This is a genomic window from Bergeyella cardium, from assembly GCF_009914665.1.
Taxonomy (GTDB): Bacteria; Bacteroidota; Bacteroidia; order Flavobacteriales; family Weeksellaceae; genus Bergeyella_A; species Bergeyella_A cardium.
This window is the reverse complement of sequence record NZ_CP029149.1, coordinates 519,043-749,728: the sequence shown is the minus strand read 5'-3', so window position 1 is coordinate 749,728 and position 230,686 is coordinate 519,043. Positions and strand designations below refer to the sequence as shown.

General features: G+C 39.1%; 218 protein-coding genes and 1 tRNA gene (2 of these 219 running past the window's edge). 143 read left to right on the top strand and 76 right to left on the bottom strand.

Annotation, left to right across the window (positions count from 1 at the left end; all coding sequences use genetic code 11):
• The 4 genes from DBX24_RS03395 to eno all read left to right on the top strand — a co-directional run.
• On the top strand, positions 1–444 hold the 3' end of the coding sequence (locus tag DBX24_RS03395) for a pyruvate dehydrogenase complex E1 component subunit beta (RefSeq protein ID WP_120488377.1). 540 nt of this gene lie to the left of the window's left edge; only the last 444 of its 984 coding nucleotides appear in the window; its start codon lies beyond the left edge, outside the window; it ends in the stop codon at positions 442–444.
• 214 nt (positions 445–658) lie between these two features.
• Positions 659–898, top strand: coding sequence for a hypothetical protein (locus DBX24_RS09385; protein ID WP_245957160.1), 240 nt, complete (start codon positions 659–661; stop codon positions 896–898).
• Positions 899–968: 70 nt separating this feature from the next.
• Positions 969–2,738 carry an outer membrane beta-barrel protein gene (locus tag DBX24_RS03390; RefSeq protein ID WP_245957161.1) on the top strand — a complete coding sequence of 590 codons (1,770 nt, stop codon included), beginning with the start codon at positions 969–971 and terminating at the stop codon, positions 2,736–2,738.
• 197 nt (positions 2,739–2,935) lie between these two features.
• Positions 2,936–4,228 (top strand): phosphopyruvate hydratase, encoded by a 1,293-nt coding sequence (gene eno, locus DBX24_RS03385; protein WP_160223990.1) that lies wholly within the window; start codon positions 2,936–2,938, stop codon positions 4,226–4,228.
• 361 nt (positions 4,229–4,589) lie between these two features.
• Here eno and DBX24_RS03380 read toward each other — a convergent pair whose 3' ends face one another.
• From DBX24_RS03380 to DBX24_RS03370, 3 genes are read right to left on the bottom strand one after another with little or no spacing between them, the layout of a single operon-like run.
• Complete coding sequence (locus DBX24_RS03380) at positions 4,590–5,762, bottom strand: alpha-hydroxy acid oxidase (RefSeq protein ID WP_160223989.1); 1,173 nt, start codon at positions 5,760–5,762, stop codon at positions 4,590–4,592.
• Between the two features lie 11 nt (positions 5,763–5,773).
• Complete coding sequence (locus DBX24_RS03375) at positions 5,774–6,214, bottom strand: GyrI-like domain-containing protein (protein ID WP_120488380.1); 441 nt, start codon at positions 6,212–6,214, stop codon at positions 5,774–5,776.
• Between the two features lie 30 nt (positions 6,215–6,244).
• The gene (locus DBX24_RS03370) at positions 6,245–7,489 is read right to left on the bottom strand and encodes an MFS transporter (protein ID WP_160223988.1); all 1,245 of its coding nucleotides are present in this window, start codon (positions 7,487–7,489) and stop codon (positions 6,245–6,247) included.
• A 274-nt stretch (positions 7,490–7,763) separates the two neighbouring features.
• On the opposite strand from DBX24_RS03370, the gene DBX24_RS03365 reads away from it, so the two are divergent.
• The 5 genes from DBX24_RS03365 (at position 7,764) to DBX24_RS03345 (ending at position 12,482) form a co-directional block, all read left to right on the top strand.
• On the top strand, positions 7,764–8,567 hold the full coding sequence (locus DBX24_RS03365) for a sce7726 family protein (RefSeq protein ID WP_160223987.1): 804 nt from the start codon (positions 7,764–7,766) through the stop codon (positions 8,565–8,567).
• Entirely contained in the window at positions 8,549–9,493 is a 945-nt protein-coding gene (locus DBX24_RS03360) for a sce7725 family protein (RefSeq protein WP_120488383.1), read from the top strand. Before DBX24_RS03365 ends, DBX24_RS03360 begins: the two co-directional genes overlap by 19 nt.
• 1 nt (position 9,494) lies before the next feature.
• Positions 9,495–10,565 (top strand): RES family NAD+ phosphorylase, encoded by a 1,071-nt coding sequence (locus DBX24_RS03355; protein ID WP_120488384.1) that lies wholly within the window; start codon positions 9,495–9,497, stop codon positions 10,563–10,565.
• A 53-nt stretch (positions 10,566–10,618) separates the two neighbouring features.
• A complete protein-coding gene (locus DBX24_RS03350) occupies positions 10,619–11,377 on the top strand; it encodes a class I SAM-dependent methyltransferase (RefSeq protein WP_120488385.1) in 759 nt (252 codons plus the stop codon).
• Positions 11,378–11,897: 520 nt separating this feature from the next.
• Complete coding sequence (locus tag DBX24_RS03345) at positions 11,898–12,482, top strand: BspA family leucine-rich repeat surface protein (protein WP_160223986.1); 585 nt, start codon at positions 11,898–11,900, stop codon at positions 12,480–12,482.
• Between the two features lie 238 nt (positions 12,483–12,720).
• Here the strand turns inward: DBX24_RS03345 and DBX24_RS03340 are convergent, their stop codons facing one another.
• From DBX24_RS03340 to DBX24_RS03330, 3 genes are read right to left on the bottom strand one after another with little or no spacing between them, the layout of a single operon-like run.
• Complete coding sequence (locus tag DBX24_RS03340) at positions 12,721–13,395, bottom strand: hypothetical protein (protein ID WP_160223985.1); 675 nt, start codon at positions 13,393–13,395, stop codon at positions 12,721–12,723.
• 10 nt (positions 13,396–13,405) lie between these two features.
• Positions 13,406–14,284: a dTDP-4-dehydrorhamnose reductase gene (gene rfbD / locus DBX24_RS03335; protein WP_160223984.1), complete on the bottom strand. Its 879-nt coding sequence runs from the start codon at positions 14,282–14,284 to the stop codon at positions 13,406–13,408.
• A gap of 1 nt (position 14,285) precedes the next feature.
• On the bottom strand, positions 14,286–14,768 hold the full coding sequence (locus tag DBX24_RS03330; RefSeq protein ID WP_120488389.1) for an acyl-CoA thioesterase: 483 nt from the start codon (positions 14,766–14,768) through the stop codon (positions 14,286–14,288).
• Between the two features lie 151 nt (positions 14,769–14,919).
• Between DBX24_RS03330 and mutL the strand changes: the two genes are divergently transcribed.
• The 4 genes from mutL (at position 14,920) to DBX24_RS03310 (ending at position 19,911) form a co-directional block, all read left to right on the top strand.
• The gene (gene mutL / locus DBX24_RS03325) at positions 14,920–16,725 is read left to right on the top strand and encodes a DNA mismatch repair endonuclease MutL (protein ID WP_160223983.1); all 1,806 of its coding nucleotides are present in this window, start codon (positions 14,920–14,922) and stop codon (positions 16,723–16,725) included.
• A 25-nt stretch (positions 16,726–16,750) separates the two neighbouring features.
• Positions 16,751–17,473: a rhomboid family intramembrane serine protease gene (locus DBX24_RS03320; protein ID WP_160223982.1), complete on the top strand. Its 723-nt coding sequence runs from the start codon at positions 16,751–16,753 to the stop codon at positions 17,471–17,473.
• Positions 17,474–17,487: 14 nt separating this feature from the next.
• A complete protein-coding gene (locus DBX24_RS03315; protein WP_160223981.1) occupies positions 17,488–18,453 on the top strand; it encodes an endonuclease/exonuclease/phosphatase family protein in 966 nt (321 codons plus the stop codon).
• A 165-nt stretch (positions 18,454–18,618) separates the two neighbouring features.
• Positions 18,619–19,911: an aldehyde dehydrogenase family protein gene (locus tag DBX24_RS03310; RefSeq protein ID WP_185150755.1), complete on the top strand. Its 1,293-nt coding sequence runs from the start codon at positions 18,619–18,621 to the stop codon at positions 19,909–19,911.
• A gap of 60 nt (positions 19,912–19,971) precedes the next feature.
• On the opposite strand, the gene DBX24_RS03305 is transcribed toward DBX24_RS03310, so the two are convergent.
• The 9 genes from DBX24_RS03305 to DBX24_RS03265 all read right to left on the bottom strand — a co-directional run bounded on the left by DBX24_RS03305 (position 19,972) and on the right by DBX24_RS03265 (position 28,131).
• Complete coding sequence (locus DBX24_RS03305) at positions 19,972–20,736, bottom strand: rhomboid family intramembrane serine protease (protein WP_160223980.1); 765 nt, start codon at positions 20,734–20,736, stop codon at positions 19,972–19,974.
• A gap of 135 nt (positions 20,737–20,871) precedes the next feature.
• Positions 20,872–21,642 (bottom strand): TrmH family RNA methyltransferase, encoded by a 771-nt coding sequence (locus DBX24_RS03300; RefSeq protein ID WP_120488394.1) that lies wholly within the window; start codon positions 21,640–21,642, stop codon positions 20,872–20,874.
• On the bottom strand, positions 21,643–22,233 hold the full coding sequence (gene rnhB, locus DBX24_RS03295) for a ribonuclease HII (protein WP_120488395.1): 591 nt from the start codon (positions 22,231–22,233) through the stop codon (positions 21,643–21,645).
• 77 nt (positions 22,234–22,310) lie between these two features.
• Positions 22,311–23,015 carry an acyltransferase gene (locus DBX24_RS03290; RefSeq protein ID WP_160223979.1) on the bottom strand — a complete coding sequence of 235 codons (705 nt, stop codon included), beginning with the start codon at positions 23,013–23,015 and terminating at the stop codon, positions 22,311–22,313.
• A gap of 131 nt (positions 23,016–23,146) precedes the next feature.
• The gene (locus DBX24_RS03285; protein WP_160223978.1) at positions 23,147–24,589 is read right to left on the bottom strand and encodes an oligosaccharide flippase family protein; all 1,443 of its coding nucleotides are present in this window, start codon (positions 24,587–24,589) and stop codon (positions 23,147–23,149) included.
• A complete protein-coding gene (locus DBX24_RS03280; protein ID WP_160223977.1) occupies positions 24,586–25,686 on the bottom strand; it encodes a DegT/DnrJ/EryC1/StrS family aminotransferase in 1,101 nt (366 codons plus the stop codon). Before DBX24_RS03280 ends, DBX24_RS03285 begins: the two co-directional genes overlap by 4 nt.
• Positions 25,683–26,669 (bottom strand): GNAT family N-acetyltransferase, encoded by a 987-nt coding sequence (locus DBX24_RS03275; protein ID WP_160223976.1) that lies wholly within the window; start codon positions 26,667–26,669, stop codon positions 25,683–25,685. The genes DBX24_RS03280 and DBX24_RS03275 overlap by 4 nt, the downstream gene beginning before the upstream one ends.
• 32 nt (positions 26,670–26,701) lie before the next feature.
• Positions 26,702–27,328: a ribosome biogenesis GTP-binding protein YihA/YsxC gene (gene yihA / locus DBX24_RS03270; protein WP_160223975.1), complete on the bottom strand. Its 627-nt coding sequence runs from the start codon at positions 27,326–27,328 to the stop codon at positions 26,702–26,704.
• Between the two features lie 38 nt (positions 27,329–27,366).
• Positions 27,367–28,131, bottom strand: coding sequence for an alpha/beta fold hydrolase (locus DBX24_RS03265; protein ID WP_120488401.1), 765 nt, complete (start codon positions 28,129–28,131; stop codon positions 27,367–27,369).
• A gap of 394 nt (positions 28,132–28,525) precedes the next feature.
• On the opposite strand from DBX24_RS03265, the gene rsmH reads away from it, so the two are divergent.
• The 15 genes from rsmH to DBX24_RS03190 all read left to right on the top strand — a co-directional run bounded on the left by rsmH (position 28,526) and on the right by DBX24_RS03190 (position 45,791).
• Positions 28,526–29,428, top strand: coding sequence for a 16S rRNA (cytosine(1402)-N(4))-methyltransferase RsmH (gene rsmH / locus DBX24_RS03260; protein WP_160224691.1), 903 nt, complete (start codon positions 28,526–28,528; stop codon positions 29,426–29,428).
• 22 nt (positions 29,429–29,450) lie between these two features.
• The gene (locus tag DBX24_RS03255; RefSeq protein WP_120488403.1) at positions 29,451–29,813 is read left to right on the top strand and encodes an FtsL-like putative cell division protein; all 363 of its coding nucleotides are present in this window, start codon (positions 29,451–29,453) and stop codon (positions 29,811–29,813) included.
• A complete protein-coding gene (locus DBX24_RS03250) occupies positions 29,800–31,794 on the top strand; it encodes a PASTA domain-containing penicillin-binding protein (RefSeq protein WP_160223974.1) in 1,995 nt (664 codons plus the stop codon). The genes DBX24_RS03255 and DBX24_RS03250 overlap by 14 nt, the downstream gene beginning before the upstream one ends.
• Positions 31,795–31,917: 123 nt before the next feature.
• Positions 31,918–33,378 carry a UDP-N-acetylmuramoyl-L-alanyl-D-glutamate--2,6-diaminopimelate ligase gene (locus DBX24_RS03245; protein ID WP_160223973.1) on the top strand — a complete coding sequence of 487 codons (1,461 nt, stop codon included), beginning with the start codon at positions 31,918–31,920 and terminating at the stop codon, positions 33,376–33,378.
• A complete protein-coding gene (locus tag DBX24_RS03240) occupies positions 33,379–33,519 on the top strand; it encodes a hypothetical protein (protein WP_160223972.1) in 141 nt (46 codons plus the stop codon).
• Positions 33,520–33,555: 36 nt separating this feature from the next.
• Positions 33,556–34,146 (top strand): hypothetical protein, encoded by a 591-nt coding sequence (locus DBX24_RS03235; protein WP_160223971.1) that lies wholly within the window; start codon positions 33,556–33,558, stop codon positions 34,144–34,146.
• A gap of 343 nt (positions 34,147–34,489) precedes the next feature.
• Complete coding sequence (gene mraY / locus DBX24_RS03230; RefSeq protein WP_120488407.1) at positions 34,490–35,731, top strand: phospho-N-acetylmuramoyl-pentapeptide-transferase; 1,242 nt, start codon at positions 34,490–34,492, stop codon at positions 35,729–35,731.
• Positions 35,732–35,757: 26 nt separating this feature from the next.
• Positions 35,758–37,089, top strand: a complete 1,332-nt coding sequence (murD, locus tag DBX24_RS03225; RefSeq protein ID WP_160223970.1) for a UDP-N-acetylmuramoyl-L-alanine--D-glutamate ligase — start codon at positions 35,758–35,760, stop codon at positions 37,087–37,089.
• 12 nt (positions 37,090–37,101) lie between these two features.
• Complete coding sequence (locus DBX24_RS03220; protein ID WP_160223969.1) at positions 37,102–38,343, top strand: FtsW/RodA/SpoVE family cell cycle protein; 1,242 nt, start codon at positions 37,102–37,104, stop codon at positions 38,341–38,343.
• A 27-nt stretch (positions 38,344–38,370) separates the two neighbouring features.
• Positions 38,371–39,465 carry an undecaprenyldiphospho-muramoylpentapeptide beta-N-acetylglucosaminyltransferase gene (gene murG / locus DBX24_RS03215; protein ID WP_120488410.1) on the top strand — a complete coding sequence of 365 codons (1,095 nt, stop codon included), beginning with the start codon at positions 38,371–38,373 and terminating at the stop codon, positions 39,463–39,465.
• Between the two features lie 230 nt (positions 39,466–39,695).
• Positions 39,696–41,054 carry a UDP-N-acetylmuramate--L-alanine ligase gene (murC, locus tag DBX24_RS03210; RefSeq protein WP_160223968.1) on the top strand — a complete coding sequence of 453 codons (1,359 nt, stop codon included), beginning with the start codon at positions 39,696–39,698 and terminating at the stop codon, positions 41,052–41,054.
• Positions 41,055–41,078: 24 nt separating this feature from the next.
• Positions 41,079–41,975, top strand: a complete 897-nt coding sequence (locus tag DBX24_RS03205) for a cell division protein FtsQ/DivIB (RefSeq protein ID WP_185150754.1) — start codon at positions 41,079–41,081, stop codon at positions 41,973–41,975.
• Positions 41,976–41,996: 21 nt separating this feature from the next.
• Entirely contained in the window at positions 41,997–43,379 is a 1,383-nt protein-coding gene (ftsA, locus tag DBX24_RS03200; RefSeq protein WP_120488412.1) for a cell division protein FtsA, read from the top strand.
• Between the two features lie 3 nt (positions 43,380–43,382).
• The gene (gene ftsZ, locus DBX24_RS03195; protein ID WP_160223967.1) at positions 43,383–45,197 is read left to right on the top strand and encodes a cell division protein FtsZ; all 1,815 of its coding nucleotides are present in this window, start codon (positions 43,383–43,385) and stop codon (positions 45,195–45,197) included.
• 183 nt (positions 45,198–45,380) lie between these two features.
• Entirely contained in the window at positions 45,381–45,791 is a 411-nt protein-coding gene (locus DBX24_RS03190) for a BrxA/BrxB family bacilliredoxin (RefSeq protein WP_160223966.1), read from the top strand.
• A gap of 80 nt (positions 45,792–45,871) precedes the next feature.
• On the opposite strand, the gene DBX24_RS03185 is transcribed toward DBX24_RS03190, so the two are convergent.
• The gene (locus tag DBX24_RS03185; protein ID WP_160223965.1) at positions 45,872–46,690 is read right to left on the bottom strand and encodes a hypothetical protein; all 819 of its coding nucleotides are present in this window, start codon (positions 46,688–46,690) and stop codon (positions 45,872–45,874) included.
• Between the two features lie 83 nt (positions 46,691–46,773).
• On the opposite strand from DBX24_RS03185, the gene DBX24_RS03180 reads away from it, so the two are divergent.
• Positions 46,774–47,286 carry a ferritin gene (locus DBX24_RS03180; protein ID WP_160223964.1) on the top strand — a complete coding sequence of 171 codons (513 nt, stop codon included), beginning with the start codon at positions 46,774–46,776 and terminating at the stop codon, positions 47,284–47,286.
• A 233-nt stretch (positions 47,287–47,519) separates the two neighbouring features.
• On the opposite strand, the gene serS is transcribed toward DBX24_RS03180, so the two are convergent.
• The 3 genes from serS to lon all read right to left on the bottom strand — a co-directional run bounded on the left by serS (position 47,520) and on the right by lon (position 51,892).
• On the bottom strand, positions 47,520–48,788 hold the full coding sequence (gene serS, locus DBX24_RS03175; protein ID WP_160223963.1) for a serine--tRNA ligase: 1,269 nt from the start codon (positions 48,786–48,788) through the stop codon (positions 47,520–47,522).
• A gap of 256 nt (positions 48,789–49,044) precedes the next feature.
• Complete coding sequence (locus DBX24_RS03170) at positions 49,045–49,479, bottom strand: nucleoside deaminase (RefSeq protein ID WP_120489662.1); 435 nt, start codon at positions 49,477–49,479, stop codon at positions 49,045–49,047.
• Positions 49,472–51,892 carry an endopeptidase La gene (gene lon / locus DBX24_RS03165; protein ID WP_185150757.1) on the bottom strand — a complete coding sequence of 807 codons (2,421 nt, stop codon included), beginning with the start codon at positions 51,890–51,892 and terminating at the stop codon, positions 49,472–49,474. The genes DBX24_RS03170 and lon overlap by 8 nt, the downstream gene beginning before the upstream one ends.
• Before the next feature lie 247 nt (positions 51,893–52,139).
• Here lon and DBX24_RS03160 point away from each other — a divergent pair, with 247 nt between their 5' ends.
• The 6 genes from DBX24_RS03160 to trpS all read left to right on the top strand — a co-directional run bounded on the left by DBX24_RS03160 (position 52,140) and on the right by trpS (position 59,441).
• Positions 52,140–54,299, top strand: a complete 2,160-nt coding sequence (locus tag DBX24_RS03160; protein ID WP_160223961.1) for a peptidylprolyl isomerase — start codon at positions 52,140–52,142, stop codon at positions 54,297–54,299.
• 145 nt (positions 54,300–54,444) lie between these two features.
• Positions 54,445–55,386: an MlaD family protein gene (locus DBX24_RS03155; protein ID WP_160223960.1), complete on the top strand. Its 942-nt coding sequence runs from the start codon at positions 54,445–54,447 to the stop codon at positions 55,384–55,386.
• A 231-nt stretch (positions 55,387–55,617) separates the two neighbouring features.
• Complete coding sequence (locus tag DBX24_RS03150; RefSeq protein ID WP_160223959.1) at positions 55,618–56,961, top strand: 4Fe-4S dicluster domain-containing protein; 1,344 nt, start codon at positions 55,618–55,620, stop codon at positions 56,959–56,961.
• A 75-nt stretch (positions 56,962–57,036) separates the two neighbouring features.
• On the top strand, positions 57,037–57,816 hold the full coding sequence (locus DBX24_RS03145) for a (Fe-S)-binding protein (RefSeq protein ID WP_120488422.1): 780 nt from the start codon (positions 57,037–57,039) through the stop codon (positions 57,814–57,816).
• A gap of 92 nt (positions 57,817–57,908) precedes the next feature.
• Positions 57,909–58,397: a hypothetical protein gene (locus DBX24_RS03140; protein WP_120488423.1), complete on the top strand. Its 489-nt coding sequence runs from the start codon at positions 57,909–57,911 to the stop codon at positions 58,395–58,397.
• 75 nt (positions 58,398–58,472) lie between these two features.
• Positions 58,473–59,441, top strand: a complete 969-nt coding sequence (gene trpS, locus DBX24_RS03135) for a tryptophan--tRNA ligase (RefSeq protein ID WP_160223958.1) — start codon at positions 58,473–58,475, stop codon at positions 59,439–59,441.
• 53 nt (positions 59,442–59,494) lie between these two features.
• On the opposite strand, the gene DBX24_RS03130 is transcribed toward trpS, so the two are convergent.
• The 7 genes from DBX24_RS03130 to DBX24_RS03100 form a co-directional block, all read right to left on the bottom strand.
• The gene (locus DBX24_RS03130; protein WP_120488425.1) at positions 59,495–60,013 is read right to left on the bottom strand and encodes an NUDIX hydrolase; all 519 of its coding nucleotides are present in this window, start codon (positions 60,011–60,013) and stop codon (positions 59,495–59,497) included.
• 241 nt (positions 60,014–60,254) lie between these two features.
• A complete protein-coding gene (gene pyk / locus DBX24_RS03125; protein WP_160223957.1) occupies positions 60,255–61,700 on the bottom strand; it encodes a pyruvate kinase in 1,446 nt (481 codons plus the stop codon).
• Positions 61,675–62,175 carry an IPExxxVDY family protein gene (locus DBX24_RS03120; RefSeq protein WP_160223956.1) on the bottom strand — a complete coding sequence of 167 codons (501 nt, stop codon included), beginning with the start codon at positions 62,173–62,175 and terminating at the stop codon, positions 61,675–61,677. Before DBX24_RS03120 ends, pyk begins: the two co-directional genes overlap by 26 nt.
• 267 nt (positions 62,176–62,442) lie before the next feature.
• Positions 62,443–63,207 carry a ribonuclease III gene (rnc, locus tag DBX24_RS03115; RefSeq protein ID WP_160224689.1) on the bottom strand — a complete coding sequence of 255 codons (765 nt, stop codon included), beginning with the start codon at positions 63,205–63,207 and terminating at the stop codon, positions 62,443–62,445.
• A gap of 12 nt (positions 63,208–63,219) precedes the next feature.
• Positions 63,220–64,467 (bottom strand): beta-ketoacyl-ACP synthase II, encoded by a 1,248-nt coding sequence (gene fabF, locus DBX24_RS03110; RefSeq protein WP_120488428.1) that lies wholly within the window; start codon positions 64,465–64,467, stop codon positions 63,220–63,222.
• A gap of 24 nt (positions 64,468–64,491) precedes the next feature.
• Positions 64,492–64,731: an acyl carrier protein gene (locus tag DBX24_RS03105; RefSeq protein ID WP_120488429.1), complete on the bottom strand. Its 240-nt coding sequence runs from the start codon at positions 64,729–64,731 to the stop codon at positions 64,492–64,494.
• Positions 64,732–64,997: 266 nt separating this feature from the next.
• Positions 64,998–66,785 carry a leucine-rich repeat domain-containing protein gene (locus DBX24_RS03100; protein ID WP_120488430.1) on the bottom strand — a complete coding sequence of 596 codons (1,788 nt, stop codon included), beginning with the start codon at positions 66,783–66,785 and terminating at the stop codon, positions 64,998–65,000.
• Between the two features lie 210 nt (positions 66,786–66,995).
• Between DBX24_RS03100 and folE the strand changes: the two genes are divergently transcribed.
• From folE to rpmF, 4 genes are all read left to right on the top strand, one after another.
• Positions 66,996–67,658 (top strand): GTP cyclohydrolase I FolE, encoded by a 663-nt coding sequence (gene folE, locus DBX24_RS03095; RefSeq protein ID WP_120488431.1) that lies wholly within the window; start codon positions 66,996–66,998, stop codon positions 67,656–67,658.
• A 23-nt stretch (positions 67,659–67,681) separates the two neighbouring features.
• Positions 67,682–69,151 (top strand): cysteine--tRNA ligase, encoded by a 1,470-nt coding sequence (gene cysS, locus DBX24_RS03090; RefSeq protein WP_120488432.1) that lies wholly within the window; start codon positions 67,682–67,684, stop codon positions 69,149–69,151.
• 139 nt (positions 69,152–69,290) lie between these two features.
• Positions 69,291–69,815, top strand: coding sequence for a YceD family protein (locus DBX24_RS03085; RefSeq protein WP_120488433.1), 525 nt, complete (start codon positions 69,291–69,293; stop codon positions 69,813–69,815).
• A 56-nt stretch (positions 69,816–69,871) separates the two neighbouring features.
• Complete coding sequence (gene rpmF / locus DBX24_RS03080; RefSeq protein ID WP_120488434.1) at positions 69,872–70,075, top strand: 50S ribosomal protein L32; 204 nt, start codon at positions 69,872–69,874, stop codon at positions 70,073–70,075.
• Between the two features lie 416 nt (positions 70,076–70,491).
• On the opposite strand, the gene DBX24_RS03075 is transcribed toward rpmF, so the two are convergent.
• The gene (locus DBX24_RS03075; protein ID WP_160223955.1) at positions 70,492–72,588 is read right to left on the bottom strand and encodes a prolyl oligopeptidase family serine peptidase; all 2,097 of its coding nucleotides are present in this window, start codon (positions 72,586–72,588) and stop codon (positions 70,492–70,494) included.
• Positions 72,589–72,696: 108 nt separating this feature from the next.
• On the opposite strand from DBX24_RS03075, the gene DBX24_RS03070 reads away from it, so the two are divergent.
• From DBX24_RS03070 to DBX24_RS03050, 5 genes are all read left to right on the top strand, one after another.
• Positions 72,697–73,806: an acyltransferase family protein gene (locus DBX24_RS03070; RefSeq protein ID WP_160223954.1), complete on the top strand. Its 1,110-nt coding sequence runs from the start codon at positions 72,697–72,699 to the stop codon at positions 73,804–73,806.
• A 159-nt stretch (positions 73,807–73,965) separates the two neighbouring features.
• Positions 73,966–74,160, top strand: a complete 195-nt coding sequence (locus DBX24_RS03065) for a hypothetical protein (RefSeq protein WP_160223953.1) — start codon at positions 73,966–73,968, stop codon at positions 74,158–74,160.
• Positions 74,161–74,340: 180 nt separating this feature from the next.
• A complete protein-coding gene (gene pgi / locus DBX24_RS03060) occupies positions 74,341–75,981 on the top strand; it encodes a glucose-6-phosphate isomerase (RefSeq protein WP_160223952.1) in 1,641 nt (546 codons plus the stop codon).
• Positions 75,982–75,987: 6 nt separating this feature from the next.
• Positions 75,988–76,710: an HU domain-containing protein gene (locus DBX24_RS03055; protein ID WP_120488439.1), complete on the top strand. Its 723-nt coding sequence runs from the start codon at positions 75,988–75,990 to the stop codon at positions 76,708–76,710.
• 4 nt (positions 76,711–76,714) lie between these two features.
• Positions 76,715–77,962: a 3-deoxy-D-manno-octulosonic acid transferase gene (locus DBX24_RS03050; protein ID WP_120488440.1), complete on the top strand. Its 1,248-nt coding sequence runs from the start codon at positions 76,715–76,717 to the stop codon at positions 77,960–77,962.
• A 391-nt stretch (positions 77,963–78,353) separates the two neighbouring features.
• On the opposite strand, the gene DBX24_RS03045 is transcribed toward DBX24_RS03050, so the two are convergent.
• Both DBX24_RS03045 and DBX24_RS03040 read right to left on the bottom strand, forming a co-directional pair.
• Positions 78,354–79,112 (bottom strand): glycosyltransferase family 2 protein, encoded by a 759-nt coding sequence (locus DBX24_RS03045; RefSeq protein ID WP_120488441.1) that lies wholly within the window; start codon positions 79,110–79,112, stop codon positions 78,354–78,356.
• Between the two features lie 78 nt (positions 79,113–79,190).
• Entirely contained in the window at positions 79,191–79,427 is a 237-nt protein-coding gene (locus DBX24_RS03040; protein WP_120488442.1) for a hypothetical protein, read from the bottom strand.
• Between the two features lie 42 nt (positions 79,428–79,469).
• Here DBX24_RS03040 and DBX24_RS03035 point away from each other — a divergent pair, with 42 nt between their 5' ends.
• From DBX24_RS03035 to DBX24_RS03000, 8 genes are all read left to right on the top strand, one after another.
• On the top strand, positions 79,470–80,369 hold the full coding sequence (locus DBX24_RS03035) for a DUF6427 family protein (protein WP_160223951.1): 900 nt from the start codon (positions 79,470–79,472) through the stop codon (positions 80,367–80,369).
• Between the two features lie 3 nt (positions 80,370–80,372).
• The gene (locus tag DBX24_RS03030) at positions 80,373–80,957 is read left to right on the top strand and encodes a DUF3109 family protein (RefSeq protein WP_160223950.1); all 585 of its coding nucleotides are present in this window, start codon (positions 80,373–80,375) and stop codon (positions 80,955–80,957) included.
• A 225-nt stretch (positions 80,958–81,182) separates the two neighbouring features.
• Positions 81,183–81,419, top strand: a complete 237-nt coding sequence (gene rpmB / locus DBX24_RS03025) for a 50S ribosomal protein L28 (RefSeq protein ID WP_120488445.1) — start codon at positions 81,183–81,185, stop codon at positions 81,417–81,419.
• An 11-nt stretch (positions 81,420–81,430) separates the two neighbouring features.
• Positions 81,431–81,613: a 50S ribosomal protein L33 gene (gene rpmG, locus DBX24_RS03020; RefSeq protein WP_120488446.1), complete on the top strand. Its 183-nt coding sequence runs from the start codon at positions 81,431–81,433 to the stop codon at positions 81,611–81,613.
• Positions 81,614–81,635: 22 nt separating this feature from the next.
• A complete protein-coding gene (locus DBX24_RS03015; RefSeq protein WP_120488447.1) occupies positions 81,636–81,788 on the top strand; it encodes a DUF4295 domain-containing protein in 153 nt (50 codons plus the stop codon).
• A 144-nt stretch (positions 81,789–81,932) separates the two neighbouring features.
• Positions 81,933–82,889 carry a signal recognition particle-docking protein FtsY gene (gene ftsY / locus DBX24_RS03010; protein WP_120488448.1) on the top strand — a complete coding sequence of 319 codons (957 nt, stop codon included), beginning with the start codon at positions 81,933–81,935 and terminating at the stop codon, positions 82,887–82,889.
• A gap of 286 nt (positions 82,890–83,175) precedes the next feature.
• The gene (locus DBX24_RS03005) at positions 83,176–84,051 is read left to right on the top strand and encodes a hypothetical protein (protein WP_160223949.1); all 876 of its coding nucleotides are present in this window, start codon (positions 83,176–83,178) and stop codon (positions 84,049–84,051) included.
• A 225-nt stretch (positions 84,052–84,276) separates the two neighbouring features.
• Entirely contained in the window at positions 84,277–84,669 is a 393-nt protein-coding gene (locus DBX24_RS03000; protein WP_160223948.1) for a hypothetical protein, read from the top strand.
• Positions 84,670–84,726: 57 nt separating this feature from the next.
• On the opposite strand, the gene DBX24_RS02995 is transcribed toward DBX24_RS03000, so the two are convergent.
• The 5 genes from DBX24_RS02995 to DBX24_RS02980 all read right to left on the bottom strand — a co-directional run bounded on the left by DBX24_RS02995 (position 84,727) and on the right by DBX24_RS02980 (position 91,281).
• On the bottom strand, positions 84,727–85,944 hold the full coding sequence (locus DBX24_RS02995) for a serine hydrolase domain-containing protein (RefSeq protein WP_160223947.1): 1,218 nt from the start codon (positions 85,942–85,944) through the stop codon (positions 84,727–84,729).
• 3 nt (positions 85,945–85,947) lie between these two features.
• Entirely contained in the window at positions 85,948–86,877 is a 930-nt protein-coding gene (locus DBX24_RS02990) for a 2-hydroxyacid dehydrogenase (protein ID WP_160223946.1), read from the bottom strand.
• A 110-nt stretch (positions 86,878–86,987) separates the two neighbouring features.
• On the bottom strand, positions 86,988–88,415 hold the full coding sequence (locus tag DBX24_RS02985) for a RagB/SusD family nutrient uptake outer membrane protein (protein ID WP_160223945.1): 1,428 nt from the start codon (positions 88,413–88,415) through the stop codon (positions 86,988–86,990).
• An 18-nt stretch (positions 88,416–88,433) separates the two neighbouring features.
• On the bottom strand, positions 88,434–88,700 hold the full coding sequence (locus DBX24_RS09380; RefSeq protein ID WP_260392836.1) for a hypothetical protein: 267 nt from the start codon (positions 88,698–88,700) through the stop codon (positions 88,434–88,436).
• A complete protein-coding gene (locus DBX24_RS02980) occupies positions 88,657–91,281 on the bottom strand; it encodes a SusC/RagA family TonB-linked outer membrane protein (protein ID WP_260392835.1) in 2,625 nt (874 codons plus the stop codon). Before DBX24_RS02980 ends, DBX24_RS09380 begins: the two co-directional genes overlap by 44 nt.
• Positions 91,282–91,702: 421 nt before the next feature.
• Between DBX24_RS02980 and DBX24_RS02975 the strand changes: the two genes are divergently transcribed.
• The 4 genes from DBX24_RS02975 (at position 91,703) to recN (ending at position 97,427) form a co-directional block, all read left to right on the top strand.
• Positions 91,703–93,367 carry a DUF6909 family protein gene (locus DBX24_RS02975; protein WP_160223944.1) on the top strand — a complete coding sequence of 555 codons (1,665 nt, stop codon included), beginning with the start codon at positions 91,703–91,705 and terminating at the stop codon, positions 93,365–93,367.
• Between the two features lie 169 nt (positions 93,368–93,536).
• Positions 93,537–94,736, top strand: coding sequence for a bifunctional phosphopantothenoylcysteine decarboxylase/phosphopantothenate--cysteine ligase CoaBC (gene coaBC, locus DBX24_RS02970; RefSeq protein ID WP_160224688.1), 1,200 nt, complete (start codon positions 93,537–93,539; stop codon positions 94,734–94,736).
• A 52-nt stretch (positions 94,737–94,788) separates the two neighbouring features.
• Positions 94,789–95,688, top strand: coding sequence for a type IX secretion system protein PorD (gene porD / locus DBX24_RS02965; protein WP_120488457.1), 900 nt, complete (start codon positions 94,789–94,791; stop codon positions 95,686–95,688).
• A gap of 83 nt (positions 95,689–95,771) precedes the next feature.
• Positions 95,772–97,427: a DNA repair protein RecN gene (recN, locus tag DBX24_RS02960; protein WP_160223943.1), complete on the top strand. Its 1,656-nt coding sequence runs from the start codon at positions 95,772–95,774 to the stop codon at positions 97,425–97,427.
• A 122-nt stretch (positions 97,428–97,549) separates the two neighbouring features.
• On the opposite strand, the gene DBX24_RS02955 is transcribed toward recN, so the two are convergent.
• Complete coding sequence (locus tag DBX24_RS02955) at positions 97,550–98,221, bottom strand: TonB-dependent receptor (RefSeq protein ID WP_160223942.1); 672 nt, start codon at positions 98,219–98,221, stop codon at positions 97,550–97,552.
• The gene (locus tag DBX24_RS02950; protein ID WP_160223941.1) at positions 98,151–99,824 is read right to left on the bottom strand and encodes a hypothetical protein; all 1,674 of its coding nucleotides are present in this window, start codon (positions 99,822–99,824) and stop codon (positions 98,151–98,153) included. Before DBX24_RS02950 ends, DBX24_RS02955 begins: the two co-directional genes overlap by 71 nt.
• Positions 99,825–99,905: 81 nt before the next feature.
• On the opposite strand from DBX24_RS02950, the gene DBX24_RS02945 reads away from it, so the two are divergent.
• Together DBX24_RS02945 and DBX24_RS02940 are read left to right on the top strand one after the other, a co-directional pair.
• A complete protein-coding gene (locus DBX24_RS02945; RefSeq protein WP_160223940.1) occupies positions 99,906–100,160 on the top strand; it encodes a hypothetical protein in 255 nt (84 codons plus the stop codon).
• Entirely contained in the window at positions 100,129–100,701 is a 573-nt protein-coding gene (locus tag DBX24_RS02940; protein ID WP_160223939.1) for a hypothetical protein, read from the top strand. Before DBX24_RS02945 ends, DBX24_RS02940 begins: the two co-directional genes overlap by 32 nt.
• An 81-nt stretch (positions 100,702–100,782) precedes the next feature.
• Here the strand turns inward: DBX24_RS02940 and DBX24_RS02935 are convergent, their stop codons facing one another.
• Positions 100,783–101,739: an acetyl-CoA carboxylase carboxyltransferase subunit alpha gene (locus DBX24_RS02935; RefSeq protein WP_160223938.1), complete on the bottom strand. Its 957-nt coding sequence runs from the start codon at positions 101,737–101,739 to the stop codon at positions 100,783–100,785.
• 204 nt (positions 101,740–101,943) lie between these two features.
• On the opposite strand from DBX24_RS02935, the gene DBX24_RS02930 reads away from it, so the two are divergent.
• Together DBX24_RS02930 and DBX24_RS02925 are read left to right on the top strand one after the other, a co-directional pair.
• Positions 101,944–102,789 carry a T9SS-dependent choice-of-anchor J family protein gene (locus DBX24_RS02930; RefSeq protein WP_160223937.1) on the top strand — a complete coding sequence of 282 codons (846 nt, stop codon included), beginning with the start codon at positions 101,944–101,946 and terminating at the stop codon, positions 102,787–102,789.
• Between the two features lie 4 nt (positions 102,790–102,793).
• Positions 102,794–105,562: a reprolysin-like metallopeptidase gene (locus DBX24_RS02925; protein ID WP_160223936.1), complete on the top strand. Its 2,769-nt coding sequence runs from the start codon at positions 102,794–102,796 to the stop codon at positions 105,560–105,562.
• Positions 105,563–105,713: 151 nt separating this feature from the next.
• On the opposite strand, the gene fumC is transcribed toward DBX24_RS02925, so the two are convergent.
• Entirely contained in the window at positions 105,714–107,108 is a 1,395-nt protein-coding gene (gene fumC / locus DBX24_RS02920; protein WP_120488464.1) for a class II fumarate hydratase, read from the bottom strand.
• A 228-nt stretch (positions 107,109–107,336) separates the two neighbouring features.
• Between fumC and DBX24_RS02915 the strand changes: the two genes are divergently transcribed.
• The 8 genes from DBX24_RS02915 (at position 107,337) to DBX24_RS02880 (ending at position 117,672) form a co-directional block, all read left to right on the top strand.
• Complete coding sequence (locus DBX24_RS02915) at positions 107,337–107,612, top strand: hypothetical protein (protein ID WP_120488465.1); 276 nt, start codon at positions 107,337–107,339, stop codon at positions 107,610–107,612.
• A 141-nt stretch (positions 107,613–107,753) separates the two neighbouring features.
• Entirely contained in the window at positions 107,754–108,875 is a 1,122-nt protein-coding gene (gene ribB / locus DBX24_RS02910) for a 3,4-dihydroxy-2-butanone-4-phosphate synthase (RefSeq protein ID WP_160223935.1), read from the top strand.
• 284 nt (positions 108,876–109,159) lie between these two features.
• Positions 109,160–111,430, top strand: a complete 2,271-nt coding sequence (locus DBX24_RS02905; RefSeq protein ID WP_120488467.1) for an aconitate hydratase — start codon at positions 109,160–109,162, stop codon at positions 111,428–111,430.
• Between the two features lie 120 nt (positions 111,431–111,550).
• Positions 111,551–113,053 (top strand): glutamate--tRNA ligase, encoded by a 1,503-nt coding sequence (gltX, locus tag DBX24_RS02900; RefSeq protein WP_160223934.1) that lies wholly within the window; start codon positions 111,551–111,553, stop codon positions 113,051–113,053.
• 287 nt (positions 113,054–113,340) lie between these two features.
• Positions 113,341–114,324: a hypothetical protein gene (locus DBX24_RS02895; RefSeq protein ID WP_160223933.1), complete on the top strand. Its 984-nt coding sequence runs from the start codon at positions 113,341–113,343 to the stop codon at positions 114,322–114,324.
• Between the two features lie 14 nt (positions 114,325–114,338).
• On the top strand, positions 114,339–115,124 hold the full coding sequence (locus DBX24_RS02890) for a phage tail-like protein (protein ID WP_160223932.1): 786 nt from the start codon (positions 114,339–114,341) through the stop codon (positions 115,122–115,124).
• A gap of 107 nt (positions 115,125–115,231) precedes the next feature.
• Positions 115,232–116,119 (top strand): tail fiber domain-containing protein, encoded by an 888-nt coding sequence (locus DBX24_RS02885; RefSeq protein ID WP_160223931.1) that lies wholly within the window; start codon positions 115,232–115,234, stop codon positions 116,117–116,119.
• Positions 116,119–117,672 carry a BspA family leucine-rich repeat surface protein gene (locus DBX24_RS02880; protein ID WP_221411197.1) on the top strand — a complete coding sequence of 518 codons (1,554 nt, stop codon included), beginning with the start codon at positions 116,119–116,121 and terminating at the stop codon, positions 117,670–117,672. Before DBX24_RS02885 ends, DBX24_RS02880 begins: the two co-directional genes overlap by 1 nt.
• Before the next feature lie 350 nt (positions 117,673–118,022).
• Here the strand turns inward: DBX24_RS02880 and DBX24_RS02875 are convergent, their stop codons facing one another.
• The 3 genes from DBX24_RS02875 to DBX24_RS02865 form a co-directional block, all read right to left on the bottom strand.
• Complete coding sequence (locus DBX24_RS02875) at positions 118,023–120,086, bottom strand: BACON domain-containing protein (RefSeq protein ID WP_160223930.1); 2,064 nt, start codon at positions 120,084–120,086, stop codon at positions 118,023–118,025.
• A 6-nt stretch (positions 120,087–120,092) separates the two neighbouring features.
• Positions 120,093–120,947 (bottom strand): tail fiber domain-containing protein, encoded by an 855-nt coding sequence (locus tag DBX24_RS02870; protein ID WP_160223929.1) that lies wholly within the window; start codon positions 120,945–120,947, stop codon positions 120,093–120,095.
• A 475-nt stretch (positions 120,948–121,422) separates the two neighbouring features.
• A complete protein-coding gene (locus DBX24_RS02865; protein WP_120488474.1) occupies positions 121,423–122,361 on the bottom strand; it encodes a ribose-phosphate pyrophosphokinase in 939 nt (312 codons plus the stop codon).
• Positions 122,362–122,507: 146 nt separating this feature from the next.
• Here DBX24_RS02865 and porW point away from each other — a divergent pair, with 146 nt between their 5' ends.
• From porW to ribH, 5 genes are all read left to right on the top strand, one after another.
• Positions 122,508–124,868 carry a type IX secretion system periplasmic lipoprotein PorW/SprE gene (porW, locus tag DBX24_RS02860; RefSeq protein WP_160223928.1) on the top strand — a complete coding sequence of 787 codons (2,361 nt, stop codon included), beginning with the start codon at positions 122,508–122,510 and terminating at the stop codon, positions 124,866–124,868.
• 428 nt (positions 124,869–125,296) lie between these two features.
• Entirely contained in the window at positions 125,297–126,424 is a 1,128-nt protein-coding gene (locus tag DBX24_RS02855; RefSeq protein ID WP_120488476.1) for a hypothetical protein, read from the top strand.
• A 59-nt stretch (positions 126,425–126,483) separates the two neighbouring features.
• Positions 126,484–127,011 carry an adenine phosphoribosyltransferase gene (locus DBX24_RS02850; protein WP_120488477.1) on the top strand — a complete coding sequence of 176 codons (528 nt, stop codon included), beginning with the start codon at positions 126,484–126,486 and terminating at the stop codon, positions 127,009–127,011.
• 86 nt (positions 127,012–127,097) lie between these two features.
• Positions 127,098–127,793: a tetratricopeptide repeat protein gene (locus tag DBX24_RS02845; protein WP_160223927.1), complete on the top strand. Its 696-nt coding sequence runs from the start codon at positions 127,098–127,100 to the stop codon at positions 127,791–127,793.
• Position 127,794: 1 nt separating this feature from the next.
• A complete protein-coding gene (ribH, locus tag DBX24_RS02840; protein WP_120488479.1) occupies positions 127,795–128,277 on the top strand; it encodes a 6,7-dimethyl-8-ribityllumazine synthase in 483 nt (160 codons plus the stop codon).
• Positions 128,278–128,647: 370 nt separating this feature from the next.
• Here the strand turns inward: ribH and DBX24_RS02835 are convergent, their stop codons facing one another.
• From DBX24_RS02835 to DBX24_RS02805, 7 genes are all read right to left on the bottom strand, one after another.
• Complete coding sequence (locus DBX24_RS02835) at positions 128,648–129,409, bottom strand: succinate dehydrogenase/fumarate reductase iron-sulfur subunit (protein WP_120488480.1); 762 nt, start codon at positions 129,407–129,409, stop codon at positions 128,648–128,650.
• Between the two features lie 26 nt (positions 129,410–129,435).
• Complete coding sequence (locus DBX24_RS02830; RefSeq protein ID WP_120488481.1) at positions 129,436–131,448, bottom strand: fumarate reductase/succinate dehydrogenase flavoprotein subunit; 2,013 nt, start codon at positions 131,446–131,448, stop codon at positions 129,436–129,438.
• Between the two features lie 42 nt (positions 131,449–131,490).
• Positions 131,491–132,153, bottom strand: a complete 663-nt coding sequence (locus DBX24_RS02825; RefSeq protein ID WP_160223926.1) for a succinate dehydrogenase cytochrome b subunit — start codon at positions 132,151–132,153, stop codon at positions 131,491–131,493.
• Between the two features lie 159 nt (positions 132,154–132,312).
• A complete protein-coding gene (locus DBX24_RS02820; protein WP_120488483.1) occupies positions 132,313–134,079 on the bottom strand; it encodes a ComEC/Rec2 family competence protein in 1,767 nt (588 codons plus the stop codon).
• 58 nt (positions 134,080–134,137) lie between these two features.
• Entirely contained in the window at positions 134,138–134,653 is a 516-nt protein-coding gene (locus DBX24_RS02815) for a DUF6973 domain-containing protein (protein ID WP_120488484.1), read from the bottom strand.
• Positions 134,653–135,498 (bottom strand): hypothetical protein, encoded by an 846-nt coding sequence (locus tag DBX24_RS02810; RefSeq protein WP_260392834.1) that lies wholly within the window; start codon positions 135,496–135,498, stop codon positions 134,653–134,655. Before DBX24_RS02810 ends, DBX24_RS02815 begins: the two co-directional genes overlap by 1 nt.
• 380 nt (positions 135,499–135,878) lie before the next feature.
• Positions 135,879–136,715 carry an OmpA family protein gene (locus tag DBX24_RS02805; protein WP_160223925.1) on the bottom strand — a complete coding sequence of 279 codons (837 nt, stop codon included), beginning with the start codon at positions 136,713–136,715 and terminating at the stop codon, positions 135,879–135,881.
• A gap of 132 nt (positions 136,716–136,847) precedes the next feature.
• Here DBX24_RS02805 and tilS point away from each other — a divergent pair, with 132 nt between their 5' ends.
• The 4 genes from tilS to DBX24_RS02785 all read left to right on the top strand — a co-directional run bounded on the left by tilS (position 136,848) and on the right by DBX24_RS02785 (position 141,847).
• Complete coding sequence (gene tilS / locus DBX24_RS02800) at positions 136,848–138,152, top strand: tRNA lysidine(34) synthetase TilS (RefSeq protein ID WP_160223924.1); 1,305 nt, start codon at positions 136,848–136,850, stop codon at positions 138,150–138,152.
• 39 nt (positions 138,153–138,191) lie between these two features.
• Positions 138,192–139,130 (top strand): mechanosensitive ion channel family protein, encoded by a 939-nt coding sequence (locus DBX24_RS02795; RefSeq protein ID WP_160223923.1) that lies wholly within the window; start codon positions 138,192–138,194, stop codon positions 139,128–139,130.
• 48 nt (positions 139,131–139,178) lie between these two features.
• Complete coding sequence (locus tag DBX24_RS02790) at positions 139,179–141,251, top strand: protein-disulfide reductase DsbD family protein (RefSeq protein WP_160223922.1); 2,073 nt, start codon at positions 139,179–139,181, stop codon at positions 141,249–141,251.
• A gap of 443 nt (positions 141,252–141,694) precedes the next feature.
• Complete coding sequence (locus tag DBX24_RS02785) at positions 141,695–141,847, top strand: hypothetical protein (protein WP_160223921.1); 153 nt, start codon at positions 141,695–141,697, stop codon at positions 141,845–141,847.
• A 184-nt stretch (positions 141,848–142,031) separates the two neighbouring features.
• Here the strand turns inward: DBX24_RS02785 and DBX24_RS02780 are convergent, their stop codons facing one another.
• A complete protein-coding gene (locus DBX24_RS02780) occupies positions 142,032–142,796 on the bottom strand; it encodes a 3'-5' exonuclease (protein WP_160223920.1) in 765 nt (254 codons plus the stop codon).
• 151 nt (positions 142,797–142,947) lie between these two features.
• On the opposite strand from DBX24_RS02780, the gene DBX24_RS02775 reads away from it, so the two are divergent.
• The 4 genes from DBX24_RS02775 (at position 142,948) to DBX24_RS02760 (ending at position 147,533) form a co-directional block, all read left to right on the top strand.
• Positions 142,948–143,424 (top strand): Fur family transcriptional regulator, encoded by a 477-nt coding sequence (locus tag DBX24_RS02775; protein WP_120488489.1) that lies wholly within the window; start codon positions 142,948–142,950, stop codon positions 143,422–143,424.
• 65 nt (positions 143,425–143,489) lie between these two features.
• Positions 143,490–145,223 (top strand): OstA-like protein, encoded by a 1,734-nt coding sequence (locus tag DBX24_RS02770; protein ID WP_160223919.1) that lies wholly within the window; start codon positions 143,490–143,492, stop codon positions 145,221–145,223.
• 81 nt (positions 145,224–145,304) lie between these two features.
• Positions 145,305–146,435, top strand: coding sequence for a tRNA guanosine(34) transglycosylase Tgt (tgt, locus tag DBX24_RS02765; RefSeq protein WP_160223918.1), 1,131 nt, complete (start codon positions 145,305–145,307; stop codon positions 146,433–146,435).
• Positions 146,436–146,438: 3 nt separating this feature from the next.
• Entirely contained in the window at positions 146,439–147,533 is a 1,095-nt protein-coding gene (locus DBX24_RS02760; protein WP_160223917.1) for an LptF/LptG family permease, read from the top strand.
• 70 nt (positions 147,534–147,603) lie between these two features.
• Here DBX24_RS02760 and DBX24_RS02755 read toward each other — a convergent pair whose 3' ends face one another.
• Positions 147,604–148,344, bottom strand: coding sequence for a DUF4625 domain-containing protein (locus DBX24_RS02755; protein ID WP_160223916.1), 741 nt, complete (start codon positions 148,342–148,344; stop codon positions 147,604–147,606).
• A gap of 216 nt (positions 148,345–148,560) precedes the next feature.
• On the opposite strand from DBX24_RS02755, the gene rimP reads away from it, so the two are divergent.
• From rimP to infB, 3 genes are all read left to right on the top strand, one after another.
• A complete protein-coding gene (gene rimP, locus DBX24_RS02750; protein ID WP_160223915.1) occupies positions 148,561–149,028 on the top strand; it encodes a ribosome assembly cofactor RimP in 468 nt (155 codons plus the stop codon).
• A gap of 11 nt (positions 149,029–149,039) precedes the next feature.
• Positions 149,040–150,275 (top strand): transcription termination factor NusA, encoded by a 1,236-nt coding sequence (gene nusA, locus DBX24_RS02745; protein ID WP_120488495.1) that lies wholly within the window; start codon positions 149,040–149,042, stop codon positions 150,273–150,275.
• 88 nt (positions 150,276–150,363) lie between these two features.
• The gene (gene infB / locus DBX24_RS02740; protein ID WP_160223914.1) at positions 150,364–153,147 is read left to right on the top strand and encodes a translation initiation factor IF-2; all 2,784 of its coding nucleotides are present in this window, start codon (positions 150,364–150,366) and stop codon (positions 153,145–153,147) included.
• Between the two features lie 50 nt (positions 153,148–153,197).
• Here the strand turns inward: infB and DBX24_RS02735 are convergent, their stop codons facing one another.
• Positions 153,198–153,803 (bottom strand): ComF family protein, encoded by a 606-nt coding sequence (locus DBX24_RS02735; RefSeq protein ID WP_374210824.1) that lies wholly within the window; start codon positions 153,801–153,803, stop codon positions 153,198–153,200.
• 567 nt (positions 153,804–154,370) lie between these two features.
• Between DBX24_RS02735 and DBX24_RS02730 the strand changes: the two genes are divergently transcribed.
• The 5 genes from DBX24_RS02730 to DBX24_RS02710 all read left to right on the top strand — a co-directional run bounded on the left by DBX24_RS02730 (position 154,371) and on the right by DBX24_RS02710 (position 159,874).
• The gene (locus tag DBX24_RS02730; protein ID WP_160223913.1) at positions 154,371–156,407 is read left to right on the top strand and encodes a phage tail-like protein; all 2,037 of its coding nucleotides are present in this window, start codon (positions 154,371–154,373) and stop codon (positions 156,405–156,407) included.
• Positions 156,408–156,490: 83 nt separating this feature from the next.
• Positions 156,491–157,207, top strand: coding sequence for a DNA-binding domain-containing protein (locus DBX24_RS02725; RefSeq protein ID WP_160223912.1), 717 nt, complete (start codon positions 156,491–156,493; stop codon positions 157,205–157,207).
• A gap of 454 nt (positions 157,208–157,661) precedes the next feature.
• A complete protein-coding gene (locus tag DBX24_RS02720; RefSeq protein ID WP_120488500.1) occupies positions 157,662–158,105 on the top strand; it encodes a 6-pyruvoyl trahydropterin synthase family protein in 444 nt (147 codons plus the stop codon).
• A gap of 11 nt (positions 158,106–158,116) precedes the next feature.
• Entirely contained in the window at positions 158,117–158,881 is a 765-nt protein-coding gene (locus tag DBX24_RS02715; protein WP_120488501.1) for a UDP-2,3-diacylglucosamine diphosphatase, read from the top strand.
• Complete coding sequence (locus DBX24_RS02710) at positions 158,882–159,874, top strand: LuxE/PaaK family acyltransferase (protein WP_160223911.1); 993 nt, start codon at positions 158,882–158,884, stop codon at positions 159,872–159,874.
• Positions 159,875–159,894: 20 nt separating this feature from the next.
• Here the strand turns inward: DBX24_RS02710 and DBX24_RS02705 are convergent, their stop codons facing one another.
• Both DBX24_RS02705 and DBX24_RS02700 read right to left on the bottom strand, forming a co-directional pair.
• Positions 159,895–160,539, bottom strand: a complete 645-nt coding sequence (locus DBX24_RS02705) for a lipoprotein signal peptidase (RefSeq protein WP_120488503.1) — start codon at positions 160,537–160,539, stop codon at positions 159,895–159,897.
• 78 nt (positions 160,540–160,617) lie between these two features.
• Positions 160,618–160,998, bottom strand: coding sequence for a TraR/DksA family transcriptional regulator (locus tag DBX24_RS02700; protein ID WP_120488504.1), 381 nt, complete (start codon positions 160,996–160,998; stop codon positions 160,618–160,620).
• Between the two features lie 455 nt (positions 160,999–161,453).
• On the opposite strand from DBX24_RS02700, the gene DBX24_RS02695 reads away from it, so the two are divergent.
• Positions 161,454–165,857 carry a S8 family serine peptidase gene (locus tag DBX24_RS02695; RefSeq protein ID WP_260392832.1) on the top strand — a complete coding sequence of 1,468 codons (4,404 nt, stop codon included), beginning with the start codon at positions 161,454–161,456 and terminating at the stop codon, positions 165,855–165,857.
• 1,137 nt (positions 165,858–166,994) lie between these two features.
• On the opposite strand, the gene DBX24_RS02690 is transcribed toward DBX24_RS02695, so the two are convergent.
• Positions 166,995–167,660: a S24 family peptidase gene (locus tag DBX24_RS02690; protein WP_160223910.1), complete on the bottom strand. Its 666-nt coding sequence runs from the start codon at positions 167,658–167,660 to the stop codon at positions 166,995–166,997.
• A gap of 75 nt (positions 167,661–167,735) precedes the next feature.
• On the opposite strand from DBX24_RS02690, the gene DBX24_RS02685 reads away from it, so the two are divergent.
• The 14 genes from DBX24_RS02685 (at position 167,736) to DBX24_RS02620 (ending at position 176,265) form a co-directional block, all read left to right on the top strand.
• A complete protein-coding gene (locus tag DBX24_RS02685) occupies positions 167,736–167,939 on the top strand; it encodes a hypothetical protein (protein WP_160223909.1) in 204 nt (67 codons plus the stop codon).
• Positions 167,940–167,950: 11 nt separating this feature from the next.
• On the top strand, positions 167,951–168,556 hold the full coding sequence (locus tag DBX24_RS02680; RefSeq protein ID WP_160223908.1) for a BRO-N domain-containing protein: 606 nt from the start codon (positions 167,951–167,953) through the stop codon (positions 168,554–168,556).
• 285 nt (positions 168,557–168,841) lie between these two features.
• Complete coding sequence (locus DBX24_RS02675; protein ID WP_160223907.1) at positions 168,842–170,929, top strand: hypothetical protein; 2,088 nt, start codon at positions 168,842–168,844, stop codon at positions 170,927–170,929.
• Between the two features lie 30 nt (positions 170,930–170,959).
• On the top strand, positions 170,960–171,835 hold the full coding sequence (locus DBX24_RS02670) for an AAA family ATPase (RefSeq protein ID WP_160223906.1): 876 nt from the start codon (positions 170,960–170,962) through the stop codon (positions 171,833–171,835).
• Positions 171,835–172,467, top strand: coding sequence for an AAA family ATPase (locus DBX24_RS02665; protein ID WP_160223905.1), 633 nt, complete (start codon positions 171,835–171,837; stop codon positions 172,465–172,467). Before DBX24_RS02670 ends, DBX24_RS02665 begins: the two co-directional genes overlap by 1 nt.
• Before the next feature lie 31 nt (positions 172,468–172,498).
• Positions 172,499–172,768, top strand: coding sequence for a demethylase (locus tag DBX24_RS02660; protein ID WP_160223904.1), 270 nt, complete (start codon positions 172,499–172,501; stop codon positions 172,766–172,768).
• Positions 172,769–172,779: 11 nt separating this feature from the next.
• Positions 172,780–173,481, top strand: coding sequence for a hypothetical protein (locus DBX24_RS02655; protein WP_160223903.1), 702 nt, complete (start codon positions 172,780–172,782; stop codon positions 173,479–173,481).
• Positions 173,482–173,549: 68 nt separating this feature from the next.
• Positions 173,550–174,071: a hypothetical protein gene (locus tag DBX24_RS02650; RefSeq protein WP_160223902.1), complete on the top strand. Its 522-nt coding sequence runs from the start codon at positions 173,550–173,552 to the stop codon at positions 174,069–174,071.
• Positions 174,058–174,528: a hypothetical protein gene (locus DBX24_RS02645; RefSeq protein WP_160223901.1), complete on the top strand. Its 471-nt coding sequence runs from the start codon at positions 174,058–174,060 to the stop codon at positions 174,526–174,528. Before DBX24_RS02650 ends, DBX24_RS02645 begins: the two co-directional genes overlap by 14 nt.
• The gene (locus tag DBX24_RS02640; protein ID WP_160223900.1) at positions 174,528–174,773 is read left to right on the top strand and encodes a hypothetical protein; all 246 of its coding nucleotides are present in this window, start codon (positions 174,528–174,530) and stop codon (positions 174,771–174,773) included. The genes DBX24_RS02645 and DBX24_RS02640 overlap by 1 nt, the downstream gene beginning before the upstream one ends.
• Positions 174,774–174,777: 4 nt before the next feature.
• Positions 174,778–175,146 (top strand): conserved phage C-terminal domain-containing protein, encoded by a 369-nt coding sequence (locus DBX24_RS02635; protein ID WP_160223899.1) that lies wholly within the window; start codon positions 174,778–174,780, stop codon positions 175,144–175,146.
• Positions 175,064–175,732, top strand: a complete 669-nt coding sequence (locus DBX24_RS02630) for a hypothetical protein (protein WP_160223898.1) — start codon at positions 175,064–175,066, stop codon at positions 175,730–175,732. The genes DBX24_RS02635 and DBX24_RS02630 overlap by 83 nt, the downstream gene beginning before the upstream one ends.
• A complete protein-coding gene (locus DBX24_RS02625; protein ID WP_160223897.1) occupies positions 175,707–175,991 on the top strand; it encodes a hypothetical protein in 285 nt (94 codons plus the stop codon). The genes DBX24_RS02630 and DBX24_RS02625 overlap by 26 nt, the downstream gene beginning before the upstream one ends.
• A gap of 4 nt (positions 175,992–175,995) precedes the next feature.
• Complete coding sequence (locus DBX24_RS02620; RefSeq protein ID WP_160223896.1) at positions 175,996–176,265, top strand: hypothetical protein; 270 nt, start codon at positions 175,996–175,998, stop codon at positions 176,263–176,265.
• Positions 176,266–176,603: 338 nt separating this feature from the next.
• Here DBX24_RS02620 and DBX24_RS02615 read toward each other — a convergent pair whose 3' ends face one another.
• On the bottom strand, positions 176,604–177,041 hold the full coding sequence (locus DBX24_RS02615; RefSeq protein ID WP_260392831.1) for a hypothetical protein: 438 nt from the start codon (positions 177,039–177,041) through the stop codon (positions 176,604–176,606).
• A gap of 14 nt (positions 177,042–177,055) precedes the next feature.
• The gene (locus tag DBX24_RS02610) at positions 177,056–177,604 is read right to left on the bottom strand and encodes a phage virion morphogenesis protein (RefSeq protein ID WP_160223894.1); all 549 of its coding nucleotides are present in this window, start codon (positions 177,602–177,604) and stop codon (positions 177,056–177,058) included.
• A gap of 44 nt (positions 177,605–177,648) precedes the next feature.
• Here DBX24_RS02610 and DBX24_RS02605 point away from each other — a divergent pair, with 44 nt between their 5' ends.
• Positions 177,649–177,879, top strand: coding sequence for a DUF7675 family protein (locus DBX24_RS02605; RefSeq protein ID WP_160223893.1), 231 nt, complete (start codon positions 177,649–177,651; stop codon positions 177,877–177,879).
• Here the strand turns inward: DBX24_RS02605 and DBX24_RS02600 are convergent, their stop codons facing one another.
• The 5 genes from DBX24_RS02600 to DBX24_RS02580 all read right to left on the bottom strand — a co-directional run bounded on the left by DBX24_RS02600 (position 177,880) and on the right by DBX24_RS02580 (position 183,231).
• A complete protein-coding gene (locus DBX24_RS02600; RefSeq protein WP_160223892.1) occupies positions 177,880–179,118 on the bottom strand; it encodes a phage head morphogenesis protein in 1,239 nt (412 codons plus the stop codon).
• 302 nt (positions 179,119–179,420) lie between these two features.
• Positions 179,421–180,641, bottom strand: coding sequence for a phage portal protein family protein (locus DBX24_RS02595; RefSeq protein ID WP_160223891.1), 1,221 nt, complete (start codon positions 180,639–180,641; stop codon positions 179,421–179,423).
• Between the two features lie 38 nt (positions 180,642–180,679).
• Entirely contained in the window at positions 180,680–181,132 is a 453-nt protein-coding gene (locus DBX24_RS02590) for a phage protein Gp36 family protein (protein WP_160223890.1), read from the bottom strand.
• A 7-nt stretch (positions 181,133–181,139) separates the two neighbouring features.
• Positions 181,140–182,675 carry a hypothetical protein gene (locus DBX24_RS02585; protein ID WP_160223889.1) on the bottom strand — a complete coding sequence of 512 codons (1,536 nt, stop codon included), beginning with the start codon at positions 182,673–182,675 and terminating at the stop codon, positions 181,140–181,142.
• Positions 182,668–183,231 (bottom strand): hypothetical protein, encoded by a 564-nt coding sequence (locus DBX24_RS02580; RefSeq protein WP_160223888.1) that lies wholly within the window; start codon positions 183,229–183,231, stop codon positions 182,668–182,670. Before DBX24_RS02580 ends, DBX24_RS02585 begins: the two co-directional genes overlap by 8 nt.
• 165 nt (positions 183,232–183,396) lie before the next feature.
• Here DBX24_RS02580 and DBX24_RS02575 point away from each other — a divergent pair, with 165 nt between their 5' ends.
• The 8 genes from DBX24_RS02575 (at position 183,397) to DBX24_RS09375 (ending at position 188,276) form a co-directional block, all read left to right on the top strand.
• Entirely contained in the window at positions 183,397–184,347 is a 951-nt protein-coding gene (locus tag DBX24_RS02575; RefSeq protein WP_160223887.1) for a caudovirus prohead protease, read from the top strand.
• A gap of 127 nt (positions 184,348–184,474) precedes the next feature.
• Positions 184,475–185,383: a hypothetical protein gene (locus DBX24_RS02570; RefSeq protein WP_160223886.1), complete on the top strand. Its 909-nt coding sequence runs from the start codon at positions 184,475–184,477 to the stop codon at positions 185,381–185,383.
• 21 nt (positions 185,384–185,404) lie between these two features.
• Entirely contained in the window at positions 185,405–185,773 is a 369-nt protein-coding gene (locus DBX24_RS02565; RefSeq protein ID WP_160223885.1) for a hypothetical protein, read from the top strand.
• Positions 185,774–185,775: 2 nt separating this feature from the next.
• Positions 185,776–186,099, top strand: coding sequence for a hypothetical protein (locus DBX24_RS02560; protein ID WP_160223884.1), 324 nt, complete (start codon positions 185,776–185,778; stop codon positions 186,097–186,099).
• Positions 186,099–187,301 carry a DUF2586 family protein gene (locus DBX24_RS02555; RefSeq protein WP_160223883.1) on the top strand — a complete coding sequence of 401 codons (1,203 nt, stop codon included), beginning with the start codon at positions 186,099–186,101 and terminating at the stop codon, positions 187,299–187,301. The genes DBX24_RS02560 and DBX24_RS02555 overlap by 1 nt, the downstream gene beginning before the upstream one ends.
• A gap of 79 nt (positions 187,302–187,380) precedes the next feature.
• The gene (locus DBX24_RS02550; RefSeq protein ID WP_160223882.1) at positions 187,381–187,800 is read left to right on the top strand and encodes a hypothetical protein; all 420 of its coding nucleotides are present in this window, start codon (positions 187,381–187,383) and stop codon (positions 187,798–187,800) included.
• Positions 187,801–187,818: 18 nt separating this feature from the next.
• Positions 187,819–188,112, top strand: coding sequence for a hypothetical protein (locus DBX24_RS02545; RefSeq protein ID WP_160223881.1), 294 nt, complete (start codon positions 187,819–187,821; stop codon positions 188,110–188,112).
• 41 nt (positions 188,113–188,153) lie between these two features.
• Positions 188,154–188,276 carry a hypothetical protein gene (locus tag DBX24_RS09375; protein WP_260392830.1) on the top strand — a complete coding sequence of 41 codons (123 nt, stop codon included), beginning with the start codon at positions 188,154–188,156 and terminating at the stop codon, positions 188,274–188,276.
• Here the strand turns inward: DBX24_RS09375 and DBX24_RS02540 are convergent.
• Complete coding sequence (locus DBX24_RS02540; RefSeq protein WP_160223880.1) at positions 188,273–188,446, bottom strand: hypothetical protein; 174 nt, start codon at positions 188,444–188,446, stop codon at positions 188,273–188,275. The genes DBX24_RS09375 and DBX24_RS02540 overlap by 4 nt on opposite strands.
• A gap of 27 nt (positions 188,447–188,473) precedes the next feature.
• Between DBX24_RS02540 and DBX24_RS02535 the strand changes: the two genes are divergently transcribed.
• The 19 genes from DBX24_RS02535 (at position 188,474) to DBX24_RS09370 (ending at position 203,762) form a co-directional block, all read left to right on the top strand.
• Positions 188,474–190,495 (top strand): phage tail tape measure protein, encoded by a 2,022-nt coding sequence (locus DBX24_RS02535; protein WP_221411196.1) that lies wholly within the window; start codon positions 188,474–188,476, stop codon positions 190,493–190,495.
• Entirely contained in the window at positions 190,495–191,214 is a 720-nt protein-coding gene (locus tag DBX24_RS02530) for a DUF6046 domain-containing protein (RefSeq protein WP_160223879.1), read from the top strand. The genes DBX24_RS02535 and DBX24_RS02530 overlap by 1 nt, the downstream gene beginning before the upstream one ends.
• A gap of 2 nt (positions 191,215–191,216) precedes the next feature.
• Entirely contained in the window at positions 191,217–192,188 is a 972-nt protein-coding gene (locus DBX24_RS02525) for a hypothetical protein (RefSeq protein WP_160223878.1), read from the top strand.
• Complete coding sequence (locus DBX24_RS02520; RefSeq protein ID WP_160223877.1) at positions 192,188–192,688, top strand: hypothetical protein; 501 nt, start codon at positions 192,188–192,190, stop codon at positions 192,686–192,688. Before DBX24_RS02525 ends, DBX24_RS02520 begins: the two co-directional genes overlap by 1 nt.
• Before the next feature lie 7 nt (positions 192,689–192,695).
• Positions 192,696–192,935, top strand: coding sequence for a hypothetical protein (locus DBX24_RS02515; RefSeq protein WP_160223876.1), 240 nt, complete (start codon positions 192,696–192,698; stop codon positions 192,933–192,935).
• Between the two features lie 2 nt (positions 192,936–192,937).
• Positions 192,938–193,270, top strand: a complete 333-nt coding sequence (locus DBX24_RS02510) for a hypothetical protein (protein WP_160223875.1) — start codon at positions 192,938–192,940, stop codon at positions 193,268–193,270.
• Entirely contained in the window at positions 193,263–193,547 is a 285-nt protein-coding gene (locus DBX24_RS02505; RefSeq protein ID WP_160223874.1) for a hypothetical protein, read from the top strand. Before DBX24_RS02510 ends, DBX24_RS02505 begins: the two co-directional genes overlap by 8 nt.
• A gap of 4 nt (positions 193,548–193,551) precedes the next feature.
• Positions 193,552–194,421 (top strand): nucleotidyltransferase, encoded by an 870-nt coding sequence (locus DBX24_RS02500; RefSeq protein WP_160223873.1) that lies wholly within the window; start codon positions 193,552–193,554, stop codon positions 194,419–194,421.
• Positions 194,411–194,872 carry a hypothetical protein gene (locus tag DBX24_RS02495; protein ID WP_160223872.1) on the top strand — a complete coding sequence of 154 codons (462 nt, stop codon included), beginning with the start codon at positions 194,411–194,413 and terminating at the stop codon, positions 194,870–194,872. Before DBX24_RS02500 ends, DBX24_RS02495 begins: the two co-directional genes overlap by 11 nt.
• A 41-nt stretch (positions 194,873–194,913) precedes the next feature.
• The gene (locus tag DBX24_RS02490) at positions 194,914–195,780 is read left to right on the top strand and encodes a hypothetical protein (protein WP_160223871.1); all 867 of its coding nucleotides are present in this window, start codon (positions 194,914–194,916) and stop codon (positions 195,778–195,780) included.
• A gap of 9 nt (positions 195,781–195,789) precedes the next feature.
• Positions 195,790–196,071, top strand: a complete 282-nt coding sequence (locus tag DBX24_RS02485) for a hypothetical protein (protein ID WP_160223870.1) — start codon at positions 195,790–195,792, stop codon at positions 196,069–196,071.
• Positions 196,072–196,131: 60 nt separating this feature from the next.
• Complete coding sequence (locus DBX24_RS02480) at positions 196,132–197,019, top strand: hypothetical protein (protein WP_160223869.1); 888 nt, start codon at positions 196,132–196,134, stop codon at positions 197,017–197,019.
• Between the two features lie 166 nt (positions 197,020–197,185).
• Positions 197,186–197,788, top strand: a complete 603-nt coding sequence (locus DBX24_RS02475; RefSeq protein ID WP_160223868.1) for a hypothetical protein — start codon at positions 197,186–197,188, stop codon at positions 197,786–197,788.
• A gap of 2 nt (positions 197,789–197,790) precedes the next feature.
• Positions 197,791–198,216, top strand: a complete 426-nt coding sequence (locus DBX24_RS02470; protein ID WP_160223867.1) for a M15 family metallopeptidase — start codon at positions 197,791–197,793, stop codon at positions 198,214–198,216.
• Between the two features lie 171 nt (positions 198,217–198,387).
• Entirely contained in the window at positions 198,388–199,176 is a 789-nt protein-coding gene (locus DBX24_RS02465; protein WP_160223866.1) for a DNA adenine methylase, read from the top strand.
• A 264-nt stretch (positions 199,177–199,440) separates the two neighbouring features.
• A complete protein-coding gene (locus DBX24_RS02460) occupies positions 199,441–200,310 on the top strand; it encodes an SIMPL domain-containing protein (RefSeq protein WP_160223865.1) in 870 nt (289 codons plus the stop codon).
• Positions 200,311–200,334: 24 nt separating this feature from the next.
• Positions 200,335–201,336, top strand: coding sequence for a homocysteine S-methyltransferase family protein (locus DBX24_RS02455; RefSeq protein WP_160223864.1), 1,002 nt, complete (start codon positions 200,335–200,337; stop codon positions 201,334–201,336).
• Between the two features lie 53 nt (positions 201,337–201,389).
• Positions 201,390–202,928 carry a YifB family Mg chelatase-like AAA ATPase gene (locus tag DBX24_RS02450; RefSeq protein ID WP_160223863.1) on the top strand — a complete coding sequence of 513 codons (1,539 nt, stop codon included), beginning with the start codon at positions 201,390–201,392 and terminating at the stop codon, positions 202,926–202,928.
• A 696-nt stretch (positions 202,929–203,624) separates the two neighbouring features.
• Positions 203,625–203,762, top strand: coding sequence for an antA/AntB antirepressor family protein (locus DBX24_RS09370; RefSeq protein ID WP_260392829.1), 138 nt, complete (start codon positions 203,625–203,627; stop codon positions 203,760–203,762).
• A gap of 348 nt (positions 203,763–204,110) precedes the next feature.
• Here the strand turns inward: DBX24_RS09370 and DBX24_RS02440 are convergent, their stop codons facing one another.
• The 10 genes from DBX24_RS02440 to DBX24_RS02395 all read right to left on the bottom strand — a co-directional run bounded on the left by DBX24_RS02440 (position 204,111) and on the right by DBX24_RS02395 (position 218,010).
• Positions 204,111–207,215, bottom strand: a complete 3,105-nt coding sequence (locus DBX24_RS02440) for an HsdR family type I site-specific deoxyribonuclease (protein ID WP_120488511.1) — start codon at positions 207,213–207,215, stop codon at positions 204,111–204,113.
• Positions 207,216–207,305: 90 nt separating this feature from the next.
• Entirely contained in the window at positions 207,306–208,406 is a 1,101-nt protein-coding gene (locus DBX24_RS02435) for an AAA family ATPase (RefSeq protein WP_160223862.1), read from the bottom strand.
• A 5-nt stretch (positions 208,407–208,411) separates the two neighbouring features.
• Positions 208,412–209,677 (bottom strand): restriction endonuclease subunit S, encoded by a 1,266-nt coding sequence (locus tag DBX24_RS02430; RefSeq protein WP_160223861.1) that lies wholly within the window; start codon positions 209,675–209,677, stop codon positions 208,412–208,414.
• Complete coding sequence (locus tag DBX24_RS02425; RefSeq protein WP_120488513.1) at positions 209,674–210,657, bottom strand: virulence RhuM family protein; 984 nt, start codon at positions 210,655–210,657, stop codon at positions 209,674–209,676. The genes DBX24_RS02430 and DBX24_RS02425 overlap by 4 nt, the downstream gene beginning before the upstream one ends.
• A 3-nt stretch (positions 210,658–210,660) precedes the next feature.
• The gene (locus DBX24_RS02420) at positions 210,661–212,208 is read right to left on the bottom strand and encodes a type I restriction-modification system subunit M (RefSeq protein WP_120488514.1); all 1,548 of its coding nucleotides are present in this window, start codon (positions 212,206–212,208) and stop codon (positions 210,661–210,663) included.
• A gap of 693 nt (positions 212,209–212,901) precedes the next feature.
• Complete coding sequence (locus DBX24_RS02415; RefSeq protein ID WP_120488516.1) at positions 212,902–214,188, bottom strand: tyrosine-type recombinase/integrase; 1,287 nt, start codon at positions 214,186–214,188, stop codon at positions 212,902–212,904.
• Positions 214,189–214,234: 46 nt separating this feature from the next.
• Positions 214,235–214,308 (bottom strand) — tRNA-Met (locus DBX24_RS02410).
• 54 nt (positions 214,309–214,362) lie between these two features.
• Positions 214,363–215,652: a peroxiredoxin family protein gene (locus DBX24_RS02405; protein WP_120488517.1), complete on the bottom strand. Its 1,290-nt coding sequence runs from the start codon at positions 215,650–215,652 to the stop codon at positions 214,363–214,365.
• Between the two features lie 93 nt (positions 215,653–215,745).
• Positions 215,746–216,024, bottom strand: coding sequence for a hypothetical protein (locus DBX24_RS02400; protein WP_160223860.1), 279 nt, complete (start codon positions 216,022–216,024; stop codon positions 215,746–215,748).
• Positions 216,025–216,036: 12 nt separating this feature from the next.
• Entirely contained in the window at positions 216,037–218,010 is a 1,974-nt protein-coding gene (locus DBX24_RS02395; protein ID WP_120488519.1) for a T9SS type A sorting domain-containing protein, read from the bottom strand.
• Between the two features lie 292 nt (positions 218,011–218,302).
• Here DBX24_RS02395 and DBX24_RS02390 point away from each other — a divergent pair, with 292 nt between their 5' ends.
• Positions 218,303–218,917 (top strand): deoxynucleoside kinase, encoded by a 615-nt coding sequence (locus tag DBX24_RS02390; protein WP_120488520.1) that lies wholly within the window; start codon positions 218,303–218,305, stop codon positions 218,915–218,917.
• A 31-nt stretch (positions 218,918–218,948) separates the two neighbouring features.
• Positions 218,949–219,284 (top strand): ArsC/Spx/MgsR family protein, encoded by a 336-nt coding sequence (locus DBX24_RS02385; RefSeq protein WP_120489667.1) that lies wholly within the window; start codon positions 218,949–218,951, stop codon positions 219,282–219,284.
• On the opposite strand, the gene DBX24_RS02380 is transcribed toward DBX24_RS02385, so the two are convergent.
• From DBX24_RS02380 to DBX24_RS02370, 3 genes are all read right to left on the bottom strand, one after another.
• Entirely contained in the window at positions 219,279–219,584 is a 306-nt protein-coding gene (locus tag DBX24_RS02380) for a DUF493 domain-containing protein (RefSeq protein ID WP_120488521.1), read from the bottom strand. The genes DBX24_RS02385 and DBX24_RS02380 overlap by 6 nt on opposite strands.
• Positions 219,585–219,800: 216 nt before the next feature.
• Entirely contained in the window at positions 219,801–220,919 is a 1,119-nt protein-coding gene (locus DBX24_RS02375; RefSeq protein ID WP_160223859.1) for a DUF3078 domain-containing protein, read from the bottom strand.
• Positions 220,920–220,944: 25 nt separating this feature from the next.
• Entirely contained in the window at positions 220,945–221,493 is a 549-nt protein-coding gene (locus DBX24_RS02370; protein WP_160224683.1) for an L-threonylcarbamoyladenylate synthase, read from the bottom strand.
• 124 nt (positions 221,494–221,617) lie between these two features.
• Between DBX24_RS02370 and DBX24_RS02365 the strand changes: the two genes are divergently transcribed.
• On the top strand, positions 221,618–222,592 hold the full coding sequence (locus tag DBX24_RS02365) for a deoxyhypusine synthase family protein (RefSeq protein WP_120488523.1): 975 nt from the start codon (positions 221,618–221,620) through the stop codon (positions 222,590–222,592).
• Positions 222,593–222,681: 89 nt separating this feature from the next.
• Here the strand turns inward: DBX24_RS02365 and DBX24_RS02360 are convergent, their stop codons facing one another.
• Positions 222,682–223,449: a leucine-rich repeat domain-containing protein gene (locus DBX24_RS02360; protein WP_160223858.1), complete on the bottom strand. Its 768-nt coding sequence runs from the start codon at positions 223,447–223,449 to the stop codon at positions 222,682–222,684.
• Positions 223,450–223,790: 341 nt separating this feature from the next.
• Here DBX24_RS02360 and DBX24_RS02355 point away from each other — a divergent pair, with 341 nt between their 5' ends.
• From DBX24_RS02355 to DBX24_RS02320, 8 genes are all read left to right on the top strand, one after another.
• Complete coding sequence (locus DBX24_RS02355) at positions 223,791–225,197, top strand: peptide MFS transporter (RefSeq protein ID WP_160223857.1); 1,407 nt, start codon at positions 223,791–223,793, stop codon at positions 225,195–225,197.
• 75 nt (positions 225,198–225,272) lie between these two features.
• Positions 225,273–226,784 (top strand): peptide MFS transporter, encoded by a 1,512-nt coding sequence (locus DBX24_RS02350; protein ID WP_160223856.1) that lies wholly within the window; start codon positions 225,273–225,275, stop codon positions 226,782–226,784.
• Positions 226,785–226,820: 36 nt separating this feature from the next.
• Positions 226,821–227,357 carry a thioredoxin family protein gene (locus tag DBX24_RS02345; RefSeq protein WP_120488527.1) on the top strand — a complete coding sequence of 179 codons (537 nt, stop codon included), beginning with the start codon at positions 226,821–226,823 and terminating at the stop codon, positions 227,355–227,357.
• A gap of 39 nt (positions 227,358–227,396) precedes the next feature.
• Positions 227,397–227,960: a thioredoxin family protein gene (locus DBX24_RS02340; protein ID WP_160224682.1), complete on the top strand. Its 564-nt coding sequence runs from the start codon at positions 227,397–227,399 to the stop codon at positions 227,958–227,960.
• A gap of 78 nt (positions 227,961–228,038) precedes the next feature.
• Complete coding sequence (locus DBX24_RS02335) at positions 228,039–228,578, top strand: TlpA family protein disulfide reductase (protein WP_160223855.1); 540 nt, start codon at positions 228,039–228,041, stop codon at positions 228,576–228,578.
• 49 nt (positions 228,579–228,627) lie between these two features.
• Entirely contained in the window at positions 228,628–228,939 is a 312-nt protein-coding gene (locus tag DBX24_RS02330; protein WP_160223854.1) for a YkvA family protein, read from the top strand.
• A gap of 409 nt (positions 228,940–229,348) precedes the next feature.
• Complete coding sequence (miaA, locus tag DBX24_RS02325) at positions 229,349–230,239, top strand: tRNA (adenosine(37)-N6)-dimethylallyltransferase MiaA (RefSeq protein WP_160223853.1); 891 nt, start codon at positions 229,349–229,351, stop codon at positions 230,237–230,239.
• 14 nt (positions 230,240–230,253) lie between these two features.
• Positions 230,254–230,686 carry the 5' portion of a thioredoxin family protein gene (locus DBX24_RS02320; protein WP_120488531.1) on the top strand. Its footprint extends 125 nt past the window's final position, so only the first 433 of its 558 coding nucleotides appear in the window; its start codon is at positions 230,254–230,256; its stop codon lies off the right edge, out of view.

Genomic DNA, 230,686 nt, shown 5'->3' with positions numbered 1-230,686 from the left:
ATGGAAATCCCAGAAGAGGAATACTACCTGCCACTTGGTAAAGCAGATGTAAAGAGAGAGGGTACGGATGTAACCATCGTTTCTTTTGGTAAGATAATGAAACTCGCACTACAAGCAGCGGAAGATTTAGCGAAAGAAGGTATCTCTGTAGAGGTAGTAGATCTTAGAACTGTACGCCCATTGGATTATGATACTATCCTCAACTCTGTGAAGAAAACCAATAGATTGGTTGTATTGGAAGAGGCTTGGCCTTTCGGTTCTGTGGCTTCTGAGATTACTTATATGGTACAGCAAAAGGCATTTGACTACCTTGATGCACCTGTTAAGAGAATTACAACGCCAGATGCGCCTGCGCCTTATTCTGCAGCATTGTTCGCAGAGTGGTTCCCAAAATTGGAAACCGTGAAAGATGCCATAAAAAAGGTACTTTATGTAAAGGCATAATAAGGATTTTAAATATTAAACAAAGGAAAGTCTCAGCAATTTTTGTTGAGGCTTTTTTATGCTTTTAGCTTGGCTTAATGAAGCAAGCACTCTTTTTTATTTAACTGATAATTTATATTTATTCTACGATGTTTTTTTGTAACAATGGGGGTGTTTAATGTACCAATTAGCCAATAATACTATTAATTCAATTTTATTTTATAAACTTATTTATATGAAGAAAACTATTGTTATTTTATCATTGCTAAGCGCAGGAATATTTTATGGGCAGGAGAAGGATAGCCTGTCCTTACCATCTAAGGAGATACAGGAAGTTCTCCTAAAAGCACAGAGAAAGAAACAGTATGCTGATAAAGCAGTGTATTCGTTTGACCAAGACGCGATAAAAAGCGCTCGGCATTCCAAAGATTTACTCGTAACGCTTCCAGAGCTGAAGCACGACCCCGCTGTCTAACAAGATTGCCAGTATAAAAGGAGGTACCGTACTTTTTCTTATTAATGGGATAGAGGCGAGCGATGCACAGTTGCAGTCCGTACAGCCAGAGAATGTGGTAAAGGTAGAGTATTTTGATATCGTCCCTACCCGATGGGAAGGCAGAGCGGAGACCCTCGTAAATGTCATTACCCGAAATCCCGAGCAGGGGCTCAGCTATGGTGCAGATGTATTTGGGGCATTCAGTACGGGTTTCTTAAATGCAACAGCCTACTTTTCTCATACGCGTGGGAAGCACGATTTTGGGCTGGAATATGTTATTTCCCTTAGAGATTATAACAACCGAAGATATGATAATACCTATGAATATCTGCTGCACGGAGACCGATACAAATCTACCAAAGTACTGAGAGACCACTTCGGATATACCTACCAAGATGCAGCTTTCAGATATACCTTTGTGCCTTCGGATAAGCAGACTTTTCAGGCAAAACTCATCTTTAATAGAATGGATGCTTTCAGTAAAGGGAATGGTGACAATACTTTTGAGCAGGGGAGTATTTCTACGCAGGATAAAATCTATGATTACAGCTCTCAGCATAACCTAAAACCTACCTTAGACCTCTATTATAGCAATAAGCTAAGCAAGAAAGATGAGCTTATCTTTAACCTTGTAGGCTCTACCTATAATAATAAAACCTACCAGGACCAGAGAGAGTGGGTAGCTTCTACTGGGGTAGATATTTTTAATAACAGAATGTACCTTACCACGAATCAGTCCGCTTTTGTAGGGGAGGTAGTCCATCATCATTCCTTTCAGAAGATGAAGCTAAGCTCTGGCTATAAAGTTGCTAATAACCATATCTCTAATGACCTAAGCAATCTTGCAGGGGATAGTGAGTACAGTGTAAATTATTTCAGTCAGTATTTCCATACGGAGCTCAGTGGCTGGCTTGGGAAGAAATTCGCTTACCGATTAGGTGCGGGACTTATGCACATCCACAACCGAAGTGAGAAAGAAACTTTTAATGACTGGACTTTTACCCCAAGGCTCGTTCTCCACTATAAACTGAATGCACATAAGAGCCTAAGGTTTAATTCCTCCATCTTCCCTGGTTCGCCTTCCAGTGCGCAGCTCAGCTCTAATGTTATCAATGTAGTTCCCAATATCATAAAAACAGGGAATCCTTACCTTAAATCCAAAACCACTTGGAGAAATAGCCTTACCTATTCCTATAATTCCAAGTATCTTGATGTGAATGCCTCACTCTCTCATATTTTCATCAATAATGCAATTGAGCAGATGTATATATACGATGCTCGCTTTAATAGCTATGCGCTTACCTATCAGAATGCTGATTATCATCAAATCTTGAGTGGAGAGATTTCGGGTGCTATCAAGCCTTTGGGCTCAAAGCTCCTTACCATCAAAACTGCTCTTAAGCCTACCTCCGAGAGCATACTGCTGGCAAATGGTAATAAAAAGACCAATGAGTTTATAGGAAACACCTTCACCCTTTCTTCTCAGTACAAGAACTTCTTTTTAAATTACGAGTTTAATATCCCTGTCTACTCCATCGGAGGAGCATTCCTCAATACCAATGAGAACCAGAACCACCTTATTCTTGGCTATTCTCATAGAAACTGGATGTTCAAAGCTGCCCTTCTCTTCATCGGCACCCCTTCTGAATATAAAACCAAAAGCCAAGAAGGTAGCCTTGTAGATTATATGGGACATACCCGTATTTTCAATAATAAAAATATGCTGAGCTTTGGTATAAGCTATAACTTCTCACGAGGGAAAAAGACAGATATTGATAAAAAAGTGGAAAATGAAACCCCAGAATCTGCAAACTTCTAAGAGGGAGGCATTGCCTCTTCCTTTACTGGGGTCTCTAACCCTAATAGCAGTGCTTTATTTAAGGCATTGCTTTTTTGTAGATAATTTAAGAGCGTAATCTTAATTAATAAAAGAGATAATGTCTCAAAATTTTAAGTAAAAAAGAAGGCTAAGCCCTCTAAAATGTTTAAATTTGTGAGCAGTAAAAATCAAATACTATGAGTTATATTTCATTTATTGAAGCAAGACAGATTTTAGATTCCAGAGGTAACCCTACTGTGGAAGTAGATGTGTTTACCGAAAGTGGTGCAATGGGTAGAGCTGCCGTACCATCAGGGGCGTCTACTGGCGAGCACGAAGCTGTAGAACTAAGAGATGGCGGTAACGAGTACCTCGGCAAAGGCGTACTGAAAGCCGTAGAAAATGTACGAGAGGTAATAGCCCCAGAAATTGTGGGGATTTCTGTTTTTGAGCAGAACCTTATCGACAGTATTATGATTGAATTAGATGCTACTCCAAACAAGGGAAACCTCGGAGCAAATGCTATTCTCGGAGTCTCTCTCGCAGTAGCAAAAGCAGCAGCAGCAGAGCTAAAACTCCCGCTCTATAAATACATCGGTGGGGTAAATGCTAAAACCCTCCCTGTACCGATGATGAATGTGATTAATGGAGGCTCACACTCCGATGCACCTATCGCTTTCCAGGAGTTTATGATTATGCCAGTGAAGGCAGATTCTTTCTCCCACGCATTGAGAAAAGGTACTGAGGTGTTCCATAGCCTGAAATCTATCCTGAAAGCTAGAGGTCTCTCCACTGCGGTGGGAGATGAAGGAGGCTTTGCTCCAACTTTTGACGGTACAGAAGATGCCCTCGATACCCTGCTAAAAGCAGTGGAAAAGGCAGGCTACAAACCTGGGGACGATTTTATGTTTGCCCTTGATTGCGCTTCCTCCGAGTTCTACAAAGACGGAATCTACGATTATAGAAAGTTTGAAGGCGATAAAGGTGCCCATAGAAGCCGTGAAGAGCAAGTGGATTACCTCGCTGAGCTTACCAATAAATACCCTATCATCTCAATAGAAGACGGTATGCACGAGGATGACTGGCAGGGCTGGAAGCTCCTCACCGATAAAATCGGTAGCAGAGTACAGCTCGTAGGAGATGACCTCTTTGTAACCAATGTAGAGCGACTTTCTAGAGGGATAAAAGAAGGTGTAGCCAATTCAATCCTTGTAAAAGTAAACCAAATCGGTTCGCTTACCGAGACCTTAGATGCGGTTCAGATGGCGCAGAACAATAGATATACTTCAGTAATGTCTCACCGCTCTGGTGAAACCGAAGATGCTACCATAGCAGACCTCGCTGTGGCGTGCAATTGTGGACAAATCAAAACAGGTTCGGCTTCTCGTTCAGACCGAATGGCGAAATACAACCAACTCCTAAGAATAGAAGAAGCACTCGGAGATACCGCTGTATTCCCAGGTCTTGATGCCTTTAAAGTGAAAAGATAGTTTCATTTTTTTAAATTTTTAAATTATTATTAGAAAGCCTCGCGTATGAGCGAGGCTTTTTTAGTTGGGTTTTATAAGGGAAAATAATTGTGATTTGTTAAATGTTCTATCAAATGCTTTTATAGTTCGTTTTCTGTTTTGTAGTTAATAAGCAGTGGTTTGTGAATGTTTTTTTGAAATGTTTTTTTAGGGAATTTTAAATGTTGGAAACTTGTTTTGTTAAATGTCTCATATCCTAAGTTCCTCCCCATACAAGATTAAATTTATTCAGTAAGCAATAAAAAAGTTTCCATTAAATCAATAATGGAAACTTTTTTGCTTAACGCCTAAAACTTATTGCCTGCTGCACAAAGCCTACTGCCTATCTATAAATAGGGGTAGGATAAGTACCAGGCACTAATATGCTACTATCTACATCTTGGATGTTTCTATGCCCTGCGAATGCCATAGTGGTATCCATTTCATCGTAGAGGATTTGCAGGGCACGAGTTACTCCCTCTTCGCCATACGCACCTAAGCCGTATACAGGTGCTCTACCGAGCATTATACCTCTTGCACCCATTGCCCAGGCTTTTAGCATATTTTGCCCAGAGTAGAAACCAGAGTCTATCCATACTTCTGTTTGGCTACCCACAGCGCTCACGATATCTGGGAGGGCTTTTATTGTGGAAACGGTATCGTCCATCTGGCGACCACCGTGGTTAGACACGATGATGGAGTCTGCTCCGTATTTCACGGCTTGCTCGGCATCTTCTGGGAGCATAATTCCTTTTAAGATAAGTGGTCCTCCCCAGAGCTCTTTTATCTCTGCGATGTCTTCCCAGCTGAGGGATGGGTCAAACTGCTCCTTAGTCCAAGAAGAGAGAGAGGAGAGGTCGCTTACATTCTCTGCGTGCCCAGCGATGTTTCTAAATGTCCATCTTCTGTTTTTAAGATAGCGAAGTCCCCAAGGGATTTTTGTAGAAAGGTTGATGAGGTTCGGGATGGTAAATTTAGGAGGTGCAGAGAGTCCGTTTTTAATATCTCTGTGTCTGTTGCCCAATACTTGTAAATCTACGGTAACCATCAGTGCGGAGCATTTTGCTTCTTTTGCTCTGCGGATGAGGTCTTTCATAAACTTTCGGTCTCTCATTACATACAGCTGAAACCAGAATGGCTCTATACCTGCCTCTGCAAGGTCTTCTATGGAGCATATAGACATTGTGGAGAGGGTAAAAGGGATGCCGAATTTCTGAGCGGCTCTTGCCATATGGATTTCTCCATCAGCCCACATCATTCCCATAAAACCTACGGGAGCAGTCATTGCAGGGAATTTTACCGTTTGCCCGAGGAGTTTCGTCTCTAAGGTACGGTTGTCCATATCCACTAAAATCTTTTGGCGGAATTTTATTGGATCAAAGTCAGTAACATTTTCTCGATAAGTAGATTGAGACCAGGAACCTGTATCTACATATTCATAGAACATTTTTGGGACATTGCTATAGCATTTTACTCGCAAGTCCTCGATATTTGTCATTTTAGATAAATCTCTCATTTGATTATAATTTAATTTTCTTTTACGGATATAAATATACTCACTTCCGAAGGCTTGTCTGTATAAACCTCAAAATCGTAAGTATAAGCACGGTGGAGGTCTTTGTCTCTCTGCCAAATCTCCTCCCAGGTATTAATAATAGCCGCAGGCATTTCTCCTTTGGCTATAAATTCAGTGAAATATTCTTCTGGAAAAGCTCTTCCCACAAGCCCCTCAGGGATATGATGTAAAGAGCTTACTTCCATTCCTATTATTGCGGTATATTTTCCTCTGAAATCATTTTCGTAATCGGTGTAGATAGCATAAATCTTATGATTTAGAGTACCGGGTATTTTTTCGGCTATCTTTTCTGTGTAGAATTTGTTCCAAAGAGCACTCAAATCCTGTGCAGATTTTCCATTTTCATTTGTGGTGGTAATGGATATTCCTATAATTTTAAGGCTTTTTTTCATTTGAAGTGATATTTTGAGAGAACAAATGTACTATTTTTTCTTATTCGGTTTTGTCTCTGGGAATGTTAATATACAAATAATATAGAGGCAACTAAAGAGAATGTAGAATGCCAGAGAGGTATCCCAACCGAAATGATCCAGTACTAAGCTCCAAACAAAATTAAGGAGGGTATATACCAGATAGCCCAATGCCCAGAAAGCTCCGAACATAATCGTAATCTTTTGTGGGTTCATATCTGGGAGCTCATACGGCAGATTGAGATATACAGAATATTGGGAAGCCATTACAAAACCCGCAAAACCAAAGAGGATATAAGACAGCAAAACAGAGCTTGGGAGAACGAGTATCCCAGAGAGTATAGCGCTAATCATCAGTACGCCGTGGATGATGAGGTAAGGCTTTCTCGGGAAGTTCTTTTTACCCATATACATACTGAAGAGCGTGCCCATAATCCCAGATGAAGGGATGATAAACAGCATTATGGACTTGGAGAAGTCAGGGTTAAAATTCAATGCCTCTAATTTTGAAGGGAGAGACGCAAGGGAGATGACATAGAGGAAGAGGAATCCTCCAAAACCGAGAGAGAAAAGATAAACAAATTTATCTTTCAGCGCATCGGAGTAGGTATATTCTTTTGCAATCGCTTCGGAAGAGCTGTTGCTGGCATTAGGCTCAAAGTCCTTACTGAATGCCAGCCAGAGGGCAAAACTGATTAAGCTTAGAAGGCTAAAACCGAGCATTATATACTGCCAGTGGTCATTATGAGTGAGGTAATCGGTAAGGAAGTAGAGTGAGCCACCCACAATTACCGCCCCCATATTATACGAGCCCGTTGTAAGAGCACTGGTGATGATTTTCTTATCAGCAGGGATAAACTTTGCGATCACCGTATTCATATATACCATTATCATAGAACCTCCGAGCGCCATTATCATTCTTGCAGCGATGTATATCCAGTAGTTTGGCGAGAAAATCGCAAGGAAAGAAAAGCTCAAAAAGAAAAGCGCCAGTATAGATGCTTTTTTGGGACTCAGTTTGATGAGAATATATGCAGCAAAGAAATTAGCAAAGATTCTCGCAATGGTTATTGAGTAATTTACCACTTCGGTTACTACGGAAGATACGGCTTTACCAGCGAAGAAGTGGTGGGTAATCTGCCCAGAGAGGCTGGAACCGATAAGCCAGTTAGAGGCAAATGAGATGTATGCCAATAGCAATATGATAAACATTATTACGCCCTGTGCTCTTGTAGGTTCTTTTATATTCTCGGTCATAAAAATTCTATTTTATTTTTTTGGGCGGTAAAAGTAGGTATTATTCACTATACAAAAGATGAAAAATTCTAAATATATTCTATTTATGAAATTAATCATAAAATATACTTTTGTATGCAGAAAACAGTTATTTGGAGAAGTTTTATTTCTTTTGCTATTTAGTGGAGATAGAGTTTTATATAAATTAGTAATTTTGTAAAGTGAAAATTAGTATAAAGTGTCAAGCCTAAGAATCTTATCTCAAATATTCTCGCCTCCTATATTTCAAAAAATAGTGAGACAGGATGATTTTATATTATTCCAAAAGCAAATAAAAAAATATCTTAATACAGGAAATTATGATACTAATTTAGATGTAATTAAATCATTATATAAAAATCTTCAGGAGAGGTATAGATGTGAATATATCTATAAAAATAACTTATTTTTAAAATTAATTAGTGAGTATGGCCTAAGAGTAACATCGGTACTTAATGAATTAAAAATTGGCTCTTCAAAGGCTGATTTAGTTCTGTTAAATGGGTCAGTACGAGTTTATGAAATCAAAACGGAACTAGATGATTTTTCTAAACTATCAAAACAAATAAATGATTACCAAAAATTTGCAGATGAAGTCAGTGTTGTAACTGATGAAAATAGTGCTAAGAAATTAGAAATTGAATATGCAGATTCAAGTATTGGTATCATTATACTTGATGCAAAACATAAGATACAAATAATTAAAGAAGCAGAGAGTAATACTTCCTACTTTAATTTTGATACTATTTTTAAAATTTTAAGAAAGCAAGAATATATTGATTTAGTTACTGAGAACTTTGGATTTGTACCTGATGTTCCAAATACTCAGATTTTTAGAACTTGTTATAATTTATTAGCGGATATAAACATAGTAGATTTTCAAAAGCAAGTTTTAAATAAACTTAAAGAAAGAAAGTTATCAAAACCTAGCTTACTTAGATCTTCAAAAACACCAAGAGAATTGAAGTATATCTGTAACTCTTTGGATTTTAATGAACAAGAATATTATAAATTGTATGATTTTTTAAAAAATAAAAGTGTATGTACTTACCATATATAAGAGGCAAAAAGTTTGAACTAATTGGGATTAGAAATTTGATAACAGGAAAAGTGCTTAATTCAAATAAAGTATCACCTATAATAGAACCTGTAAAAAATTCATCAACATTAGGAGTTACTCTAAGAGAACTGATTGAAAATAATATTAATTTTACAGTTGTTGTAAATCCACAAGTTGGACAATTTACAGATACGGATACTATTTTTAATACTATTAAAGAGTTTATGAGTGGAGGTAAAAATTATCAAATAGGAATAATTTTTAATAATAAAAACAAACAAGGGCATCATGAACTGATAGCTCTTTTACAAAAATACAAAGATTATATTCCTGAATTAACTATTATACATAATGCAATTCTTGATGGGATTTCAGATATTCTTGCTCTGTATGAAGAACATTTTAAAGTTAGATATAATGTTATAAATTTATCAGCAACAAGTAAAAGATATCACCAAAATTTTAAAGAAAATACTAGGGTAGAACTTAATGATTATTTTAATGCTCAGCCTAGAAATTCTGATTATTTACAGATAGATGAAAGTGACTTTTCTGAAGAGTATCGCTATTATAAGGAAGATGGATTTATTGGTTTCTCTGATTATCTTTCTATTGGTGAAGAATACTCTGAAGCAGGTTTTCTCCCCTATGCTGTAGCAATCCATTTATCTTATGAAGATAAAAATAAAAAGAAAATAAAAATAAAACATTTTGTTTCTGATTCTAATGATGACCCCTCTGATATTGCTGGTAAATTTGCTGAAGCATTAAAAAAGTTAATTGATTGGTGTAAGAAAACAAAATATGAATCTATTGCTATCCCAATATTTAAAGAATATTATGAAACAAAGCATTTTCCTGGATTAGGAACATTAAAGAAACTCTCCCTAATGAATCATATTGATTTGGTTTTAAAATTAATTTAATATGAATTGCTGTATAAATTGTTTTGAAAACCAATATATAAAAACTATTATTAGAGGTAAAAATAATATAGGAAATTGTGATTTTTGTGGAGCACAGAATATTAATATTTATAAGGCTTCCAAGTTAGATTTTTATTTTACAGACATTTTAGACTTGTTTGTTACTGATGAAAATGGTGATAGATCAATAGGGAAACAAATAACTTCGGATTATTTTGATCATAAAATTTTTGCACAAGAATTAATTGCTAAGAATAAAGTTGAACTACTTATTTCTGAAATTATTAAATATTATACTTGCGATTATCAACATTTACTAGATAATCCTGTAAAATTAAAATTTCAAGATGAGGAAGAAGAGAAGCAATCACTTACTCTTTCTTGGGATAAATTTTCAGAGGAAATTAAAAGTAAAAATAGATTTCATCTAGAAAATGAATTAGATTTGGATAGATTACGCGAATTATTTCAATTTTTCCAAAAGAAAATAGATAAAAAAGAAATATATTATCGTGCTAGAATTAGTGATAAAAAAGGATATGATAAGAAAGAAATGTGGAATCCTCCTAATGAATTAGCAAAGAGTGGTAGAGCAAATCCTAATGGTATTTCATATTTATATTTAGCAAAAGATTTAGAAACAACTTTGTATGAAGTAAGAGCGAGTTTGTTTGACTATGTTTCTGTAAGTAAATTTGAACTCAAACAAGATATAAAAGTAATAAACTTGAGCCATTCAACTTATGATATCTTTGAGCTTATAGGAGCAGAAAAAATACAGGCTTTAGAAGATGTAATAAAATATGATACTTTTATTAATAAGTTGGAGCAAGAACTGTCAAAACCGAGAAGGAGAAGTGATAGCGAGTTAGATTATTTGCCAACACAATATCTATCAGAGCTAATTAAATCAATGGGGTTCGATGGTATAGAATTTAAAAGCTCATTACATCAAAATGGCGTTAATCTTGTAATTTTTGATAAACCTAAGAATAAGTTTGAAATTTTAGATGTTAGTGTTTATGATATTACAGAGATTATGCTTGATTGTGAGAGAATAGAGAATAAGTAGCTTAATTTCCCTAAACTTTCAAGAAGTATATAATAGTCTCTAAAAAATAAACAATGCAAGATTTTATTCCAAAACCGCTCATACCTTTTCTTCGCAAAGACCTTAATCCAAATTATATTTCAGAAGAGAGGGGGATCCTTAAATACCTTAATCCTGATTTTCTGCAAGGAGACAATGATAAGTATATGAAGTTCTACAACCGCCTTGCGCCTTTCTATGACTTTGGAGAGCGGTGGATTGGCTGGCTGAAATACGGCAATTCCGTTGCTGAAATGAGGCGTAAAATGATGCAACTTTTGGAGTGGAAAGATAATGCTTCGGTGCTCTATGTCTCTATTGGAACGGGGAAAGATTTCAAGTATATGCCCCAAAATATCAATATCAAAACATTATCGCTTGTAGGTATAGACATCTCCGAGGCTATGCTCCGCCGAGCGCAAAAGGTATGGAAAGATAAGCTCAACCTCTCTTTGGTAAACTGCCCAGCTGAGGATTTACCTTTCGATGATAATAGCTTTGATATTGTTTTCCATGTGGGAGGGATTAATTTCTTCTCCGATAAACAAAGGGCGATTGATGAGATGCTCCGCGTTGCTAAGCCCAATACATTACTGATGATTGCCGATGAAACCCAAGATTTCATTCGCGACCAATATCAAAAGAATGTCTTCTCAAAAGAGGCGTATAAAGATGCACATTTTGACCTTACCGAAATCCAAAACAGCATCCCTAACAGCGTAACCGACAGGCAAACGCATTTCTTGTGGGACAATCGCTTCTACGCAATTACTTTCAGGAAAACGGCAGATTGAGGCTTTGCTTGAAATGATATTAATAAGATTTAATGATGCTTATACAATAGTCTCAAAGTTTTTGTTCGGCAGCTTCAGAGTTTGTGGGCGAAGAGGGGGTTCTGTATTTTTATGATTTTAATCAATATAAAGTAAGAAATATGTACTGATAAAAATATAATTTAGTAACTTTGAAAGAGTTATAGGACGAAGCCGAAAATCCTTATAAAAAGAGTAGGTCTCAATTTAATTCTAATTTATAATGAAAAAGTATTTTTTATTAGCAGTTTCAGCCGTAGTGCTGGCTGTAACAGCAGTGAATTGTTCAAGGAATGATGACCAAGATTCTGGCTCTGGATAACAACAAGAACGGTATGAACATCTAACGGGTGTATGGGAAGCAAATGCTATCGGTCAAATACCTATACCTACCGATGGAGATGGGTATTCTTATACCTATAAAAGACTAGATGACCCGAGCGAAACAGGAAAAGGAGAGGTAACCCAAACGGGACAACATACAGAGTATATAGAACTAGGTATGAAAAATGCAAATAAGCGGTTTGTTATCTCTATTATCCCTAAGAAGGAAAAATTTGCTTTCTTCTATGGCATTGATGGTCTTGTTGCTGAGGAAAAAGCTCAGTTCAAAGTACTCAAGCATTGGGGAAAAAGAAAATGGGTAGGGAATTTAGCTGGTATGTTTATGGGCTGCTCAAGCCTTAAGATAGAAGCACAAGATGTCCCAAATTTCTCTAATGTAACTTCGGTAAGTAGTATGTTTAACGGATGCACTTCTCTAGAGTCTGTGCCCAATATCCAAAAATGGAACCTAATCAATACTCATTATATAGGTTCGTTGTTTGATGGAGCAACGAAATTTAACCAAAGTTTAGAAGGCTTGGTAATAAAGAAGGAAGGAGCAGATATGAGAGATATTTTCAGAAATACAGCAATGTCTAGCGAGAACTATGGCAAAACCCTTAAAGGTTGGGCTGAGAATAAAGAGACCGCTAAGAATGTTACACTCTCCTCAGACCGTAAATATAAAGCCTCAGCTAAACAATACAGACAGTCCCTTATAGATAATAAAGGTTGGACGATTACAGATGGAGGTCAAGAATAAGATACCCATTAGCTATTGGCTTCTGGCTTTTAGCTTACAAATTAATCGTCCTACTCCCTAATAGGCGACTCTTAGCTATTAGCTTCTGGCTTTTAGCCTCCAAACTAACATTATCCCTAATTGGAAGGGGGAACATCCCCCCCTGTGGGGGCAACTTTAGACCTTGTGGGGTCAACTTTAGACCCTGTAGGGTCAATTTTAGGGGGTATTGCCTTAAAAAAAGGGGCAATGCCCCTACTTAATTGGAGGGGGAAACTTCCCTATAGAAGAGGGTAAGAAAATCGGCATAGGATTTTTCTAAGGAGATGAGGTCTCCTGATTTTATAATAAGCCCTCCCGAGATATTGGAATTATCAGCGCGAATACCCGCTGGAAGCACTTGGTAATAGAGTGCGGGCTGCTCCTTTTTGTAGTGGAGATTCAGCCTGCTGCCCAAGAATTTTTTGGTAGAGATATAGTTGTCTTCTTCGGGTTTTATCTCTCGGCAGAGGTAGGTTCTGGGGCTAAGTGCTACTTTCTTTCCATTGATAATGATATTGACCGCTCGAGATGAATTAAATACCGAAAACTGATTGTAGCTTATCACAGGATGAGCTTGGTAATAGAGCTTTATTTCTTTGTGAAGGGAGGGGACTGGGTTGCCGTCCAAATCTAAATTAGGAGTATAGGTATAGGCATTGGCTCCTACGAGTTTTGCCTTTTTATAAAACTTCTCAAAGGCGAGGGTTTCGTCTTCTAAAATGCCATTTATCTCAATTGTAGCAAGAGCCGTGGCAGAAGAATCTACCGCTAAGATACGGTAGAGACGAGTGTCATTATTCTCATTGGTTTTTGAGGCATTGCTTAGATGGATTTCCTGTGCATAAATAACGCAGGAGATAAGCGAAAATATAAACCCAAAACAGATTTTCATAGAGCGAGGTTTAGTTTTTAGTAAGGGTTTCTATGCATTCTTCCAAGCTGTTTTCCCAGTGCTTGAGGTCTATTTTGTAGGTCTGTTCTATCTTGTCCAGAGCCATTGTACTTCTTACGGGGCGCTGGGCTGGGGTAGGGTATTCGCTTGTGCTTATTGCATTGAGCTTGATATGAGATTTTGAAAGCTCTGCAATTTTCTTAGCGAAAAGAAACCAGGTAGTCTCTGGATAATTAGAAAAATGGAAGATTCCAAAGCTAAGGGCAGGCGTTTCTATTATCTTCATAATGGCTTCCGCGAGGTCATTGGCATTGGTCGGCTGCCCATACTGGTCGCCTACGATATTGAGCTCATCTTTTGTCTCAAAGAGGGAGAGCATTGTTTTTACAAAGTTTTTATTAAACTCTGAATACAACCAGGATGTTCTGATGATAATGGTCTTTGGGTTTTCTTCTAATGCAGCTTCTTCGCCTGCTCTTTTGGAGAGTCCATATACCCCGATGGGAGCGGTAAAGTTGTCCTCGGAATAGGAGATATCGGTATCCCCACTAAACACATAATCGGTAGAGATATGGATGAGCACGGTATTGTTTTTCTTAGCAGATTTTGCGAGGTTGCGCACCCCTTCGGCATTTATGGCAAAGGCTTTTTCTTCTTCGGACTCGGCTAAATCTACTGCGGTATATGCTGCTGCATTAATACAAAAGTCTGGCTTTGTATTATTAAAATATTCCTCTACGGCGGTTTCATCTGTGATGTCTAATTCCTCAGAGGAGAGAAACTCAAATTGATAATCTGTCTCGTAGCGTTCGGTGAGTTTTTTTATGCAGTTGGCAAGCTGTCCATTACCACCCGTTACGAGTATTTTTTTTCGGAGGTCCTGTATCATTTTATTGTGCTTTGTTTTCTTTTCTTAGTGCTTCTGCTCTTTCATCAAAGCTCATATTCCCGAGGTCTAAGAAACTATTGTGGAAGAGGTGTTTTAAATCCTCTGGTTGTTCTTCCGTTTTCCTTGTTTTCAGATTGAAATAGATAGCGGTAATCCACAGTACAGCGTGGGTTGTTTTTCTATCCTCGCTGGTCATTAGTATTTCTACTACTGTGGTTTTCTCGTCTATATTTACCGTGTGGCTGGTGATTCTTACTTTGGTATTTGCTTTTACTTCTTTCAGGTAGGCAATTTGGTTTTTAATGGTAATCCACGCACAGCCCGTTCTTTTTATATACTCATCATAAGAAAACCCGAAGAACTCCTCTATATGGTCTTCTCTTGCATCTTGCATATATTTTAGGTATTTCACATTGTTGAGATGCCCAATAGGGTCACAGTCTGTAAATCGTATTTTTACAATTGAGAACATTTCTTTTTCCATATTGCAAATGTAAAGAATTAGACTTGAATTCACCCACAGCGTGGGGAGCACCTACATCAAACTAACTACACACAGCTAGAGGCCAATAGCCATAAGCTACTTGCCTTGTTCTTTTCTTTCATTAAATTTGTCGTCTTATTTTAGAGGGATTATGTCGGATATTATTCAGCTTTTACCAGATTTTGTTGCCAATCAGATCGCTGCTGGGGAGGTGGTGCAGAGGCCTGCATCTATTGTAAAGGAGCTCCTCGAGAACTCAATAGATGCTCAGGCTACCAAGATAGAGCTCATCATTCGAGAGGCAGGGAAAAACCTTATCCAAGTGGTGGATAATGGTCTGGGGATGTCTGAAACAGATGCTCGAATGGCTTTTGAGAGGCATGCTACTTCAAAAATCCGAACCACAGAAGATATTTTTAAAATTGCTACAAAGGGTTTCCGAGGAGAGGCACTTGCGTCTATTGCTGCTGTAGCACAGGTAGAGCTCAAAACAAAGCAGAAAGAGGCTCCCGTAGGTACGAATATCTATATAGAAGGAGGGAAGTTGGAGTTTCAGGAGCCGATACAAACAGCGGAAGGCTCTAATTTTTTAGTGAAAAATCTGTTCTACAATGTTCCTGCCCGTAGGAAATTTTTAAAAAGCAATACTATAGAGTTCAGGCATATTATAGATGAATTCCAAAGGGTGGCATTGGCACATCCTGAGATAGAATTTGACCTTTTTCATAATGATGAACCCGTTTTCAGGCTTAGAAAAGGGAGCCAAATGCAGAGGATTGTGGAGATTTTTGGTCGTAAGCTACAGCCGCTTTTGGTTCCGATAAAAGAGTCGCTCGGATGGGTAGATTTCTATGGATATGTAGCCAAACCCGAAGGTGCTAAGAAGACCAGAGGCGAACAGTTTTTCTTTGCTAATCATCGTTTTTTTAAATCGCCCTATTTCAATAAAGCCGTTCAAGAGGCTTTTGATGGTTTGCTTCAGCAGGGATATGCCCCATCGTTCTTTTTGTTTCTGGATATAGACCCAGAGAAGCTCGATGTGAATATTCACCCTCAGAAAACTGAGATTAAATTTGAAGATGAGCACCTTATTTTTGCGTTGATTCGTTCCACGATAAAGAAATCACTCGGTATTTATAATATTGCTCCGAGCCTTGATTTTGATAAGGATATTCAGCGCTTTGATGAAATGTTTGGTACACCCTCAAAGGCAAATACCGAGATGCTGCAAACAAAGAGCACGAGCAGCAGGCAAAACAGTACTGGTATAAGTGTGCCGAGAGATTTCAATCCGTTTGCAGAAGACGCCCGCCCTGCAAAGGGAGAAATTGCCAACCTTACCGAGTTCTACACCTCAGATACCGCTCCCGCACCTTCTAAAATCAACCTCTTTGAGGATGAAGATGATGATTTCAGCGATGATATTATGAGATTGCCCAATGGCTATTGGCTGATGAACCGAGACGGCAAAACCCTGATGATAGACCCAGGCAGGATGCACAGCATTATCATTGCTGAGCAGTCAAAAACAAAGAAAAGGAATACGAATAGCCAGCCACTGCTGTATTCATTAGAATATCATCTCAATGAAATAGAGAAAACTAAATTCCGTTCAATAAAGAAATATCTTCCAGACCTTGGCTTTGATATGGTGATTACTCAGGAAAATGTTTTGAGGATAAATGCCGTACCCGAAGGTTTAAAAGAATCTCAAACGCTGAGCTTCATTGAGAATCTTTTTGAAATTTTGGAATATAAAACAGAGGAGCAGTTTATGGATTTCTACAACGAGCAGTGGAATAAGCTCGGTTCAAAGTCCAGATTTGACTTCCTGTATAAATATGAAATAGAAACCGTTTTGAAGGACTTCATCGCACTTGGCTTTCCACAATATACCCCTTCTGGGAAGCCCTGCTTCGTAGAAGTTCCTTTGGAGGAACTCAAAAATAAGTTTTAAAACCTATAAAAAAACCTTTGATATTATGTTTGGAGCGCTCACCCCGATTACAAAAAATCTGATTATCCTCAATGTGGTGGTCTTTGTCCTCTCATTTTTTGTGCCTTATTTGTATCTTATTTTGCCTGCCTATTTCCCTTATTCGCCTAATTTCAGATCTTGGCAAGTGGTTACGCATATGTTTATGCACGGAGGTATTGCTCATATCGTTTTCAATATGCTTACTCTTTGGAGTTTTGGTCCTGTGCTCGAGCAAGTACTGCGAGGTAAGCGGTTTGTGATTCTCTATTTTCTGAGTGGGCTGGGAGGTTTTTTGCTTTATAACTTATGTTATGGCTTTGAGGTTTTTCAGATTACTTCGCAGATGAGTATAGAGCAGGTGCAGGAAGTCTCTGCTAATGCAGATTTGTACGCTCCTGATGGTACATTTTCGGGCTATCCCAAAGGGTCTAATGAGTATTACTTGCTGAATAGTTTAGTCAGTAGGATGCTCGGTGCTTCTGGGGCTATATTTGGTGTAGTTGCTGCTTTTTCCGCTTTATTTCCCAATTCAAAACTGATATTTATGTTTATCCCTTTCCCAATAAAAGCAAAATATCTTTTCCCGCTGATTATTTTAGGCTCAGTCTATTTGGGGATTAATGACACGGAGTCTAATATCGCTCATTTTGCACATATAGGAGGAGCCTTTGTTGGTTTCCTGCTTGCAAAGATTTGGGGCAAGCATCTCAACAGGTTTTATCAGTAAAAACATTTTTGCTTATGCGAAGGCTCTTGTTGGTGGGGCATATCTCTACTGCTCTTGTTTTATCAGCTACGGTGCTCAATGCCTATATTTCGCCAGTAGTAAATGCTTGGCTCAACTTTTTTTCATTGGTGTTTCCTGTGGTTTTGGTCGTTTATTTCGTTTTGTGTGCGCTCTGGATTTTCATCAGGTGGAGGTATGCTGTGTTCTTTTTGTGTCTGAGCTTTGTCTTTATCAATCCCATCAAAAGATGGGTAAATTTTAGCTCGAAATCTCACCAATCGTCGGATATAAAAGTAATGTCTTTCAATGTGCATAATGGTTTTTATGGTGAGAAAGAAATTGCGGAATACATTAATACCGAAAACCCTGATTTGATCTTCCTCCAAGAGGCGAGTTTTTTAGGTGAGAAGGAATATCATTTTTCAGATTTAAAATTTAAATACCAGGCGGATTATTGCGTTATCCTCTCCAAATTTCCCATACAGTCCGAGGGGCTTCTCAATATTTCTCGGCACGGGTATATTGGCAAGGCGATCTATGCAGATGTAGATTGCCACGGGCAGAGGCTCAGGCTGGTGAATTACTACCTTGAACCCTTTCAGTTGAGCGATTCTGAGCGCCAGGCAGAAAACATTAGTGGCAGCTACCTCGAAAAATTTCTATTTACTTTTAAGGAGCACGCGGGGCAGGCAGATGCCCTCCAAAGCAGTATAAAGGCTTCGCCCTATCCGCTCCTCGTGGCGGGGGATATGAATGCCGTGCCCAATTCCTACGAATATTATACGATTTCTCGTGGGCTTACCGATGCGTTTCAGTCCGCAGGGCGAGGGATAGGCGTTTCATTCCGAGAGGTGATAATGCCCATAAAAATCGATTATATTTTCAGTTCTGAGGGGATAGAACCGCTGTCTTGTCATATTGCGAAGACGAGAAATTTATCCGACCACCAGCCGATTATTGCTGAATTTTCCCTCCGATAGTTTCTGCAAATTAAAAGAGAGAATTCCACTTGTCTGGTTTAATTGTATAATATTATTATTAAAGGCTGATTTAAAATTTATTAAATCACTGCATATAGCTGTAAAATAGATTGTGGCAATGCTTAAATAATATTTACTTTTGCCTCTCCTAAAACCCAGTAGATTATGGAAACTTTAATACAAGAAAAACTCAATAAAGCACAAACGGCCTTTAACCAATGGCGGTTTCTAGCCTTTGAAGATAAGCAGAAACTCATTGCTCGGGCATCTGAAATTTTAAAAAATAGAGCCGAAGATTTAGGGAAAATCATTACCAAGGAGATGAATAAACCCATCTCCCAAGCCATAGCAGAAGTGCAGAAATGCGCCCTGATGATGGACTACTACGCCATAGCAGAAAACAGTCTGAAACCAGAGAAAATAGCCTCTGAGTATAGTCTTTCGGAGGTGCATTTCGTTCCCAAAGGGGTTATTTTAGGCGTGATGCCTTGGAACTTCCCTTTCTGGCAGGTGCTTCGCTTCGCTACCCCCACGCTCCTCTCGGGGAATACCGCCGTACTGAAACACGCCTCCATTTGCTTTGAAAGTGGTAGAGCCATAGAAAACATCCTCCTCGAAGCAGGCTTCCCAGAGGGCGTATTTCAAAACCTTGAAATCGGGCATAATGAAGTGAGGCAAATCCTTGAAAGCCCCATTATAAAAGGGGTGAGCCTTACGGGTAGCGAAAAAGCAGGCGCCGAAGTAGCAGCCCTCGCAGGGAGGAATATCAAGAAATCTCTTTTGGAATTAGGTGGCAGCGATGCTTTTATTATTTTAGATGATGCTGATTTAAACAAAGCGAGCCAAACGGGAGCTTGGGCACGGCTGCAGAATTGTGGCCAGACTTGCGTGGCAGCTAAAAGATTCATCATTCAAGAGAATGTATATGCCGGGTTTTTAGACCTTCTTGTATCTGAATTTAAAAAATATCAGCCAGGAAATCCTTTAAATAAGGATACCCTTTTCAGCGGAATGGCGAGAGCTGACCTCGCCGATGAGCTGGAAAACCAATACAAAAAAGCCTTAGAGCACGGTGCAGAGGTTATCCTCCCCCTTGAAAGAATATCAGATACTGCTTTTAAGCCTTCTCTCATCGCTGTGGAAAGAGCCAATCCTATCTTGCAGGAAGAGCTCTTTGGTCCTGTGGGAATCGTCCTCCGAGCAAAAGACGATAATGAAGCCCTCGATTTGGCAAATGATATCCCATACGGACTGTCTAACTCGGTCTGGACAGCAAACCTCGAGCGGGCAGATTTTTACATCAAAAACCTTGAATCGGGTACTGTAAATATCAACCGAATGACCAGCTCAGACCCGCGCTTTCCGTTTGGGGGAACGAAACTCTCGGGCTACGGTACGGAGCTTTCACTGCTGGCATTAAAGGAGTTTGTAACGGCAAAGACGGTCATCATTCAGTAGAGGACCCAACGCATTAAAAAACCTGCTTCATTTATCCGAAGCAGGTTTTTCTTTTGGTATTTAGCTTGAATTTTTTCGGAGCTCGTCCAGATGTTTCCAAATATCATCTTCTGCCTTATGGGGCATTTCTAAAAAATCTTCTGGGTGTTTTTGGATGTATTCCTGCCAAAGCCTGTCGTCCTTCTCGCTATAATAATTCGGAAATTCCCAAATAAATTTCTTTTTCTTTTCGCCTTTGTTTTTGTAAAAGAAAGCGAGGGAGCTCCCCACCAAAGCTCCTGCAGCGTGAGACTGCCAAGAGATTTGCCTTGCATCTTCCGCATTGGAAAACCACTCCTGAGGGAGTATGCCCCAAATCATACTTCCATAATAGAGAACTACCAGTAGAGAGATGGTAAGTAGCCTCGCATCTCGGCGAAATACCCCACCGAAAAAGAGGAAGAATGCCAGCATATATACAATACCACTCGCCCCGATGATGCAGACCAGCTCCTCTCCGAAAATGATGGGAGGCATCAGCCATACCAGACCGCCCGTAATGAGCCCACCTGAGAAAAACACCCGAGAGGCAACCTCTGAATAAAACTGAAAGAGGAGGAAAAGCAGTGCAGCTATCGGGATTGAATTGCCCAGCAGATGCTCCCAACCACTATGCAAAAAAGGGCTGGTGAATATCCCCAGCAATCCATCTAAAGCCTGAGGAATAAGCGCTCCACTGCAATACGAGAATACCCCTATAGATTGAAGAATAAACCCTGCACCCATCAGGAATACCATTCCCAAAGGGTAGAGCAAAGCTTTATATCGTATTTCTTTTTTCCACATTTGAATTAAAATTTCTGCTTCATTGCACAAATAGATTGCCACAGAAAAAGGGCAAGCCTGCTGAGCGGTTTAAAGAAGTACAATACTGATGTTTAAGGAAAGCCGAATGGGAATGACAGAATGTCAGTTGACTGTCTAAAAACGCCCTCTTTGCCTTAGAAATTCATAGCAGGATATGGCTACGGCATTGCTCAAATTAAGAGAATCAATAGTCCCTGCCATTGGGATGAGGGTATTTTTGCCTTTGCCCAGCCAGAATTCACTCAGCCCCGAATGCTCCGTACCGAATAGCAATGCTGACCTCCCGCTCAGCTCCAAAGAAGGGAGCGGTAGCGCTGTTTCATCCATAAAAGTAGTGTAGATATTGTACTGATGCTTGAGAAGAAAATGGTGCAACTCCTCATTTGAGGTTTGATAAATATTCATACCGAAAAGGCAGCCTACACTCGAGCGAATCACATTGGGGTTATAGAAATCTGCCCGTGTATCTGCCAGAATAAGGGCATCTATACCGAAAGCCTCGCAACTTCTGAGAACAGCACCGAGGTTCCCTGGTTTTTCTATTCGTTCGATGATGATAACCGATGAATTTTCCTTCGGTTGAAAGTGGTGTAATGAATGCTCAGGCGTTTTATAAATCCCGATAATCCCCTCCGAGCTGCCTCTGTACGCTATTTTATCATAGAGCTTGTCCGATACGAAGAAAACCTTCCCTTGGGGAACTTCCTTTTTGTAGATGGCTTCGCAGATAAAGAACTCCACTGCTTCGTAACCGAAAGTCAGGGCTCTCTCGTTCTCCTGCTTGCCTTCTACTACGAAGACGCCTGCTGTTTTTCTAAATCGGTTATCGGTATTCAGCCGTGTGAGGCGTTTTATTTTATCGTTTTGACTGCTTTCAATTATCATTTATTCGTCGTTATAGTCTAATCTGAAAGATTTTCGGTGATACGGTGTTGCCCCATATTTTTTGAGTGCTTCTCTATGGGTTTTTGTGGGGTAGCCCATATTTTTATTCCAGCCATATTGGGGAAATTCCTCGTGCAGCTGAATCATCAGGTTGTCCCTGTAATTCTTGGCAAGGATAGATGCGCAGGCAATGCTCATCAATTTAGAATCTCCCTTCACGATGCACCGATGGGGAATGAAATGATAGGGGTGGAACCTATTGCCATCAACTAAAATAAGCTCGGGTCTGGTGTGGAGCTTGTCCAGAGAGCGGTGCATCGCCTCTATGCTGGCATTAAGGATGTTGTGCTTATCGATGTACTCGGCTGGGAGTTCGGTAATGGCGTAATCAAGGGCGTTTTCTCTGATGAAAAGGTCTAATTCTGCCCGTTGCTTAGCGCTGAGCTTCTTAGAATCATTGATGATATCGCTTTGGAAACCTTCTTTCAGGATAACGGCTGCAGCTACTACGGGACCGCAGAGACAGCCTCTGCCCACCTCGTCGCACCCCGCCTCTATATACGCCTCCGATAGCCTTGTGAGTAATGCCATAATCTTTATTTGAGCCTTGCAAAAGTAAGGAAATATTCGTCTTTTGCTCGGTTTGATATTATCCTTTTTGGAAAGGTTTAAAGTTTCAGATAGTTTTCTAAATCCGTCATTTCAGTTTCCCAATCTCTGATGATACCTTCTTTGAGCTTTATTGCTGGTATTCCACCCAATAGATTTTGCTCACCAAGGCTTGTATAGTCTTTATTTAATAAAGAATTTGAGGCAATGAGGGTGTGCTTAGCCGTCTTCGTGCCCATACGAATGGTAGTTCGGATTCCGATATAATTAAAACTTCCGATTTCAATGCTTCCGCTCATAGTGATAGACTGATGAGTAGCTACATTTTTTAGCGGATGGAAGTTGGTATCTACAAACATACAGTGAGAGCCGCACTGCACCCAATTGCCAAAGTGAATCTTATTAAAGCAGATAATCTGGCTTTCACTTCCAAAAGAATTGATATGCCCCAAAGTTAAATGCCCTCCTTTGTTTATATATAATTTGGTATCAACTCCAAACTGGGTACTTCCATTGATTTCCATTGTGCCGAGTATAGATGCTTCGCCGCTTTTGTTTGACCGACTGAAAATTTCATAGGGATGCCCGAAGGACAATATTCCAAATTTTATCGGGATATTGAGTTTAATTTCTCCGCTGAATTTTTTTATTTTAAAGCCATAGAATACTACAATGGGAAATTTTAAAGCATCTGAAAAACCGAATGCCTTAAAGTTAATTCGCAATGTTTGCCACCAGTTGATTTTCCCGATTAAGAAAACCAATCTCCTGAGTTTATTGTCTAATTTTCCCACGCTGAAAAATGATAGTAAGGCAAAAGTACTAAAATATTTAGGCTTCTGCTGAGGTTTGATATTATAGGTTTTGGGCTAATGAGCATTTTATAGAAATTATTCTACTTTCTTTTTTGGATGATTTGTAGGAAATTCCTTATCGACCAGATGCTGCAGGCTATAAAAATACAAGAGATACTGCTGATGCTCATTAAAGAATTAAAACTAAAATATAATGCTACACAACCCATAAGCATTAGTGAAGATAATACAAATACTCGGATGTTTTGCCTACTTATTTTTAGTCCGAAAGCCCTGTATGTAACCCAATAATTACCTATAAGATGACATAAATAATACAAACAGGAAGCTATAGCAACTCCCTTTATACCATAGAAATAAAACCCTAAAATATGAGAGACTACGAATAGAGAATTAAAAAATAAGGCATTATTTAAGATGAGATTTCGGCTACCTTTACCTATAATTACAAAGCCTGTAACCCAGGAAAATAGCTTAAAGAATACGCCCAGTAAAGCCAGCTGTACATATAATATCGTATCTGTAAAAGATTTTTCATAAAGTACAGCCACAATGGCAGGAGCCATCAGCAGGAGTAATATTAATACAGGGGAGAGTATAAGCGTACCGATATAGAGTTGGTTATTCACTTCGGAATTGAGTTCACAGGTATTTTCATTTGCTCTGGAAACCCGAGGAAAATAATCCAGACTCATTACCGTAAAAAAAATTGCTACATAAACATTTAGTATCGTAAAGCCAGAGATATAATAGCCCGTCTGCTCCAGCCCTCCAAACTTACGGATGAATATCTGAACAATATAAGCAGACAGGAGATTCAGTACATTACTGAGATTAAAATATAAGCCATTTCCTAAAATCTTTTTGGCATCTTTGGCTTTGTTAAAAGGGAGAGCTGTTTTATCATCTTTCAATTTTAACCTTCGGAAGACGATTCTAAATACTATAAATTCTACGATGCCTACTGCGATGAGGTTATAAACCACACCCCTCAGATGAAAATAATAATAGAGAGGTAGGGTAATCAAAATACCGATGATATTGGCAGTGAGGTTGGCATTAGCGAGCTTCTTCACTTCCATTCTACTTTGGAAGATGGAGGTATAAATCTCGGTGATCTGCTTCATTACAACCGAGAAGGAAATTAGCTGAAAAGCCCAGCGGTAATCAGCGGTATCAAAGGTAATCATCGAGAGCTGATGAGAAAATAAAAAGCAGAGAACCGCCCCTATTATCCCAATGATGATGGATAATTTTTGAATAAGTGAGATTCGCTCTACGGATTGGAGGTTTTCATTCTCGGATAGATATCTTACGGTGCTGGCTGGCAGTCCGCAATTCGTTAAGCTGATGATAAGATTAAATGTAGAGGTGAGTAATCCTAAAAAGCCCACCCCCTGAGCCCCCAGCCATAGCGTTGCGAGCTTTGAGCGGATGATGCTGATGAGCAAAGAGAAAATATGAACACTGCCGAAAGTCGTAATGTTCGTAATGATTTTTTTTAAGTTCTGTTGATTGCTCATTCGTAGTCGTTGATGGCTTTAATGATGTAATCTACCTCTTCTTCTTTCAACATTTGATGGCAGGGAATGCTGATGATTTCTCTGTGGATTTGCTCGGATATGGGTAAGCTGAGGTGGGAAAATTCTTTCATCGCTTCCTGCTTGTGGGGTGGGGTAGGATAGTGGATGAGCGTTTGTATGCCTTGCCTCAGCAGATAATCTTGGAAGCTCGCTCTGTCTGCCACTCGTACCCCGAAGATGTGGAAGATGTGATTTTTACTTCCGTTCCATTTCGGTAAAGAGATTTGGGGATTTTTTATTTCGGATAAGTACCGTTTTGCGATGCTTCTTCGCTTTTCATTATCGTTATCTAAATCTTTGAGCTTTAAGCTGAGAATACCTGCTTGCCATTCATCCAATCGGGAATTGAAACCTTTGTATTTATGCTGGTATTTCTTCTCAGAACCATAATTCCTGAGGGCTTTTATGCAGGTGGCAAGTGCTTCATCAGAAGTGGTAACCGCTCCACCATCTCCGAGTGCTCCGAGGTTCTTACCTGGGTAGAAGCTAAAGCCCGCAGCATCTCCTATATTCCCTGCTTTTAGCTGATTTTCTTCGGCACCGTGCGCCTGTGCGGCATCTTCTATCAGAAGTAGGTTTTGCTCTTTTGCCCATTGCCTGATGTTCTCCGCATCTGTAATCTGCCCGTAGAGATGAACCATTAGTATCCCTTTGGTAGCAGGGCTTATATTCTTTTGAAGGTTAATGAGCTCAAAGTTGTAATTATCCAGATTGGTGTCTATGAGTTTTGGGCTAAGGCCAGAATTGATAATACTTAAAATACTCGCAATATAGGTATTGGCAGGTACGAGGATTTCATCTTCTTTATTGAGCCTGCCCAGCTGTATATAAGCCTTAAAGATGAGTTCCAAAGCCTCTAATCCATTGCCTGTGCCTATGGCGAATAGGCTACCGCAGTATTGGGCAAACTGAGCCTCAAAGGCAGAGACTTCCTCACCCAGTATATACCAGCCAGACTGGAGCAAATCTTTGGTCTTTTGAAGGATGGCTTCTTCGTATGGGTGGTTGATTTTCTTTAAGTCAAGGTAAGGAATCATAGATAAATATTTTCTGTTGGGTGCGTATTTCTAAGGTCTAATTCATAGAAATCCTGTGCGTAGCTTCTTGCTCCGAAGCCTTCTTTCCAGAACAGGAGTCCGTCATTTATTTTGAGTTTGCCCTCGTGCAGTTCATTAGAAATACCGAAATCAAAATAGTCGTAATCCTTATATATATCGGTGATGAGCTCGGAGAAGAGCAAGTCCAACGCTCCTGTTTTTCTGTATTCTCTAAGCCCGCAGATGTATTGTGAATGCGCCGTTCTTTTATTGATGAAGAGCACCGTTCCTGCAATTAATTTTCCGTTGAGGAAGGCTCCATACATCTCAATATTCTTGGGAAACAGATTCGCCAGCTTGCTGATTTCTTCAGCGGAATGCACAGGCTGGGTATGATGATTTTGCATAAGCTCGGGGGAGAGGATTTCATTCCAAAAGGCGGTGTAGTTATTCATCTTTTGTATAGAGATGCCCTGTTTTTTTGCATCATTAATATGCCTTTTGATGATTTTAGAGGGTATAAAACCTTTCCTTAAATCTATTGTGGAGGTTAGGTATCTCCTTATCAGTTGAGCATTGAGGCGATACATCATAAATTTCCATTCATCATTCCCACAATCGCTGTAAAAATGGGGGATTTCTTTCCAGAAAAGCCTGTTAAAACCTTGAGCTTTTAAATATTGTAGCAAATGTGTGAATATATTGGTAAAAAGTTGCGTTCGGATATCTCGTTTTGTGAGTATTCCACCGTAGGTAAGCCCCCAGTGGGTATAAAAACCCTCTTGCTTTCTGTGTGCGGGGATTAGGGCTATTGGTTTTTTATCCTCAAAGACCATTAGCGAGCAGTCTTGGAATCTGTCTTTGTGATATTCCATAAAATCACGATGAAAGAGGAAGGTAGCATTCTTTGCCTCTGCTACGAAAGTATTCCAACAAAGGTAATCTTCTTCCTGATATTGCCTTATGCTAATAGATTTCATCATTATTATTTTATGGTGAAGCCTTTTTCAGGATTTTAATTCTTAGAGAAATCTACTTTATTCTCTCTTAGGTAGAGGTTGGTCTGTGTTATGGTGCTGAGAACTTCATCGCAACCTTCTTTCTTTTCTGCTGAGGTGGCGAAGATTTCGGGGAGCTCTTCCCAGCTTTCCAATAGTTTTTGCTTATAGATTTCTACATTTTTCAGGATTGCATTGGGCTTGAGCTTATCGGTCTTTGTAAAGATAATGGAGAATGGCACTCCGCTCTCTCCACACCATTCCATAAATTCAAGGTCTATCTTCTGAGGCGTATGACGAGAGTCTACTAATATGAATAGATTGACGAGGTTTCTTCGATTAAGGATATAGTTGGAGATGAGTTTTTCAAAATCTTTTCTCTGGGTTTTGGAGACTTTGGCGTATCCATAGCCAGGCAGGTCGGTCAGGTACCAGTCCTCATTGATAAGGAAGTGATTAATCAGCTGCGTTTTCCCAGGTGTCTGAGAGGTTTTTGCCAGGTCTTTCTTGTTCATCATTGCATTGATGAGGGAGGATTTCCCCACATTAGACCGCCCGATAAAGGCATATTCAGGGAGGGTAGGCTCTGGGCATTCCTGCCATTTGCTACTACTTTTTACAAACTCAGCAGACTTAATCATCATTTGGATAAAATTAATGGTTATACCTTTATTTAAAGCTACTAAGCAGATATTTTACTCAGCCAGCGGTAGAGTATTTCATTAAACTCATCGGGTTTTTCCATCATAGCGGCGTGCCCGCACTGGTCTATCCAGTATAGCTCAGAGTTGGGGATGTACTTGTGCATATCTTCTGCCACATCGGGAGGGGTTACATTATCCTGCTTGCCCCAGATGATGCAGGTAGGGCATTTTATATTAGGTAAGTCTTTCAGCATATTGTGTTTTATGGCGCTTCTTGCGAGCATTACGGTCTTTATGCCTTTCATTCTGTCATTTACTACGGCAAAAACTTCATCTACCAGCTCATCGGTAGCTACGGATGGATCATAAAAAACATCCTGAGTTTTTCGTTTGATGTATTCCTTATCTCCTTTTCTTGGGAAGCTGTCGCCAAAAGTCCTTTCGTAAAGCCCAGAGCTTCCTGTTAGTACAAGATTTTTTACTAATTCGGGTCTGTTTATGGTCAGTATAAGCCCGATATGCCCACCCATAGAGTTTCCTACAATGGTTACAGGTGTGCCGATATGCTCATCGATAAATTTCGCCACATACTTTGCTATGGCGCTAAGGTTGGTATTGAGAACGGGTAAGTCGTAAATCGGTAATTGAGGTACGAGGACTTTGTAGCCTCTTGCAGAAAAGAAATCCACCATTTTATCAAAATTGCTAAGCCCGCCCATCAGTCCGTGTAGCAATACTAAAGGATGTCCCTCGCCTTCCTCTATATAGTTGAATTTTTTTTCCTTTTTAGTTTTAAAAATCATAGACCTGTCTAACTGAGACGCAAAAGTACGAAATAAGATAGAAATATACCGTAGCCTGCATCTGCTTTTCTGTACGGATGGAGGAGAAACAAACCTACTCAATTTTTTTTTGGATTGAAGTCAATTTTTGGAGAGATGAAAGTCGCATTTTTTAAAAAGGCAGTCAGCCTCTAAAAAAACACAGTCAGTTTTTGAAAAAACGCAGTCAGTTTTTTGAAAAAGGCAGTCAGTTTTTGAAAAAGGCAGTCAGTTTTTTTACCTTCTCTGTGGGTTTTGGAAATCAATAACTTATAGAGGTGAATTTTCATCCTTTTGGAAGCTGTTCAAAATTCCGTATTGCTTAAGGCTTAGTACGCGAAAAATGCTACATTTGTACCCGAAAAAAAAGATAGAGATGTATCATAATCCTGTGCTACTCAAAAGGAGTGTAGATGAGCTGGTAACCGACCCAGATGGCGTGTATGTAGATTGTACTTTTGGGGGTGGTGGGCATTCTAGGGAGATTCTAGGGAGGCTTTCGACTAAGGGCAGGCTGTTTTCCTTTGACCAGGATTTGGATGCGCTCAATAATGCCATAGATGACGAGAGGTTTACCTTGATTAATCAAAACTTCAGGTTCTTGGAAAACTCACTTTTGATGTATGGCGTAAGGGAGGTCAGTGGTGTGCTGGCAGATTTAGGGGTATCTTCTCATCAGTTTGATGAAGCAGAAAGAGGCTTCTCTACGCGTTCCGATGCACCTTTGGATATGCGTATGAATATGCTTCAGGGGTTGGATGCACGAGCGGTTATCAACGAATATGAAGAGGAAAAGCTAGCCGATATTTTCTACTATTATGGAGAGCTTAGGGAGGCGAGAAAGCTCGCGAGAGAGGTGGTTCATCAGCGGAAAACCAAGCCGATACATAGCACGAAAGACTTAAAAGAACTCTTCGGTTTCATACCTCCGCATAAGCAGAATAAGTTCTTTGCACAGGTCTTCCAGGCGATACGGATAGAGGTGAATGAGGAACTGGAAGCACTAAAAGAAATGCTGGTACAGGCGCACAGAGTATTAAAACCTGAGGGGAGAATGGTCGTAATCTCTTATCATTCATTAGAAGATAGGCTGGTCAAGAGATTCCTGAAAAATGGTAAGTTTGAAGGCGAACCCGAAAGAGATATTTATGGAAATTATCAGAAGGCTTTTGAGCTTCTACAATCCAAAGCAATTGTCCCTACTGATGAGGAGATAGAACAAAACTCAAGAGCGAGAAGCGCAAAAATGCGGATAGGAATAAAGGTAGGAGCAGTTTAATCAACAATTAAAGTTTGAAATTTTGGCAAAGAGAAAAAAACATAGAGAGCGAAAGAAACTTACCTTTAAGGATATTATAAAGGGGAACTTCCTCCACCTTGAGGAGATTCGGGCAAACTATAAATACTTCTTGTTTCTATCTGTATTGGTCTTTATTACCATCTATCTCAGCCATATGGCGAGCAATAAAATAAAGCAGGTGAACCAGCTCAAAGAGCAGGTAGAAGAATATAAATCTCGCAACGCATATGCCCAAAGCCGTTTGATAAAAGTGAAAATGGAATCCGAACTCGGAAAAGAAATGGAGAAAGATTCGCTCTTCCCTCTGGAAAAACATCCCCATAAATTATTGATAAAAATAGACAGCACCAATGGCAAAAAGTAGTACGGAATTTGAACTCAAACGAAAGAGAACCCTATACTGGGCTTATGCTTTTGTAGCGGTGGTTGCTCTATTGTTTATCTTTTTTGTTGTCCGTATTTTATTTATTCAAACCACTAATGTAGAGGAGATACAGCAGGAAATTGTCCGAAAAAACTACCGCGAAGCTACCCTGAAAGCAGCGCGGGGGAATCTTTATGCTTCCGATGGTTCTATCTTGGCAACTACCGTAATGCGCTATGATATTTATATAGATTTTAAGACGATAAGAGATACGCTGTATCAGAACAATATATCCAGCCTTACCGATTCTCTCTCGGTGATGTTTAATAAACCGAAGAGCTACTTCCGTACTAAGCTCGATACACAGAAGAAGAAGGGAAATCAATACTACTCCCTCGTGCGGGGGTTGGATTATGACCAATATGATAGAATCCGAAAGTTCCCGATTTTTAAGAAAGGTAAAAATAAAGGAGGCTTTATTGTAGACAGACGATATACAAGGGAGCTCTCAACGGTGGAAATCGGTAGAGGAACCATCGGTATGGATGATGAGCGAGGGAAGTCTGGCTTGGAAGCAGCCTTTTCTAAACATCTTTCGGGTACGGATGGCAAACGTCTCGAGCAGAGAGTAAATTCAATACAATGGAAACCGATTGATTATTGGAAAATCAAAGAGCCCATAGATGGTAACGATGTTTATATTACCATAGACCTTAGGATACAGGATATCGTTAGCTCGGCGCTTCAAAAGCAGTTGGTGAAATACAATGCCGACCATGGTACTGTGATTCTTATGGAAGTAGAGACAGGGAAAGTCCGCGCAATGGTCAATCTCAAAAAGAACGAAAGAGGAGAATATGTAGATTCTTATAACTACGCTCTGAAAGATGGTATAGAGCCTGGCTCTACCTTTAAGACCATTTCCCTTTTGGCGGCTATGGATGATGGGTTTATTGATGAAAACACTACCGTAGATGTAGGAAATGGCGTTTGGGAATATGCCAAACAGAGAATCACCGATGGGCACGGTGGGGGTGTTTATGAAATCAGCGATGTACTCGCAAAATCGAGCAATGTAGGTACGGCAAAGCTCATTACAAAATTCTATGCAGATGAGCCGCAGGTATTCTTCAATCATCTTAAAAGATGGAAGATGTTTGATAAAATGGAACTGGAACTCCCAGGTGTAACCAAGCCTAAGATTATTACTCCAGACCATAAGCGCTGGAATAAAGCCACTCTGGCATCTATCTCTTATGGTTATTCAACGAACTTTAATATCCTCCAGCTGGCTACTTTTTATAACGGTATTGCCAATGGTGGGAAGATGCTAAAACCCCTCTTCATAGATAAAATAATGAAAGACGGTAAGGTAATCTATACCGCTGAGCCAGAAGTCTTGGTTAAAAGTATGGCTTCCGAAAAAGCGATTAAGATGATGACCGATGCCCTTACCAAAGCTGTGGAAAAAGGTACTGCAAAAAGTATCTTTACTCCCAACCTCAAAATGGCAGGTAAGACAGGAACAGCCCGATTTGAATACTGGATTGCAGGTTCTATGAAATACCGAGCTTCTTTTGCAGGCTTTTATCCTTCCGATAAACCGAAATATACCTGCTATGTGATGATTGACCAGCCAGACACCTCTATCGGGTATTATGGAGGGACGGTAGCAGCTCCTGTATTTAAGGAAATAGCAGGGAAAACCTTCCTGAAAACCCCTCAAAACATAGAGAAAGAACTGTTAAAGGAGAAGAAAGCAGATCTCAATAAGTTACTCTCAAAACCAGCAAAAGTTTCTGTGAAAAACGGTGTAATGCCTAATGTGCAAGGGCTCTCAGGGGTGGAGGTGATTCCCCAGCTTGAAAACCAAGGCTACAGAGTGCAGTATAAAGGCGTAGGGCGGATTAAGGAGCAATTCCCAAAAGCAGGTACAGTCATTAAAAAAGACCAGAGGATTTATTTAACCCTTGCTCAATAAGATAAAGGCTTTATACTATCAGACTTTAAAGGAAATCAATATTAATGAGAATAAAATCAAAATGGTCTGAGAATTAAGCCAGAAAGAATACTATATAACTTACTTAACTTAAAAGATAAACCGATGAATTTACAAGACTTAATACATAAACTCCCTATTCTGGAAGGTGTAGGTGAGCTCAATAGAGATATATCAAATCTAAATTTCGATAGCCGAAAGATTCAGCCAGGTGGCTTATACATTGCGGTAAAAGGAGTGGCTACTGATGGGCATCAGTTTGTAGATAAAGCACTCGATGCAGGAGCTGTAGCAGTAGTCTGCGAAACCCTTCCAGCCGATTTAAGAGATGAGGTAGCTTACATCAAGGTGAAGAATACTGTAAAAGCTCTTGGGGCGCTTGCTTCTAATTTCTACGGCAATCCATCGGAGAAGATTACACTTGTCGGTATTACGGGGACTAATGGCAAAACCTCTGCTACTACTCTCTTGTCAGAGACCTTTAATCTCTTAGGTTTCAAGACAGCTCTTATCTCTACTGTGGAATATAGGATTGGGAGCAAGGTCTATCCCTCCACCCATACCACACCCGATATTATCAGTATCAATAGAATAATGGCAGAGGCGGTAGATAGCGGCTGCGAATACGCATTTATGGAAGTAAGTTCTCACGGTATCCACCAGTCTAGGACGGAAGGATTAAATTTCAAGATAGCTGGCTTTACGAATATTACTCGTGACCATTTAGATTATCATAAAACCTTTGAAGACTATCTCTATACCAAGAAATCTTTCTTTGATAACCTCTCCCCTGAGGCAGTTGCCATTACCAATATAGATGATAAGAATGGGCTTGTAATGCTTCAAAATACAAAGGCAAAACGAAGGACATACGCTACGCGAACCCTTGCGGACTATTCTGCTCGTTGCCTTGAATACAGCTTTGAAGGGATGCTCCTTAATTTTAATGGACAAGAGTTCTGGACGGCTCTCACAGGCAAGTTTAATGTTAGCAATCTCCTCCTCGTATTTGCCGTAGCTTCTGAGCTGGGTTTCGAGCAGGTAGATATACTTCGTGCAATGTCTCAGCTACGAAGAGTAAATGGCAGGTTTGAAGTCATTACATCTGCTACAGGTATTATTTTCATCGTAGATTATGCCCATACGCCAGACGCTCTGGAAAACATTCTCGAGAGCATTAATGAAACCCGAACCAAGAACGAACGCCTTATCTGTGTCTTCGGATGCGGGGGCAATCGCGACCACGGTAAGAGACCCCAGATGGGAAGCATCGCTACCCAGAAGGCTACCCTCTCCATCCTCACTTCTGATAACCCGAGAGATGAGGAGCCCCTCCAAATCATTAAGGATATAGAGGCGGGCATTGCGCCTCAGCATTTCAGCAAGTATACTGTGATTGCCGACCGCAAGGAAGCAATTAAAATGGCGATTAAATTTGCCGAGCCTAAGGACATTATCCTCGTTGCCGGTAAGGGGCACGAGACCTACCAAGAGATCAAATGCGTAAGGCATCATTTTGATGATAGAGAAATCATCACTGAACTCCTTCAGCTAATGGGAAAGTAAATGCTTAAAACCAATAATCCCTTATCCTACTACGCCCTTCCTATAATGCTGATTGTCATAAAAGAAAAGAAGATTGTGCAAGACGGTCTCCTACTGATTCTACTCTCTCAGGTGCTGGATAGAAAGGTTTTCAGCTTTTAGAAGGCATAGCACTATATTCCTAATTCTCTGTACCCTATGGATGATAAAAAGATATATTCCGGCCAAGAGCTTATCCTCAATGGAAGCTCCCTGTTCTATCTAAAAAAGCTACTGAGACACCTTGCTAAGAGTTTTGGTTTGTTTTTTATCTGGGTTATCCTAATGTATCGACTCTATTGGTTTGCTATTTTTGTTATATGGTATTTATCTGCGTTTCTCGAAGGTCTTATTTTCCTCACCCTTCACCTGCCTTTTATTATTTACCTTATTTCCTCATTAAAAAAGATACTTGGCGAGCGCCAGCCGAGAAGACTCTCTCTTAATGAGCGAGGAATAATGAGCTCTGAATATGGTCTCATTCCTTGGGAGGAAGTTGTAAAAATCTCTGAGCTACCTTCCTTTTTCGGAGATAATGATAGGCTTATCGTAGAGGTAAAAAGCCCTAATATCTATATTGATAGGCAGAGAGATAAGTCAAGAGTTCTAAAAATGTGGCAGCATCTCTCTAATTATAATACACCCATCGTATTCCTTGTCCAAAATCAAGGTGTAAGCCTTGAATCTCTTAAAAATCTAATGCAGGATAAATTGAAAGAATATCACTCTTCCCTGATGAATACCCAATAAAGGTATGTTATCTGCGTTCTGCCCAGATAAGCTGGTTATGCTTTGTATTGCCCGATTGTTAGACTAAATTCAAATATACTTGGAATAGAAAAGTCTATCTTATTCTGTATGAGGGTTTAAAGTATATGTTTCAAATTGTCAATCAAAAAATGTGATGTGGATGAGGAAAAATATCCCTAAGGTGAAAGGAGAAATTAAAATTCTAATAAACTACGCGAAAAACTTTATTCTCGTCGCTATATGTCTTATTTTTGTAGCCACGGGCTGAGAAAGTCTTATGGGAAGCCTAAAAAATCAAGAATATAAAAGAATAAGCGACAATTAGAATAAGACAATACGCATTATGTTATATTATTTATATGAATACCTCACCGCAAATGGCGTGTATATACCAGGGCTTAATCTGTTTCGGTATATTTCTTTTCGTGCGGGCATGGCGGTACTGATGTCTCTATTTATAGGGCTGGTGTATGGGAAGAAAATCATCGTATATCTCAGGAGAAAACAGATGGGAGAGCTGGTGAGAGACTTGGGGCTCGATGGACAGAAGCAGAAAGAAGGTACGCCTACTATGGGAGGGCTTATCATTATTGTCTCTGCGCTTATCCCTGTCTTGCTTTTTACTAAATTCTTAAATATTTACATCCTGCTCTTAATCATCTCCGTTCTATGGATGGGGATTATTGGTTTTATAGATGACTATCTGAAAAAGGTAAAAAAGAATAAAGATGGGCTAAGTGGGAAATTTAAAATCGTAGGTCAGGTAGGTCTTGGGCTTATTGTTGGGGTAGTGATGTATTGTAGCCCAGAGGTTTTGGTAAAAAGACAATACACCGATGCAGCTCAATATCCAAATAAGGCAGTAGAGCAGAAGTTTGCCCCACCTGAAAAAGCAGTGGTTTCTACTGTGCCTTTTGTGAAGAACAATGAATTTGATTATAGCAAGATTCTTTTTTGGATGAGCGATGAGGATGCAGAGACATACTCTTGGGCGGTCTTTATCCCCATTGTGATTTTTATTGTAACCGCAGTGTCTAACGGTGCCAACATTACGGATGGAATTGATGGGCTTGCGGCAGGGACCAGCGCCATCATTCTCCTTGCTTTGGCATTCTTTGCTTACCTTTCGGGGAATATCATTTTTGCCGATTATCTCAATATAATGTTCCTGCCCAATATGGGAGAGACTACCATCTTCGCCATTGCAATGGTGGGCGCTGTTATTGGCTTTTTCTGGTACAATACCTATCCTGCGCAGGTCTTTATGGGAGATACGGGGAGCCTTATGCTCGGAGGAGTTATCGCGGTTCTTGCCATTATCCTCCGGAAAGAGCTGCTTATCCCCGTGCTTTGTGGGATTTTCCTTGTAGAGAACCTCTCGGTAGTGCTTCAAGTGCTTGTATTCAAATACAGGAAAAAGAAATACGGTCTGGAATATGCTCAGAACAATAGGCTTTTCAAGATGTCTCCCCTTCATCATCATTATCAGAAGGAGGGCTATCACGAAAGTAAAATCGTGAATAGAATGATTATTATAGGAATTCTATTGGCTATTATATGTTTGATAACTTTGAAGATTAGATAGGAGGAGAGGTATAAAACTTAAAAACAATGAAAGTAGTAATATTAGGTGGAGGAGAGAGTGGCTTTGGGGCAGCATATCTCGCAAAGAAAAAGGGATTTGAAGTCTTCCTTTCAGATAAAGGGATGATTCGTGAGGAATATAAAAATCGCCTTACGGAGCATAATATACCCTTTGAGGAAGGTTGCCATACAGAGGAGCGAGTTCTCTCGGCAGACTGGGTAATAAAATCACCAGGGATTCCTAAAAAATCAGAAATCGTTCAGAAAGTAAAACAGAAAGGGATTCGTTTGTCATCAGAGATAGAATTTGCCTCAGCATTTACGGAGGCTAAAATTATTGCAATTACAGGGAGTAATGGGAAGACAACGACTACCTCGCTTATCTATCATATCCTTAAAAATGCAGGGCTCAATGCAGGGCTCGGTGGGAATATTGGGACGAGCTTTGCAAAACAAGTAGCCGATGAGAATTATGATTACTTCGTCCTTGAAGTAAGTTCCTTCCAGCTTGATGATGTTCAGAACTTCAGTCCGTATATTTCCTTGCTTCTCAATCTATCTCCCGATCATCTTGATCAATATAACTATCAGTACGAAGAATATGCTTTGGCAAAGTTTAAAATTGCCCAAAACCAAGAGCCACAAGACTTCTTTATCTATAATCAAGATGATGAAATGAGTACTCGTCTCTTAAAAGATTTACCTCTTCGTGCTCATAAGATTCCATTTTCCCTAAAAGAAAATCTTGATGAAGGAGCTTCTCTCCGAGATGGCCGATTAGAAATATCACTTGCCTCTCCTTTCTCGATAGAGGTAAAAGAGCTGAGCCTTGTAGGGATGCACAATGTGGCAAACAGCCTCGCGGCTTCATTAGTTGCTAAACTATTAAATATAAGTAATGAGAGCCTTAGGGAATCTCTGATGAGCTTCCAGCCTGTTGAGCACAGATTGGAGTTTGTTGCAGAAATCGATGGGGTAGATTATATAAACGACAGCAAAGCTACCAATGTAAATGCGGCATATTATGCATTAGAAAGTATGACCCGCCCTACCATTTGGATTGTTGGCGGTACCGATAAGGGAAATGACTATACAGAAGTACAAGATTTGGTGAAAGAAAAAGTAAAAGCCATCGTTTGTATGGGAGTAGATAACTCAAAGATTATAGATTTCTTTAAAGATAAAGTAGAACGAATTTACAGTACGGCAAGTATCTCAGAATGTGTGGAAACTTGTAAATCCCTCGCCCAATCTGGTGATACCGTACTCCTATCTCCCTGCTGTGCCAGCTATGATCTCTTCAAAAGCTATGAAGACCGAGGGAAGCAATTTAAAGATGAAATATTAAAAGCCAAATAAGGAATACAACCAATGAATGATTACACGCCTCTAAAAACAAAAAAAGAACTGCTAAAAGGAGATAAAATCCTTTGGGGGGTTGTTATCCTGATTTCTATACTCTCCATATTCCCTGTATATTCAGCAAGCTCAAACCTTGAGTATATCGTCAATAATGGTACTACACTTGGGCATATAGCCAAGCATATAGGCTTTATTATTTTTGGGCTTCTCACGATGAGAGTAATGTCCATTATAAAGTATCATTATATAGGAAAGCTGAGCGTTTTATTTCTCGTTGCTTCCATAGGGGCAATAGTTTGGGCTACCTTTAGTGGGCAAACCATTGATGGAGCTTCCGCAGCCCGTTGGGTGAAAATACCCATCATTTCAATATCTTTCCAGCCTTCTACATTTGCTTACTTAATGCTTATTATCTACCTCTGCCGTTTTCTTACAAAAGACATAGGGCGAGAGCGAAAACCTTGGGAAATATGGCTGGGGGTATTTGGTACTATTATGCTTGTTTTTCTTTTAGTAGCAAAAGACAATGGCTCTACGGCACTGATGATACTCCTCGTTTCGCTTGCGGTCTTAGTTGTAGGGCAAATGAAGTGGAGCTATATCGGAGGCTTTATGGCTTCAGCTCTTGTAGCAGGGACTTTATTCATTTTAGTAGCTCTTAATACGAATTGGCTCGGAGGTTCTCGTATTCATACTTGGATGAGCCGTATAGAAACCTTTACCTCTTCAAAAACTCAAAATAATGAGGTAGAAGATGAAGCGATGAAGACAAAAACCTACCAAGTAGATCAAGCAAAAGCAGCAATCGTTCACGGTGGGCTTACGGGTATGGGGCCAGGCAAAAGTGCCCTGAAACAAATGCTCCCACAATCGGCATCAGACTTTATATTCGCTATTATTGTTGAGGAGTACGGCCTCTTGGGGGCTATTTTTCTTATATTTCTTTACTTCATTATGCTTTTGAGAATCGTGATGATAGCAAACAAGATAGATCGCTTCTTTGGTACGCTGCTCGTCTTTTCAATCGGGATAATGATTTTCGTTCAAATTGCCGTTAATATAGCGGTTGCGGTAAATTTAATCCCAGTTACGGGTCAGCCGCTTCCACTTATAAGCTACGGGGGGTCTTCTATGCTGGTTACTTATATACAGTTGGGGCTGGTTCTCAGTGTGAGCGATCAGATTCAGGTAATGGATGAGGAAGGGCTCCGTAAGAAACAAGATATAGAAGAGATAAACGATATAGCGTAGTTTAAGGATTAATAATACAAACCCAATATGAAAATACTCATCAGTGGTGGAGGTACAGGAGGGCATATATTCCCTGCTATAGCCATAGCTCAGGAGCTCAAAAGGCGTTTCCCAGAGGCAGAATTCCTCTTCATCGGTGCAAATGGCAAAATGGAAATGGAAAAAGTCCCACAAGCGGGCTTTAAGATAGAAGGTCTTAGTATCGCGGGCTTTGATAGAGGCAATCTCCTCAAAAATATCTCTTTGCCGTTCAAGCTTATTTCCAGTTTATGGAAGGCGCGGAGGATTATCAAGCGTTTTAAGCCAGATTTCGCGGTCGGTACGGGTGGCTTTGCCTCTGCGCCGGCTTTATATATTGCTTCTACGCTTGGAGTGCCTATTTTCATTCAAGAGCAGAACTCTCTCCCTGGAAAGACCAATATTTTCCTCTCCAAAAGGGCTCGTGGGGTTTTCACTGCCTACCCAGATATGCAGCATTTTTTTCCACATACTCAAGTCTATTTCCTCGGTAATCCTATCCGTGAGAATGTCCTTTCTGGTTTAGAAAGCACGGCTTCTGCAAAGGAGAAATTGGGGTTAGATAAGAACAAGCTCACAATACTTTCGGTAGGAGGGTCTTTGGGGTCTCGCACGCTGAATAATGCTTGGGAAAAACTCATCCCTCAAATCAACGAGCAGGGAATCCAATTGATTTGGCAGACGGGCAAAACCGATTACCAGCACATCATTTCACAAAATCTGGCGACTGAAAACATACAAGTGCGTGAGTTTATCTCAGATATGGCGCTTGCATATTCCGCTGCGGATGTCATTGTCTCTCGAGCGGGGGCTATTGCCATCTCAGAGCTTGCCATAGCGGGCAAGCCTATCTTGCTGGTACCTTTTCCGTTTGCCGCAGAGGATCATCAGACCAAGAATGCAATGGCTCTTGTGGAAAAAAATGCCGCCCGAATGGTAAAAGATTCTCAAATGGAGGCTGTATTTTGGCAAACTTTATCCGAAATTTGCAACAATCAAAGCCTAAGGGAGCAGATGTCTCGCAATCTCTCCCTCTTTGCAAAGCCAAAAGCCACACAGGAGATTGTAGCGCAGCTACTGGAGGCCTTATCCCTCCGCCCGTAGCACAAAAGGCACCTCCCGCAACGCAAAAGGTACCTTCCGCAACACAAAAGGTACCTTCCGTAGCACGAAGGAAGCTAAATGCAACGCGAAGGAACCAACCCGTAGCACGGGAGGCACTTACCGCAATGCGAAGGAAGCCAAATGTAACGCGTAGCAAGCGAAATGTAATGCGTAGCAAGCAAAATGCAACGCAAAGAAAACAACAGTATTAAATACTATATATAAAAGGAATGCAAAACATAAATACATATCAGAATTTTTATTTCGTGGGCATTGGGGGTATAGGGATGTCTGCCCTCGCCAGATACTTTAAGTCCCTCGGTAAAAGGGTCTCTGGCTATGATAAAACCCCCACCAAGCTCACCGATGCACTCGTATCAGAGGGGGTGAGCATCTCCTTCCAAGATGAGGTAAGTGCAGACATAAAAGCCCTCCATCCAGAGGATACTCTGGTGATCTACACCCCTGCCATAAAGAAATTAAAGATTTTAGAACACTTTGAGCAGCAAAATTTCACCATCGTTAAGCGCGCCAAAGCACTCGGCATCGTTACCAAGCATACCGAGTGCCTCGCCATAGCAGGTACGCACGGCAAGACGACGACTTCCACCCTCGTTGCACATCTGTCCAATGTCGCAGGGCTACCGTTCTCCTGCTTCCTCGGAGGGATTTCCGAAAATTTTAAATCCAACTTCCTCTATAAAGGCAGCGAAATCTCCATCGTAGAAGCCGATGAGTACGACAGGAGCTTCCTCAGCCTCTCCCCAGATTGGGCGATTATTACTTCCATAGATGCAGACCACCTTGACATCTACGGAGATAAAAATCATATAGAAGACAGCTTCCGAGACTTTGCCGCTTTGGTCAAGGACGAGAAAAAGCTCTTCGTACGAAAAGGAGCAGACATCAAAGCCCCACATTTGACCTATGCCGTTAATGAGAAAGCAGATTTCTACTCCGATAATCTCAGAGTAGAAGGCGAGAAAACCCTCTTCACCTTTCATTCTAATGAAGATAAGGTAGAATTCTCTTGGGAAATCCCCGGCATCCATAATGTGGAGAATGCCACCGCTGCCATCGCCCTCCTCCATTCTTTGGGCGCCACCTACGAGCAGCTCCAGAGCGGTATCTCTTCCTTTAAAGGCATCAAAAGGCGATATACTAAGCACAAACTCGCCAATGGAAAGATTTATATTGATGATTATGCCCATCACCCCACCGAGCTCAGCGCCGTGATTAGCTCCGTAAGGGCTTTCTCACCCGATAAGAAGCTCCTCATCGTCTTTCAGCCTCACCTCTTTAGCCGAACGAGAGACTTCGCCGATGGCTTCGCTGAAGTGCTCGCCAAAGGAGATGATTTACTCCTTCTAGACATCTATCCCGCCAGAGAATTGCAGGAGGACTTCGAGGGAATCACCTCCCGATGGCTCCTCGATAAAATCAACACCGAGAATAAAGAGGTATGTACCCTCAATCAAACCCTCAGTAAGATAAAACAAAGAGACTTTGATGTGCTCCTCACCGTAGGCGCAGGAAATATAGACACCCTCTACGACCCTATTATCAAATGGGGCGGAGGTATAGACTAAAACATAAGCAAACCACGATATATAATGAAAAATAAGTATAGGATTCTCAAAATTTTGGTTACCGTTATCATCTTAGGCTTTCTGATGAACTTCTCTATCAAGAGGTTTAATAACCAGAAAATCACAGATGATAAAGTTTCTATTCATCTCAATAATACTTCTACTCCCGTTCACTTCATTGATGAGGCAGATATTAAAACCCTCGTTAATAAAGAAAATCCATCGAGTAGGGTAGGGGATGTAAATATCCCTGTCCTTGAAAAGAAGATTAAAGCCCTCCCTGCGGTAGATTCTGCTAATGTCTATCTCAACCTCAATGGCGAATTAAATCTCGACATTAAGCAGCGAATTCCCGTTTTCAGGCTTAGCAAAGGCGAGAGAGAGGTCTTTTATGTAGATGAAAAGGGAGTCGAATTCCCCATCTCTAAAAATTATTCCCATAAATGTATGCTCGTAAGTGGAGATGTGAAGCCAGAAGAATATCCCCAGCTGATGTACTTGGTAAAAAAGATAGAAAATGACGACTTTTGCAAAAAGTATTTTATTGGTATTTCCAAACGGAGGAATAATTATTTCCTCCTTACCAGCGATGGACATTATCGAGTAGAGATTGGTGATTTGGATAATATAGACTTTAAAATACAAGGCTTTAAAACCTTTGTGGAAAAGATTTTGGTTTATCAAGACCCAGAGAAATACAGGAAAATTTCGGTGAAGTACAGCAATCAAATCGTTACTACGCTCAATCCTCACTTTAAAGAAAATGATAGTATCTTAGCTGCCGGTAGAAAGGAAATGAAGCACGCCTCTGAACCAGAAATGAAGTCTAATCCTTCGCAATCTGAAAGGAAACCAAAAGTTATTAATAGAGAGGAAGATAAGAAGAAAGAAAACCAGTCAGGGAAAAATAAAAAAGGGTAAAACATAAATAATATAAGGAGTATGCAAAATCAGGATAATTATTCGGTAGGTCTGGATATAGGCACCACAAAAATTGTAGCCATTGTAGGCAAAAGAAATGCACAGGGCAAAATAGAAGTTCTCGGTATGGGGCGTTCCAAGAGTCTTGGTGTTCATAAAGGGATTATCAATAATATTACGCAGACTATTGAGTCCATTAAAAAAGCTATAGAAGGAGCTGAGCAAAGCTCGGGTGTATCCATTCAGAAAGTTACAGTTGGTATTGCAGGCAAGCATATTCGCTCTCTTCAGCACTCGGATTATATTATGAGAGACAATCCAGAGGCCGTTATCACCGAAGAAGATATCGAAAGGCTCAAAGAGCAGGTAAAGAAGCTGGTGATGCTTCCTGGTGAGCAGATTATCCATGTTTTACCACAAGAATATAAAATAGATTCCGAAGGCGAGATTAAAGAACCTATCGGTATGCACGGCAAGAGGTTGGAGGCAAACTTCCATGTTGTCGTCGGGCAGATGGCAAGTATTAAAAACATCATTAGATGCGTTAGAGAAGCAGGCTTGGAAATGGAAGCCCTTACCCTTGAGCCCCTTGCATCCTCGGATTCCGTCCTTACCAAAGAAGAAAAAGAAGAAGGCGTTGCGATTGTAGATATTGGCGGTGGCACTACCGATATTGCTATTTTCAAAGATAATATCATCCGTCATACTTGTGTCATTCCCTACGGCGGAGGTATCATTACAGACGACATTCGAGAGGGCTGCTCCATCATTGAGAAGCACGCTGAGCAGCTTAAAGTAAAGTTTGGTTCTGCTCTTCCAGATACGGAGCCAGAAAACACCTTTGTGACTATTCCAGGTCTTCACGGCAGAGCAGATAAAGAAATCTCTCTTAAAACATTGGCAAAAATTATCAAGGCTCGTCTTGATGAGATTTTAGAAATGGTCAATACCGAGCTTAAAGCCTATGGTGCTACCGAGAGAAAGAAAAAGCTCATCGGAGGTATTGTGCTCACAGGTGGTGGTTCTAATTTGAAAAACCTTCGTCTCCTCACCAACTATATCACAGGCTTTGATAGCAGAATAGGTTATGCCAATGAATATGTGGTAAATGATAAAAACCAGATTCTTAAAAACCCTGAATTCGCTACCGCTATCGGATTGCTTATGGAGAGCTTGAAAATTCGTGAAAGAGAAGAGCTCCTCCAAAAAATTTCTCTGAATGATAAAGTAGAAAACAGCTCAGCTCAGGAAATAACCCCCGAAAATACGCCAGCCAGTAGTAATAGTGGAAAAAAAGATGAATCAAAAGAAGAAACACCTATTGTAAAACAGTCAAAAAAATTTATTTTTGGGGAAAATTTATTAAAAATAATAACGAAATTCTTTAACGAAGAAGAAAATTAAAATATGAAGGAACTGAGTTTTAATATGGAAAAAGGGAAATCCTCAATCATTAAAGTAATAGGCGTTGGTGGAGCAGGTAATAATGCCCTCAAACATATGTACGAAAGAGGTATCCACGGTGTAGATTTCGTTATTTGTAATACTGACCAGCAGGTACTGCATAAAAATCCCGTAGAAAATAAAATCCAGCTTGGGCTTACCACTACCGAAGGTCTTGGTGCTGGTGCCGATCCAGAAGAAGGAGAAAAAGCAGCTCTTGAGAGCATAGATGATATAAAAGCAATGCTTGGTCAGAATACTAAAATGGTATTCATTACAGCAGGCATGGGTGGTGGTACAGGTACAGGTGCTGCTCCAGTAATAGCTAAAGTAGCTAAAGATATGGGTATCCTTACCGTAGCTATTGTAACTATTCCTTTTTCCTTTGAAGGCGAAATAAGACTTACCCAAGCAGAGCAGGGGCTTGAAAAACTAAGAGAGAGCGTAGATTCCCTTATCGTTATTAATAATGAAAGGCTGCTACAGCTATTCCCTAAGCTCGGTTTCCTAAGTGGTTTTGCCCGTGCAGATGAAATCCTTAGTAATGCAGTTAAAGGTATGGCAGAAGTCATCACCGCTCCATTAGTTGTTAATATAGACTTTAGAGATGCTAAATCTGTATTGGAAAATTCAGGTACTGCGTTGATATCTACAGGTTCTGCTATTGGAGAAAACAGGGCAGAAGAAGCTATTAAAAAGGCTCTTGACTCCCCATTATTAAACGATAATAAGATTACAGGAGCTAAAGATGTACTCCTCCTTATCCTTAGTGGTAATGAAGAAAATCAAGAAGCTACTATGGAAGAAATTGGGTTTATCAATAGATATATTCAGGAAGAGGCAGGAGGAAATAATAAAGCTAATATTATTTTTGGAGTTGGCACAGACCAACAGTTGGGAGATGAAATTAAAGTTCTCGTCATCGCTACAGGATTTAATAAAGATAATCAAAAAAAAATTCAGATAGGAGAATCTGAAAAAGTTACATTTAAGTTAGACGATAACGCTCCTAAAAAAGAATCTCCATTTAAGACGAGAGAGCAGAGAACTCAGGAAGAATCTTTACCATCAGATAAAAATATATTTCGATTGGATGATGATGAAGGCCCTGTTTTTGAACCCACTCCTCAGTTTAGTGCAGCCTCCTCGCCAGCTATTTCTTCTCAGACATTAGTTATAGAAGAGGAAGTCCCTGTACAAGTAGGCTTCTTTGGTAATGATGATTCAGACTCAAAATCCGAAATCAACCTTTTCTCAGATTTTGATGAGTACGAAAGCTCAGCATTTTCATTCGAGGTAGAAAACCACAAAGAAACTTTCCCATCCCATGAGGAAAAACCCGTTGAGGTCAGCTTTACTCTTAATAAAGAAGAAATAGCACCGCAGTACGAGGTTAAAAAAAAAATAAGCACTGAGGTAGAGCAAGAGGTTAAGCCTTCCCATACTTTCAGTCCGCAGGAAGGTATTCAGGAAGTTCCTCAAAATAAAAGCGAAGAGGTAAAGGAAGGATTTATTTTCATTACTAAGGAATCTGAAGAGCATAAGCAAAAGAAGGTTCAGGAGAGGAGAAACCGCTTGCAACAGTTCAATTATTACCGAGCAGATTCTTCTGCAGAAGCAGAAAATGAATTTGAGACTGTCCCTGCTTTCAGAAGAAAGAATATCTCGATTGATGAAGCTCCATCTACTGAGGAGCAGAATTCTTTCTTCATCTCCGAAGATAATAAAGGAGAGGCTCAGATTCGTCAGAACAGCTTCCTGAATAAAGATGTAGATTAGTCTTTCACAAAAAATAGTACAAAAAGCCCAGATATTTTATCAGGGCTTTTTTGTGCCAATATGTCACGGCTTTCTTTTGGTATGTTTTTAATGGAGAGCTATCAGCCGTTGCTATATTTTGCTATAGAATATGTATTTTTGCACGCGAAAAAGATTAAGAAAAACTTTTAAATAAATAATATTATGTATCCACAAGACTTAGTATTGCCTATGAAGGCAGAGCTTACAGATAAAGGCTTTGAAGATTTAGTAACTGCCGAACAGGTAAATCAAGCACTTAAAAGAGAAGGAACTACGCTTCTCGTTATAAATTCCGTTTGCGGTTGTGCTGCTGGGGGAGCAAGACCAGGGGTTATCTACTCACTTACGGGAGATAAAAAACCAGACCACCTCATTACCGTTTTTGCTGGTGTAGATAATGAAGCCGTTGCAGAAGCCCGCAAATTCCTTGCACCATTCCCACCGAGCTCACCTTGTGTAGCAATTTTTAAAGATGGTGAATTAGTGCATATGCTCGAAAGACACCATATCGAAGGTAATGCTCCAGGTGCTCTTGCAGCAAATCTTCAAGCAGCTTATGAAGAGTTTTGTTAATAAAAATACTGTTTCATTATAGAAAAGGCTCAGCTTATTGAAAGCTGAGCCTTTGTTTTTTTTATTTAGTGGGCTGTTTGTTAGTTGCTATAGTTCACATATTCTGTACCTCCTACATAAACCAATGAGGTATATTCTACATTTACATCAGCACCGTTATACTTTTCATTTACAGTTTTGGAAGAGCTGAACCTTAGCATATACTTATCCTTATTCACAGGAGAGAAGCTGAAATTCCCCTTTTTATCTACACGAACAGACTTGGGCTCACCTCCATTAAGCTCTATCCTCACTTTAATTTTATCTGAAAGATGATCGCTTTTTAGCATTTGATAGTTGCGCTTTCCATCCTTTATTTTAGTTTGAAGTACCAATTGAAAATAATCTTTATCTCCCAGAGTTAATTTCTTATTTATTGAAGCATCTGTGCTCACAAATCCAACCGACTGATAGCGGATCTTCATTCCCTTAAAAGCGTCTTTTACAAGATGATTAAAGCTCACGGTATAAATACCCTTTTCTGTTGCCTCAAAATATCCAGCGCTGTACAGTCCCTTGTCCTCTGTTTCTAATTTTATCACTTTTCCAGAGGGTGTTTGTACTATTACTTCCACTTCCTTAAGGTCAGAGAACCATTGTGCTACGGGAGTTACTTCTTCCATATCACCAAAGTATAGCCGTACTTCGTGTTTGCTTCCCAGCTCTGCCACAGGCTTTGTTTCTAACCAAATATGGTGTGCATAACCCATCATACTCACCAATAAAGTCATTAAAAGATTGAGTTTCTGTTTCATTTTTATAAAATTTGATTTAAGGTTATTAATAAAGATTATAAAAGCTACAAAAGTACTCTCACCTGCTGAGATAGGCAAGGCATTTTCATCGATTTTATCTGTCAATTTGAAATTATTTTAAACATAAATTTATAACTTCCTCTCTGTTATTGGTTCAGAACATTTAATTTTGCCAGAAAATTTGAATTATGATTAGTAAAAAAGTATCAGATTTAATCAATGAGCAAATCGCTCATGAGCAATATGCTGCTCAATATTATTTGGCAATGTCTGCTTGGTTTCAGGTAAATGATTTGGATGGTATCGCGAATTATTTCCGAGTACAGAGTAAAGAAGAACTTACCCATGCTGATAAGATGTTCGATTATCTGGCAAATGTGAATGCAGAAGCTATTCAGATTAAAGCCATCCCTCAGCCTCCTCATGATTTTAAAGATGCTATCGATATCTTTGAAAGAGCTTTGGAACACGAAAAACTCGTAACTCAATGTATTTTCAACATCGTTAAAGCAGCAAATGAAGAGAATGATTACTCCACTGTGGCATTTCTTCAATGGTTTATCAATGAGCAGGTAGAAGAAGAGTCTAATGCTTCCCTTTTCCTTGCGAAAATGAAGCGAGTAAATGACAATCCGTCTGCACTTTATCTTTTTGATCAGGAGCTCGCTCAAAGAGTTCTCGAAGACGGCTCAAACGATTAGTAAATAAAGGCTAAGTCGCCTGTTAGCATGAGGTGTGCTTATTTACTTAATTCGCTACATAAATTTCATATTGCTCTATTTTTAAAAATAGAGCAATATTTTTTTAATAATTTGAATTCATAAATTAATTATTACTTTACTCATAACACAAAGATTAGTAAAGCAGTTTATTATATCTTCTCAGAATAAAAAAATAGCCTTGATATTTTCAAGGCTAAAAGTATTTTAGGGTATTAATCTATCATTTCAAATCTTGCATATTCAGCAATTTTTTTAGGAAGTTTAATTCCTTGCGGTGTCTGATTATTCTCCAGCAGTGCTGCCATAATCCTCGGTAGAGCCATTGCAGAGCCGTTTAGGGTATGTACAAGTTGTGTTTTACCATCACCTTTGTATCTGCATTTTAATCGATTCGCCTGGAAGGTCTCAAAATTAGATACCGAAGACACTTCGAGCCATTTCTCTTGCGCTGCACTCCATACCTCAAAGTCATAGGTCATCGCGGAGGTAAATCCAGTATCTCCACCACAGAGTCTGAGAATTCGGTAAGGCAGTTCGAGCTCTTCTAATAGGCTTTTTATATGCTCCACCATCTCTTCAAGGGCTGCGTAAGACTTTTCAGGATGCTCTATCCTCACGATTTCTACTTTCTCAAACTGATGAAGCCTGTTTAGTCCTCTTACATGGGCTCCATAGCTTCCTGCCTCCCTTCGGTAGCACTGTGAGAAGGCTGTATTTTTTATCGGGAGTTCTTTTTCATCTAAAATTACATCTCGATAGAGGTTTGTAACGGGTACTTCAGCTGTTGGGATAAGGTAAAGATTATCCTCATTAACGAAATACATCTGCCCTTCTTTGTCTGGGAGCTGACCAGTACCATAACCCGATGCTTCATTCACCACATGAGGAGGGTTTACTTCCATATACCCCGCTTCAGTATTTTTGTCGAGAAAGTATTGGACCAATGCTCTCTGTAACCGTGCTCCCTTACCGAGATAAACAGGGAATCCTGCTCCTGCGATTTTTACTCCGAGCTCAAAGTCTATCAGATTATATTTTTTTGCAAGTTCCCAGTGGGGGATAGCACCTCCACCTAAACCTTCTACAGCACAGGACTGATAAACCACCTCATTATCCTCCGCTGAAACACCCGCTTTTACCTTTTCATGTGGTATGTTGGGGATTAAGTACAGTTTTTCGAGGAGTTTATTCTCTACCTCAGGCCTTGCAGCTTCCAGTTCCTTAATTCTCCCTGCATAACTAGCTGTTTTTGCTTTCAGAGCTTCGGCTTCATCCCTTTTCCCTTCCTTCATCAGTGTTCCAATCTCTTTGGAAATTTTATTTCTCTCTGCATTGAGATTATCCAGCTCGAATTGTAGCTTTTTCCTCTCCTCATCTAATCCAATCACTTCGTCTATAAGCTCTATATTTTGGAAATTTCTCTTTTTTAAGCCTTCTATAACGCGTGTTTTGTTCTCTCGTAAAAAATTAACTTGTAACATAATCCGTATTCTTTAAAAATCAAATTCTCTCAGCTCCTTGCTGAGTAATAGCGACAAATTTAAGTATTTTTTATCAATACTCGGCCTTTCTATCATTCCTCATTACTACCTTTATTTTCCTTCTAAAAGTATTGATTGAATGGTTTTCTCTCTTCCTTTCTAATAGAAATTAAGTTATTATAAAGTAGGGTAAAACTAAAAGCCACTTATACCAACCGATAGAAGGAGGACTAAAAACAAAATGATGCTTACTGTATTACGGTCGTTTTGTTTTAAAAAAATCTTTTATGAGTTGAGAGCATTCGTTCTCAAGAACTCCACTGATGATTTCTGTTTTTGGATGAAGGGTCAGCTTCTTATTTATAAAACCTCTCTGAGGGTCTCGAGCACCGATAACCACTTTTGAGATTTGAGACCAGGCTAATGCCCCCGCACACATTACACAGGGCTCGAGGGTGATGTACATTATGCAGCCTGTGAGGTATTTCCCTCCGAGAAAATTTGCAGAGGAGGTGATTGCCTGCATTTCTGCGTGGGCGGTTACATCGTTTAGCGTTTCGGTTAGGTTATGGCTTTTGGCGATAATCCTGTTGCTATGCACTACGATGGCGCCTACGGGCACTTCATCTTGCTCATAGGCATTTTGTGCCTCTTTTAGTGCGAGACGCATAAAATATTCATCGCTAAATATTTCCATTCTTTTCTAAGGCTAATTCGAGTACCTCATTCATATTCTGAACAAAGTGGATTTTTAGTTTGCTCAAATAGTCTTTTTTTATTTCCTCTACATCTTTTCTGTTGGCTTCGCAGAGGATGACTTCCTTTATTCCTGCTCTTGTAGCAGCGAGGAGTTTTTCCTTAATTCCCCCTACTGGGAGTACTTTCCCTCTGAGTGTGATTTCACCCGTCATTGCAAGGTGAGGTTTTACTTTTTTATTTTTAAAGCTGGAAACCATAGAAGTGAGCATTGCTATCCCTGCTGATGGGCCATCTTTCGGTGTAGCGCCTTCGGGTACATGGATGTGGATGTTTTTCTTCTCCAGATCTTCAGCAGCAATGCCGAGCTCGGTGTGTTTCGCTTTGATATATTCCAATGCGATGGTCGCTGATTCCTTCATTACATTACCGAGGTTTCCCGTCATTGTTAAAGCTCCTTTTCCATTGCTGATGATGCTTTCAATGAAGAGGATATCACCACCTACGCTCGTCCACGCAAGTCCAGTTACTACCCCTGGTACAGAACTCATTTCCGACAGGGCTTTGGGTCTTGGTACTCCTAAGATTTCATCGATTTTATCAATGCTTAATTTGGCATTATATTCCTTCTCCATCGCTACCTGAAGGGCTACCCATCTCGCAATTGAAGAAATTCTTTTTTCCAGATTTCTTACCCCACTTTCCGAAGTGTGTGCCTCTATGATGTGCTTTAATTCTGCTGTTCCCAGTTTAAAAGATTGGGAACTTAGACCGTTTTCTTCTTGCTGTTTTTTTATCAGATGTCTTTTAGCAATTTCTACTTTTTCTTCGAGAGTGTATCCTGCGATTTGGATGAGCTCCATTCTGTCTAACAAAGGTGTTTGTATGGTTGAAAGTGAGTTTGCCGTAGCGATAAACAGTACTTTTGAGAGGTCGTATCCCCGCTCTAAATAATTATCATAGAAGGAATGGTTCTGCTCAGGGTCTAATACCTCAAGCAGTGCAGAACTTGGGTCTCCATTAAGCCCTTGCCCGAGTTTATCAATCTCATCTAAGACCACTACGGGATTTGATACACCAGCCTTCTTTATTCCTTGCAGAATACGACCAGCCATTGCTCCGATGTAGGTCTTTCTATGCCCTCGGATTTCGCTTTCATCGTGCAGCCCACCGAGAGAGATTCGTACATATTTCCTTCCCAGAGCGTCAGCTATAGACTTCCCGAGAGAAGTTTTACCTACTCCAGGAGGACCGGCCAAGAGGAGTATGGGAGATTTCATATCTTTCTTTAATTTGAGGACAGCCATATGCTCCAAGACTCTTTTCTTGATATCTTCTAATCCGAAATGAGCTTTGTCTAATACTTTTTGAGCTTGATTAAGGTTAAAATTGTCTTTTGTATAAGATTCCCAAGGCAGATCGGTAAAGAAATCAAGGTAATTTCTCTGAACATTATAATCTGGAGAGTTTGGATTTTGCCTTTGGAGCCGTTTTACCTCTTTCTGGAAGTGTTCTTCTATCTCATTATTCCATTTGAGCTTTTGGGCTTTTGCCTGTAGCTCATCTATATCGGAATCTATCCCTCCTCCAAGCTCTTCCTGTATGCTTCGCATCTGCTGGTTCAGGTAGTATTCCCTTTGGTTTTTATCTAATTCCTTTGTTGTTTTTTTATGAATCTGATTTCTCAGCTCTAGTCTTTTATATTCTTCTACAAGGAGTTCGTAGCATTTTTCTGCTCTCTTTTGTAGGTTTCTCTCTTCGAGCAGGCTTTGTTTTTCTTCGATGCTGAAATTGGCATTATTACAAACGAAATTTACCAAATGCCCACTATTTACCATATTGTTAATGGCAAAATTCGCTGCATTAGGAATGTTAGGGTCAAGGCGGATAATCTTTAATGCGAGATCTTTTATATTCTCTTGCAGAGCCTCATAGATATCTTTATCCTTGGGTTGTACTTCTCTTAATTTCTTTATTTCTGCTTGAATATAAGGTTCATCATAGACTATTCTGTCTATCTTAAACCTGCCTACACCTTTTGTTATTACAGTAGTATTTCCATCGGGGAGCTTTATACTTCTGATGATTCTTACAATCGTTCCTGTTTCGTATAAATCGCGGAGTTTAGGGTTTTCTATCCCTCCATTTTTCTGGCTTAGGATTCCTACTAGCTGCCCTTCTTTTTGGGCGTCTTCCAATAATTTTTTGCTATTATTTCTACCTGCTGTAATAGGTGCAATGATTTGTGGGAACATCACCATATTCCTCACAGGAAGAATAGGAAAAACGATCTGATTTTCCTCTCCCGCTTTGTTCACTTCCTTATCAGACAAGTTAATTTCTTCCGTTACAATACTGAAATTCCCTTCCAGTAACTCACTCAAATCTATCTCTTCAAAATCCATAATATTTATGACAATTTGTCATTTAGTTTATAAAATCAAATTTAAAATATCCGATGGCTTCCTTTTGTAGAACTATCTGGATAAAGCATGGCAGATTTTCCCAAGTCCTGTGCCAAGATAAAAAATGCGCCAAAATGACGATTAGCTATTCTTCTCAGTCGAGAAATGATTAAATAATTTTTTAAATAATTTCCTTACTATCCTTAAAATATGTATTTTCGCGGACTGATAAATTTTAGACTTAAACAAAATGGCAATTTTAAGTGAAATTAGAAAAAGACCAGTCTTATTGATGGGGATTATTGCCCTTGCCTTGCTTGCATTTGTGGTAAATCCTGATTCTATAGATAAAGTCTTTGGTAAAAATCCTGATGTATTAGGAAAAGTAAATGGAGAAAAAATTACAAGAGAAGAATTCAATGATCAACTAATGCTACTCCAAGACCAGGCGAAGCAGCAAGGTATGCCTACTTCTGGTCTCGAAGAGCAGGCTTGGCAGGTACTTATCCAGAGTAAGCTCGTAAAGCAGCAGTTTGATAAACTGGGTATGGAGCTCACCGATGATATGTTCTGGAATCAAATTCAGTACGATCCAATGGTTTCTCAAAATCAAAATCTTTTTGATGAAAAAGGAAACTTCAAAGTACAGGAGCTTAAAAAAGAAATTGAAAGTTATAAAGCCAATCCAGAGGCATATAATAACTGGCTCCGTGCCAGAAAAATGATAGAAACAAGGATAATGGCAAGACAGCTCGTAGCTAATTTTTCCGCAGGGATAACTGCCAGCAAGAAAGATGCAGAGGCTATGATGAAGCTCAGAGACCAGCTTGCAGATATCGATTATGTAAAGGTAGATTATGCGGAATTCTTGAAGAAAAACCCTATAAAAGTTAGTACTCAGGATTTGGCAGATTATATTAAAAAGCATCAGACGATTTTCAAGAGCCAGCCATCGAGAAATATCGGGGTGGTTTTCTTCCCTGCTAATCCAAGCCCGGCTGATGAAGGCAAAGTAAAAGAAGAAATAGAGTATCTCCTAAATAAAGGAAGTGAATCTGATCCAAATGAAAACTTCCGAAATACGGCGAATGATTCTATGTTCATTGCTTTAAATTCGGATGCACAATTTAATCCTGCGTATGTTCCTGCGGAGCAGCTTCCACAGGCGCTTCAATCTCAGATTGCAACGGCATCTACTGGTCAGATTTTTGGGCCATACAAAGAGCAGGGCTATTATGTAGTTTCTAAACTTTTGGATAAGAAACAGCAGCAAAATGCTTCTACATTAGCAAGGCATATCTTGATTTCCTATAAGGATAATCCAGCGGGAATTGAGGCTAATATGAGTGAGGCGAAAGCTAAGAAATTAGCAGATTCCATCAGTGCGATAGTAAAAACAGAACCTTCCAAGTTTGATGAATTCCTGAACCTCTCTGCTGATAAAGGCTCAGCAGCACAAGGAGGAAGTCTCGGTTGGGCAGATTCTTCACAACCTCAGTTTGTTCCAGAATTTCAAAATTTTGTAGATAAATCTCCGAAAGGTGAAACTGGAGTAGTAAAGACTGTATATGGTTATCATATTATCAATATTCAGGATAAAAAAGTTGAAAACGAACCGAAGATGACTTACAAAGTAGCCAATCTCGTACGAGCTATCAAACCATCTGAAGCTACTGAAAATGAGATTGACAAAAACTCTAAAAGATTTATTCAGCAGGTTCAGGGCAGGTCTTTCAACGAATTTTCTAATATTGCTAAAAAAGCGAAATATCAGTTCTCCAACCCTAAGGCGGTTAAAAGATTTGACGGGTTTATCCAAGGCTTAGGTACGGACAAAGACTCTGAAATCCTCGCTTGGGCATTCAATAAGAAAAGAGAGAAAGGAGATGTAGAACTCTTCAATGTAGATGGCACAGGAGATAAAATTGTGGTATATCTCAATGGTTTTTATGATGAAGAGTTGGCAGAGCCAGAGAGCGTAAGGGAGCAGATAGAACCTATTGTCCTCAACGAGCTCGCTGCTAAGAAAATCATAGAAAAACTTAATAAGTCTAAGGTTTCAAGCCTTGACCAAGTGGCAAAACTCTTCGGAACAACTAAGCAGAGTGGTCAGATTAATGCTCTTACACCATCGCTTGCAGGTTCTATGGAGCCAAAAGTTGCAGGAGCTTCTTTGGGTGTGGCTAAGGGCAAGCTCTCCAACCCGATTGAAGGAAAAACAGGAGTATATTTAGTGGTTAAAAAATCTGAATCTACGAACAAACAGCCTGGCAGCGAGAAAGAAACTGCAGCTATGCTTATGCAGCAAAATGCTCAAATGTTTGGTCAGTTTGTTATCCGAAGTCTCCAAAATGGTGCAGATATTAAAGATTACAGAATTGAGGTCTGGGATAAAGTAAGACAACAATAATCCTCAAAAAAAACCATCAGAAGCAGTAAGATTTTCTTACTGCTTTTTCTTTTTTTAAGGGGCTTTAATCTCGCTTTTAATGGCGTTTTATGGCACTTTATTTAATTTAAAATATACTATATTTGCCAAGTTTTTTTTAATGTTTATGAAAATATCAAATGAAATAAAAGCTGGTCTTATTGCAATCTTTGCCATCGTTGGTTTTGTATTGCTTTTCCAGTTTATGAAGGGGAGGAGCCTGTTTTCTACGGCCAATGTTTACTATGCTATATTTGATAATGTACAGGGACTCAATTCATCCAGCCCCGTATCCATTAATGGGCTAAAGGTAGGTAAAGTAGAAAAAATCTCTCCCATTATAGCGAAAGACGGAGCAGTTACCTTTCTCGTTCAGGTGAGGATAGATGACAAGTTCTCTTTCTCCAAAAAATCTACTCTGGAAATCTTTGAATCGGGATTAATGTCAGATACCGCAATCAGGCTTCGTATGGAAAATGGAAATCCTCTGGCTAAAGATGGAGATACCCTGCAAGCGGGATACGAACTTTCTTTGATGAAGAGCCTCGCTGCTGAAGCTATGCCTATCAAACAACAGGTGGAAGGTGTTTTGAAGCAGGTAGATTCTCTTACCACAAACGCAAATAAACTTCTTAATGAGCAGAATCAGCAGGAAATCAGAGCTCTTTTAATTAACCTCAATCGTACTGTTTCAGCGTTTGAGCAAACTTCAAGGCAGACCAATACCTTACTTGCGAAGGCTGATCCAAAGCTCCAAACCGTATTGGATAATACCTCTGCAATGACGGTAAGCGCAAAAAATACATTGGATAAATACGGCAAAGTAGCAGATAATATAGATGTACAAAAGCTCAATACTGCGGTTGCTAATCTAAGCGAGACTGCTCATCAGCTTAATGGACTTATTGCGGGCATACAAAAAGGTGAAGGAAGCCTTGGTAAAATAATGAAAGACGAGGCGTTTTATAACAACCTCACCCAGACTTCCGATAACCTCAATAAGCTCATAGAAGATTTGAAGAACAATCCAAAAAAGTACATCAACATCTCTGTCTTCGGAAAGAAGTAAGGATTTTCAGCATTTTCCTCCTACTTGGTTGGGAAGAAATATTTTCTCGTAAATTTTACCAATGGCTGAGGCATTTTAACCTCAGAAACAGGGTTAAAATTTACGGGGATTTCTATTTATCTTTTTTACAAATTTCTTTGGCTTCAAGGGCTTTTCCTCTCAAGTTTAGTATATTTCAGCACTTTTTTATCGGTGGAGGTTTTAGCAAAATTCCACAAACATAAAACCATTATGAGCTATATAGACAACATTATTTTTCTTCTCTGCATCTCGGTCGGTTTTGGGCTTTTTTTTAGGAGCCTCAGAATCATCTACCGAAATATTATGCTCGGAAAAACCATCCACCGAACTGATAATAAAGCAGAGCGCTGGAAAATAATGGCAAAGGTAGCTCTTGGGCAAAGTAAAATGACCAGAAGACCCGTCGCTGGAATCCTCCATATCCTTGTCTATGCGGGTTTTATCATCATCAATTTAGAGCTTGCGGAGATTCTTGTAGATGGACTTTTCGGTACGCACAGGGTACTTTCATCTCTGCTGAGTTCATCGTTTTACAATCTCTTTACCAGTACATTAGAGGTTTTTTCATTTTTAGTGCTTTTATCGGTAATTATATTTTTTATCAGGAGAAATATTCTAAAAGTAAGCCGCCTCAGTATGCAGGAATTAAAAGGCTGGGCAAAAGACGATGCCAACTATATCCTGCTCATTGAATGCTCTCTAATGCTCGCCTTCCTCTTAATGAATTCGGCTGACGCACTTCTCCAGCACAGAGGAAGCCCACATTATCCCATTCTCGGAGCTTTTCCAGTGAGCAAAATCACCTTCCTGCCTATTTTCAAAGCGCTCAACCTCTCCGAAACCACACTTATATTTATTGAGAGAATAGGCTGGTGGTACCACATCTTAGGGATTCTCTTTTTTATGAATTACCTCTACTATTCCAAGCACTTACATATTTTGCTCGCCTTTCCCAATGCGTGGTTTTCAAAGCTCCAGCCCAAAGCCGAGCTCAGTAACCTGCCGTCTGTAACCAAAGAAATAAAACTGATGATGAATCCCAATGCAGACCCCTATGCTGCAAGTTCAGATTCATCGGAAACCCCTGTGGAGCGCTTCGGTGCAAATGATATTTTTGACCTTAACCGAGTGCAGCTCCTCAATGCATATTCTTGCACAGAATGTGGCCGTTGTACTGCCGTTTGCCCAGCAAGTATGACAGGAAAATCCCTCTCTCCAAGAAAAATTATGATGAAAACAAGGGACAGGCTCGAAGAAGTCGGACAAAATATAAATAAAAATGGTCAGTTTCAAGATGATGGCAAACGACTGCTCTATGATTTTATTTCAAAAGAGGAAATCCTCGCTTGTACAACTTGTAACGCTTGTACCGAAGCCTGCCCAATCTTAATAGACCCACTTTCCATCATTATCGACCTCCGCCGTTATATGGTGATGGAAGAAGCATCGGCTCCCCAAGAATGGAACCTGATGATGACAAATATCGAGAACAATGCGGCGCCTTGGCAATACAATCAAGCCGATCGCCTCAATTGGGCAGACGAAGAAAATTAACTCATCAGTATAAAGATGAGTTTTTTAAAAAGATTTTTGAGATAATAAAAGGAACGATGTTCCTCCATTAAAATTATGAAAATAAAGACGATGGCGGAGTATGCCGCTGAAGGAAAAATGCCCGAAGTTTTGTTTTGGGTGGGCTGTGCCGGAAGTTTTGATGACAGGGCAAAGCGCATCACGAGAGCTTTTTGCAAAATATTAAATCATATTGGGGTGGAGTTTGCTGTGCTGGGAAAGGAAGAATCTTGCACGGGCGACCCCGCGAAGCGCGCAGGAAATGAGTTTATCTTCCAGATGATGGCGCTGAACAATATAGAAGTGCTGAACGCTTATGGCGTTACTCGGATTGTAACGGCTTGTCCGCACGGTTTCAATATATTAAAAAACGAATATCCGCAATTGGGAGGTAATTACGAAGTGCTGCACCACACACAGTTTTTAAAAAAATTAATGGAAGAAGGCCGGCTAAGGATAGAAGGTGGAAAGTTTGAAGGGAAGCGAATAACCTTCCACGACCCCTGCTATCTTGGGCGAGGCAATGGTGAGTATGAAGCGCCTCGACAGCTTCTTGAGAAGCTCGACGCCGAGCTGGTGGAGATGAAAAATAATCGGAGAAATGCAGTTTGCTGCGGTGCTGGGGGCTCTCAAATGTTTAAGGAATCTGAAAAAGGTACGCAGGAAATCAATGTAAAACGAACGGAAGAGGCTTTAGATGAGGCGCCAAACATCATCGCAACGGGTTGCCCATTTTGCAATACAATGCTGACCGACGGAATAAAACATTTTAATAAAAACGAGGCAGTTGTGGTAAAAGACATCGCTGAGCTGATTGCTGAGGCAGAAGATTTGTAAAAAGTTAATTACCTTTGCGCCCACAGCTTCGGAGGTAGAGGTTTGCAGAAAAAAATTGAATAGATTTATCTTAAAACGAAATAGAAAAAACAATGAAAATAGAAGAATCTTCATCGGTGGAAACCAATGATTTTCGTGTGATGATATACCCCTCTTCGCGCAAATTTACCGCAAAGGAATCTATGGACATTTCCCAGCGGTTGTATGATTTTTTATCTGGCTGGAAGTACCACGGGAAGCCTGTTTCATCTTCGTTTAAAATCGAAAAGAACCAGTTCATCGTCATTTGTATTGATGAAGAAGAGGTGAGCCCAGGCGGCTGTGCGCTGGATTCTTTAAGTGATTTTTTAAAGGAACTCGACCGCGAGTATGGTTTTGAACTTCTCAACAGGATGAAAGTGTCGTATGTAGAGCAAGGCGAAACGAAAACCGTTGGCCTCCTTGAGTTTAAAAGAGGACTAAAAGAGGGGAGCATACCGCACGATATCGAGGTATATGATTTTTCCAAAGATACTTACCTGGCGTATCTCTCGGACTTCCTCCTCCCGCTGAAAAGGAGCTGGGCACAGATTTATGTCTGATGAAAACCGATGTAGAGCCCTCAATGCCTTATTATTATAGAGAAAAATTTTTTAATATTAAATAGAATATAGATTATGTCCAGAATATTAACGGGAATACAAGCGACTGGAACTCCGCATCTTGGGAATTTGCTCGGAGCAATAATCCCAGCCATAGAGCTATCAAAAAAAGATGAAAATGATTCCTTCCTCTTTATCGCTAACCTGCACACACTTACGCAGATTAAAGATGCCGAGGAGCTTAGAACGCATACTTACGAGATAGCGGCGGCGTGGCTGGCGTTTGGTCTGGATACCCAAAAAACACACTTTTACAGGCAAAGTGATATTCCAGAAGTTTGCGAACTTATGTGGTATTTGGATTGTTTTTTCCCGTATCAGCGGCTGACTTTAGCCCATTCGTTTAAGGATAAAGCTGATCGTCTGCAAGATGTGAATGCAGGACTGTTTAATTATCCAATTTTAATGGCTGCCGATATCCTGCTCTACGATGCCGAAATAGTTCCCGTAGGCAAAGACCAGCTGCAGCACCTTGAAATCACTCGCGATTTAGCAGAAAAATTTAATAGGCAAATGGGCGAAACATTTGTGCTGCCAAGTGCTGAGCTACAAGCAGAAACGAAATATGTTCCCGGTACCGATGGGCAGAAAATGTCTAAATCCAGAGGGAATATTATTAATATTTTCTTGCCAGAGAAAGAGCTGAAAAAACAGGTGATGTCTATAGAAACCGATTCTACTCCCCTTGAAGAACCGAAAAATCCAGACGCGTGTAATGTGTTTGGCATCTATCAGCTTATCGCCTCCGAGGAAGAAACCGAAGCGCTGAGAAAAAAATATGTAGCAGGAGGCTTTGGCTATGGGCACGCAAAAACTGAGCTCCTCAACCTCATACTGAGTAAGTTTAAGGATGAACGAGAGCGGTTTGATTATTATATGAATAACCTCTCCGAACTCGATAAGAAATTGCAGGAAGGTGCGGAGAAGACCAGACGCATCGCGCAGCAAACCCTCGCAAGAGTACGAAAACAGTTAGGATACTAATGTAAAGAGAAATCCCCTCCACGAGAGGGGATTTTTATTTTGATGATTCTGGGTTATGAGAATGGTTCAACCCAAGTTCTTAGGAAATTCCGCTGAGAATCAAAGGCAAGAGATGAGAAATCGAGGTTAGATATTTTTACCCATATTCCATCGCTGACTTCCGACAGCTCGAGGGTTGGCAGGAATTTCTCCTTAACTTCATACTCGAAGAATATGTCCATCGTATTGTAATCAATTCCTTTAAAATGATATACATTGGGGCGAGTGCCGAGAATCCTTAGCCGAGATACATCGATTGGAAGCTGGAGCTCTTCCATTAGTTCTCGTTTGCAGGTCTCTTCTGCGGACTCATTAGGATCTACAAAACCTCCTGATAAATCCAGCATTCCGCTTTTGGGCTCTTGGCTTCTTTTGGTGAAGAAAATTTCATCTCTGCAACGAAGGATAACAGCTACGGCAGCTGCGCAATTATGGTAGAGAACGAAATCACAATCCGTACAGCTCAGCTTATTGATTTCATTGAATTGCAAAGTTTTGTTGCCACATTTTGGGCAGTATTGAAGCTCCTTCATACTTGAGAATTTTAAAGCAAAGATAAGTATAGTTTGGAAAGAATTTTTTATTCAGAAAAGCTGGTCTGCTTCTTATAGAAAATTTTGGGAGAGGGGATTTATTAGTGTTGTTTGTATTTATAATAATGCTTTTGAGACCGTGAGTAATGCTGTTTTTTTATTAAAAAATTAAAGAGGGTTTAAGAAATAAACCGATAAAAAAGAGAGCAGTACTTTTATCAGTACTGCTCTTTTTTATGGATTAAATGGTGGTTAGTCTTAGGGTATTGGTTTTGCCTCCTTCGTGGGCGGGCATTGCATTGAGGTTGATGACCATATCTCCCTGCTCTACGAATTTGTTTGAATAGGTAAGCGTATTTACTTGTACGATAGTTTCATCTGTGGATTTTTGCATATCATAGAAGAAAGCTCGTACGCCCCAAAGGAGATTTAGCTGGGTAATAACCCGCTTGTTTGAGCTATAAACGATAATATGAGAGTTGGGTCTCTGCGAAGAAATCTGGAAAGCGGTATATCCTGAGTAGGTGAGGGTAACGATTGCCTGTACCTCTATGGATTTTGCGATACGAACTGCTCCAAGACATATTCTGTTTGTGATGAAGCGCTCGTCTATACAGTTAAACTGCTTTTCAATAATGTTGTTCCTTTCTCTATAATAGTCGGTTGTTTCAATATTTTTGATGATTTTAGACATATTCTTAATCACTTCTACTGGGTATTTCCCTACGGAAGTCTCTCCAGAGAGCATTACGGCATCGGCGCCGTCTAATACGGAATTTGCCACATCATTTACTTCTGCTCGGGTAGGAGTGAGGCTGTTGATCATTGTTTCCATCATTTGGGTAGCGATGATGATAGGTTTTGCGTGCTCTCTGGATTTCTCTACCAATGCTTTTTGTATTGCGGGTACTTCCTCCATTGGGATTTCTACGCCAAGGTCTCCTCTTGCTACCATTAGGGCATTGCAGTGTTCGAGGATTTCATCGATGTTTTTCACCCCTTCTGGCTTTTCTATCTTCGCAATAATAGGTGTTGGGAAGTTGTTGGTAGGATGGTTGGCGATGATTTCTTTTAGGTCTATGATATCCTGCGCGTGTCTTACGAAAGAGAGCGCTATCCAGTCCAGTTGGAGGTCTAATATAAAGTTAGCATCTCTGATGTCTTTTTCTGTAAGTGCTGGTAGGGATACATTGGTATTGGGCAGGTTTACGCCTTTCTTGGAGCTTAGTGGCCCACCTTGTATAGTTTTTGCTTTTACAGTGTCTTTTTCATTGGTTTCTATGACTTCGAGGACGAGTTTTCCATCATCAATAAGGATGGTTTCTCCCACTTTTACATCTTTTGGAAACTGCTGATAGGTCATATAGACTTTTGTGGAATCACCCTCAATCTCCTCATTGGTAAAGGTGAGTATATCCCCAGGGTTGAGGAAAGCACCTTCCTTCACTACACCGATTCTCAGTTTGGGACCTTGTAAATCTCCGAGTATTCCTACCGAGTATCCGAAGTCTGCATTGATTTCTCGGATGAGTTCTACATTCTTCCTTACTAGGTCATAGTCTGCGTGTGAGAAGTTTATTCTGAATACGTCTACTCCGGCTTTAATCATTTCTATCATCGTTTCTTTGTTGGATGATGCTGGGCCGAGCGTTGCGATAATCTTAGTTTTTTTTAAGTCTTTGTTCATAATATTCGTATTGAATGAGTTTATAGAGCGGATGATTAGAATCGGTAATCAGCTCCTGAATGGAAAAATTGATATTTTGAGAGGGCAAAAGTACAGAAAAATCTGCAATATTATCTGAAGAGAACATAATGTAATCTACTTCCTCAGCCTTTGGAATCAGGTAATGAATTGGGTTTTCATCACTGAAGAGTTCATCGATTTCCTTTTTCTGATGGGAAAGGCAAGATTTGTTCTTGAACAAGCGAATGATATTCCTCGTCTGCCCATCGCAAGCCTGAAATACGCTGTGCTGGTAATTAAAATACTCACCACAGATTTCTAAATCTACAGTTCGCTCAAACTGTAATTTTCTGCTACTGTTAATTTTGAAGAAAAATTCGTGTGGGAGTATCTTATCAGAGAGTCTAAGCAACCCCAAAGACACTTCTTCTATTTCGTCTTCATCTTCCAGAATAAATGGATTTTGAGCTCTCATACTTCTCTATAAAATTTCCACAAAAGTAAGGATTTCTCCTTTTTAGGAGGGGGATTGAAGTCAATTTTTGGAGGGATGAAAGTCGTATTTTTTAAAAAGGCAGTCCGCCTCTAAGAAAAGGCAGTCAGTTTTTGAAAAAACTCAGTCAGTTTTTTGAAAAAGGCAGTCAGTTTTTGAAAAAACTCAGTCAGTTTTTTTACCTTCTCTGTGGGGTTTGGAATCAATAACTTATAGAGGTGGATTTTTACACTTTTGGAGGCTATTTTTTTACTGCTTTTGGGGGATTTTCGTAAGTATCCGTTGTTTTTTGTTGAGGGAGTAGAAGGCTCTTTGTGCGGCTTTTTCTTCTGCTTTTTTCTTGGAAGATTCGCTGGCGTTGGTTATTCTTTTGCCTTCGAGGATTACATAGGAGCGGAAGACGCTCGTTTTCTCGGAAGGGGAACTTTCTTCCACCGTTTCGTAGGCGAGAGATTTTTTCTCCTTTTGAGACCATTCGAGCAGGAGGCTTTTATAGCTGATGATTTTATTTTCCAGCTGATTGATTTTCTCAGGCGTTAAGAGCTTTCCGAGTACTATTTTTTTGCAAGATTCATAATCGGTATCAAGGAATATAGCCCCGATAAGCGCTTCAAATAGGTTTCCTGTAATATCCTCGCTTAGGATTGTACCTTTGGTGTTCTTTATAAGGCGGGAGAGTTTTAATTCCTCCCCGAGCTTATTTAGATTTTTCCGATTGACGATTTTAGACTTCAATTGCGTCATAAAACCCTCGTTGGACTTCGGATAATTGATGAACAGATACGAGGAAATAATAGACCCAAGCACGGCATCACCAAGGAATTCTAAGCGCTCGTAGTTCTTATAATTGTTTCTGGAAAGTTTTAGTGAGAAAGCCTCTTTGTAGAGGTCTATATTGCGTATTTCGTAGCCTACAATGGCTTTTATCTTTTCTTTAAAATTAAAATCTTCGTTGCTGAGGGGTGGTGTCTTCTCCTTAAACAGAAATTTACTGATGTATTTCTGAAGCCTCATCATAGACTGGAATTATATTTTTTTGAAAAGTACGCAAGCGTTATGTCCACCGAAGCCAAAAGTATTGCTCATTGCTACGCTGATATCCCTTTTTACCGCTTTGTTAAATGTGAAGTCTAATTTGTCATCAATCTTCTCATCGTCTGTAAAGTGGTTGATGGTTGGTGGAACTACTCCGTGAGTTAATGCCCCCACAGTAGCAATAGCTTCTATAACTCCCGCAGCACCGAGCAAATGCCCCGTCATAGACTTAGTGGAGTTGATTTGAATATTGTAAGCGTGCTCACCGAAGAGCCTTGCAATAGCACTGGATTCTGCAATATCTCCGAGTGGAGTAGAGGTTCCGTGCATATTGATATGATCTACCTGGTCAGGGGAAAGTCCCGCATCTTCTACGCAGCTTTTCATTACGAGATAAGCCCCGAGACCCTCTGGGTGAGGAGCCGTCATATGGTAAGCATCTGCGCTGAGACCACCTCCTGAAAGCTCTGCATAGATAGTTGCCCCTCTCTTTACCGCGTGTTCATATTCTTCGAGTACGATAGAGCCTGCACCTTCGCCTAAGACAAAACCATCGCGGTCTTTATCAAATGGGCGGGAAGCGGTTTTAGGGTCATCATTCCTTGTAGAGAGTGCCATTAAAGCATTAAAGCCACCTACGCCACTCGCAGTAACTGCTGCTTCGGAGCCACCGCATACAATAACATCTGCCTTGCCTAATTGGATGAGCATTTTAGAGTCTATAATAGCATTAGCAGAGGAAGCACAAGCGGAAACGGTAGTGTAATTAGGTCCGTGGAAACCGAACTCCATAGAGATATGTCCTGGGGTAATGTCGGCTATCATTTTAGGGATGAAGAAAGGGTTAAACCTCGGTACTCCATTCGAGTTTGCATAGCCTAAAACTTCGGTTTCAAAAGTTTCTAAACCTCCAATCCCAGAGCCCCAGATAACACCGATTCGGTTTTTATCTACATTATCTTCTATCAGTCTTGCGTGGGCTACAGCTTCTCTTGCTGCCACCATACCGAGCTGTGTGTTTCTGTCCATTTTCTTTGCCTCTTTTTTATCAAAGTGGTCAAGCGGGTTAAAGCCCTTCACTTCGCAGGCAAATTTGGTCTTGAAGTTTGTAGGATCGAAAAGAGTAATCGGAGCTGCTCCGCTCACACCTTTCACAAGGTTTTCCCAGTATTCATTTGCATTATTTCCTATTGGAGTTATGGCGCCAAATCCTGTTACAACTACTCTTTTCAATTCCATAAGTTTGTTTTTTTAGTTTTTTTGTTATTTGTTTACTACTTCTTCTATGTAAGCAATAGCGTGCCCCACAGTAGTAATTTTCTCAGCCTGATCGTCTGGAATTTGAATGTTGAATTCTTTTTCAAATTCCATAATAAGCTCAACTGTATCTAAAGAATCAGCTCCTAAATCGTTTGTGAAGCTTGCTTCAGGAGTTACTTCTGTTTCTTCTACATCTAGCTTATCAGCGATGATAGCTTTTACTCTTGATGAAATGTCTGACATAGTATATTATTTTAAAGTTATTTTAATCTGGGTGCAAATATATAAAATTCTTTAAGACTTACATCTTTTTTTAGTTTATCTGTAATCTTATTTAATATGAGAATTGCAGCCTGCTATTTGTTTTTAGTTATAGGGGAAATGAATAATGATGGGGTATTAAATTTGGGGATTTCGTAATAAGAGTCTAAAATAGGATAGCTTTCCCGTTCTTTAAGTACAGTATATATCTAAAAAGAGAGCCTACAAGCTCTCTTTTTAAATAATGGTTAGTAGTTATATCCTTTTATTTTATCTTTATGAGGAGCCCAATCTTGGTGGGTATGGTATGCATTAAGACTTGCTTGAGGGACATAGAAAGTACAATTTATATCGAATGTTTCAGTTAAGGAGGGAGGGGTTGTAGCTCGTATATAGACTTCTGCATTCTTGTTTAGTTGACGAAGATTTCCATCTTGAATTTCTTTAATAGTTTCTCCCAGAATAACCTTTTTTAAGTTAGGTAGGACATGTATAGCTTCTGATGTCAGAGTTATTATAGAATCTAGGGTGAGTGTTTCTAAACTTGTTAATCCATGGAAAGCACGTTCTTCTACTGTAGTAACTTTAGGAAGGTTAAGAGTGGTTAGCTTAGTATCGCCAAAGGCTCCCCAACCTATTGAAGTAGCATTAGGTAGGCTTATGCTTGTTAACCCACTGTTTTCGAAAGCATAACGATTTACTGTAGTAACTTTGGGGAGGTTAAGAGTGGTTAGTTTTGTTCTAGAGAAAGCGCTTTCACCTATTGAAGTGGCTTCGGGTAGATTTATGCTTGTTATATTTGTACTTTCGAAAGCACGTCCTCCAATTATTTGTGCTTTAGGGAGGTTAAGAGTGGTTAGTTTTGTTCTAGAGAAAGCGCTTTCACCTATTGAAGTGGCTTCGGGTAGATTTATGCTTGTTATATTTGTACTTTCGAAAGCATGTCCTCCAATTATTTGTGCTTTAGGGAGGTTAAGAGTGGTTAGTTTTGTTCCAGAGAATGCATACCAACCTATTGAAGTGACTTCAGGGAAGTTTATATCTGTTATTTTAGAGCCCCCAAAAGCCCTTTCTCCAATAGTAGTAACTTTTGGAGCCGAAATGTTTGTTAAATGAGTGTTATAAAAAGCCCAGCTCCCTATTAAGGTAGCTTCTGGTAAGCTGATATTAGAGAGATTGCTGTCTTCAAAAGCACTTTTGCCTACAGAGGTTACAGAAGGGAAATTGGCGGTAGTTAGTAGTTTGGTGTATGAGAATGCATTTTTCTTAATCGTAGTTAGTTGAGATAAGTCAATACTTTTTAAATTGCTTTTTTGGAATATACCATCTTCTGCAATTTTTAAATTAGGAAGATTGAGTTCAGTTACCCCTTTATTCTCTTCAAAAGCGTGCTCTTCTATTTCAGTTACAGATTGGGGGATGGTTACCTTTAAGTCTTTAGTATTTTGAAAGGCATAATTACCTATTTTAGTAACACCATCTTTTATAATAAATGTCTTAATACCACCAGAGTTTTGTAATAATCTTTCGCTTATAGTAGTTACATTTGCCATATCAGAATATTGATTCATATCTATATTCTGGGTGTATTTATTTAACCATTGCATTAGTACAGTACCATCTGCACTTATGATATAGTCAAGTTTGGGTGCTGTTTTTTGTAGCGGCTGCCAAGTAGTACCATCGTAGAAGTAGAAGCCTTTTGCATTTACATTTGCTACAAGAGCATCAGCTGTGGTATTTTGTCCTTCGGTATAATTATCTACATTGCTGATATATACTAATGTGGATTCTACAGGTTCTGTTATTTTAGCAATACTTACTTTGCTCAGGTTTGGGATAATGATACCCTGGTTAGCTGTTTCATCAGTGGTTTTAACCTCTATATCCAATGTAGCTCTTGGGGAAATAGAGTTGATACCTATTCTCCCAACATCCTCTTTTTGAGGAGCTGCAGGAGTGCTTTGTGCAAAGCTGTTAGCAGTAATTCCTAAGAAGCAGGCAACGGCTGCATTCAAAAATAGTTTTGTACTCATAAGTAATAATGTATAATTTATGTTGTTAATATTCTACTTAAAAAAGTGCGCAAAACTATAATATTCTTTTGGGATACTGGGAATGATAGTGATTTATATTTTCTATTGTGATATAAAAAAGAGAATAGATTATATAAGGTGAATAAATTAAATACTCATCTTCAAAATCTTATTTTAATCCTTATTTTTGCAACCGTATTAATCCTTATTATGATAGATAATTTTGATATTGATGATGACCTCTTTACAGGTAAGGAGCACACCCCTCTAAGGGAAGATGCTTTCCTGCTGAGCCCTGAAGAGAAAATTCAGAAGATAGAAAAACACTTTGCAGAGATAATGCACACGCTGGGGATGGATATGACAGACGACTCGCTGAGAGACTCCCCGAAACGAGTGGCAAAAATGTTCGTAAATGAAATATTCGGAGGCTTGCTGCCGGAGAATAAGCCCGGCATCTCTACCTTTACCAATAAGTATAAGTATCGCCAGATGCTGGTAGAGAAAGATATCACGGTTTATTCTTTTTGCGAGCATCATTTCCTACCGATTATCGGAAAGGCGCATATAGCGTATATTTCTAATGGGGAGGTGATTGGCCTGTCTAAAATCAATAGAATCGTAGATTATTACGCCAAGCGGCCGCAGGTGCAGGAGCGGCTCACAATGCAGATTGTAGATGCGATGAAAGAAGCCCTTGGAACCAAAGATGTAGCCTGTATAATAGATGCAAAACACCTCTGTGTAAATTGCCGGGGGATAAAGGATACGCAGAGCTCCACCATAACCGCAGAGTTGAGCGGAATCTTCCGTACCAACCCTATTACCCGTCAGGAGTTTCTGCATTATGTGGGGATGAGCTCACTTGTTTAATACATTTTTTTTAAATCAATTTTATGGAAAATCATCAACTGAAAATATACAATTCCCTTAGTGGAGAGAAGGAAATCTTTAAGCCCATTTTAGAAGGAAATGTCGGTATGTATGTCTGTGGGCCTACGGTCTATTCTAATGTGCATATGGGCAATGTGCGTACTTTTATGTCCTTTGATTTTATCTACCGTGCGCTTACTCACCTCGGGTATAAGGTTCGCTATGTAAGGAATATCACCGATGCTGGGCACTTAACCGATGATGGCGATGTGAATAATGACAGATTCGTAAAGCAATCCCGATTGGAAAAGCTCGAGCCAATGGAAATCGTCCAGAAATATACGGTGAACTTCCACGATGTGCTGAAGCTCTTTAATAACCTCCCTCCCAATATAGAGCCTACCGCTACTGGGCATATCATAGAGCAGCTGGAGCTTGCAAAAATTCTTATTGATAAAGGATTGGCATACGAGAGCAACGGTTCTGTCTACTTTGATGTGCTGGAATACAATAGGCGGGGCTTAAACTACGGCGAACTCTCCAAAAGGAATATTGAGGAGCTTTTTGCCAATACCCGAGATTTGGATGGGCAGGGCGAGAAGAAAAATCCGCAGGATTTTGCCCTCTGGAAAAAGGCTTCGCCAGAGCATATTATGAAGTGGCCTTCGCCTTGGGGCGAAGGCTTCCCAGGTTGGCATCTCGAATGTACAGCGATGAGTACCAAATATCTCGGTGATAAGTTTGACATACACGGTGGTGGTATGGATCTGAAATTCCCACATCACGAGTGCGAAATAGCACAGGGCAAGGGCTGCAATGGTACCTCACCAGTGAATTATTGGATGCACGCCAATATGCTCACAATGAATGGCCAGAAAATGTCTAAATCCACAGGGAATACCATTCTTCCAATGGAACTTATCACGGGAGAAAATACTTTCTTTGAGAAAGGCTTCCACCCGTCCGTTATCCGATTTTTCTTCCTTCAAGCGCATTATAGAAGTGTGGTAGATTTGTCCAACGAGGCATTACTAGCCAGTGAAAAAGGTTTTAACCGAATGATGGAAGCACTTAAAATCCTAAATGATTATGAAGGAGAGGGCGAAAACTCTTCATTCACACTTGCAGAATGGAAAGATAAGTGTTATGCAGCTCTTATGGATGATTTCAATTCACCTATCCTCATCGCTCACCTTTTTGATGTGGTTAAGCTCATATTCAGCATTAAAGATGGTAAATCTCACCTCTCTACATCTGATACAGACGAACTAAAACACTTGATGCACGCCTTTGTATATGATGTGCTTGGGCTACAGCAGATAGAAGAAAACGCTAATGAAAAGCTGGATTCTACCATTCAAGTGCTTATAGAGCTTAGGAACCAGGCTCGGAAGGCGAAAAACTTTGAGCTCTCCGATCAGATTAGAGATAAACTACTGGAAGCAGGCATTCAACTGAAAGACTCCCGAGAGGGCACTACTTATACTTATTAGTCATCCGTGGTATGGGAGGTTTTACCATAGATTTTAGGTGTCTTTTAAGTGATTGAATTATTAATAATAGATTCTCGCTAAAAAACTAAAAGTATATTTGTGAGAATAAAAAAAAACTTTATTTTTGCACACTCATTTTATGGACAAGATTAGAAACTACGACATAGCGTTTGTTGGTCTTAAAAATGGGAAGCACGAGTTTGATTTTGAAATCACTCAGGCGTTCTTTGAGCTTTTTGACACTGAAAAAGAATTTACAGCTCCAAAACTCAATATAAAGGTGTTTTTGGAGAAGCACAGTACTTTTTTAGAGTTTAATATTCAAACTCTGGGGACTATCAACCTTGAATGTGATATTACAGGGGAGGAGTTTAGCTATCCCATAGACGAGAATATAAACATCTTGGTAAAGTTTGGAGAAGACTATGATGACTCCAATGAAGAAGTGATCACGATTCCTCATCAGGATTATGCGTTTAATATTGCACAGCTTATTTATGAGTCTGTAATGCTCGCTGTCCCGATGAAGAAAATCTCACCCAACCTCTCCGATAAAGATTTTGAACTTTTGGAAAAGTTTAGTCCAACCGCTCAAAATGATAAAGAAGAACCCGAAGGGGAGATAGACCCGAGATGGGAAGCATTAAGAAAATTGAAAAATTAAAATATTATAGTAGTGGGATAGCCCCGCTCATCATCAAATAATAAAAAATATTAGAAATGGCACATCCAAAGAGAAGACAGTCTGCTACAAGAAGAGATAAGAGAAGAACCCACTACAAAGCGGTTGCTCCTCAGTTAGCAAAAGATTCAACTACTGGTGAGTTACACCTTTACCACAGAGCTCACTGGCACGAAGGAAAACTCTACTACAGAGGTAAAGTAGTATTAGAAAAAGAAGTAGCTACTTCCGAAGAGGCTTAATAGCACTACTAACAAAAATAATGTAATAACTCTGGTTTTTATAAGCTGGAGTTATTTCTGTATAGCTATTTAAGGTTAATGATAAATACTAATTGTACTTCATTTTACATCTTTCATAGAGTAAAGATTTAAAAATGATAACTTTTGGGCAGGGTTGCGTATTTAAGCGTGATATTTTTATTAAAAATTTGTTTTAAAAGTTAGTATATCTGTTGTATATGCTTTCCCTTTTGGGAAAGGAGAGAAGTAATAAATAGATTTGTGTTTTATATTAAGTGGTTTATAAAAAGGTTACGGGCGACCCTCTGGGTCGCCCGTAACCTTTTTATTGTTCTTAGATGTTAGCTTTTAGCCCTTAGTTTGTCCTAAGTGCTCCCCACGCCAGTGGGTAAGTGCCCGACCGGCTACGGTCTACCTCACCGGCTACGGTGCATTTCATAGAGAGCAAAGCCCATTTTATCGGCAGCTTCATTGATGATTTGCTCTGTGGAGCGCCCTGCACCGTGCCCTGCATTTACCTCTATACGGATGAGCACAGGATTTTTACAAGACTGCTTCGCTTGAAGCTCTGCAGCAAACTTAAAGGAGTGGGCAGGTACTACACGGTCATCGTGGTCGCCAGTAGTAATAAGAGTAGATGGGTAGCATACCCCTTTTTTTACATTGTGCAGAGGGGAGTAAGATTTCAGATACTCGAACATTTCTTTACTGTCTTCGGCGGTTCCGTAGTCATACGCCCAACCTGCTCCTGCGGTAAACTTATTATATCTGAGCATATCCAGTACGCCTACGGCTGGGAATGCTACACGAGCGAGGTCTGGTCTCATCGTCATAACGGCACCTACGAGTAGTCCGCCATTAGACCCTCCAGAAATCGCTAAGTATTTTTTAGAGGTATATCCATTCTTTTGGAGATATTCTCCCGCAGCGATGAAGTCATTAAACACATTCTTCTTCTGCATCTTGGTTCCTGCATTGTACCAGTCTTTTCCGTATTCACCGCCTCCACGGATGTTTGGAACGGCATAAACGCCACCATTTTCCATCCAAATCGCATTGATTACAGAGAAGTAAGGCGTCATAGAAGCATTAAAACCGCCATATCCGTAGAGGATGGTAGGGTTCTTACCATTGCGTTTCAAGCCTTTCTTATAGCTGATTATCATCGGTACTTTTGTTCCGTCTTTAGAGGTGTAGAAAATCTGCTCACTCACATAGTTTTCAGGGTTGAATTTTACTTTTGCCTTTTGATAAACTTCGGATACGCCCGTCTCTACATTAAACTTGAAAGAAGTGCTTGGAGTAATGTAGTTGGTAAAGGAATAATAAAGGTCTTTCTCCTCTTTCTTCCCATAGAAGCCTCCTGCTGAGCCTTTACCTGGAAGAGCAATTTCTCTGATGAACTTGCCATCGTAATCAAATTGTTTGATGGAAGAAACTGCATCTTTCATATAATTGGCAAAGATGTAGCCTCCACCAGTAGACACACCGAGTACATTTTGAGTTTCTGGGATTACATCTACCCAAGTCTGAGGAGTACTGATATTGAATTTTTGAAGTTTTCCATTAGGAGCATTTTTATCGGTTTGTACATAGATGAAATCGCCTTTGGAATCTACAACTCCCGTATTATAATCAAAACCTTTCTGAATTTCTATAAAGTCTGAATTTTTCTTGTTCTTAAGGTCTTTGATGTAAAGCTCATTTCCATTGGTAGCATTTGCCCCAGAGACGATGAGGAACCTTTCGTCATCGGTAAGGCTTGCAGAGAGATATCTCCACTTGCCTTCTTTTTTCACAATGAGTTGCTTGTCCTGAGACTGCTTGGTTCCCAACTTGTGGAAGTATATTTTGTGGTCATCGGTCTTTGCAGAAAGTACACTGCCGTCGGGTTTATCATAGCTTGAATAAAAGAAGCCCTCGTCTCCAAGCCAGGCAGCACCAGAGAATTTTACATCTACCAAAGTATCATCAATCTGCTTTTTTGTTTTTACATCGAGGATGATGATTTTATTCCAGTCGCTCCCCCCTTCAGAGATTCTATAGGCTACAAGTGTTCCTTTCTTATTAAAGGAAATTCCCGCGAGGGAGGTTGTTCCGTCTTTAGAGAAAGTATTTGGGTCGAGGAATACCTCAGTTTTTCCGTTTTTATCGGTTCTATAAAGTACAGATTGTGCTTGCAGACCATCATTTTTATAGAAGTAAGTGTATTCTCCTTCCTTAAAAGGAGTTCCGATTTTCTCATAGTTCCAGATATCTTTCAGCTGTTTTGCAAGCTCATTTCTGAAAGGGATTTTAGAGAGATAATCATTTGTGAAAGCAACTTCACGCTCTACCCAATCTTTTGTTTTGGCAGACATATCGTCTTCCAGCCAGCGATAAGGGTCTTGAACTTTTACACCGAAATACTCATCTGTATGGTCAATTTTTTCGGTTTGGGGGTATTGTTTTTGTGCATTCATAAAAGAAAATGCTGCTACCGAAGCAGCACAAATTAAAGTTTTCTTTATCATAATTAGAATATTTTGACCAAAGATAATTAATTTTCTAATTATAGAAATAGTTTTATGTGAAATCTTTATTTTTGCGACACAATTGATTATTTAAGAATAATAAGTATTATGGAGATAAAAAAAGACCGAATTTTTGGATTGGACATTATTAGAATGCTGGCTATTCTATTTGTAATGATTACCCACGCAGCGAAGTTTATTCCTGCAAAATATGCTAAATATTATTCCGCTTTATATTATGATGGTGTAGGTATTTTCTTTGTTTTGAGTGGATTTCTTATAGGGCATATTTTTATTAAACAAATGGAAAGTAAGGGTCTCTCGCTAGAAGAAATGAAAAATTTCTGGATAAAGCGATGGACAAGAACTTTACCTAATTATTATTTGATTTTAATTATTCTTTTTGTAATACAATACAATACAATACAATACAATACAATATCTTATTTAATTTTCTCCCAGAACCTGTTTAGTAATATGCAGCATAGTTTCTTTGAATGGTCTTGGAGTTTGAGTGTGGAAGAATGGTTTTATTTATTGCTTCCGTTGTTTGCTTTTATATTAAAGCTCCTTAGATTCTCTCTGAAAAATATTATGTTGATTATAATTTTGGGAGGGTTATTTATTATCCATTTCTTTCGTTTTACATATCTATTTTCTATTAATGATTTTAAATATGAAGATTTTGAGGTTATTAGATATTCAGTTTTTTATCGTTTAGATGGAATTATGTTTGGGGTTTTGGCGTCCTATATTTATTTCTATTACAGAGGTTTTTGGGATAAGAATAGAAAGGTAATGTTTTGGATGGGGATTATTGCTTTTATTTTGAGTAATTTTTTAGATAAAGTTATAGGAGTAAATAACTTTTTATACAGAACAATAGAATTAAGTATTACTTCTATTACCATATTATTGATTTTACCTTATATGAACTCTATAAAAACCAGCAATAGTAAATTATATAAACCGATTACTTTTTTGAGTATAACTTCATATTCATTATATCTTATTAATAGTATTGTGCAAATGGGGTTAGCAAAAATAGTAGAATATTATGATGTGAATGAATATTATAATATAGTACCTTGGTCGGCTATGTTTGTTATTTGTTATACTTCATTTTGGGGCGTGTCTATTCTTTTATCTTATTGGTTTTATAAATACTATGAGATAAGGGCTACTAATTATCTAAGAAAGAAGTTCCTTCCTAAGTAGTATTCTTTTTACAAAATAAAGTGCATAAAGTGAAAACTCATTTTTACTCGAAAAATCTGTTCAATTAACGATTGCTATTGAATAATTAACAAAGTTTAATAAAAAATAATCCTTTTAAGGAATGGTATTTGTATTTTGAGATTCCAAAATTTAATATCAATGGAGAAGTTGAGCAAAAATATAGTATTAGCAGGGGGTATAGGAATTTTTAGTATACTGGCATTTCTCTACACGATAAAAAAGTTGAAGAAACGCAAATCCAAAAAGAAGCAGGAAGATGAGTTCAGACTCTTTGAGACTGATATTCTGAATGCCGAAAGCCAACACGGCGTAGAATATTTCTCTGTGAGGTAAAAATATTATTATATCATATCATTAAACTGCGATAGGCATAGTCTGTTGCAGTTTTATTTTTGTTTTCTATATAGATATTAATCGAGAAGGCAATATTCGTTGTTTGAAAAGTTGAATTTAGAGAGGGAAGCCTGTCATTTATTAACTTTCCGTAGATTTGCGTCATTAAAAACCGAGCAGATGTTGCCTAAAATAAACCCTGTACATACACAAAGCTGGAGAGCATTGGACGCGCTCTTTCAGAATTATGATTTCGATTTGAGAACTTTATTCGCTGAAAACCCTAAGCGTTTCAGTGATTTTTCTATTAAAAGACAAGGCTATCTCTTTGATTATTCAAAGAACTTAATCAATGAAGAGGCGAGGGAGCTCCTCCTCCAACTGGCAGAAGAAGTACAGCTAAAAGAAGCTATTGAGAAGCTGTTTTCTGGGGATAAAATCAATGAGACAGAGGGTAGGGCAGTGCTTCATACAGCACTTCGGGATTTCTCTTGCCGAGAGATTTTAGTCGATGGGAAAAATATAAGAGAAGATATAAAAAGAGTGCTCCTGCAGATGAAAACTTTCTCCGAAAGGGTGATTTCTGGGGAGCACAAAGGCTTTTCAGGAAAGGAGATTACCGATGTAGTCAATATCGGAATTGGAGGCTCAGACCTCGGCCCAGTAATGGTTTGCTCAGCTCTTAAACATTTTAAAACGAGGCTCAATCTACATTTTATCTCCAATATAGATGGCAACCACTCCGCAGAGGTGCTTAAAAACTTAACCCCAGAAACTACGCTATTCATTATTGCCTCTAAAACCTTTACCACCCAAGAGACAATGACCAATGCCCATACCGCTAAAAAATGGTTTTTGAAGGTGGGCTCAGAAGCGGATATCGCTAAGCATTTCGTAGCTCTTTCTACCAATATAGAGGCAGTGAAGAGCTTTGGCATATTGGAAGAGAATACTTTTGAGTTTTGGGACTGGGTTGGTGGTCGCTATTCACTTTGGTCAGCCATTGGGCTTAGTATTGTTTTAGCGATAGGTTATCCTAATTTTGAGCAGCTTCTAATGGGGGCTAATGAAACAGATACCCACTTCCAAACTGCTGATTTCTCTGAAAATGTACCTGTGCTAATGGCGCTTCTCGGTGTGTGGTACAGAAACTTCTTTGGAGCGAGTTCTTATGCTGTACTCCCTTATTCACAATACCTCGACCGCTTCCCTGCCTATCTCCAGCAGGCAGATATGGAGAGTAATGGCAAGTGCGTAGATAGAAACGCCAACTTTATAGATTATGAAACGGGGGCGATTATTTGGGGAGAGCCAGGCACTAATGGTCAGCACGCTTTTTATCAATTAATCCACCAAGGTACAGAGCTCATTCCTTCTGATTTTATCGCTTTTGTAAGGCCTTGTAATAAGGTGTCTGACCATCAAGAAAAGCTCTTGGCAAATTTCTTCGCACAGACCGAAGCACTCGCTTTTGGTAAAACCGAAGAAGAAGCCTTAGATGAGCTTCAGCAAACAGGGAAGCCCATAACCGAGATCGAAAGGCTCTTAAATTATAAGGTCTTCCAAGGGAATACCCCTACCAATTCCATCCTTATAGATGAGCTTACACCGTTTTCACTAGGGCAGCTTATTGCCCTTTATGAGCATAAGATTTTTGTGCAGGGCGTCATCTGGAATGTCTTTAGCTTTGACCAGTTTGGTGTAGAGCTCGGGAAAGTTTTAGCAGGCAAGATTCTCCCAGAGTTAGAAAGTACAGCCAAAATCTCCTCCCACGATTCATCAACTAATGGACTTATCAATTATTATAAAGAAAACAGATAGCAGATTATGGAAAACTTTACACACTACATATTAGATGAGCTTAAGGCAAATCACAAGGTTGCCATTAAAGGTTTCGGAACTTTCTTCCTGAAAGATTCCACCGCAAAAGTTATTCGTAATAATGAGAATATCCTACCTCCAGCAAAGGAGATTTTCTTCCACGCTGATGTACATACTTCCGATGAAGGCTTCACCCTGTCCATCCTCGATAAGGAGTCTTTGGCATTTGATGAAGTCTATCAATTCATACAGCAGCAGGTAAGTCATTGGAATACCCTCTTGGAGCACAACGAAGACTTTACAATAGACTCCATTGGGCATTTTTCCTTTGATGACCACAAGCAGCTCTCTTTCTCTGGTGAGCGGCTTGATGATTTATCACCAGACTATTTCGGTTTAGAGATGATAAGCCTAAGCCCTCTACAAAAGCAGAGCGCCCATTCCTCTTCTACCGAGCGAGGTTCAGATGACAAGCTGAATAAAGCCATCCTTTGGATATTCCTTGTGCTCATTCCGCTCTGTGGGCTTATCGGTGCAGGACTACTCTTTGCAACCAAGTTTTCAGGAGATAAATCCCTCAATGATATCTCGGTGAAGAAAGGTACGCACTCCATCGAAGACAAAGAAGAAGCACCAGAAAAAGCCTCAGAAGAGGTTCCAAAACCGATAATAGATACGCTGATTGATGTTAATAAAGAACAAGCCCTACCCAGCTCTTATCCTAATTAATTAAATGTATTTTTTTTACGACATATTTATTTCTCTGCTCTCTTTCGGGATGAGGCTTGGCTCCCTTTTTAATGCTAAGATTAGAAAAGGCTGGCTCGGAAGAAAAGAATCTGAGCAAAAAATAAAACAAAAACTCTCCCCTCACGATAAGGTTATTTGGATGCACGCTGCCAGTTTAGGCGAGTATGAACAAGGGCTCCCTGTATTAGAAAGATTAAAACAAACCCACCCTCAGCATAAAATCCTCATTACTTTTTTTTCGCCTTCGGGTTATGAGAATGTCGCAAATAAGCCCAATATCGCAGATGTCGTCTGCTACCTGCCTCTTGATAAAAAGAAAAACCTAAAGCGCTTCCTTTCTCTATTCACTACGGATATTTTCTTTACCGTTAAATACGATTACTGGTACCATCTCTTCGATGAATTAAAAAAGCGCAATGCTAAGCTCTTCATCATCTCCGCCTATTTTTACCCTAAGCAGATTTTCTTTAAAAGAGGTTTGGGTAATGGGTTCGTATCAAACCTAAAACGAAATATCAATTGGATTTTTCATCAAAATCAAGACTCCGAGCACTTGGCTAAAAGCATCGGGCTCCTTCAGTCCTCCGTCTCTGGCGATACCCGCTTTGATCGGGTCAAGCAAATCCTCAGCAGAGACAACACCCTTCCTCTTATAGATGAATTTAAAGACGCTAAACCCCTCCTTATTTTCGGCAGTTCCTGGCAGGCGGAGGAAAAAATCGCCAAGGCAATATCCTCCCTTCATCCGAAGGTGAAAATCATCATCGCCCCTCATTCCCTTAAAAGGCTTGAGCCCTTGAAATCTCTTTTCCCGCAGGCTTTGCTCTACAGTAAAGCGCCTCAAAACCAGCAGAAGATTAGCGACTATTCCGTGCTTATCATAGACTCTATCGGCATCCTCTCAAAGCTCTATTCCTATGCCGACATTGCCCTCGTAGGCGGTGGTTTTCACTCTGCGGGGCTCCATAACATCCTCGAGGCGACCACTTTTGGTATGCCTGTCCTCTTCGGTAATCATTATCGTAAAAATCCAGAAGCCGATGCCCTTATTTCCATCGGTGGTGCCCAGTCTTTTAAAGATGAAAACCAAACAATTGCCTTCCTCTCTCATCTTATTCAAAATCCCCAACTTATCCGCCAGATGTCCGATAAATCCAGCGCTTTTATCGCCTCTCAGCCCAATGCTACCGAGCATATTAGCCATATCATTAGCCAAAATCCACTCCGCTAATAGCTAGCCGCTAAAAACCATCAGCCATCAGCTTTCTTTATTACGAAAAATTCAATAAAACGGACTAAAAAATATCGATGTAATGTATAAAAATACGAATGTAACGCTCAAAAATGCCAATGCAACGGGTAAAAACGCCTCTGCAATGGGTAAAAATGCCTCTGCAACTATCTAAATCAATAAATCAATGCTAAGATTAGCGCTGCAACTAGTAAAAATAAAAAATACGCTATAAAAAATCAATCATCAACTATAAAAATTGAAAAATGCTCAATCTATTTAATATCAGTTATTTAAATAAAAACTGCTCCTGCCCTTAATTAATAGTAAAAAAGTAATAAAAGGGTCTCTACCCCTCCTCCTTATTTAATAAAGAAAGGGTCTCTGACCCTTAGAGGGGGTTAAAGAATTTGGAGTATTTTATAAATCCATTAAGTGCCCAATGTGCTGTATAGTACAGCGATTTTAATACAGAGAAGCCCATAAAATCTCTATATACCAAGTATTGGTCTTTTATAATCTCCGATTTTTTTCGCGATACGCTTGTCGGTAGCATCCTATACTTTGCCATTGTCTTTGGCAGTGGTAGTCCTTTCGGGATTTTTTTCAGCAGATTGAGCCACATCGTATGGTCTTCCCTCTTATTCCCTTCTGGGAAATATTCCTTGCCCACCCTTTCAGAATCATACATAGAGCTCAGGAGTGAAAGCCTGCAAGTCTTCAAAAGATTACCAAATGTAACCACCTTATCCGCTTTAAAATCTCCCAATTTCGGGACTAATTTTTCATTGCACCTCGCATAATTAGAGTAGGCGAGCTCTGCATTTTCCCTTTTCATAAAGTTGAGCATTTCCTCTAAGAAGTTGGGCGTCCAAACATCATCAGCATCAAGGAAGGTAATGTACCTCCCCTTCGCTTCACTCAATGAAAGATTCCTCGCATAGCCTGCGCCGCCGTTTTTCTCTGCTTTAATGAGCTTTATCCTTGGGTCATTATGCCTCTCAATGATTTCAATTGACTTATCCTGCGAGCAATCATCGGTAATCACCCACTCCCAGTCTGTAAAACTTTGGTTAAGGACAGACTGTATCGTCTCCTCCAAGTATTTTGAAGAATTATAGCACGGTGTAATAATAGAAATTTCTGGCATCTCTCTATAAGGTATAAATAAAAAGCCGTTTCTACTCAGGATACGGCTTTCTATAATGTGTTATCAATTAATTAACCCTTAGTCTTCTTTTCTTTTATAGATTTTAGGATCATAGTACGGGAATTTACCTTCCGTAGGGGAGTAATACTCCTTGTCTTTATTCACTCCCAGCTTTACAACCAATACATAGCACCAGTTGATAAACAAGATACACGCCACCGAAAATAATATCCAGTTTAATACATTCCCTGCGTAATCATAAAACTGAAACGACCATACAAAAGACTTACTTAAGAATAACCAAAAACTCGTCATTGTTTTGTTTTTAATATTAAATTTGCACAAAAATATAAAAAAATGTTCAGATTACTTTCAAAGGAGAGCAATATTTTTTCTATACCCGTCTATTTATTTTTTTTGCTCACCATAGTAATAACATTTAATGCCTTTAATTTTAGTGTTTTAAATATTATATCCGCTGTCTTTACTTTTGCGGGTATCGCTCTCGGATATTTTCTTTTTAATAAAGTCAATCTTACTTACCAAACCCATATCCCCCTTTTTTTATATACTTTTTTAGCCTTTGCGCTTTACTCTGGCGGTCTGAATATTGGGGTTGCTATTTCCCTCTTTGTGAGCTCTTTTGTATTGCTCATTCTCACAAGCACAAATGACACCCTAAGGAAGAGTTCCTATATGCTCATAGGCTCTATACTGGCGGTGAATTTTATTTTCCTGCCAGCTACTTGGGCGCTGGTTCTGTTTGTTATAATACATATTATAGGAACTTCAGGGCGGATACTGCTCAATTTATTCAGGCTGTTTTTCGGAATGCTGCTGATAGCCTTGTTCTATTTCAGTATTGTATTTTTCCTGCACTATAATGCTTGGGATGATGCTTATTTCCCTTTTGGAGATTTTAAGATGGCTCAGAATATACAGCCATTGCTTTATCTCATTCCCATAGGTTTATTAATGATGTATGGCATTGCGCAACATTTTTTTTATTTTAATGAAAAAAGCCCCATCAGTAAGTTTAAATACACATTTATACTCCTCTTTACAGTGGCTCAATCGGTTTCTATTGTGCTTTATATGGGGAATTATTACGGCTATTTGCTTTTGATGGTATTCCCGTGTGCGGTGATTGTCAGTAGAGCCATTTATTTTATGCCAAAGTATTGGCAGAAGGAACTCTCCTTATGGATGGTGATTATATTTCTAATTTTATTTAAAATCGCAGTTTATATACATTAAAGAATGATACAAATAGAAGATAAATTAATCTCTGAGGAAATCTTTTCTGAAGAGTTTGTGTGCAACCTTTCCAAATGTAAAGGCATTTGTTGTGTAGAAGGAGATGCAGGAGCTCCCTTAGATAAGGAAGAAGCTCAAATCTTAGAAAATATTTATGATAAAATAAAACCCTACCTCACTCCACAAGGGATTGAAGCGATAGAAAAACAAGGCAAATGGGAAATAGACCCCACCGATGGTGAATATGTAACCCCCTTAATTAATAATGCCGAATGTGCCTATGTAACCTATGATGAGCGAGGCTATACCAAATGCGGTATAGAAAAAGCGTACGAAGATGGGGTTATAGACTGGCAAAAACCCATTTCCTGCCATCTTTATCCTATTCGTGTAACTGAATATTCCTCCTTTACGGCGCTCAACTATCACGAGTGGGAGGTGTGTAGTGATGCCTGCACTCTCGGAAAGGAGCTTCAGGTGCCCGTGTATAAATTTCTAAAAACACCTCTTATCCGTAAGTACGGGGAGAGCTTCTATTCCGAGCTCTCCGATGCCGCCGAAGAATGGCAAAAAGAATTTGGAAACTGATAAGCTAAATTTACCTTAGTATTTAATATTGTATATCATCATTTTTAATGAAAATTGATTTTTCATTTTAGTTAAATAAGGCTTAATACAGGATTTCTCACGATTTGAATAGATAAATTTTAAAATGAAATCCTACAATTGAATAAAAAATATTTGCCTATCTAAAAAAAACTTCTTTATTTTGCACACTCAAATATTGAATAAGTAAATAAAGAACATCGAGATATGTCAAGAATTTGCCAAATAACAGGAAAGCGTGCAATGGTAGGGAACCATGTTTCTCACGCGAATAACAAGACCAAAAGAAGATTTGAAATCAACTTATTGGAAAAGAAGTTTTACCTTCCAGAGCAAGATAAACACATTACTTTAAAAGTATCTGCTCACGGATTGAGAATTATCAATAAATTAGGTATTGAGGAAGCAGTAGAAAGAGCAACAAGAAACGGATTTATTAAATAATATAAGGAGAGATGGCAAAAAAAGGAAATAGAGTTCAGGTTATCCTTGAATGTACAGAGCATAAAGAAAGTGGTTTGCCAGGAATGAGCAGATACATCACCACAAAAAATAAAAAGAATACTACTGAAAGACTGGAACTGAAAAAATTCAATCCAGTTCTTAAAAAGTATACAGTACACAAAGAAATTAAGTAATCTTATAAAAGTATAACTTACTATGGCAAAGAAAGTAGTAGCGACCCTACAAAGCGGTCAGTCTAAGAAAATGACTAAAGTAGTAAAAATGGTAAAGTCTCCTAAAACTGGAGCTTATGTTTTTGAAGAGCAAGTAGTGAATGCTGACGAAGTAGATGCTTATTTAAAGAAATAAGATTTGCTCTACACACACAGCAAAAAAGATAAAAGCCTATTCATTTTTGAGTAGGCTTTCTGCTTTCCTAATATCTTAATGGAGACTGCTAAAACTTAGTTAATTTCATATATTTGCATACATTTTAATTCATAATTCTAAAAAATGAGTTGGTTCAAGAAAATATTTAAAAAAGAAGAAAAGGATACATTAGATAAAGGCTTGGAAAAATCCAGACAGGGTTTCTTTGAGAAGATGACAAAAGCCGTCATCGGTAAGTCAAAGGTAGATGATGAGGTGCTGGATAACCTCGAAGAAATCCTTATCGCATCTGATGTAGGTGCTGCTACCACCATTAAGATTATAGAAAAAATAGAAGACCGCGTAGCCAGAGACAAGTATGTAAATACTGCTGAGCTGGATGCCATCCTCAGAGAAGAAATATCGGCATTACTGTTAGAAAATCCTCATTCCAACACGGGAAATATAGACGAAAACAAGAAGCCATTTGTCATAATGGTCGTTGGCGTGAATGGTGTCGGCAAGACCACTACCATTGGCAAGCTCGCCCATCAGTTTAAATCTCAGGGAAAGAAAGTCGTATTAGGTGCCGCGGATACTTTCCGAGCAGCAGCGGTAGATCAATTGGTAATATGGAGCGAGCGAGTGGGCGTGCCTATCGTAAAACAGGGGATGGGATCAGACCCCGCATCTGTCGCCTTTGATACCCTGCAATCCGCCATAGCACAAGACGCAGATGTCGTACTCATAGACACTGCAGGGAGGCTTCACAACAAGGTCAATCTAATGAACGAGCTCTCCAAAATAAAACGAGTAATGCAAAAACTCATCCCCGATGCCCCCAATGAGGTTCTCCTCGTCTTGGATGGCTCTACTGGGCAGAATGCTTTTGAGCAAGCCAAGCAATTTACAGCTGCCACCGAAGTCAGTGCTCTTGCCATCACCAAGCTCGATGGTACCGCAAAAGGAGGAGTAGTTATCGGGATTTCGGATCAGTTTCAGATCCCTGTCAAGTATATCGGTGTGGGTGAGAAGATGGAGGACTTACAGCTCTTTAATGGTGAGGAATTCGTAGATTCATTCTTCAAGAAAAGGGGCTAATCTCCCTCAATCCATAAGATATTAAAACCGTTCAATCAATTTGAGCGGTTTTTTGTATTTATTTAAAATAATTTTTTAATTTAGTAACGAATTAAGGCAAAGATGATTAACAAAAAATTAAAAAGACTTCAGAAAAATGAATTTTTAATAAAACAGGAAATCGCCAAATTCGGGCTGGCTCCCCTTCAAGGTTGAGGATGTGAAAGCGAAAATCAACTTTAAACAAAAGAGTAGCTGAGTAAGCGAAAATCAAAAGAGTAGCGTAATTTTTTAAATATTTTTCAAAATGAAAGCTTTAAAATTTTTTATATTAGTATCCATAGGATTAGTGTTAAGCTCCTGTTCAATGGAAGATGAAATAAATGTACAGGAGATAACGAGTAAGAATGTAATTGCTGAAATTAAAGCAACAGGGGCAAAGGGAATTCCTTTTCCTGAAGGTAGTAAAGCAACAACTCTAGGTTCAAAAGACTTTGTGAAAATTACACTCCCAGAAGATGTATACTATGTTATAAAAGATGAAGAGGGCAATGTTTCTCGAGTTTCTACACTTGGTATTCGTTGTAAATGTTTAAAAGGGGCTGGATGTTCACCTGGAACCTATGATGGAAGATATTTTTGTACAGCAGAGTTAGGCGCTTGTAGTCTTTGTGAGGTACATGCAGGGCTTATAGAATCTTTATCAGCTAAAGGCGAGCAAAAAGAAGTTCAAATTGTAGGAGTAATGGATGAAAGGGAAGATAAATTTGGAGCCTATGCAAAAAGAGGTGGATTTGGACAAATTGAAAGAGAGAAAGAGCCTACTATACAGTATGGAATTACAGAGGACTTTTTTAAATGTAAAGAAGTACACGAAGCATTAATGGAACTTTATTCCGCAGTATATAGAACCCATTATGATGAAGAAATACCGGATTTTATAAAAAGTAATTCTGATACCATTCCATCAGACCATGTATATATAAGAGCAAGTCTCTTTGGTAATACAGTTTTTCTTCCAACTCCAAAAGAACTTGCTATAGAAGCAGGCTTAGAAATGGTAGATGATATTAGTAAGATTCACTGTACTTGCAGTCAGGGGACTGGATGTACAAAAGATAGAGTGTATGTAGTTGTCTTTTGCAATGCAGGTAATTGTTCAGATTGTACAATGTCAAAGTAAATAAAGTAGATGTTTAACAATAGCAATCACCCAAAGTCGCGGGTGATTTTTTTGTGCTGCTTAAAGCTATATTTCCAAAATTTTGGTTTTGCTTATGAAGTTAATGGGTTGATTAGTAGTTTGAAAGTATAGGAGTTGCCATAAAAATTGCTTGACAGCTATGGAGTTTTTAGGTTTAATGAGATTTTTATTTACATTTGCTCTCGCAAAAAATAAAAAAATAAGATGAATATTAGAAACATTTATTTGGGTATCGCCTTAGTTTTTGCATTGATTGTCAGTGCTTGCGGTGATAAGAATAATTCTCAACTCCAATCTGAAAACGCAGTGGAGCAGTCTTCTGGAGAGGAACAAACAACGGCCTCTACCGATGTTGGAAATGCGTATGACGCTATTTTAGATGAGTACGAGGTGCTGATAGAAAAAAATAATGAGCTGATTCGCAGGGTAGAAAAAGGCGATTCTTCGGCGGTGGCAGAACAAATGGAGCTCCAAAAAAAGAGAGAAGATCTGGAGGCGAGAGAGAAAAAACTCAACCGCCGAGATATGACGCAGGAGCAGCTGGACAGGCTTGCGAGCTTGCAGAAAAAACAGCGAGAGGAGACGACTTCCCGGTAGGGCGAGCGAAATGAAAATTAGAAACCGATAAATTGATTATCGGTTTTTTTTTATTCGCTATTCGCCAGAGGTGGGCTCTTTCGTAAGGCTTTCAATATCAAAAGGAAAATCTTCAAATAGCCCTGAGAGCGCGGTAGCCGAATAGATGCGGCGAGAGTATTTGTTGCCCAGCGCTATAATTGTGGTTTTGGACTCGGGGAGGTGCACAAAAACCGAATTAGAGCCGTGCCACCAGCCGTTATGATAAGTCAGCGCTTTTCCATTATCAAAAATTTTCATTCGTATCCCCAGCCCATAGTTTTTCATTCCTTTTTTCTCATTGCTATAAGGTTTAAACACCTTTTTTATCAGGTTTTTAGGAAGGAAATTTGAGGAAAACATTGCCTGAGAAAATCGCAGCAAATCCTGAGGTGTGGTGTAGATATTCTTATCTCCGTAGATCAAATCGAGCTTGTTGTAGGGGTGCATCTTCCCATTGCTAAAAAAAGATGGACTGGCAGTGGGGAGTTCTTTTTCGGTGAGAACGAAGGTGTGCTCCATCCCGAGCGGTTGGAATATCATTTCCCGTACGGCGATTGGGTAGGGCTTGCCTGCAACTTTTTCTATGACGAGGGCGAGGAGGGCATAGTTGGTATTACAATACTCAAAGCCGGTGTTGGGCTCCCTCTTGAGTGCAGGTTTGTGCTTGGAAATGAGGCTCAAAATATCTTGATTGCTGATAAATTCCTTTGAAAATTCGGAGGGTAGGGGCTTAAGTTCCTGTTCTAGAAGTTCGTATTTGGGGAGCCCACTCCTGTGGTTGAGTAGATTTTTGAGGGTGATTTTAGGGTAGGGGAAGGCTGGGAGAATGCTTGTGAGGCTTTGGTTGAGGCTGATTTTTCCTGATTCTACCAATTTTAGGATTGCCATAGCGGTAATCGGTTTGCTCACAGACGCGATGTGGAGTGGGGTGTTTTCGTTGATGGGGTTTTGTTTTTTCTCATCGGTAAATCCTCGATACTTTTCTAAGAGGATGTTCTCTCCTTTTGCGATGATGATTCCTCCCCAGAGGTTACTCCCTTCCCAAACTTGGAGGTAATAATCTCCCAAAATGTTTCGGATAGAATCTTCTCGGGAGAGCTTAGAATCTGCGGGTTTGAATATTTTTTTGAAATTTACACTGCTAAAGTTAGGGAGGGTGTTTTTGGCTTTGGGTGGGATTTTTTTCACTTCGTCCTTGCAGGAAATGAGGAACAAAATGAGGAGGGAGGCGAGGGTGGTTTTCAGGAGGTTCATAGGCTAAGCGAAGGCGTTTAGGATTTTATCTACGATGACTTGTGCGAGTTTTTCCTTGCTCTGCACCGTCCACCCCGCAATGTGCGGCGTGAGGATGACTTTTTCTGAGGTGAGGAGGTATTTGAAGTCCTCGTTGAGGTTCTCCAAGCTCTCGAACGAGGGTTTTTCAAACTCGGTTACATCCAATGCGGCGCCTTTTATTTTTCCTGATTTTAGGGCTTCTACCAATGCTTTTGTTTTGATATTCTTGCCCCTTGCCGTGTTGATAATGTAGAAGTTTTTATTCATTTCGGCGATGAATTTTTCGTCTATTATATGGTGTGTTTCTGGGGTGATGGGCAGGTGCAGGCTGATGATATCGGCTTCTGCTTTTAGCGTCTCGAGGGAAACTTGGGCAGCATATTCATCGGATAAATCAGGTAGGATATCATAAAAAACCACTCGGCAACCAAAGCCCGAAAACCTTTTGGCAGTGGCTTTCCCCATATTTCCATAGCCTATGAGCCCTACGGTTTTTCCTTTTATTTCATCGCCTCTATTTTCTTCCCTTCGCCATATGCCTTTTTTCACTTCTTCTGATGAAATGAAGAGGCGGTTCATTAGGCTGAGGAGCATCCCTAATGCGTGCTCTGCTACAGCATCTCGGTTTCCTTCGGGTGAATTGATGAGCAGAATGTTTTGTTTTTCCGCTTCGCGAGTGTCTATATTCTCCATACCGGCACCTACCCTCGCAATGAATTTTAAGTGATGAGCCTTTCGGAGAAATTCGCCATCTAAGGGTATCCTGCTCCGGATGATAATGCCGTCATAATCGTTTATTTTTTCTAAAACCTGCGTGTAGGTTGAGGTATGGTCTTCCGTAATCTGGAACCCATTCCTCTGAAGCTGCTCCGCGATGAGAGGGTGGTTTTTATCGAGCTGTAGGATTTTCATTTTTTTAGGGGGGGGATAAAGTTTTTGCAATAATAGATATTTTTTGTAGGCTAAAAGAAAAAAGTTGCCAATTTATTGGCAACTTTAATATTAATAATGATCAAATTTAATTAATTTGAATTATCATATCCTGGGTTTGGCTGTACCAATGAACCTGATACATTCGTTTCAGATTGAGGGATTGGCATTGCTATGAGCTGGTTTCCGATGTTATAGCTGTTGTTGGTTACAGCTCCAGAATCATCATAAACCCGAAGTGTAGCTCCCCATCTTAATAAATCCCAGTATCTGAATCCTTCACCTATAAGCTCTCTCGATCTTTCTTGCTTGATATCATCTAATGTTACAGAGCTGGCAGTAGCAAGATTTCTATTTTCACGAATCTTATTATAATACTTAAGAGCAGTAGCTAAATCGCCAGTTTTAATAGATGCTTCTGCACCACTAAGCAGGACTTCTTCATATCTTATAAGTTTGATATTATTAGAGCCATCTCTACTTGAAAATTTGTTACTCAGGAAGTCTCCGATTTTCTGACCCGATGCGGTTCTTGCTTCCTTTATTAAAGATAGCCTTATATCTCCAGCCGCGTAGAGGTTTATTGCTCCAGATAATACTGCGATTTGCTGATATCCACCCTCACCATTTAATAAATAATCATAAGAATTTACACTAAGTGCACCATTTTTTCCTACAGCCAATTCAAAAATACTATTTTCAGTATTTGGCTTAGAAAAAGAAGATACTAAATCACTAGAAGGGATTACTTTATATATATCAGAATCATAAATATCTTTTACCAATTCAGCAACCTTTGCATAATTTTCTTTATACAGATAGTATCTGGTCATTAATGCTTTTATAGCTAATGGAGATATATAGGTTTTATCTGCGTTATCAGTTTCAGAACCAATATTATTTAATGCCGCCTGGAAATCTGCTTCAATTCGTGCTTCTGTTTCTGCAATAGTTGCTCTTGCCTGCTTTCCTTTGGGATTAAAAGTAGTTGGTAGAACAACGCCTAATGTACCTCCTGAATACTTCTGACCATAAAGACGAAGTAAATCAAAGGTAGCCCAAGCTCTTGTAGCATAAGCCTGCCCTTTAATGTTTTTAATTTGAGCAGAAACTACATTTGGGTTAGAAGATTCTCCCCAAGTAAGATTATTAGAAGAATTTATAATAATGTTAGCATTTGCTATTACACTATATGCCGCCTCCCAAGTATTTTCTGCTTCAGTTGATGAAGAATATGTACTCTCAAAATAAGTGAAATTTTGTAGAGAAGGTCGGTTCCCTCTATGGTACATTTCATCTGAACGAACTTCTCCATAAGCTCTATAAAAAGAACCTAAATAGTAAGAACTTCTCATAGCTACATAAGTCCCATTCATAAATGATTGTAGCTGCTCTACTGATGTAATTGGTTTTGCTTGTTCAGACTGAAAGAATCTTGTTTCAGTAAAATCCTCGCTACAAGAGTTAAAAACGCTTCCCAATGTAGCTAATACCAATATTGAATATATTGTCTTTTTCATTATAATTCGTTTTTTAAATTAAAAATTAATATTTACACCTAAACTGTAAGTTTTCATTGGTGGAATTTGTAAGTTAACATATCCATTGATTTGTAAATCTGGGTCAAACTTATAGTTTTTATCAAAGTTATAGGTAAAGATATTATCTCCTAAGATATAAATCTGCATACCGTTGATTCCTGTTTGTTTTAAAGCATCAGACTTAATGTTATATGCAAGTTTTACAGTTCTTAATCTTAGATTAATCACCTTTGTACAAGTATCTTGAAGAGTGGCTGTTTGCATTTTTATTTCCTCTTCCTAAAATAGGTTTAGGATTGCTTGCATTAGGATTTTCTGGAGACCAGTAATCTAATTGAGATCTGTATCCTGGATATGTAAGAGTCATAGCACCATCACTTTGGCTAAGTCTTGCAAACTGGTCATATACTTTATTACCAAATCCAAAACTTAACTGAGCATCAAGGGAGAATCCTTTATAAGATAGTTTAGTATCCACACCACCGAATAATGTTGCAATTGCAGAGCCTTGTACTGCTTTTTGAGCTTCATTATAGTTTGATGTAGTTTCTCCATCAACACCGTTTTTATACCACAGAGGGTTACCATTAGTTGGGTCTACACCAGCCCATTTTCTCATATAGAAAGAGCTTGCAACTTCACCTTCCCTGTGTATTCTTAAGTCATTAATAACAATATCCTGCCCACCATATAGCTTGGTAATTGCATTGTTTAATGTACTTACATTACCTCCTAAGTTCCAGTTAAACCCATCACCAGCATTTTTGATGATTTTAGCATCTATGGTAAATTCAAAACCGGTATTTTTCATCTCTCCAATATTTTGGTATTGAGATGTAGCACCTTGTGAAGGAGATAATGGAAGTTCAAAGATTAAGTCTTTTGTTAGCTTATGGAAATAAGCAGCGCCAATGCTTAAGCGATTATTAAATAATCCTAAATCAAGACCTACATTGAAAGGAGAGAGTGTTTCCCATTTCAAATCTTGGTTATCTACTCCTGTTACTCTAGCTCCTGCCTGGTCATTGTAATTAAAAGTATATTGATACAATGAGTAAGGGCTAACATCTGCCAAGTTACCTACTTTACCATAGGAAGCAGAAAGTTTTAGCTGAGAGATAGTATTACTTGACTTAAGAGCTTCTAATCTTGCAAGGTCTAAACCTGCACCTGCTGACCAGAAATATCCTGTTTTTTTACCTGGCCAGAAGTTAGATAGTTTATCTTGTCTTCCAGAAACATCTAATAAAAATAACTTATCATAGTCATAGTGCAGGGTTGCAGCATATCCTCCTCTTGAAGATATACTTTTTATTCCGTATGCTTCGCGAGGTACCACAAAGTTATTCATCGTTTCCAAATAAGGAGAACCTACAACATTAGCACTACCACCTACTTTACGGACATCTGATTTATAGGCTTCTTGGATTAAACTAGCTGAGAAATTATTGCTTTCCCCTAATTTAAAGTTATAGGATAAAATGTTCTGTACATTGAAATTAAAATATCTAGATGAATATGCAAGAACGCTTCCTCCATAATTGTATCCGTTACCGTGTAGGGGAGAACGATAGTTATCCTCTTCTATATTAATGAATTCAGGAGCAAAAACAAATTTATATGCTAAGTTCTTAGCCAATTTATAGTCTGCCTGGAAATTAGCAAAAACCCTTGCTGTTTTAGCAGTTTGATATTCTAATTCTTGTAAAGCAGCGACATTAAATAAGTTATTGGATAACTTTCCACCCTTTCCAAAATAGTAAGAACCATCTGCATTTCTTACAGGATCTGTTGGTTGCAGATAATACCAGCCTAAGAGAGGGTTGGAGAATGTAGCCCCATCACTCACAGTATTGATTTTACCATAAGAAAATTGCAGGTCAGTAGATAAATTTAATTTATCTGTAGCTTTATAAGATATTTTGTTAGTATTAGTTATACGGTTAAAGCTAGTACCTTTTACAACCCCATTTTGATTAAAATATCCTAATGAGGATAGGTAAGTTAATCTATCGCTACCGCCAGAAACAGAAAAATTAAACTTTTGGAAATATGCACCTCCTGTTTTTTCTGTTTCCTTTTGCCAGTTTGTATTTATATGTCTTTTTGCATAAACAGATCCTAATCTATTTGTAGGAGGTATTGTCCCATTTTGTAATGCAGCAAGTACATCTTCTTTTCTTGCATTTACAGTATTGGCATATCCTGCGATGAGCAAGTCTAACCATTCAGAAGTACTTAGTGGCTCTTCCCCTTTTACAGCTTTAAAAGCTACACCAGTTTCATTACTGAATGAAAATCTTGCATTACCTTTTTTACCGGATTTAGTTGTAATGATTATTACCCCTGTACCAGCATCAGCACCATATACAGCAGTAGAGACAGCATCTTTTAATACAGTTACGCTTTCTATATCTGCTTCGTTAAAGTTTGCTAATATATTAGCTGTTGTTGTGTTTCTAGTAAGGTCTCCTTGTGCTACTCTTACTCCATCTATAATATATATAGGGTTATTTCTACCATTAATAGAAGCAATACCTCTAATTCTTAAGTTAGCAGCACCACCGGGTTGTCCGGTATTCATACCTCCTTGTACACCTGCAACTTTACCAGATAGAGCTTTGTCTATCGATGCTGAAGAGGTGTTGGCAACATCTTGTCCTCCAATTTTCCCTACAGAACCCGTAAGTTCTTTTACAGCTCTTTTTTGACCAAAACCTACAATGACAAGGTCTTCAATCTTTTTTTCAACAAGAGAGTCTGTCTTCTTTTTCTGTGCGTCTATTGTCTGTATCCCCAAGAAGAAGAGGGCTCCAGCACTTAGCACTTTTAATTTTACACTCATATTAACTATCTTTTTTATTTTAAGTTGGCAAACTTATAAATTTATAGTTAATATATCCAAACTTTTTTTAAAAAATATAATATTTTTTTTGTTTCGTTGTCTAATTTTTGTTTTTTTTATATGTTTTGTTTGTGAATGTGTTATTATGGATGTTTTGTTGTTTTGGGTATAAATCTCTTATTATTAGTGGGATAATTAATCTTTGTTCAAAATCAAGCCTTTATTAAATTATTATTAAAAACCTTAAATTTTATTAATATGGCAATATTAAGAGGAATTGCACTATAAAGACTGCTGGTTTATAAGCTTTCTTACATACTTATATCTGTCTATATAATAAGATTATGCTCTGTAATTTGTGTGTTTGTGATAAAATAAATAATTTAGCCCACTTTTTACATTAACATTAAATTTCAGAATTATGGAAAAGTCAAGAGCAAGAGAAACTACAGAAGCGATAGAAAGATTATATGTCTCTATGAGACATTTGTTTTATAGAGGTTTTTTTAAACCGGCAGGGGTTTCCGGTGAGTCATTAAGAAAGTTACTGATGACCATAGCTCCCGAGATTTATGGCTCTATGGGAGTGCCGAATAAGGTAGAGCTCAATGGGCTGCTCTATGTGCTCGACAGGTTGCCGGAAAACATAGAAGAAACACCTTTTGTGCATCTTACTTCAGATGAGGGCTTTGAAAAAGGGAGCTTTGAGATTATCGTTCCTAAAAAGCGCAGAAGAAATTGCTACCGTATAGACAAATATCAGATGAATATAGAGGTCTTGCTCGGCCGTTCGGAGATATATGATATACTTACCCACCTTACCTTCCTTTATATAGAGGCAGATAAAATCCGAGAGCTGGGTTATATTGCAGATGAGAACTATCGCCCGTCCAGAACTTGGCAGATTATAGAATCTGTAGCCTTGGGTGAGAAGAAATTCAGCCGTAAGGAGAAGGAAGTAGCCCTTATTCATCTCTCATCTCTTTTGGGGAGAACTTTTGATGAAACCCTGAATGCCTACAATAATTTTGGAAGTGATGACAACCCCGACCGCCTCTTCAAGATTATTTATCATTTAGGTAAGGCGAGCTTGGAAGACCACTTGGATATCCGCAAGAGGGAGATTCATTTCAGTGCGATTCTTCGTGAGCGAGTGGGGCATCATTTCTTTGGTGAGAAGTGGGCGCAAAAGGTGAAGAATGTCCTCGTTCAGCACGGTTTAAATAACCGACCTCTACACATTATTTCTGCCAATATGCACTCGGTGAAGAATATGCTCTTTGCCAATACCGCCTTGGGCAAAAAAGCAGGTACAGAGGTAGATTATAGTCTTTATGAGGAAATCAGTAACCAGAAACCTCTTCAGGATAAGATTTTAGATTATGCCTTAAAACAAGGGCTTATCTATATAAAAGACGATAGCGGTAGCAATATCGATGTTCAGATTATAGACCTCAGCAAGGTAGATTTAAAGAATACTCCCTTTGCACATTTCCAGTTTAATGGAGATGATGTAGTCCTCGTCTTTGATTATGCTTTCGGAGAGCAGGCATTTGAGGTGATGGATGAGCTCCTTCGCCCGTATGAACTGGCTGGTGAGGAGCATATGATGAATATAAAATCTATCTCCATAATGGGTAAGGCGGGCATTTTGGAGGGCAAAAAAGGAGATATAATGATTCCTACTGCTCATATTTTTGAAGGTACAGCAGATAATTATCCATTTGAAAACAGCCTGAAGCTCTCAGATTTTGAAGATAAGGACCTTGAGTCTTTTGAAGGGACGATGATTACCGTACTCGGAACCTCTCTTCAGAATAAGGATATCCTTTCTTATTTTATGAATACCTCTTGGCGGGCCATTGGTCTTGAGATGGAGGGCGCTCACTATCAGAAAGCGATTCAAGTGGCATCAAAAATCAGGAAACACATCTCCGAAGACCTCTTCGTTTGCTATGCTTATTATGCGTCTGACAACCCATTGGAAACGGGCAGTACCCTCTCCTCTGGTGGTCTTGGGCTCACAGGCGTAAAACCTACCTACCTCATCACTCTTAAAATATTAGAGAAAATCCTTTTTAGGTAGCAGGCAATAGGCAATAAGCAGTAGGCAATACCTCTGTCATATGACGACACCTTAGTTAGGTAGAACGAACCTCCCGTGCTACGAGTGCTATTGGCTAAAAGCCAGAAGCTAATAGCTATATTAGTGCCTACTGCCAAAAACTCTATATTTGTCACGGAAAAATAAAACTATGCTAAGAGGAAAGAAAATACTGATGATAGTTACGGGAGGTATTGCGGCGTATAAGATACCTTTTGCGGTGAGGGATTTTATTAGAAAAGGGGCAGAGGTTAAGGTAGTGCTTACGCCATCGGCGGAGGCTTTTGTTACAAAACTCACGCTCTCTACGCTTTCTAAAAACGAGGTGGTCTCGGATTTTTATAATGCTGATGGAAGCTGGAATAACCATATAGAACTCGCCAAGTGGGCAGATGCTTTGCTCATAGCACCGTGTACCGCAAATACGCTGGCGAAGATGGTTTCTGGTACGTGTGATAATCTGGCTTTGGCGGTGTATATGTCGGCACATTGCCCTGTGTTTATCGCTCCAGCGATGGATTTGGATATGTATGCTCACCCTTCCACAAAGGCGAATATAGAAAAGGCAGAGGGCTTTGGGCATAGGATAATCCCCGCTCAGTATGGCGAGCTGGCAAGTGGCTTGGTGGGTATGGGCAGAATGGCAGAGCCAGAAACCCTTGTAAGCGCTGTAGAGGAGTTTTTCATTCATCAGAATGGGGAGCAGGCGTTTTTAAATAAGAAAATTCTCATCACGGCAGGTCCTACTTATGAGGCAATAGACCCTGTGCGCTTCATTGGGAATCATTCCTCTGGTAAGATGGGCTATGCCTTAGCCGAAGAAGCGGCGAGGAGAGGAGCCGAGGTTATCCTCATCTCTGGGGTAAGTGCAGAGAAAGTAAGCTACCCAAGCATTCAACTCATAAAAATCACTTCCGCAAAGGAGATGTATGATGAGGTTTTTAAGTATTATGATAAGGTAGATATCGCCATAGCCAGTGCTGCAGTGGCAGATTATACGCCTAAGGAGGTCTCACCAGAGAAGATTAAGAAAAATGATGACCGCCTTAGTATAGAATTGATAAAAACCCCCGATATTCTCAAAACAATGGGGGAGAAGAAAGAGCAACAGTTCCTCGTAGGCTTTGCCCTTGAAACCCATAACGAGGAGGAGCACGCTAAAGCCAAGCTCCAAAAGAAGAATTTGGATATGATCGTTCTCAATTCTTTAAAAGATAAGGGAGCAGGCTTTAAAGGGGATACCAATAAAATCCAAATCCTAACGCCTAATGAGAAGAAATCCTTTGACCTTAAAACAAAACAAGAGGTAGCGAGGGATATTTTGGATTTTATACAGCTCAAAATCCAATAAACTATCAAAAGCAGCGTTTGAGAATCTATAAAAAGCAAGAAAATTTATCCTAATGAAAAAAATCATCTTTCTATTTGTATTATTTGTGAGCTTCCCTTTGATGAATGCACAGGAGCTCTTGGCAGAGGTCAGCATCAACCATCAGCAAGTGCAGGGGAGTAATGTGCAGCTCTATAAAACGCTTGAAAAAAGCCTTAGAGACTTCATTAATAATACAAGCTGGACGGGGAAGCGCCTCCAAAATTTTGAGAAAGTTAAGTGCAATTTTGCGATTATCATCAACTCAAAAGAGGGGAATAATTTCAAGGCATCTCTCGTGGTTCAAGCCTCTCGCCCAGTCTATAATTCTACCTATAATACACCCCTTCTCAATATTAATGACAAAGATTTCCCCTTTGAATACACCGAAAATGAAAACCTCATCTTCAACGAGAGACAGTTTTCTGGTAAGAACCTCATCGATGTCATCAGCTTCTATGTCTATGTAATTCTCGGCTATGATGGCGATAGTTTCAAGATGAATGGCGGGCAGCAATGGTTTGAAAAGGCGATGAAAATCTCCCAGAACTCCCAAAACCAAAGGTTCGGTGGCTGGTCTGTAACCGAAGGACTAAAAACCCGTGCTCAGCTTATCGATAACCTCTTAAAGCAGGAGAATAACACCCTGAGAAGTGTCTGGTACAACTATCATCGCTTGGGCTTAGACAACCTTTGGAGAGACAATAAGAACCAAGCAAAGAAAAGCCTGTTTGATACCCTCCTAAGGCTTAAGGCTTATGATAATAACTTCGGAATGAACTATCCTTTTGCGATATTTATGCAGGCAAAAGCAGATGAGATTTACGAAATATTCGCTATCGGAACCAATACCAATATCAATATTAACGAGCTTAAAACAATGATGCAGAACTTCGAGCCTGCGAAATCTCAGAAGTGGAGCAAATGGAAGTAAAAACGATTGAGAAATTTGTAAAATCAACATTTAACCGATATTTTTGTGGAGCTTTAAGCCTTAATGCTTAGAGCTTTTTTACTATGCTAAAGAGAATCTTCATACAAAACTATGCGCTTATCGATACGCTGGATATAGACCTCAAAAAAGGGCTGCAAGTCATCACAGGGGAGACGGGCGCTGGTAAGTCCATCATTCTCGGAGCCCTTCGCCTGATAATGGGCGAGCGTGCAGATGCAAAATCTATCCAGAATACCGAGAGCAAAAGCATTATAGAAGCAGAATTTGATGTATCCGAAAACCTGAAAACCTTCTTTGAGGAGAATGATTTGGACTATGAGCCCATCACTATCATCCGTCGCGAGATTCTCCCCAGCGGTAAGTCCCGCGCTTTTGTAAATGATGTGCCCACTACCCTCGATGTCCTTCGGGAGCTCTCTGCACAGCTTATAGACATCCATTCCCAGTTTGAAACCTCTCGCCTTTTTAGTGAAGATTATCAGTTTAAAATCCTCGATGGGCTCAGCGAGAATAAAGAATTAATTACAACTTATCAAAAGGATTATCATTCATTCCGAGCATTGAAAAAGCAGCTTGCTGAGCTTGAAAACCAGTTGAACGAGGGGAATAAAGACTCCGACTATAAGCAGTATCTGCTAAACGAGTTAGAAGAAGCACAGCTCGATGACTTAGACCTCGATGCCGTACAGCAAGAGCTATACTCCCAAGAGAATGTAGAGCATATTTCCGAGAATCTCGCTCATATTTTTAGGCTGACCGACCAAGAAAGTATCGGGCTTTTAGACTCATTTACCGAGATGAGGTCTAAACTCTCCAAAGTTGCCGACCTCTCCCACCAGTTCACTGAGCTAAACGATAGGTTAGAGAGCCTATTCGTAGAGTTTAAGGATATCGTTTTTGAGCTACAATCCAAAGCAGAAGACTTGGAGATGAACCCCGAGCGCCTCGAAGAGCTCAAAGACAAAGTCAATAAAACCAACACCCTCCTGCTGAAACACAAGGTAGGAAGCGTCTCCGAATTAATAGAAATCCGAGACCAGTTGGCAACCGAGCAAACCAGCTTTTCAGATATAGAAGAGCGAATAGCCTATCTAAAGCAGGAGATTACCGATAAAGAAACCCAGTTGAGAATCCTCGCCGAGAAACTCTCCAAAAACCGAAACCTGTCGGCACCCGAATTTTCAGAAAAAATAGAAACCCTCCTCCGAAGGCTCGGTCTCGAAAAAGCAAAAATTGAGGTTCAGCTCACCCCAAATGAGGACTTCTCCGCATTCGGTTTAGACGGCATCGCTATAATGTTTCAGGCCAATACAGGCTTTCCCCTCAAGCCTATACAGTCGGCGATTTCTGGCGGTGAGCGCTCTCGAGTAATGCTCGCCATCAAGAAAATAATGGCAGAAAATGCAGAGCTCCCCACTCTTATCTTAGACGAGATAGATACCGGTGTTTCTGGAAAAGTGGCGGAGGAAATCGGGCTGCTGATGAAAGAAATGTCCGCCGACTTACAGCTCATCGTCATCACCCACCTCGCGCAGGTTGCATCAAAGGGGAGCGACAATTACAAGGTCATAAAACAGGACATCGACGGCAAGACCAAGTCCAGCATCATCCCCCTCTCTCCGGACGAAAAGCTCCAAGAAATCGCCCAGCTTCTCTCCGGCTCTACCATCACCGATGCCGCTATAGAGCAGGCTCGCGCCCTGATTCTCGGCACTTAGCCGTAGCACGGCAGTGGGCTGTCAGGAGTAAAAATGAACCTGTCGGAAAGGAAAATCAACCTTAGGTCAAGTAAAATAAAAAAAGTGCCTGCCACGCTGTGGCTGTTCCTTATGCTAGTGGGCTATGGTGTACACTGTAGTCCAAAGTAGAAATAGCGGGGGGAGAGGTTATAGGTATTATAGGAAATCAGTTGGTTAGTGATGGAGTTGGTATAGAGTTTCTGGCTGTTGAGGAGGTTATTTACTCCTATTTTAAGGGAGAAAAGGGGGAGTTTTTTCTCAAGGGCAAGGGAGATTTGCGGGGTATAGAGGTAGAATTTATCAAGGTGGCGAGCGTAGAGGCTAAGGCTTGGGCTCAGGTAGGTAGTAGGGGTTATTTTAAGCTCAGAGGAGGTCGTCAGCCTAAGGTTATAATCGGTTTTATTAGAGATAATAAAGCTGTGATGGGCTTCAGCTTTAATGTTTTGGTTCAGCACTTGGGTATTGATTAGGGAAACCAAATTAAGGCTGTTTTGACTAATGTATCTCAGGTTTTCATTTAGGATTATCGGAAAGTTCCAGTGCCGAAAAATAAGGATATGCATTTGCGAGAATTTCGGTTTAGAGCTTATGTAATTTCCCGATATATTCATCCGATGAGAGGGCGAATCAGCGATGATGATGCTTTGCACAGGCGCAGAAGCACCCATTGAGGTTTTGATGATGGCAGACTGTGGCAGATATTCATAATCTGCGGAGAGCTGCCGAGAGGCTAAGGCTGTTCGAATAAGAGAAAAAGGTACTTGTAGAAGCATCGTCTCCCTTTATAAATCTTTTCGAGTCAGAGGTGTCAAGTACTGGGAGCAGGTAGTCTCGTTCCTTGAAATTAATCTTATAGTTTGATGATAAACTAAGGCTCAAATCATCGGAAAAGCGGTAAGAAATCTTTGCTTTTGGGAAGATATTCCTGCTCCATTGTTGTGCTCTTGAGGCGTTGAATTTATTGCGTATGCCTACGGCATCCGCCCCGATGATGAGGTCTAATTTCCTCTTTTTATACCAGAGAAAAGCCTCCCAGCTGGCTATGCTGTGCTGTATTTCATACTGGCTGAGCACAGTTTTGTATTCATCTTCCCTGCTGATGGATGTATGCCGTATATCTATATTGAGCTGGGTTTCTATTCGGAGGTTTTTCAGGTTTTTGTAGAGGTTGTAGAAGAGGTAAATATTGTTGTTTTGTGCCGTTTGCTCTCTGTGGGTGCTTTGGGCAGTGGTAGAGCCTCCCGTACTAAACTGGTTGGTATAGTCTGCCACTGAATTTTCTCTCTCGCTTACGAAATCTATCCCCATTCTGAATATTTTGCTTTTCCAGAGAATTTTTGAGGAGAGGCTGTTGGTATTTTGGGAGCTGTTTTCTGTGTGCAGGCTTTTGTAGGCATTAGAATTCGCATTATTTATATACTCATTTTGGATGTTTTGAGTATTCCTGAGTGTCGTTTCATTTCGTTTGATGTCTAAAAGGACGGTAAGGCTGTTATCTAAATTTGAATAATTAAATTTCTGGGAGATAAGGTAGAGGGTGTTAATATCATTCCCCTCCTTGCGGGTATTTTCGTGTATTGTGTTTTCGTTGGCGTGCTGCCATCCTCGGTATTCCTGCTGGGTAAAGAGGTCTTTATGCTCATTAATTCCGAATACGGTATACTGGGCTTTGGTTTTCTTAATATTAAAACTAAAACCCGATTGCAGAAGTTTGGTATCCCCGATATGAGGATGGGAGAGCCTTAAATCGCCTGCATTAGCGTAGGAATAATGCAAGTTGGAGAGCAGATTTCCACTGCTGAAAAACTGTTCATTAAAGAAATTCCGATAAGCGATACTCTCTGGAAGAATGCTCTTGCTCAGGTTGTTTGCATTAATAAAAGAATTGAAGAGCATACTTTTACGAACCCTGTTAACCGAGCCTCTTACCAAGTATCTGTCATTTGCATTGCCCAGCATCTCTGTATTCAGATGGGTTTTCTGAGATTTTTTTGTATTCAGCCCAATGTTGAGTATGCTTGTTTCGTCTTTATTATTTGGATTGGTGATTTGCAGGTCTTTCACCCACTCGGCAGGGATTTGTTCGGAGGTTATTTTAGAATTTCCAGAGTACATTTCCTTACCGTCTATAAAGATTTTATTCAGCGACTTACCATTGTAGTACAGCTTGCCTTGGTTCCAGATTAGCCCAGGTATTTTATCCATCAGCCCTTTCAAGTTATCGCCTTTTTTTATGGTGAGTGTATCTATTTCTATGCGTAAGGTGTCTGTTTTTTTCTTGGAGCTGATAACCACCTCGGGAATGATTTTTATTTCCTGCCCAAATAAGAAAAAAGAGATGAAAATAAACAAAAAACCGAATAAAAATTTCTTCATAAAGAGGAAATATTAGAGATTTATAATAAACGATATCAAATTTAGAAATAATTTTATATTTGTAATCATAGAAAATAAAAAATGAGAAAAGTATTTTTAATGGCTTTTTTGGGAGGGACTTCGCTCGTGTTTTCCCAGAAAGTAGAAAGCGTTCTAAGTTTGGAGAAATCTTTTAGCTCGGTGGTATCAGGCGGTGATAGTGCAGCATTTTCAGGGATGCTCAGTGAGAAAGTTAGGCAAAGGGTCTATGTTTCTTCAACAAACCATAGCGGTGTTTCCAGCTACGAAATCAAACGAATTGTAGATGAAACCCCCCGTCTTTGGAGAAATCATTAAAACAGATACCGATGATAAATTCAGCGGAGGGGGCAACCCAAAACTAATGGAGATTTATGAGAAATCCCTCAATAAAAAGTGTGAATTGTTTAACGATAATAAAAACTGTGAGGGCTTCAGCCGATATTCGGGGTATATCCCCTTTATGAATGATAAAAGCCTTTACTTTGTTGATAAGGAAGATATCGATAAAGGTAAATATACCCTGAAAAAAGGAGGCATTACCTACGAAACCGAAATCATTAGCATAGATAAAACCAAGCCTCGCGAGTGGAAGGTCTATTTCTATGTAAATAAAATCATCCCAGAAGAAAAAAGAACCAAAGTTCAAAAGCTCCCTATTCCTGTAAAAGAGATTATCAAAAAGGAATACATCATCTCTCAGGTGTTCAGAGGCTATTACACCTTAAACCCAGAGAACAGCTTTATCTCTTATATGAAGTACGACTACAGCGTTCGCAATAGGGTTCAGACGAATGATGAACCTGCTACCGAAAGCGACAGAATCAGTACCATCGAGCTCAAAAACAAACTAAAATAGAAGAACACCCTCTCTACGAAAACAAAGCCTCCCTCCAATCAATTGGAGGGAGGTTCATTTTATCTTTCAGAAGAATGAGGATTAGTCTTTAAAATGCCCCATTGCGATGAATTTCTCTTGTCTCTGGGTAATGATTTCCTCTTGTGAGAATTTCTTAAATGCAGAGATATTTTGCAGGATAGATTTTTTGAGATTTTCGCAGGCTTGTTTTGGGTCATAGTGTGCGCCACCAAGGGGTTCTTCTATAATGCCATCTATGATTTTATTTTTTAGCATATCCTTTGGCGTAAGTTTTAGGGCATTGGCAGCGTCTTCTTTATGCTCCCAATTTCTCCAAAGGATGGATGAGCAGCTCTCTGGTGAGATTACGGAATACCAAGAATACTGCATCATATAGACCTTATTCCCCACACCTATACCGAGCGCACCGCCGCTGGCACCTTCACCGATAACATAGCAGAATACAGGTACCTTGAGCAATGCCATTTCATAGATATTCTTTGCAATGGCTTCTCCTTGCCCTCTTTCTTCTGCCTCCAAGCCTGGGTAGGCACCTGGGGTATCCATAAAGGTGATGATCGGGATGTTAAACTTCTCGGCGAGCTTCATCAGTCGGAGGGCTTTTCGGTAGCCTTCGGGGTTGGGCATTCCGAAGCGTCTCTTTTGTCGCTCTTTGGTGGTTCTTCCTTTTTGTGTGCCTATAAACATTACCCTTTGTCCTTTTATGGTTGCTAATCCGCCCACCATCGCTGGGTCGTCGGCAAAGTTTCTATCGCCGTGTAGTTCTACAAAGCTATCGGGGTCTGCTATACCGCTGATGTAGTCTAAGGCATAAGGTCTATCGGGATGTCTGGAGAGCTGTACAATCTGCCACGGACTAAGGTTTCCGTAGATTTCTTTCTTTTTTTCCAGAATCTTATCTTCTATTTGGCTACAGGCGAGTTTCATATCGATGCCTGCATCTTCGCCTACTATGGAGCAGGTTCCCAATTGGTCTACCAGCTCTTTAATGGGTTGTTCAAATTCTAAGTATTCCATTAGATTTAAAATTGCGGACAAATATACTTAAATAAATATTAAAAGGAATAGAGAGAGGTTTAAGGTCTAAAAGAAAGTAAAGCAAATAATTGTAAAGATAAATAGAATTTTTTCTGTGATTTTTTAGAAGATTTATATTTTGAACCAAAAATAATTGAAGAGAATTTAAAACAAATTACCTTTGTACTCTAAAATTTGAATGCTATGATAAGAAACTTATGCTTAGCTTTTGCACTTCTTTCGGGACTTTCAAAAGCACAGGATGTTATCTTCTCTGAGCGTTTTGACACCGATGATCCCAATCATTACAATGACTGGGTTATCTTGGATGACGACAGAGATGGAGAAACTTGGAAACTAAGTCTGGGGAGCGACTTTGCAGAGTCAGCAGGTTGGGATAATACCAACAGCTTTATGATGGTTGCTACTTCCTATATTTCTCGACCTATCCCTGGTCCTTTGGATGCCGATGATGTTCTCATCTCCCCAGAAATTACCATTCCCGCAACTGGAAAAACCGAGCTCTCCTATAAAATAGGGGTAGTTTTAGATGAGAGAAATGGCTTTAAGTTGAATGATATAGACTACTGGCTCTTTATCCTTGCTGATGGTCAGAAGTATTTCCCTACACTTACTCCGACCGACCATACCAACTTCTCAAGTGCAAATTCTGCACAAGAACGAAAGTTTGATATCAGTGCCTATAAGGGTAAGAAGATTAGGCTCTGCTTCAGGCACAGGGCTTTTGCTCAGTTTCAGCTGTTGCTCGATAATATTAAAATTACCCATCAGCCAGACCTCAGCGTAAGTGATACACCAAACAAGGAAGAAATTATCTATTCAGTATATCCTAATCCAGCTTACGATGTTCTCCATTTGCAAGGCTTTGACAGCTCATCATCCTACATTATTTACGATGCGTCTGGTAAAGCCGTAAATAAAGGTAATGGTGAAGAAGACATCAATTTAAGAGCATTGCCAGCAGGAGCATACATCATTAAAGTGAAAAATAATGAGGTAGAAAAAACATTTAAATTCATTAAGAAATAAGGAAATGAAAAAGATATTTATACTAATAACCGCTGCTTTGGGAGCTTTTGGATATTCCCAGAATTACTGGCAAAAGATTTCTACTAAGGCAGGTAAGAATAATGAAGTAGAGCAGTTCTATAAACTCAACCTCCATCAGCTGAGAAAAGATTTGAATACTCAGCTCTCCGCTAAAAATGCAGAGATGATTATAGAAATCCCAAATGTAGAAGGCAAGCTCGAAAAGTTTAAAGTAAGAAGTTTCCCTGTGGTAGATGAAGCTATGGCTGCTAAATATCAGTTGGGATCGTACCAGGGTGTGTCTTTGGAGAACTCTCGCCGTACTATAAGGTTTAGCGTCTCTCCTTATGATTTTCAGTCTATGCTTTCCACCGATGAGGGCTATTCCTTCATAGACCCTGAGCGAAAGCAGAAAGATGTCTATCGCGTTCACCCAAAATCTTTAAAAGCTAAAGGTCGTGCTTTTGAATGTACTACTTCTGAACCCAAATCTGATATACAAGGTTTAGACCACCTCTATAAAAATGCGGAGGCTTATAAAAAGAATACCTTATTTAATATAAGCTCTTCCGACAGGAAGTACAGAACCATTAGAATGGCTATATCTGTAACAGGAGAATATACACAGGTCTTTGGCAGTGTAGAGAAAGCATTGGCGCAAATTAATGCCACACTTACAAGGGTAAATCAAGTTTATGAGAGAGACCTTGCACTGCATCTTAATCTGGTAAATACTCCAGAGCTTATCTATACCGACCCAAATACTGACCCATACTCTGATGCTGACCTCGGTGTAGCAGGTGAGTGGAATGTAGAGCTCCAAAGAAATCTAACCAAAGTTTTAGGTAATGATGCTTATGACCTTGGGCATCTCTTTGGGGCGTCTGGTGGTGGCGGTAATGCTGGCTGTATCGGTTGTGTGTGCATAGACCCAGAGCCAGATCCTTTTGGGGATTCTATGGATACTCAGAAAGGTTCGGCTTTTACCTCCCCAAGTATAGATGATGAACCTTTTGGAGACGCCTTTGATATAGACTATGTAGCTCACGAAATAGGGCATCAGTTAGGGGCTAATCACACCTTTTCTCACGATATAGAGCGCTCAGATGTGCAGGTAGAGCCTGGTTCTGGTTCTACTATTATGGGCTATGCGGGTATTACCGAAGCCAATGTACAGCAGAGTACAGACCCTTATTTCAATTATGTGAGTTTGAATCAGATTCGTGAGGTATTGTCAAAAGCTACTTGTGCACAGAAGACAAGTATTCAGAATACCTTGCCCGTCATCTCTCCTCTTAAGTCTTATACTATCCCTAAGAAAACTCCTTTTGTACTTAGTGCTCAGGTTACCGATAAAGAGAACGACCCGCTTACTTATACTTGGGAACAGCAAAATTCAGCTGAGACAAAGCTTGTTAAAATCTCGGGAGACAGGAAAGATGGTGCAAACTTCCGCTCATTAAAGCCAGGTACAGAGCCTATAAGGTATTTTCCTAAACTGGAAAATGTAATTGCAGGTAAGCTCATTAGCGAGGATGATTGGGAGGCGGTATCCAATATCGTAAAAGAAATGAAGTTCGTACTTACTGTGAGGGATAATCATCCTACTCTCAACCAGCAGCAGGTAGCTTCAGCAGAGCAGAATATCAGTGTAGGCAAAGAAGGTCCTTTTGCTGTAACCTCTGGTATATTGCATTATGGAGTTTCCAAACCTATCCTTTGGGATACCGCCAATACCCAAAATGCACCATATAGCGTAGCCAATGTAAAGATAGATTATACACAGGATGAAGGTAAAAACTGGACGATTCTCTCAGAATCTACTCCGAATGATGGTAATGAGAAGCTCAACTTCCCAGCTTCATTAGCAGGCAAAAAAATTCAGATAAGAATTTCGGCGATAGACAATGTTTTCTATACCGTGAGCAAGCCCCTCCTTGTAACGAAGCTGGAGGGATGTAGCAGTCAAGCTCCCGATCATTTCACAGTAGAGAACGAAAGGAGAAAGGCATTGCTTTCGTGGGAAGGAGCAGAAAACGCTACTTATTCCATCAGATATAAAAAGAAAACCGATACCGGATGGAAATCCTTCACCTCAGAGAGCCCAAGCGCGGAAATCTCAGTAGGAGTTCATCATTTAGACTTTGGGGTAGATTATGAAGTGCAGGTAGCCAATATTTGTAGTGGAACAGTTGGGAATTATACCCAGTCGCAGACTCTTCATTTTCCAGCATTGGAGTATTGCGGTCTTAAAGCCAACAGCTCTGAGTTCGAGTATATTTCAAGGGTAAAAGTTACCGATGCTGGGGGCAAACTCATCCTCGATAATAAATCTGCAGGTGATGGCTATAAGGACTATGTAACCGACTCCTCAAAGGTCATCACCTTAAAACAAGGTTCCAAAGGCAATAAGCTCAGCATTACAGTTGTTTATCCATCAGATGAGGACTTCTATGAAACCCTAAGCGTATGGATAGACTTTAATGGCGATGCTAAAATGTCTGAAGCTGAAAGAGTAGTGAAGCACTTCATTCCAGACCCATCTAATGGTAATAAAGGTAGCATAGTCGCTCACTTTAATATAGATGTGCCGGATGATGCAATAATAGATACTCAAGAGTACTACAGAATGAGGATTGCCCTTAAAGTAGGTCCGAGTATCAACTCTGCTCCTGCAAGCTCTTGCAACGGAAGACTCACAGGCTCGCGAGTAGTGGTAGATAACTACGGCTATGGTGAAGTAGAAGACTACCGAATAAAGATTATTAAATAACTTCAAAAGCTCTCAAGAAATTGAAAGCTTTTTTAAGCAGTAGGCTTTAGGTAGTAAGTTAGTACACACCTTGCAGATGGCTTACTTATAAAAATGGTTACAGGTCGCCCCGCAGGGGCGACCTGTAACCTGTAGCTCATATAGCCATTAGCTATTTGAGGCTGCCGACCATATCTTCGGGTTTTACCCATTCATCAAACTGCTCGGCGGTGAGAAGCCCAAGGTTGATGGCTTCTTCTTTTAGTGTAGTGCCGTTTTTGTGAGCTGTTTTTGCAATTTTAGCTGCATTCTCGTAACCGATGTGCGTATTGAGGGCGGTAACGAGCATTAGAGACTTATCGAGGAGCTCTTTTATTCTCGTATGGTTAGGCTCTATGCCTACGGCGCAGTGGTCGTTAAAGGAGTGCATAGCATCGGCGAGGAGCTGTGCAGATTGCAGGAAGTTAAATGCCATCACGGGTTTAAAGACATTGAGCTCATAATTCCCTTGAGTTCCTGCAAAGGAAATCGTAGTATCATTGCCCAGCACCTGAGCGCAAACCATAGTGAGCGCCTCGTTTTGGGTAGGGTTTACTTTCCCTGGCATAATGGAAGAGCCTGGCTCATTCTCTGGAATAAAGATTTCCCCGATACCAGAGCGCGGCCCAGAAGCGAGGAGGCGGATGTCTTGAGCGATTTTATAAAGCGAAACTGCGAGCTGTTTTAGTGCGCCGTGGGTTTCCACAATACCGTCGTGCGCAGCAAGGGCTTCGAATTTATTAGGTGCAGTTACGAATGGGTGCCCACTGAATTTAGCGATATAATCTGCCACTTTTGTATCATAACCTTTGGGAGTATTGAGCCCCGTACCTACTGCCGTACCTCCGAGAGCCAGTTCTTTTAAGTGTTCTAATGTATTGATGATGGCTTTTCTCGCGTAATCCAACTGAGCTACATAGCCAGAAAACTCTTGCCCTAAGGTAAGAGGGGTAGCGTCCATCAGGTGGGTTCTTCCGATTTTTACTACATTCTGAAAGGCTTTAGCTTTCTCATCAAGGGTGTTTCTTAGCTTTTCCAATGCAGGAAGAGTGGTTTCTACCACTTTTTTATATGCCGCTATGTGCATTGCGGTAGGGTAGGTATCGTTGGAGGACTGAGATTTATTCACATCATCATTCGGGTGGATGAAGGATTTCTCGCCTAATTTCCCACCATTATTTACGAGGGCTCTGTTGGAGATTACCTCGTTGAGGTTCATATTAGACTGCGTACCAGAACCCGTTTGCCAGATAACGAGAGGGAATTGGTCATTGAGTTTTCCTGCTAAAATTTCATCGCATACGGTAGCTATGGCATCTCTCTTTTCGGTTGGGAGTACGCCGAGTTCATTGTTGGCAAAAGCGGCTGCCTTTTTCAAAATGGCAAATGCCTCAATGATTTCCTTAGGCATAGATCCTTCTTCACCGATTTTAAAATTATTTCGGGAGCGTTCTGTTTGTGCTCCCCAAAATTTGTCTGCTGGGACTTTTACTTCGCCCATTGTGTCGTGCTCTATTCTGTAATCCATTTTATAATGATTTTGAAAATTTATTATGCTCACAAATATAAGAAAAAATCACAGTCAGAGATGCTAAAAGTGAGTAATTCTTTATCCATAATCCCATAAGTAATAAAAAGTAACATCTATTTGAAATCCTCTTATTTAAAATAGAATTAAATTTTTTCTTATGAGACTGATTTATTTGGTTAATGAAATAAAAAGACTCTATATTTGCCCTCAAAAATAGAAAGACTTATGGTTTTATCAGCTTTTTGGCCTTTTTACCAGTATTTATGGACGGTGTATTTCTTTATAATGTTCATCATTGGTTTCTGGTGTATCTTTATGTTTGCTACGGTTGTAGTGCCATTTTGGCTTACAGCAGGTCTTAAAGAATATTTTGGTAAAGTAAAACCATTTGACCCAGAGCAGGTGAGAAGGAAGAGATTAAACGAGCAGGAAGGTGTTGAGGTAATCTATTCCCAACCGAAAGGAGATGGACCATTCATCCATCATGGGCATCATCATTAATTTAGGAGTTTGATTTGACAGATACTTTTTTGAGGCAGCTACTTCATTCTTTTTGAAGTAGCTGTTTCGGTTTTATTAATAAACTTAAGCATTCGTTTTATTCCCTTAAAAATAGTATTACCTTTGTGAAAAATTAAAATAATGTCTGAAATAATACTTAATACAATCCCAGAAGCCATTGAGGATTTAAAAAATGGCAAAGTAATCATTGTAGTAGATGATGAAGATAGAGAAAATGAAGGAGATTTTCTTTCTGCTGCCGAGCTGGTAAGCCCAGAGGTGATTAATTTTATGACGATACACGGCAGAGGGCTTATCTGTACTCCTCTCCCTGAAAAAAGATGCGATGAACTTGGGCTTGATATAATGGTATACCGAAGCAGCGACCCAAAGGAAACCGCATTTACGGTTTCTGTGGATTTGCTTGGCAAAGGCGTTTCTACTGGGATTTCTGCATCGGATAGAGCAAAAACCATAGCTGCACTTATGGATGAGAACAGCAAGCCTACCGATTTTATGCGACCAGGGCATATCTTCCCGCTTAGGGCAAAATCTGGTGGAGTATTAAAAAGAGCAGGGCATACCGAAGCTGCTATAGACCTTACCCGACTTGCAGGGCTTAAAGAGGGGGGCGTAATCTGTGAGATTATGAATGAAGATGGCACAATGGCAAGGCTTCCACAGCTCATAGAATTAGCAAAGAAATTAAACCTTAAAATCATATCCATAGAAGACCTTATAGACTATCAACTCAAAAAAGGAGACCTTGTAAACAAGATTGAGGAGCGCCCAGTAAAGACTTTCTACGGAGATTATGATTTCCATGTGTTTCAAGAGAAACATACCGATCAACTGCACTTTGCACTAACGAAAGGAAGCTGGGAGTTTGATGAGCCTGTCTTGGTTAGAGTTCAGAGCTCAAGTGTTTATTTTGATGTGCTCCACCAGCTTACCAATGGTGAAAAACCTCTCCTCGACAGGATTACAAAGCTCATCAATGATGAGGGAAAAGGTGCGCTTGTGTTCATCAACAATGTATCTAATGCTGAAAATACGCTGAGGAAACTTCAGCAGTTCAATAGTCAGCAAGACGGTCAGAAGCCCATCACAAACCCGAATTTTGCAGAGTACGGTATCGGAACTCAGATTTTAAAGAAGCTCGGCATAAGCAAATTCAGAGTGATAAGCCAAAACCCAGAACACAAACCAATGATTTCTGGCTACGGTGTAGAAGTAACCGAAATGGTAAAATTAGGGGCATAGCCCCTTTAATTAGGATAAGAGGGAAAATATTTTCCCTCTTTTTTTGTGCTTTATTATCACGAAAAAATAGTCTTAAAAATGAATAATATCCCGTTGTTTTCTTAATTTTTTATAATACTAAATAGAGCACTCAATGCCTTATAATAAAAGGGGCCTTGCACCCTAACTCATTACATATCACAAAAATTTGTATAAAATCTAAATTATTTAGATGATTTTTATCATATAAAAGTCTTAATTTTGGGGGGACAATAAAAGTTTAATCCTATAAACTCATTTACGATATGATTTTTGACCTTGATATGATTAAAAAAGTGTATGAAAGGTATCCTGAACGAATTGCTGAAGCAAGAAAAGTCGTAGGCAGACCACTTACACTCTCAGAAAAGATTCTTTATGCCCACCTTTGGGAGGGAAATGCAACCACAGCACACCAAAGAGGGAGTTCTTATGTAGATTTCGCACCCGACAGAGTAGCAATGCAAGACGCTACAGCACAGATGGCGCTCTTACAGTTTATGCAGGCGGGTAAGGCTAAGGTAGCAGTACCTTCTACGGCACACGCAGACCACTTGATACAGGCAAAAGAAAACGCAGAAATAGACTTAAAAGTAGGAAAAAGCAAGAACGAAGAGGTGTTTAACTTCTTAGGTTCTGTTTGTGATAAATACGGCATCGGTTTCTGGAAGCCAGGAGCAGGAATTATTCACCAAGTAGTATTGGAGAATTATGCATTCCCTGGCGGGATGATGATCGGTACAGACTCTCACACCGTAAATGCAGGCGGGCTCGGTATGGTAGCGATAGGTGTAGGAGGTGCAGATGCGGTAGATGTAATGGCAGGAATGCCTTGGGAACTTAAAATGCCAAAGCTCATCGGAGTGAAACTCACAGGTAAAATGAGTGGATGGACGGCTCCAAAAGATATTATCCTGAAAGTAGCAGGCATTTTGACCGTAAAAGGAGGTACAGGTTGTATCGTAGAGTATTTCGGTGAAGGTGCAGAATCTCTCTCCGCTACGGGTAAAGGTACGATTTGTAATATGGGAGCAGAGATAGGTGCTACTACATCTACCTTTGCTTATGACGATTCTATGAGGAGATACCTTGCAGCTACGGGCAGGCAGGAAGTGGTAGATGCTGCTGATAAAGTAGCAGAGCACCTTAGATCTGATGCCGAAGTTTATGCTGAACCAGAGAAATATTATGACCAGTTAATAGAAATCAACCTCTCTGAGCTTACGCCACATCTCAATGGACCTTTTACCCCAGATTTGGCAACTCCTGTTTCTGAGTTTAGAGAGAAAGCAGAAGCAAACGGCTGGCCTTTGGATGTAGAATGGGCTTTGATAGGCTCTTGTACAAATTCATCTTATGAAGACCTTTCCCGTGCAGCTTCTATCGTAGAAGATGCCGTAGCAAAAGGGGTGAAGCCAAAAGCTATACTCGGTATTAATCCAGGTTCTGAGCAAGTGAAATTTACCGCTGAGAGAGATGGTTTCCTCAATTCTTTTAGAAAATTTGATAATGCAAGAATCTTTACCAATGCCTGCGGACCTTGTATCGGTCAGTGGGATAGAGAGGGAGCAGAAAAGCAAGAGAAAAACTCCATTATACACTCTTTCAACAGGAACTTTGCTAAAAGAGCCGATGGAAACCCAAATACCCACGCCTTTGTAGCTTCCCCAGAAATGGTGGCAGCGGTAGCTATTTCTGGTAGATTAGACTTTAACCCTATTACAGATACCCTAACCAATGAAGCAGGAGAGCAGGTAAAATTAGCCGAACCTAAGGGCTATGAGCTCCCAACAAAAGGCTTTGCAGTAGATGATAACGGCTACCAGGCACCATCCGAAGACGGTTCTAATGTACAGGTTATCGTAAGCCCTACTTCTGACAGGCTTCAGCTCCTCGAAGCATTCCCTGCTTGGGACGGCAAAAATATAGAAGGAGCTAAGGTGCTTATTAAGGCTTTCGGTAAGTGTACTACTGACCATATTTCTATGGCGGGACCTTGGCTTAAGTACAGAGGACACCTCGATAATATCTCCAATAATATGCTCATCGGTGCTGTGAATGCCTATAATATGGAGACAAATAATGTTAAAAACCAGCTGACAGGTGAGTATGGCGAAGTGCCAGCGGTACAGAGACAGTACAAAGCTGCAGGTATCCCAACCATAGTGGTAGGAGATGAAAACTACGGCGAAGGCTCCTCCCGTGAGCACGCAGCTATGGAGCCGAGACACCTTGGCGTAAGGGCTGTTCTTGTGAAATCATTTGCGAGAATCCACGAGACCAACCTTAAAAAACAAGGGATGCTCGGTCTAACATTTAATGATAAGGCAGACTATGATAAAATTCAAGAAGATGATACGGTAAACTTCCTCGACCTTGATCAGTTTGCCGTAGGTAAGCCGCTCACCCTTGAGTTTGTCCATAAAGATGGAAGCAAAGACATCATCATTGCCAACCATACTTATAACGAGCAACAGATTGACTGGTTTAAAGCAGGCTCTGCTCTTAACCTCATTAAGCAGCAAAATAATAAATAACTTCATAATTTAAATACATTTTGAAAGCCTCTCCTTACCAATACTAATGGAGAGGTTTTCTATTGCTTTGAAAAGGAAATTCAATTAAAAACAATATTTTTGCAACCTTAAATTTTAAGTATGGAAAAAGTGAGAGTTCGTTTTGCTCCAAGCCCTACGGGAGCCCTACACTTAGGAGGTGCCAGAACGGCGTTATATGATTATTTATTTGCTAAAAACCAAGGTGGGGACTTCGTCTTAAGAATAGAAGATACGGATACCGCCCGCTTTGTAGAAGGTGCGGAGGAATATATAATGGAAGCCCTTGAATGGTGCGGTATTATCCCAGATGAAAGCCCTAAACACGGAGGCCCTTATGCCCCTTATCGCCAGTCTGAAAGGAGGCATATCTACGATAAATACACCCAAGAGATTTTAAAGACAGATTATGCTTATATCGCCTTTGATACGGCTGAGGAATTAGATAAAATCCGAAAAGAATATGAGGAAAGAGGCGAGGTCTTCGCGTATAATTATCAGACCCGAGCAAGGCTTAGAAACTCGATTTCCCTTCCTGCGGATGAGGTAGAGCGTTTGCTCAATGAAAATACCCCTTATGTCGTGAGGTTTAAAATGCCATTTGATAGAGTCCTTAACCTTGAAGATATTATCCGCGGTAAGTTCTCCGTAAATACCAATACTCTGGATGATAAAGTCCTTGTAAAGAATGATGGGATGCCAACTTATCATTTCGCCAATATTATAGACGATCACGAGATGAAAATCTCCCATATAATCCGCGGTGAGGAGTGGTTGCCGTCTATGGGTTTGCACATTCTCCTCTATGAGGCTATGGGCTGGGAAGCTCCGCAGTTTGCGCACCTCTCGCTTATCTTAAAACCTGAGGGCAAGGGTAAGCTCAGCAAAAGAGATGGCGCCAAGTTTGGCTTTCCTGTTTTCCCATTAGATTTCTATGATAAGGCTTCGGGGGAGACTTTCAAAGGCTATAGAGAAGAGGGCTACTTCCCGGAGGCATTTGTGAATTTCCTCGCTTTACTCGGCTGGTCTCCTGCGGAGGATAGAGAAATCCTTAGCCTTGATGAAATGGCAAAGGAATTTGACCTCCACAAGGTGCATAAGGCTGGGGCGAGATTTAGCAAAGAAAAGGCAGAATGGTTTAATCACCAATACCTCCAAAAGAAATCGGTAGCAGAGCTGGTAAGCCTTCTAAAACAGATAGAAGGCGTGGCTGAGGCAAACCTCTCCGATGAAAAACTCGAGCGAATCGTCTGCCTGATGAAAGAGCGCGCCACCTTTGTAAAAGATATTTATAACGATGGCAAATTCTTCTTTGAACGCCCACAATCGTATGATGAAAAAGCAGTAAAAAAGGCTTGGAAAGAAGATACACCAGCGATAATGAGCGGGCTGGTAGCGGTTTTAGAGAATACCGATTTTAAGGCAGAAATACTAAAAGAAGCCATTCACCACTATGCAGAGGAGAAATCCCTCGGTATGGGCAGGGTGATGATGCCCCTCCGCCTCTGTCTCGTAGGCGAGCTTAAAGGCCCCGATGTACCCGATATATTAGAAATACTCGGCAAAGAAGAGTCTATAAAAAGACTTAGAGAGGTTAAGTTATAGATAGAAGGATTTTAATATTGAAAAAGCAGGATACTCCTGCTTTTTCATTTTTTAGAAATTATATCAGAAATAAGTCTAAGATATTATAGAAAATATACTATAAACCGTTTTTAGAAATTATTTTTCTTATGAATTATTTGTATAAATGAAAAACATCAGTATCTTTGCGCCGAAAAAGTGAGAATATAATTCCATTGAAAATCAGTGAGCAGTTTTAATAGTATTAAATTGCCTGTTTCTTTGGCGTTATATTATTAATATTAATTAAATAAGTAAACAATTTTATTATGAAACAAGTGATTTATAGAGCAAGCGTATTGTGTTTCATTGGCTTTGGGGCACTAGCCAGTGCGCAAGTAACAACTCCGTATGATGGAAATGTTGGGATTAATGTAGAAAATCCAGAGGCTACATTAACGGTGAAGTCTTTACAAGGTAGAAATAATGGCACAACAAGAAATCTTGAACTTAATAATGGCGATGGTAATAACTTAATGACAGTGCTTAATAATGGTTTTGTAGGTTTAGGTACTCGTCAGCCTTCTGTAAAACTCCATGTAGAAAAGGGGAGTGTGCTTGTAACAGAAGGTAATTTTACTTCAAGAGTAGATTCTAATGAAGGAGGGCGTCTTTATTTGGACAATCCTAAAAAAAGTACAGGGAAGGAAGTGAAAACTTGGGCAATATTTAATATGACCAATACAGCTACAGGTGCTAAGTATAATCCAGGGTTACACTTTTGGGCGTATGCTGCTGATGGAACTAATTTAAATACTCAAATGATTATTACCGATGGAGGTAATGTAGGTATTGGCAGTCTCTATTCTAATCAAAAATCTCCAGATGAAAAACTAACCGTAGATGGTAAGATTAAAACAACTTCTTTAGCAGGTACAGGAGATCGCCCTGTATATGCAGATGCTAATGGTGTTCTTAAAATAGGAACTGGTGGTGGAGGTGCTGCAACGCCAGAAGTAGGTTTTACAAGAAATATTAGAACAGATAGTAGATCTACTGTTGTAATGGATCAAAATGAGGATGGTACGGCAACTGTGGATTATTTTGTTAGAATGACAGGTATAGCAAATAATATTACATTTACTCCTGCATCAGCATCAAATAAAGGAAGAACAGTATGCTTTTATAATGAAAAGTCAGGAACAGGAACAATTACTCCACAGCCAATTGGTCCAGTACAGACTGTGCAACCTTCACAAGTAGCTTGTTTTATTTCTGATGGTACAGTTTGGTTAAATTCTAATGGTTATTAATAAAAAAATATAAAATGAAAAAAACATTATACATATTAGCTTTTGTTATTGGTGGGATTGCTTATTCTCAGATAAAAACAAATGATGTAGTAAGTTCAAATACAATAACAGAGCAAACGGCATTTTTAGACGCTTCTTCTTCTGTAGCTTGGAATAATAGTACAAATAAAGGTAAAGGTTTAGTTTTCCCAAGGACAGATTTAACTACATTGGCAGCTTTAGTAGCTTTTCCTAATGGTTTACCAACTTCTTATCCTACACGTTTAGACGGTATGATTGTATATAATACAGGTACTGGTGAAACTAAGACAGGAGCTCAGAAAGTAAAAGTAACTCCAGGTTTTTATTTTTATGAAAATAAATCAACAACTCTTAATGGAGGTACTTGGAAACCATTAGAAGGTTCTAAATGGACAAATGATTCTGCAAACAACCGCGTAAAACTTACTACACTTTCAGATGGTACTACTGCAAGAGAAGATGCTAAAAACCTCTTTGTAGGCGATGATGGTAATCTAACCGTAGGTGCTATGAAAGACGCAAGTGCTAAAGCAGATCGTATGGTGGTAGCAGATAAAGAAGGTAAGCTAAAAGCTACTGTTGTTCCTGTAAAAATGCAGGCAGCAACAGAATGTAAAGAAGAAACTATAGGTACTATTAACTATGGAGAGTTTAATAAAGATGGCAAACAAGTATCTGCTTTTGGTTTCTGTATGAAGAGAGATAATGTATTCCAATGGTTCTATATGTATGGAGGTGTAGGTGTAACCACTGGAAATGCTACTTTTGGAACTTTTTAATTTTATGAATTAAAGAATATCTAAAATGAGGTTAAAAGGGCTTTTTCTTTTAACCTCTCTTTTAATATAGACAAAGCAAAATACTAACAATTATAAATTCTAATGCAATGAAAAACAGATTATTATTTGCCGTTGCTGTATTAGGCTTCGGTGTTCAGATGAAGGCGCAGGCTACAGATGATTATAGAGGGAGGGTAGGAATCAATACAAAAAATCCAGGAGCTACTCTTCATATTGAGAGTGGAAACAGCGATATGAAAGGGATAATCATCCCTCGAGTAAGTGCTAATGAGATGAAAGTAATGACTGCCAAACCTGCTTTTGGAGAAGAGCAAAATGCTTTAACCATTTTCTTGACAGAGGAAATGCCCATAGGAGACCAGAATGGAAAACTAAAAAATGTAAAAGAAGCGGGATATTATTATTACTCACACCCAGCAGGTCTTTGGCAAGCACTGGGAGCAAGCACAAATGGTGGAGGAAATAGTGGAGGGACATTTTATGCTCAGGATGGCACATTGACTGATGATGCAGACCACATCAGAACGGTAACTTTACCTTCAGAAATGAAGCATGTATTATTCACAAGAGAAGCAGGAAATACAAGTACAGAGCCAGTAATATTAGTAGATGGTAAAGTAAAGACTACGGCAGTAAATCTTAATTCAGATCAGAGGCTGAAGAGAGATATACAGCCAATAGCTTTGGATAATAAACTCTCAAAGCTCCGCCCAGTTACCTATTATTGGAATGAAAAAGGAAAGCAAAAAGGAGGAGATAATACTCTACAGTATGGTTTTATCGCACAGGAAGTAGAGCGTCTTTATCCAGAGATGGTATCTACGGATAGTGAGGGGCTAAAATCAGTGAATTATATTCAGCTAATCCCTGTGCTTACGAGGGCATTGCAGGAAGAGCGCGCAAGAAATGATGCTCAGGAGAAGAAAATAGAAGAACTTACGAAGGCAGTACAAACCTTAAAGCGCAATAGATAATGAAGCGGTTGTTATTATTAATCTCATTTCTGTATTTATTTACAGGAGTGGGGAGTAGCTATCTAAAAGCACAACTTAAGGATAGCGATTGGTTTGTAGTGGTGTATGATACGACAATTGATCACCCATATACTAATAAATATAGTATTACATTTAAAATGGGTTTTCATAGTGGGAGCTTGAGTGGAGCACCTATAAAATTACAATATCAGCCAGAGGATATACCGGATAAATCAGTATGGGAATTTCTACATCCAATTCCTAATGCGGGAAATTTGACTTGTAGTTTTCCTAATCCAGGTAAATATAGAGTGAGATTCCCCCCCAATATTAAGTATTATTTATCGATGTTAGTTGGTGAAAATTATTATTCAAAAGCAATAAGAATAGAGCAGTGGGGTACAGCAAAGTGGGAAAGATTTAATATATCAGGTGCAGAGAAATTAGAGGTAACAGCTACTGATATGCCTCAATTTGCAAAGGATGCAGACTTAGCAAATATGTTTGAAAACTGTAAATCATTGGTAGGAAATTCTACTTTCCCACAGTGGGATACTTCTAATGTTAGAGTTATGTTTAAAATGTTTGCTGGTGCCAATTCTTTTAATCAGCCTATTGGTAACTGGAATACCTCTAATGTAAACGTAATGCATTATATGTTTGAAAATGCTACATCCTTTAATCAACCTATTGGTAACTGGGATACTTCTAATGTTACGGATATGAGAGATATGTTTAGGGGAGCTACATCCTTTAATCAACCTATTGGTAACTGGAATACTTCTAATGTTATGGATATGAGAAGTATGTTTAGAGAAGCTACTTCCTTTAACCAACCTATTGGGAATTGGGATACATCAAAAGTAAAAGATATCAGAAATATATTTTTTGGTGCTTCTTCTTTTAATCAAAATATTGGGAATTGGAATATTAGAAGTGTAACAAATTATGATCCTCATATACCTTCATATGATACAAAAGGAATGTTTGAAGGCTCTTATTTATCTGCTTACAATGTAGATAAGATTTTGGAAGGCTGGAGTAGATATGCTAATGTGAGAGATTGGCCATCAAATTCTAGGGACTTGGGGTTAAGTAATAAGCACTATTGTAATGATATAGCGAAATCACGAATGCAATCTATGGGTATTATAATAGCTGCTACTAAGAAATGTGGCTTACCAGGAGAGATGTATCTACAAGAGAGAGAGGGGAGAAATATTTTTTCAGGCGTAAAAGAAAATGGTGCTTACGAATGGTTAGAAGAATATCAGGATTATTCCTCTGTATCTGGTGCTCCGACTATTTTAGGAGAAATGCAATACGCATCAGCTGAAGGAGTGCTTGTTGCGTCTAAGGATAGAAGAGGTTCAGGAAATACAAAAGTCTATTCCTTGGTAAATGAACCTTATGGTTCGGCTAATATAGAAACTCTGCCAAAATCTAAAGTTATCAATGGTACTCCTCATGAGATAGGTACTTTGGTATATAATCCAGACACAGGAAACTTCTATGAAGGTACAGATAAAGGTTGGGAGAGGATAGATAATTAAAATTTACATTAATAAAGATTGTTAAAAGCCATCGTGTTTAACGGTGGCTTTTTTATTATGTTGCAGTAAGGTTTTAATTAGATAAAGTACTGGGAATATAAACAAGAGGAGTACCACTGAGTAGAGAGTTATTATTTTAGAAAGCAATATTTTCTGTCCTGTATCTGTGGTTTTACCTGTTTTACAAAATCTATCTTATTAATGGGTAAGCATTAACTTATGTGTGATTAATAAAAGAGTACGGCACCCCAAATTGGGGTGCCGTACAAAACAAAATACTAACAACTATAAAAACACACTGTACATAAGTACGAGGGGTTCTATATTCTTTTTAATACCTTACACCTCTATTAATCGTGGGTGAGGCGGTAGGTATATTGATAATTCTTAGTAAAAGAATAATAATCATAAAAATCCTTCCATCTCCCACATTGAATTGCCGGAGGCGCAGGACCAAAAACAGGACCATTATGGTAACAAGAAGAAGTAACAGTACATTCTCTACTCTCTCCATAGCTTTCGGTAAGACTATAACTTGATATATATTGGTCGTCTTTTATATCTACTCCATTTTGAGTAGAAATAATACCCAATTTAAATTTATTTCCCAAATTTCTCGTATCAACGGAATACTTTAAATAGTGCTGAGGTTCACTTTGACCATTTCTATAACATGTTACATAATCTGCATATCTATAATAATCTGTCGTTTCCGTCGTAGAAGAACTATTTGATATATGAGTTCCTAATAGATTTATTTTGTGATCTATACTATATTCTGTAAGATTGAAAAAGCTCTGACGATAATATTCTATTCTTCCATTTATAGGAAACCATACCATAGAACCTGTTTTATCATACAGATAAAAAGCATTACCATAACCATATTTTTGTTTAGAAAATACTTCTGAATCTAAGAGTACAGTATTAGAACTATTAATTGCCCAATTATTATACTTAGTATCTGCTGCTGGTATACGAGTAGGACTGTCATATGTATAGAGAAACGGCCTGTTCGGGATAAACCCTGCTATTTTTAGATCTTTCAGATCTTCCTCATCTGGAACTTTCCAGCCACTGCCTACACCTGCTTCCGTATATCCTGTAACCAAAGGATTATCATTCTTTAAGCCTGTCGTCCAAGTTCCTGCTTGTTCTTTATAATAAGATGAAGGAAGACTCTTATAGTGATCCAGTCGTTGATATACATAAGAGACATCCTTTGCATCTTCGGTAGCCCCTATATATTTTTTACTCCATCTTCTTCTTGCCTTGTGCTGCAGGTGAGATTGGGTTACGGCTGTATTATTAGAGTTCTTTAAGCCTACATCTTCCCAAGGCTCCCAGTCCCCATTTGCTTTTTGAAAAGAAATCTCTAAATCAATTTTTCGATCTGCATTGGTAAGGTTTTCTTTTAGCTGATATTCGTAGGCTATTATATCCCCTTTCCCATCATATTCATAATCATAATCTCCAAGTACAGGGTCAGGATGGGTATAGCTTCCTATAGGTCCTCCATTATACTTAATCCTCATTCTAAATTTGGTAGGTGAAGTTACCCAAGCAAAAAAACGCTCTGGACCAGGATTTACCTTACCTTTATATTCCTCTGGTACAGTTCCACTCTGCTCCTTACCATAGACATCTAATATATTTGAGTATAAATATTTTGGTTTATAGTTCTGTACTACCTTTACAGTTCTTGTTAAATTTAAATTTTCTCTTTTAAAATAGATGGTTCTATTTGAAATTCTATCTGTATTATTTTCAGGATAATTATAAGTAACGGGTGTATGACCATTTACACTTGATGAACTTGGAGTTAATGATTCTCCCGCTATACTCAATCCGCTACTTGTCCAAGATCCATTTGAATAAACATTAATAGTAGTACTTCCTGCGTTATAATCTAATGTAAGAACTTCGGGATACACCTCAAATATGATTGCATTATCCAATAAATGCCATTTATTTCCTTCTACTCCTTCCCAATAGTGATTTAAGTAATAGATAATCTTCCCTACCTTATGAGAATGGGGATTATTTGGAAAACCTAGAGGAGTAAAATTTCTATTCCTAAGAGGTCTATTTTGATTTTCCAAACGAATTACACTTCCATGGGTAGGAGTATATTTTATTTTTCCATTCTCAGTAGGAGCTTCGGCTACATTCTGCGCATGTTCATCTAAAGCTACATATTGCCCATTTGTACTGCTAGGATCCAATTGATTAGGAATACAGCCAAAAAGGTATGTTCCTCCCCAAGTCGCTACCTTTAATTGACCTGCTTTTAAAGTGATTTGTGGAGAACCGAACTTACAAGTTATAGATTGCTGTGGTGTAGACTGGGCAAAGGTTAAATACTGTAGCCCACTGACCAATAAGCCCAGTAGTATATATAATCTCTTCTTCATATCTTACTACTTTTTGCTTTTGTTTGCCTTTGAGCCTTTCCCTTCCAGTTTCTCTAATCTCCCTTCTAAGTCCTTTAGTTTTGCTTGTGATTCTTGCAACTCTTTTACAAGTAATGGTATTACCTGTATGTAGTTTACAGATTTATAACCATCGGAGCTTGTATTTACTAAGTGTGGATATACCTGCTCTATTTCCTGTGCAATAAAGCCGTACTGCAAATCTTTATTTCCTCCTCTTTTCTCACCCTCTACATTCCAGTAATAAGACACGGGACGAAGCGCAGATAAACTATTCGGTTGGGTGATGGGTTGTATCTCCCTCTTTAATCTTCTGTCCGAATTCATATCAATAGATGTTACTTTCAGCATTCCCTGAACATCTACTGCTTCATTATTATTCCCCGCTTCTCGTTTAAATACAAGACTTCCTGAGTTTTTCACTGTTACCGTTCTGGCTGCTGAGATTTCACCATCGTCTGTATAAAGGGTTTTTACAGATGAGGAGGCTCCTGCCCCTATTACGGCTGTCCATTCCGTACCATTATAAAAATAGAAACCTTTGCTTTTTACATTTTTTATTGTGGTTTCAGCTCCTGTATAGCTTACATCATTTACATAAACCAGTGTAGATTCTTGCAGATTGGTTGAAGCTACTTTTGCCAATCTTTCCTTGCTCAGTCTTGGGATAAGTAAGCCTTCATTACTCGCATTGGATTTTACCTTAGCATTTTCTGTAGAAGGATTTAAATCCAAAGTAGCCTTTGGTTCCGCTGTGTTTATTCCCACCTTCCCTTGATAATCTGTTTGTGCACTTGCTAATACTCCTGTTAGCAACATTGCAAAAAATAATTTTTGCTTCATACGATTTTATTTTAATGTTAATATTTAGTATTTTTTTGTTTTAATAGTATATTCAGCTTCTCGGTTAAAACCAGCTCTATCATATATTCAATACAAAATGCCCATTAGTCAGGTGCCTATGACACTCAACTAATGGGCATAAAACGCTAATAGCGTTATTTTCTTTGTGTTTAAAAGGAGATGTGTGTTTATAAATATTTTTCATCTATGCAAATTTTTGAGTGTTTTTTTACTTTATTTTATTTCCACAGTCGTGAATGACAAAGGTAGAAACTTTTTTATAACTACCAAATTTTCAATGAAAAATCCCCCCTTTTTAGGGAGGGATTTTAGGTACTTAAAAATGCTTTGTTGGTAAGTCGAAAAAAAGGATTGTCCCAAATAAAATATCCCTTTCTCTGTTTTTAGGAGAAAGGGATAAAAATGTATTTAAAAATGAAAATTTAATATACTTGGATAGTATTTTACTGAAACATTAAATAATAAACTTACTACTGATGGACTGGTAAGTATGTACACTTTTCATTACTTCAGCAAAGAGGGGAGCGCAGGAGAGCACTTTTATCTTGGGAGATTTTTCTGCTTGTACGGGGATAGAATCGGTTACGATGACCTCTACCATAGATGAGTTTTGTATATTATCATAAGCCTTTCCAGAGAGTACACCGTGGGTAGCGATTGCTCGTACGGACTTTGCACCGTTCTTTATCAGTATATCCGAAGCTTTGCAAAGCGTACCTGCGGTATCTATCATATCATCTATAAGGATTACATTTCTGTCTTTTACATCGCCTATCAGGAACATATCATCTACTACATTTGCTCTTTTGCGCTCTTTGTAGGCTATTACTACTTCTGCTCCTAAGTGGCTAGCGTAGTTCTTTGCCCTTTTGGCACCGCCCATATCGGGTGAAGCGATGGTCAAGTTATCCAAGCCTAATGACTGAATATAAGGCACAAATATCGTGGAGGCATAGAGGTGATCCACGGGGATTTCAAAGAAGCCTTGAATCTGGTCGGCATGCAAATCCATCGTCATAATACGGGTAGCACCTGCAGCGGTTAGTAGGTTTGCCACCAGCTTTGCTCCTATCGGAGCTCTCGGCTTGTCTTTTCTGTCCTGTCTTGCAAGTCCGTAGTAAGGAATCACTACGGTAATGTTCTTTGCAGAAGCCCTTTTGGCAGCGTCTATCATTAGTAGAAGTTCCATAAGGTTATCTGCTGGAGGGAATGTAGAGCCGATAAGAAAAACTCGTCCGCCTCTTACGGTTTGGTCGAGTACGGGCTCAAACTCTCCATCGCTAAACTCTTGGAAGTTGATTTTCCCGAGTTCCTGTCCATAATGTGCGGCAATTTTCTCCGCTAATGCTTTGCTTGTTCGTGTAGAAAATAAATAAGTTGCTTGCTCAGCCATTTTTACTTTGTTAGTTTAATTGCGGGCAAATTTAGGAAAATTTTGATACTTTTGAGGGCTCAAATAGTGAATTAATTTCTACTTCGGAAATCTAAAAAATAGCTGCTGTACAATAAAATTAAAATTCATTAGTTAATGAAATCATAATGAAGAAAATCATATTTCCTTTTTTCCTTTTAATGCTGCTGGTAGCCTGCAAAAGCACCAAAAAAGCACAAAACAAAAGTGTAGGTCTCAAAGGTTTTTATACCTATTATAATACCTTGTTTAATGGTAAGGAAGCCTATGAAGCCGAAATAAATAACCGGAAGAAAAATCATCAGGATAATTTCTATACCGATTATATCAGCTTGCTCCCAAATGAAGAGCCAGAGCTCAATTCTGAAAAATCAAATGAACTAGGTCCAGAGAACAGCGTTTTATTTACGAATAAAAATGCTATTGAACCTCCGCAAACGGGAGGGAGTTCCTTGCAGGTAACCGAAGCCAAAGCCCTAAAAGCCATCAGTAAATATTCGGTAATAAAAAATGGAGAGGAGAGGAATAAAAGCCTTTTTGATGCCTATATCCTCCTCGCTAAAGCAAGGCTGATGATGAATAAACCCGTAGAAGCCCTTGATGCGCTCAACACCCTTGTGAGCAATATGCCGAAGTATAAAAAGTTGTCATTAGCTAAAATTTATCAAGCAGAGGCTTATACTCGGCTTGGGGACTACTACAAAGCAGAAGAGGTATTCCAAGAAGCACAGAAAGACCCGAAAATAAAGAAGTCTTATGCCAAGCTCCTTTCCCTCTACTATGCTGAAATGCTCTTAAAAGCGGGCAAAAAAGAAAAGGCCGTAGAGGAGTTGGAAGAAGCATTCAGGCTTAATAAAAACCGACAGTTAAGAAGCCGTATCGCATACCTTAGGGGGCAAATTCTCAATCAGCTTGGGAAGAATGATGAAGCAAGAGCCAGCTTTACTACCGCTTATAAATATGCTAACAGCTTTGAGTTTGAAGTAAAGGCTCAAGTAGAAATCGCGAAGACTTTTACCTCTGGTGATAATTATGACGAAGCCAAGAAATATGTAGAAGACATCAGTAAGAAAGGCGTATATCTCTCTCGAAGAAATGAGTTTTACTATGCTTTGGGGCTTATGGCAGACAAGGCAGGCAAGAAAGACGAAGCCGATGCCTATTTCAGGAAGTCCTTAGAGGGAGAGGCTTCGGATAAGCAGATTCGTGGGCTCGCATTCTACCAAATCGGGAAAGCCTATTTTGATAAAGATGATTACATCCCCGCAGGGGCTTATTATGATTCTGCTATCGCTGTGATGACCTATGCGCCACAACGGGAAAAACTCGCCGAGCAAACCAAAAATATTAAGAAGATTACCCAGAATTATTACCTCATTAAAAAGAATGACAGCATCCTTGCCCTTACCAAAATGTCTGATGCCGAAAGAGAAGCCTACTTTGGTAAGATAATACAAGAGCTAAAAGAAAAAGAGGAAAAAGAAGAGCGAGAAAGACGCCGCGCCGAGCGCTCCGAAGGCTTTGATACGGGAGATTATAATGCCAACTCTGCATTTACCTCTGGCAGGCTCGAGGATTTTTCTTCCCCGAGAAACAAAGGTGGGTTCTACTTTGCCAATGCCAGCACCGTAAGTAAAGGAACCAACGACTTTAAACAAATCTGGGGCAATAGAACCTTAGCCGACAATTGGCGATACTCAAATAAAATGGGCTCGATAGAAGAGGAAAAACAAAAAGCAATGGGTGTAGAATCTCCAAAAGACCCAAGACGCTTTGAGGTAGCCTTCTATACAGAGAAAATCCCAACCGATGAGGAGCAAATAGCTCAACTGAAAAAGGACAGAGATACCGCCAGCTTAGGACTGGGCAGAATGTACGAGAGCTACCTCTCCAAAACGCCACTCGCAACCAAGACGCTCTACGATTTGGTAGATTCCAAGCCAGAAGATGAGGTGAAACTCCAAGCGCTATACACCATTTTCTCTATTAATTACGAGAAAACACCAGAGGCAGCAGAGCGGGCAAAGCAGCTCATTATACAGGATTTCCCTCATACCCCTTATGCGGAGTTTGTGAAGAATCCTAAAAATACCAACTTCTCTGCTACCTCAGACCCGGAAGTCCAGAAGCGCTATACCGAAGCCTATAATCTCTACTCTGAGGAGAAGTTTGAAGAATCAAAAAACATCATAGAAACTACAATAGAAAACTATCCGAAAGATGCTTTAATTCCGAAATTTGAACTCCTAAGGGCATTCAACACGGGGAAAACGGTAGGTAAAGAAGTGATGATTCTTCAGCTCGAGCAGCTCGCACTCGGCTATCCCAAAACAATGGAAGGCGAAAAAGCAAAGCAAATGCTCAAATACCTGAAGTCTGATGTAGAAGTGGAGCTTAGAGACGAGGCAGGCGAAAAAATAGACAAAGCTCCGGAAAAGAAACCCGCTCCCAAACAGCAGAAGCCCATTAGTGAAGAAGATTTAGAGTGAGATAGACTCCCCAAACCCTAAGGTTTGGGGTTTTTATTTCATCTCAGATGATTATTAAAATAAATCCTGCCGTGCTACGGCTCACTAATTAGTGAAAGCTCGTTTTTATTTATTTTCTATCTTTCACTAATTAGTGAAAGCCCATTTTTGTTCATTTTCTGCTATTCACTAATTAGTGGAAGCCCGTTTTTGTTCATTTTCTCCTTTTCACTAATTAGTGGAAGCTCGTTTTTGTTCATTTTCTACCTTTAACTAATTAGTGGAAGCAAAAAATTTTTTTTCCATTCACTAAATAGTGAAGGGAATTTTTTTTCATTACGAAATAATACTAAACCCAAGTTGAGATAAAATATCATTTATAAAAAAAAGCGAACAGCCATTCGCCAAAACTCCTATTTTTTTTACTTTTGCCGAAATAAAATTCAGCTATGAAACAGTTTTTTATCTTTTTAACGGCGATGCTCCTCCTCGTTTCCTGCAAGAAAGACAAGGTAGATGCAAGCAGTACAATGGCTTTCCAAGAGAGTATTAATGATATGGCGTCTGGGCTTTCTACTTTGGAGCAGATAAAATTCAATGAAGCGCTCTACATCCTTAAAACTTTTGGTGTAGAAGGAGAAACCGATTTAGAACGAATGAAAAACCTCGCACACCTCCTCGATGCTAAGAATGTAAATGAAATCTTGGCACTCGCCGATAGCATAGCGATAAAAAATGAAATAGAATGGAGCAGTACCGCCCCTCCATCATTAGGTGAGACGAGTATTTTTAATAATGATAAAGCCTCTGAATATGACCCGAATGATATAAAAGCAGCCGCTTTGGAACTGGCGGTTACCGAGATAAAAAGAGATTCAGTGTCAGGAGCTACGGGCGTAAAAGCCGTCCCAAGATTGGTAGATAATGACGGGCAACCTGTGGAATTTAGCAATGCCGCTTTGGAAGTTACCTTTGAAGTGTATAGCGGTGGCGAAAAGCTCTTCTCTACCAAAAATCTGATGCAGAATAATGATTTTGCGGGTTTTAATTTTAATTTCATTAAGCTATCAGCAGATAAAGTAGTAGATGATAAAGTAGATATCACCGTAACGGTGAAGACAACCCATAAGAAGTTCAAAAAATCCAAACGAGGGATTAAGGTAAATCCAAAATCGCTCAACATCCCTGCACCAGCAGTAGAAGAAGAGCCCGAAGAAACCGCTCCAAGCACAACCGATGAAACCCCAGCTGAGACTCCAGAAGGAGACCCGAAAGTTACAGTTTCCAAGTTTCTGAGCAATCTCAATGCACAGAATTTCCGAGGGGCGTATAGCTCTTCCGAGAACCCTAACTGGGGAAGCTACGATGATTTCTCTAATCCTGTTTCAGGCTTTGGAGGGGTGAAGAGCCTTTCTGTAAAAAAACTTTCTCCTGCTAAGGTAGAAGGTAGCTCGGCATCGGTTTCGGCAACTTATGAAGTAACCGATAAAGAGGGAAATTCTACTACGCTGAATGTAACCTTTAGCCTTAAAAATACCAATGGCGAGTGGAAAATTTCTAACTATAAAATCAACTAAAAAAATATAAAACCGCCAGATTATCGCGCGGATATGAATTTGAAAATAACAAATACCGAATGAAACTTATTGAAAAACTGAACGAAACCATTGTAAACATCCCAGATTTCCCAAAGGAGGGGATACAGTTTAAGGATATCACGCCCATTTTTCTTAACCCAGAATTATACGAAGAGATTATCGCCCGTTTCGTAGAAAATGCAAAAGGTAAAGTAGATGCTGTTTGCGGTATAGAGAGTCGCGGCTACCTCTTCGGAATAGCGATAGCTGTAGCACTGAAAGTACCATTTATACTCATTAGAAAAAAAGGAAAACTCCCCCCACCTTTCATCGGAGAGAAGTATGACTTGGAGTATGGAACTTCCGAAATAGAAATGAAAACTGGGCATATAAAAGCAGGGCAAAGAGTCTTGATACACGATGATTTATTGGCAACGGGAGGTACTGCTATTGCAGCCGCTAAGCTGGTAGAAAGGCAGGGAGCAAAGGCTACGCTTTTCAGCTTTCTGATAGAGCTGGAAGCACTCGGTGCGAGGGAGAAAATTGATAAAACAGGAGCAGAATTATTCAGTATTTTGAAGTATTAATCCATTATTATTCACTTTAAACCTTAGTTTCGGCTATTGGTTTATTAGACTAAAAAGATTACATTTGCAGACATTTTATTAGAATTATGGCTAAACATAAGAAACAAGTAGAAGGGAAAGAAACCGTAGAGTTTTTTCAGGAATTAGATAGAGAAACCCTAAAAACCGAGAAGTTTTTGGAGCGAAATTCAAAACTAATCATAGGGATTTTCATTTTTATACTCGGAGGGATACTCGGGTATTTCGCTTATCAGCAGTTCGTCATCACTCCTAAAAATGAGGAAGCATTAAAAGGCTACTTTGCAGCGCAAAAGAACCTTGAATTAGGAAAAGAAGCAGATGCTCTCGGTGGTAAATCTGCTGTAAATCCTGGCTTTTTGGGAACTTCCAAAGAGTTTGGAGATACTAAAATCGGGAAGCTCTCGGCTTATAATGCTGCGTCTATTAAGTTTAAAGACGGGAAATATCAGGAAGCGTATGACCTTTTTAATCAATTCTCTTCCAGCAATGATATTCTAATGGCACTAAAATATGGTGCAATGGCAGACTGCAAGGTGAATCTCAATAAGAATGATGAAGCGCTTTCACTTTTTGAAAAGGCAATTTCTTCATCAGATGATGACTATACTGCATACTATTTTACCAGAAAGGCAGGAGTGTTGGCAATTAGCATCAATAAAAAAGCAGAGGCAAAGAAATACTTCAGCACGATTGATGAGAAGTATCAGGATTACGACAATGGTATGTCTGACGCTTATATAGAAATGGTTAAATATTACTAATATGGCTACTGTAAACTTATCTGAATACAAGCCACTTGATATAACTAATGCCGATGAATTTTCAATCGGCATTGTTGTTTCGGAGTGGAATGATTTCGTAACCGAAAACCTGTTTAAAGGGTGTTTCGAGACCCTTATAAAGGAGGGTGTAAAGGAGGAAAACATCAGCGTTATTCGCGTGCCTGGAGCTTTTGAGCTTAGCTATGCATCTATGCAGATGTGCAAATCTGAGAACTATGATGCCGTAGTGGCTATTGGTTGTGTAATCCGTGGGGAGACTTCCCATTTTGAGTTCATCTGCTCTGGTGTAGCACACGGGATTACCCAATGCAACACCCAAACCAATACCCCCGCAATATTCTGCGTACTCACTGATGATAATAGCGTACAGTCCATCGCACGAAGCGGAGGACACCTCGGCAATAAAGGTGTAGAAGCCGCAGTTACCGCCATTAAAATGGCTTATCTTCGCCACCATCCGTAGCCCCTTAGCAGGGGAGGCGATTATTTTAAATAAAGTATCTCTATTCAGATACCTTTAAAAAACTCCCTATTCTTATAAAAGAAAGACAATTCAAATAGTGTGGAAAATTCCCTCTCTAAGGAGAGGGATAAAACTATGCACGGCTGGAGTAAAATCTCCTCGCGTCAGGAAGATTTGCTGTTGGCGTCAGGAAGATTTGCTGCTGGCGTTAAGAAATTTAGAGCTGTACGGGAGGTTGTTTATCAATGATTTACAAAGGTGGGTTTTTCTTCTATCAAGTAGAAAATAAAGCAAGGCGGTAAAAATACCGCCTCGCAATAGATAACCTAAAAACAAAATATAACTTTATGAAAAAATAATATTTCCTGAATTAATCAACATACGCAGAGAGGTATTCTCTGTTGAGTCTCGCGATGTTTTCAAGGGAGATACCTTTCGGGCATTCTACCTCACAAGCTCCTGTATTGGAGCAGTTACCGAAGCCTTCCTCATCCATAGCTTTTACCATATTGAGAACTCTTCGTTTGGCTTCCACTCTACCTTGTGGCAATAGGGCAAACTGAGAAACTTTCGCTCCTACGAACAGGGCTGCAGAACCGTTTTTACAAGTCGCCACACAGGCACCGCAACCGATGCAGGCAGCAGCGTCCATTGCTTTATCAGCATCTTCTTTTGGTACGGGGATGGCGTTTGCATCGAGGGTATTACCAGAGGTATTTACGGAGATGAAGCCTCCTGCTGCCATAATTCTATCAAATGCACTTCTATCTACCACCAAGTCTTTAATCACTGGGAAAGCAGCACTCCTCCAAGGCTCAATGTGGATGGTCTCTCCATCTTTAAACATACGCATATGGAGCTGGCAGGTGGTGATTCCTGTATCTGGACCGTGCGCTCTACCATTGATGTAGAGGGAGCACATACCGCAGATACCTTCGCGGCAGTCGTGGTCAAATGCTACAGGTTCTTTGCCTTCGTTTACTAAATTTTCGTTTAGCATATCAAGCATTTCCAAGAATGATGAGTCTGGTGAAACGCCTGAAATCTTATAGGTCTCGAACTGACCTTTTGATTTATTGTTTTTCTGTCTCCAAACTTTCAGAGTCAGGTTTAATCCTTTATGGGTACTCATTGGTTTATCAATTATTATATTGGAGATTATTTATAACTTCTTGTTTTTACTTCTATATTTTCGTAGATGAGCTCTTCTTTGTGCATCACTTCGCTATTGATATCCTTGCCTTTGTATTCCCAAACGGCAGCATATTTATAGTGTTCGTCATCTCTTTTTGCTTCACCTTCTTCTGTGGAGTATTCTTCACGGTAGTGTCCTCCGCAGGATTCGTTTCTGTTTAAGGCGTCGATTGCCATTAGCTGACCGAGCTCCAAGAAGTCTGCTACTCTAAGGGCTTTTTCAAGCTCTATATTCATCTCGTTAGCATCACCTGGAACTTTTACATCTTTCCAGAATTCGTTTCTTACTTCTTCTATCTCTTTTATTGCTTCTTCGAGGCCTTTGGCATTTCTCGCCATACCTACCTTATTCCACATAATATTTCCTAATTTCTTATGGAAATAATCTACGGAGTGGGTTCCTTTATTGGTCATAAAGAAGTTGATTCTGTCTTTTACTTCTTTCTCCGCTGCTTCAAATTCTGGTGTATCGGTAGGGATAACGCCTGTTCTAATATCCGCAGAAAGGTAGTCTGCAATAGTATAAGGCAGTACGAAGTATCCATCGGCGAGGCCTTGCATCAGTGCAGAGGCACCAAGCCTGTTAGCACCGTGGTCTGAGAAGTTTGCCTCACCAATTACGAAGCAGCCAGGGATGGTAGACATCAAGTTGTAATCTACCCACACACCACCCATAGTATAGTGTACCGCTGGGTAAATCTTCATTGGAGTTACATAAGGATTATCGGCCGTGATTTTTTCATACATAATGAAAAGGTTACCGTATTTTTCCTCTACCCAAGCCTTACCGAGGTCATAGATTTGCTGGTCGGTAGGGTTGTGAATATTTTTTTCTAAAGCTGCTTCCTTACCTTTTTTAAGGATTTCGGTAGAGAAATCAAGGAATACGCCTTCTTTTGTGTCGTTATTTTCAATACCAAAACCAGCATCGCATCTTTCCTTAGCTGCTCTGGACGCCACATCTCTCGGAACGAGGTTACCGAAAGCGGGGTACCTTCTCTCCAAGTAGTAGTCTCTGTCTTCTTCTTTTATATCTTGAGGTTTTAGTTTGCCTTCGCGAACGGCTACGGCATCTTCAATTTTCTTAGGAACCCAGATTCTTCCAGAGTTTCTTAGGGATTCAGACATCAGTGTGAGTTTAGATTGCTGAGTTCCGTGTACTGGGATACAAGTCGGGTGAATCTGTACGAAGCAAGGGTTTGCAAAGTATGCCCCTTTCTTGTGGATTTTCCAAGCTGCAGAACAGTTGGAGCCCATAGCATTGGTAGAGAGGAAATAGACATTACCATAGCCACCAGAAGCGATAACTACTGCGTGAGCAGAATGCCTTTCTATCTCGCCAGTTACGAGGTTTCTTGCGATAATACCTCTTGCTTTACCATCTACGATAACGAGATCAAGCATCTCATGGCGGTTATACATTTTGATTCTTCCTTTACCGATTTGTCGGCTCATAGCGGAGTAAGCACCGAGCAGAAGCTGCTGCCCAGTTTGTCCCTTAGCATAGAAAGTTCTCTTTACCTGAACCCCACCAAAGGAACGGTTATCGAGCTGTCCGCCATACTCACGACCGAAAGGTACGCCTTGAGCTACGCATTGGTCAATAATATTCACAGAAACCTCTGCGAGGCGGTATACATTTGCCTCTCTTGCACGGTAGTCACCACCTTTTATCGTATCGTAGAATAGTCTGTATATGGAGTCGCCATCACCTTGATAATTTTTCGCTGCATTGATACCCCCTTGTGCTGCGATAGAGTGCGCTCTTCTTGGGGAATCCTGATAGCAGAATGCTTTTACATTATACCCTTGTTCTGCCAGTGTAGCTGCTGCTGAACCTCCTGCAAGCCCCGTTCCTACAACGATAACATCAATCTTATCGCGGTTGTTCGGTGCTACGAGATTCATATGGTCTTTATGATTTTTCCATTTGTCTTTTAATGGACCTGCTGGAATCTTTGAATTTAGTACGCTCATTTTTTTAATTTAATAATTAATTTTACGCTAAATACTAATGATTTAAACGGTTTGAGAAATAAAGTGATATATAGCTACAATAGCAAATCCTACAGGGATAAGTATGGAGTACCATCTTCCGAGTGCCTTGATGAAAGGCGTATATTTAGGATGCCTTGCTCCAATAGACTGGAACGAAGACTGAAAACCGTGTGCAAGGTGAAGTCCTAATAATACAAAAGACACAAGATATAAGGCTACTCTCCATACAGCACTAAACTGCATTCTCAGGTGTTCGTAAGCAGTACCGTGTGCCTCAGCTCCTAAATAGTTTTTAGATATGGTAGGAAACCAAAAGTCTATAAGGTGAATAACGAGATAGATAAGAATAAACCCTCCCGAAATCATCATATTTCTGGACATCCAAGTAGAGTTTGCAGAAGCTCCACTTACAGCATATCTCACAGGTCTTGCCTTTTTATTTCTGATCTCCAAAACGAATCCCATTACGAAGTGGAAAATAACCGCAAACATCAAAATCGGTTGCATTAAGAACTGAATCAGAGGATTACTTTCCATAAAATGAGACCCTTCATTAAATGCATTCTCGCTAAATACAGAAACCATATTCAGAGAAAGGTGCATAATCAAAAAGATCAATAAGAACATAGCTGATAATGCCATTGCATACTTTCTACCTACTGTAGAACTAAAAAATCCTGACATAGTTTTTCGTTAAATTTTATATCCACAAAAGTAGAAATTGTTAAATCATTTTAACAAGGGGTTTTGGTCATAAAACAAAATTTTGTATTTTATCTAAATAAATCAGGGCTTTGTTCTCGTGGCTTTTATGCTCAAAAGGAAGTATACTGTAAGGGAATTTTAATCGGTGTTTTGAGTGTCGTATAAAGTTTTGTTATATAGTATTTTATTCACTTCTTTGCCGTAGGTTTTGCATTCTATATTTTTAGTTCTGGAGTGTATGGAATAAGGGAGTAAAATGTATTTTTTTATCTGTGTAGAATCTCCGTCTTCGGGTATGTAAAATATTATTTTATTATTATTCTTAATAGAAAAGATATTTTTCCTGTAATGTTTATGCACTAAAAATTCATCGGTGTTATAGGCTAAAATATTAAAGGTAAATCTTAGAGAAAGAAATATTAAGACAGAGAAACCTATCCATATACTGTTTTTAGCATTAAAGTTAATCAATAGAGACCTAAGGAAGTAGATTGTAATGCCTAAAAAGACAGCTTCTATAATATTCATTGGGATTTGCTCAATGAGCAGTGTGTCAAAGCCAGCGAAGAAGTGTACAGTATTGAGGAAGAGAGAGGAGATGAGGTCGTAACCCTTTTCTAACCAGAGTATCTCAAAGCCGAGACCTATGAATATCGCCATAAAAACAGAATAGATAATTACTACTTCTGCTAATGGAATGGCGAAGATATTAGACACCAAGGATATTAAAGGAAACTGATGAAAATAATATAAAACCAATGGTAGCGTGGCAATTTGTGCTGATAGTGTTATCGATATTATGGATGAGAAGTACTGATATATTTTGCTATCCACTTTTGGGAATAGCTTGGCAATAGGTCTATTAAGCCAATAAATCCCAAGTACTGCCGAGAAGCTCAGCTGGAAACCTACATCAAACAGCTGGTGAGGATTAAAACCGAGAATAAACAGTGCTGATAAACTCACGGACTGCAATAAGTCAGGTTTTCTTTTGAGCAACACATATATATAATATATACTAATCATAATGCTCGAGCGCACCACCGAGCTACCATAATCTATAAACACCGTAAAAGCCCAAATAAAAGCAAGGGAGAAAAGCACTCTCCATCTTTTAGATAACAGCCAAATCTGGGAAAGAAGGAAGTAGGCCAGCCCAAAGATAATCACCATATGTGAGCCTGAAATAGCCAGTATATGCACCAATCCCGTTCGGGTAAAGTCATCATTGGTAGCCTCGTCTATCTCTGTACGGTCGGCAAGGATAATCCCTTTCAGCAGTTCTTTATTGGCTTTTGGGAGCTGGGATTTATCAATTTTTCTGAGGACATTTAGCCTGTATTGCTTTATTTTTTCGGTAGGGGAGAGGTAGTTTCTCTCGGCGTGTTCAAAAGCATTAGACAAATAGATTTGATAATAAATCTCTCGCCTGCTCATATATTTACTGTAATCAAACTGATAGCTGTGCTCAGGTTTTTTAATCCTGTTAATAAAGCCTTTTCCTCTGTAATAATGCGTATAATCCAGCTCTGGAAAGTCTTTTGGGATGGATAGCGTAGCTTTTATCGGTCTTGATTTATCCAGAATAATGACTTCATACCTTTTGTTTTTAAGGTTTGAATTGAGTTTTTTGTCGAGTATAAAGGTGATGATTTCATCTTTTTGAAGCGGGAGAATATCTCTTCCCTGTCTTAATGAAAGTGAAAACGCCCCAAGACCGAAAAATAAAATGCTGATGAATACAATTGAAATATACCGTACATAGATTTTCAGTGAGGCTAATGAAAGTATAAAAGCAGTTGCTACCAGTAGATAAATCCACATTCTATCGCAAGAAAGCGCATCTTGAAACAAAATCCCAAGTACGAAAGCTATACACGATATAAGTATGGGGTAGCGAGGCATTAAAACTCTGATTAAACACCCCTCAAAAGTAGGTCTATTTCCTTAGACTGCCAAAGGTTTAATCCTTTATATATACCAGTTCGTTTTGTGAGTTTGAGTTTTCATCGCTGAGAATTTCTGCTGTTTTCAGCTTATCGAGGAGTATGGGAATAAAGAAATTCATCTCAAAGAATTGTCGGTGTATTCCATTGAGCATTTCTGTGAAGATATCCATTCCCACCTTGTTATTATGCAGGTCCATTTGCTTTTCGAGGGGGAGGTTAGGGAAGAGTTCTTCGTGTGTATCTGTCATCTTTTTGCACCAGCTGAGGGCTTTGCGTGGGGAGGAGATTTTACAGCAGTACATCAGAATGGTGCAGCACCAGAGTGCGTGCCTAAAGGCATTCCCTTTTCCGCTCTTATTGTGAGTATTGGGGAAGTATTTTTGGGTTTGATGAATCGTTCTCATCGTAGCATAGAAGCTAAGAGCCGAGAATAAAGGATGCCTGAGCAAAAGCCCAATAACCCGCATCATCTTAGGAAAGCTAAGGGATTTTAAGGCATTAAGTAAGGTGTTGAGATGAGCTAATATCATTATCCTTTTGAGTTTTCTAAGCTCATTATTTTAGAATTTTGAAGCCGTTTCAGGTAGATGGGCTGATATTTTTCTATGTAGATGGCGATGCTTTCCAAGTTTTTACTCTCTATATAATGAGCGATATTGTCCGATGAATAGATAAATTGAAGGAAATTATCAATCATATTTACTGGGATTTTCAGCCTTGTGAAGTACTCGTCTCCGAAGTATTTTCTCACAGCGCTAATGTTTCTCGTCATTTTCTCATATTCGTGCAACCGCTCTTTTTTCTTCTGTTCTCCCGAGATAAGGTCGTAGATTGCATTCAGGTTGAGCGATAGCCCACCGCCTGCAAAGGCTAATGGATCTGAAGTTTGTTCTCCGCTTAGTTTAGGCTCTGGCAGCCCGATTACCTTTCGTACTTCTAAGGTCTTTTCAGCTGCTTTTAGTTTCGCTACATCAGCGTGGAGGTTTCCTGTGGGTTTGAAGCGAATCACCACTTCTGGGATTTCTATATACGCTCGTTTCAGTTCTATAAAATTGTGGCTATTGTTGAGCATTTCCTGAGATACGCTAATATCTTTCCTCTCGGAGATAATGGAGGTAAATCTCACCTTATCACCTGCTTTTACACTGAGGCTAAATTCGCCATTGTAGTTTGTGAGTACTGTTTTGTGGGTGCTCAGATTGGTTACATAGATATGGTTGAGGAACACCTGTGCGTCTTCTTTCATAAAGACTTGTCCTCTGAATACCTGTGCGCCCAGTCTTATCTGAGCTATAACTACGATAAAAATAAAAATAAACCGCGCCATTTGCCCTGCAAAAATACTCGTTTCTCTTTCCCATCCGTCTATTTTCACAAACTTTAACTAAGAGGCGAAGTATAAGGTTTTATGGATTATATCTGTTTTTAGTTTGTAGGGAGGTAGCTCCAGCTAAATAAAAAGTCGAGATTATCATTTTAGCAAAAATCTTACTGTTTTTTATCAATTTTTAGGTTCTTAACCTAAATTTTCTGGTTCCTAACCACAAAAAAGGAGTTCTGAACCGGAAAAAAGTGGTCTCAGACTATAAAAAAGGAGTTCTGAACCGGAAAAAAGTGGTCTCAGACTATAAAAAAGGAGTTCTGAACCACAAAAAAGTGGTCTCAGACCACAAAAAAGTGGTCTTTGACCCTCTCTGACCCCAAAAAAAATCCTGAAACATTTGTTTCAGGACTTCCTGTATAGAGATGAAAAAGTTATTTCTTCACGGGAGCTATGTTCATTAGCTTCATAAATTCATCCAGTTTTGGCATTATGATGATTTCTGTTCTACGGTTTTCGGCTCTGCCAGAAACGGATGCGTTGGTTGTTTTAGGGTTAAACTCTCCTCGTCCGCCAGCGGTAATTCTGTTAGGATTTACGCCGAACTGAGTTTGGAGAATCTTCGCTACGGAGGTTGCCCTTAGTGCGGAGAGCTCCCAGTTGTCTTTTGGTACATTGGAGGAGTTGAGCGGTGTGTTGTCGGTATTTCCTTCAATCAATACGCTGTAAGTATCATAGTCGTTGATTACCCTTGCCACTTTGCCGAGTACTTCTTGTGCTGCTGGGAGTACATCATATTTGCCCACTTGGTAGAGCATTTTGTCGGAGAGGGAAATCATTACCACGCCTTTCAGTACTTTTACTTCTACATCTTTGTCGGCTACATTGTCCAGTGTTCGTTTCAGTTTGTTAGACAGTGCGAGATTTAAACTGTCGTTTCTCGAATTGGATGCGATGAGCTGTTTGATGTACGCGTTAGATGCGTTGATTTCTCCCACCAGCTTGTCGATATTCGCAGAAGACTTTCCAGTGTTGGAAAGGCAGGCATCGAGTGAAGATTTAAGGGCGTCGTTTTGGCTTTTCAGCAGGCTGTTCTCACTTGCGAGCCCAGCATTTTGCCCTCTAAGCTCCTGAATCTCCCTTTGTCTTTCGGCGAGGTTTTCAAGGCTTTGCTTGTAGTTTTGGTTAAGGCTGTCGTACTGCTTTTTGCTCACGCAGCTCATTAACCCCAGTGCCATTGCTCCAATGGCTAAGAATTTCATTACTTTCATTGCTATAAAGATTTAAATTTTATAATGGATTTTTGGGCAGATACTGCCTTTAATTGCGGTCAAAAGTACAAATTCATTTTTAAAAGATACCTATCTTTGCTAAACTTTAAAATATTTTAAGAAATAAATCCTGTGCTAAGTATTGAGAGATTTAAAGCCGAACTCGAGCGCCTTTGTGTAGATTTTCGGGAGAAGAAATACCTCCTCGCCGTGAGCGGTGGGGTAGATTCTATGGTGCTTGCCTCTCTCTTTGCTGAGGTTTTTCAGGGAGGGGCTCAGCTTTTTGTGGCACATATCAATTATCATCTTCGCGGAGAGGATTCCAATCTTGACCAGCAGCTTGTGGAGGCATTCTGCCAAGAAAAGAATATTCCTGTATATCTATATAGTGTATCTAATGGAGATGGTAAGCCTGCAAGCGGCTCTATTCAGCTCTGGGCAAGGGAGCTCAGGTACAGGTTTTTCTACAGTCTTTTAGAAGAGCATAGGATAGATTACTTGGTTACGGCGCATCATTTGGGCGACCAGTTGGAAACTTTTATTATCAATCTTTCTCGTGGTTCGGGTATTAAGGGGCTTTGTGGCATCCCTTCAAAAGGGGAAAATATCCTCCGCCCACTGCTCAATTTCACAAAAGAGGAGCTTTATGATTATGCTGAGCGGTGCTCAATCCCTTACAGAGAAGATAAATCCAATAAAAAAGATGACTATCTGAGGAATAAAATAAGAAACCATATCTCCCCACTCCTCAGTGAGCTTAGCCCTCATTTTCTCAATAATTTTAATAAGTCTCTGCATCTGCTCAGCCAAGCTAAAACTTTTGCAGAAGGGAAAGTTGATGAGGTTTTTAATGGCTTATCCCATACCGATAGAGGGGATATTGTTATCAATAAAACCAAACTTGTGGAGGAAAGCCCTTTTGTACAGTTTGAAATCCTCAAAAACTTCGGCTTTGAAAACTTAACCGAAATAGAGAAAATTTTTAGTTCTCAAACGGGAGCTGTTTTCATCTCTGGGAGCCATTACCTTTTTATCAACCGAGATGAACTTATCTTACAGGAGAGGAATGATGCCCACAAGCAGGAGATTCACGAGATTGTGATAGAGGATGCTGCACATACCAATACCATTTGTATTTCAGATTATATTGATGAGCCTTTGCCTGCTTTTCTCTGGAAATTTGATGCCCACAGAGTTAAATTCCCATTAAAACTCAGACGAAAAAATACAGGAGATATATTCTTTCCCACAGGGATGAAGGGTAGAAAAAAGGTTTCAAAATTCTTCAAAGATGAGAAGCTCTCCACTATAGAAAAGCAAAGGATTTGGATACTCACAGATGCAGATGCTGAGGTTTTAGGGATAATCCCCCACAGGCAAGACCGCAGGAAGCAGGCACGCGAAGAAACACAAAATCTGTTAAATATTAGAGATTAGCGAGGGGGTTTATTATTTTTGCACAAATCAATACTGTATATGTTAGAAGATTCTATAATCAAAGCAACCGAACCCTCACTGTTGGATAAAAAGGAACAGGTTTTAGAGCAAATAAAACCTGAGAATATTAGCAATGAGATTTCCAATTCGGTTACAGACCTTACCTTATATATTCAGAAGCTTATCGGCTGGGTAATCGATTTTATTCCAGATGCTATACGAGCGGGTTTGGGGCTTGTGGTTGGGCTTTTTGTTATCAGGACCTTCCTTAAAATCCTCAAAAACCGTTTTGAGCAGAGAAATGTAGATCCATCACTTCGTGGCTTCCTCACTTCTATTATCAAATTTACACTCTATGCACTGCTTATCCTGGTGGTAGCGTCTAATTTAGGTTTCCAGACTACGGCTATCCTCGGTGCATTTTCGGGATTGGTACTCGCAGCAGGCTTGGCATTACAGGGCTCGCTTTCCAACTTTGCAGGAGGGGTGCTTATCCTGCTTTTCCGTCCGTTTGAAGTGGGAGATTATATAGAAAACAATGCAGGCACAGAAGGTACGGTAGAGAAAATAGACCTGCTCTATACTACCCTTACCACCAATCAGGGCTTAAAAGTATTCAGCCCCAATGGTACCCTTGCAAATTCGGTGATAAGGAATTTTACTAAAATTACTCAGCGAAGAATAGAATATACCATAGGGATAGATTACTCTGCCAATATAAAAGATGCCAGAGATATCATCTTAAAAGTACTCCAAAATGATAGCCGAATAAAAGAGAACCCCGTACCTGTTATATTCGTAAGCGAGTTAGCAGACAGTTCTGTAAATCTTACTGTGCAAGCGTGGGCAGCAAGGAAAGATTATCACCCTGCATTCCAAAGCCTCCAAGAGGAGATAAAAATAGCGCTTGATAAAGCAGGAATCAATATCCCATTCCCACAAAGAGAAGTGAGGATTATTAATGATAATGAATCTTAAATATATTGATAAATAAACTTAATACGATTAAACTCAAACAAGACATATATGCTTAGAAAATGGTTTTTATACGCCCTGTTTTTCGTTGGGGTAATAGCAAATGCACAGGTAAAGAACCCTGTGAAGTTCAAATTTGAAGTAAAAGAGCTCGGCAATGAGCAGTATGAGGCAGTACTCTCTGCAACTATGGAGAACGGCTGGCATATTTACTCCAAAGACATCCCCGAAGATACAGGAATCCCTACCGAATACATCATTTCTGGGGCGAATGTACTCCCCACAGGCAAGTTTGTAGAAGTAGGTAAAAAGATAGAAGAGTATTCCGATGCATTTGGAGGAACTATTGTCTATTACTCCAATACGGCGGTGTTTAAACAGAAATTTAAGCTAAAAGATAAAACCAAACCCACAGATGTAGTTGCGGAGATTACCTATCAGACTTGTAATGATAGAGTCTGCCTTGCTCCCAATACCCTCGAGTTTTCTTCAAAGCTCAGCGCTGTAGAAGCTCCCTCCCAAGCAGAGGAAGCAACCCCAAAAACCGATGAGCTTCATCCTGCCGAAACTCAAACAACGGAAAATACCGTAGAAGAACCTCAGAAGCAAGAGCTAACTACTCCATTAGACCCTAAAAACTTGAAAATAGAGAGCCTTGATTATAAAAACCCTCAAGCCGATTGTGGTGCTGAAGCCGTAGTCTCTGGTGAGGAGAATTATTGGACTTACCTTTTCCTCGGTTTTGTAGGTGGGCTTATCGCTTTGCTTACACCTTGCGTCTTCCCGATGATTCCCCTTACGGTTTCCTTCTTTACAAAAGCAGCGAAGGACAAAGCAAAGGGCAGAAGAGATGCCCTGCTCTATGGGTTCTTTATCCTGCTCATCTTCGTACTCCTCAGCGTACCTTTCCACCTTATAGACGGTATCGCAGGGAATATTTTTAATGAGATTTCCACCAATGTATGGCTCAATCTCGCATTCTTTATCATCTTTATTTTCTTTGCGGGCAGCTTCTTTGGTTATTATAATATCACGCTGCCGAGTTCCATCGCTAATAAGTCCTCCAAAGCAGAAGAAGCAGGCGGTATTATCGGTATTTTCTTTATGGCACTTACCTTAGTGATTGTATCGTTCTCCTGCACGGGACCTATCCTCGGTTCGCTCTTGGGAAGTGCCGTTACAGGCTCTGCAAATGTCCCTATGCTCCTCACTTTTGCACTGGCGGGCTTCGGGCTTTCTTGGGCTATTGTGTTTGGGGTATTGGCGCTTTTCCCACAGGCGCTTCAAGCGCTTCCAAAGTCTGGCGGGTGGATGAATACCGTAAAAGTAGTACTTGGATTTATAGAACTCGGGCTGGCGCTAAAATTCCTCTCCAAGGCAGATTTAGTTTCAAAAATCTTCCTCCTCAAAAGGGAGCTTTTCATCGCTTTGTGGATTATCATTACCCTTGGTTTAGTCCTCTATCTTTTTGGGTTGATAAGATTCCCTCACGATAATAAGAACGAGAAAATCTCTAATGGGAGAAAGGCTTTCGGGCTCTTGAGCATCGGCTTTTTGGTTTATCTCGTGCAGGGGCTTGTGCCATCGGAAAGACCAAAGCTCTCCCTCCTCAGTGGGATTCTTCCTCCGCTTAATGTGAGCTATTTCTATGATGAGAAAGACGGAATACTCGGGATGCACCCTTCCCACGATTTCTTCGAGGCAATGGAAATCGCCAAGAAAGAGAACAAGCCTGTGCTCTTAGACTTTACAGGATATGGCTGCGAAAACTGCCGAAAGATGGAGGAGTTCGTATGGTCAGAGCCCGATATCCTCCCGATTCTTCAAAATGAACTCATCCTCGCGTCCCTTTATGTGGACGACAAAGAGCCTCTCCCTGAAGCTGAGCAAACCAAAATAGATATAGGTGGTGGGCAGATGAAAAAAATCAAGACCATTGGTGATAAGTGGAGTATGTTTCAGCAAGTGAATTTTGAGAACAACTCACAGCCACACTATGTCCTCATCACACCAGACGGGAAGGTCATCAATACCCCAGTCTCTGGCTATATGGAGAAGGAGGATTTCAAGAAATTCCTCGAATGTGGCGTTCAGTGGTTTTCAAAGAATAAAAAGGATAAATAGTTCGTGAGTATCCATAATATTTTATATAAAGGGGCAAGGGTTTATAAATCCTTGCCCCTAAATTTTTCAGTGAGGAGATTAAGGAGAGTGGTTTATAATACTCCCTTAGCAGAAATAGAGGAAGAAATGCGTGATTCTTGTCAATATTTTTCTCATTGAAGGAAGAAACGCGTGAATCTTGTCAATATTTTTCTCATCGGAGGAAGAAACGCGTGAATCTTGCCAATATTTTTTTCATCGGAAGAAAATTCGCGTGAATCTTGTCAATATTTTTTTCATTGGAGGAAAATTCGCGTGAATCTTGCCAATATTTTTTTCATCGGAAGAAAATTCGCGTGAATCTTGTCAATATTTTTTTCATTGGAGGAAAATTCGCGTGAATCTTGTCAATATTTTTCTCATCGGAAGAAAATTCGAGCGTTTCTAGCTTCACTTAAGTTTCATTGGAAGAAGAAACACTGTTTCTAGCTCCACTTGGGTTTCATTGGAGGAAGATTGCAGCGTTTCCAGCTCCACCCAAGCCTACTGCGTGGGGAGCACTTAAAAACAATCGCCCCACCAGCTACGATATAAGTGTCTGCCACGCGAGTGGATAAGTCCTTCAGCTGGAAGCTGTGAATGCCACGCGAGTGGATAAGTCCTTCAGCTGGAAGCTGTGTCTGCCACGCGAGTGGATAAGTCCCTCAGCTGGAAGCTGTGTCTGCCACGCGAGTGGATAAGTCCCTTAGCTGGAAGCTATGCTTGCCACGCGAGTGGCTGCCTCTTTACTGACTATGGGGGCTAAAACTTTGATTTCAGCTGTATCGCTGTGAAGACTTTTTTGGTGTATCGAGGGAAGTCGGCATTCTGAATCCAGCCATAGTAGCCAATATCTTTTTTAAAGACTTCGGCTACGGGCTGTCCTTTATATTTCCCGAAATTAAAGACCTCTACGCCGTTTTCGTTATAGATAATATTTCCTGCGAGGTCGGCAAATTTATTATGGTAGGAGATTTCGCTCAGCGAGCTGATGTCGTTAGGGATATCCTGATATTTCTCGACTTGGGCATCTAAAATCTCAAAGGTAGCAAGGGTGTCTGCTTCGGCGGAGTGTGCATTTTCAAGGTTTTTATTGCAGTAGAATTTATAGGCAGCGCTGAGGTTTCGGGGTTCCATTTTGTGGTAGATGACCTGAGCGTCTACCAATTTTATTTTTGAGAGGTCAAAATCTATCCCCACTCTCAGGAGCTCTTCGGCGAGTAGAGGTACATCAAACCTATTGGAGTTGAACCCTCCTAAATCTGCTCCTGAGAGCATTTGCATTATTTGTGGGGCAATGTCTTTGAGGGTGGGTTTATCGGCTACATCTTCATCATAAATCCCGTGTACTTCACTTGCTTTTTCTGGGATGTGCATTTCAGGGTTGATGAGCCAGGTTTTGCTCTCTCGGGAGGCGTCTGGGTTTACTTTTAAGATGCAGATTTCTACAATTCTGTCTTTGGAAATGTCAGTTCCTGTAGTTTCCAAATCAAAAATACAAAGGGGTTTATGGAGTTTTAAATTCATTTTTAGTCGGTTTATCTCGGCAAAAATACAAAAAGAATAAAGGATTGATGAGTCTTTAATAAAAGAAGGAGAGGGGTACGATGAGAAATAATTTTTATTTGTTTTAATAATTATTTTAAATTCAATATTTTTGCAATCTAAATAATTGAATATGGAACTAAAACAAAAGGAATCAAACATTGAGCTAATCAAAGATGTTCTAAGGCAGTATCTTAAAGAAAAAAGCTATAGAAATACACCGGAAAGATACACGATACTGGAAGAAATCTACAAATTTGATGACCATTTTAATGTAGATGACCTCTATCTTCTGATGATGAAGAAGAAGTATCATGTATCCAAAGCGACCATCTATAATACAATTGAAATCTTTTTGGAAGCAGGGCTTATCCGTAAGCATCAGTTTGGTGAGAAAACGGCAACTATTGCTTCTTATGAGAAATCTTATTTTGATAAGCAGCACGACCACCTTATCCTCTACAAAAAAGGAGGGAAAAGGGAGATTGAGGAAATTATCGAGTTCTGTGACCCGAGAATTCAGGCAATCAAGCAGTCCATAGAAGAGACTTTTGGTGTGGAGATATCAAGCCATTCCCTGTATTTTTATGGAAAGAGAAAGGAAGATTAATTAAATTTAATTGAGGAATATAAGGTACATCGTATTTTGTGCGTTGTACCTTTTTATATTGTTATATGAAGTATTTCGTTATCATATTTCTTTTCTTTTTTGGGTATGGAGGCTTCCAAAGTCAGGAAAAGCTGACCAAAGATACTTTCTTTACACCTGAAAAATCGGCTAATCCAGAGCAGGCAGAGAAGATAAAGCATAATCATTCGGACAAGTTTGGAGTAGAGAAAGATAAATATTCTGGAAACCCTTTCTTTTCTGGAAATGTGAATTTTTCTCATAACGGCTCTGTACTCACAGCAGATGAAGTAGTACTCTATAGCGAGGAAAACTTCGTAAAAGCCTATGGTAATGTGAAGCTACAAAATGCCGATGGCTCCGTCATTACCGCAGATGAAATGGAATACGACGGGAATACAGAGCGGGGCATTGCAAGGAAAAATGTAGTGCTTACAGACCCTAAGCAGACCATTACTACCGATATACTTTATTACGACAGGAAGAGCAATCAGGCATACTTTAATACTGGAGGTACTATTACCGATAATCAGGGCAGTAAGATGTATACCAATACCGCTACCTATGATGTAAATTCAAAGGTGATAGACTTTACTGGAAATGTGCGTATAGATAATCCTCAATACACCGTAGAAGGCGCAAATATCAAGCAGAATCAGCTAACGAATATCGCTTATTTCTCTGGTGCCACCACGATTTATGATAAGGCAAACCCTCGCAACAGGCTCTATACCGAGCAGGGGCATTTCAATCAGAATACAAACGAGGTCTTCCTAAACAAAAACTCTATTATATATTATAATAGCAAGAAACTAACGGGGGATAAGCTCTACTTCAACCGCTCTACAGGTTATGGTACGGGGAAGGGCAATGTAACCTTAGACGACCCAAACGAAAATCGATACATAAAAGGAGGATACGGAGAAATTTATCAGAGGAAAGACTCAGCGATGATTACAGGAAAACCCTACGCCGTTAAAATTCTCACCAATGATACGATGTATTTCTCAGCAGAGCGGTTTATCTCTTTCCAGAAGCCAGATTCTGTAAATCCGTATAAGAAGAAAAGTTTTCTGAGGGCTTATAAAAAAGCAAGATTTTTCAAGTCTAATGCTCAGGGCAGAGCAGATTCATTAGCCTTTAATGAAACCGATGGCATACTCCATCTGTTCGATAAACCCATTCTTTGGAGTGGGGAGAAGCAAATCACGGGAGATAAGATTGAAGCCTATTTTGATACCACCAATGAGCATATAGATTCACTAAAAGTTATAGGTAATGCCTTTGCCATCAGCAAATCAGATTCTCTAAACAATAAAGATGAATTTGACCAAGTAAAGGGGCGATATATGCTCGTAGAGTATCAGAATAATGATATTAAGCAAGCGAAGGTCATTGGAAATGCACAAGCAATTACCTATGCAGATGATGTAAACAAAAAGACCAACCAAAAGGAGCGAATAGGGATTACACTCTCTACCTGTGGTGAGATTGATGCCAACTTTGAGGAGAGAAGAGTGCAGATTATTTCCTGCAATATCGGTGCGAATATGGAAACCTACCCGATGAGTCTTATCTCTAAGGAAAAAAGATTCTTCCCAGATTTTAATTGGAATACGACGGACAGGCTCATCAAGTGGCAAGACATCTTCCTCGATACACCTAATTATAGCCCGAAAACTTATGAGTCAGACGACAGCCTCTACAACCAAGCACAGGAAGAAATAAAAAAACAAAAGGCAGAGGAAGAAGCCAAAAAGCCTAAGCGAATAAAGCGATAATAGAAAACTAATCTTATCTTTGCCTTCCTTTTTAAGAGGGCAAAGACCTTAAATAACCTACTTAAATAATAGATTCAGATAATGAAATTCTTTGAAGTAAAACAAAATACTACGGGCAAAGCAAGAGCAGGGGTTATTACTACCGATCACGGGCAGATACAGACCCCTATTTTTATGCCTGTGGGCACCGTAGCTTCTGTAAAAACTGTTCATCAAAGAGAGCTCAAAGAAGATATTAAAGCTCAGATTATCCTTGGGAATACCTACCACCTCTATCTTCGCCCTGGTATGGAGATTATGCAGCAGGCGGGTGGGCTTCACAAGTTTATGAACTGGGACAGGCCTATACTTACCGATTCTGGGGGCTATCAAGTTTTCTCACTTTCCGATACGAGGAAAATGACCGAAGAGGGCGTGAAGTTCAAGTCCCATATAGACGGTAGCTACCACTTCATCTCTCCCGAAAAGTCTATGGAGATACAAAGACAAATCGGTGGGGATATCTTTATGGCGTTTGATGAGTGTACCCCTTTCCCTTGCGAGTACAACCTTGCAAAGAAATCGATGGAAATGACCCACAGATGGCTGAAAAGATGTATAGAATGGACGAAAAATAATCCCGAAATCTATGGACATAAACAACAGCTTTTCCCTATCGTTCAGGGTTCTGTTTATTCGGATTTAAGGAAGATTTCAGCGGAGTTTATCTCCGAGCAAGGTGCCGAAGGTAATGCTATTGGAGGACTTTCCGTAGGCGAACCCGAGCAGGAAATGTACCGAATAACCGATGAGGTTACCGATATCCTCCCAAAAGACAAGCCCCGATACCTGATGGGTGTAGGTACTCCTTGGAATATCTTGGAGAGTATAGGCTTGGGCGTGGATATGATGGACTGCGTAATGCCTACCCGCAATGCCAGAAATGGAATGCTCTTCACTTGGCAAGGGGTAATGAATATTAAAAATGAAAAATGGAAAAATGACTTCTCTCCACTTGATGAGTTGGGAGCCAGCTTTGTAGATCAGGAGTATTCCAAAGCCTATGTAAGGCATCTCTTCTCCGCTAAGGAATATCTTGGCAAGCAGATTGCCTCTATCCACAACCTCGCTTTTTATCTCGATTTGGTGAAGGTCGCAAGGGAGCATATCCTCGCGGGCGACTTCTATGAGTGGAAGGAGGGCATTATCCCAATCTTAAAGAGCAGACTCTAAACGATGAAGATTATAGACCGATATATCATTAAGAAATTCTTCGGGACGCTGGGCTTTATGCTCTTGCTCCTCTCCATCATCGTAGTGGTGATAGATGTACAGCAGAAATCCCCAAGGATAGAGAGTAATGGCTTTACCGTCAATTTCTTTCTTCTTAATTATTATCCGTATTGGATGGTCTATCTCCTCCTCACTTTTATGTCCATATTGGTCTTCGTATCCATTATTATCTTCACTTCACGGATGGCAAATAATACCGAAATCGTTGCCATTATCAGCAGTGGAGCGAGTTTTCATCGGTTTGCAAGGCCGTATTTCATCGCATCAATCTTCCTCGGGCTGGTTACTTTGGGCTTTAATCACTACATCCTCCCTTGGGCAAATGCCAAGAAAAACAAGCTGGAAGCCTATACCTACAGCGCTATGAATCGGGATAAATTCCTCGGTAATGTGCAGATAGCTACCAAGCTCTCTAAGGATGAATATATCTTTATCAATAACTATAGCCGCAAGGAGAAAGACGGCACGGGCTTTACTTATCAGAAGTTTAATAAAGACAATAAGCTCATTCACCAAGTAGTTGCCAATAATATTAAGTGGGATGAAAAGAAGAAGAAATTCGCCCTCAATGGCTACCTCGAGCGCAAAGAAGCACCAAAGGACAAGGAAAAAATCTACAACGGTGATGTCAAGTGGGTAGATTATGGGCACACTCCCGAAGAGCTCTTCCCAGATGGGCTGTTGGGGCAGACGCGCACCACTCCCGAGCTCCTCAGCCTTATAGAACAGGAGCTTAGCAAGGGGAATAAAGACATCAATCCCTACTTCGTAGAGCTCCACCAGCGTACCTCTATGCCGGCATCTATCATCATCCTGTCCATCCTCGCATTGTCCCTCTCCTCCGAGAAGCGGCGCGGGGGCATCGGTCTCAATCTCGCGATAGGCATTGCGCTCGCTTTTATTTTCGTCTTCTCTTTTGAGGCACTCAAAGTCGTTGCCGAGAATGATACCCTACCGCCACTCCTCGCAATGTGGCTTCCCAACATCGTTTTCACTCCTCTTGCGGTTATCCTCTATCTTCGCCGAGCAAATCAGTAGTTTTAGAGTTACTTAAGATGTTTAACTTAAATTTTTAAGAGTAGTTTTACCTATTAGCTTACTGCCTAGCTTAATAGAAAGGAAGTATATTTTCAAAATAGGTATAGCCACCGTTAAGGTCATAGGCTATAATAATGATATAGTACTCACCTTTTGGGAAATCTTGTGGTATAGGTATGTTTTCATTAAAGGAGATTTCGGTTTTGCCTTTATAGTCTTTAAAGGAAGTATCTATTCGCTTGCTGTGTGTTTGTTTGGAGATGATTTCTACTCTCATCTCTTTTATAATTCTGTCATTAGCTTTTACACTTGCATTTATATTAAAATCTTTCCCTGTGTAGCCTTTGCCTTGCTCGCCGAGACTATTCACCGTCATATTAAACAGAGGAGGAGCTATGCTTAGCTCTTTGGTAGAGGTTTCTGTATTTCCTTCTTTGTCGGTTATATTAGCAACTACATCATAGAGCTCCGCCTTAAAGTCTGAGGGGATAAAAATATGCTCACTGAATATGGATTGTGCAATGCCAGAATAATAGGCTATATCCTGAGAAAGAGCTACTTCTTTTGTTTCTTTGGAGATGAGAGAGAGGTTAAAATGCTGGACGGGGGACTTAAGATTAAATTCTCCATCTATTTGCAGGCTTTCCCCAGCGTTTATCTTACCTTTAAAGCCCACTTCGGTTAGTTTGAGTTTTGGTTTTTCTTCCTTTGGGATTTCGGTTGAAATTTCATTAGAAGGCGCTTCATTGGTGTGCTGACAAGAGGTTATTGCCAAAGAAAAAGAGGCTAAAAGTATTAAGAAATATTTCATTGTTTTTGATTTTAGTATTTGACAAAAGACTTTATTTACGCAAAGCTCAGTGAGCAAAAGTAATGTAATTTATTCATTTTATAAAGCTTGGTTAATAAATAATTTGCATTTCTCAAAAAAACATTTATCTTTGCGCCAGATTTTTTCGGGGATAGATGGACAGGCTTTTTTGAAAAGCCTTTTTTCGTACCTTGAAGTTAAAACAGCTAAGGATTGATGATGTTTAAAGAGAAAGTAGAAGAATTACTCAACAGCTTCCTCCAAACGAGAGAAGACTTGTTTTTGATAGACCTTAAAATCTCTGCAGCTAATGATATCACAGTTATCTTAGATGGCGACAAAGGAGTTTCCATTCAAGACTGCCTGGATGCGAGCAGAGCCGTAGAAAATAACCTGGATAGAGAGGAGCAGGACTTTTCCCTGCAAGTAATGTCTGCTGGGCTTACAGAGCCTCTCACCCAGCTGCGTCAGTATCAGAAAAATATCGGGCGAGAGGTGGAAATCACCTTTAATGAAGGCGAAAAACTGAAAGGAGAACTTCTTCGTACAGACGCTACTTCGGTAACCCTTCTACTGAGATACCGCAAACCTAAAGACATAGGAAAAGGAAAAATAGATGTAGAGGAAGAAAGAACTATTCCTCTCTCAGAAATAAAAAAAGCATTGATTGTAATTAAATTTTAAATACACTTTGAATGAATAATATTGCACTTATAGATTCCTTCGGGGATTTTAAAGAAGAAAAAGGGATAAGCAAGATAGACCTGATGGCGATAATAGAAGACTCCCTTAAAACCTTGTTAAGAAAAAGATATGATTCTGATGACCACTTTGATGTAGTTGTGAATCCAGACAAAGGAGACTTCCAAATCTTCCTCAATAAAACCATTGTAGAAGACCAAATGTCTGAAGATGATGACCTTGAAATTGAAATATCAGAAGCTAAAAAAATAGACCCAACCTTTGAAGTTGGTGAGGAATATACGGTAGAAATCCCTATTGAGCAGCTCGGAAGGAGGAATATCCTTACTCTGAAACAAATCCTCTCTGGAAAACTCCAAGAGCATAATAACGCGATGCTTTATAAAGAATTTGAGGGGAGATTAGGAGAAATCGTTATCGGAGAAGTGCACCATATAAGAAAGACGCATATTATACTCTTAGATGATGAAGGAAACGAGTTTATCCTCCCTCAGAAAAAGCAAATTCCATCTGACTTCTTCAAAAAAGGAGAAAGCATCAGAGCTATTGTAGAAAGCGTAGATTTTAAAGGAGCGAAACCACAGATTACCGTTTCCAGAACTTCACCAACCTTCCTTGACAGGCTCTTGGAATTTGAAATCCCAGAGATACAGGACGGGACTATCAATATCCGAGCTTCCGTACGCGAACCGGGAGAGAAAGCAAAAGTAGCCGTAGATGCATTAGACGACAGAATAGATCCAGTAGGAGCTTGCGTAGGGGTAAGAGGTTCAAGAATACACGGCGTAGTAAGAGAGCTTAGAAATGAGAATATAGATGTCATCCAATGGTCAAAAGACCCAGAAGTATATATCAAGAGAGCGTTGGGGAATATGTCCATCAACAAAATAGAGGTTAATGACGATGAAAATAGCGTGATGGTCTATGCTCCTGTGGAAGAAATCTCCAAAATTATCGGTAGAAGAGGAGTAAATATTCGCCTTGCATCTGAGCTTACAGGCTATACCATAGATGTGTACAGAGAAACCAGCGAAGATGATGATGTGGCTCTTGATGAGTTTAAAGATGAAATAGAAGAGTGGATTATAGATGAATTCAAGAAAATAGGTCTTGAAACCGCTAAGAGTGTCTTAGATAAAGATACAGATGCACTGGCAAACATCGTAGATCTCGAAGAAGAAACCATAGAAGAGGTAAAACAAATCCTCCGAGCAGAATTTGAAGATTAATTCTTTCATAAAAGTATTAACCTGTTTAAAAATAAGATTAGTAAAATAAATCGTACTCTTTAGTACAGAAAAAAGTATTCAATAATAAATGCCAAAAATTAGATTAAACAAAGCGGTAAAGGAGTTTAATATTTCAATCCATAGAGTAGTGGAATTTCTTGCTCAGAAAGGTATTGAAGTAGAGAACAACCCCAACGCACAATTGGAAGAGGATGCTTATGCTGCACTGAAAGCCGAATTTGCAAAAGATAGCGAGCAAAGAAAGGCGTCTCACGAGGTGGTTATTTCCAAAGTACCGGAAGAAAAATTGGAAATAGAACCTGAGAAACCAGAGGTAATAAAGGCAAAAGCAGATTTTAAACCTGAGACAAAAGTCTTAGGGAAGATAGACCTTACCTCTTCCAAAGAAAAAGAGCAGCCTGTGGAGATTGAAGAACCTCAGCCAGAAGCTGAAACTAAATCAGAGCCGAAAGACGAACCTAAGTCTAAGCTCAATGTTTTGGATAAAATTGATTTAACTCAATTAGAATCGCCAAAACCTAAATCGGCTAAGAAAGAAGAAAAGCCTGCTCCTGCAAAAGAGAAAAAGAAAAAAGAGGAGAAAAAAGCTCCTGAACCAGCCTCTAAAAAAGCAGAACCAAAAGAGGAAGCAAAACCTCAGAAAGAGGAAATTACTCAGGTAGAGTTTGAAAAGCCTGAGCAAGTGGTTACTCAGTACCAGAAATTAGATGGTCCTAAAATCGTTGGTGAGAAGATAGACCTTTCTCAGTTTGAGAATAAGCCTAAGCCATCGGCAGCAGGGGCTTCTGCCAATAAAAAGAAAAAGAGAAAGAGAATAGAAAAACCTGCCCAGCAGCCGAGTCAGCAATCGGGAGGAGCTAATAACAATAGGCAGGGAGGTAATAACCAGCAAGGCGGTAATAAAAACAAAAAAGGTAGAAAAGAGAGAGTAATGCCTGTGGAGCTTACCGATGAGCAGGTGAAAAACCAGATAAAAGAAACTCTGGAAAAACTTACCAATAAAGGTGGTAAGTCTAAAACTTCCAAGCACAGAAGAGAGAAGCGTTCGTTTAGAAGAGAGCAGGAAGAGCATCTTCAAGAGTTGGAAGCACAGGACAGAACCCTGAAAGTAACCGAATATATTACCGTAAATGAGCTTGCGAGTTTAATGAATGTATCTCCTACTGAGGTTATCTCTGCTTGTTTTTCGCTCGGTGTTATGGTTACGATGAATCAGCGTTTGGAAGCCGATACACTTACCCTCGTAGCAGATGAGTTCGGCTATAAAATAGAATTTTCGGATGCTGACTTGGAAGAGGAAGTTTCCACCGAAGAGCCAGACAGAGAAGAAGATTTACTCCCTCGTCCGCCAGTGGTTACCGTAATGGGGCATGTAGACCACGGTAAAACTTCACTTCTCGACTATATCAGGAAAACCAATGTCATTGCAGGTGAGTCTGGGGGGATTACTCAGCACATTGGGGCGTATAGTGTGAGGTTAGATAATGGTCAGAAAATCACATTCCTCGATACACCGGGGCACGAAGCCTTCACTGCAATGCGTGCCAGAGGTGCTCAGGCTACCGATATCGTTATTATTGTAATTGCAGCCGATGATGATGTGATGCCTCAAACCAAAGAAGCGATTTCTCACGCTCAGGCAGCGGGTGTTCCTATGATTATCGCCATAAACAAGGTAGATAAGCCCAATGCTAATCCAGATAAAATCCGTGAGCAGCTCTCTGCGCTCAACATCCTTGTAGAGGAGTGGGGCGGTAATGTGCAGTCTCAGGAGATTTCTGCCAAGTTTGGTAATAATGTAGATTTACTCCTCGAGAAAGTCCTCCTGCAAGCGGAATTATTAGAGCTGAAAGCAAATCCTAATAAATCAGCAAACGGAGTAGTTATAGAAGCCTCTCTTGATAAAGGTAGAGGTTATGTTGCCAATATGCTTATTCAGGCAGGTACGCTCAGAATAGGTGATTATATCCTTGCGGGAACCAATCACGGTAAGGTAAAAGCAATGCTTGATGAAAGAGGGCATGCGATGAAAGAAGCTGGTCCTTCCACGCCAGTTACCGTTCTTGGGCTTGATGGGGCGCCTACTGCGGGTGATAAGTTCAGAGTATTTGAAGATGAGAAAGAAGCGAAATCTATTGCCAACAAGCGTTCTCAGCTACAAAGAGAGCAGAGTATCCGAACTAAAAAGCATCTTACCCTTGATGAAATTGGGCGAAGAATTGCACTTGGAGACTTTAAAGAGCTTAATATTATCCTCAAAGGAGATGTTGACGGCTCAGTGGAAGCCCTCTCAGATATGCTTCAAAGGCTTTCTACGGAGGAGATCCAGATCAATATCCTCCACAAAGGAGTAGGTCAGATTACCGAGAGCGATATTCTCCTCGCCACTGCATCAGATGCTGTAGTTATTGGCTTTAATGTTCGTGCAGGAGCTAATGCTAAGGACTTAGCAGATAAGGAAGAGATAGAAATCCGTACATATTCCGTAATCTACGATGCTATTGATGATGTGAAGGAAGCGATGGAAGGAATGCTTTCTCCAGAAATCAAGGAGCAGGTGATAGGTAATGTAGAAATCCGTGAGGTATTTAAAATCTCAAAAGTGGGAAGCATCGCGGGTTGTATGGTACTCTCTGGAAAGGTTACCCGAAACTCAAAAGTAAGGCTCCTCAGAGAAGGCGTTGTGAAATACGATGGCGAGCTCGAGAGCTTGAAGCGTTTCAAAGATGATGTGAAGGAAGTAACCAAAGGCTACGAATGTGGTCTTAACTTAAAAGGTTATAACGATATTGAAATCGGAGATCAGCTTGAAATTTATGAGCAAGTAGCTGTAAAGAAAAAGCTGAAATAATTATTTTGAATACTGTGCAAAAGCCGAAGACTTGTCTTCGGCTTTTGCTTTTATAAATCTACTGCCATTACCAGAATGCTCAGCTTGTTCTCATTTTTCAGAAGCTCCCACGCTGCGGCAGACATTGTATTTCCTGTAGTAATCACATCATCTATCAGCAGGATATGTTTCCCGCGTATATCTTTATTCAAAGCGAAGGCTTGCCCTTTTATCTTCCGCTCTTCTGCATTTCTTTTTGCCTGCGCCTTTCTCTGAAACTTAACTCTCTTCAGTGCTTGGTGGTCAAACGGAATATCATAGAACTTTGATAGCTCCTCCGCATAGAGATGTAGCTGATTATAGCCTCTTATCCTTTGTTTCTTTGGATGTAGGGGGATGGTTACAAGCAAGTCGGGTTTGTCTTCTCCGAAATTGAGCCTCTGAGCCGTCCAGTCTGCAAAGATTTTTCCAATGCTTTCTATGCCGTCATATTTTAGCTGATGAATAAGTTCCCTGCCTAATCCTACCTCATCAAAAATCATCAGTGCAAAAGCATTTTCCAAAGGGAAAAGCAGGTTACACTTTGCCCAGAGTTCGCTCTTTGTTCCAAAATCATCATAAGAGAATCTAATATTCATTAAGCAGGCATCGCACACCGCTTTATCGCTTTCAATCATTTGACTGCAGCCCACGCACCTTCTCGGAAAAAACATATCCAATAGCATAGCTCCCTATTTTTTTTGTGTAAAGATAAAATATTCTCAACTACACCGTAGCCGGTGACGGCTACCAGCCGATGGACTTAGCCACTAGCACGGCAGGCACTTACCCCAAACAAACCACCCCCAGCTAGCAGCTAAAAGCCAAAAGCTAACCGCCAATTGCCACGCACTGCCTACTGCTTAAAGCCTACCCCCTATTGCCAGATAAAAAATAAGTTTTATATTTGCCTCGCAATTAGATGAAAAAAGGATGAAAAGGAATATACAAAACATGACAAATATCACATACGCAAACTTGCGTATGTGCAATAATTTGTTATCCTTCCTTCCTTCCTTCAAAATATAGTCTTATTTAAAAGACTATATAGAGCGCCGATAGGCGCGCGGGCTCTGCCCGCGCGCCTATCGGCGCTTTTGCGTTTGCCTGCTTCTCACTTTTTCGCTTATGCAGGAGGCAAAGTCGCGAGCGAAGCGAGCGACAAGGCGCTAGTCAATCTTCTTTTAGAACAAAATCAGACAAGAGTGGAGAGAAGGGAGGCACATTGTCGCCAGCCTTTGGCTGGCGACCCAATTGCAGTTTCTATGCTCAACAAATATTCCCAAGGAAGTAACATAAATAATAGATATATGAGATTTAAAATGACTTTAGCACTGGTGCTAATGAGTATATTAGCCAGTGCACAGACAGAGTACGATGGCAGAGTCGGAATCAATACAGAGACGCCAAAGGCATCTTTGGAAATAGCAAGGCACACGGGATTACCCGAGACCTCAGTGCAGGGAGTGCTATTTCCTCAGTTAACGACTGAGCAGAGGGATAAATTTACCAAAACGGATGTAGCCGAAGGTACAATGATATTTAACCTGACGAAAAGGTGTTTGGAAATCTTTACTCAAAATGATTGGAACTGTGTAAGCAAGGGGTCTTCTACACCATTAGGAGTAAGTATGCAGGTGATGGGAGCAGGTTGGGAAGGAGTTTTCCAACAAGGAGTGGATATTCCTGCGGGTTCTGGTACTCATAAAGTGAAGTTCCTTATCATCAATAATGGAGCTACGGCATGGACGGGTGACCTGTCTTCTGCCCTTACGATTACCAACACACCAGCACCAGGCCCAAGTGGAACGCCAGGACCCACAGGGACGGTAGATATAGATGGTTCTCAAAATAGCAATGTAACGGTTGCTCCAGGCACCTCAGAGGTGGTTACCTATACGCTAAAAGGAAAACCCCAACCAGGGAGTATCAAGGCGAGATTGGAGGTAGGCATCTATGCCGTAGAGCAAAACTATAGCATAGGTGTAGGCTTTGCAGAGTTCCAAGACCACAGTATTTATGTTTTCTCTTGGAAGGAGGATAATAGTGTACAGGGACCACGCCCAGCGAACCAAACTTACCAGGGTAAGATAGACAACAGCGAGTACAAAATTCCTGTGAAGATACCGTATAAGAATGGCGATGGTAGAGAGTTTGGTGAGTTTACCAAAACGGTAACGATAGGTACAGGAGCAAACCAGCGAAACCTTAAACTCACGATACCAGGAGGGAAACTCCATAAAAACACCAACCCAAATCTCTACAATGTGATTACAGGTACATTAGAGGTTTTAGAACCTACGCCATACTTAGCACCACTATTAGAGGCAGGGAGTGCAGATGAGGAGATTGCGAGTATCCCAGTACAGCTCACAAGCGCAACTCAACCATTTAATCTAAAAGTAATGGCAACAGGCGGAGTAAAGGATAAGCAGTATAACTATGCAACACCAGGCTTGAATAAGTACGAGCACCGCTTTGTGTATAGCAAGGTGATGGTATACGACCAGCAGGTATGGCTAGATAAGAACTTAGGAGCCTACTATGCAGATGCTACGAGCTACTTGCACTTTGGTAATGACCAGACTTATGAAAGGCGTAGCCCAAATGATGGAATAGATTATAGGGGGCTTGGCTCCGTATTCCAATGGGGGAGAGAGGCTGATGGATATGAGCTAGTAGACTGGAATACTACTCAGCCTAAACCTCATGGTGGAGCAGGAGAATTCAAATATACATCATTAGCTCAATTCCCTTCTGGTACTACTACCGATGCGTGGAAGCGATATGACCAGTATGAGTATAAAACAAAAGTTACTAGCTTTACAGACCCTTGCCCAAGTGGCTGGCATACCCCTACAGAGACAGATATAGAACAATTGCTGTTATCTGTAAATGGAACTACAGGGTCTGCAACCTTCATGTCTCCATTACGAGGCTCTTTTTCATTAGAATTAGATCGCTTTGGAGTAGGAGTGTATGATAATAATCTTACAAGTCATGTTATAGCACTTCGTAGTAATGAAATGGATGGTGATAGAAATTATTTGTGGTTAAATATGTCAAAAAGACCTGATTTTGCTTACATAATCAGTCTAGCTTCAAGAGAGTTTAGAAATCCATTAGCTAAGATCCCACAGGCATTGGATTCAACAACATCATTAGAAGGAGATGGTATGGGAATTAGTGATCTTGAAAATGCTAAAGAATATGGATACCCCGTCCGCTGTATAAAAGACTAATAAATACACCCCAAGGGGGAGTAATCCCCCTTTTATAAAAGAAAACATAAAGAATTATATATAAACCAATAAACATTATTACAATGAAAAATACTTTAAAAGCGTGGCTAAGAGACAACCCTCTTACCAGCGACCCATCAGATTTTGTAGGCGTTCCCGCAAGCGTAGGGAGCGTAAGCATCGCAGAGATTGTAGCAGAGCTCAAAAAAGAAGGTATGGAGATAAAAGAGGAGACGGCAATAGACATCATCTCCCGCTTTAATCGCAAGAGCACAGAGCTCGTACTCCAAGGCTATGTAGTGAATACAGGTCTCGTGATAATGCGCCCAGCCATCAAGGGAGCCTTCCGCGATAGGACTTGGGATAAGGACAAGCACAGCGTCTATGTAAATGTTAATCAAGGTGCAGAGCTAAGGAAGGCAATCTCTCAAACCAAAGTAGAATTTCTTGGAGAGCAATCCAGCCCAATGGCAATCTTCGGTATTACCGACCTCAGCACTGGCAAAACCGATGGCACCCTTACCAAAGGCAAGAATGCAGAGATTAAGGGAACTTACCTCAAGGTTGCAGGTACTCACACAGATAATGGCATCTACCTCACGAATATAGACACCAAGGCCAAGACTAAGCTCACCGACCTTGTGATTAATGAGCCCGCTCGTCTTTTGGTGCTTATCCCCGCCAGCCTCCCTGCCGGCAACTACGAGCTGAGCATCACAACGCAGTTTAGCAATACCTCGAAAGTCTTTCTAAAAACCCCAAGAACTGAGGTGCTTAATACACCCGTAGTTATTGCCTGATTAATCTACTTAACTATCTATTATAATGCTATTTAAATCATATATTAATGTTTTTTTGGGACAATTGGAAAAGCGAAGGTGACTCGCTCTCTCGGGCGATAGAAATTAGCCAAGATATCCCATTAAACCTAAACAATAAATAAGCTTTAAGAATGAATAATAAACTCAGCGATGAATTTTAAAGCCATTAGCTGATAAGAAAGAAAATAGAAACCTTGCACTTTATCACTTGTGTGCATAATGCGTTTTTATAATTGTTAGTATTTATTTGTACGGCACCCCATTTGGGGTGCCGTACTTCTTTTTAGCAGATGGCAAATAGCTATTGGCTTTTAGCTATTGGCGGTTGGCGGTGTGCGGTTAGTTTGTGGCTAAGTGCGCCACCTGCAAGGTGCCACGCTGTGGCTGCTACGGTGTGGTTGCCTGCCGTGCTGCGGTTAATTATCTTTGCAAAATGATTCGTATAACCAAGATTTTTAGTTTTGAGACTGCCCATCTTCTCTACAATTATGATGGCAAGTGTAAGAATATGCACGGGCACTCGTATAAGCTCTTTGTAACGATAAAGGGAGCGCCTGTGAATGATTTGGAAAACCCAAAGAATGGGATGGTAGTAGATTTCGGAGATATAAAGAAGATTGTAAATGAAGAAATCGTAGATGTATGGGATCATTCTGTGCTTGTTAATGGGCTTTCGCCTCATCGGGAGCTGGGCAAGAATTTGGAGCAGCAGGGGCATAAGGTAATCTACTGCGATTTCCAGCCTACTTGCGAGAATATGCTCTATGAAATCGCCAGAAAGATTGAGAAGCGCTTGCCAGCAGAGGTGAGCCTCGCATATCTGAAACTCCACGAAACCGATAATTCCTATGGGGAATGGTTCGCTGATGAAAATTAATTCACCAAAGTATGCACATTATTTTAGAGGAAAACAAGAAGGTGTATTTTGCTTCCGACCAGCATTTCGGAGCGCCTACTCCAAAGAAAAGCAAACCCCGAGAGGAGAGGTTTATCCGCTGGTTGGATGAAATTAAAACCGATTGCCAAGTGCTCTTCCTGATGGGAGACCTCTTTGATTTCTGGCACGAGTGGAAGTTCGTAGTGCCCAAAGGCTACATCCGACTGCTGGGTAAGATAGCCGAACTTAAAGACTCGGGAATTGATATTTATTTCTTTGTGGGGAACCACGACCTATGGATGAGAGATTACTTCCAGACCGAGCTCGGGATACCAGTTTTCTTCCAAAAGCAGATTTGCGATATCTCTGGTAAGAAATTCCTCCTTGCCCACGGCGATGGTCTCGGTCCTGGTGATAAAGGCTATAAGCGGATGAAGAAAGTCTTTACAAACCCATTTTGCCAATGGCTGTTCAGATGGTTGCACCCCGATATTGCAATGAGAATAGCGACTTATCTATCCACTAAAAATAAGCTCATCTCTGGCGAAGAGGACAAGGAATTTCTCGGGGAGGATAAAGAATACCTCATTCTCTACTCCAATAAAAAGCTGGAGACGGAGGATTTTGATTATTTCGTCTATGGACATCGCCACCTTCCAATGGTTTTAGACCTTAAGGGTGGCGCAGCGAAGTACATTAACCTTGGCGACTGGATTTCTTACTTCACCTATGGCGTTTTTGATGGAAAAGCCTTTCACCTGAAAACCTTTGAATAAATGCAGGATATTTTTAATATAAAAACGGATCAAGACTTTAAGTCGGCTTGCTTGGAGACCTTCCATTATCAGTACAATAGCGTGGCGGTGTATAAGGACTTTGTGGATTATCTTAAAATCTCCCCCTCTGATGTACGAGAGGTTGAGGATATCCCTTTCCTGCCGATAGAGATGTTTAAAAACCATCAGATTTTGGATAAGAGCAAAGCTGCGGATAGGTATTTTCAGTCATCGGGTACCACGAATATACAAACACTTTCCAGACATTGGATTGCAGATTTCAGCCTGTATGAGGAGAGTATCTATCAATCTTTTGAGCAGTTTATAGGCTCACCAGAGGATTATATTTTCTTGGGATTGCTTCCCAATTACTTGGAGCGGGAGAACTCCTCTCTTATCTATATGGTCAATTATCTAATGCAGAAGTCCAGCAAGCCAGAAAATGGTTATTTTCTCTATAATCATAAGGATTTATTAGACTTGTTGAAGCGAATGAATAATAAAAAAATTATCCTCTTTGGGGTGAGTTTTGCCCTTTTGGATTTCCTTGATTTTATTAATGATAATGGAGGCTTTTCCCTTGCTCAGAATTCGGAATTAGTTGTAATAGAAACGGGAGGGATGAAAGGTCGCAAGGAAGAAATGACCAAAGATGAGCTTCTCGCTATCCTGAAAAAAGGATTTCTTACGGAGAAAATCTATTCCGAATACTCTATGACGGAGCTGCTCTCTCAGGCATATTCTCTCGGTGCTAATGTCTATAAATCTCCGAACTGGATGCGCATCCTTATCCGAAATCTTGAAGACCCATTTTCCTATATTTCAGAAGGGCGTACGGGAGCAGTGAATATCATTGACCTTGCCAACAGGCATTCCTGCTCGTTTATTGCAACTCAGGATTTGGGCAAAAACCTTGGGGATAATAGCTTCCAGATACTGGGTAGGGTAGACCACTCGGATGTGAGAGGGTGTAGCCTCCTCGTGGCTCAATAAAACCGAAACGGCTCTGATTTCTATAAATCAAAGCCGTTTGGAAATGCTTTCTTTCTGAATAAAAAGAGGAATACTCCCCCTACCGTTATTGCAGAATCTGCAATATTAAAGATGTATTTAAAGAACTCTATGCGCTTTCCTCCAATGATGGGGAAGCCGTCGGGTGCTACCCAATCTACCAGTGGGAAGTGGCACATATCTACCACACAGCCTTTCATAAAGGAAGAATAGCCTTCCCCGAAAGGTACGAACCGAGATACTCCACCGTAGTCCATCCACCTTCCGAGTTCTTCATCATAGACTGTTCCCGAGTCGAAGATTAATCCGTAAAACATCCCATCGATAAGATTACCGATAGCTCCAGCAAATATCATCGCCATTGGGATAATAAGGTAGTTTGATGCGCCTTCTTTCAGCCATTTTCTAAACAGATGTATCATCCCTCCAATGAGGCACAGGCGGAGGATAACGAGGAGATACTTTCCTATCATACCGCCAAAATGTACGCCGTATGCCATACCAGGGTTTTCTACAAAAGTCATACGGAACCAGTCTAAACCGAAAACGGGAATACTCTCCCCGATTTGAAAATGTGTTTTAATATAAATTTTTGAAGCCTGATCTATTAATAGAATCAGAAAAGTGATAAGTACTATTTTTTTCATTGATGAGAATCAGAAAATGAGGCGAAGACGAGATATTAATTAGGAATCATCTCCAGCCTCATTATAGTTTTGAGGGGGTTATTTCTGCATATTTTTTGCCTCTATGCTTAGCGTAGCGTGGGGCACAGCTCTTAGTCTTTCTTTTGGGATGAGCGTGCCCGTTACTCTGCATATTCCGTAGGTTTTGTTTTCAATCCTTATGAGCGCATTTTTCAGGTCTCGGATAAATTTCTCTTGCCTTCCTGCCAATATTGCATTTTGTTCTTTACCTAATGTCTCTGCCCCCTCTTCAAAGGCTTTAAAGGTTGGCGAGGTATCATCTGTACCGTTATTTTTGTTGTTGATGAAATTCTCGCGGATGAGATGTAAGTCATTTTCTGCTTTTTCTATTTTCTCTAATATCAATTCTTTGAACTCCTGCAAATCGGCATCGCTGTAGCGTTGTCTGTTCTCTAACATCGTATTAAATTTTAAAATTGGACAAATATAATAATATTCATTATAAGTAATAAATATTGCAGCTGTTACAGGTAAATTAACTGTATGCATTCCATTGCACACCTTAGTGGGTGGGCTGCCTATAAGGTAAAGAGTATTGAGTTATAGGTGCTATTTGCTAAATATGTTGGTAACGAAAACCGAATGGAATTTAGTATTGAGAAAAAAACATTTTTGCAGGAAGTAAAATAAGGTTTTTAAAATGGAATTTCTACCTCTGATTATTATTGTTGAGGGCTTAAAAGTTCGTCAGAATTGCTTTTAATGCTTTATTTTAAATGAATAAATAAAAAGAAATCGAATAAGTGTTAAATATGGAATTTGTAAATTTTAGTTAGAAAAAAGATAAAAATCATACTGCAGCATCGCATTAATATTTGTAGTTTTGTGGCGTTTTATTTTTAAAAATCTTATCAATGGACGAAAAAACAATTTTTAATGGTGGCTTTCTCACCAAAAAATTACCAATAGCGCTTTGCTATTTATTTGCAACTACTGCTTTTGCCCAAAATGCAGAAGAAATAAAAGAAATACAGCAAAAAACTGAAGTCGCAAAACTGAGACTATTCAGTGGGATTACTCAAAAATCTACACTTAGCATCAATGCCCTAAAACAAAAAGCTCAGAAACTTAATATCCCTTTTGAAGGGAAGACTGCGAATGGAATCTTCCAGCTGCAAGGCTTTAACCAGAAGGGTAGACCTATATATTATATCACTTACAACGCAGGTGCTTCTAGTGCTACGGGAGCAAACCTGCTCAATACAGGCGGTGGCCATTATGAATTAGATGGTGATGGTATGCGTGTCTTTGAATGGGACGGTGGTGCTACGCTCGTAAGCCACCGAGAGTTTGGCGGTAGAGCAAAACAAAAAGATAACCCAAGAACAACAAGCCCGCATGCTACCCATGTGGCAGGTACAATGATAGCTTCTGGTATAGACAAACGAGCAAAAGGTATGGCTCCAAAAGCAGAACTCCACGCGTATGATTGGTATAGCGATCTTAATGAAATGAGCGATGCTGCAGCAAATGAAGGGGCCTTGCTCTCCAACCACTCTTATGGTATACCAGCTGGGTTTGTCTATGGAAGTTATTCTGGTCAGCCAGGCTGGCACTGGTTAGGAGAAGATGATGAGACCGAAGATAGCTACTTTGGAAAATATATAGATACAGATACTTCTTGGGATTTGGTAAGTAGGCTTGCGCCTTACTATCTACCTGTAAAAGCAGCGGGTAACCCAAGAGGAGATGGACCATCTCCAGGCTCTTATCACTTTGTGCGCACTGCTCAAAACACTTGGAAACGCTCCAATGAAGCAAGAGAGGTCAATGGTGGTGCAGATGGTTTTGATTGTATTTCTGCCAGTACAACGGGTAAAAATATACTCGTAGTAGCCGCTGCTGAGAAAATGCCAGGTGGCTATAAACAACCAAGCGATGTAAAGGTTGCGAGCTTCTCCGCTTTTGGGCCTACGGATGACGGTCGTATTAAGCCAGATATCACAGGTATTGGTGTAGATGTATTTTCTACCAATTCTTCAAACTCATCTTCTTATACTGTTATGAGTGGTACCTCTATGGCATCTCCTAATGTTACAGGTTCTTTACTCCTACTACAGGAGCATTACAAGAAGCTATACTCATCGTTTATGAAAAGTGCTACCCTTAAAGCCCTCGCAATACATACCGCAAATGAAGCTGGACCACACGATGGGCCTGACTATATGTTTGGCTGGGGATTGCTTAATGATTTTAAAGCCGCTCAGGTGATTTCTTTAAGAAATAAATTCTCATTAATCTCCGAAGAAAAGCTCAATAACAAACAAACGATTACAAAACAGCTCGTAGCCAAAGGTACAGAGCCATTAGTGGTAACTATAGCTTGGGATGATGCTGTGATTGAAAGAAAAGACCTCCCACAGGGTTTGAATAACCGCCAGTCAGTACTCGTGAATGACCTTGATATCAGGATTACCGATGGTACTAATGAATACTTCCCTTGGGTATTAGACCCTGACCACCCTGCCAATGCTGCTCAGCAGGCAGATAATGCAAGGGATAATGTAGAGCAAATCGTTATCAAGAATCCAGAAGCTGGGAAGACCTATACTCTTAAAATTACCCACAAAGGAGATTTGAAAGATAATGAAATTAGTGGAGGCTCTTATACCCTGATTAATGCTGCAAGCCAAGACTTCTCATTAATCGCTACAGGGGTAGAATTTGATGTGAAGAAAGACCTTACTATAAAGGCAATAAAACTCCCTCCAGCTAAGGACTTCTCCAATGCTACTCCTGTGGAAGTAGAAGTAGCCAATGAGGGTACTGAATCCGTTGCAGCAGGTGCAGTGCTCAAATACAAGGTTATCAATACAGATGATAATACAGAATCTGCTGAGGCTCAGGTAAGCCTTGATGCCGTTAGCGGTAAGTCTTCCATTAAAAAGACAATTACCGTAGATCTTTCCAAATCTTTTGCAAACTACACCATAGAAGCAGAAGTAGTATCCACAGAAGACGAGATTACCTTTAATAACAAGGCAACAGCTAAGGCATATAATACGATAGTAGATTTAACTGAGAAGAAATCTTCTTTCTCCTATGACTTTGAGTCTCCTTTTGATAAAAAAGGCTGGACAGCAGAAGATACAGATGATGATAAAAAGACTTGGATGATTCATTCTGACCGAACATTTGCCCACTCAGGTGCTCAGGTTGCAGTGAATTTCCCAGGGCATAAGACCACGAACGATTGGATGTTCTCCAATCCATTCCAAGTGAAGCCCAATACCCTTTACAGTCTTGAATTCTATGCTGCAAAATTAGATGAGAATAAAAAAGAAAGTCTCGAAGTCTTTATTGGAAATGAGGCTACTTCTACAGCAATGCTTACCAAGCTGGATAATAGCGCTGCGGAAGACCTTACCAATTCCTATGCGAAGTACTCCTATGAGTTCAGAACGCCTAGTACCGCAGACAAGCTCTTTATCGGTTTCCATCATAAGTCAGATACCGATAGCTATGCTGTAGCGGTAGATGATGTAGTCCTTCGCCACGCAGATGGAGAGCCAGTAGTCGCATTCAAAGCAGATAGGGTAAAAGCAAATTCTTATGAAGTCATCACCCTTAATAATGAAACTTTCTCTGCCGCTCAGCAGCCTGTAACCTCTTATGAATGGTCATTCAACCCAAATAAAGTCGCTTACCAAGACGGTACAAATGCTCATTCTAAAACTCCGAAAGTATTGCTTACCGAAAACGGACTTTATACCGTAACCCTTAAAGCTACCAATAGCGAGGGCACAGGTAGCCTTACCAAGGACAGCTATATCTCTATTCAGAATACTCCCGTAGTAGCAAGCTTTACTGAGACCGCTACTAAGATAGGAGAAGGCGAGACCATTACCTTTAAGAATACCTCTACGGGTAATCCTGTACCTACGAAGTTCAACTGGGTAATTACCCCAAGCGAGAATGTAGAGTTTACCTCTGGTACTTCTGCTGCTTCTGAGAACATTATTGTGAAGTTCAACAAATATGGTAAATACTCCGTAGCACTTACCGCAGAGTCCCCTCATAATGCAGACACTAAGGAAAAAGCAAAACTCATAAATGTAACCACTCTCTATCAAGGGGTAGGACAGGTGAATCACTCCCTCGATACTGCAGCGAAGACTCTTACCCTCAACTGGGAGAGACCGTTTATGAGACCAGATTATAACGAAGACTTTGAAGGTGCTACCGTACCAGTAGATATGACGGTGATAGATGCCAACCAAGATGGTAAAACTTGGGGACTCTCTACCAATTATAAGTCTACAGGTAAGAAAGGTATAGCAGTGTATTTCGCTAGGAATAACAAAGTGGCAGACGACTGGCTCATCACCCCAATGCAAAAAGCAGGTGCTGAGGAACTGGCGTTTGACTACTTCCACCAGTACAAGGAAAGGTATGATATCTATCTCATAGAAGCTACCCAAGGGGGTACCGTGCCGTCCGTAGATGAGATTAAAGCCAATGGCCATAAAATCTATACCGAAGAAGCTACTACGGGTAAAATGTCGAAGTTCGCTACTAAGGCTATCGATATTAAGCCTCATACGGCGAAGGACTTCTTCATCGCGTTCCATTACAGGTCTCTTCCGAAGGAGAGCTATGCAATAGCGCTCGATAATATCCAAGTAGGCTACAATAATGCAGGCAAAACCGATAGAAAAGCAGATAAATCCACCGAAGAAATCAAGGACTATAAAGCGATTTATGAAGCAGGTAAGGAGCTGATTAATATCGCTGCTATCGAGCAGATAACCCCTGTGGGCAAAGAAGAAATCCCTGTAAAAGAGTTCGGATTTACCACCGAGCCTAAGCTCAAAGGCTATGAAATCCATAGAAATGGCGTTAAGCTCAGCGATATCAGCGATGTGAATACCCTCTCTTTTGTGGATCATCTTACCGACAACGGCACCTATACCTACGATGTATATGCCCTTTATGAGGAGAATAGCGGTACCGTGAAGTCCGACAAAGAGAGCACTACGGTAGTGGTAACCAACCTCTCCACTTCCGAAGCGGCTAAGACTTCCACATTGAAGATTTACCCTAACCCGTCCAATGGCCACTTTACCATAGATGCCGGTACAGGAGTATCTCATATGAAGGCTGAAGTCTATGATATGGCTGGTAAGCTCGTCTTTAAGGGAGATTACAAGTCTGCACAAGCGGAGCTCGACCTCACTTCCTTCCCGAAAGGAGCATATCTGCTCTCAGTAGTTAATGACAGAGGCGAGAAGCAAACCGCTAAGCTCATCATCAAGTAGCTTATAGCGAATAGCCATTAGCTAAAAGAGAGTGTCTTTATTACAAAGGCACTCTTTTATTTTGGATAAAGTATCTCAATTGAGATATCTTTAAAAAATCTCCTTTTCTTATAAAAGGAAGATAATTCAAAAAGTGTTAAAATTTCCCTCCAATCGTACGAAAATTTTTTTTCTCTATGGAGGAGGAAAATTTTCTCCCGTACGGAGTCAAATTTTCTCCCGTATGAAAATTTTTTTTCTCCCGTATGAAAATTCGGGTCTATTATAACGATTGTTTACCAACGACTTACGGAGGTGAAAATCTGTACTTTTTGGGGGTTGGGGCAGTCGTTTTGGGGTGAATTTTTGCTTGTTTTCGGGCTAGGTTTTAGCCTTTTTTTCGGATTTTTCTTCAAAAACAGGCATTGAGATATCTTTAAAAAATCTCTTGTTCTTATAAAAGAAATGTAATTCTAATACACACAAAAGTACCCCTCTATACGAGCAGAGGTAAAACTCCACACGCTTGGAGCGAAATTTCCTCGCGTCAGGAAATAAAGCAGCTTTTAGTAATAGGGGTATAACTAAATGTAAAAAAAAGAATTAGTTATAAAAATAGGTAAAAATACCTGAAAATTAAATGGTTTCTTCTAAAAAAGGTGAAAATAATGGATGTACCGAAATGTAAATATTGTACCCTTTGTTACCTTTTTACTACCTTTTTTAAAGGGAATTTAAAAGCTCACTAAATGAAATAGAAAATTACCAATATAGTAGAGTGTATATACTACCGAAAAAGCCTTAAAACAATCGTTTTAGGGCTTTTCTTATGTTGTAAAGTAGAGCTGACCTATAAGTGAATTTATAGTTATAAGCCTACCCCAGAAGTAATCTATTTTTGTGTAAAAAAAAGGAATGGATTACCAAATGGATTACCAAATGGATTACCAAACAGCAGTAAAAAGATAGAAGCGTATAAAGATAGATGAGCAAGATACCCCATTAAAGTAGCAAAAAAAACCTCATAAATTAACCTTATTTGCAATAGCTATTTTAATAAAATGATATGCTATCAATTTACTTTCAGTATATTATCGGATATGTGCTATTAGGAGAATATAAAAAAGATGTGTGTATAAATTAATATTTTGAATAGTACTACTCTAATCTTACCACTCCTATAACAATAGAAATAGCATAAATCTGGGATAAATGCAGATCAAAAGGTTCGTATTTAGGATTTTCACTTACAATCTTGATATGATCTTCCTGCTCTGATTTAGCTACTCTTTTTATAATAGCCCCCTGGTTGGTATCTAATACATATACCTTATTCCATTGAAAGAAAATATCTTGCATTGGAACCCTTTTACAGGCAACTACATCTCCAGAGCTATACTTGGGGATCATAGACGAGCCTTTTACAGATATAAGATAGTCTGCCCCTCTAAACATTGGGATAACATATCTCTCACAATCTAATTCTAAAATAGAAATCTCTCCATTAGCTATACCAGCCATAGCATCTGTAGGAATAAGGGGGATACCTTCTTGCTCTTCTGCTCTGGTGGCAACAGGTAGATTACTACCTTGCTCCTCTTTAAGCATAGAACCTTTGCCTGTGAGAAGCCATTCAGCATTGATTTCAGGAATTTCAGATAAAATTTTATCTAAAAAGTCAGAATTAAGAGAAGTTAATTTCTGCTTCCCTTTGAAATTCCCATAAGTCATTCCAAAATTTTCAATAAATTTTTCTTTACCAATACCTTTGTAATCAGATATTTCCAAAATCCTCTCTTTGATATTAGATATTTTTTTATCCATCTCTCTTGTTTATTAGATATTTTTTTATCTACATTTGTCCCATCAAAAAATACAACCGAGACAATTAGCAAAATTATGAATAAAAAACATAAATACAACCAACGCATTATCTCTGAACTCTGTAAAAAGTATAGTGTAGAAGCAGATACCGTAAGGAAAAGCCTGCGAGGCGACCGTACAAGTGAGACCTCAGAGAATATAAAAAAGGATTACTACAAGGCACTCAGTGCCTTGAATAAAGTAACTGATGTAGTGTTAGAAGAAATTATAAACAGATAAATTAAAACAACATGAAAAATTTAATCATCCACCCACAATTTGGGGAAATTAGAATGAAAATGGAAAAAGGCGAACCAATTTTCTGTGCAAAAGACATCTGCAAAGCATTAGAATTAACAGATGTAGAAACTTCATTAAGAAAACTTGATAACGACGAAAAGCTGACCCGTAAAATTTACGCCTCAGGTCAAAATAGAGAAATGTTGTTTGTCAACGAAAGTGGTCTTTATACTTTAATAATGAGAAGTAACAAGCCTGAAGCTCGTAAGTTTCGTAAGTGGGTAACCAGTGAGGTACTACCAAGCATTAGAAAGTATGGGGTGTATAGCACAGACCCCAAAGTGATGGACAAGGCAAAAGCAAAAGCTGAGCAGAAGAGCATAAAAGAAATGCTAAGCGAGGTAAGAAGCCATCTTTCCTATACTGATATAAGGCTGGTAGCTAAGCAGTGTCGCTGTACAGAGTATGTAGTAGAGAGGGTTTTGCGAGGAGATCTAAAAGATACTTATATGCTTCAGCTTCTCTACGCTCGTAGCACAGGGAATAAGATTTTAGAAAAGCAATTTTACACAGCACAAGGAGCAGAACAGCTAATGAAAGCTTTGGTTAATAGATAAAAACGATAAAATAATAAGAGAATGAAATCAAGATTTTTTATTAAGAGCTGTACTTATCACAACTTATGTACAGGGGATATAGTGAAAAAGCTATTTGTGCAGACACCTTTTGGGTCAGCGTTAATTCCATACCGCTGGAAAAAAGTTAAATACTCTAAGAAAGACAGCTGTGATCACAGTATTTGGTTAGGAATATAACTTTTTCATCAATTTCCCGAAAAGCATACACCCAGAGGCAGGTACTGGGCGGGAGCAAAGACAACATTAGTAATAATTAATAAAATAATGCCACACTTCTGGAATAATACTGATAAAGTAGCCGTAATGGTAGATGAGCTGGTTCCAAGATTCTGGAGTAGTCAGAATATTCTATCTAAAGCTATTAGTAGGAATAGAAAAAATATCTATGGCATAAAGGCTTTACAGAATGGTTGCAGAAACCGTAAGCTGATTATAGATTTTGATAGCTTGCCAGGAGATATGCAAGAGGCATTAGGAGATCCAAGAAAATTACCTCACGCCCTATTATACTACTACAATACAGATACAGTAGCTGTAAATTTCTTTACGGAGTTTAAGAGATCAGATGGACACTATTTAACAGCTGATGAACAACAAAGGTATATAACAAATGCCAGTGTACTGATTGCTGTGCTAAAACTAAGAGCAAAGAGCATTACAGAAAGAATAAAACTGGGAAAATCTCTTAAAGGTATGAATACCTTCCTTTGTGAGGAGAGCAATACCTTTAATGATATTCTACAGAAGAGGTACGATATAAGCCATAATCTGCCTACTCATCCTACCAGATTTAAAGAGACCTTAAATGCTTTTGAAACTCCATTTAAATACAATGGAAAGGAGTATGAATATAATTTTATGTCTATTATTAAGGATGTAGAGGGTAAAAGGAAGCATCATCGCACCAAAATAAAAGATGATGTAAATATTGTTCTAAATGGATTATTTGCATATCAATCCCATAAACCCACTTATACAGAGATTCATAGAGCTTATGAAACTTTTCTTAGTGGCTATGCAGAAATTACAAATGAAGATACAGGAGAAATCTATAATCCAAAAGACTTTCCAGAACTTTCAGAGAGTACAATTAAGAGATTTCTTAGTAAGTGGGAGAATAAAATTGGTACTTATGCTGTGCGTTCTGGTAATAGACAAACCTATAAGGGAATGTTTATTCCACACGAGCAAATGGAACTTCCTACACTTGCGGGCTCATTACTCTCAATAGATGATAGACAGCCACCATTCTGGTATGATAAAGGCAAAAGACTATGGTTCTATATAGGTTTAGATGTAGCCAGTGACTGCATTACTTGCTTTGTATATGGTAAATCAAAAGAAGGTATTATACTAGAGTTTTATCGCCAACTTATAAGAAATTATTATCAATGGGGTGTTGAGCTACCATATGAACTGGAATGTGAATCATCACTTAATAGCTCTTTTACGAAAACCTTTCTGCAAAATGGATATATGTTCCAGAATGTGAGAATGGAAGCTAATAATGCGCAGGCTAAAATTATAGAGCGCAGATTTGGGCATTTGAGAAACAATATAGAGAAAAAAGCATATGGCTGGATAGCAAGACCTCACGCTAAAAGTGAAAGTAACCAAGCAAAAACTGGGAAAACACCGATTATTCCTTATGAAGACTTGGTATCTGCACGCCTTGCTGACTTGGAAGACTGGAATAATAGCCCAAGTAGATTAGATAAATCTATGAGCCGTTTTGAGTACTTCCTATCTAAACAAAAGCCAGATTTACCAAAAACAAATTATAAACTCTTACTTCCATATCTAGGGTATAAGGTTAAAACAAGTTGTAATGCTGGATATATCAACTTGCAAAGACAGAAAAGAGCTATAGCAGAAAATGGAGTAATCCTTACAGGAAATGACCTGATAGAAAAAATGAAGATGATAGAAGGAAAAGATATTGATGTCTATTGGCTCGACGATAATGAAGGTAATGTCCTCAAAGCAATGGCTTTCATTGGAAACAGATACATATGTGAGGTAAAGGAAATACCAAAATATCAGAGAGCAAAAGCAGAGCAAACCGAAAAAGATCTTATTAATAAAGCGATACAGGATGCTTATATGATGACCGTAGTGAGATTTGCTCAAAGACAAACTAAAAATATAGAACCTATTAACATCATTAATAACACTCCTCCACTGAAAAGGGTATATCAGATACAGGACCTTAAACGCTACGAAGCTCAAGAGATAGAAGAGCAAGAAGTAGAAATCATAGATGAAATAAATCAGGATGATGATGATATTCTCTATAATCCAAGTACAGGTTTGGAAAATGTAACTAGATGGAGAAAGAGCTTTCAGATATAAACAAGATTAACAAGAAAAAAAATCAATACAATGAAACTAGCAATAGAATTTAAGCAGAAAGTAAGAGACGCTATCTTCACTGATAGAGAAAACTACGGCGGTAATGATGGTGATTATGCAAAAAAGCTCAATATAAAGCCTTCTATTTTATCCCGGCTTAAAAAGGGTGAACTTGAAAAAATTATCAGTGATACACAATGGCTATTGATAGCAAATGAGCTAGGTGTAAAATTAAAAGATGATAACTGGAAAATAGCCCGCACAGTAGTATATAGCAATATAGAGGATAATCTTAATGTATGTAAAGAAGCAGGACTATCTATGATTTTAGTAGATGATTGTGGAATAGGTAAAACCCTTTGCGCAAAGCAGATTACTAAAAATATGAAAAATGCCTTCTATATAGATTGTTCACAGGCAAAAACTAAGCAATCTTTTATCCGACTTTTAGCAAAGACTCTTGGAGTAGATAACACAGGAAAGTATATAGATGTAAAGACTGCAATCAAAACTTACCTTATCTACTTGGATAAACCTCTTATTGTATTAGATGAAGCAGGAGATTTAGACTATAATGCCTTTTTAGAGTTAAAAGAACTCTGGAATGCAGTACCCAGAGAATGCGGTTGGTATATGATGGGAGCAGATGGACTACGAGCTAAAATAGACAGAGGAATAAACTGTAAAAAAGTAGGTTATGCAGAAATCTTTGATAGATATTCTAATTACATTAAGCTGGTACCTGATGGAACTGAGGATAAAGAAAGATTCTATAAACAGCTAATAGGAGATGTAGCTTCTGTAAATGTTAAGAATAAAAATGATATTAACAGAATGATTGCAGCTTGCATTAAGAAAGAAAAAGGACTAAGGTATTTAGAAACACTTATAAAAATAAATGCCTAATGAGAAGCTATACTATTAAGAATATACTGGACAGAAAGCTGAAAATACTTCCATTAGCAGGAATTTGGAGGCAAGTGTTTGGAGAACCCGAAAGAAATGGAAAAATGTGGATTGTCTATGGAGAAGAAAAAAATGGAAAAACTTGGTTTGCGATGCTCTTGGCTCAATATCTTAGCCAAAATGAACCAGTACTTTATATCTCAGCAGAAGAAGGTTTAGGGAAATCTTTTCAAGATGTAATTCTAAGGGCAAATTTCAATACGAGTAATAAGAAATTCAAAGCCTATGGATATACTCCTCTTAAAGAACTGAAAGAAACTCTAAATAAAAGATATGCCCCTAAAATCATCTTTATAGATAATGTAACCGTGTATGTAGAGGAACTTAAAAATGGTGGAGTACAAAGCCTTATAAAGGAAAATCCAGATAAGCTATTCATATTCATAGCCCACGAAGATAGAGGAGAACCTTATACATCAACAGCAAAGATGATTAAGAGGCTTGCAGATAGAATTATCAGAGTACAAGGTCTTACAGCTTTTGTAGGTGGTAGATTAGATGGTGAGAAATATATTATCAGCCAAGAAAAAGCAATGCTCATACACGGCTCACAGATAGTAGAAGAAAAATAGAAGAACTTTTAAACAGAAAAGCAATATAGAAATGGCAGAAATAATAGAAAACAAGAAGGAATTTAAGGTTATAAAGATGAGTAATGTAGAGGTATGTAGTGTATTTGGCGGATTTGGTATCTGTGATAGTTGCAATAGAAATTCAGATGAAGGCTACTATGTAGCAGTGCTTAATTTATGGTATTGCGAGCGATGTTACCAGTCTTTTTTAGAGACTGCAACCAACTACCCAGAAGATGGAAATATAGAAGAGATGAATTTTCAAAATGTATTAAAACACTTAGAATTATTAAAACAATAAAATTTAGAACAATGACAGCAATAGACATTACAAAACTTTCTCCAGAGGAGAGAAAAAAAGTGGTAGAACAAGCTAAGGAACTCGAAAGACAAGAAAAGGAAAAAAGAGCAGAAGCCAACAGGGCTTTGGAAGGATTAGCATCGGAGAGCGTACCAGCATCGTTTAGATTGCTAAAAGATGCTTCAGAAATCTTGCAACAAGCCAAAGAACAGATTTTTAGAAATTTTGAAAACTATTTGAAACTAAAAATCGAGACGCTAGGTATTAAAGCACGCAATCAACAGAGCCACACGATAAGTTTTGGAAACCAAAGCATTAAACTGGGTTACAGAATTACAGATGGTTACACAGATGAGGCGGGTTATGGTTTAGAAATGGTGCATCGCTTTTTGGGAACTTTGGCAAAGGACGAGGCTACTAAAAAGTTAGTCAATTCTATCCTTCGCCTCCTACAACGCAATGCTAAAGGTGATTTAGATAGCAAAAAAGTTTTAGAGCTTCGGCAAATTGCAGATAAAGATTTTCCTGATACCGACCTACAAAAAGGTGTGGAAATTATACAAAATTCCTATAAACCTAAGCTATCCCGATGGTTTGTGGAGGCTTATTACACAGATGGTGTGGGCATAGAGCGAAATTTACCACTTTCTATTACTTCGGTGGATTTACCAAATGAAGTAGATTTAACTTTTTTATTACCACAAGAAGACTAATTCTCAATTCCGCACAGGCAGGCATCGGGGTTCGAGCCCCCGAGCGGAGCAAAGTAAAATTTAAATATATGACATTATCATTTAAAACAAAAATCAATGGAAAGCCTACCTATTTTGTAGAGAAAATATGGGCTGGATTAGAAGAGCATTGTATAGACCCTTTTGATTTTGAAGCTAGAAGAACAGGGAAATATGAATTTAAAGATAATATAGATAGAAATCCTAAAATACATTCTATCCGAGAGGATAGAAAAAATCGGTGGAAGGAAGGGAAAAATATAGACTTTTTTATTAATTCTAGAACGGAGAATATGTTCCGATTTGCTCCAAAAATCGCTGTTATTTCTACTCAAGAATTGAAGATAAACTGGTTTTCAGATAAGAGAGACTTAGCGCCTTGCAAAGCAGGCGGAATATATAATTATGTGGAAGTAATTATTGATGGTAATCGTTTGGAAATCAAAGACATAGAACAATTGGCGGTAAATGATGGATTTGAATCAATAGAAGATTTCTTTGATTTTTTCAATCAGAGCTTCAAAGGCAAAATAATCCACTGGACAAAGTTTAAATATTATGGCAACAATTAAAAAATTACAGACAATTTTCTCTCAAAAGGGAATGAGCACAGAAGAACGCCACGAGGTGATTTATAATTTCACAGGTGGCAGGACTGAAAGTAGTAGAGAGCTAAGTGTACAAGAGCTCGAAGACTTATGCAATGCTCTGCAGGGGATTAAAAAGAGCAAGAGCAAATTAATAAGCGAGTGTCTTAAGATTTTAGAAGCAGAAGGCATACATCGCCCAGATGAGCCCGTGTGTGAAGAAATCAATGGACGATTTCTCCCTAATCAATGGTATCACCTAAATAGATGGATGCTTACACATAGTGTGTATAAGAAACCTCTGGCATTTCATACAATAGAGCAGTTGGAAGTGTTACGAAGGCAGTTATACAAGCTCGCTGAAAACAACAAAAAATCGGCTAAAAAAGCAACCACCAAAGCTTGGTGGAGAGAAGGTGTGAAAAATAAAACGCTAAACTGATGAGAACAATCAAAGATTTAGATTTAAAAGTAGAATATACAATAAAAATGCGCAATATAGAAGTTAGCGAGGAGGTATTTAAAGAACTCGAAAATGCGTATCATAATTTTGAAATTAATATGGATGAGCACCCTAATGCTCACGACTGGTTTGAAGATAATGTAGATGTAATGAGAGATTATATATATGCAGAGTACAAAGTAGACTCCTTCTGGGAGGATTATACTGATGAGATTAAGGAATAAAAAAATGAAAATACAAATCCATACAGAAGAGACTGAAATCTTAGAATTTCTTAACCAGATTACAGGTTCAAGGTTCAGACCTATAAAAACCAACCTCACGAAAATTACAGCCCTGCTTAAGGCAGGATTTCAAAAACAGGATTTTGCAGAGGTAATCCAGCTGAAAACTATCCAATGGAAGAATAACCCTAAAATGGCAGGCTATCTCTACCCTGGAACCTTATTCAGGGAGAGTAATTTTGAGAAGTATTATAACGAAGTCCAACAAGTGAAACAAAATCCAAAGATATATGCAGACTACTTCAAAAGCATTAACAAAATCGAGCGAAGTGCAGCCGACGACCTTGATGGTCTTACAGACTTGTACGGATAACAAGCAAGCCTTTAATCAACTTGCCAAAATGGAGCAAACGCTCACAATTCGGCAGAGCATCGAGCAGAAAGGTTTGATTTGTCAGCAGGGAGATAAAGTAAGCGTCATAAGGCAGATTATTAGGATTGTGGAGTACTTCCTGACCATTACAGGAAAAGAGCTTGAGAGCTTTCAAATACAGGTACTGGCAGGTGATTTATACGAGAAATTCAGTACAGATACAATAGAAGATATTGTGCTGATGCTGAAAAAGGCTCGGCAGGGAGATTTTGGTAAGCTCTACCGCTTTGACACTTTTGAAATGATGAACTGGGCAAATGCTTACCTGGAAGAGAAAGCTAAAGAGCGAGAAAAAATCCACTATGAGCAAAAGACCAAGGAGAATGGAGCAAGGCAGGAAAGTGAGGGAAAGTACTTCCACCAGCTCTCCAAGAAAGTACAGGAGCGGTTTAGAAAAATGATAAAGCCACTCCCCGAAAAGGAACCATTCCTACCGATGAAGGCAACAGAGATGATGACCGAGGAAAAGAGGAGAAAAGAGATTTATAAACTAATGGAAGATGATAAAAATAACAGAGAAAAATGATTTGATTACGATGGAAGTAAAGATAAATATGCCCCAAATGGAAGTGATAGATTTTCTGCACCAGAGGGGGTATGAAGTCAAAGGGTGGCTATGGAAATATGAAGATGAAACCTTTCCAGGTGGAGTAACTCAGCACGAATATTGGACATTTACTGCTACTAAGGATGGAGAAGAGCAAAGCGAGGAGAACCTTTATTTAAAGGTATTTGAAGCTGAAGCTCTGGAGGTGTTAAGAGAATTTATGATTAATAAAATATAAGATAATGAGATATAGAGTATTAATATGCTTAGCTTTGCTAAGCTCTTGTGAAGAACCTGAGGTAATGAATAGCGGTTATGTTGTTGGAAAGCAATTTGTGCCTGCTCACACAAAACATCGCCTTATTGGAAAAACACACTATACCAGTCATATACCAGATAAGTGGTTTATTTATGTGGCGGATAGCACTAAGATAGAGCGGTTCCAGGTTACAGAAAAAAGGTTCCTCAAACTAAAAGAGGGACAATATTTAAAAAAAGTATATAATAAATAGGATTTTCTTTTTTATTTTCCCACCTGCATAAGATATATGCAGGCGGTTTTTTTTAATATTTGTAGTCTAAATATATTAAACTCTACTATCATTTTAGTGATTTGATAATAGGTAAAAAAATACTATCTTTGCCATACATTTTATGGCATCTAAGAGATTACAAAAAAATACTTTACTTCGTTATAAAATTATCAGGGACATTTATCTGAAGTATAAAACAGAGGATATTCCTGACACTGTTGTATTGAGGAAATACATTTATCCTCAATTTCCTATAAGCCGAAGCACACTTAATACAGTGCTTAATACTCCTATTGACAAGTTGCTTTCTGAATGGTCTAACAATTATGCAGTCCAATAGTATAGCTTATTTTTATTTCTTGTACTCCATCGTCTCTGCGAGTAGAACTTAACTCTGACCTGATGAGCTTACCTGTAGTTTTGCTAGGTCTCCACCCGTGTAATTTTTGATGTACTTCCTGTACTATATTCCAAACTTCAAAGGCTTTCTGCTGTTGAGAAATTGGAGCACGATTACTGGAATTGGTTAGTTTTAACTGTGCAATAGTAATCTCAAAAGACAATATAGCTTCCTGCCTATTCTCTGGCGCAGCTCTATAATCTTTTCCTATATCACTAAACTGTCCCCCTAATAAAGTTACCAAAGCACACGGCCATTGCACAGGAATATCATTGCCATATAAATCTAATTGCCCCCAATTCTCATCAATATATTTAAGGGCAGAAACTTCATTTAATTTGTCTTTAATTGACATTAAAATTTCATTTATCATTTCTTCAAATTTTTTAAAATTGTTCGATTGAGTTCCTTTAGATTACTATCCACAACTCGTTTTATACATCGCTTGACTTGGGGGTGCTCCCCAATAATACGCCTTTCTTCTACTTTGATTACTTTACCGATAGGCATAAGAGCTAAGGATTTCCATTGTGAAGCTTCTATGCTTAATCTCTGAATTCTTTTATTCTTGGATACTTTACTTGTTATTGTTTTAGTGCTACTTCCTATTATTTCATAATATTTTGCCCAGAAGTAACGCTTCATTTTGGCTGTAACTACAATCTTTCCACCTTCGTTATGTATTGAAGCATAAGGCTGAGAATTACTAAATGTAATTTTGTTGTCCTGTATTTTTGCTTGGAAGCCTCTCCTAAGATTACCACTTCTCATCATTAAAGAACCACGATTGTTAATAAGTTTAGTGATAGGCCATTTCTTATCAAAAAAAGCTTTGCGCTCAAAGTTCCTGTCAAACTCATCTTTAAGTTCTACCCTTACATCATTTAAAATATTTTTCTGAAAGTCTTTTAAATCCATAGTTTTATAATAAAATATTGTACTTTTGCAAAAAACAGATAGCAATGGTTATTAATGGAGTTGAATACTTTGAGCCTTATAAGAATAAGGAGACGGATAAAATATACTGGCTTACTCCTATTGAAGAAACAGTAGGTGAGCATTTATTTTCTTTTGATTTACAAAAAGTATATAACTTATTTGCTGATTATCCGTGGAAACTATCAAAAGAAGAAAAAGAGCTATTTGATAGTGAAAATCCATATTGGTTTGAGTTTTTTCAAGATAGGCAATAATTATCTAAGTCTTCCACGAGAACCTTTTACTTGCTTATCTTCTGTAGTATTGATATAACCCAATAACTCTCTAAAGCTATTATTATTTAATTTTTCAATATCAATCAGCATAGAAGTTAAGATTATCTTTGTCCCATAGCTTGTTCGTGATTTTTTACAATCAAATCTATTCTTCAAAACATCAGTAGTTAGTGCTTTATAGCCATTAGAGACAGGACTTTGCAACTCTAAATACTGAAGTCCATTTTCTTTACTTTTTCTAATCACAGCTGCGTGTGCTCCTGTTATGAGTATGTATTCTTTATCCATTTTAACATTTGGTAAAAGCTTTTGTACACCTTTGAAATCATTAGATTCCCTTTCAAGAAATCCACCTACTTTTTCTGTTATATTTTTTAGGTTGCCTGACATTGCAAAGAAACTTCTACTATTTCCATCACGGAAATCAAGAACATCAAGTCCTAATTTATTCCCTGCATAAGCAAATGATAAAGAGGCGCAAGAGCCACGAGTTAAATCACCACCTCCTACTCTTGAGATAATTTCTTCTTCAGTCAGTGATTTTTTTAATGGCTTTACTTCATTATACTCAACCCCTACTTTTTTTAATTTTTCTATAGTGTCTTCAAATATATTTTCTTCTGCTAATTCCTTTTTTACCTTATCAGCATCCTTTACTTTATTATAAGGATGCTTAGGTGGAAAGATTTTTTCTTCTGCACCAGGATTAAATCTGAAAATTTCAAGTTTATTTTTTCCATCTTTTCCTATTTGAGTAGTAGCTAATTCCCCTACTTTTGCAGCAGCATCAGAGTCTGATAGTTCATATTTGCTTTTAAGAACTTCTACTACTGTACAACGACATCTCCAGCCATTAGGTGGATAATACAGAAGCCAGAAATCATCTTCTGGAGGTAGGGTTGTATTATGAAGAGCTTGGTGTTCATTTCTTACCCTGTCATCATTAGCGGTTCTATATTGAAGATCATATCGTCCACCCTCATTGATTTCAGCCCAGTTAGCAGCTGCTTGAGAGCTGGAAATAGCGAATTGATATTCTGCTTCAAGATAATTTTGATTATAATCTCTATTAAGTCTATTAAACTCATTGGCAAAGCTGTCATAACTTCTTATTTTGCTTGTATCTTTATCTATTAGTAAGGTGGTGGCTTCTAAGAGCTGAGCGTGGGTTTTAAGTCCAGAAAACAGGAAAATATCATTTTGTAATTTATTTTTCATTCGTTCTGGAATATCATTGTCTTTTATAGTTGCATCAAAGATTTTATAAGTTTCTTTGATGAGTTTTTTATACGGAGCATCATTTATATCTTCAACTTTATAGCCCCCTTTTTTATATAGGTATTTAAATGCTTTTTCAGCAGAGTTTAAAACAGCTTTAAATTTTTTTTCATCGCTATTTGCTGTGAGGTTTATTTTTTTAGACTTACACTCATCACAACTGCATTCATATAGAAAACTTAACCGAAGATGTAATCCGCCAAAATAGTCTTTTGGGCTGATAGCTGTAGTACTACCAGCCCCTAAACGAAAAAACTTTCAGCAATATTAAAATTAGGGCCGCCTCCTAATAATAGATTTTCTTTTTTTCCTGTTACTGCAATTCCAAATTTGTCTTTTATCCACTTAGGATCTACCTCATAGTGATTGAGAGCTTGAGCTGTTCTCTCCCAAAGGGTGTCTAAATCTTCTGAAGTTTCCCAGCTAAATACATAGTCAGCGGGTATAATTCCAATGCGAGCAAGCGCTGGCATTACACGAGCATTCATATACATTTCCACAAGCGCCATATCTGCAAGCACTAACTTGGAAAGCATTTTTTGAGCAGACTCATCTTTACTACGGTTACCGTGCTCAGTATCCTGCCCTATAATAGCACCAGAGATAAGCATTGAATTTTGATTATCACAGAGCCTGATAAGATTATTATATACATCTCCATTGGTAGAAACACCTTTTGCCCACTCAAATTCTTCTGTAGTATCAATAATAAACCACGCAGCAGAACCCATATCTCGCATCATCTGCTTACCTCGTGCCAGCGCCTGTGGATCTTGTGTATCTGTTTTATACACTCGAGGCGGTATGCCATAAATCTCGCAGAGCTCTGACCAGCAGGAAATGGAAAACCTTTTGAATAGACAATGCGGAATAGCCTTATTGAGTAATCCCATTTCACCAGGTATTCCAAATTCTAATATCCAAGTACCATATTCAGGAATTTCCCTATATTTAATACCCTTTTCTTCATTATAGTCAAGTAACAATGTCCCAGATTTGGGCAGAATGTTTTGTCTTGGGAATAGATTAGCTTTTAGTACAGGTTCTTCCTGTCCCAATTGAACCCAATCTAACTCAATAACGGATAGTCCATAAAATCTAGTGTTAAGAATTTGCTTAATGATTTCATTAAAGAGCTCAGAGTTTTGGAAAGTATCTGTAAGATCCTGATCAATATCCTTAGAACCTTTCTTTTTCAGATTGAAAGTAGAACCAAGAGTATTTTGTATTCTGTTTTCAATCTGCGAAGTTAGTAAGGCATCATCCAGTATATAATCATAGAGATTATAAAGCAACCAGGAAGAGGGATTATCTGTATTTCTAAAAGCATTTTGGGCAGTTTTCATCTTAGATATATCTTGCCGATTCATACTAATAGACTTATCTACAAGGCTCGGATAAAGGTTACTCCTAGTGGATTTTTTTGCAGTATTTGATTTTTTATTATAATTATTCTTTGCCATAAGAGTTTGATTTTTTTTGTATATATTCAAGAGGGCTATTATTCGTGGTTAAATTTAGGTCTTGAACCATAGATAAAAGTGGATTGTTTATCTTCTGATAAGTCATCTTTAATCTGTGGGAGATTATCTAAATTTACATCTCCTTTTGCTAGTTGCTTAAGCCAACTAATTGCACGATCATAGCGCTCTTTAGTCCGCTCATAAAGAAAATCAGCATTACATAGCTCCGCAATATAATATTTAGCAATAGTACAGGTATGAGACACTAAAAGAGTGTTTCTCTTATCTCCTTTTGCCGAAAATATCTTTTCAATATCATATTTAAGGCGTCCATCATTCCATTCTCTTTTATTATTAGCTACAAGATAGCTTCTTACTTCACTTTCGGCAGCTGCTATAGCTTGTAAGGTAATATCATTATTTCCCTCTGTTATTTGCTCTATTTGGTATTTATAAATAACACCCCCTAAATCTGAAATTTCTAAAAACATAGTAATATTAAAAATGTCTGTTATCTATTTGCTCAAAGGCATAGCTTATATCTTCTTTTACTACTCTGGTATCAATCATCGTTTTTGCTCCTTCTACAGCATCAGGACCGTCCATTTCTTTGGAATCTTTGGACACTCCCAGCCATTGGTCTTCCATTTCAACCATCATAGGATTATCCTTCTCTTTTTCATTAAAAATAATATTACCATCATTATTATCATCGGCCATATTCTCCAATCGTTCAAACTTATCTGCTTTCTTTCTCTTATCTTCTCGTACAGGAAGTTTTATACCGTGCTCTTTCCTATATTTCTCTAAAAGAGGTTTAATCACTTGCTGATAGTGCGGATCTTGCAGACTATTGTTTTCAATAAATATTTTTTTTGTGTCAATACCATTTCTATCTAAAAAGTGATAAACCTGTCCAATCCAATTAACCATTTCAGAATTGGTAGCTTTACCAAGCCAAACTTTATAGATATAATATTTACCCTCATAAAGGCCAACAATAACCACGGCTTTGGAGCTGCTTTTTTTCTCTTTATTATTGGAAGGAGAGGGATCTATATAGGTTACTAATTTCTCACACTTTTTAAGGGGAGGACATTTTCCATAAACGAATTGAGTAAAGGTTTCTCCTTCTGCTACTGGATTGTTGTAATACTCTTTCTGCTGGGCTTTTTTAGAAATCTTTCTTTTTCCTTTAGAATTGTAAAACATTCGGTGTATTGCTTCTGGAGTATTTTTATCTGGCCAGGTAGATATGCCTTTTTTATCTGTGAGATTTACGATATCCCAGTAGTCTGCTAATTCCCCTAAAATGGTGATTGTACAGTATTTAGCAATGATGTTTCCATTAATTATAATGAGCAAATCAGTATCTACATCACGAGTAGCAAAAGCAGCTTCTTGTAGCCAGTCTGTAGCATTTTTTACACGGTCCTTATTTCTACATTTCTCATCAGTATCAAAGTCATCGATTAATATTCCATCAGGCCTAAAAGCATCATTTCTTGTACCTCTGGGAGATTGCCCCTCACCGAGGGCGCGGAAAGAAAAACCTGCCTTTGAAGTAAATTCGTGCTCTTCCCACTTACCGATGAGTTTTTGCTGACCATAATCATTGATAATTCTATTATTAGACTCTAATATTATTTTATATGGTTGAAGGAGGCGGACAGCATTGTCTTGAGTATCGGCAATCATTAGCCAATTCTTTTTCTTCCCTGTTAATGATAGATATAACACTTCCATCATAGTTCTGGTAGATTTAGCAAGAGAACGAGCCCAAGATCGGACTTCCATCCATTCACTATTTTCAATTACTCGTTTGCTAGCTTTAATATGGAAAGCAGCAGGTTTATGTTTATAAAAATTAGGAAAATAATATTCAAACCACTTTTCATAATTAGTTTCTAAACCCTGCATTCTCTTCTTTTTCTGAGTTTCAGTCTCATTTAAATCTACAGGTGTTTTTCGGGAAATATTTTCCCGAAAAGATTGCCAATCTTCTATATGTTTCCTATAAGATTTCTTATCCATTTTTCAATAATTGACGAATAAACATATCAAAGTATTCGCTGATTTCTTGAGCTTTTTCAAAGTCCATATCACGGACAAACTCTACAAAAGCCATTGCCGTCTGTACAGTCTCTCCGATAGAAGTTTCCCCCTCTAATTTCTGTATGGAATTTGTAATTTGTATAATGGTATTAGACTCCTTACTGGTAGGAAAATTGCCTATTTTTATTGGGTAATCAGTCTCATTATACTCAGGATATTCTATATACTCATTACCATCTTTATCCTTTAATTTAATAGGCTTTAAAAGGTGGGCAGGAATATCATAGATTATTTTTCTGGTAGCGATTTCTTCATTGAGTTTCTCCAGCTGGTTATAGAAATGATTAATTTGGCTGGCTTTTGTAGCCATCAGGGATTTTTTTAGTTTTTTCCATTCTCCATCATTTTCAGAAATCCAGTTTCGTAGAGTTTTATCAGTTACCCCTACTTTCTCTGCTATTTCTTTCTGCGAAAAAGATTTCTCAGTATAAAGGAACTTAGCATACTCTTTTTGTTCCGTTTTCTTTAGTCCCATAGTTATAAGTTTTTGGCAAAGTTGCTTTTATAAGCTATGGGATTAAAAAAGTTGTCCAGCTCCTGTACAGATATACCCGAGTTATGTACAATATTGTACGGTTTCTATACAATTAATTGAGTATGAAATAAGCTCTCTGCAAGTTTGCACCATAAAACGAGATAAATGGCAAAATTCAAGTTTATTCTTAATGATGAGACAAAAGTTAATCAGTATGGGTTCAGAGTAAAGAATTCCGGACTAAAACTTTCAAGATTCCAGGCTAATCCTGTAGTACTGGATTCTCATAAAGAAGGTAATGATGCTGTTATTGGCCGTTGGGAAAATATACAGATAGAAGGCCATTTACTTACTGCTGAAGCAGTATTTGATAATGAAGATTACAATGCCAAGATTATTGCAGGAAAAGTAGAAAGAGGTTTTATACGAGGTGCAAGTTTAGGGCTTGATCCTTTCAGTATGAATAATTTTATTTTATCTCCAGATGATGTATATGACCTTGTAGAAGCAGAGGTTTTGGAAGCTTCTATAGTAGCAATTCCTAATAATGCAAATGCTTTGGTAAGACTTTATGCTTCATCAGAGAATAGAATAAGAGAACTATTAGAGAATGAAGTAAATGAAATTCTCTTATCCGCATCAGATATTAATAATTTCAACTTATATAAAATGAAGAAAATTAATTTAACCATTGCAGCTGTAGTAGCACTGGGATTACCAGAAAACACTACAGAGCACGATGTAGAACTGGTAAATTCCAGAATACTTGAATTAAAGTCCAAATTAGATTTAGCAGAGAAAAAAGCTTCTGATTATGAAAAGTTAGAAGCAGAGAAAAAGGCTAAGCTTTCTGCTGATGCAGTAGATGCAGACATTAAGGCAGGTAAGATAGATGCAACAAAGAGAGAAGACTTCATTAAGTTGCACGCAGAATTTCCAAGCATATATAAATCTACTGTTACAGATGCACCAGGAAAACAAAATCTCTCTGGACAGCTACAGAATACAATACCTGCAGAAGTGAAGACTTTTGATGACTTCCAGAAACTGGATTTATCTACTCAATTAGCATTCAAAGAAAGCAATCCAGAGGCTTATCAACGACTCTTTAAATAGATTCTTGACTTTCTAACATTCTTATTAATTTAAATCTACCTTCCTAATTTTAGTGGGGAAGGTAGATTAAAAAGAGATTGAAAGTCTAATTAAAAACAATTTAATAACCATTTAAAAAAGTAATAAAATGCCAGCAAATTTTCCAGAAGCATGGTTAAATAGGGTAATACAGAACCTTAATAATGCAGACCAAGCATCATTTTTAGAAGGTATTTCAGAAATCAATGCTGAAATCCATACTATTAATCCAGGTACAGCCACAGAGAAAAACAAAATTTATGTACCAACGACCGAGTTTGAGGTTGATGTTCTCATCAACAATAATTCTTATCCAATTGCTTTTCAGGAATATTCTGATGATAGTGTAGAAATCAGCTTGGATAAGTATCAAACCAAAGTTATAACTCTACCAGATGATAAGACTTTGGGCGCTTCATATGATATCATAGACACGGCTACCAAGTCTATTACCAGAGGGATCAAGGTAGATAAGTACCAAAGAGCTATTCACTCTATTGCACCACTATCTCATACTGTGAAGACACCAGTAATTGAAGCTACAGGAGGTTCTAATAATCTTACTGATCCATCAGGAAGAAAAAGACTTACTTATGAAGACCTTGTAGCAGCAAGAGAAGCTACAGAAGGCTTTGGAGAATGCCGTTTGGTACTCTGTCCAACTCACTGGAATGATCTCCTTTTGGATAGGAAAAATTTTGGTAATCAGCTTATAGATTATGCAAAAGGAAAGCCACAACCTATGATTGCAGGCTTTGAAATCCATAAGTACGATGGGAAAATGCCAATTTATAAATCTGATAAAACTAAAAAGCCTTATGGAGCTATTAAAGAAGCAACAGATAAGATAGCTTCTGTAATATTTGTAAAAGAAGCTATTGCTAAGAAAACAGGTATTACAAAGCAGTATTTCGTAAAGGCTGAAAATAATCCTCCAAGACAGAGCAATGATTTAGCATATAGACACTATTACATTGCAACTCCTTACAGAGCAGAAAAGATTGCTGCAATTATATAATTGCTTTAAAAACTAATAATTGTGAATGAGGTAGTAATTACGGCTTTTGTAAGCGTTGTTACCTCGTTGGTAACTTGGTTTGCGGCCAGACGGAAAAACCTCGCAGATGTACGAAACTCCGAGCTTGACAATGTAGATAAAGCCGTAAAATTCTACCGCGAACAATTAGAGCATATAGCCCAACGATGGAAAGAAGCTACAGATGAAGCCACTCAAATGAATAAACTTTATAACGATGCTATTTTGGAACTGAATAAAGTAGAACTCCGCTTTAATAAGTTAGCAGAAGAAAATAAAGCATTAATAGAAGAAAATAAAGCTTTGATAGAAGAGAACAAAAATCTGATAGATGAACTTAAAAAGTATAAACAACTCAAAAAAACTAATTAATAATGGACATTTTTAATCAATATCCAAATCTCGAGAAGTATTACAAAACTTCTGATGGACAGAAATTTTTTAGAGAAGAGCACGCTATTTCTTACGCACAAACTCTTACAGACAAAAGAGTAACCGAAGTATATAGAGTTGATGCAGAATCTGCAAAAGAAGGTTCTGCACAGAAAGTAGAAGATATTCTACATAAACTCCCAGAAATGGAGTTAGAAGAAGTAAAAGCTCTTTTAGAAAGAGAAGAGAGCTATAAAAAGCCGCGCAAAAGCCTCTTAGAAGCTTTTAAAAATAGAATCTCAGAACTTGAAAATTCTCAAAACTAATGAGACCAAAAATTTCAATAGGCTTTAATAATGGAGCTATAGGAGCAGTAAATCCATTAGATACAGGATGCTTTGCTATTGTGGCTTCTGCTGTAGCTATTGCTAATGGGTTTCAGTTAGAAACCCCTTACCTAGTAAAGTCTCTAAAAGATGTAGCCAATTTAAACCTGGTGGATAGTATAGACAACCATAGGCTATTCAAGGCTGTTACAGAATTTTTTACAGAAGCAGGAGAAGGCTCTGAATTGTGGATTTATGGAATGTCAAAGGATAAAAAAGTATCTAAATGGTTTTCGGAGATAGAAGGCATTTGTCCTGTTGAGCCTCTTCTTAATGCTGCACAGGGTAAAATCAGAGGGCTATTTACTGTATATGATGGCTCCGATACAGTACAAATAGATAAAGGAATGGATGCCGATGTACTTGTTGCTGCTAATCAAGCTCAAATATTGGTTGAAAAATACACCAGAGCCAAATATGCTCCTTTCTTTGTGATATTAGAAGGCTTTGCCTTTAATGGTAATAAAGTATCCTTGCCAGATTTAACTACTTATAGCTTTAATTCTGTAGGTATTTTACTCGGAGATACAGAAATGGCTACTGGTACTCCAGCTTCCCAAGGTTGCGCTGTGGGCGTACTTGCAGGGCGCTTGGCTGGATATTCTGTAAAGGTAAATCCTGGTAAAGTAAGAAATGGAGCATTAAAAGCTCAAAAACTCTTTATAAAAGATACACAAGTAGAGAACTACGATGTAGAAGCTCTGTATGATAAAGGATTTATCACATTTACTACTCACCAAGGTAAAGCAGGTTACTTCTTTATGGATGCTTCGCTTGCCTGTCCAGTAGCTGATGATTACCATTATCTTACTCATAGAAGAACTATTAATGAAGCATACAGATTAGGCTATTTGGCATTATTGGACTTCCTATTGGATGAGGTCCCAGTAAATAATAATGGAACTATCCAAGCTATTTATGCCAAAACTATTGAAACCACTGTAGAGCGAAAGATTGCTACCAGTATGGATGGAAATATAAATAAGAATTTGGAAGAGTCCAAGGATACAGGGGTAAGATGTTTTGTAGATGTTAATCAGAATATTGTTAGCTCTTCAAAACTTGATGTAGTTATCAAAATTCGTCCATTTGGATATAACCGATGGATCAATGTCCTTATCGGATTTGAAATTGAAAATTAAACTTAAACTAATAACCTGTGTGGCTTGTCAGTAGAAAGCAAAGATTTTCTACTGAGAGCTACACTATAAAACAAGAATTATGGCAGTAAATATCAATGGTAGAGAATATGAATGGGGTGATTTAACCCTTATTCTTGGAGGTAGAGATATTGTAGGCTTTAGAGGCTTAAAATATACTGAAAAGGTAGAAAGAGAGGCAGTATATGCTAAAGGTAGAAAGCCACATAGCATACAATCAGGAAATGAATCCTTTGAAGGGGAAATCAAGATGCTAAGGAGTGAATATGATGCCTTAGTAGATGCAGGTGGTGGCTCTGTTCTAAGCCTTTCCTTAGATGCTTTAGCTTGTTATGGTAATCCATCCCAAGGGAATTATATGATTACAGACAGGATAGAGTCTTTAAGATTCACAGAAGCAGCAAAAGAGCTGAATCAAGGAGATAAATTCCAAGAAATAACACTTCCATTCATTGCTCTCAATATTACAAATCAAGTTTAATCTTAAAAATAAATCATTATGGTTAATATAGAACAGAACCAGATAGACATCTGGAAAAAAGAATATGGAGATGTATTTAAAATCACTATTGAAGATAAAGTATGTTATTTAAAGAAGCCCAGTCGTAGAGCATTGTCTTATGCAGCTGCATCAGCACAAACAGATCCATTAAAGTATAATGAAATCATCTTGAAAGATGCGTGGATTGCAGGAGATGAAGAGATTCAAACTGATAACGGCTTATTCCTTTCGGCATCTCAAAAACTTGCTACTCTTATAGAGATAAAAGAAGCAGAGATAGTAAAGCTTTAGAGGATGCGAAAATAGATGAAGATAGGGATTGGCTAAGGATAATGAATGCATCCCTTATCTACTATATGAAAATCAATCCCGATGATTTATCAGATTATGAGTGGGCGTGTAGAGTAAAAGAACTTCAATATTTGAGAATAAAAGAGAATGATGGAAACAATTAAATTCCATCATACTCTTTAAAACCTTTGTCCAGCTTATCTTGTTGCTTAGAAGGAAGTATTTCTTTTACTTCTTCTATGATACGGATAATAAAACCCGAAAAGGATAAACAAAGGACAATAAGTAGCCCATAACCTAATATTTTAAAAAGTAAATCTTGTAAGAGTTCCATATTGTTAATGATTTATACTACAAATGTATGAATAATAATCTAAATTACAATATAGTATTTAATACCGTTAATGCCAACAAAGTCATAGCAACAGTAGAGAAACTAAGAACTGAAACGCTCAAAGTTGATAAAGCTATTGTAAAGATAGATGAGGCTTTTATTAAAATGGTTAATAATATTAATAAAAATCTCAAAACAGTCTCTTTAGGTGCCTTTGTTGAGAATATTAACCGTATAGCACAGGGTATAGATTCCCTAAATGCTCCAGGTATGGCACTTTCTAACTCTATGCACGATTTACAGGCAATGACAGGACTTACGAGTGAAAAGCTAAATGAAATAGAAAGCTATGCTCGAAAATCTGCCAAAACTTTTGGGGGCTCAGCTGCACAAGGAGTAGAATCTTACAAGCTTATACTTGGACAACTATCTCCAGAGATTGCTAATGTACCCAAAGCTCTCAAGAGTATGGGAGAATCTGTTAGCTATACTTCCAAGCTAATGGGTGGAGACACCACAGCTGCTACTGAAGTCCTTACTACAGCGATGAACCAATATGGGATTTCTTTGGAAGATCCTACTAAGGCATCAGAAGTTATGGCTGCTATGATGAATGTTATGGCTGCAGCTGCTGGTGAAGGATCTGCAGAACTTCCACAGATAAAAGAAGCCTTAGAGCAGGCTGGTATGGCCGCAAAAGGAGCAAATGTAGCCTTTGAAGAAACGAATGCGGCTATACAGGTATTAGACAAAGCTGGAAAAAAAGGAAGTGAAGGAGGTGTAGCTCTTAGAAATGTCCTCTCAACCTTGGGACAAGGGCGCTTTCTCCCTAAAATAGTTCAAAAAGAATTTCAAAGGTTAGGCATTAATATTAATCAGTTAAATAATCCCTCATTGTCTTTATCAGAAAGGCTTAATATGCTTAAGCCATTACTAAAAGACTCTGCCTTAATGTCTGCAATGTTTGGAAAAGAAAACGCCAATGCGGCAATGGCTCTTATCGGTCAAACAGATGAAATAAATAGACTAACAAAGGCTATAACAGGTACAAATACGGCTTATGAACAAGCGGCAATTGTAATGGAAAGCCCAGCAGAAAAGAATGCAAGATTAACTGCCCAGGTTGATGATTTCAAAATAAGCCTATTTAATGCTACAGGAGGCTTGATGGGCTATGCTTCTGTACTAGGTAAAACCGCAGGTGATGTAGCCAATCTTATGCCTGTATTGAGCCTTATGGGAAGTACTATTTCTACACTTACCAATGTTCAGAAAATGTCAGCCTTTTGGACTAAAATAGTAACAGTAGCACAATGGGCTTGGAATGTAGCATTATCTGCCAATCCAATTGGTATTATAATTATTGCAGTCGCAGGACTTATTGCAGGAATTGTGTATCTGGCATCTAAAGTTAGTGGCTGGGGCGTAGCTTGGAAACACACTTGGGCAGGAGCAAAACTCCTTTTTAAAGCATTTATAGAATCTATAAAATTATACTGGAATACGGGTGTTAATGGATTAATGATGGGCCTTAATAAGATAAAAGAAGGCTGGTATCAATTTAAGAATGCTGTAGGAATGGGTGATGAAGATGAAAATAATGCGATGCTCTCCCAAATACAGGAAGATACAGAAGCGCGTAAAAAACAAATTGTTGATGGAGCAAAAAAAGTAGCTGAAATTGCTAAAAATGCTGGGAAAGAATTTAAAACTGGAGCAAACTCACTCAAATGGAATACGGATGATAAAAAAGAGAGTAAAGCCAATAATAGTGGAATTGCATCTCCTGTAACAATACCAGGAACCTCTACAGAAGGAGGTGAAATAGGTGGTGCTGGTAGCTCTGGAAAGAATAGTAAAGCTAAAAAAATTAATGATAGTATTGCTACTGGTGGCACTAAACACAATTACATCACTCTCCATATTAAAGAGGTAATCGGAATACAGAGCTATACAGGCTCTAAAGATTCTGTTACAGAGAAAGCAGGACAAGAAGTATTAGACGAATTATTAAGAATAACAGCTTCGGCTATAACAGCAGCAGGATAATGAAACTAACAAATGAAAATGTACTGATAGGTTCTTTAATGGGAAGCACAGTAGCAAAGCTCATTCCCAGAGCAGGAGCATTAGAAAATGAACTTTCAAAACATATCTTACCGCCTGTTAAGATTCTGCCATTTATTCAAAATAAAGTAGGATATAATGAGGTAGAAAATGACTATAATGATAGTGAGCTATGGAGGCAGGATAAGCCATTAAATGAGCAAGAACAGTTTTTTCCTTTCTCATTTCGGAGCTCTAAGGATGAGAATTTTTGGCTCTTACCTTGGGAACCAATTATAAACATTGAAGCTAAAACCATCATTGCTAAGAGATATATTGCTAAAGCAGGAAAAAACTATATAGGCAGTGTAAAAGAGCGATGGTCTGTGGATGATTACGGCATTACCATAACAGGTGCCTTTTATGGAAAAAAGATGAGAGGTAATCACCAGCAAACCTATCCACGCGAGGATATGGAAAGATTAAAAAATTATCTTTTAACAGCAGAAGCTTTGGAAGTTCGTTCAGAACCTCTACAAATACTGGGAATTAATAGAATTGTTATAGAGTCTGTTACTTTTCCTTTTACTAAGGGCGAAAATGTACAGGCTTATGAGATAAAGGCGGTTAGTGATTTTCCATTCAAACTGCTTTATGAGCATAAAAAAACTAAAGCAAAAATAGAAATAGGAGATATTTCAAGTGAATTAATTAAGGAATAGAGATGTTTCAGCTGGATTGGAAAATACAATTTAAGGGAGAAGATAAAACCTGGCTTCTGGGTATAATAGCAGAGTGTAATATAGAGAAATCTACCAAAAATCTGGCAGATATTGCAACTATTATACTTCCAGAAACAGAGATGAATAAAGTTATCAATATTTCCGAAACCATTAAAAGAGGTTATCAAGTAGCTATCTACCTGGGATATAATGATAACCTGACATTAGAATTTGATGGTTATGTAAAGGAGATAAAAGTTAGTGAGAACTCTCTTAATATTGTCTGTGAGGATGCTTTATTTATATTTAGAAAAGGAGTACCTAATAAAGAGTTTAAGCCGAGTAGCATTAAAAAGATAGCTCAGTATCTCATTGATAATATAGATAAGAGTTTTAAGCTGGTTTGTGATTATGATATCCCTTATGATAAATTCACCATCTACCAAGCTACAGGTTTTGATGTGCTGGCTAAACTACAGGAAGAAACAGGAGCGGATATCTTTTTTGATACAAAGAAAAAAGAACTTCATATACACGCTACATATACCTGGAAAAGTGGTGAAGCAGATTTCTCAATGCAGCACAATATTGAGACCAGTTCATTAGAGTATAAGTCTGCAGAAGATAAGAAAGTGGAAATAACTATAGAAAGCACTGGATTAGATGGCAAAACTATTAAACATACAGAAGGGCAGACAGGAGGTGATAAAATCACAAAGAAAGTAGGTAGAATGAGTAAAGAAACTATTAAAATAATGGCTAAAAATGAATATAAAAATAGAATGTCCCCAGGTTATGAAGGTTCTTTTGATACCTGGCTTATACCCTATGTAGAACCCAGTTATACTATAGGAATTTATGATGATGATTATCCTGACAAAGATGGAAGATATTATGCAGAAAGTGTAACAACAAATTTTAGTCAATCAGGTGGAAAAAGAACAATTACACCAGGAATAAAATTAAGTGAATAATGAATGATAAGATAGCACAGCTCAAATCAAATATTAAAGCTATCATAGGAGCAACCCAAAACCTACCTATAGATGGTTTTGTAACTAAAATTACTGGTGATACTTGTACAGTAAATATAAATGGATTTGAAATCTCTGATGTACGATTAAAGACTACAGCAAATGGAAAAGATAACTTACTGATGATTCCAGCTATTGGATCTCAAGTATTGATGATTTCAGCCGATGGAAGTATAGATAATTTAACCATAATTAAATGTGACCAAGTAAGTCAATTCAGTTATAAGGAAAATGGATTAGAAGTAGAAATAGATAGTACTTCAGGAAAAGTAAGTGTTAAAAATGAAACTACCAGTCTACTAACATTATTTGAGGATTTAATGAGTCTTTTAAAGGATCTGAAAGTATATACTCCGAGTGGGGTCAGTGGTAAGCCCATACCTCCCACAATACTAAAATTAAACCAGCTTGAAAGCAAATTTAAAACCCTATTAAAATAGATTTAAAATGAGCTTAGATGTAGGAAAACCAATTCTTGAAGCAGGTATTTTAAAACTCCAGAAAGAAATGATGACAAAAGAAGCAAACGCAATGGAATATTTTGCTAAACAGCTCTCACAGCTTATTTATGATTTTGTAAAGTCTGGAGAACTTGAGGTTAATGAAGGAATTTCTGTTTCTACAACTGGAAATGCTTTTGCTCAACAAGGAGCAACTATAACTAAAGGAACTGGCATAATAAAATAAGTATGAAAGATTTTGCAATACAATACAAACCTGCTTCAAATGGAGATTTTGACTTGAATATAGAAGTCAGAAGAAACTCTGAAAGCAAAATTATTAGTGGCTTATTGCTAGGTCCTACATTAGAGCAAAATATCGCCTGCCTACTTATTGCTGAATCTGGAGATTATAAAGGAAATCCAGATTTAGGGGTTGGACTTCGTTCTGCTTTACTTGGTGATGATTTGCTTGGGTACAGGCATAGTATTAAAGAACAATTTGCCAAAGATGGGATCAATATAAAACATTTGAATTTGTATAACCTACAAAAATTTGAAATAGATGCAGAGTATGAGTAGAGCTCAACAAGGGCAATCCTTTATTGATATGGTATATCAGATGACTGGAGGATTTGAAGATATAATGAAAATGGCAGTGCTCAATGAAAAAAGTATTACTGATGATATAGAAGTTGATGAGATAATTATTAGTGATAATGTACAAAATAATGAGATGATTTTTTTCTTTCAAAGAAATAAGCCTGCTACTGCTATTACAGCATATAATATAGAGCAGGAAAAGGATCCAGAAGGAATCAGCTACTGGGCTATTAATGGAAATTTTAAAGTGAGCTAATCAGATGGCACGAACAAAACAGGAAATAAAAAAACAAATAACTGATACATTCATACAGAATAAGCATATTGTATCGGCTTATCAGTTAGACAAAAATAAAAGTTTTGAAGAGCAATTTTCTCTAGTATCCTTTGAAAATACAATATTTGATATTATCACTATTGTACTTTGGATTTTTGAAAAGCTCTTTGACACGCACAAAAGTGAGGTTTCGGAGATGCTCAAGCAATTAAAGCCACATACAGCTCGATGGTATAGAAATAAGGCTCTTGCATTTCAGTACGGGTTTGACTTATTGCCCGATAGCGACCAATTTAACAATGCAAACGCTACCGAAGATGAGATAAACAACAGCAAAATTATCAAGTATTCAGCAGTTACAGAAAGTGAGGTAGAGAGCCGTTTAATTGTGAAAATAGCTACCGAGCAAGGTGGAGAATTACAACCGATTTCAGTAGGGCAAAAAGCCTCATTTGATGCGTATATGAACGAAATCAAAGATGCAGGGGTTAGGATTACGGTCATCAATTATTTGCCTGATATTTTAAGGCTACAAATGCGGATTTACCGAGACCCTTTGGTTTTGGATGAGAACGGAACGAGCATCAGAACGGGTAAAAAGCCAGTAGAAGATGCGATTAATCACTATTTCAAAAATCTACCTTTCAATGGGGAATTGGTTTTAGCCCACCTGGTGGATGAGCTTCAAAAAGTAGAAGGTGTGAAAATTCCGCACATCGTACTAGCAGAGAGTAAATGGATAGATGTGAGTGTTAGAGATTATGGGAATTTCCAGCCAGTGGAAGTGAAAACTATTCCGATAAGTGGTTATTTCAAAATTGAAAACTTTAACAACCTCTCTTATGTGGTATAATTTAGAAATCAATAAGCTGATAGAACTACTCACACCAACCTTTCTTCGGAAGGAAAAGCTTTTAGCTTGGCTTAGATCATTGCATTTTCCACTACAAAAGGTGCTAGATGACTTTCACTTTGAAAGAAAGCAGAACCTCTATAATCTATCCCATAATGGGCAAATGTGCTATCTTAGAAAAGTTCTCAACGACAAATTTGACATCAGCGAAAGACGAATAAAGATAACCGATGGGAATAGATTTAAACGGCAATACATCTATACCGATGGAGAGCAGAAGCCTAAGTTTCTCGGCACGATGTGCCTCCGAGATGATGCCGATTATGAAGATACAGGAGTGGACTTTATAGTGCTAATTCCAGCAAGATTGCAACACGATGAATACGAGATGGAAGCACTTATTGATTTTTATAAACTTGCAAGTAAGCGATACAAAATACAAAACTATTAATTAAAAATTCCGTTACCTCTGCGGTTTTACAGGGGTCTGATATGAACAAAATCAATTTTAATCAAACAGGAGGCTTCCCTTTATCCACAAATATATTGGAAGCGATGCAAACTGCTTATTCGGTATTCAACCACTTAGGGAGTTTGGCAGGAAACTTCGCTATCATTAGCGGATGTGAAGTTACGGGTAACTCCGTGAGTAATGGAGCAGTTTCCATTAATAGCGAAATTTTGGAATTTAGAGGTGGTAACATAGGCACTAATGTCATCATCCGAGAGGAAAGCGAAAGCCGAGTATTTGAGGATGGTGCAACAAAGCAGGTTATTTTCCGAAGATATGCCACTTTTGGCACCTCAACGCCCGATAAAACCTTTGCTTGGGCTGACTTTAAAAGAATTAACAATCTTATTCAGTTGCAAGAAAATAAAACTGAAAAAGCGGCCACTGAACAACTATTAAGAAGAATTGAGGCTTTGGAAAGCAAAAAAAGTCCAGTACCTGTTGGATTAATAGCCCTGTGGGGAAAACCAGCGAGCGAACCTCTTCCAGAGGGCTGGAAACCTTATGAGCCTCTTAGCGAGCGCTTTCCATTAGGATTTGATGAGCCTTTTTGGAACAGTATAAAAGATGCTACAAATGATGCCTACGATAACCTTATGCCAGAAGAAAAGAAAATTGGCGCAACAGGTGGTGAAGCAACTCATACTCTTACCATAGAAGAAATGCCGAGCCACAAGCATTTCTACCAAAGAGGAAAGGACTATGGCTCTGCATCAGGAAATGCTACTTATCATCCAGATTTAGGCTTTGATAGAATGGAAACAGAATCAGCGGGTGGCAATCAACCTCACAACAATATGCCTCCATATCGAATCATCAGATACATTCAATTTGTAGGATTTAATTAAAAGAAAGAAATGGCAACAGATAAGAATACAATAAAGAAATGGTTTGTCAATGGCGCAAAGCCCACTCAGGCTCAATTCTGGGCGTGGCAGGAGAGCTACTGGCACAAGGATGAAGCCATTAGCCAAAACCAAATAGAGGGGCTTTCTACTAGCTTAGAAGGTAAAGCTGATGCTTCGGCTTTAGAACTAAAAGCCAATATAGATGCCTCTGGACTTACAGCTGAACAAATAACAGCTTGGAAGAAAGCCTTAGGAATAAAGGCTACAGCAACGGGTAATCCATTTAATTAAGTAAAAAGTAACAATAAAAATTTCAAAAAAATGAGAATTTCAACTTACAAAACGCTCAATATGAGCGATGAAGCCCCAAAGGTAGGAACAGTTATTAATGACACTGACTGCTTGATTGTTAAGCAAATTTCTGAAAAAGAAGCAAATCTGTATTTTACAGATGAAAAAGGGAAGGTATTAGCTCTTAAGGAGGTAAAATCAACTTTTACAATTTCTCCAGAAGCTGCTGCAAAGATTATGAACCAGTTGCTAACCTCTGATTACAAAATGGTACATTCAGGAAATTTAGACTATCTGCAAGTGGAGCAGCCTAACGGGGAATTTATTACTTTTAGAAGGGATAAGTCTTTGTATCTAAAAGAAGGTCCTTTAAAATATAAATTTGGGGCTGATGGGTTAGTATATTTTAGCCGTGATGGACTGAAAATGCAGAAAATAAAAGCAGGAGAAATTTATACAACTTCAATTCCAAGTTATAATTCAGGGCAAGCATATTATTTATTAGGAGGGGATAATAAGGCTACTTTTATACAGTATTACCCTTTTGAGGAGAAGGTATCTTCGGATATAGAGATAAGTATTAAGAACGAGCTTTTAGGACCTATCCGTGATTCATATATAAGTTTCAACTATATCTTTCTAAAGAGAGATACAAATAGTAATTTTGATATGCCTGAAGAAGTTGTTACAGGAATTAGTCCTATAGAACTCAAGTTCGGAGATAATGATTTTGTATTTCCAAAAAGAGTATTAAAAGGAGCTGAAAATTTCATTTTCAATATTGAAATGTTTAGTAGATTTATTAGAGAAAGAGTTGCTATAGAATATTATAGAGGCTCAATTGCTCCTGAAAATAAGTTAGAGATAGATACTTCAAGAGCTGATAGTATTTCTATTCCGAAAGATAGCACTGACAAAATTATAGTAGTAATTAAAAATAAAATATAGTATTAAAAATTTCCCTTCATTCTTTGGAGGGAAATTAAAAAGATATAACAAGATGAAAGAATTTTTGATGGAGCATATAGCTCCACACATTAGCGCCTTCAGCAGTTGCAGGCTTCCTATTCGGCAGGAAAAAGCAGAAATTAACTAAAATTTAAAAACTATACCAATGAGAAAATTCATTATTATTTTATGTCTTTTCCTTATTTCTTGCGGTGCAAGGCATAAGACAAAATCCGTAGAAAAAGAAGCTTTAAAAACGGAAGAGAAGTATCTGAAAGAAACGCAGAGTACATCTGCAGAGAAGGAAAAGGAGGCTCATAAAATACTCGATTCTGGAAAAAATATTTCAGAACATAATAGTTTTATGGATCAATATTCTTTCTTACAGAATTTCACCCTCAAAAATACAGGGAAATGTCTCAACCCATCCGTACATTTTGTTACTGTAACCGATAGCAAAGGAAATACAACCCAAATTCCTATTGATAATAATACAGAACTCTCATTTAATAATGAAAGCAAATCAAGCAAGGAGTTCTCTTCATTAAAGCAAGAAAATACTGAGCTAAAACAAAGTATATTAATCAAGGATAAAGAGATATACAATTTACAGAAAAATATTGAGGAGCATCAAGCTTCTCTACAGAAGAAAGTATCCAAGAAAGATGTAGAAACAGTATATAAACCCTATGTATGGATGTTTGTTTTAGTAGGTATAATTCTATTATATGCAGGATATAAATTGTACAAAACAATAAAACTAATATAATTATGTATCAATTAAGCGAAAGAAGTTTGAATAACCTCAAAGGAGTACACCCTAACCTCGTAAAAGTAATGAAAGAGGCTATTTCTAATAGCCCTGTAGATTTTACTATTACAGAGGGAGTAAGAACTATACAAAGACAGCAAGAACTCTATGCTCTGGGTAGAACCAAGCCTGGACAGAAGGTTACCAATGCAGATGGAATTAAAAATAGATCCAATCATCAGACTAAATCTGATGGTTATGGCTATGCAGTAGATTTATATCCATTCTTTTTAGGAAAGGTACAAGTAAATCATCCAGATACTATAAAGAATCTGAAGCGAATTGCTGACCATATCAAAGAGATTGCTAATAAGCTTGGAGTAAAAATAGTCTGGGGTGGAGATTGGCAAAAACCATATGACCCGCCACACTTCCAATTAGCTTAACCTACCTAAGTGGGGGATTTAAAAAGTCCTCCGCTTTTTAAAAGCTCTCACCCCTTTAAAAATACAAGCACAAGGCTACGGAGGACATAAGTCTTCTATTGCCTTGTGCTTTGTTGCTTTTTGGGGGTGAGAGTTGCAAATATAATACTTTAATTACTAAACTAATAATAAATGAAAACACAACTAAAAACACCAATTAGTTACTATGGAGGAAAACAATCAATGCTAAACGCCATATTCCCTATGATTCCAGAACATACAGTGTATTGTGAGCCATTCTTTGGTGGTGGTGCTGTATTTTGGTCTAAAGAACCAAAGAAATTAGAATATATTAATGATTTTAATGGTATGGTAGTCAATTTCTATGAGCAGTTGAAAAGTAATTTTTCAGAGCTTAAGCGAATTCTCGATGCCACACTTTTTTCCAGATCCACCTATAAGCAGGCTATGGTAGTATATGAACACCCTTATCTCTTTACTCCAGTAGTAAAAGCTTGGGCATTCTGGGTAGGAACTAATTTTGGATTTAGTAATCAAATAGGGACTTTATCTACTTCTCCTAAAAGGATAAGTTCCTGCATTAATAAGAAAATTGCATTTTCAGAATCTTTATCTGAAAGGTTAAAGAATGTTTTCATAGAAAATATAGATGCAGTAAAGCTTATTGAGAGAATAGATGCTCCAGAAGTATTTTTTTACATTGATCCACCTTATGTAGGTGCGGTACAAGGACATTATGGAGGCTATACACAAGAGCATTTTGATAAGCTACTGGAATGTTTATCTAAGGTAAAAGGTAAATTTATGCTAAGCTCCTATCCAAATAAAGCTCTTTCTAAGTATGCAGAATCTTGTGGTTGGACAATTCATAGTAAAAATTTAACTTTGGTTGCTTCCAGAAATTCATCTAAAAAGAAGACAGAATGCCTCACAATAAATTACAATTTAAATAATCTTTAAACTACCTTTAAAAAAGATAGCCACTGATTCTTTCAGTGGCTATCTTAATATTTATGTATATTTTCTTTACATTTCGTTTGACCAATTTTTACATTTCGTTTGGCTGATTATATTAGTTTCTAGCTATTAGCGGTGCCCGACCGGCTACGGTCTAAGTGCTCCCCACGCTGTGGGTAAGTGCCTGCCACGCTGTGGCTGCTTATAGCTTAATGTTTATTATATTTGCTGGGTATTAGGCAGATTAAAATATAAAAACAATATAGAATGAAAAAAGTTTTTTTACTCCTTTCGGTAGGGATGGCTTTTGTGGCAAATGCTCAGTTTGCGGGGAATACGGCGTATAAGCGTGACCGCTACAGCAGAGACGATAATTTCTCAGAGAAGAGAAATGTGGTGGCAACCGATTCCACTGTGGTTTTCTACACCGATATACTGCTCAACCAAAGGGCGGACAATTACAAACTCACCCTTGGCGTAAGACAGGAAGGGAAGACCCCAGCTGAGGCATTAAAGAAGATTAATGAAAGAATTAATGGCTTTGCAAAGAGCATTCGTACGCTTGCTAGTGCAGAGGATATTTTTGTGGATTTCATCACTCAAAATCGCATTCTCGATTTTGATATCGATAAGCAGAAGGAGACCGCAAAGCAGAAAGTTACGGGCTATGAGATTAAGAAGAATGTTATCATCAGCCTTAAAAACTATTCAGACATCGAGCAAATGATTCTCCAAGCCGCCGAGCATCAGATTTATGATATAATAAAGCTGGAGTATATCAACACCGATATCGCTAAAATCCGCAAGCAGCTCCTCAGCGAGGCGTATAAGATTTCGGAAGAGAAGAAGAAAGATTATTTCTCACACTTTAAGAAAGAAATTCTGGGAAACCCCGTAGCAGAGACCGATTTCCATTATCTATTCCCAAGCAGCAGATACGAGAAATACACCATCTCCGAGAGCTCAAAGGTAGATGTTCCGTCAAGATACACAGAGGAATATCTTAGAAAAGAAGATACCTATTATTATGAGGGGGTAGATTATTCGGGCTTTGATAAGGTCATCAATCCCACCCATCCAGAAGTCGGCATTCAGTACATTTTAAGGCTAAGGGTAAAGTATAAAATCAAGAAATAAACCTCAGCCAAAAGGCGATATAAAATGAAGAATACACAAGCACTATACAACGCACTTTCTGAGCGCATCCTCATCCTCGACGGCGCGATGGGCACGATGATACAGCGCTATAACCTCACGGAAGAGGACTACCGAGGCGAGCAGTTTAAGGACTGGCAACACCCCGTAAAAGGGAATAATGATATGCTCTCCATCACCAAACCAGAGGTGATAGAAGAGATTCACAAGCTCTATTTGGAGGCTGGTGCAGATATTATTGAGACCAATACTTTCTCAGCAACCACCATTGCAATGGCAGATTATTTTATGGAGGACTATATCTACGAGCTCAACTTTAAATCTGCCCAGCTCGCTAAAAAAGCCTGCGATGAATACACTGCAAAGAACCCACAAAAGCCGAGGTTTGTAGCGGGGTCTATCGGTCCTACCAACAAAACCCTCAGCCTTAGCCCAGATGTGAATGACCCAGCCTACAGGGCCATTCGTTTTGATGAGCTTCGAGCCGCCTACAAACAGCAGGCAGAAGCCCTCCTCGATGGTGGGGCAGACATCCTCCTCGTAGAAACCATATTTGATACACTGAATGCCAAAGCCGCCCTCTTCGCTATTGATGAAATACAATCCGAGAGAAACCTCCATATCCCTATAATGGTTTCAGGAACCATAACCGATGCTTCGGGGCGCACACTTAGCGGACAGACCGCAGAGGCCTTTCTTATTTCCGTCTCTCATTTGGATTTGCTCAGTGTGGGCTTTAATTGTGCCTTAGGTGCAAAGCAACTCACCCCCTACTTGGAAGCAATTGCCCCAAAGGCAAGTTTCAGGATTTCTGCTCACCCCAATGCTGGCTTGCCCAATGCTTTCGGGCAGTATGATGAAACTCCAGAGCAGATGGCAGAGCAGATAAAGGAGTATCTGGATAAGGGGCTTATCAATATTATTGGGGGTTGCTGTGGGACTACTCCCGAGCATATCAAAGCAATTGCTATCTTAGCCAAAGACTATAAGCCTCGCCAACTGAGCTGATTGATTTTAATCCCTGTTTTGGAAATATTCTTACCTTTAACCAAAATTTTATTATGTTAGTTAAGGTATACGGCAGTGCTATATACGGCGTATCGGCACAAACCATAACAATAGAGGTGAATGTAGATCAAGGAGTGGGCTATCATTTGGTGGGCTTGCCCGATAATGCGATAAAGGAGAGCAGTTACAGGATCTCTGCAGCTCTCAAAAACAATGGCTACAAGCTGCCAGGTAAGAAGATTACCATTAATATGGCTCCTGCCGACCTTAGGAAAGAGGGCTCTGCCTATGATGTGAGCATTGCTATTGGGATTCTTGCGGCATCGGGGCAGATAAAAGCAGAGGATATCAGCGACTATATCATTATGGGAGAGCTCTCCCTTGATGGTACATTACAACCGATAAAAGGCGTTCTCCCCATTGCCATTCAGGCGAAGGAAGAGGGCTTTAAGGGAATTATTCTCCCCAAACAGAATACCCGAGAAGCCGCCATAGTACAGGGCTTGGAAGTCTATGGAGTGGAGAATATATTAGAGGTTATTCATTTCTTTAATGGCACTAATGTCCTTAGCTCTACCGTACTCAATATTCAGGAAGAATTTGAGGGCAAAGCGCAGGATTTCTCCATAGATTTTTCCGATGTAAAGGGGCAGGAATCCGCCAAGAGAGCGATAGAAGTAGCTGCTGCGGGAGGGCATAATATTATTTTGATAGGTCCGCCAGGCAGTGGAAAGACGATGCTCGCAAAGCGTATCCCAAGCATTCTCCCTCCTCTCAGCTTGGAAGAAGCCTTGGAAACCACAAAAATACACTCCGTAGCAGGCAAGATGGGTACGGAAACTTCCCTTATGACGACTCGCCCTTACAGGTCTCCTCATCATACCATCTCAGATGTAGCATTGGTGGGTGGGGGTAGTTATCCTCAGCCTGGTGAGATATCTCTGGCGCATAATGGCGTTCTCTTTTTAGATGAAATGCCAGAGTTTAAGCGCTCCGTTCTTGAGGTAATGAGACAACCCCTCGAAGATAGAATGGTGACCATCTCCCGAGCTCGCTTTACCATAAACTATCCTGCGAGTTTTATGCTCGTTGCCAGTATGAACCCCAGCCCGAGCGGTTTCTTCCCAGATGACCCCAACAATACCTCTTCCCCAGCCGAGATGCAGCGGTATATTAATAAACTCTCTGGTCCCTTGCTCGACCGTATAGATATACATATCGAAGTGCCAAAGGTGGAGTTTGAGCAGCTCTCCGATAAGCGGAAAACCGAGACTAGTGAGGAAATTCGCCGCCGAGTGCTCCGCGCAAGGCAGATTCAGCAGGAGCGGTTCTCAAAAGCCGATATACACTACAATGCCCAGATGGGTAGAAGGGAGATAGAGCGGTACTGTGCATTAGACCAAGCCTCCGAGCTCCTTATAAAAACCGCAATGAACCGCCTGAACCTCTCCGCAAGAGCCTACGATAGAATCCTGAAAGTAGCCCGTACCATAGCCGACCTCAGCTCCTCCGAGCAAATAACCTCTTCCCACATTGCCGAAGCGATCCAATATCGTAGTTTAGATAGGGACTTTTGGTCGTCTTCTGGTTAATAATGGGTATTGAGAATATATATTTTAGAATGGTAAAGGGAAGAAAATTATGTAAAAGAACAGAGTTTTTTTTTTCTTGTAAGAAAAAAGCAGAACCGATTGATGATTCTGCTTTTAATTCTCTTACATTTTGTAGCGAAGACGGGACTTGAACCCGTGACCTTTGGGTTATGAATTTAAATCTCGCTAAGACAAACCATGATAATCAACAACTTACATTTTAATATCTTGGTCAATCTCCAATAAAAATACTCGATTATATACTCAGTTTATAGTTAAAAATATAGTGCAAATCAAGTATTTGCACTGTATTTTTATGGTTTTATATAAGACAATTTCTATTTTTCCATTAGCAAGTTTGGTTGTCTTATATATTTACACTCAGAAATATAAGTATATATATACTTACAAATATAGATTTAAATCTGGTTGCAAATGTAATGAAAAAAATGAAAACTTGCAATATTATAGAAAAAATTAGGCGCCAATTCAACATAAGTATGTTTTCCCCCATTTTGGTGAAAACTAGGATTAACAATAATGGTATAATGGACAAAATTCAGGCTGTTTTTTCACACCTCCTTTTGGATAATATAGAAAAATAGAAGAAAACAGAACAATGAATGAGCTTATAAAATAATCGAAAAAGAAGGCTAAAAGGCCGTCTTTGCTAGAGAACTCCATCAATTCTTAGAGGTGGGTAGAGATTTTTCTAATTGGATAAAAGGTCGTATAGATGAATATGAATTTATAGTAAATCAAGACTATGAGGTTTTCGCCCAAATTGGCGAAAACTCCAACGGAGGCCTTAAAAGAATACACTTTGACCCTTGATATGACAAAAGAGCTTTCTATGGTAGAAAAAACAGAGAAAGGAAAACAAGCATGTAGATACTTTATAGAAATCGAAAAGATAGCCCTACAAGCTAAGCTACTTCTAGTGAATAATAATAACAAGGATCTACAGTTAGAATTATTTGATCTTATTCGTGCTAATCTTCTCAAAGGTGATTTGATAGCCGTATCCAAGTTCTATTTTTTCATTAGCAAGTTTAGTCGTCTTATATATTTACACTCAGAAATATAAGTATGCATACACTTACAAATATAGATTCAAAATCAGGTTGCAAATATAATAAAAAATGGGAAAGCTAATTCAACATAACGAATAGTTTTCATTGGTTACAGCTCACCTCCTACGCCCTTATATTTCTCTACAAAAGCGGCTATTCTGCGGAAGACCGTCTGTTTCTTGGTGCGATACTCAGGGTTTAGCGGACTCATCTTCGGCAAAATGCTATTGAGGTCGGTGCCATTTTCGCTAGCGAGTCCTCGCCTTAGGGAGAGCTGTATGTAGCGCTTGGTGGCCTCTTCGTTTAGATGTTCCTCCACAATAAGGGCATTGGCTTCTTCTCTTTGTCGCGCTTGGGCGTAGGTGAAGAAAGCCGCGATGATGCTCGGTTTGTCCTTAATCGTGTCCAAATTGGTTTCATTGATAAAATCCACGATGAGACTCTCCTTGGCTCGGTTGCCTATGCTTGCCCTAATGATACGGCGTACTTCGTCTACCAAAGCCTCTTTGTTTCGGTTCTTTTTGTGGTGTTCTAAGATCAGTCCGAGTATGTAATCGAGGTCTATCTCTTGCGACTTGAGCAAGTCTACTTCAAAGACCACTTCTTCCCAGTCTATAAGTTGTTTTTCTTGCGCCTCATTCTCACGCTCCCTACTTATCCAATCGCGTATATCGTTGTAAGTGGATTTATAGTCTTGTACCAATCGCTCCTTGAGTACATCCAATTGTACCATAGCGGCTACTTGTTCTTCGGTAAGGAAATGCTCTTTAGCAAAGGTTTTGAGGGCTTCGGGGTCGTTCTTATCAATGGTTTGCAGTGCTTTGAGATGGGCAAACTCATCATAGTTTTGCAAAATATTTTCCACCTGTAGGTATTCTCCGAAGAGCTTTACAAAGGCTTTTTTGTCGGCCGAAGTATGGATCTCATCGGGGTCGGGGAATTGTTCTTGCAACTCTTTCACGATTTCGTTATAACCACGGCAGGCCTTTCCGGTAATGATGTCGGTAAAGCCGTCCAAATACTCTTGGTAACTCTTTTCGAGGATGACGTTCTTGGTGCTCTTATCACCAAAAAGAGTAATGGTATCGACGGTGGGTTGCTCCAAATCGCGGAAAGTAACGATGTTGCCAAAGCTCTTGGTGCTGTTATAGATGCGATTGGTACGCGAGAAAGCCTGCAAAAGGCCGTGATAGCGCAAGTTCTTATCCACAAATAGGGTATTGAGCATAGGGGCATCAAAGCCGGTGAGGAACATGCCTACCACGATCAGCAGGTCTATTTCTTGACTTTTCACTCGGTTGCTTAAGTCGCGGTAGTAGTTTTCAAACGAATTGCTTTCCAGAGAAAAATTGGTCTTGAACATCGCGTTGTAGTCGGCAATGACTTTTTCCAAAAACTCTTTGGCACTGACATCCATAGCGGAAGGTTCGAAAGTTTCGTCAGTAATGTCGCCTATAGCATTCTGTTCTTCATTGGCAGCATAAGAAAAGATAGTCGCTATCTTGAGCGGTCGGTCGCTATTTTTTTGCAAAGCGTTGAGCTCTTGGTAGTAGCATTTGGCAGCCTCTACACTGCTAACGGCAAACATCGCATTGAAGCCCTTATTACTACCCTCATTTCTGTGGGTTTTGAGGCGGAAATTGCGCAAAATGTACGTAGATATTTCCCTAATACGTTCGGGGTGTAGCAAGAGGCGTTTGTTTTCGGCAGCACTGAGTTTGGCTTCATCTTGCTCGGTTTCTATACCCTTAAATTGCGGACGTACATCGTTGTAATCTACTTTGAATTTCAGTACTTTTTCATCGCGAATGGCATCGGTAATTACGTAGGCGTGCAGTTCGCGACCAAACACGCTGGCAGTGGTTTCGCTGCCCAAGGCATTGTCGGGGAAAATAGGGGTGCCTGTAAAACCAAATTGGTAGTACTTCTTGAATTTCTTTTTAAGGTTCTTTTGCGCTTCACCAAATTGGGAACGGTGTGCCTCATCGAAGATGAAAACAACTTGCTGGTCGTATACCGGCAAGTGCTCTTCGCTCCTCATCAGGTTATTGAGTTTCTGGATAGTAGTAACGATAATTTTATGGTCGTTCTTGTTTAAATTCTGTTTGAGTCCGGCAGTACTACCTGAGCCATTTACACTATCGGGCGAAAAGCGTTGGTACTCCTTCATCGTTTGATAATCCAAATCTTTGCGGTCTACCACAAAGAACACTTTATCGATAAAATCGAGCTGGGTAGCCAGTTGTGCCGCTTTAAAGCTGGTGAGCGTTTTGCCCGAACCTGTAGTGTGCCATATATAACCACCTCCCTCGAGAGAGCTCCAGCGCTTGGCTTGATAGGCGCTTTTTATCTTCCAGAGCAGCCGTTCGGTAGCGGCTATTTGGTAGGGGCGCATCACTAATAGTGTGTCGCTTACATCAAGCACCGAATAGGTGAGTAGCACCTGTAACAAAGTGTTTTTCTGAAAGAAGGTAGCGGTAAAATCCTTCAGGTCACGTATAAGAGAATTATCAGCTCTTGCCCAATTCATCGTAAAGTCGAAGCTGTTTTTATTGCGCTTTACGGTGTTGGCAAAATAGCGGGTATCGGTACCGTTGGAAATGACAAATAGTTGCAAGTATTTGTACAATGAACTCTCGCTGTTGAAACTCTCCTTGCTATAGCGATGCACTTGGTTGAACGCCTCACGGATAGCCACCCCTCGTTTTTTGAGTTCGATTTGCACTAAGGGCAAGCCATTTACTAAGATAGTTACATCGTAACGATTGGCGTGAGAACCTTTCTGTTCGAACTGGTTGATTACTTGTACTTTATTACGAATGATATTTTTCTTATCAACCAAATAGATATTTTGTATATGTCCATCGTCGAACACAAAGTCGTAGATATAATCGCGGTGCAGTTTGCGTGATTTTTCTACCAAGTTATCGCTGGGGGCATCTAAATATTCCTCTACAAAGCGCGCCCATTCGGCATCGGAAAAGGTTACGCTGTTGAGGTTTTGCAGCTGCGTGCGCACATTATTCAAGAGTGCGGCGGGGGTAGTAAGCTGCGGAAGGTATTCATAGCCTTGTTCTACCAAATCCTCTATAAATTCGCGTTCTAACGCATTTTCACTTTGGTAAGTATCAGGAGCTTCGCTCACTTTAGAGAGTTTAGTATAATTTTCTAAAACGATGTAGTTTTGTGTTTCGGCGATAGTGTTGTAATTCATTCTTAAAAACTTGCTTATTTAGGGGCAAAACTTGCTTATTCTTTCTTGAAGGTATATTTTGCATTTACACTTGTAAGAAATTGTATGCTATCATTGCTGCCCCTCTTTCCAATATTTATCCCCTACAAGATGATTAAATAAAAGTTTTAAGTCTTCCTTTGCAGAGTTAGTAGGTTCTGCAATAGCTTCATTTGATAAAGTAGAGTGGCTGGTATACTGAATGATTCTATTGTAATATTTTTGTTTTTCGTCAGGTAATAAATGCGACCATTGTGGATAACCAAAAAAACTTGCAGTTTTTTCGTAAAGATTTCTCAACAATATGAAATGATATTTTTGAATACTTTTTGTTTGAATAGCATCTTCTATAGTCTGCTTTAGAAATAAGTGATAGGAAAAACTTTTATTAGAATCTCCATCTTTTTCTTCTAATTCAAATGTCCCATCTTCATTTTTTCTTAACATATAAGTTGCTTTTGAGTTTAGTTCGTTATACAATACATTATAGAATAAAGGGCTATGTGTTGTAATTATAAACTTTAATTGCTTATTCTGACTTGATTTTATGAGATCAGCTATATCTACAGCTAATTCTATTAAGTGATTTTCATCTAAAGAACTTACTGGGTCATCTATAAAAACATATTCTAGCTCATTAAACCCTTCTACAGGACGATCATCTACTTTAGGAATGTTTAAAGTCTCAATAACTTCTTTTAATAAACTATAGAAAATACACCAAATAAGACAATTTTCTTCTCCTTTTGAGATCTTTATATTTTCTAATCGTGTTTCATTACCTCCTTCTACAGAGAAGTTAACCTCGCTATAATCTTCATTAAAACGAGGTGTTAACTTATTACTAGTATAACGTTGAAAGTTAGAGATAATATTCCTTTCTTGTCCTTCATCTACAAGTACCCAATGAGTAAAACCATTAGGACGAATTTTTAATTTTCTATTTGTATCCTCTTCTAGGTCATTATCCCAATAAAATAAGTCTTCTGTAAAGGCATTGTAGTAAATAATCTTTGAACGAGTTTTTTCATCATCATCTTGTTTAGAAGAGACTAAATCCTTAAAGATACGAGACAAACGTGTTTTACCTACACCATTGAAAGCATAGATAAGTTGTACTTTTTTAGAACTATCTTTTAGCTCTTGTGCTATTTCTTCAAGTTTTTTTCCCATAGTTATTATTTGTCATTAGTAAAAGTTAATAATCTCTCCCTATAATACTCGTATTGTTTTCTGCGCAGGGCAATTTCTTTGGGCAACCCCTCGCTGATAGAATTGACCAAAGTATCGAACTTATCGAGAATAGAGGCAATACGCTGTTGCTCGGAGAGGGGAGGGAGAGGAATGGTAATCTTAGTTAAGTCATTAGCCGATATATCTATCACTTTGGTTCCCTTAGCGTACTTTCTTTTTTGGTTTGAAAACTCTGTTGTCTGCGTATAATAAACCAAATATTTACCTATGATTTTTTCTGAAGGTTTAAAAATGGTAGCGTGTCCTCCTGTTACACCTTGTTCTTTTACACAATAGGCAACAGCTTTCCCTACGTCATCTATATTCTCACTTGTATTTGTTATTATCACGTCTCCATAATCTACTTTTCTAAGTCCTTCAGCTGTTTCAGGAGATACAAAAGAAATTGTTTGTTCCGCAGAAATCCCATAGTAAGTATAAATTTGACCATAATGGATAGCAGGAACACCACTTGTTATGAGGTCTTTCTTCTGTAATCCATTGCCCCGTATAAAAGTGCCTACTTCTCCCAGCGTTTTCCAAACTATCTCAGTACCCCCCCCTATCTCATTGAAAGTCAATAACTTATTGCGATAGTATTCATACTGCCGCTTGCGGCAGTCCAGCTCCGCCTCCAGCTCCGCCTCCAGCTCCGCCTCCAGCTGGGTGAACTTGTCCAAAATACGAACAATCTCTTGCTGGACAGAAAAAGGAGGGAGGGGGATTTGGAATGTGCCAAACTCTTCCTTTGTAATAGTTTTTATTGTGCTTCCCCTTGCATTTTCTTTTTTTATGCCAAAGATACGTTTAAGTTGATATGCAAAATATCTTATGTCAACCTCATTATCTATATGTGTGAATATAGCTATAGTTCTATCTACATAAGAATCATATTGAGTTATAGCGACTCTGCCAATAGTACCTTGTAAAGATACTAATATTGTACCTTCCGGCACAAAAACACTTTTAGGCATCGCTAACTGCGATATTCTTTGTTTAGTTATAGAAACAAGATTGAATTTGTTATCTTCCATATCAGCAACTTGCACAAAAGGCATTGAATTATCCCCCCCATACCATTCAGATTTCGTATATGGCTGAGGAAAAGAACCTCGCCTAAATGTTGCTACCTCTCCCAGTGGTTTCCATACCACTTCAGCGCCTTGTAGGAGGCGTTCTATATAAGGGAATATTTTTGGTTCTTGTGTCATTGTTTTTTCTTTAGGGATTTTTCAAAATCTGAAAATATCTTTTGTGTTTTGTTAAATTCATCGTACTCTGCTTTAGCTTTGTGCTCTGCCTGCTTTTTGCTGATACTTCCTTTGCCCTTAAGAATGTCATATTTCCGAAAGGCTAAAAACTCATTGATGCTTTTAGCAAACTCTTCCATAGTAAACGTGTTTTCACGCTCAATCAGATCTTCAATATAATCGAAATAGCCTGTTACAGCGCGCTCCAACTGACGAATTTGTTTCTCCTCTAAATAGTTTTTTGCCACAGTAACATCGCTTTTGAGTATTCTACCATCGGGAGCGTTCTTCCAAGTGGTCAGCCCCATATGCTCTTTTGTTTTATCAGCTGATGTATTGATAATTTCTGCCGCTGTTTTTCCAGTAATAGCATAATGAAACTTGTTTTGTACCATTGCATAAAAGTCTTTAGTAATATCAGCCTCTTTATCATAATCAATACTGCATTCGGCAAAAATATCGGTTATTTGCAACCATATTCTTCGTTCGCTGGCACGAATAGAGCGAACGCGTTCCAGCAATTCCCTAAAATAGTCTTTCCCAAATGCTCCCTCACCTTGTTTCAAACGCTCGTCATCCATTGCAAAGCCTTTGGTCATATACTCTTTCAAAACAGAGGTTGCCCAAATTCTAAATTGTGTTGCTTTGCGTGAATTGACACGGTAGCCTACTGAGATAATGGCATCAAGGTTGTAGAACTGTGTCAGATAGTTTTTACCATCAGTTGCAGTTGCCGAGATTTTCTCGGTAACTGAATTTTTGTCAAGTTCTCCTTCTGCAAAAATATTTTTCAAGTGCAGGGATATATTGTCTGTAGAGCAATTAAAAAGTTCTGCCATTGCCTTTTGTGTAAGCCAAATGGTTTCACCTTTAACAACAGCGTTAACAGAAACCGCTTCTTGCGGTGTATTATAAATCAGATATTTTATTTCACTATTCATATCTTACCCCTCTATTTCTCTGATAATCCCCTCAATATCAGCCCTAAGTTCATTAATCCGCACTACGGTTTGCGCTACTTCGGCGTTAAGTTGCTGAATATCTATCACTTCTCGGGTGTCTTTTGCTTCTACATACGAACTAACGGATAGGTTGTAGTCATTTTCGGCTATCTGCTGGTTGTCTACCATCGCAGCGATGTGAGGTACTGCCTCTTTGCCGGCAAAAATACTAACGATACGCGCTATATGGGCATCAGTAAGTACGTTGTTATTGGTTTCTTTCTTAAAAAAGTCTTCACCACTAGCATCGATGAATTGGGTACGGGTATCGGGTTTGTGTTTGGAAAGCACCAATATATTCACAGCAATGCTGGTGCCGTAGAAAAGGTTGGGGGGTAGGGCGATAACGGTTTCTACATAGTTGTTGTCGATGAGGTATTTGCGTATTTTCTGTTCGGCGCCTCCACGGTAAAAAATACCAGGGAAGCATACGATAGCCGCACGCCCCTTAGCGGAAAGGTAGCTAAGTGAATGCAGAACAAAAGCAAAGTCGGCTTTGGAATTGGGGGCTAAGACCCCTGCAGGAGCAAAGCGGTCGTCATTGATAAGGGTAGGGTCATCGCTGCCTATCCAGTTCACCGAATAAGGAGGATTGGAAACGATGGCATCAAAAGGTTTTTCGTCGCCAAAGCAAGGGGTTATGAGGGTATCGCCTAAGGCAATATTGAATTTATCGTAGTTGATATTGTGCAAGAACATATTCATACGCGCCAAGTTGTAGGTGGTATGATTGATCTCCTGCCCAAAAAAGCCGTCCTCTATCAGGTGGGCGTCGAACTGTTTTTTGGCTTGTAGCAGCAGAGAGCCCGAACCACAAGCGGGGTCATAGATTTTATTGACCCTTGACTGCCCATGGAGGGCAAGCTGAGCGATGAGCTTAGAGACATGCTGGGGGGTGAAGAACTCCCCGCCCGACTTGCCTGCGTTGGCGGCATAGTTGGAGATAAGGAACTCATAAGCATCGCCAAAGAGGTCGATTTGGTGGTTTTCAAAATCGCCAAAACTAAGTCCTGCCACTCCATTAATTACCGCTGCGAGGCGTTTGTTTTTTTCCTCAACGGTATTGCCAAGTCGGTTGGAGGTAGTGTCGAAGTCGGCAAAAAGACCTTTGATATCTGCTTCGGAGGGGTAGCCATTGGCGGAACTTTCGATAGCCGAGAAGATAGCTGCTAAATCAGTATTGAGATTGGAATTAGTATTTGCATTTTTAGCTACATTCACAAACAGCTGAGAAGGGTAGATAAAATAACCCTTAGTTTTCGTAGCATCGTCTTTTATTTCGGGAGTAATAGCCTCGTCAGGCAATTGGGCATACTGCACACTCTCGTCACCTCCCTCTATAAAGTTAGTAAAATTTTCGCTGATAAAACGATAGAAAAGGGTACCTAATACAAATTGTTTAAAATCCCAACCATCTACAGCGCCGCGCACATCATTAGCTATTTTCCAAATCTGTGCCTGCAAGGCGGCTCTCTGTTCTGTACTCGACATGATGATCGTTTTGTTTTTTTAAGAGCCAAAGGTACATAAATATTTTGGAATATACTCGTTTTTTTTGGGAAAATCTCGAAAATAATAATCTACGAGCCATAGCCTTGTATCAATAGAGCTCTCTATTAGAAAAACGAGTTCCGAAGTTTTTACAATCCTTTTCCCATATTTTTCATTTGTCCGTTGTGAGGCTTGCCCCAACAGACAAATAGAAAAATAGGGAAAAGCAAGATTGTCTTTGTATATCTCAACGTAAGTTGTATATACAAAGACACATCTTGCTATTCAAAAATTGGGCTAATTCAGAGTAGTCTAACGTGTTGATAATAAATAGTTTGTTTGTTTGTTCTAAGAGAAGGTTCTTTTGGAAGGAAAAATAGGAATATTGCAGAAAAAAATGAAGGTTCCTATATTTAATGTATATTATATATATTATATGTATATAGATAAAAGATATTTTTTTAATATATTGAAAATTAATATTTTATAAAATCAACCACGCACTATTTTACGCACCCCCATAGGGTAACCGTGTACTGATTTACGCACCCCTACAGGGTAACCGTGTACTGATTTACGCACCCCTATAGGGTAACCATGTACTGATTTACGCACCCCTACAGGGTAACCGTGTACTGATTTACGCACCCCCATAGGGTAACCATGTACTGATTTACGCACCTCAATAGATAGTTATTCTAAAAAAAGGGAATAATCATCGGGGAGTTCAGCATCTATATCTCTCAGATATTGTTGTAAGGCTGTAAGTGTAGTATGTCCTGTGATAAGCATTAACCTATCATAGGTTTCGCCTTGGGAATATTTTTCTCTAAGCTGTCTGTACAGCTTGGTAATAAAGGTATGTCTGAAAGAGTATAGCCCATAGTCCTTACCAAGGTTCAGTTCATCTTTAACTTTTTTAAATCGCTTACTCCAGTAGTCTCTTTTATTACCCTCTGTGCTTTCCCAAGGACCAGCACTATTAGGAGCAAATAGGTAGTATTCAGAATTAAGTCCCTTGAAATGTTGGATCTCACCAAGTAGGATTTCTGGAATTATCTTTACCTTAACCAGTTTGTTTTTAGCTCTTACATTGAGTTTTGCACCCTCAAAATCTATGTCCTTAACTTGTAGGCGACAGGCCTCGATAGGACGCAAGAAGTTATAGCTTATGAATTTAACAAATAGAAGCAAGTCCTTATCTTTCTCCTCCAAAAGAGTAAAAATAGTATCCTGCTGGCTCTGTGAGTATGTTTTGTTACGTTCGGGCTTGGTAGGTAACTTCTTGATTTTGGATACTACATTATGAGGAATAAGCTCGTTTTCTTCCAAGGTACTGAATATAGCATTTAGTACAGCAAGGGTGTTATTTCGGTTGCGAGGGCTTGATTTTAGTAGAATGGTATTTAGAAAGTCATTAACCTCTTTCTTGGCGATGTTCTTGATAGGAGCATTATCTAAATAGTTGTTTTTCAAGAATTTTTGGAACAAACCTATGCGATGCTTGTAGTCTATAAATGTTCGCTCGGATACACTATTTTTCTTTAGATTTAGCGCAAAATCAAGGGCAGAACAAGCTGTATAGTCTTGATTTTCATGGTTTTTTTCAAAATATTCGTCAGAGGGTGTATAGCCACTTTTAAGAAGTTTTTCTATGATATTTCTTAGCTTATGAATACGTAAGTACCTGTTATCAAAATCCTTATACTCTTGATTAACTTTAAAGAAGATAGAGGGTTGTTTTACCATTTTCCCTTCTTCATTACGGAAGTAATAGTATACATACCAACGCTTATACCTCTGTAGGATCTGTTGTTTTTCCTCCTCTGAAAAGGCTGTTAAGCGTTTTTCAGAGATGATTTTCGGATAAATCTTAGGAGCTGTATACTTCTTTTTTTCCATAAGACCTTCGGATTTTTGATACTCGCCGATATACTCGGTTTTATACTCGCTTTGTATCAGTTCATACAGTTTGGACATAAAAAAATACGCTTGAGGGCGTATTTTTATTGGGATTTTCATTTTGTAGCGAAGACGGGATTTGAACCCGTGACCTTTGGGTTATGAATCCAACGCTCTAACCACCTGAGCTACCTCGCCATTTTTGTGGTGCAAATATATAAAAGATTCGCATATCCACAAAATATTATCCTATTATTTTATACCTAAAAATTCCATTACATCTGCGTAGCGATCAGGCTTTGCAATGATTTTGTTCTTAGCATCAAGCACGAAATAGATAGGTGTAGCCTGCACATTATATTTCTGAACGTAAGAAGCGTACCACCCATTAAGCTCACTTGTACTAATCCAAGGGTAATTTTGCGCTTTTTCCAAATAGTTTTCCTTATTAGAATCTAATGAAAAACCTATAATCTCAATGCCTTTGGATTTTAGAGTTTCATAATGAGGAATGAATTGAGGCAATTCTTTAGTACAATGCGAGCAACCTGAAGACCAGAAAATAATAATTTTTTTATTAGCCTTTACTCCATAGAGGGTTTTTGCTGAGGTATTTAGTGTATTTTCCAAATCTGAATTAGCAAAAGAAGCTCCTATATCAAGACTTTTATTGATTTTTATGGTGTTTTCAAGCCTGCTATTGATACTGCATTTTAAATTTTGAGCATCTTTCAGATATTTTTCCTTTAAATCATTCATAGCATAAGCATTGAAAATATCAATGAGCTCAGAAAGTACAGTTTGCCCTCGTGAAGTTTCAATATTTACAGCGGTTAAAAGTTTAGCAACAGCATCTTCAGCATTTAAATTCTCTTTTGAATTAAGGTAGGACAATAACAGCGGACGAAGCAGAGAAGAGGTTTCTAACATTTCATTGGAATCACTAATGAACTTTATTATCTCCTCTTGAGATATGCTGGGTGCTTCAATAGATTTTTGGAGAAATTTAGAAGAATTTGTATGATAATAGTTGATGAAAGGATAAGACTGCAAATCTTCTTTTTCAGATTGAGATAAATTATGAATCTCTTTTTCTAAAGCCTGAGCAAACTCCTCCGATTTCTTGTAGTACTGAATAATTTGATACAGTGCAGGCAAAATATAATCTTTCTTTTTCTCTGTACTTTGGAGTTTAGACATCAGTTTGTTTGCCTCATCTAAATAGATGATATCATCTACTTTAGCATCTTTTATTTTCAGGAGTATATCAATGTTTCTATTTTCAGAAATGAAAGGTATAGTAGTTTTAAACTCTGGGATATATGCTTTCATTATCCCTGAATAGGAGGTAGGATACTTTATACTAAAACTATTTTTCAATGATTGCCCTTTTGTAAAAAGAATATCTTTTGAGCCGTCTAATGTATAGACATAGATTTCTTTATTTGTATTGTCTCCCTCAGTTTTGATATTGATATTAAATTGGGCGTTTACTAATTGGGCAGATAGTGCTAATGCCACTAAAAGAATATTTTTTTTCATTCGTTTTATTTAGGTAGCAAATTTATCAAATTATAAGTATAAATAAAAAACTCACTGATAAAGTTCAGTGAGCTTCCTATTAATTATATACAACTACTTCTTTTCTGTATTATATTTTTTTGAAAAGTAAGCATAAGAAGCTATCATCGCTATTCCTAGACCCATAAGCAATGAGGTATGCATATCTATTGGTGTATTAGGCTTAGCACCTGGTCCATCACCACCGACACCTCCATTTCCAGGATTGGTAGGGGGATTGACAGGTCCCCACCCTGGAGGAGCTTCTATATCATCTGCATATGAAAGACTGGAAGTAGACAGCAGGATAAACAAACTAAAAATCTTTACTAATATTAAACTTTTTATTTTCATCGGTTTTATATTTTATTTAATTAATAATTTAGACTGGAATAATTCTCCTTTGTCTGAAATTACTTTTACAAAGAATACTCCGGCGTATTTTTTATCAAGTTTGATAGTATAATCTTCATTAGTTTTTATATTCTTATCCGAAGAAACAAGCCTTCCCGAAGCATCATATATCTCAATATTAGCAGATTTCCAATTTTTACTAAATCTGATGATGTAGTTATCTTTTTCTGAATTATATGCTATATATGTTTTTGATAAAACATCTGTAGTTTCTGATGTCTCTAGCTCTGTTGGGTTTCCATAATATAGTCCGTATACTTGAGTAGCATTTCCATCTGCTGGTATAACCATATTATGAGCAATCTGAATTACATTTTTCTTAGCATTTTTGAAATAAAAACTTTCACCAGAGGACAGAACCTTTTCATTATCATTCAGCTTAACTGTATTTTCAGAAATCTCAAATTTAAAATTCTTAATTTCAGGGTTGTATTTCCCAAGTACTGCAGCTTTTCCATAGAAGTCACTTTCATTTGCCTCATTGATATAAAGCATTTTTATATTATTTTTGTCATATCCTCCTTTGATAGGATCTTCTTCAAAAATTCCAAATCTAGCACCTGAAATATCTCCTACTTGTGTTGTAGCATTATCAGAAGTTCCTGATACAGTATCATCAGAAAGTACATAATAAGTTCTTCCTATTTCTTGATTATCTTTATCAAGTCCTATAATTGCAAGTTGTTTTACAGTACTTCCACTTGAATAAGAAGATCTACCTCCTAAGGCTACATCTTCATTATAGCTAAATGTTCTTAGGTCAGCTAAATTTAAAGAGTTTCCTGCTTTATTCTTTTTAAGTTTAAGCACAAAAGTTTGTCCTGGTCTAACGATAGTATACTCAGTATCTCCTACTAATGTTCCATTTTTTGAAAAAACAAGAAATTTGATACTTCCAGTTTTAGTACCTGATTGAGAACCACCTCCCTGTGAAGTATGCTTAACATCGCGTGGCTCTAGTTTTATGCCATATATTTCTTGATCATTAGGTTTAAGTTTTCTTAAATCTAAGTTCATTAGAAATGGATTACCTATTTGGTAAATATTTCTACCAAAATGTGGATTTTCCCAAGAAACTCCAGTACTTCTTACAAAAGCATCATCGAGATAGCTGTTATATCTTTCCTGGTAGTAGTTAAATAATTGTCCTTGATTACCAAAGTCTATATCTTTACCTGCATCTACTAAACTTACTATTACATCTCCTTCTGCTGAAACAGGTATACCTCTAAACACAAGCTGAGTATTAGTACCCTTTTTAACTATAAGATCACCAGGTATATCTTTTGTACCTAAAGCATAATAAGAATGTGGAGGGATTGTTGTAGTTCCAAGTTTTGTTTGTAAATTAGGGAGGCTGTTAAATCTAACTTTTTTGTTGTCCCAATATAGAACTTCTCTTTGTCCACCTCTAGTATTGTTTATGCTCCCTGTTCCCAATTCACTTTGCATAAATCTGATTTCCTTATCTATAAAAGGGAATGCTATTTGCTGATATGCTCCATGCTTTGGTGCTCTGTATTCTTGGCTTACAAATGCCTTGATGTTTGCTTGAGGGATACCTGTTATTTTTAACTGCCCATAAGTATATATTGGAGTTTCATTTAGTTTATTCCATTGGGCATAATTGCCAGGCTCATTAATTCGATTTACAATATTAATATCAGAGATATTGTCACTACCATAAGATTTGTCACTACCATCGGTTTCAAGAGTACTTACCTTTGAAGTGGTTTGTCCTACAATATTAATACTTCCCCTGTTTTCAATTTGTCCAGAGCCAATGGTTTTTAAACCACCACCATTATGTATATAAGCCGACTTTCTAACATTAACTTTGGCATTATTAGAAACAGTCGTTAAATATTGAGCATTTGCCTGAAAGAACAGGGATATTGCGCTGATTGCTAATAGATTTTTTCTCATATTATGCTGTTTATATTAACAAATATCACCGTGCAAAATTATAGTTTTTTTTTGAATAACCAAATTTGTTTTGTTTTTTTTCATTGAAAATGAGAAAAATTATAGGCTTGTAAAAAAATGAAGACACTTATAATATTCAAATTTCTTTTTTCTCTTGTTCATATTCAGTTATAAAAAATACTCTTCTTTTTTTGAAGGATGAGATAACAAATTTATATCTTTACCCCCTCAAAAGTGAGAGGAAGGAGCTCACTACTCGTATTCTGGTTTTAATCATTAATAACATAATAAAATGCACATAGCAATTACAGGAAATATAGGGGCAGGGAAAACCACGCTTACCACTATGCTTGCCAAGCATTATGGGTGGAAGGCTCAGTTCGAAGATGTAGATGATAATCCGTACTTGGAAGATTTCTATGCGGATATGTCTAAATGGAGTTTTGCTTTACAAATCTATTTTCTCGGTAGCCGTTTTAAGCAGGTAAAAGAAATAAGAGAAAGCGGAAAAAACATCGTTCAAGATAGGACGATATATGAAGATGCTCATATTTTTGCGGAGAATTTATATGATATGGGCTTACTTACCCAGCGGGATTTTAATAATTATACCTCAGTATTTCAGCTAATGAAATCTTTTGTTTCAGCTCCAGATTTGCTCATCTATCTCCGTTCTGATGTTCCTAATCTGGTGAAGAAAATCTATAAAAGAGGGAGAGACTACGAAGCAACTATTAGTATAGACTACCTTAGCAAGCTCAATCAGAAGTATGAAAAGTGGATTAATAATTATAAGGAAGGCAAGCTCCTTATTATAGATGTAGATGATTTAGACTTTGTGGAGAGAGCAGAGGACTTTGGCTCCATCTTAGAGAAAATAGAGGGCGAACTGCATGGGCTTTTCTAGCCTTTTCAATATTTTTTTTAAAAAAAATAAAATGATTAAGGTATTACACAATAATTACTGCTCCAAATCAAGATGCCTGCTCACTTATCTGCACGATAAAGGGGTAGCGTTTGAGATTGTAGATATCATTAATAACCCTCTGGGAGAGGAGGAGATAAAATCTCTACTCAGTATGGGGATAAGTATAGAAGAGCTGGTTCGTACCAATGAGAAGCTTTTTCAGGAAAAATATATCGGGGCAGATTTACCAGCAGAAGGCGTTTCTATACTGGCAAAGCACCCCGAATTAATTCAGAGACCTATTGTTATTTCTGGCTCCAAAGCCATTATCGCAAGGCCTATGGAGCGTGCAGATGCTCTTTTATAGCATAATCGCACTCTCTATTTGCGCTACTTTCTGGTAAATATCTATCACTTGGTCAGCATCCAACACAAATGCACTTATGCTAAGCGATATGTATTTACCATTTTTACTGTCCCTATTACTGATACTCGTCTGTATTCCATCAAAAACCTGATAAATTTCAGTGAGCTTTTCCTGATTATTTGGAATGATAAATTTAAACAGATAATCTTCTGGAAAGTTATGTATCTCGTTGAGTTTTTCTTTTAAGGAAGCATAAAATTCCTCAGGGTTATTGGTTTTGTTAAGTCCTAAAACATTCATTTTTCTAAGTTTTATGTTAATAATTCAGTGAGCCGCCCTTATCGCAAATGCTGAGCCAAATGATTTTTCTGCCAAAAACTGCCACCCACTCGCGTGGGGAGCCACCTTGCAGGTGTGGCAGCCACAGCGTGGCAGGCGTTTATCGCAAACTATCCATACACCGCCAGAAGCTAGAAGCCAGTCGCCAATTATTGTAAACTAACCGCACATCGCCTACTACTTAAACCCTACGGGCTTTAGGAGTTTGGCATTTTTGGATTTGGTTTCGGAGCCGAGATTGTAGGAGAGCCCTATGCCGAGGGTTTGTTTTCGCTGGAGTTTTTTTATCTGGTCGTGGTCGTAGGTGAGGTCAAGGGAGATATTTGCGTTGAGGTATTTATTAAACTTCATATTGATAACGCCCGTGTAGGCGATATCTACGCGCTCGGTGTGGGTGAGGTAGTTGGCAAAGAGGTTGAGCTGGTGGGTGAAGAGGATATCCTTGTAGATTTTGAATCGGTAGAGGATGTTGAGCCTTGCTCCGAGCTCGGCACGGAGGCTTTGTCCGTCTTTTTCCAGACCGTACTTCCCTGCTTTTTGGAGGAGCGGATCGGTTACGAAAGTAAATTGCCCATTGAGCGGGCGGAAGATTACTTGCAAATTTTCCTGCGGGTTATAGGAAATCCCGAGCCCGAGATTGAGGTAGGCGGGAGACATAAACTTAGAGATACGGTCGTCTTTCTTAGGGTCTGGCGTAGCGGCGTAGTTGTACCCCCGTGTAAATTGGGAGATAAACTGGAAGCCCGTGGAGAGGTAGTAAGATTGCCCGATTTCATAGCCGTAATTGGTCATTATATTGATATAATCCTCCGTTTTTCGGGTGGCTTGTCCTTCGGAATCTACCAGTCCGTAGCCAAACTTAAAGGTATTTTCCAGATAGTGCCTGCTGTATTTATAGATAAGGTTGTAATTGAGCCTTGCGATGACGCCGATATTATCATTCCCCCCTGCATTCCAGTTGGAGAAGGAGGATTGATTAAAGGTAAGGTTGTTCTGCCCATAGAACAGCCATTTTGATGGTCGGTTCGGGTTCTTCATCAGTCCATAGGGGGTGATGGGGATTTCGTCATAGGGTATGGTGGTGAGGGCGGGTTTTTCGCGAACGATGAGGCTGTCTTTCGGTCGGCTCCCGATCTTGATGTAGGTGGGGTTTTCCAAGCTGTCTATCGTAGGCATAGCCGCTTCCCATTTCTTTTGATAGATGGAGTCTAGCTCCTTTAAGAAAGGCTTCTTCCGCTGGGCAAATGCCGAGATGGAGGCTGATAACACGAGTAAAATAAGGGCTTTGGATTTCATCCTGAGAAGATTTTAGGGGGGGTAATTAGGCTCTAATGACTTTAACTCTATTGTCTTTCCAGACTTTGATGATAGATGATGCGGGGTACTTAGCTACCTCCGTTCTATGCCCTTCAGCGATATAATCTATAGCTGATTTTATCTCAGCGCTGATGTCTGAGAACTTCTGTGGGCTTTTCTCTCCACTGAAATTCGCCGATGTAGAGACTAGCGGGCTTCCTAATTTGGAGATGAGCTTTCGGCAAAAGTCATCTTTCACCAAACGGATTCCTATGCTGCCGTCTTCTGCTAAGAGCTCTTTGGGGAGTGTTTTAGCTTCTTCATAAACGATGGTAATGGGCTTCTCGCTAAGGTCAATAATCTGCCACGCCATTTCGGGTACTTCTACTAGACTTTGCAATCTCTGCTCGGTATCTACGAGGATAATCATCGATTTATTCTTTTCCCGCTTCTTGATATCAAATACTTTATTAATCGCATCTATATTCATCGCATCACAACCGATGCCCCAAATTGTATCCGTAGGGTAGAGTATCGTACCGCCATTTTTCAATATCTGAACAATCTCTTGCATTTTCTGTTCTAACTTTTTCAGCGGGGGCAAAAGTACGGTATTTATTTCAGTCTTTGGAGCAGCCCTTTGCATCATCTGCATTAATATTATATGATTATCTTTGCGACCGTTAAATTAAAACGAAATGAATAACAGACCTATTTCAGATTTCCTTGAGAAATATTTCCTGCACTTTAATGCTGCTACCCTTGTAGATGCTTCCAAAGCCTATGTAGCCCATTTGAATGATGGTGGTAAAATGATGATTACCCTCGCGGGAGCGATGTCTACCGCAGAGCTTGGGAAAATCCTTGCAGAAATGATTCGTCAGGATAAAGTACAAATCATCTCCTGTACGGGAGCAAACTTAGAGGAAGATGTGATGAACCTCGTGGCACACTCCCACTACAAGCGCGTGCCCAACTACCGAGACCTGACCCCAGAGCAGGAAAGAGAGCTGCTCGATAACCACTTTAACAGAGTAACCGATACCTGCATCCCCGAAGAAGAAGCCTTCCGAAGACTGCAAAAGCACCTCGAAGATGTGTGGCAGGCAGCCGAAGAAAAGGGCGAGAGGTATTTCCCACACGAGTTCCTTTACCAAGTGGTAAATTCTGGCGTACTCGAACAATACTACGAAATAGACCCAAAAGATTCTTGGATAGTCGCTGCTGCTGAGAAGAACTTGCCTATCGTATGCCCAGGCTGGGAAGACTCTACTACGGGGAATATCTTCGCCTCTAATGTCATCAAAGGAAAGCTGAAAGCCAGCACCGTAAAATCAGGGATAGAGTATATGGTATACCTTACCGAATGGTACAGAGCCAACTCAGGAGGTAAAGGCGTAGGCTTTTTCCAAGTGGGAGGAGGAATTGCAGGGGACTTCCCAATCTGTGTAGTTCCTATGATGTATCAAGACTTGGAGTGGGAAGATGTACCTTTCTGGTCTTACTTCTGCCAGATTTCGGATTCTACTACTTCTTATGGTTCCTACTCTGGTGCCGTACCCAACGAAAAAATCACTTGGGGGAAATTAGATGTAGATACCCCAAAATACATCGTAGAATCTGATGCTACCATCTGTGCACCCTTAATGTTTACTTATATCTTGGAAGCCTAAGGTAGCAATTGGCTTTTGGCTATAACAAATGATTAGTGGGCGCCCTATGTGGCGCCCACTAATCTGTTTAATAAAGTTTATGTACTTTTTTACTTTATTTTGAATATTTTACCTTTATAGGCACTCCAATTTTTTGCATTTTCATAATCCGCTACTTCGGGTACAAAAATACTTCCTATTGAGGTGCCATAAAATGCCCAGTCTCCTAGTGTAGGGGGCTCCTTTCTGTTAATGGTTATGGTATTTAAATTTTTGCAATTTTGAAATGCGCTATCCCCAATAGAAGTTAGACTTGCAGGTAGACTGATTGAGGTAAGTGATGAACAGTCCCAAAAAGCTTCGTTTCCTATTGTTGCTAATTGAGTAGAAAAGTTTATACTTTTTAAGCTTGTACACTTCTCAAAAGCTCCTGTATTAATAGTCGTCACATTTTTAAGGTCAATAGAGGCAAGAGCGGTACATTGTTTAAAAGTTCTCTCTAAAATTGTTGTAAATTTATCAGGAAATGTTATGCTTTCCAGTTTTGAACATTCATTAAATGCCTCATCTTCAAGGTGAGTGAGATTTTCAGGAAGGATGATACTTTTAAGTTTAGGATGTTTTCTAAATACTCCTGTATATCGGTCATTGTTATCTATGCTGGTAATTTTGCCTAATACTGGGTCATCTTTAAGATTTAAATCAGTTGTATTCTCATTTTTCCAGGCGATTAGGGTTGTGCCATCGGCACTTAGTTGGTAATCCGATGCTGGAATTACAGGTCGTTGTTCCTGTGTTGGGTCATCATTTCGTGAACAGTTCACTACTGTAGCAGATAGCACTAATGCTGATACTGTCATTAAAAGGTACTTTTTCATTAAAAAAAAATTAAATTGAGAGCCTACTCTTTTCAGGATTTTCGGCTTCCTCCTATTATTAACTTTCTTGTTTTGATATTAAATTCTTGGTTTATTAATTCCAAAATTTTAGCTTATAAATTTGCCAAATATAAGTCTTTTTTATATAGTTGATATAATTATGATATTTATCATTATTAGGTATTTACATTTATTGTCTACTATATATTGCTAAGATGCTATATTAGTGAGCTTACTGTTAGAAGCTATAAGCTAAAAGCCAGAAGCCATCAGCTTTTTTATTGTGTATGTAATAAAAAAAACTATATTTGTCCGCTTTTAAATAAGAAAAAGAAGAAATAATGGAAACAGTAGTAAAGAAAAAAGGGCACCCGAAAGGATTATACCTCCTGTTCTTCACAGAAATGTGGGAGAGGTTTTCGTATTACGGGATGAGAGCGATTCTCATACTCTACCTTACAAAAAAGTTGGTGGAAGGAGGATTGGGGATAGACAGAGACACTGCAATGCTTATCTATCATAATTTTACGGGGCTTGTGTACTTCACGCCGCTTATCGGAGGGTGGCTCGCAGATAAATTCTTAGGAAAGAGGCTGTCTATAACGATTGGAGGGGTTACAATGATGCTGGGGCAGTTTACTCTGTTTGCCATCAATACACAGATGGGGCTTTATCTTGGGCTTTTTCTTTTGATTATAGGGAATGGTTTCTTTAAACCGAATATCTCTACCTTAGTAGGAGGGCTGTATAAAGATGGTGATGAGAGGAGAGACTCGGCGTTTTCTATTTTCTATATGGGAATCAATCTCGGGGCGTTGATAGCACCGATTGTGATCGGAACCTTTACGGATAACTTATTTAAAACAATGAATGCTGATGGAAGTATTACTTATGGATATAAATATGGGTTCTTAGCTGCTGGTTTAGGAATGCTTTTAGGTCAGCTGATATTTAATCTATTTGCGCAGAAATTCCTTGGAGACCTCGGTAAGAAGCCTGTGGGGAAAGTATCGGCGGTGGTAGACGAGAACCAGCTTTCTAAAAACCCTGAAACGGGGGAAATCCTCACCCCAGCACAAGAGAAACAACGAATATCTGTAATCTTTATCCTTTTGGTTTTTGCGATATTCTTCTGGGCGGGCTTTGAGCAGGCGGGTTCATCCCTCTCTCTCTATACCGAAGATTATATTGATAGGAGTATGAACTTGCCTTTCTTTGGGGAGGTTACGGTTCCTACTTCATTGTTCCAGTCGGTTAATCCATTCTTTATCGTTACCCTTGCACCTTTGTTTGGTATCTTTTGGGGTACGAAGCTCGGGAAGAGCATTTCTACACCAGTGAAAATGGGAGTAGGGATGATTATCCTCGGGATAGGCTTCTGGTTTATGCTGGGAGCGGTTTATGAAAGAGCTGCGAATGGAGATATTAATGATACAGCAAATAAAGCAGCGATGATGTGGCTTATCCTTACTTATTTCTTCCATACGATTGGGGAGCTCAGCCTTTCACCAGTGGGTCTATCGGTAGTTACGAAGCTCTCTCCTCCAAAGCTCGCATCAGTGCTTATGGCAGTATGGATGCTTTCATCATTCGTAGCTAATATTATGGGGGGCTTCATCGCGGCTTTCGTTGAGAGGCTCGGTGCAGGTGAGGTATTCACTTATATCTCTGGCTTTGTAATGATATGCGGTCTCTTGCTCATACTCCTTAATAGACCTATTCGCAAGCTGATGCACGGTGTGAAATAATGGCAGAGCGGATTATTTAATAAGATTTTATACATTTGCGAGGTTGTTTTCTCTAATGAAGGCAACCTCTTTTTAATGTATACACTGGAAAAAGTACAAAACTTCAAAGGTAAATATCCTGTACAGATATGGAGCCTCTTCTTCTCTGAGATGTGGGAGAGGTTCTGCTTCTACGGTATGCGAGGGATGCTTGTGTTCTTTATGGTACATCAGCTGAATTTTAATGAGAAAGAAGCTACCTTACAATACGGCGCTACCCAAGCCTTTGTATATGCTTTTACCTTTATAGGTGGGCTGTTTGCAGATAAGATTCTCGGTTTTAGAAAATCCTTGTTCTGGGGCGGTATTATGATGATTGTTGGGAGTGCTCTTCTTGCAGTTGATCCTCATACCTTTTTCTTTCTTGGGCTGTCGTTTATTATCATAGGTACAGGTTTCTTTAAACCGAATATCTCTACCATCGTAGGGAAACTCTACCGAGATGATGATGACAGGCGAGATGCAGGCTTCTCTCTCTTCTATGCGGGGATAAACCTTGGAGCATTCCTCGGAGGGTATATCTGTGTAGCGATTGGTAAAGGCTATATGCTTGCTTCTGTTATAGAGGAAGCCTACCGCTGGAATGTAGCCTTTGGGCTCACTGCGGTTGTAATGGTCGTTAGCCTGATTAATTTCTACTTTACCCGACAGAAGCTCGGACCTATAGGTCTTGCACCTGGCAACCCCGATGCCATAGTAAAAACGAAGCCCCTACCGAAGTGGTCTGAATATGCGGTATATCTGCTTACACTGGTTTTTATACCCGTTATCCAGATAATGGTGTCTAACCCAGAATATACCGATTACTTTATGTATACGATTGGGCCACTTACGCTCATCTATCTTTTCGTTGAGATGAGGTTCGTCTCCAAAGTAGAGCGAAATAAGCTCTGGGCAGCATTGATATTCATTCTCTTTTCGATTATCTTTTGGGGGATATATGAGCAGAGCGGAGGCTCTCTCAGCATCTTTGCGGCTAAAAACTTAAATGATAATTTGCTGGGGATTACAGTTGACCCTAATGGAGTAAATAATTCTGCAATATCTTTCTTTATTATAGCCTTAGCGCCTGTATTGGGATTGCTTTGGTTGTGGCTAAGCAAGAAAAAGATAGAAATTAACTCGATTATAAAATTCGGTTTAGGCTTTATCTTCCTTGGGTTTGGCTATTATGTACTCTTCGCTACGAGGTTCTTTGCCATAGATGGGAAAAGCTCATTGGATATATTTACGATAGCACTGCTTGTTATTGCATTGGGAGAATTGTTCCTTTCCCCTATCGGGCTTTCTATTATGACGAAGCTATCCCCCGAGAAGTTGCAAGGTATTATGATGGGGATGTGGTTCCTTGCATCTGCATACGGAGAGTATGTAGCAGGGCTCATCGGGGCAAACCTTGCTCAAGCAGATGAAAATGCTTCGGCAGTGGTGAGCTTAGCTGCCTATACCGATGGCTACAAAACACTCGGAATATACGCTCTTATTGCTGGTGTGGTACTCATTTTGCTATCACCGTTTATCAAAAAACTAATGCAGGAAGTACAATAGTTGTACTTTAATACTTAATAAATCAATATCAAAACGATGAATAAACTCGTATTAATTCTATCTCTGATACTTGCACAGCTCTCATCAGCCCAAAGTATCAAGTGGATGACCTTTGACGAAGCCGTAAAAGCACAGGAAAAGAGCCCTAAGAAAATATTGGTAGATATATATGCCGATTGGTGCGGTCCGTGCAAGATAATGGCAAGCACAACCTTTACTCATCCCGAAATTGTGAAGCTCATTAATGAGAACTTCTATCCTGTGAAATTCAATGCCGAAGGTGCAGAAACAGTGCATTACAAAGGAGTAGCTTTTGCAAATCCTAACTTCCGAAAAAATACCTCTGGAAGGAATACAATACACGAATTCACCCGATTTATGGGGATATACAGCTATCCGACCATTGCTTTCTTTGATGCTAAGCAAGACCTCATTACTAATCTGAGAGGAGCGCTTACCGCTAAGGAAATAGAGCCATATCTTACCTTTATAAAAGATGAAGAGTATAAGAAAGTTTCTACAAAAGAGCAGTGGGAAAAATATCAACGAAGCTTTAAATCAAAAATCAAATAATAAATAATCTTAAACCCAAAAAATAAATAAACTATGAGTATTAAACAGTATTGGGACAAGGCAGTTTCATTTAGCGAATACCTAAAAGACGCAGAAGAAAAACTCAACAATCCTAAAAACCAAGACGAAGTAGATAAAAAACAATACTATGAGCTCGCTCTGCAAAGGATGAATAGAGCGATTAAGACCTTTAAGAAATCAGAGGAAGATGTACAGGCTCTTAAAAACAAAAATTTCAAAGGTAAAATCCTTATCATCACCGAGGCGTGGTGCGGAGATTCCAGCCAGAGTGCTCCTGTCATCAACCAGTTTTTTGAGGGAGAAAATGAAGTGAGATTCTTCTATCGCGATTCCGACCACTCCTTGATAGACCAATTCCTCACCAACGGTGCACAAGCAATTCCAAAGGTACTCATCCTCAATGAAAATTATGAAGTTATCAATACTTGGGGACCAAGACCCGCTTATGGCGTAGAACTCCTTAAAAAGTTTAAGGCAGACCCAGAAAACTACCCTCGTGAGCAGTTTTATAACGACCTTCAGGTTTATTACGCGAAGAACAAAGGTAAAGACACTATTGCCGAGATTTTAGATCTGATTTAATATCAAACCACCATAAAAAGAACCAAGGATGAGGGATATATTTCCTTTTTCTTGGCTCTTTTCTTTTATTCCAAGCCTATGAAAAAGAATATTCTGTACGCTATTATTGCACTTATCATCGCTATTGTATTCCTTGTACCCTCTGTGAGGGAAAAACTTCAAGAGCTCTTTCTCCCCATAGCCAAAGTTCAGGAAGCTGTAAGCATTTCAGCCGACGATTATAATATCTCATTAAAAGGTATTAATACCCCCAATGCCAATTTGGCAGACTTTAAAGATGAAATGCTCTTCCTCAACTTCTGGGGCACTTGGTGCCCTCCGTGCAGGCAAGAGTGGGGCAGCATACAAAAACTCTACGAGGCTAAAAAGGATAAACTCAACTTCGTCCTTATCGCAATGCAAGATGAAGAGCCTGCCGTACGCAAGTTTTTGGAGGAAAATAAATACACCGCTCCTGTATACATCGCTGAAAGTCCTATTTCCGACAAGCTCCTCCCGAAATCCTTCCCCACTACTTTTATTATCAGCAATCGGGGACAGATTCTCAAGAAAGAAACAGGCGCCCTTGACTGGAATTCCTCCAATATCCATCAGTTTATAGACAACCTTTCCCACTAAAAACCTTTGGTATAGATTCTGCTATCCTGCCATCGCTAATCATAATAAAATGAAATATTCAAAACTATACTTGATAAAACAAGCCTACAAAAACCGAAAGGAAATAAGGAAAATCCCCAGTCTCCTCCGTATGATAGGGCTTTGGATTAAGGGCGAGTACAAACCCAAAACCCTGAATATCCTCCTCCCTTTGCTCGGTATTATCTACATTATCTCTCCGATAGACCTTATTCCTGAGTTCATCCCATTCTTTGGCGTTACGGATGACATTGCTATCCTCTCACTCTGCCTTTCAAAACTGATGAAAGAGATTAATCGCTTCCATATCTGGTCTCTTAAAACAAATAATACATTAAATTAAAACAAAGCCTCTGATTACAGGGGCATTTCCTTTGTAAAATCTCTTAAAGGGTAGTCATTGACTATTAAAAAATCTCCATCAGCTACAGAGTGGGTAGTTATTCTGGCTAAGTGTACTCCCCACGCAAGTAGGTGTATCACCGGCTACGGCGTATCCATTGGGTTGGTGCTAATTCTGTCGGATAGAAATCTATTTTATTATTAAAAAAATTAAATGCCTCACCGGCTACGGCGTATCCATTGGGTTGGTACTAATTCCGTTGGATAGAAATCTATTTTATTATTAAAAAAATTAAATGCCTCACCGGCTACGGCGTATCCATTGGGTTGGTACTAATTCCGTTGGATAGAAATTTATTTTATTATTAAAAAAATTAAATGCCTCACCGGCTACGGTGTATATTTGTGGGGTGAAAAGGATTATTTCTATTGTTGGTACTACGGGGATAGGCAAGACGAAACTCGCTATAGGGCTTGCAAGGGCGCTGGGTGCTGAGATTATTTCTTGCGATTCTCGTCAGTTTTTTAGGGAGATGCCCATTGGTACGGCAGCTCCTACGGTGGCGGAGCTCGGCTTGGCTAGGCACCATTTTGTGGGGCATCTTTCGGTGGAGGATTCATATTCTATCGGGCAGTTTGAAATCGATGCCTTGAAGAAGATAGATGAACTTTTCCAGACTTATGATAATATCGTTTTGGTTGGGGGGAGTATGATGTATGAAAAGGCATTGATACGGGGGTTGAATGACCTCCCAGAGGCGAATGAGGAAAACCAAAGAAAGCTCCAAAAAATCTGGAAAGAGGAGGGCTTAGCACAGCTTCAAGGTCTATTAAAAAACCTTGATGAGGACTATTATCATAGGGTGGATTTGGAAAACCCGCGCCGATTGCTCAGAGCAATAGATGTTATTTGGCAAACGGGTGAGAAATATTCTCAGCTTATAGCCTTTCCCAAAGCAAAAAGGGATTTTCAAACGCTGAGAATCGGGATAGAAGCCCCTCGTGAGGTGATTTATGAAAGGATAAACCTCAGGGTGGAGCAAATGATAGAAAATGGGCTGGTAGATGAGGTGAAAAGCCTTTTGCCATATAAGGACTCGGTAGCCCTGAAGACGGTGGGCTATACGGAGATTTTCAAGTATCTTTCGGGAGAGTGGAGCTTGGATTTTGCCATTTCGGAGATAAAAAAGAACTCTCGCCGCTTTGCCAAGAGGCAGCTGACTTGGTACAGAGGGGAAGAGGATATTCATTGGGTGGGCTATCTCAATCCTTTGGAAGAATCCTTATCTTTGCTCCAATAAAAAAAGAGAATACAATGGCAAGAACACCATCTAATATGCTTGCATTAGGCACAAAGGCGCCTTATTTTGAGCTACCGAATCCGTCAAAATCCAATGAAGTGCAATCACTCAACGACCTGAAAGGCGAGAAAGGAACACTGGTTATCTTTATGTGTAATCACTGCCCTTTCGTCCTTCATATTATTGATAAACTCACAGAACTTTATGAGGATTATCAAGAGAAAGGGATTGAGTTTATCGCAATTAATTCTAATGACATAGTGCAATACCCTGCGGATGCTCCAGAGAAGATGATAGAATTTCAGATAGAGAAGGGATTTGATTTTCCTTACCTCTATGATGAGAGCCAGAGCATTGCAAAAGCCTATGATGCGGCTTGCACGCCAGATTTCTACTTCTTTGATGATAAACTCGACCTCGTCTATCGTGGGCAAATGGATGATTCCC

What these genes read in the sequence shown, in the direction of transcription:
- DBX24_RS09385 (WP_245957160.1), top strand. Translation starts at nt 659, where the DNA reads ATGAAGAAAACTATTGTTATTTTATCATTGCTAAGCGCAGGAATATTT.
- eno (WP_160223990.1), top strand. Translation starts at nt 2,936, where the DNA reads ATGAGTTATATTTCATTTATTGAAGCAAGACAGATTTTAGATTCCAGA.
- DBX24_RS03380 (WP_160223989.1), bottom strand. Translation starts at nt 5,762, where the DNA reads ATGAGAGATTTATCTAAAATGACAAATATCGAGGACTTGCGAGTAAAA.
- DBX24_RS03375 (WP_120488380.1), bottom strand. Translation starts at nt 6,214, where the DNA reads ATGAAAAAAAGCCTTAAAATTATAGGAATATCCATTACCACCACAAAT.
- DBX24_RS03370 (WP_160223988.1), bottom strand. Translation starts at nt 7,489, where the DNA reads ATGACCGAGAATATAAAAGAACCTACAAGAGCACAGGGCGTAATAATG.
- DBX24_RS03360 (WP_120488383.1), top strand. Translation starts at nt 8,549, where the DNA reads ATGTACTTACCATATATAAGAGGCAAAAAGTTTGAACTAATTGGGATT.
- DBX24_RS03355 (WP_120488384.1), top strand. Translation starts at nt 9,495, where the DNA reads ATGAATTGCTGTATAAATTGTTTTGAAAACCAATATATAAAAACTATT.
- DBX24_RS03350 (WP_120488385.1), top strand. Translation starts at nt 10,619, where the DNA reads ATGCAAGATTTTATTCCAAAACCGCTCATACCTTTTCTTCGCAAAGAC.
- DBX24_RS03345 (WP_160223986.1), top strand. Translation starts at nt 11,898, where the DNA reads ATGAAAAATGCAAATAAGCGGTTTGTTATCTCTATTATCCCTAAGAAG.
- DBX24_RS03340 (WP_160223985.1), bottom strand. Translation starts at nt 13,395, where the DNA reads ATGAAAATCTGTTTTGGGTTTATATTTTCGCTTATCTCCTGCGTTATT.
- rfbD (WP_160223984.1), bottom strand. Translation starts at nt 14,284, where the DNA reads ATGATACAGGACCTCCGAAAAAAAATACTCGTAACGGGTGGTAATGGA.
- DBX24_RS03330 (WP_120488389.1), bottom strand. Translation starts at nt 14,768, where the DNA reads ATGGAAAAAGAAATGTTCTCAATTGTAAAAATACGATTTACAGACTGT.
- mutL (WP_160223983.1), top strand. Translation starts at nt 14,920, where the DNA reads ATGTCGGATATTATTCAGCTTTTACCAGATTTTGTTGCCAATCAGATC.
- DBX24_RS03320 (WP_160223982.1), top strand. Translation starts at nt 16,751, where the DNA reads ATGTTTGGAGCGCTCACCCCGATTACAAAAAATCTGATTATCCTCAAT.
- DBX24_RS03315 (WP_160223981.1), top strand. Translation starts at nt 17,488, where the DNA reads ATGCGAAGGCTCTTGTTGGTGGGGCATATCTCTACTGCTCTTGTTTTA.
- DBX24_RS03310 (WP_185150755.1), top strand. Translation starts at nt 18,619, where the DNA reads ATGGAAACTTTAATACAAGAAAAACTCAATAAAGCACAAACGGCCTTT.
- DBX24_RS03305 (WP_160223980.1), bottom strand. Translation starts at nt 20,736, where the DNA reads ATGTGGAAAAAAGAAATACGATATAAAGCTTTGCTCTACCCTTTGGGA.
- DBX24_RS03300 (WP_120488394.1), bottom strand. Translation starts at nt 21,642, where the DNA reads ATGATAATTGAAAGCAGTCAAAACGATAAAATAAAACGCCTCACACGG.
- rnhB (WP_120488395.1), bottom strand. Translation starts at nt 22,233, where the DNA reads ATGGCATTACTCACAAGGCTATCGGAGGCGTATATAGAGGCGGGGTGC.
- DBX24_RS03285 (WP_160223978.1), bottom strand. Translation starts at nt 24,589, where the DNA reads ATGAGCAATCAACAGAACTTAAAAAAAATCATTACGAACATTACGACT.
- DBX24_RS03280 (WP_160223977.1), bottom strand. Translation starts at nt 25,686, where the DNA reads ATGATTCCTTACCTTGACTTAAAGAAAATCAACCACCCATACGAAGAA.
- DBX24_RS03275 (WP_160223976.1), bottom strand. Translation starts at nt 26,669, where the DNA reads ATGATGAAATCTATTAGCATAAGGCAATATCAGGAAGAAGATTACCTT.
- yihA (WP_160223975.1), bottom strand. Translation starts at nt 27,328, where the DNA reads ATGATGATTAAGTCTGCTGAGTTTGTAAAAAGTAGTAGCAAATGGCAG.
- DBX24_RS03265 (WP_120488401.1), bottom strand. Translation starts at nt 28,131, where the DNA reads ATGATTTTTAAAACTAAAAAGGAAAAAAAATTCAACTATATAGAGGAA.
- rsmH (WP_160224691.1), top strand. Translation starts at nt 28,526, where the DNA reads ATGTATCATAATCCTGTGCTACTCAAAAGGAGTGTAGATGAGCTGGTA.
- DBX24_RS03250 (WP_160223974.1), top strand. Translation starts at nt 29,800, where the DNA reads ATGGCAAAAAGTAGTACGGAATTTGAACTCAAACGAAAGAGAACCCTA.
- DBX24_RS03245 (WP_160223973.1), top strand. Translation starts at nt 31,918, where the DNA reads ATGAATTTACAAGACTTAATACATAAACTCCCTATTCTGGAAGGTGTA.
- DBX24_RS03240 (WP_160223972.1), top strand. Translation starts at nt 33,379, where the DNA reads ATGCTTAAAACCAATAATCCCTTATCCTACTACGCCCTTCCTATAATG.
- DBX24_RS03235 (WP_160223971.1), top strand. Translation starts at nt 33,556, where the DNA reads ATGGATGATAAAAAGATATATTCCGGCCAAGAGCTTATCCTCAATGGA.
- mraY (WP_120488407.1), top strand. Translation starts at nt 34,490, where the DNA reads ATGTTATATTATTTATATGAATACCTCACCGCAAATGGCGTGTATATA.
- murD (WP_160223970.1), top strand. Translation starts at nt 35,758, where the DNA reads ATGAAAGTAGTAATATTAGGTGGAGGAGAGAGTGGCTTTGGGGCAGCA.
- DBX24_RS03220 (WP_160223969.1), top strand. Translation starts at nt 37,102, where the DNA reads ATGAATGATTACACGCCTCTAAAAACAAAAAAAGAACTGCTAAAAGGA.
- murG (WP_120488410.1), top strand. Translation starts at nt 38,371, where the DNA reads ATGAAAATACTCATCAGTGGTGGAGGTACAGGAGGGCATATATTCCCT.
- murC (WP_160223968.1), top strand. Translation starts at nt 39,696, where the DNA reads ATGCAAAACATAAATACATATCAGAATTTTTATTTCGTGGGCATTGGG.
- DBX24_RS03205 (WP_185150754.1), top strand. Translation starts at nt 41,079, where the DNA reads ATGAAAAATAAGTATAGGATTCTCAAAATTTTGGTTACCGTTATCATC.
- ftsA (WP_120488412.1), top strand. Translation starts at nt 41,997, where the DNA reads ATGCAAAATCAGGATAATTATTCGGTAGGTCTGGATATAGGCACCACA.
- ftsZ (WP_160223967.1), top strand. Translation starts at nt 43,383, where the DNA reads ATGAAGGAACTGAGTTTTAATATGGAAAAAGGGAAATCCTCAATCATT.
- DBX24_RS03190 (WP_160223966.1), top strand. Translation starts at nt 45,381, where the DNA reads ATGTATCCACAAGACTTAGTATTGCCTATGAAGGCAGAGCTTACAGAT.
- DBX24_RS03180 (WP_160223964.1), top strand. Translation starts at nt 46,774, where the DNA reads ATGATTAGTAAAAAAGTATCAGATTTAATCAATGAGCAAATCGCTCAT.
- serS (WP_160223963.1), bottom strand. Translation starts at nt 48,788, where the DNA reads ATGTTACAAGTTAATTTTTTACGAGAGAACAAAACACGCGTTATAGAA.
- DBX24_RS03160 (WP_160223961.1), top strand. Translation starts at nt 52,140, where the DNA reads ATGGCAATTTTAAGTGAAATTAGAAAAAGACCAGTCTTATTGATGGGG.
- DBX24_RS03155 (WP_160223960.1), top strand. Translation starts at nt 54,445, where the DNA reads ATGAAAATATCAAATGAAATAAAAGCTGGTCTTATTGCAATCTTTGCC.
- DBX24_RS03150 (WP_160223959.1), top strand. Translation starts at nt 55,618, where the DNA reads ATGAGCTATATAGACAACATTATTTTTCTTCTCTGCATCTCGGTCGGT.
- DBX24_RS03145 (WP_120488422.1), top strand. Translation starts at nt 57,037, where the DNA reads ATGAAAATAAAGACGATGGCGGAGTATGCCGCTGAAGGAAAAATGCCC.
- DBX24_RS03140 (WP_120488423.1), top strand. Translation starts at nt 57,909, where the DNA reads ATGAAAATAGAAGAATCTTCATCGGTGGAAACCAATGATTTTCGTGTG.
- trpS (WP_160223958.1), top strand. Translation starts at nt 58,473, where the DNA reads ATGTCCAGAATATTAACGGGAATACAAGCGACTGGAACTCCGCATCTT.
- DBX24_RS03130 (WP_120488425.1), bottom strand. Translation starts at nt 60,013, where the DNA reads ATGAAGGAGCTTCAATACTGCCCAAAATGTGGCAACAAAACTTTGCAA.
- pyk (WP_160223957.1), bottom strand. Translation starts at nt 61,700, where the DNA reads ATGAACAAAGACTTAAAAAAAACTAAGATTATCGCAACGCTCGGCCCA.
- DBX24_RS03120 (WP_160223956.1), bottom strand. Translation starts at nt 62,175, where the DNA reads ATGAGAGCTCAAAATCCATTTATTCTGGAAGATGAAGACGAAATAGAA.
- rnc (WP_160224689.1), bottom strand. Translation starts at nt 63,207, where the DNA reads ATGAGGCTTCAGAAATACATCAGTAAATTTCTGTTTAAGGAGAAGACA.
- fabF (WP_120488428.1), bottom strand. Translation starts at nt 64,467, where the DNA reads ATGGAATTGAAAAGAGTAGTTGTAACAGGATTTGGCGCCATAACTCCA.
- DBX24_RS03105 (WP_120488429.1), bottom strand. Translation starts at nt 64,731, where the DNA reads ATGTCAGACATTTCATCAAGAGTAAAAGCTATCATCGCTGATAAGCTA.
- DBX24_RS03100 (WP_120488430.1), bottom strand. Translation starts at nt 66,785, where the DNA reads ATGAGTACAAAACTATTTTTGAATGCAGCCGTTGCCTGCTTCTTAGGA.
- folE (WP_120488431.1), top strand. Translation starts at nt 66,996, where the DNA reads ATGATAGATAATTTTGATATTGATGATGACCTCTTTACAGGTAAGGAG.
- cysS (WP_120488432.1), top strand. Translation starts at nt 67,682, where the DNA reads ATGGAAAATCATCAACTGAAAATATACAATTCCCTTAGTGGAGAGAAG.
- DBX24_RS03085 (WP_120488433.1), top strand. Translation starts at nt 69,291, where the DNA reads ATGGACAAGATTAGAAACTACGACATAGCGTTTGTTGGTCTTAAAAAT.
- rpmF (WP_120488434.1), top strand. Translation starts at nt 69,872, where the DNA reads ATGGCACATCCAAAGAGAAGACAGTCTGCTACAAGAAGAGATAAGAGA.
- DBX24_RS03075 (WP_160223955.1), bottom strand. Translation starts at nt 72,588, where the DNA reads ATGATAAAGAAAACTTTAATTTGTGCTGCTTCGGTAGCAGCATTTTCT.
- DBX24_RS03070 (WP_160223954.1), top strand. Translation starts at nt 72,697, where the DNA reads ATGGAGATAAAAAAAGACCGAATTTTTGGATTGGACATTATTAGAATG.
- DBX24_RS03065 (WP_160223953.1), top strand. Translation starts at nt 73,966, where the DNA reads ATGGAGAAGTTGAGCAAAAATATAGTATTAGCAGGGGGTATAGGAATT.
- pgi (WP_160223952.1), top strand. Translation starts at nt 74,341, where the DNA reads ATGTTGCCTAAAATAAACCCTGTACATACACAAAGCTGGAGAGCATTG.
- DBX24_RS03055 (WP_120488439.1), top strand. Translation starts at nt 75,988, where the DNA reads ATGGAAAACTTTACACACTACATATTAGATGAGCTTAAGGCAAATCAC.
- DBX24_RS03050 (WP_120488440.1), top strand. Translation starts at nt 76,715, where the DNA reads ATGTATTTTTTTTACGACATATTTATTTCTCTGCTCTCTTTCGGGATG.
- DBX24_RS03045 (WP_120488441.1), bottom strand. Translation starts at nt 79,112, where the DNA reads ATGCCAGAAATTTCTATTATTACACCGTGCTATAATTCTTCAAAATAC.
- DBX24_RS03040 (WP_120488442.1), bottom strand. Translation starts at nt 79,427, where the DNA reads ATGACGAGTTTTTGGTTATTCTTAAGTAAGTCTTTTGTATGGTCGTTT.
- DBX24_RS03035 (WP_160223951.1), top strand. Translation starts at nt 79,470, where the DNA reads ATGTTCAGATTACTTTCAAAGGAGAGCAATATTTTTTCTATACCCGTC.
- DBX24_RS03030 (WP_160223950.1), top strand. Translation starts at nt 80,373, where the DNA reads ATGATACAAATAGAAGATAAATTAATCTCTGAGGAAATCTTTTCTGAA.
- rpmB (WP_120488445.1), top strand. Translation starts at nt 81,183, where the DNA reads ATGTCAAGAATTTGCCAAATAACAGGAAAGCGTGCAATGGTAGGGAAC.
- rpmG (WP_120488446.1), top strand. Translation starts at nt 81,431, where the DNA reads ATGGCAAAAAAAGGAAATAGAGTTCAGGTTATCCTTGAATGTACAGAG.
- DBX24_RS03015 (WP_120488447.1), top strand. Translation starts at nt 81,636, where the DNA reads ATGGCAAAGAAAGTAGTAGCGACCCTACAAAGCGGTCAGTCTAAGAAA.
- ftsY (WP_120488448.1), top strand. Translation starts at nt 81,933, where the DNA reads ATGAGTTGGTTCAAGAAAATATTTAAAAAAGAAGAAAAGGATACATTA.
- DBX24_RS03005 (WP_160223949.1), top strand. Translation starts at nt 83,176, where the DNA reads ATGAAAGCTTTAAAATTTTTTATATTAGTATCCATAGGATTAGTGTTA.
- DBX24_RS03000 (WP_160223948.1), top strand. Translation starts at nt 84,277, where the DNA reads ATGAATATTAGAAACATTTATTTGGGTATCGCCTTAGTTTTTGCATTG.
- DBX24_RS02995 (WP_160223947.1), bottom strand. Translation starts at nt 85,944, where the DNA reads ATGAACCTCCTGAAAACCACCCTCGCCTCCCTCCTCATTTTGTTCCTC.
- DBX24_RS02990 (WP_160223946.1), bottom strand. Translation starts at nt 86,877, where the DNA reads ATGAAAATCCTACAGCTCGATAAAAACCACCCTCTCATCGCGGAGCAG.
- DBX24_RS02985 (WP_160223945.1), bottom strand. Translation starts at nt 88,415, where the DNA reads ATGAAAAAGACAATATATTCAATATTGGTATTAGCTACATTGGGAAGC.
- DBX24_RS09380 (WP_260392836.1), bottom strand. Translation starts at nt 88,700, where the DNA reads ATGCAAACAGCCACTCTTCAAGATACTTGTACAAAGGTGATTAATCTA.
- DBX24_RS02980 (WP_260392835.1), bottom strand. Translation starts at nt 91,281, where the DNA reads ATGAGTGTAAAATTAAAAGTGCTAAGTGCTGGAGCCCTCTTCTTCTTG.
- DBX24_RS02975 (WP_160223944.1), top strand. Translation starts at nt 91,703, where the DNA reads ATGGAAAAGTCAAGAGCAAGAGAAACTACAGAAGCGATAGAAAGATTA.
- coaBC (WP_160224688.1), top strand. Translation starts at nt 93,537, where the DNA reads ATGCTAAGAGGAAAGAAAATACTGATGATAGTTACGGGAGGTATTGCG.
- porD (WP_120488457.1), top strand. Translation starts at nt 94,789, where the DNA reads ATGAAAAAAATCATCTTTCTATTTGTATTATTTGTGAGCTTCCCTTTG.
- recN (WP_160223943.1), top strand. Translation starts at nt 95,772, where the DNA reads ATGCTAAAGAGAATCTTCATACAAAACTATGCGCTTATCGATACGCTG.
- DBX24_RS02955 (WP_160223942.1), bottom strand. Translation starts at nt 98,221, where the DNA reads ATGCTTCTACAAGTACCTTTTTCTCTTATTCGAACAGCCTTAGCCTCT.
- DBX24_RS02950 (WP_160223941.1), bottom strand. Translation starts at nt 99,824, where the DNA reads ATGAAGAAATTTTTATTCGGTTTTTTGTTTATTTTCATCTCTTTTTTC.
- DBX24_RS02945 (WP_160223940.1), top strand. Translation starts at nt 99,906, where the DNA reads ATGAGAAAAGTATTTTTAATGGCTTTTTTGGGAGGGACTTCGCTCGTG.
- DBX24_RS02940 (WP_160223939.1), top strand. Translation starts at nt 100,129, where the DNA reads ATGAAACCCCCCGTCTTTGGAGAAATCATTAAAACAGATACCGATGAT.
- DBX24_RS02935 (WP_160223938.1), bottom strand. Translation starts at nt 101,739, where the DNA reads ATGGAATACTTAGAATTTGAACAACCCATTAAAGAGCTGGTAGACCAA.
- DBX24_RS02930 (WP_160223937.1), top strand. Translation starts at nt 101,944, where the DNA reads ATGATAAGAAACTTATGCTTAGCTTTTGCACTTCTTTCGGGACTTTCA.
- DBX24_RS02925 (WP_160223936.1), top strand. Translation starts at nt 102,794, where the DNA reads ATGAAAAAGATATTTATACTAATAACCGCTGCTTTGGGAGCTTTTGGA.
- fumC (WP_120488464.1), bottom strand. Translation starts at nt 107,108, where the DNA reads ATGGATTACAGAATAGAGCACGACACAATGGGCGAAGTAAAAGTCCCA.
- DBX24_RS02915 (WP_120488465.1), top strand. Translation starts at nt 107,337, where the DNA reads ATGGTTTTATCAGCTTTTTGGCCTTTTTACCAGTATTTATGGACGGTG.
- ribB (WP_160223935.1), top strand. Translation starts at nt 107,754, where the DNA reads ATGTCTGAAATAATACTTAATACAATCCCAGAAGCCATTGAGGATTTA.
- DBX24_RS02905 (WP_120488467.1), top strand. Translation starts at nt 109,160, where the DNA reads ATGATTTTTGACCTTGATATGATTAAAAAAGTGTATGAAAGGTATCCT.
- gltX (WP_160223934.1), top strand. Translation starts at nt 111,551, where the DNA reads ATGGAAAAAGTGAGAGTTCGTTTTGCTCCAAGCCCTACGGGAGCCCTA.
- DBX24_RS02895 (WP_160223933.1), top strand. Translation starts at nt 113,341, where the DNA reads ATGAAACAAGTGATTTATAGAGCAAGCGTATTGTGTTTCATTGGCTTT.
- DBX24_RS02890 (WP_160223932.1), top strand. Translation starts at nt 114,339, where the DNA reads ATGAAAAAAACATTATACATATTAGCTTTTGTTATTGGTGGGATTGCT.
- DBX24_RS02885 (WP_160223931.1), top strand. Translation starts at nt 115,232, where the DNA reads ATGAAAAACAGATTATTATTTGCCGTTGCTGTATTAGGCTTCGGTGTT.
- DBX24_RS02880 (WP_221411197.1), top strand. Translation starts at nt 116,119, where the DNA reads ATGAAGCGGTTGTTATTATTAATCTCATTTCTGTATTTATTTACAGGA.
- DBX24_RS02875 (WP_160223930.1), bottom strand. Translation starts at nt 120,086, where the DNA reads ATGAAGAAGAGATTATATATACTACTGGGCTTATTGGTCAGTGGGCTA.
- DBX24_RS02870 (WP_160223929.1), bottom strand. Translation starts at nt 120,947, where the DNA reads ATGAAGCAAAAATTATTTTTTGCAATGTTGCTAACAGGAGTATTAGCA.
- DBX24_RS02865 (WP_120488474.1), bottom strand. Translation starts at nt 122,361, where the DNA reads ATGGCTGAGCAAGCAACTTATTTATTTTCTACACGAACAAGCAAAGCA.
- porW (WP_160223928.1), top strand. Translation starts at nt 122,508, where the DNA reads ATGAAGAAAATCATATTTCCTTTTTTCCTTTTAATGCTGCTGGTAGCC.
- DBX24_RS02855 (WP_120488476.1), top strand. Translation starts at nt 125,297, where the DNA reads ATGAAACAGTTTTTTATCTTTTTAACGGCGATGCTCCTCCTCGTTTCC.
- DBX24_RS02850 (WP_120488477.1), top strand. Translation starts at nt 126,484, where the DNA reads ATGAAACTTATTGAAAAACTGAACGAAACCATTGTAAACATCCCAGAT.
- DBX24_RS02845 (WP_160223927.1), top strand. Translation starts at nt 127,098, where the DNA reads ATGGCTAAACATAAGAAACAAGTAGAAGGGAAAGAAACCGTAGAGTTT.
- ribH (WP_120488479.1), top strand. Translation starts at nt 127,795, where the DNA reads ATGGCTACTGTAAACTTATCTGAATACAAGCCACTTGATATAACTAAT.
- DBX24_RS02835 (WP_120488480.1), bottom strand. Translation starts at nt 129,409, where the DNA reads ATGAGTACCCATAAAGGATTAAACCTGACTCTGAAAGTTTGGAGACAG.
- DBX24_RS02830 (WP_120488481.1), bottom strand. Translation starts at nt 131,448, where the DNA reads ATGAGCGTACTAAATTCAAAGATTCCAGCAGGTCCATTAAAAGACAAA.
- DBX24_RS02825 (WP_160223926.1), bottom strand. Translation starts at nt 132,153, where the DNA reads ATGTCAGGATTTTTTAGTTCTACAGTAGGTAGAAAGTATGCAATGGCA.
- DBX24_RS02820 (WP_120488483.1), bottom strand. Translation starts at nt 134,079, where the DNA reads ATGCCTCGCTACCCCATACTTATATCGTGTATAGCTTTCGTACTTGGG.
- DBX24_RS02815 (WP_120488484.1), bottom strand. Translation starts at nt 134,653, where the DNA reads ATGATATTAGCTCATCTCAACACCTTACTTAATGCCTTAAAATCCCTT.
- DBX24_RS02805 (WP_160223925.1), bottom strand. Translation starts at nt 136,715, where the DNA reads ATGAAAGTAATGAAATTCTTAGCCATTGGAGCAATGGCACTGGGGTTA.
- DBX24_RS02795 (WP_160223923.1), top strand. Translation starts at nt 138,192, where the DNA reads ATGTTAGAAGATTCTATAATCAAAGCAACCGAACCCTCACTGTTGGAT.
- DBX24_RS02790 (WP_160223922.1), top strand. Translation starts at nt 139,179, where the DNA reads ATGCTTAGAAAATGGTTTTTATACGCCCTGTTTTTCGTTGGGGTAATA.
- DBX24_RS02780 (WP_160223920.1), bottom strand. Translation starts at nt 142,796, where the DNA reads ATGAATTTAAAACTCCATAAACCCCTTTGTATTTTTGATTTGGAAACT.
- DBX24_RS02775 (WP_120488489.1), top strand. Translation starts at nt 142,948, where the DNA reads ATGGAACTAAAACAAAAGGAATCAAACATTGAGCTAATCAAAGATGTT.
- DBX24_RS02770 (WP_160223919.1), top strand. Translation starts at nt 143,490, where the DNA reads ATGAAGTATTTCGTTATCATATTTCTTTTCTTTTTTGGGTATGGAGGC.
- tgt (WP_160223918.1), top strand. Translation starts at nt 145,305, where the DNA reads ATGAAATTCTTTGAAGTAAAACAAAATACTACGGGCAAAGCAAGAGCA.
- DBX24_RS02760 (WP_160223917.1), top strand. Translation starts at nt 146,439, where the DNA reads ATGAAGATTATAGACCGATATATCATTAAGAAATTCTTCGGGACGCTG.
- DBX24_RS02755 (WP_160223916.1), bottom strand. Translation starts at nt 148,344, where the DNA reads ATGAAATATTTCTTAATACTTTTAGCCTCTTTTTCTTTGGCAATAACC.
- rimP (WP_160223915.1), top strand. Translation starts at nt 148,561, where the DNA reads ATGATGTTTAAAGAGAAAGTAGAAGAATTACTCAACAGCTTCCTCCAA.
- nusA (WP_120488495.1), top strand. Translation starts at nt 149,040, where the DNA reads ATGAATAATATTGCACTTATAGATTCCTTCGGGGATTTTAAAGAAGAA.
- infB (WP_160223914.1), top strand. Translation starts at nt 150,364, where the DNA reads ATGCCAAAAATTAGATTAAACAAAGCGGTAAAGGAGTTTAATATTTCA.
- DBX24_RS02735 (WP_374210824.1), bottom strand. Translation starts at nt 153,803, where the DNA reads ATGATTGAAAGCGATAAAGCGGTGTGCGATGCCTGCTTAATGAATATT.
- DBX24_RS02725 (WP_160223912.1), top strand. Translation starts at nt 156,491, where the DNA reads ATGAAAAATACTTTAAAAGCGTGGCTAAGAGACAACCCTCTTACCAGC.
- DBX24_RS02720 (WP_120488500.1), top strand. Translation starts at nt 157,662, where the DNA reads ATGATTCGTATAACCAAGATTTTTAGTTTTGAGACTGCCCATCTTCTC.
- DBX24_RS02715 (WP_120488501.1), top strand. Translation starts at nt 158,117, where the DNA reads ATGCACATTATTTTAGAGGAAAACAAGAAGGTGTATTTTGCTTCCGAC.
- DBX24_RS02710 (WP_160223911.1), top strand. Translation starts at nt 158,882, where the DNA reads ATGCAGGATATTTTTAATATAAAAACGGATCAAGACTTTAAGTCGGCT.
- DBX24_RS02705 (WP_120488503.1), bottom strand. Translation starts at nt 160,539, where the DNA reads ATGAAAAAAATAGTACTTATCACTTTTCTGATTCTATTAATAGATCAG.
- DBX24_RS02700 (WP_120488504.1), bottom strand. Translation starts at nt 160,998, where the DNA reads ATGTTAGAGAACAGACAACGCTACAGCGATGCCGATTTGCAGGAGTTC.
- DBX24_RS02695 (WP_260392832.1), top strand. Translation starts at nt 161,454, where the DNA reads ATGGACGAAAAAACAATTTTTAATGGTGGCTTTCTCACCAAAAAATTA.
- DBX24_RS02690 (WP_160223910.1), bottom strand. Translation starts at nt 167,660, where the DNA reads ATGGATAAAAAAATATCTAATATCAAAGAGAGGATTTTGGAAATATCT.
- DBX24_RS02685 (WP_160223909.1), top strand. Translation starts at nt 167,736, where the DNA reads ATGAATAAAAAACATAAATACAACCAACGCATTATCTCTGAACTCTGT.
- DBX24_RS02680 (WP_160223908.1), top strand. Translation starts at nt 167,951, where the DNA reads ATGAAAAATTTAATCATCCACCCACAATTTGGGGAAATTAGAATGAAA.
- DBX24_RS02675 (WP_160223907.1), top strand. Translation starts at nt 168,842, where the DNA reads ATGCCACACTTCTGGAATAATACTGATAAAGTAGCCGTAATGGTAGAT.
- DBX24_RS02670 (WP_160223906.1), top strand. Translation starts at nt 170,960, where the DNA reads ATGAAACTAGCAATAGAATTTAAGCAGAAAGTAAGAGACGCTATCTTC.
- DBX24_RS02665 (WP_160223905.1), top strand. Translation starts at nt 171,835, where the DNA reads ATGAGAAGCTATACTATTAAGAATATACTGGACAGAAAGCTGAAAATA.
- DBX24_RS02660 (WP_160223904.1), top strand. Translation starts at nt 172,499, where the DNA reads ATGGCAGAAATAATAGAAAACAAGAAGGAATTTAAGGTTATAAAGATG.
- DBX24_RS02655 (WP_160223903.1), top strand. Translation starts at nt 172,780, where the DNA reads ATGACAGCAATAGACATTACAAAACTTTCTCCAGAGGAGAGAAAAAAA.
- DBX24_RS02650 (WP_160223902.1), top strand. Translation starts at nt 173,550, where the DNA reads ATGACATTATCATTTAAAACAAAAATCAATGGAAAGCCTACCTATTTT.
- DBX24_RS02645 (WP_160223901.1), top strand. Translation starts at nt 174,058, where the DNA reads ATGGCAACAATTAAAAAATTACAGACAATTTTCTCTCAAAAGGGAATG.
- DBX24_RS02640 (WP_160223900.1), top strand. Translation starts at nt 174,528, where the DNA reads ATGAGAACAATCAAAGATTTAGATTTAAAAGTAGAATATACAATAAAA.
- DBX24_RS02635 (WP_160223899.1), top strand. Translation starts at nt 174,778, where the DNA reads ATGAAAATACAAATCCATACAGAAGAGACTGAAATCTTAGAATTTCTT.
- DBX24_RS02630 (WP_160223898.1), top strand. Translation starts at nt 175,064, where the DNA reads ATGCAGACTACTTCAAAAGCATTAACAAAATCGAGCGAAGTGCAGCCG.
- DBX24_RS02625 (WP_160223897.1), top strand. Translation starts at nt 175,707, where the DNA reads ATGATAAAAATAACAGAGAAAAATGATTTGATTACGATGGAAGTAAAG.
- DBX24_RS02620 (WP_160223896.1), top strand. Translation starts at nt 175,996, where the DNA reads ATGAGATATAGAGTATTAATATGCTTAGCTTTGCTAAGCTCTTGTGAA.
- DBX24_RS02615 (WP_260392831.1), bottom strand. Translation starts at nt 177,041, where the DNA reads ATGTCAATTAAAGACAAATTAAATGAAGTTTCTGCCCTTAAATATATT.
- DBX24_RS02610 (WP_160223894.1), bottom strand. Translation starts at nt 177,604, where the DNA reads ATGGATTTAAAAGACTTTCAGAAAAATATTTTAAATGATGTAAGGGTA.
- DBX24_RS02605 (WP_160223893.1), top strand. Translation starts at nt 177,649, where the DNA reads ATGGTTATTAATGGAGTTGAATACTTTGAGCCTTATAAGAATAAGGAG.
- DBX24_RS02600 (WP_160223892.1), bottom strand. Translation starts at nt 179,118, where the DNA reads ATGAAAAATAAATTACAAAATGATATTTTCCTGTTTTCTGGACTTAAA.
- DBX24_RS02595 (WP_160223891.1), bottom strand. Translation starts at nt 180,641, where the DNA reads ATGGCAAAGAATAATTATAATAAAAAATCAAATACTGCAAAAAAATCC.
- DBX24_RS02590 (WP_160223890.1), bottom strand. Translation starts at nt 181,132, where the DNA reads ATGTTTTTAGAAATTTCAGATTTAGGGGGTGTTATTTATAAATACCAA.
- DBX24_RS02585 (WP_160223889.1), bottom strand. Translation starts at nt 182,675, where the DNA reads ATGGATAAGAAATCTTATAGGAAACATATAGAAGATTGGCAATCTTTT.
- DBX24_RS02580 (WP_160223888.1), bottom strand. Translation starts at nt 183,231, where the DNA reads ATGGGACTAAAGAAAACGGAACAAAAAGAGTATGCTAAGTTCCTTTAT.
- DBX24_RS02575 (WP_160223887.1), top strand. Translation starts at nt 183,397, where the DNA reads ATGGCAAAATTCAAGTTTATTCTTAATGATGAGACAAAAGTTAATCAG.
- DBX24_RS02570 (WP_160223886.1), top strand. Translation starts at nt 184,475, where the DNA reads ATGCCAGCAAATTTTCCAGAAGCATGGTTAAATAGGGTAATACAGAAC.
- DBX24_RS02560 (WP_160223884.1), top strand. Translation starts at nt 185,776, where the DNA reads ATGGACATTTTTAATCAATATCCAAATCTCGAGAAGTATTACAAAACT.
- DBX24_RS02555 (WP_160223883.1), top strand. Translation starts at nt 186,099, where the DNA reads ATGAGACCAAAAATTTCAATAGGCTTTAATAATGGAGCTATAGGAGCA.
- DBX24_RS02550 (WP_160223882.1), top strand. Translation starts at nt 187,381, where the DNA reads ATGGCAGTAAATATCAATGGTAGAGAATATGAATGGGGTGATTTAACC.
- DBX24_RS02545 (WP_160223881.1), top strand. Translation starts at nt 187,819, where the DNA reads ATGGTTAATATAGAACAGAACCAGATAGACATCTGGAAAAAAGAATAT.
- DBX24_RS09375 (WP_260392830.1), top strand. Translation starts at nt 188,154, where the DNA reads ATGAATGCATCCCTTATCTACTATATGAAAATCAATCCCGATGATTTA.
- DBX24_RS02540 (WP_160223880.1), bottom strand. Translation starts at nt 188,446, where the DNA reads ATGGAACTCTTACAAGATTTACTTTTTAAAATATTAGGTTATGGGCTA.
- DBX24_RS02535 (WP_221411196.1), top strand. Translation starts at nt 188,474, where the DNA reads ATGAATAATAATCTAAATTACAATATAGTATTTAATACCGTTAATGCC.
- DBX24_RS02530 (WP_160223879.1), top strand. Translation starts at nt 190,495, where the DNA reads ATGAAACTAACAAATGAAAATGTACTGATAGGTTCTTTAATGGGAAGC.
- DBX24_RS02525 (WP_160223878.1), top strand. Translation starts at nt 191,217, where the DNA reads ATGTTTCAGCTGGATTGGAAAATACAATTTAAGGGAGAAGATAAAACC.
- DBX24_RS02520 (WP_160223877.1), top strand. Translation starts at nt 192,188, where the DNA reads ATGAATGATAAGATAGCACAGCTCAAATCAAATATTAAAGCTATCATA.
- DBX24_RS02515 (WP_160223876.1), top strand. Translation starts at nt 192,696, where the DNA reads ATGAGCTTAGATGTAGGAAAACCAATTCTTGAAGCAGGTATTTTAAAA.
- DBX24_RS02510 (WP_160223875.1), top strand. Translation starts at nt 192,938, where the DNA reads ATGAAAGATTTTGCAATACAATACAAACCTGCTTCAAATGGAGATTTT.
- DBX24_RS02505 (WP_160223874.1), top strand. Translation starts at nt 193,263, where the DNA reads ATGAGTAGAGCTCAACAAGGGCAATCCTTTATTGATATGGTATATCAG.
- DBX24_RS02500 (WP_160223873.1), top strand. Translation starts at nt 193,552, where the DNA reads ATGGCACGAACAAAACAGGAAATAAAAAAACAAATAACTGATACATTC.
- DBX24_RS02495 (WP_160223872.1), top strand. Translation starts at nt 194,411, where the DNA reads ATGTGGTATAATTTAGAAATCAATAAGCTGATAGAACTACTCACACCA.
- DBX24_RS02490 (WP_160223871.1), top strand. Translation starts at nt 194,914, where the DNA reads ATGAACAAAATCAATTTTAATCAAACAGGAGGCTTCCCTTTATCCACA.
- DBX24_RS02485 (WP_160223870.1), top strand. Translation starts at nt 195,790, where the DNA reads ATGGCAACAGATAAGAATACAATAAAGAAATGGTTTGTCAATGGCGCA.
- DBX24_RS02480 (WP_160223869.1), top strand. Translation starts at nt 196,132, where the DNA reads ATGAGCGATGAAGCCCCAAAGGTAGGAACAGTTATTAATGACACTGAC.
- DBX24_RS02475 (WP_160223868.1), top strand. Translation starts at nt 197,186, where the DNA reads ATGAGAAAATTCATTATTATTTTATGTCTTTTCCTTATTTCTTGCGGT.
- DBX24_RS02470 (WP_160223867.1), top strand. Translation starts at nt 197,791, where the DNA reads ATGTATCAATTAAGCGAAAGAAGTTTGAATAACCTCAAAGGAGTACAC.
- DBX24_RS02465 (WP_160223866.1), top strand. Translation starts at nt 198,388, where the DNA reads ATGAAAACACAACTAAAAACACCAATTAGTTACTATGGAGGAAAACAA.
- DBX24_RS02460 (WP_160223865.1), top strand. Translation starts at nt 199,441, where the DNA reads ATGAAAAAAGTTTTTTTACTCCTTTCGGTAGGGATGGCTTTTGTGGCA.
- DBX24_RS02455 (WP_160223864.1), top strand. Translation starts at nt 200,335, where the DNA reads ATGAAGAATACACAAGCACTATACAACGCACTTTCTGAGCGCATCCTC.
- DBX24_RS02450 (WP_160223863.1), top strand. Translation starts at nt 201,390, where the DNA reads ATGTTAGTTAAGGTATACGGCAGTGCTATATACGGCGTATCGGCACAA.
- DBX24_RS02440 (WP_120488511.1), bottom strand. Translation starts at nt 207,215, where the DNA reads ATGAATTACAACACTATCGCCGAAACACAAAACTACATCGTTTTAGAA.
- DBX24_RS02435 (WP_160223862.1), bottom strand. Translation starts at nt 208,406, where the DNA reads ATGGGAAAAAAACTTGAAGAAATAGCACAAGAGCTAAAAGATAGTTCT.
- DBX24_RS02430 (WP_160223861.1), bottom strand. Translation starts at nt 209,677, where the DNA reads ATGACACAAGAACCAAAAATATTCCCTTATATAGAACGCCTCCTACAA.
- DBX24_RS02425 (WP_120488513.1), bottom strand. Translation starts at nt 210,657, where the DNA reads ATGAATAGTGAAATAAAATATCTGATTTATAATACACCGCAAGAAGCG.
- DBX24_RS02420 (WP_120488514.1), bottom strand. Translation starts at nt 212,208, where the DNA reads ATGTCGAGTACAGAACAGAGAGCCGCCTTGCAGGCACAGATTTGGAAA.
- DBX24_RS02415 (WP_120488516.1), bottom strand. Translation starts at nt 214,188, where the DNA reads ATGTCCAAACTGTATGAACTGATACAAAGCGAGTATAAAACCGAGTAT.
- DBX24_RS02405 (WP_120488517.1), bottom strand. Translation starts at nt 215,652, where the DNA reads ATGAAAAAAAATATTCTTTTAGTGGCATTAGCACTATCTGCCCAATTA.
- DBX24_RS02400 (WP_160223860.1), bottom strand. Translation starts at nt 216,024, where the DNA reads ATGAAAATAAAAAGTTTAATATTAGTAAAGATTTTTAGTTTGTTTATC.
- DBX24_RS02395 (WP_120488519.1), bottom strand. Translation starts at nt 218,010, where the DNA reads ATGAGAAAAAATCTATTAGCAATCAGCGCAATATCCCTGTTCTTTCAG.
- DBX24_RS02390 (WP_120488520.1), top strand. Translation starts at nt 218,303, where the DNA reads ATGCACATAGCAATTACAGGAAATATAGGGGCAGGGAAAACCACGCTT.
- DBX24_RS02385 (WP_120489667.1), top strand. Translation starts at nt 218,949, where the DNA reads ATGATTAAGGTATTACACAATAATTACTGCTCCAAATCAAGATGCCTG.
- DBX24_RS02380 (WP_120488521.1), bottom strand. Translation starts at nt 219,584, where the DNA reads ATGAATGTTTTAGGACTTAACAAAACCAATAACCCTGAGGAATTTTAT.
- DBX24_RS02375 (WP_160223859.1), bottom strand. Translation starts at nt 220,919, where the DNA reads ATGAAATCCAAAGCCCTTATTTTACTCGTGTTATCAGCCTCCATCTCG.
- DBX24_RS02370 (WP_160224683.1), bottom strand. Translation starts at nt 221,493, where the DNA reads ATGCAAGAGATTGTTCAGATATTGAAAAATGGCGGTACGATACTCTAC.
- DBX24_RS02365 (WP_120488523.1), top strand. Translation starts at nt 221,618, where the DNA reads ATGAATAACAGACCTATTTCAGATTTCCTTGAGAAATATTTCCTGCAC.
- DBX24_RS02360 (WP_160223858.1), bottom strand. Translation starts at nt 223,449, where the DNA reads ATGAAAAAGTACCTTTTAATGACAGTATCAGCATTAGTGCTATCTGCT.
- DBX24_RS02355 (WP_160223857.1), top strand. Translation starts at nt 223,791, where the DNA reads ATGGAAACAGTAGTAAAGAAAAAAGGGCACCCGAAAGGATTATACCTC.
- DBX24_RS02350 (WP_160223856.1), top strand. Translation starts at nt 225,273, where the DNA reads ATGTATACACTGGAAAAAGTACAAAACTTCAAAGGTAAATATCCTGTA.
- DBX24_RS02345 (WP_120488527.1), top strand. Translation starts at nt 226,821, where the DNA reads ATGAATAAACTCGTATTAATTCTATCTCTGATACTTGCACAGCTCTCA.
- DBX24_RS02335 (WP_160223855.1), top strand. Translation starts at nt 228,039, where the DNA reads ATGAAAAAGAATATTCTGTACGCTATTATTGCACTTATCATCGCTATT.
- DBX24_RS02330 (WP_160223854.1), top strand. Translation starts at nt 228,628, where the DNA reads ATGAAATATTCAAAACTATACTTGATAAAACAAGCCTACAAAAACCGA.